A 230,686-nucleotide genomic window follows, 5' to 3' on the forward strand; every position below is an offset into this window, starting at 1 on the left:
GACCTGAGCTCCTCGCCGTAACGGGCGAGGCAGGCGAGCGTCCGCGCGACGGCCTCGGGCGCGAGCGCGCGCGCCGCGTCGACCCCCTGGCCGAGCCGGGTGATGGTCGCGCGCTCGACGAGCGCCACGAGCTCACCCCCGCGGCGCTCGGCGATGAGAAGGAGGACCGAGTTGGTCCCGATGTCGATGGCCGCGACGCTCATGCCGGAGACCTCACTGGGTGAGCGTCTTCAGGTCGAGCATCTCCTCGACGTTCGGCAGCACCACGAGCTCGCAGCGCCGGTTGGCCTGCTTGTTCTCCGGGGTGTCGTTCGGCTTCACCGGGTCGGTGTCCCCGTAGCCGGAGGCGCTCCACTTCTCGGGCTTGAGGCCGCCGCCGCCCTTGTCCTGGGGCTGGAGCAGGAACGCCAGCACCTCGCGGGCGCGCATGACGCTGAGCCCCCAGTTGTCCTTGAAGCGACCGCCGGCGAGCGGGGCGTTGTCCGTGTGCCCGGCGACCTGGAAGGAGCGCGACGACAGCCCGGCGTCGTTGCGGATGACCTCGGCCACCTTGAGCAGGATGTCCTGGCCCTCCTTCTTGAGCGTCTCCCGGCCGGAGTCGAAGAGGACGTCGCCGGGCAGCTGGATGACCATCCGGTTGTTGCGGACGGTCACGTTGAGCCCGAGCTTCGTGAGGGCCTGGAGCTTCTCCCGCAGGACCTCGAAGCGCTTCTTGATGTCCTCGAGCTGCTGGGCGCGGCGGCGGAAGTCCTCGAGCGCCCGGGCCTGCTGCTCGAGGTTCGCGTTCAGGTTGGAGATGTCGACGCCCGCGGCCTTGAGCTGGGACTTGAGCTGCTCGATCCGGGCCGCCGCCTCGTCGAGCTCGCTCTTGGCTTTCTTGTTCTGCGCCTGCTCGGCGCTCAGCTGGGTCTTCAGGCCCTCGATCTCGCGGACCTTCGCCTGCATCTCCTCCTCCGAGTAGCCGCACCCGAGCGGCCCAGAGCCGGCGAGGAGCGTTGCACCCAGGAGCAACCACGACGTCGAGCGACGAACCAACATACCTTTCCTCCTAGAGCCGCGCGGCGCTCGGCCATGAGGGGCGCCGCGCCGGCGGCGCGACCGTAGCGAGGCGAATGGCGCCGCACAAGGCTCTCTAGAGCCTGCGCAACGCTGGTGCTCCATGCGACCATGAGCTCTCCGGCGCCGTTCGCCGCGCCGCGCGGGCGCGCGATCGCCAGGGAGGAGCACGGAGGGCCAAGACAGACATTCGAGCGATTGTCAACGAAAATCCGTTGTCCAGTGCGGTCTGGTTGTTTTCGCCACGGCCTGATCCGGCGTTTACCCTCGCAACGCTTGCGGACCAGTTTGCCTGGAACACATGGGATACATCGGTTTAGGGCCTGCAAGATTTTCCTTGACCATCACCATGCGTGGCAATATACGTCGTGCAACATCTGTTGCCTCGGTCAGGAGTTCGTAGCGGCGAGGACGTTGGGCGATGTCCGCCGCGCCGGGGCAAATGCAGGAGGATTTCCAATGGCTGCTAAGAAGACCGCGAAGAAGCCTGCGAAGAAGGTGACGAAGTCGGCCAAGAAGCCGGCCGCCGCGAAGGCCGGGAAGGTCGCGAAGAAGCCGGCGCGGAAGGCAGCGAAGAAGGCCGCCCCGAAGCGCGCCGCCGCCAAGAAGACCCCGAAGCGCGCGGCCGCCAAGAAGCCCGCCGCCAAGAAGGCCGCTCCGAAGCGCAAGGCGAAGGCGGCCGGCAAGCGCGCCGCCGCGCCGAAGAAGGCGGCCGCGCCCCGGGGTGGACGCGCCGCCGCGAAGCGCGCTCCGGCCAAGGGCGGGAGCGCCCGCGGCGCGCGCAAGAGCACGCCGGCCCCGGCCCCCGCGAGCACCGGGCCGTCCGACGAGTCGGAATAAGGCGCAGAAGGCGCGCCTCGCGTTTCTCTACAGCTCGAGGCGCCGCGAGCGGGCCTGCCGGCCGCGACGAGACAATCCGACGACTAAGACGTCCGGGGGGTGAGGACGCCGCAGCGACGGCGCGCTGAGCCAGGCCGGGCGCGCGGGTGGACGAGGTCCCCGCGACGGCGCCGCCGCCCAGGGCCGCGGCGACCGGCATCGGCGCGACGCGCGGCTCGCTGCCGCGCCACGCGGCGCGGCGCTGGAGCGGCGCGCGTGCATCCCGGCCGGCGCGGCGGGCGGAGAGGCCTGCCGGCGCCGCAGGCGGCGGACGGGCACCCGGGGGTGGAGCGGCGGCGCGGCGCGCCGGGGGCGCTCGCCGAGAGCGCGCGGTGGCGCGGCGTCGAGGGCGCTCGCCGGGCGGTCGTCAGGCGCGCGCCCGAACGATCAGGCGCGCTCGCCCAGGTAGAGCCGGAGGGCGCGCGCGGCGCCCTTGCGGTCGAACGGGACGCCGACGAGGTCCTCGCGCTTCGAGATCTGCTCGAAGAGCTTCACCAGGAACTCGGAGAACGCCTCGCACTCGCGGATGGCGGCGTCGAGCCGCTGGGGATCGAGCAGATCGCTCTCCTCGAGCGCCGTCATCGCCGAGACGAACGCGTCGACGCGGGGGTAGTCGCCCACCCGGAGCAGCGGGTAGCCCATCGCCCGGAAGTACGAGAGGAACTCGCGGACGAACGCGAAGCTCGCGATGCCCGTCCACCGATCGGGCGCCGGTCCGGTGGTGCGCGCCTTGCTCGCGAACGCGCGGGCGATCTGGGCGAACATCCACACGTCGCGCCGGAGGCGATCGCTCGTCGCCCGCCGCGCCGCCTGGTCGTCGAAGACGCGGCCCTCCTCGAGCTTCGCGCCGAGCGACCTGCCGAGGAACAGGATCGCGTTCTGCAGCGCGGGGCGGAGGCCGTGCGCGACGGCGCGGAGGCGGACGCGGTACTCGGACTCGCTCACCAGCGCGTCGGCGGGCGGGAGATCGTGCTCGAAGGCGCGGCGCATCTCGAGCCGCAGGTTCGCCGCGAGCCCGGTCAGGGCGGCCTTCGTGGAGAGCAGGCGGTGCCCCTCGGCGGCGAGCTCGTCGTGACGCGCGACGACGTCGCTCGCCGGCACGCGCAGGAGATCGCGCTCGAAGCTGTCCGCGAGCAGCGCGCCCGCGCGGCGCCGGAGGTAGTTCGAGAGCGCGCGGGCGTCGCTGCGCAGGACCGCGAGCACGAGGTACCCGCGCCCGGCGACGCGGTGATCCGAGTGATCGAGCGCGATCGCGTCGAGCAGCCGCAGGTACCGGAGCATCCGGAACAGCGCGAGGAACGTGAGCGCCACGAGGCGGTGCGCCTGCTCGCCGGGCACGCGGTGGATCAGCTCGAGCACCTGCGTGGACGCGATGCGATCGAACTCCGGGCGAAACTCGAGCGCGTGGAGCGGGTTGAAGAACGTGCTCTGCGCGATCTCGCGCATCGCCGTGGCGAGGTGGGCGTAGAAGAGCCTGAAGTTGACCCGCGGCAGCCGGAGCAGCCCGCCCGCGACCTCGATGAGGTTCGTGAAGCCGTGCCGCAGCACGAAGAGGCTGGACTCGGGCGACTCCTGCGCCATCGTCGCGTGCAGGAGCCGCGTGCGCGCGGTGTCCTCCGGCAGCACCGTCTCGAGGTAGCGCTGGAAGACGAAGGCGCGATCGCGGTCGCCGAGCATGGCGCGCGTCAGCTGGACGACGCGCGCCATGCCGTCGCGCGCGTGCTGGAGGTGCTCGCGGAAGTCGTGGCTGACGATGGTCTGGCGCCGGCCGGCGCCGGGGTGGTTGCGCGGGTTCGCGAAGCAGGCGACGCCCTTGAGCAGGATCTCGAGCTCGAAGAGCGTCTCGTCCTTCTTGTCGGCCGCGAGGCGCGCGAACCACGCCTCGCGGGCCTGCTGCTGCTCGCGCCTCAGGCCGCGCGTGTCGCGGAGCAGCTCGGCGTAGGCATTGCGGCCGGGGTAGCCCGAGCCGCGCAGGATCCCCGAAGCGTCGCTCGACACTGACGTGCTCCTCCCCGGCGGCGCGTGGCTAGTAGTTGCGCCGCTTGAAATCGAAGGGGTAGGTCAGCACGGTCTCCTTGCCGCTCGGCGAGCGCGCCCAGGTGATCGACTTCGCGAGCTCCGCCATGCACGACTCGATCTGCGGCGCGGTCACGTCGCTCTTGTCGCGCACGATGCTCGCCTCCTCGAAGGTGCCGTCGGGCTTCAGCTTGAGCTGCCACGTGATCCTGCCCTGCGCGCCCGGGTGCTTGCGGGCGTAGAGATCGAAGCAGCAGCGGAAGCCGTCGCGCCTCGCCTTGATCGCGTCGACGAGCGGCTGCAAGCGGTCGCTCGAGCCCGCGTCGGCGGAGGTCATCGCGTTGTTCATCACGACCCCGCCGTCGGGCGGATCGTTCGTGATCTCGGAGGCGATCACCTTGCAGTCCTCGACCGTCTCGGGCGCCTTCTTGCGCGCCGCGGGTCTGTCCGGCTGCGCCGGCGCGGCGGCCGCGCCCGGGTCGGCGGCGCCCGGGGCTGCGGCGCCCGGGTCGGCGGCGGCGGGCGGCTGCGACTCGGGCGGAGGCGATGCGCCGAGCGGCGCGCTGTCCGGGGGCGTGGGCGGCGCGGTGCCGCTCGAGCAGGCCGCGAACAGGGTCGCGGCGAGGAGGACTCCGGTGAACACGGCGCTGGCAGTGGCGCAGGGACGCATGGCGCGCATACTAATCGCTCCGGATGAGCGGAAGCGAGGCGCCTTGTGTTTTTCGCCCCCGCGCGCCGCGCTCCGAGCTCTCTTTGGCGGCTGCTTCCGGCTGCTTACGGCTGCCGCCTTGAAGATTCCGCTGTCATTCATCGCGGGCGCCGCCCTCGCGGTCCTCGCGCCGGCCGGCTGCGATCCCATCGCCGAGCCAGAGCTGTGCGGGGAGATCCCCCAGGGAGGGTGCCCGGTCGGCCGAGGAGGCAGCTGCGACGACGCCGCGTGCAGCGCCCTCCACGACTGCCTGGACGGCGCCTGGACCGAGGTCGCGCGGTGCGATCGGCCCGGCGGGCCCGCGGTGGACGCGGGCGCAGGGGGCGGAGACGCGGGCGCGGGCGGAGGAGAGGACGGCCGGTGCGAGGCCGTGACGCTCGACCACGGCGGCGAGGCGCAGGGCTGCGCGCCCGCGCTGCAGCTGCCGGACTGCCCGGCGGAGGCCGCCGAGACCTGCGCGGACGCCGCGTGCCGGACCGGCTGCATCGATTTCTTCCTCTGCGCCGAGGAGGGGTGGAGAGCGGTCGCCTACTGCGACGACCAGGGGCGCGTCGCCGTGATCCCGTGAACGATGCCGCCGTCGGCGCCCGCCTCGGTCGCCGGCGCGGCGCAGGCGCGAGGGCGGTCAGCCGGCCTTGAGGAAGGGGCTCCACTCGTCGAACGAGTGCGGCAAGCCGATCAGGATCTGCATGGTCGCCGACCAGCGCGGCGGCACCGGCTGGCGGATGAGCCGCATGCTGGCCTCGTCCGGCGTGCGCCAGCCCTTGCGGAGGTTGCACGTGCGGCAGGCGGTCACGAGGTTCTCCCAGGAGTCCTCGCCGCCGCGCGACCGAGGGAGCACGTGGTCGATGTTGAGATCGCGGATGGGCGGGCGGCGCGCGCAGTACTGGCACTGGTGCGCGTCGCGCAGCATCACGTTCTTTCGCGTGAGCCGGATCGTCGGGCGCCGCATGCGCTCGTAGCGGCGGAGGTGCAGGACGCGCGGCACGCGGAGCGAGCCGCCGACCACGGGGAGGCCGTCGTCCTTGTCCCGCACCGGCAGCCGCCGCCAGGCCGAGAAATCGTGGAGCTCGCCGAGCTCGTCGATGGCGAGGGCGGCGCCGCCGAAGAGCAACAGGAAAGCGCGGCGCGCCGTCGTGATCTGCACAGGCTGGAAGAAGCGGTTCACCACGAGGACGGGAAGATCGAGCGGCTCGGTCCTGCGCTCGCGGTGAAACCCCGAAGACGCGTCGCCGAGATCGAGCTCCTCGTGAGGAGAGCCCCCCGGGACTGTAGCTACCCCGTCCGGCACGCTGAGGAGTGTAGCAACGAAAGCCCCCTTGAACATCCGGTGCTGCAGCGCGGAAATTCTGCTGGAACGCCGCCGTCGCGGAGGGACGCGCCCCGCGCCCTCGCCTGGAGACCGCGCCCGGTCCGCTGAGGCGCGGGGGGCCGCCATCGGGGCAGGGCCCGCGGGAGGCCAGGGGGCCGGCGCCCGAGCATCGCCGGCCGGGGGCGTCGCCCCGCGCCGCGGACCGCTTTCGGTCGGGCGCCGGTTTCGGTAAGACGCCTCCATGCCGAGGGACGGTCGCCCCCTGGGTCGAGCCGCCGGGGTGGGGAAGCAGGTCGGATGACGGAGCAGCGCGAAGGAGCGGAGCCAGAGCGGACGACCGGCGCGGAGCCCCCCGCCGGCTCGCCGTGGGACGATCCGATCGAGCGCGCGCCGCTCGTGTTCCTCGATCTCGAGATGACGGGCCTGCGCCCCGAGAGCGACCGCGTGATCGAGGTCTGCGCCGAGCGGGTGCGGGGGGACACGTGCGAGGACGCGATCACGTCGCTCGTGAGGCCCGAGCCGGGCGTGTTCGGCAACGCGCACGTGCACGGCATCGATCCGCAGGAGCTCGCGGGCGCGCCCACGTTCGCCGAGCTCTGCGATCGCATCGCTCAGGTGACGGAGGGCGCGGTGCTCGTCGCCCACGCGGCCGCGTGGGACGTCGCGTTCCTGGAGGCGGAGCTCGCGCGGGCGGGGAAGGCGAAGCGCGTGCCGTACTACCTCGACACGCTCGTCCTCTCCCGCCGGGCCTTCGCCCTGCCGAGCCACAGCCTCGCCTCCCTCTGTCGGGAGCTCGGCGTGCACCGCGAGCGCGCCCACCGGGCCGAGGATGACGTGCACGCCCTGCGCGGCGTGTTCCGCAAGGTGCTGGAGGTCCTCGCCCCGCGCACGCCGCGCGACCTGTGGCACGTCCGGATCGGCGAGCGCCACGCGCGCCCGGAGCTGGTCGCCGCGGCGGTGCGCGCGGCCGAGCATGGCGCCACGGTGCGGGTGCGGTACCGGCCGGCGCGCCGCGGGCCGGAGGAGCTCGTCGTACGGGTGACGGGGGTGCGAACGGACCTCGACCCACCCCGGGTTCTCGGCTATCTGCTCCCGTCGCGCAGCCGCCGCGAGCTACGGGCCGATCGCATCCTGGCGATCGAGCCGATTTCGTCGGGAGAAATCGGCCCGGACGGCGCGCCGCAAAGGGCCTGAGATCCACGTGCGAATCCATTCGAATCGAAACGCGCCGACGAGGAGCTCCCTCGCTGCTCGCCTCGGCGGCCTGCTGACCGCGACCCTCCTCGCGTCGTGCTCGACGATGGTCGGCCCGGAGTCCGCCCGCCCGCCGGCGGCGGAGAAGTGGCTCGCCCGCGCTCGACAGGAGTTCCAGTCCGCCGACGTCGACAATGCGCGCGATGCGGTCGCGAAGGCGCTGACGATCGTCCCTACGGACACCGAGGCCCGCCTGCTCGCGGGGCGCATCGCGCTGGCCCGGCTCGACTACGCCGAGGCGCTGCGCCTCCTCAAGGGCGTGGCCGGCTCCGAGGCCGCCGGGATCCGCGGGCGCGCGCTCTGGTACAAGGGCGACCTCGACGCCGCCGCCGACGAGCTCGAGGCGATGCTCGACGATCCGGAGGTGGTCGACGACTGGGCGAAGTCGATCGCCAAGCTGGCGCGGCGCGGGGCGGGGCGCGCGCCGTTCACGCTCTCGGGCGGGCTCCTGGCGGCGATCGAGATGCCCCACGTCAACCCCGCGGCGCCCTTCTTCGTCGTCGAGCTCGAGATCGACGGCGAGTCGGCGCTCGCGATGGTGTCGACCGGCACCGGCGAGGTGGTCCTCGACAGCAGCACGCGCAAGGAGCCGAGCTGGGTCTCGCTCCGCTTCGGCCGGCGGCTCGAGGTCAACGACGTCCCGGCCCTCACGCAGGACCTCTCGGGCATCTCGAAGCAGATCGGCGCGCCGGTCAAGGCGCTCCTCGGCGTGAACCTGATCCGGCACCTCAACGCGACCATCGACTACGCCGGCCGGCAGTTCGTCGTGCGCAGCTTCTCCCCGCCGGCGCCGCCCGACGCGACGCGCGTCGACGTGGCCTTCATCAAGGGCGGCGGCATGGTGCTGCGGAGCAGCCTCGGGCCCGACAAGACGGTGCAGGGGCCGATGCTCATCGACACGTCGATGACGTTCCCGATCGCGCTCGACAAGGAGGGCTGGAAGAAGGCGGGCTTCGAGGCCGACGGCCTGAAGCGGGTCGAGCAGGATCCGGAGCAGAAGCTGAAGCAGGGCGTCGTGCCGATGCTGCGGCTCGGCGCGCTGGAGATCCCGAAGGTCCCCGGCGTGTACGGGGCGCCGCTCCAGGCCGTCGAGAAGCAGCTCCAGCTCGATCTGGACGGCGTGATCGGCGCGGGGCTGCTCGCCTACTTCCGCGTCACCTTCGCCGACGGCGGCCGGCTCATGTGGATCGAGGACGACACCGCCGTGAACAAGGTGCTCCAGGGCGGCGAGCCGGCGCCCGCGAACGAGGGGCAGGTCCCCGCCGCCCCCGCGGACGGGGCCGGCCCCGCGGGCGGGATCGGCTCGCCCGTGCCCCAGGCGCCCGCGCCTCAGGCGCCGCCGGCGCCGCCCGCGGCCGCGCCGAAGTCGACCCCGCCCGCGGGCGCTCCCAAGCGGACGCCGGACCGGTGAGCGCGATGGCCAAGGAACTGCTGGCGGTCTACGCGGGGAGCTTCGATCCGATCACGTTCGGTCACCTCGACCTGATCCAGCGGGCGTCGAAGCTGTTCGATCAAGTGATCATCGCGGTCGGCCGGCATCCGACGAAGCACCCGCTCTTCACCTACTCGGAGCGGCTGGAGCTCCTGCGCCAGACCACGAGCGAGGTGTCGAACGCGCGGATCGACTCGTTCGAGGGGCTGCTCATCCAGTACTGCCAGCGGGTCGGCGCGCGGGTGATCGTCCGCGGGCTGCGCGCGGCGACCGACTTCGAGTACGAGCTGCAGATCGCTCACGCGAACGCGGACATGCTCCCCGGCGTCGACACCGTGTTCCTGCCGACGCGCACGCATTACGGCTTCGTCTCGGCGTCGCTCGTGCGCGAGATCGCGAGCCACGGCGGCGACGTCAGCCACTACGCCCCCGCCGTCGTCTGCGACGCGCTCCGGGCGAAGTTCGGCGCCGCGAAGCCCTGAGCGCCGGCGCGCTCAGTAGGTGCCGAACGGGGTCGGCATCAGCAGCAGCACGAAGAGGAGCAGCGTCACCACCGCGATCGCCTTGCGCCCCGGCGACAGCTCGCCGGGCTCCGTGGGCGGGTGCTCCCGCCCGCCGATCCGCAGCATCAGGTAGACGAGGCCGAACCACGTGAGCCACGGTATCCCGTTCGTGACGCCGGCGCTGAGCGCGTCGTAGAGCCCGTCCGCGATGAAGTGCTGCGTGAAGTAGACGACGTTGCCGACGAAGAGCGCGAGCATCAGGAAGTGCGCGGCGCGGCCGTAGCGGTCCTGCCGCTTGCCGAACAGCGCGTAGGCGACGTGCCCGCCGTCGAGCTGGCCGACCGGGAAGAGGTTGAGCACCGTGATGAGCAGCCCGGCCCACCCCGCCATCGCCGTGGGGCCGAGGAAGACGTCGTGGTTCTCCGGGATCGGACCGACAGCGAGCCGCCTCAGCAGGAGATAGAGCAGGCTCCGCCCTTCCTGCAGCGCGGGTCCCGACGTGGCGTGCACCTCCGAGTGCATCAGGCCCACGAAGAGGACCGGGAGCGCGACCACGAGGCCGGCCAGCGGCCCGGAGGCGCCGATGTCGAGCAACGCGTTCCGCGACTTGATCCTGCCCTTCATCGAGATCACCGCGCCCATCGTGCCGAGCGGGCCGATGAGCGGGAGCGGGATGAAGTAGGGGAGCGACGCCTCGACCCCGTGCGCGCGCGCCGCGAAGTAGTGCCCGAACTCGTGCGCCAGCAGGATCGACAGGAACGGCACCGCGAACGGCCAACCCTGCAACAGCGCCTTCACGAGGGAGAGCGCGCTGTCGTCCTCGGGCGTGACCTGAGCCCAGAACGTGCCGGCGGCGAACACCGAGACGACCGTCAGGCAGAAGAGCGCGAGGTTCTTCTTCCAGCGAAGCGGGGGCGGACGCGAGGCGGCGGCGCTCGGCCGTGGGAAGCTCGCCGCCGAGGGCGAGAGCTCGGCGTCCAGGTCGAGCGCGCTCGGGGAGGAGGTTCGACGATCGTCGGTCATGCGCCGCTAAGCGTGGCCGTCTCCGCGTCGCCGCTCAAGCGGTCCGCGCGATCCCGCGTCCGGGCGGGCAGCTCGCCGCGCGCCGCGCGCCCTCCGGCGGAGCCAGCCGGGCCGGCGGGAGCGGCCGCGCCGGCCCGGGCCCTCGCAGGCGAGCGCGCCGCGGCCGCGGATCGGTGCGGCGGCGAACCTCCCGCTGCGCCCGCGCGCCGCGCCGGGTCGGCCCGCGCGCTCTTCTGCGCCGCCGCTGCGCGCGTTTGCCCTTCGACAGGCGCGACTGCGCTACGATCGATCCATGCCTCCTGCTCGCGTCGCCGCCGAAGCGCTCGTGGGCAAGCTCCTCTGCAACAAGTACCGCGTCGTGCAGCTGCTCGGCAGCGGCGGGGTCGGGCACGTCTACCTCGCCGATCGCACCGGCAGGCCCCAGCAGGCCGCGCCGTCGCGCGTCGCGCTCAAGGTCCTCCGGGCAGAGCTCCGCGACGACCCGCTGCTCGTCGCGCGGTTCGAGCGAGAGGCGGACGCCGCGTCGCGCGTCCGTCACCCCAACGTCCTCCGCGTCGAGGCGCTCGAGCGCGCCGGCGACGCGCCGTGCTTCGCGATGGATCTGCTCGTCGGCCTCGACCTCGCCGACACGCTGAGCTTCACGCGCTCCCTCGTCCCCGCGCGCGCGGTCCGGATCGCCGCCGACCTCGCCGCGGGCCTCGAGGCCGCGCACCGGGCCGGGGTGATCCACCGCGACGTGAAGCCGGAGAACGTGTTCCTCGTGCACGCCGCCGACGGGCGCGAGATCGTCAAGCTGCTCGACTTCGGGCTCTCGTTCATCGCGGGCCAGGGCGAAGGCGCGCTCTTCCCCCGGGTCGTGGGGACGCCCGAGTACATGGCGCCCGAGCAGGCGCAGGGCGCTCCCGCGGCGCCCGCCGTCGACGTCTACTCCCTCGGCATCGTGCTCTACGAGATGCTCGCGGGCCGCGTGCCGTTCCAGGGGACGTACCCGGCGATCGCGGAGAAGCACGCGCGCGAGCCGCCGCCGCCGCCGCACCGGTTGCACCCGGGGCTCCTCATGTCGCGCGAGCTCGACGCGGTCGTGCGCAAGGCGCTCGTGAAGGATCCGCGCGGCCGCTTCGCCTCGATGGCGGAGCTGCGGCAGGCGCTGCTCGCGACGCCGGAGGCCAGCGCCGGGGCGCCGCTCGCCGCCCAGCCGGACGCGGCCCCGCCGCCGGCCCCCGGGCTCGGGCACTGGGGCACCAAGCCGTGACGCCGGCTCGCTCCGGAGGCTTCTGTCGGCCCCCCTGCGCCTCGGCTTTGCTCTCACGGCGAAGCCCTGCTAGACGGCCGTTAGCATCTCTTGTTCCGGGCGACAGCCGGATCCGCTCGCCAGGCCGAAGCAGGCCGAGGCGAGCGAGCCGGCACGGTTCGGGGGTCCGCGGGCGCGGGCCTCATCGCGCGGGTCGGTTCTCCAGGGAGTACCCAGAATCGCGCGCCAGTCGTCCTCCACTCCCTCCAGGCGCTGCCTGGTGCTTTCTCGGTTGCTGATTATGGGTCGCGCGACCCCATCTCCTGATAACGGCACAGCGGCACATCAAGACGCCGATCTTCCGACGTACGAGGTCCGAAGCGCCCCCGGGCTGCGCGTAGGGCCCGATGGCGAGCTCGTGCCGACGGACACGGGCGCCCTCGACGGCGATCCGTTCCGCGTCGAGCTCGTCGACGAAGACATCCCCACCCCGCGCCGCTTCCAGGTCGTCTTCGACGAGGCGCGGATCGATCCGGACGTCCAGAAAGTCGTTCGACGCCTCGTTCGCCACGGATACCAGGCCTACCTGGTAGGCGGCTGTGTGCGGGACTTGCTGCTCGATCGCCGCCCGAAAGATTTCGACGTCGCCACCAGCGCCCGGCCGGAGGAGGTCCGCGAGCTGTTCCGCAACTCGCGCATCATCGGCCGGCGGTTTCGCCTGGTGCACGTCCTCTTTCAGGGCGGGAAGGTGATCGAGGTGGCGACCTTCCGCCGCAACCCGAAGGAGGACTCCGAGGACGGGAGCGAGCTGCTCATCCGGAGCGACAACGCGTTCGGCGTCGCGCACGAGGACGCCCTGCGCCGCGACTTCCGGATCAACGCGCTCTTCTACGACGTGGAGGCGCGGCAGATCCTCGACTGGGTCGGCGGCATGGAGGACGTGCGCCGCCAGGTGGTCCACACGATCGGCGACCCCGAGACGCGCTTCCGCGAGGATCCGATCCGCATCCTGCGCGCGCTCAAGTTCGCCGGTCGGCTGGGCTTCGCGATCACCCCGGACGTCTACGACGCGGTCGTCTACTGCCGCGACGCGCTCGCGCTCGCGGCCCGCCCGCGCCTGTCGGAGGAGATCCTGCGCCTCCTGCGCGGCGGCCAGGCGCGTCGGACCATCTACCTCGCGTGGGAGACGGGGGTGCTCGACGTCCTCCTGCCCGAGGTCTCGGCGCTGCTCTACGACGATCGCGGCGACGACGGCCCGGGCCAGCGCCTCTGGCGCGTGCTCGACTACGTCGACCGGCGCACCGCCGCGGACCGGCCGCTCGACGACACGGTCCTCTGGACGCTCCTGCTCCTCGAGCCGATGAAGGAGGCCTGCGACGGGGTCCGCGATCGCGCCGCGGCGGTCGCCGACTTCCTCGAGCCGCTCATCGACCGGCTGGCCATCTCACGCCGGTACGCCGACGGGATGCGCCGCATCGTCGCCGTCCTGCCGAGGCTGGCCGGCGGCCGCGCCGGCCGCTTCGCGCGGACCGACATCTTCCAGCCCGCCCTCGACGTGCTCGCCGCCGAGCTGACCGCCCGCGGGGAATCCACCGAGGCGATCGACCGGCTCCGCTCCGCCCCGCAGCCGCGGCGCCACCACGCCGATGCGGCGCAGCACCGGCGCTGATCGGGGCGCCGGTGCCGACCGCGACGGCCGGCGGCAGGGGCGCGAACGGACCGGCCGCCGTGGAACATCGCCGGGGTTTCTGGTTTCATAACAGCCTCCTGATGTCCGCTCCGGTCGCGCGCCCGCGCCCTGCTGCTGTGCCCGCTGTCTCCGCCTCCCGGCGCCGGCTCGGCGGCTGGGCGCGCGGCCTGCTCGTGTTCGCGCTCGCCTGTGCCGTGTCGCCGCTCGCGGACGCGCAGGTGTCGCTCCTCCACGAGTTCATCGCGCCGGACCCCGCGGAGGACGTCTCGCTCGCCACGACCACGCTCGACGGAGGGCTCCCGGCCGCGATCCAGACGCCGAGCGGCCTGGCCACGGCACCCGATCCGCAGCGCCCGCCGTCGAACCAGCAGCAGGTCTACAGCACCGTCGGCTCCGACGCCGGCCCCGAGGCCTCCTACGAGCCGGATCGCGACACACGCCGGCCGAACATCGAGCGCTACGACGACCCGTTCTCCCCGGCGACCGCGCCGTTCAAGCGGCTGCAGGCCTACGACGCCGTCAGGGCGGACTACTCGCTCGTCGTCCGCGATCGGAGCCTGAAGGCGGTCGAGGTCGGCGGCGAGGTCGCGGCGGGGGACGAGGCGTTCTACGGGGACATCGCGGTCGACCTCGTGCCGAACGAGCCGGTCCGGATCCCGACGGTCGGGCCGGACACGCGGCTCGTGCGGGTGCACGTGAACCCCGACACGCCCGTGGTCGTGCTGCGCGACGGCGCCGACAACTGGTTCGTCCGCGGCACGAAGAGCGCGCGCGTCCGGCTCATCGTGCAGCTCGCGATCGCCCGCGCGACCTTCGGCAGCGATTTCGCCGAGGTCGACTGGGGCAAGCTCGCGCCGTTCCGCCCGCCGCAGGAGCCCTCCCACGAGGCGGCGTTCAAGCAGGTCGCCCAGGCGATCGGCATCTCGACGGCGATGCGGCCGCGCGAGGTCGTGCAGAAGATGGTCGAGTACTTCCGGTCGTTCGCCCCGTCGGACGACCCGCCCAAGGGGCACGGGGACATCTACCTCGATCTCGCGCTGTCGCGAAAAGGCGTCTGCCGCCATCGCGCCTTCGCGTTCCTCGTCACGGCCCTGCACATCGGGATCCCCGCGCGGATGGTCGTCAACGAGGCGCACGCCTGGGTCGAGGTCTTCGACGGCTCGCTCTGGCATCGCATCGACCTCGGGGGCGCCGCCCTCAACATGGACCAGGAGGTCGATCCGAGCCGCCCGCCGTACGTGCCGCCGCCGGACCCCTACAGCTGGCCGGAGCAGCGCGACTCGGGCCAGGACCTCGCCGATCGGACGCGCGCCGAGCAGACGCAGCAGGGGCCGCCCGGGCCGGGCGGCGCCGGCTCCGCCAGCGCCGGCGCGCCGCCGCCTCCGCCCCCGCCGGCGCCCACCCCCACGAGCGACGCGGCCGAGCGCGCCGCGGCGCGCACCGACGTGGCCGTGACCGCGCTCGACAGGGAAATCCGCCGCGGGTTTCCGCTCCACCTGCAGGGCCAGGTGAGCAGCGACGGGGCGCCGTGCGGTCACGTGCGCGTCGACGTCATCCTGACGGGGAACGCGGCGCCGCAGGGCCTGACGATCGGCTCGCTGTCGACCGATGAGCGCGGCCGTTACGACGGGGCCGTGATCATCCCCGGCGATGTCGCGCTCGGCGACTACGAGCTCGCGGTCGCGACGCCGGGCGACGCCCGCTGCAAGGCCGGCCGCACCGAGGCGGCCGCGCCGTGAGCGACGCGCCGGGACGCGCCCTGGAGCCCCCGCGCGTGGCGGTCGGCGCCGTCGTGATCGAGCGCCGCCCGGGCGCGTCCGATACGCCGCGCGTGCTCCTCATCCGGCGCGCCCGCCCGCCGCTCGAGGGCTCCTGGTCGCTCCCCGGCGGACGCGTGGAGCCGGGAGAGCGGCTCGCGGACGCCCTCGCCCGCGAGATCCGCGAGGAGACGGGCCTCGAGATCCGCGTCGGCCCCCTCGTGGAGGTCGTGGAGATCGTGGCGACTCCGTACCATTACGTGATCCTCGATTACCTGTGCGAGTCGACCGGCGGCGTCCTCTCTCCCGGAGACGACGCCTCCGACGCGGCCTTCGTGCCGATCCCCGAGCTGCCCGCCCATGGCCTCACCGACGTCGCGCTCCGCGTGATCCACCGGGCCCTGGCCATGGCGACCGCGGGCTGAGGCCGCGCGATCCAGGGAGAGCCCGACTTGGCGCAGCCCGCGCCGAGGCGGGATGTCGCCCGAGGAGCGACTCTCCACGTTGTGCTCCGGCGTTCGGCAATGGCAGCGTTATTTTACCGTCCCATCGCTCACGACATGCACGTCGACGGCGTTAGGTTTCACGTGGGTGCCGGGATGAGCGCTGGTCCAGCGATCGTGAAGGGCATGGTGGTTGTCGTGGCGGCGACCCTGCTGTCTGCCCCTCAGTGCTTCGCGCGGCCCGGAAACGACGGCGCTGGGCTCTTCGCGCTGCCCGCGCCCCGCGCATTGCGCGCCGTCGCGCCGCCCGGCGCGCAGGGCGGCGCGGCCGAGGACCCGGGCGGGCTCGCGGCGCGCATCGCGCGGGCGCTCTCAAGGACCGTCCAGCGGGCGGTGCGCTCGGGCGTCGCCCCGATGTTCCTCGGTCTGCACGGGTTCGGTGTGACCGTGTCCGGTGAAATGTGATGAGCGCGGCTACCCGCGATAGCGCGATGGCCGGCTGAGCGAGCGCGCGGCGCGCGAGCGCTGACGACGCGATCGTGAAATCGAATTCGCACGCGATTGCCGTGGCGTCTGCATTGCGGCGCTTCTGGAGACATCGTAAACCGAGAAGTCGATGAGCTCGACGCGAAGAGCGCGGAAGGAGGAGCAGAAGGAGGAGCGGCGGAGGATCATCATCGACGCAGCCTGGCAGCTGTTCCAGGAGACGCCGTATCTCGAGGTGACCATGGCGCAGGTCGCCGAGCGCACCCGGCTCGCCAAGGGGACCCTCTACCTCTATTTCACCACCAAAGAGGAGCTCTTCCTCGCCGTGGTCGATCAAGAGCTCGCGAAGTGGTTCCATGAGGTGGATATCCGCCTGACGCATCTCGGCGCCTCCCAGGGCGAGGAGGCCGCGGCGCGCCCCCGGGCGCCGCGCGCCCGACGCGGCGCGCCCGCGGCGCCCGGCGCGGGCGCCGCGGGCAGCATCGCCTCGATCCTGTCGGCGACCCTCGTGGCGCGCGACGCGATGACGCGCTTGCTCTCCATCCTTCACAGCGTCCTCGAGCAGAACGTCAGCTACGAGGCCGCCCTCCGCTTCAAGCTCTCCCTCGTCGCCAACATCGAGCGCACCGGGACGCTGCTCGAGCGGTGTCTGCCGTCGCTCGCGCCAGGGCAGGGCGGCCCGATCCTGATCCGCATGTATGCCCTGCTCATCGGCATGCGCCAGGTCTGCGACCCCAGCGACGTGATCCGCGATATCCGCAGCCGGCCCGATATGGGCCTTTTCCGGATCAACTTCGGCGAGGAGATCCGGGCCTCGTTTGCCATCCTCCTGAGCGGAGCGATCGCGCCGCCGCTCGCGCCCGAGCGGCTCGGCGCCCCGCCCCTCCACGGGATCACCTCGGCCGAGCGGCGGCGCCCGGAGGGGTGAGGGGCGCGCTCACCACGGATCCCGCGCCGACATCGGCGGCAGGTGATCGGCGAACGGCTGGTTGAGGATGCGGGCGATGACGGACTTCCACGTGGTCGCGTCGTTCTCGAAGTCCTCGTGCCGCCGCGCCTCCGAGCCGTGGGGAGGGGGCCTCGTGTTGGGCCCCTTGATCCACTCCGCCCGCGGAAACACGGTGGGCCGATCATCCCGGTTCTCCGTGAGGAGCGCGAGGACGTCGGCGTTCTCCGGGTCGAGGAGCCCCGCCTCCATGCCGAGCAGCGAGACGCCGCTCGTGCCGGGCACCCGCGGGCGCCGCTCGAGCGCGTTCGAGACCAGGTAGAGCAGCGACCTGCCGTAGACCTCGCAGTGGTCCTGGAGCTCCGCCTCGTCCGTGAGCGTGAACAGCGCGAACCTCCGGACCATGCCGCTCTTGATCGGCGGCATATACGTGTCGCGGAACGCGTCGAGGGCGCTCGCCGGAGCGAGCAGGGACAGCGACTCGATAGGGAGCCCGAGCCCGAGCTGACCCCGCATCGGGCCGCCCTCGATCCGCTTGCCCTTCTCCGCGGTGACCAGCTGCACGAGCGGCGCGAGCAGGAACGTGCCGCTGGAGTGGGCGACCAGGTGGAGCTCGATCCTCGGGTCCTGGTCCATCAGCGACGCGAGGCGGCTGATCATCTCGCGGACGCCGCCGTGATCGGCGTCCATGGTCGCGTCGCCCGCGGCGAGCTTCATGCGATCCCACTCGGCCTTGCCGCCCATGCGCCGGACGAGCGGCTCCAGGGCGTCGTCGCGGCGATCGATCATGAACCCGAACGCCCTGGGATCATAGCCGTCGTGGCGGCGGCCCTCGGTGGCGCGGTGGAGGATCTCGAGGAGGCGCGGGTAGTGGTCGGTCTCCCAGAGCAGCTCGATGGGGTAGATCTCGTGGCCGAGCAGCTTCGGCCGGAGGCGCGACATCCGGTTGATCGCGTCGATCTGCCGGCGCAGCCCGCCGCCCGCGATGAGCACGAGCCGGCGGCGCCTCCAGCTCTCGGTCGCGCTCATGAAGTCTTCTTCCATGATGATGCGGACGTCCTCCGAGGACGTGCCGTAGGCCCCGCGCTGCTGCAGCTGACCGTGCATGTCGACGCTGATGAGATGCGGCCGCAGGCTCGCGAATGTCCGGCTCGTGGAGGCGAGCGGGCGTAGCGAGCGCGGCTGGTTCAGGCGGATGGGGACGCCGAGCCGCCCGACCCACGCGTCGAAGCCGTACTGGAGCCAGTCGTCGTAGCAGAGCCGCCCGAAGCCGCTCTTGCCCCAGCCGAGCCCCCAGGAGTTCTGGAGCCAAAAGCCCTCCGCGTCATACCCCACGATCGCGAAGGCGTGGCCGCCCCAGGGGGCGATGAACGGGTTCGTCTTGTCGACCGGCGGGATGATGCCGTTCTTCTGGGTCCCGTAATACCAGCCATTGAAGGGGATGAGCGCCGAGGCCGCGATGATCCCGACCTCCGCGAGGGCGTTGTGCATCGCCGGGAGGTCCTTGTGGTTTACGCGTTGATACAGGCCGAGCGGCCGGAGCATCGCGTCCGTGGCGCGCTCCGGCGTGAGCGTGCCGTGGAGATCGTTCGGGTCCCACGGCCATTGGTCATAAGAGCAAATACCGTGTTTGTGCCAGCCCTTCATGGCGCCCCTCAGGCTGGAGCCCCTCGCGTCGTCCTCGCCCGGGTACTCGTCGTAGCGGCGCGCCATCGTGTACACCATGTTCTGGCTCACGAGGCCGTACTCCGGGGAGACCTTGCGCTTGCGCAGCAGGAAGTGGGCAACGGTGGCGACGGTGAAGCCGGTGCAGCCGTTGTTCCTGCCCTGGTCGAGCACGGGCACGCCGTGGTCCATGAAGCGCTCCGGGGGCATGACCGGAGGCACCTCGATCATCGTGGGCCGATAAAGGGTGTCGCGGAAATCGAGGACGTCAGCGCGGGCGTCGGTCGTGATGTCCCCGTGACGCTCGGCGAAACGCTCGGAGTCGATCATGGTTTCCGATCTCGTGAAGTCGCCGAGTCTCGCACGGGCGGCGCTCCCGGCAAAGTCGGCTGCGCTCGCCCCTCGGACGAGCCTGCTCGTGCTAGCGTCGCCCGTGCGGCGCCGCCGCGCCGTCGAGAGGTGGGATGAACGAGGACAGCCGCGCAGAGCGAGGGGGCGAGGGCGACGGCGTCGGCGTCGTCGACGTCGACGTCGACGTCGACGACGTTAGGGCGCGGCTCGAGGCCGAGGTGCTGCGGCGACTCGCGTCGTTCCGAGGCCGGGTCGGGGACGAGCTCGGCGCGCTGTTCGATGAGCTCGCCGCGCGCCTCCGGCTCTTCGAAGGAGAGCCGGGCGAGGGCTACTTCTCCCACCCGGCCGCGCTGCCGGTGCTCGAGCTGCCGCTCTGGGTCGCGACGCGGCCGGGCGGCCCGGCGCCCGCCGCGGACGCCGGATCGCGGGCGATCCCGCCGCTCGCGGTCGAGCTCGCCGAGGCCGCGGCGGTCGGGTACCTGCACGTCCGCATCGAAGACGACCTGCTGGACGAGGGGGTCGGCGAGCCCGGGGCGGCGGTGCTCCTGTCCGGAGCGCTGTTCGCCCGCCACCAGGCGCTGCTCGCCCGCCTGCTGCCCGGCGGGAGCCCGTTCTGGGATCTCTTCGAGGAGGTGTGGCTCGGGTACGGCGAGGCGATGCTCCTCGAGCGGCGGCTGCACCGGGGCGCAGGCCCGCGCGACGCCGCCACGTTCCGGCGGGTGCTCGCCCGCTCGCGACCGCTGGTGCTCCCGGCGGCCGCGGCCCTGTTCGCGCTGTCGCAGGCCGAGCGCCTCGCGGTGCTCGAGGAGTTCGTCGCGGCGCTCGCCGCGGCGCACCAGCTGTTCGTGGACCTGCTCCACGCCGAGAAGGATCGCGCGCTCGGGAACGCGACGTACGTGCTCGCCCGGCTCGGCGCGCAGGTCGAGGCGAGGGACGCGGGGCGGCCTCGGCCGGACGGCGCCGTCCCCGCCGGGGGCGAGCCGCGCCACGATCCGGCGGGGCGCGGCGCGGCGACCCTGCGCGCGCAGCTGTTCGCGCGCGGCGGCTTCGACGCCATCCTGGAGGAGGCGCGTTGTGAGCTCGCTCGCGCCGAGGTCGCCGCCGGGGCGCTCGGGCTGCCGGAGGCCGCGCGCTTCTGCAGGGAGCGCGCGCGGTACATGACCGAGATCCAGCGGCGCGTATTCCGCGCGTTCTTCGGCGCGCTGGCGGGCGAGCCCGCCGCGAGCGGCGGCGCGCCGCGGTGAGCCGGCGCCCGGGCGCGCGCGGCGCGCCTGCTGGTACTTGCTAGCCGTTTGCAGGTCTCCTAGCCTCCCGAGCGAGAAAGCGAGGAGTCGTGACGTCGAAGAAAACAGAGGCAGAGCTCATTGGTCGTGCCGTTGTGGATTCGAGCTTCCGCCAGCAGCTCCTTGCCGATCCCGACCGCACCATCGACGCGGAGGGGTACGAGGTCGGGCCGGAGACGCTCCAGCGCATCCGCGACGCCGCGACCTCGACGCCCGAAGCGGTCGATGCGGCCATCGCGGCCGCGGCGCGTGAGGGCGGGGTCGGTATGTGACGTTGTCTCCTGCGTCAGGGGCGACCGCCGTCTGGCCCTGGCTCGACGCGGACGACAAGGTGGCGTGCGAGCGCTCCTGGTCCGCGCTGCTGTCCGCGGGGGCGCTCCAGTGCGGTGACGCGGCCTGGGGCGCGCCCGCGATCGAGCGCGGCGTGGGCGCGCCGCCGGGGCGCAGCATCCCGTGGGCCAGCTGGGCGCTCCGGCTGTGCGGCCGCGTGTCGGCGCCCACCGCGGCGGCCGACGCCGCCGTGGCGGTCGCCGCCGTGGCCGCCGGCGGCGTCGAGGGCGCTCCGGACGCGCTCGCGCGGGGCGCGCTCGCGGCGCGCTTGCTCGCGCGTCACGCGGGCGAGGCGCGCGCGGGCCGCTGGCTCGTGGACCTGGGCGGGCTCGCGGAGGCCTCGTGGCCCCGCAACCCGGTCGTTGCGGGCGTCGCCGGCGCGGCGCCGGACGCCGCGGCGGGGCGCGCCGGCGCCGCCGGCTCGCGCGAGGTCGTCGCCCTCTGGACGGCGCCCGCGCTCGTCGCCGGCGACGATCTCGCGCCCGCGCGCCGCTTCGGAGAGGCCGTGGCCGAGCCGCTCTGGCTCCTCGACGGGCTCGCGCGCCTCTGGCTCGATCCGGCCGCGCCGGACCTCGCGGCGCCGACGCTCACGCCGCTCTTCGCGCTCTGGCTCGGCGGCGCGGATCTCGCTCCTCCGCTGCTCCGCGCGCTCGCGGGCGAGCGCGCGTCCCCCGTGCGCCGCCGCGAGATCCACGGCCTGCTCGCGGCGCGCCCGTACCGGGCCGCGCTCGCCGCGCGCGCGGGGGGCGCGCTCGCGTCGGCCCGCGCGGCGGCGGCCGGCGCGCCCCGCGCGCGCTCGACCGAGCGCGGCCTCGCCGAGGCGCAGCTCGAGTTCGTCGACGCGCTCGCCGAGCGCCTCCGCTTCTTCGAGGGGCTGATGGCATTCCGCGATCTGCTCGGCGCCGGCGCGGCGCCCGCGCCGCTGCGGCCGCAGGGCGACCGCGCGCCGCGCGAGGACGCGGGCGCGGATCTGGAGGCGGCGGTCGCGTTCCTCGCGGAGGCGGCGCCGTGGTCGGAGTCCTGGGAGGTGCAGCGCTTCGGCGTGCTCGGGTCGCGCGAGCAGCCGGTCGGCCACTGGTTCGTGCGGGCGACGATCCTGAAGGCGCTGCTCGAGATCGGCGACGCCGGGCGCGACGTCCGCGCCGACGCCGCGGCGCTGCTCGACGAGATCCCGGCCGGAGAGCTCCGCTACTTCGGCGCGTTCCGCGATCTCCCGCCGGACGCCGACGACCTCGCGATCATGCTCCATCTGGTCGCCGAGACGGGCGCCGCCCGGGATCGCGCCGAGACGTGGATCGAGGTCATGCTGGCCAACGTGGGCGACGATGGCGCCGTGCCGACCTGGTTTTACCGCGGGCCGTCGGGGCCGACCACGCCCGGCGCGGCGTGGGCTGGCGACGACTGCACGGCGGTCCGGCTGAACCTGCTCGCGGGCCTGCTCTCGTTCGACGCGGCGCGGTTCGCGCGGCTCATCGACGACAACGCGCGGCGCGTGCTCGGCGCCGCCGCGGAGGGCGGCATCGAGGGCGCGTGCTTCTACGACGCCGCGTACACGGACCTCGCGTTCCTCCGCTTCGCGCGCCTCTACCGGGAGCGGGCGGGGGAGGCGCCGCGGGCCGCCGACGTCGCCGCGGTCGAGGCCGCGATCCTGTCGCGGATGCTCGGAGCGCAGCGGCTCGACGGCGGCTTCGGGACGCCGCTCGGCACGGCCGCGTGCCTCGAGGGCGCGGCGATGGCGGCGTCGCCGGATCCGCTGCTCCTGGAGCGGGGGCTGCGGTACCTCGGCGAGCGCCAGCTCGTGGACGGGTCCTGGCCGGCCGAGCCGCTCTACCGGGCGCCGATGAAGCGCGGACGCGAGGGGCACCACCAGGGCCGGGCGCTGACGACCGCGCTCTGCGCCCGCGGGCTCGCCGCGGCGTGGTCCCGGCTCGATCGCGGAGGGGAGCGGCGCGCATGAACATCGAGAAGTCGCCGGAGATCGTGCGGATCCTCCAGGCGCAGGAGATGCGCGGCGAGCAGATCGTGAACCACGTCCGGTTCGTGTTCGCGCTGCTGTCCGCCTACACGTTCGCGCACGTGTGGACGGTCAACACGCCGGCCGCGAACCAGATCTTCGCGATCCAGATCGGCGGGTACCTCGCGTTCTCTCTCTTGCTCTACGCGTTCTTCCGCCTGCGTCCCAACGCCTACGCGGGCTGGCTCAAGTACGTGAGCATCTTCGTCGACCTCGCGCTCCTGACGCTCACGGCGCTGGCGACGGCGAGGAACCACTCGGGGATGATCGAGTACTTCTCGAGCTACCTCGCGACCGTTTACGTGCTCTGGAACCTGATGTCGGGCTTCCGCTACAGCCTCGCGGCGTGCCTGTACTCGGCGGGGCTGTCGGTCCTCTTCAACTCGATCGTGCTCGCGATCACGGTCTACACCGGCGCGATCCCGATCAGCCCGGTGTCCGTCTACGGGCAGAACGCCATCAACATCGCGGACCAGTGCCAGCAGGTCCTGTTCATCGCGCTCCCGGGCGTCGTCGCCGGCATCATCGCGCGGATGTCGCGCAACCTGGTCCTCCGCGCCGAGCTCGAGTCTCTGGCCCGCCTCCGCCTCGAGCGCGAGAAGCAGGAGCTCGGCCGGTATCTCTCGAAGGACCTCGTCGATTTCGTCCTCTCCGACCCGGGGCGGCTCAAGCTCGGCGGCACGCGCCGGCACGTCTCGGTGATGTTCACCGACATCCGCAACTTCACGCCGCTCACCGAGTCGGTCGAGCCGGAGGCCGTGGTCTCGTTCCTGAACGAGTACTTCACGGAGATGGTCGAGATCGTGTTCCGCTACGGGGGCACCCTCGACAAGTACATCGGCGACGGCCTGATGGCGGTGTTCGGCGCGCCGCTCTCGGTCGAGGACGCGCCGAAGCGCGCCGTCATCGCGGCGATCGAGATGGTGCAGGCCCTCGAGCGCATGAACCAGCGGCAGCTCCTCGGCTGCGGCGAGATCAAGATGGGCGTCGGGATCGCGACCGGCACCGTCATCTCCGGCAACATCGGGTCGCTCCAGCGAATGGAGTACACCTGCATCGGAGATACCGTGAACACGGCCTCGCGCCTCGAGCAGTTCAACAAGGAGCTCGGCTCCAAGATCATCATCTGCCAGGCGACGTACGCGAACCTCGACGACTGCGTCCCGGCGACGCCGACCGGCGCCCTGAGCATCCGGGGCAAGAGCCGCCAGGTCCACCCTTACATCGTGGACCACCAGGAGCTCTCGCCGGCGCGCCTGGAGGAGCTCCGGCGAGAGCTCCTCTCGCGGCCCCGCCGCATGGAATCGATGCCGCCGCGGCCCGACGCCGCGCGGGCGCCCGCCGCCTTGCAGAGCACGGGGCGCGGCGGCGCGCGGTAGCGGCGCGGCGTCAGCAGGGCGTCGCGCGAAAGCGCCGCGACGTCAGGAGGGCGTCGCTCGGAAGCGACGCACCCGGGCCGAGCCGGGGCCGCCGTCCTGCGTCGAGAGGCCGAGCGCGGTGCGCGCCGGCGCGTGCAGGCGCTGGAGGACGCGATCGAGCAGGCGGAGCGCGCCGTCGCTCATCTTCACGCCGCGCGGCGAGCGGTAGCCGAACGCGACGCCGTCCACGACCTTGTAGGCGTTCTCGGTGGGCGAGGCGGGGCGCATCTCGACGACGAGCGCGCCGTCGCGCGTCTTCATGATGACGACGATCTCGCCGGGGCGCGCGGAGGCCTCCACGAAGGTCCACCCGCCGGAGGTCGCCTCCTTGATCCCGAGCTCGAGCACGCGCTGCAGATCCTGCCCCGCGGGCGCGAGCGTCGTCGCGCCCTCGACCCGGATCTCGCCGCCCGGCGGGACCACGCCGCTGCCGAGCGGCATCGCCGGCCGCCGCATCTCGCGCGGCCCGGGGAAGGACCACATGTCCGGCGTGATCTCCCCGCCCTCGCGGTACGCCATCTCGATGAGGCGGCTGCGCTCGCGCGACAGCGCGTCCTCGGACCAGCCGAGGCACGAGCGCATCATCAGCGTGAACGGGTCGAAGCGGAGCTCGAACGACGCCGGCGCGCGCGTCATGAGGTCGTCCGGGAGGACGAGGCTGTGGAAGATGCGGACCTTGCACGGCAGCTCGCGCGCGCGCTCGAGCGTGCGGCGGAACGTGATGGGGCCGTCGCCCGGGAGGCCGAGGAGGATGTCCACCTCGATGTCCGTGAAGGTCGAGAGCTCCTCGATCACCTTCGCGAACTTCGACTCCCGGAAGGGGCGCTGCGTGCCGTCGCCGGTGTCCTTGTTGAGCGGCGGCAGCCGCGCGTCGAGCGACACGCGCGCGACGCCGCGGAGGAACTCGAGGTGCTCGTCGTGCACGTGCTCGGGATCGATCGACGCCGAGAGCGTCGCCTGCTTGAAGAAGCCGACCTGCTTCTCCGCGGCCACGAGGTTCCGGAACGCCTCCGCGTTCAGGTTGAGCGGCGCGTCCACGACCTGCGCGCCCGGGGCGCCGGCGGCGCGGAGCGCGCTCAGCTCCTCGACGAGGTAGGCCTCCGAGAAGACGCCGGCGGAGGCGTCGCCCGTCGAGATGCCGCAGGTCGGGCAGCTCATGACGCCGCCGCGACAGATCTCGATCGGCACGATGCGATCGGTCGGGAGCAGCTTCATCCGGATCGCGGACGGGAGCTCGTCGGGCGCCACGTGAGGCGCTTCGCCCGTCGAGACCCAGCCGCCGGCGGTGAAGACGTGCAGCCCGGGCACGGTGCGCAGCGCCTCGGGGGAGCGATCGCTCAGGCGGACGATGTTCCGGAACGTGAGCTCGTTGCCGTGCACGAGGGCGTCGATGCAGGCGGCGGCGTCGCGCCACGGCGCGAGCGCGAACATCGCGGGGCGCGCGAGGGGACCGCAGAGGACGATCGTGCGCCCCGGCCGGTTGCGCTGGAGGTGGCGCGCGACGTCGATGAACGTGGGAAAGGACCAGACGTGCGCGGCGAGGCCGACGATGTCGGCATCCACGGTCTCGACCTCGGCGACCCACGCGTCGAGATCCCTCGTCTGCGCTTCGACCACATGGATCGGCACACCGGCGAGCTCCGGATCGGCGAGCAAAGAGGCTTCGACACGACGGATTCCATGGCTGAACGGCGCTCCCCCACCGTCCGGCATGGTTGGCTCCATCGCGAGTAGCGCGACGCGGCGTTCGCCAGGCATCCATGGGAGTCTACCAGGGTGTCTCCCCCGTCGGGGAGTCCGTTCGCGCTCTCTGTTTGCTCCCAACTCCCGGTCCGCTCTGCCCGACGTCCGGGGTACGCCCTGGCTTTACGTCCGGGGCCCGTCCGGAGTTGCATCCCGAGCGCGGCCGGGCTTTCATAGTGCCCGGGGCGAAAGAGGGGGAAGGACTACGCCGGATCGCCGGAGTGCGGCGATCCGTCTGTCGGGCTGCGCGCATTGTCATCGTGGACGCGGCGCGCTGCGGCGAACGCTCCGGAGCGCGTAAATCCGTTCGCCTGGGCCGCTCGTCACGCCGTGCCGTCCTCGAGGGGCCTGTGCCGCGCCGGCGACCGGCCTGCTGGGGCGCGCGCCGCGCGCTCGTCCGGCGCGGGACGGGAGGGCGCGCCGCCTGCAGAGCGGCCCCCCTTCCGAGGAAAGCCGAGGGGAGCCATGCGTGGCAAGCACGTGATCCTGGTTGCAGAGGACGACATCGACACGGCGGCGATGCTGGAGGAGCTCCTGACGCTGGAGGGGTACGAGGTCGAGCTGACCGCGACCGCGCGCGCGGCGCTCGACGCGCTCGCGGAGCGGCGCTTCCACGCGGTCCTCCTCGATCTGACGATGCCGGGCATGACGACGGACCGGTTCGTCTCCGAGATCGCGGGGCTCGGCCCGCCCTCTCCCCTGATGATCTTCTCGGCCCGCCGGCCCCACGAGATGAAGGCGATCGCCGAGCGGCTGCACGCGGCCGCGCTCATCCCGAAGCCGGTGGACATCGACGTGTTGCTGAGCACCCTCTCGAAGGTGGTGCTCGGCGCCGCGGGCGAGGCAGGTTGACGCTGCCCGCCCGATCCGCGCCGCACGCGCTGGAGCGCAGCCGCTCGGGTGGCGCCGCGCGGCTGCGCTCCAGCGCGCCGGTGGTACCCTCGCCGGCTCATGACCTGGCGGAGCACGACCGAGCCGCGCGATGCTCACCCTGGCTGGCCGCAGATCTGGCAGAGAGCGTCTTCGCCGGAGCGTCGCTGTGCTGTAACATCGGGCTCGACCGCCGACGATCGAGCACGATGCGCACGCCCGAACCCCTCCTGCCAGACCCGTCCGGCGTGAGGGCCGTCGACTCCGCGCGGGTCCACGGTTCCACGGTGGCGCGCGGCGCTCGAGCGGGCTCCGTTCCGAGGCGCCCCCGCGGCGCTCCTTGCCGCAGAGAGACCTTCATGCGCGCCCTTTCTCGCAGAACAGGCCTGATCAAGCGGACCCCGAGCAGGGATTCAGGGCTTTCCCTGTTTCGCCGTGACGTCCGGCTTTCGCATAGTGGTTGATGCACCGTGCCTGCCACTCCCTTGAAGAGGATCCTCGTTGTCGATGATGATCCGGATATTCGAGAGACCCTCGCCGAGCTCCTGCAAGAGGAGGGCTACGCCGTCACGTCGGCGGCGCACGGCGGCGAGGCGCTCAGCGCGCTTCGAACGGAGCCTAAGCCCGGCCTCATCCTGCTCGACCTCATGATGCCGATCATGGATGGCTGGCAGTTCAGGGCGGAGCAGAAGAAGGACCCGGAGCTCGCCTCGATCCCGGTCGTGATCATCTCGGCGACGGGCCGCGACGAGTTCGTGTCGTCGCTCGGCGCGGCGCAGTTCCTCAAGAAGCCGATCAACCTCGAGCAGCTGCTCGCCGCGGTCGAACAGCACTGCCGGTGACGGCGCCGTGCCCCTGTTCGTCTACGGCACGCTGATGCGCGGCGAGCGCTCGCACCGGCTGCTCGGGCGCGCGCCTTTCCTCGGGGTCGCCCGCACCGCCCGGTCGTTCGAGCTCGCCGACCTCGGCGCCTACCCGGCGCTCGTGCGCGGGGGCTCGGCCGCGGTCGTCGGGGAGCTCTACGAGCCGGATCGGGAGACCCTCGCGTCGCTCGACGTCTACGAGGGCTGCCCCGACCTCTTCCGGCGCGAGATGATCGAGCTCGACGGCGGCGCGCGCTGCGAGGCGTACCTGATGCCGGCCGGCCAGGTGCTGGGGTATCCCCGCATCGCCTCGGGGGACTGGCGGACGCGCGGGCGGTGAGCGCGTCAGTCGGAGCCGGCGCGGCGCGCTGGCCGTAGCCCCGCCTGCGGGGGCTCGTCCTCCTCGGGCCCGGTCCTGTCCTCGACGACGAGCAGCAGGGCCGGGAGCTCGCCCTCGTCGGCCTGGAGCCGGAAGGCGGAGAACGACAGCGTCCTGCGTCCGGCGTGCGCGAGCACGGCCTCGACGCGGAAGTCGACGAGCGCGGCGCTGCGGCGGAGCACGTCCCGGAGCCGCTGCTCCAGCTGCGGGGTGTTCCACACGGCGTCGATGGCCGAGAGGGGACGCCCCTCGATGTCCCCGAGCGAGACCATGAACAGCTCGCAGTAGCGCCGCGTCGCCGCGCGGATCCGGAGCTCGCCGTCGAGCAGGAGGAACGGGTGGCGCAGCACCTCGAAGACGGCCGAGATGCGGTCGCGCGCGCCCGCGAGCTCGCGCCCGGCGCGCCTCGTCGGTTCGCTCTCCAGCCACCAGATCACCGCGCCGTCGACCTCGTTCCCGGTGATCCGGAACGGGCGCGCCCTCACGAGATGGACGCGGCCCTCGCGGTCCTCGACCTGCCGCTCGACGCCGCTCCTCGTGTCGAGCACCTCGGCGACGATCGGCGCGATGTCGGCCGCGCTCCTCGGCCTCACCTCGAGGATCGATCGGCCCACGTCGCTCGCGGCGAGGCCGAGCAGCTCGTCGGCCACGCCGGCGACGCGGCGGATCCGGAGGTCCGCGTCGAGCATCAGCACCGGGATGCTCATGCTGCCGAGGAGGTTGCGCAGCTCGTCGTTGGCGAGCCCGAGCGCGACGTTGCTGCTGTGGAGCTCCTCGTTGATGGCCGTCAGCTCCTGGTTCGCGGACCGGAGCTCTTCGTGAGCGGACTCGAGCGCGTCCTTCATCCTGTGCAGCTCGTCGTTGCTCGCGAGGAGCTCCTCGTTCGCGCACAGGAGCTCCTCGTTCGTCGCCTCGAGCTCGTCGATGATCGACTGGAGGTGCTCCCTCGTGGTCACGAGCTCCCTGCGGAGCTGCGCGACCTCGAGGTCCTTCTGGGGGGCGCTCTGGGCCGGGTCGTCGCCTGTACGGTCCAGCCTGGCGCCGCCCGACTCGGCGAAGACGACGAGGAAGCAGCGCCCCCGCGGGAGCCGCACCTTGAGCGGCCACACCTCGACGTCGACGTAGCGGAGCTTGTCTCCCTGCCGGACCTTGATCTGCTCCTTCCGGGCCATCGCCTCCGAGTTCATCGACGCGTCGATGGCGGCCCGGAGGCCGAGCAGGAGCCCCTCGCGGGCCATCTTGAAGAGGTGCAGGCTGGCGTCGCCGGGCGCCGGCTCGAGGTAGGGCCCTGTCTTGCCCCGGAACTGGACGATCTGCATCTCCTCGTCGACCACCACGCCGGCGGGGGCGTAGCGGGCCATCACGATGGCGTCGGCCTCCTTGCGCAGCGCGTCCATGAGGAGCCCCTCTGGGCTCCGCGGCTCCCCCTTGTCCGGCGCGGGCGCAGGCGGGGCGGGGAGGGAGGGCGCGGCGAGATCGCGCGCGCTGGCCGCCTCCGACGCGGCGCGCTTGCAGAAGATCCTGTGGGTCCTGTCCACCACCCCGAACAGGTCGGACATCGCGCTGATGCTCTCGGAGGAGCCGAGGAGCAAGAAGCTCGTGAGCTTGAGGGCCTGGTGGAAGGTGTGCAGCAGCCGGCGCTGCAGGCTCGGCTCCATGTAGATCATCAGGTTGCGGCAGCTGACGAGATCGAGCTTCGCGAGGGGCGGATCGGCCGCGGCGTTGTGGCGCGAGAAGATGCACAGATCGCGGACCGACTTGTTGACCTGGAAGCCGCCGTGCACCCGGACGAAGAAGCGGCGCAGCCGGTCGGGCGAGACGTCGAACGAGATGCCATCGACGTAGATCCCGGCCCGCGCCTGCTGGATGGCGGCCTCGCTCAGGTCGGTGCCGAAGATCTGGATGGCGTGATCGTTCGCGTCGTCCTCGAGGAACTCGAGCAGCGAGATCGCGAGAGAGTAGACCTCCTCGCCCGTCGAGCAGCCCGGCACCCAGATGCGAACCGGGGAGTCCTGCGGCCTGTTGTGCATGAGCACCGGGAACACGTGGGTCTTCAGCGCGGCGAATGCGCCCGGATCGCGGAAGAACGTGGTCACCTTGATGAGGAGGTCCTGATAGAGGTGCTCGATCTCGTCCGGGTGCGCTCTCAGGTGATCGAGGTACTCCTGCAGGGACGCGAGCCGGTGGAGCGTCATTCGGCGCTGGATACGGCGCCTCAGCGTGCTCTTCTTGTAGTGGCTGAAGTCGACGCCCACCGCGGCGTGGAGCAGCCTGAAGAGCTTGCCGAGCTCCGGGTCGACCCCCAGGGGCGTGCCCTGCGGGAGCCACAGGGCGGGCGCGTGACCGGGGCGGCCCATCCTCGCGAGCTCCGCGGCGATCGCCTCGACGCCGCGGATGAAATCGACGCCTCCGGCCGCGATGGCGTTGCGCGGGAGCGCCGGCCGCTCGGCGGTGCGCGGGTCCTCCGCGAAGGTGACCCCGCCCTCCGCCTTCACGTCCTTCAGCCCGAGGGCGCCGTCGCTCCCGGTGCCGGAAAGCACGACGCCCGCCGCGCTCGACCCCAGCTCGCGCGCGAGCGAGCGTAGGAAGGCATCGGCAGGGCCCGGACCGGACTCGCCGCGCGGCGCGAGCTCGACGCGCACGCCGTCCAGCGTCGCTCGCGTGTCCGGGGGCAGGACCTGGACGTGACCTGGCATGAGCCTCGCCCCGGCGCGAAGCTCGCTCGTGGGGAGCGGGCTGCTCTGCGCCGCGAGCTCGAAGACCGGGATCTCCCCTGGCTCGGCGCTGTAGATCAGCACGAGGGAGAGGCTCGTGTCCCTGCTCGGCAGCCGCCGGAGCAGCTCCGCGATCGCGCCGCGCCCGCCGGCCGACGCGACGACGCAGACGACCGGAAACCGCTGCTCGTTCCCGAGGTGCGGCTCCGCGGCGGCGGCCTGCTCGCCGGCGTCCTCGGACGAGTCCGGCGCGCGCCGCTGCGCAGCCGTCCTGCCGGCGTGGGGCGCGGCGTCGCTGTGGCCCGGTGCCCTGAATTGCGTCCGGCGTGACTTCTTCGGTTCCGGCATGGTTGCTTGAACGGTTAAGCGCTCTCTCGGGCGCCTCGCAGCCGCGGGGCACAGGCGACGCTAACGTTGCGGCGATCGGTCGGTCGACGTGCCTGTCCTTGCCTTCGCGGAGCGCCCGACGCGGTGTCTTACCGCCACCTCACCTCGATCAGCGCGCCCCTTCCAGGCGCTTCAGGAGTTGCTCGAGCTGCTCGAGGACGCGCGCCGACCGATCGGACGCCATGCGGGCGGAGTCGTTGAGCCTCATCAGCGTCATCTCATCCATCTTCCCGCCGGGCTGGAGCCTGCTCATGGCTTCCAGCGCGGCCTCGTGGCGCGCTCGGGCCACCTGCGCTGCCGCCATCGCGCGGCGCAGGCGCGCGCGTGGGGGCTCCGCGCCCTCGACCGTGGGCGACCTCCTCTCCGGCGGCTCGCGCCGCGCCTTATCCTCGGCCTGCGCCTCGCGCTCGGCGGGCGTCAGGGCCTCGTGCGCCTCGTGCGGCGCTGGCGCCGTGGCCTCCCACGGCGCGGGAGCCTCCTGATCCGTCGCCTCGCGCGCGCGATCCCCGCGCTGGTCGTCGGCCTCGACCTGGGTGGTGACGCCGATCTCCCGGTCCGCGCCGGGCTCTCGGGCGTCCTCCCACGCGCGCTCATCGACGACCTGCTTCGTCGCGTCGTTGACGAGGAACACCTGATCCGCGTCGTGGAACCGCTCGGCCCGCAAGGCCTGCAACGAGGTGCGCGCCGACTCGAGCGAGCGGATGTGCTTCATGAGCGCGAGCCGCCTGCCCCGGAAGCGAACGTAGATGCTGTAGGTGGTCTGGAGCGCCATCTGCATCGCCTCGTGGACCTGGCTCCGTCATGCGGTGTTCATCGCTCTTCCTGGCAGCTGCTTCGAGGGATCGGCGCTCCTCGGCGCCGGCGCGAGCCGGCGAGATCCGAGCGTCGCCTTGTTCGCGCCGGTCCGTCGCCGTGAGCCCTCCGCGCGGGCTCTGGGCGCGCGCCCCGCTCTCCGCCTCACGCCTCGGGCACCGTCGTCAGCAGCACCAGCCGCCCGGCGCTCCGCTCGGCCGTCCTGCAGGCGGTGCGCACGAGGGGCCACGCTGACTTCACGAGCTCCGCCATCGGCGATCTGTCCTGGGAGAGGGCTTTGCACAGGGACTCCTCGGCGTCTTCGCCGAAGGAGAGCACGCGTATCGCGATGGCGAGCGCGAGGTCCCTGGTCAGCTGGACGCGCAGGTCGACGTCCGGGGTGAACACGTGGAGCGCGTGCTCGGCGAGGGCAGCATCGAGCCTGTCTGCGATCGACCTCTCCGTGTCAGCGCGCCACTCCAGCGAACGGCACGTCTGCCGGAGCAGCTCCTGGATCAACCGTCTCTCGCAGCCCGATCGTGTGCTCATACAGCCCCCCTCGACAGCCCCGTTCCCTCGGAGAGCGCCTGTTGTTGTCCAGCGCGCGCGATGGTCGCCACGGCGCGGTCGAACGATCAGGCAGCTCCCCAGGCTGCGCTCTTCCGGGTCGCCTGAGCGGTTCCCCTCCGGCGCCCCGATTCACCCCCTCACTGTCCCGAGGCCGAAGTCCCCGTTGACTGTTAGCTCTAGCTCAGCTGCAGCCCGACCGACCGCTAGGGCAATGAGGAATCACGAGTCAGGGATTCCCTGTACAATTTGCCCGGTGCGGACCGGGGATCCATGGGCTCCGCTCAGGTGACGCCCTACAAAGCGCGCCGCGACGCGGAGGTCGCGCGTCGTGACGCGGCGGTCGGGCGGCGCGCCGCCGGAAGTCAGCGCGGAGTCGACATCGGCGGCGCGCGTCCTATCCGCCCCGGACGGCCTAGTGCCAAACGGTGACCGCCTCAGGTCGCCTTGGCCTTGGCGCGCCGGCGCTCGCCGGGGGCCGACGCAGGGGCCGCGCCAGCCGTCTGACGGACGCTGCGCGGCGGCGCTTCCGCGCCAGCGGTCTGCCGCGCGCTGCGCGGCGGCGCTTCCGTGACCGGCAGGTCAGCGAAGGCGCGCGCCTCCGGGGTGAGCAGGCCGTGCAGGAAGAGCTGGAGCACCTGACCACACCAGGCGGCGATGTCTGGCCGGGACGGCGCGTCGATGAGCTTGCGGACCAGGCGATCGAAGGCGCCGGAGATGAGCTCCGCGAGGACGCTGGGATCGAGATCGCGCCGGTAGAGGCCGATGTCGATCGCGTACCGGACGCGGGTCTCCACGAGGCGCGCGACGCGCTGGGCGAACTCGTCGATCAGGTAGGCGTAAGGGGCTCCGCCGCCGCCCGCGAGCATCATCTTGAGCAGCGCCCGGTTCTGCCAGCAGAACTCGAGCACCTCGACGTCGTGGGCGAGCAGCCGCTTGAAGTACGCGTCGACCGACGCCCGATCGACGCCCTCGACGGCGATGGGCGGCAGCTCCACGCACCCCGCGAGCCGCGCGATGAAGGTCTCGACGATCTGCTTGAAGCAGTCGTCCTTGCTCTGGAAGTGCAGGTAGAAAGCGCCCTTCGAGACGCCTGCCCGCTCGGTGATGTCCTCGACCCTCGCCGCGGCGAGGCCGCGCTCGGTGAACGCCGCCTCGGCGGCGCGGAGCAACTCGATCCTGGCGCGGCGATCGGCGAGGCGGGGCATTCTGACCGGTGGGTCAACTAGAGGGACTCGGGCACTATGGGAAGGACGCCCGGGGCCGTCAAGCCGGCTCGGCCGTGCGCCGTCGCGACGCGCCCGAACGCAGCGCGTCGCGACGGCGCGCGGGTGGCACGCGCGATGCTGCTCGGGGAAACCATGGCGACCGTGGCGAGACGAAATGCAGCAGGGCGCGACGCCGGCCCCGGCGAGGCGACGGCGGCGGCCTTGGTCCCCAGCCGTCCTTCCTTGCCGCGCCTGCGCGAGGCCGCGGCGGGCTGCCGGGCTTGCCCGCTGTGGGAGCGGGGGACGCAGACGGTGTTCGGCGAGGGCGCGGCGCGCTCGGACGTGCTCCTCGTCGGCGAGCAGCCGGGCGACAAGGAGGATCTTGCCGGCAAGCCGTTCGTGGGCCCGGCGGGGCAGCTGCTCGATCGGGCGCTCGAGGCGGCGGGGATCGACCGGCGGCGGACGTACGTGACCAACGTGGTCAAGCACTTCAAGTGGGAGCCGCGCGGCAAGCGCCGCATCCACAAGAAGCCCGACGCGCGCGAGATCCGCGCGTGCCTCCCGTGGCTCGCCGCGGAGATCGAGGCGGTGCAGCCGGAGATCGTGGTGTGCCTCGGCGCGACGGCGGCGCAGGCGCTGCTCGGCAGCTCGTTCCGGGTCACGCGCGATCGCGGCCGGCTCGTCGCCTCGCCGCTCGCGCCGCGCACGCTCGCGACCGTGCATCCTGCGTCGATCCTGCGCATGCCCGACGAGGCTTCCAGGCAAGCCGAGCTCTCCCGCTTCATCGACGATCTCACCGCGGCGGCGCGCGCGCTCGGCTGAGGCGGCGCGCCGCGCCTCCTCGCGATGAGCGCTCGCGATGGAGTAGGATTCGCCCCGATGACGACAAGCCCACAACCGGCCGAGGGCGCCGAGCGCCCCGCGGCGTCCGCGCCGGCCGACCGCGCCCACGGCTCGACCCCGAAGAAGATGTGGCCGCTGATGCTCGCGGCGCTCGGGGTCGTCTACGGCGACATCGGGACGAGCCCCCTCTACGCGATGAAGGAGTGCTTCAGCCCGAGGAGCCCGCACCACGTCGCTCCGACGCCGGACAACGTGCTCGGCGTGCTCTCGCTGATGTTCTGGTCGCTGATGATGGTGGTGACCGTCAAGTACCTGACGTTCATCACGCGGGCCGACAACGAGGGGGCGGGCGGCATCCTCGCGCTCCTCGCGCTCGTCCCGAGCAGCGACCGCAAGGGCGACGGCCGCGGCCTGCTCGTGCTCCTCGTGCTCTTCGGCGCCTCGCTCCTCTACGGCGACGGCGTGATCACGCCGGCGATCTCGGTGCTCTCGGCGGTCGAGGGCCTCGAGGTCGCGACGTCGACGCTGAAGCCCGCCGTCGTGCCGATCACCTGCGCCGTGCTGCTGGCCGTGTTCCTCGTGCAGAAGCGCGGCACGGCCGGCGTCGGGACGATCTTCGGGCCGGTGACGCTCGTGTGGTTCGTGGCGCTCGCGCTGCTCGGGGCGAAGGAGATCCTCCACAGCCCCGGCGTGCTCCGGGCCGTCTCACCGACCTACGCGGTGAGCTTCTTCGCCGAGAACAACGTGCACGGCTTCCTGATCCTCGGCGCCGTCGTCCTCTGCATCACGGGCGGCGAGGCGCTGTACGCCGACATGGGTCACTTCGGCCGCAGGCCCATCAAGTACACCTGGTACACGATCGTCTGGCCGGGGCTGCTCATCAACTACTTCGGCCAGGGCGCCAAGCTCCTCGAGGACCCCGCCGCCGCGGCGAGCCCGTTCTACGCGCTGGTCCCGCCGTGGGCGCTCTACCCCACGGTAACGATCGCGACCGCGGCGGCGGTCGTGGCGTCGCAGGCGCTCATCTCCGGGGCGTTCTCGCTGACGCAGCAGGCCGTGCAGCTCGGGTACTTCCCGCGCGTCACGGTGGTCCACACCTCGAAGGACGAGGCGGGGCAGATCTACATCCCCGAGGTGAACAGCGGGCTCTTGATCTCGTGCATCGTGCTGGTGCTCACCTTCAAGAGCTCGAGCGCGCTCGCGGCCGCGTACGGCATCGCCGTGACGGGCACGATGGGGATCACCACGGTGGTCTACTACGTGGTCACGCGGAAGACGTGGGGCTGGCCGGTCTGGAAGTCGCTCCCGCTTGCCGGGCTCTTCCTCGTGATCGATCTCGCGTTCTTCACGGCGAACAGCGCCAAGTTCTTCCACGGCGGCTGGGTTCCCATCGTGATGGGGGCGGCGACCTTCACCGTGATGACGACCTGGAAGACGGGGCGCAAGCACCTCGCCGCGGCGATCAAATCGGCCATCTTGCCGCTCGACATGTTCCTCGAGGACGTGAAGCGCACGAAGCCGCACCGGGTGCGCGGGACGGCGGTCTTCATGGCGTCGAGCCCCGAGGGCACGCCGCCGATCCTGCTGCACCACGTGAAGCACAACCAGGTGCTGCACGAGCAGGTGGTGCTCCTCTCGATCCAGGTGCTGAACGTGCCGGAGGTGCCGGCGGAGCGGCGCACGACGGTGATCCCGCGGGGCGAGGGCATCTACCAGGTGACGGCGTGTTACGGCTTCATGCAGACGCCGAACGCCCCGTCGGTGCTGGAAGGGTGCAAGCGGCACGGGCTCCACATCGATCTCGGGCGGACGAGCTACTACCTCGGCCGGGAGACGCTGCTGACGACGGGGCGGTCGAAGATGTCCCGGTGGCGGAAGGGGCTGTTCGCGTTCATCTCGCGCAATGCGCGGCCGGCGACGGCGTACTTCGGCCTGCCGCCGAACCGCGTGGTCGAGCTCGGCATGCAGGTCGATTTTTAGGGCGCGGCGGCGCGAGTGTCAGGGCCCCGTGTACCGGGCGCGGGGCCGCAGCATGTACCCGGCCTCCCGCTGCTCGAAAGCGTGGGCGATCCACCCCGCGGCGCGGCCCACCGCGAAGAGCGCCGCCGCCGAGCCGGACGGCAGGCCGAGCGCGGCCGTGATCGCGACGAGGCCCATGTCGAGCGACGGCGGGTCGTGGCCGGCGTCGCGGAGCGCGTCGACGAGCGCGAGCACCGTGCGCAGCGCCGTGCTCTGGGGCGCGAGCGCCCGGGCCGTGTCGAGCAGCGCCTGAGCGCGGGGGTCGCCCTCCGGGTAGAGCCTGTGCCCGAAGCCGGGGATGGGCTCCCCGCGGCGCAGCCGCTCGTGGACCGCGGCGGCGGCGCGCTCGGGCCGGGCTGCCTCGGCGACCAGGGCCTCGACGCGGTCGGTGGCGCCGCCGTGCCTCGGGCCGGAGAGCGCCGCGAGCCCGGCGCTGACGCAGGCGTAGAGATCGGCCCCGGTGGACGCCGCCACCCGGACCGCGAACGTCGAGGCGTTCAGCTCGTGATCGGCCGAGATCGAGAGCGCCCGGTTCACGGCGCGCTCGGCCTTCTTCGAGGGGCTCGCGCCGAGGGCGACGAGCAGGCGCCGCGCCGCCCCCTCGGCCTCGAGGGCCGCGGTCGCCCTGGCCGGGTCCCGCCCGAGGCCGACGAGCGCCGCGAGGGAGCGCACGAGCGCCCGCGCCCGCGCGCGCTCCGCGTCGCTCGTGGGGATGCGCCCGTCGCCCGAGGGCGCGCCCACGTGACGGACCGGGTCGTGCGCGCCGAGCGCGGGCACCACGAGCGCGAGCGCGGCGAGCGGCGGCGTGCCCTCCGGGAGGAGCGCCGCGAGCTTCGCCGGGCGGACGCTCAGCCGGCCGGGTCGCGCCGCCGGCGCGCCTCCCGCCGGCAGCTCGCCGGTCCACAGGAGCTCCGCGACCGCCTCGAACGGCGCGTCCTCGAGCGCCAGCGCGACCGCCTCCTTGCCCCGGTAGACGGGCCCGCGCGGGCCGATCGCGGTGAGCGCCGACTCGAGCACCGGCTCGCCCCACCGGAGCGCCTCGGCCGCGACCGGCCCGTGGCCGGCGCGCGCGTCGTGCCGCGCCTTGAGCCGCTCGATGTCCGCCCGGAGGTAGAGCCGCGCGCGCCCTCGCCCGCCGGGCACGCCCCGGAGCACGCCGCGGCTCGCGTACGCGTAGAGCGTCTCCCGCTTCACGCCGAGCAGCTCCGCCGCTTCGGCGCCGGTCACGTACGCCGAGGGCCGCTGCTCCGAGTCAGGTAGATCAACCATGAAGGGCCATCAACGTCAGGTCCGAACCCTGTCCGCCGATCCAGGAGGCGCGGCCCGCGGATCGCCGGACGCATGTGTCCCTCCTAGCATCGGATTCCCCGGTCCTCGCCGGGATTCTTCGCTCAGGCGCCGCCCGCGCGGCGCCGTTTTGCCCACGCCCGCGCCCCGGCGGCGTCCTCGACGCGCTTCGATAGCGTGCATGGTTGATTGTACAATCAAGGTTGATCAACCTCATGCGATGCCCAACATGTCCTTGGCGGAGGTGATCGGATGAAGGACGTGGCGGCGCCGCTCGCGAGCGGCTTGGAGGGTGTGGTGGTGGCGGAGACGCGGCTCTCGGAGGTGGACGGCGAGCGGGGGAGGCTCACGCTCGCCGGCCACGACGTCGAGGCGCTCGCCGGCGGCGGCGGGGTGACGTTCGAGGACGCGTGCGGGCTGCTCTGGGGCGGCGCGCTGCCCTCGGCGACGGAGCGGGAGGCGCTCCGGGGCGCGATCGCCGAGGGGCGGACGCGGGCCTTCGCGCTGCTCGGCCGGCTCGGGGACGCGCTCCACGCGGGCGACGGCATGGACGCGCTCCGCGCCGCGGTCGCGCACCTCCGCGGCGACGCCCCGCCCGCGGCGATCACCGGGGCGGTCGCGACGTTCGCGGCGGCCTGGTCGCGGCGGCGCGCGGGCGAGGAGCCGGTCGCGCCCGATCCGGCGCTCCGGCTCTCGGCCGACTACCTGCGCATGGCGCGCGGCGCGGCGGCGAGCGAGGCCGAAGCGCGCGAGCTCGACACGTACCTCGTGACGGTCTCGGACCACGGCATGAACGCGTCCACCTTCACCGCGCGCGTGGTCACCTCGACGGGGTCGGACGCGGTCTCGGCGGTGGTCGCGGCGATCGGCGCGCTGAAGGGGCCGCTCCACGGCGGCGCGCCGGGGCCGGTGCTCGACATGCTCGACGCCATCGGGGCAGCGGCGGGCGAGGGCGGCGCGCCGTCGCCAGGCAGCGCCGAGCGCTGGATCCAGGCGGAGCTCGCGGCGGGGCGGCGGATCATGGGCATGGGGCACCGGATCTACCGGGTGAGGGATCCGCGGGCGGCGGTGCTCGAGCGGGCGATCGAGCGGCTCGGGCGGACGGCGGGCGGGGCGCAGGGCGCCCGGCTCGCGCTGGCGCGCGCGGTCGAGCGGGCGGCGGAGGCGGCGCTCCGCGCGCGGCACCCGGAGCGACCGCTGCGCGCGAACGTCGAGTTCTACACGGCGGTGCTGCTCGACGCGCTCGGGCTGCCGCGCGCGCTCTTCGCGCCGACCTTCGCGGTGGGCAGGGTCGCCGGCTGGTACGCGCACATCGAGGAGCAGCGGCGCGTCGGGCGGCTCATCCGGCCGAGCTCGCGTTACGTTGGGGACGTTCCACGGGCGGCCGCTGTCCCCGGAGCGGCAGCCCCGCCGCACTGACCCGGAGCGGCAGGAGCCCCGCCCGCGCTGGCGACAGAGCGCCGCGACGGTCCTGACCCCGCCCTAGGTCGACAGGGGGCGGGGAGGACTTATTGAAGAACTCAGGGCGGGCATTCCCCTCATCCCCGCTGTCCTGTCATCCCCGCCGCCCGAAGATCACCGACACAAGCCATTCCGCTGTCCCGGAACGGCGAAAGGGGAACGCACCGAGCGCAGGTAGGACGTTGTTCGTCCTGCAAAGTTGGCAGCTTCGCGAGAGTACTGTTACCATGTTCAGTATGTCGCCCGTCGCTCTTGCCGCTCCTCTCGCCCGGGACCTGCTGCGCCACACCCTCCCCGAGTTCGAAGCGCGCGCCAAGACGCTACCGCTCAGTATACAGGAAATTAATGACGCGCTCCCGGAAGGGGGTCTGCCGCGCGGGGGGGTGGTGGAGCTCGCCGCGCCGCGGGGGCTCGGGCGGTCCACCTCCATCGCCCTCTCCGCGTGCGCGTCGGCGCAGGCGGAGGCGCGGCTGCGCGGGACGAGCGCGACGGCGGGGGCGTGGTGCGCGTGGATCGACCCGAGCGGCTCGCTGTTCGCGCCGGCGGTCGCGCGCGCGGGGGTCGACCTGAGCCGGCTGCTCGTGGCGCGGCCCCCCGTGGAGATGCTCGCCAAGGTCGCGGTCCGGATGGCGATGAGCCGGGCGTTCGCGGTGCTCGTGATCGACGTGGCCGGGGTCCCGGGGGCCTTCGGTCAGGGGGCGGGGAAGGGGGAGCGGGGCGCGCCCGCGGCGGGGCGCCGCGAGGAGGACCTCGCGCGGTGGGTCAATGTGGTGCGCAAGCTCGCCCTGGCCACCGAGGGGAGCGACGGGACGATCCTGCTCCTCACCGATCGCCAGGCGGCGCGGCCGATGCCGTTGCCGGTCGCGATGCGGCTGGAGCTCGAGCAGGTCGCCGAGGGGCGGCTGATGGTGCGCGTCGCCAAGGATCGGCGCGGGCGCGTGACGTCGCCGACGCCGGTGGTGCTCGGCGAGCGGGCGCGGGAGAAGGCGGAGCGGGCGGCGGGAAGCGAGCCGCGGCCCGCGCTGTCGCGGGCGTGAGGAGGAGAGGCGATGGCGGCGAGGCGCATTGTGGCGATCGTGCTCCCGCAGCTCGCGTGCGAGCTGGTGAAGCAGCGTGGGCCGGTCTCACCGAGCGGGAAGGCGCCGCTCGCGGTGATCATCGGCGGCGAGGAGGAGCGCCGGGCCGCGCTCGCCGCGCGGTCCGAGCGCGAGCCGGCGGCGCCGGTGGCCGTGATCGACGTCGTCGACGACGAGGCGCGGCGGTACGGGGTCAGGCCGGGGCAGAAGGTCGTCGAGGCGGCGGCGCTGGTCGCGCACCTCGCGATCCACCGGGTGACGTTCGCCGAGATCGACGCGGCGCTCGGGCGGGTCGCCGAGGTGGCGCTCGGGCTCGGGGCGACGGCGGCGATCCAGCTCGGCGAGCAGGGCGCCCCGACGCGCGCCGGCGCGCGCGCGGGGGCGTCGCGGGCGAGCCGCCCCGGCGAGCGCGCCGCGACCACGGCGCGGAGCCCCTGGGGCGACGGCCCGTACGACACGGTGTGGCTCGACATCACCGGGGCGTCGCACCTCGTCGGCGGCGAGGAGGCGCTGCTCGGCGATCTCGGCGAGCGCGTGGCGGCGCTCGGCCACCGGGCGCGGCTCGCGATCGCCGACGGGCCGCGGCTCGCGCAGGCGCTGGCGCGCTTCGGCGCGCACGCGGACGGCGCGCCAGGGGCAGACGCCCCGATCGCGCCGCCGGGCAAGGGAGCGCAGGCGATCGGGCCCCTGCCGGTGCAGGCGCTCCCGGTCGAGCGCGAGGTGGCGAGCTTCCTCGTCCGGCTCGGCGTGCTCCGCGTCGAGGACCTCGCGCGCCTGCCGCGGGCGCAGGTGGCGGCGCGGCTGGGCCCGCGGACGGTCGAGGTGATGGAGCTCCTCGCCGGGCGCGATCCCGTGCCGCTCCTGCCGTACGAGGTGCCCCGGCTGATCGAGGAGGAGGTGCTCTTCGACGAGCCGGTCGAGAGCGCCGAGTCGCTCCTGTTCGTGCTGCGCGGCATGACGTCGCGCATCTCGTCCCGGCTCGCCGCGCGCGGCGAGGCGTGCGGGCGGCTCAACGTCGCGATCGCCTACGATCGCTCGATCGCGCGGCTCCGCCTCGGCGATCGCGACGACGAGGTCGCCGACGCGCTCCTGGAGGACGAGGAGCGCGGCCCCTCGCTGCGCTTCCACGTCGACATGCCGGTGCCCCTCTCGGACGCGGGCGATCTGCTCCGCCCGCTCAAGGCGAAGCTCGAGCGGATCGAGCTCGCGGCGCCCGCGGTGGGGGTCCACCTCATCGCCTCCCGCATCGCGCGCGCCCGCCGGGTGCAGCTCGATCTGTCGCGCGACCGCTCGGTCGATCCCGACAGCCTGCCGGCGCTCCTGGCCGAGCTCTCGGCGGAGATCGGCGCGGAGCGGGTGGGCGTCCTGGAGGTCGCCGACGCGCACCGCCCCGAGGCGCGGTCGCGGCTCGTGCCGGTCTCGGACGAGGCGGCCGCGGGGCGCACGTCCGCCGCGGCCCGCGCGCGCGCCGCGGCGGAGCAGGGGGCCGCGGGGGAGCGTGCGGAGGGGGCCGACGCGCCGGCGCCGGAGCCCGCGCGGCTCCTCCCGCAGCCGATCCCGCTCGGCCGCGTCGGGCGCGGGGCGATCGTGGCGGTCGACCGGCACCTCTACGCGATCGAGCGGCTCTCCTTCGTGATGCGGCTCGACGCGGTGGAGTGGTGGACGCCCACGCCCGCCTCGCGCGATTACGCGCGCGCCTGGCTGGCCTCGGGCGCTCCGTCCGGCAGGGCCGCCCCGGCGCGCCTCGGCGAGCTGCGCCCTCCCCGCGACGGCGCGAGCGCGAGCTCCTGCGGCGAGGCGTGGATCTACGTCGACCGCGCGACGGGCGAGGCCTTCCTGCAGGGGTGGTGCGAGTGAGCGCCGGCGCCTCGGTGCCGTTCGCGGAGCTCTGCGGCCGCTCCTGCTTCTCGTTCCTCGAGGGCGCCTCGCACCCCGAGGAGCTCGTGCACCGCGCCAAGGAGCTCGGCCTCGAGGGGCTCGCGCTCTGCGATCGCGACGGGATCTACGGCAGCGTCCGCGCGCACACGGCGGCGAAGAAGGTCGAGCAGCGGGTGATCGTCGGGGCCGAGCTGACGATCGGCGCGACGCGCGCGGCCGTCGAGCGCGCCGCGCCGCGCGCCGAGCGCGCGCCGGAGGTCCAGCCCTCGGTGGTCCTCCTGGTCGAGGACAGCGAGGGGTACGCGAACCTCTGCCGGCTGCTCACGCTCGCGCACGCCGATTGCGAGAAGGGGACGGCGAGCATCTCGGCGGAGGCGATCGCGGCGGCGCCGCGGGGCCTGTCCGCGATCGTGCCGCTCGATCCGCTCGTGCCCGCGGCCGCCTCCGGCGCGCTCATCGGCGCGCTGCGCGACGCGTTCGGCGAGCGCGCGCTCGTCGCGACCTGGAAGCACCTCGACCGCCGCGACGGCGAGCGGGTCGCGGCGGCCCTCGCGGCGGAGCGGCGCTACGGCCCCTGCGTCGTCGCGACCGCGCGCCCGCTCTACCACCACCCGTCGCGCAAGCCGCTCGCCGACGTGCTCACGTGCATCCGGACCAAGACCACGCTCGATCAGGCCGGGACGCGCATCGCGCCCAACGCGGAGGCGTACGTGCGGTCCGGCGCGCAGATGGCGGCGCTGTTCCGCGATCATCCGGCCTGGGTCGCGCGCACGGTGGAGGTCGCCTCCCGCTGCCGCTTCTCGCTGGCCGAGCTCCGCTACAGCTTCCCGAGCGACGCCCTCTGCATGCCGGGGGAGACGTCGGATCAGGCGCTGCGGCGCCTGACCGAGGAGGGCTGCCGCGACCGTTACCCGGAGGGGACGCCGCCGCAGGTGCGCGCGCAGATCGAGAAGGAGCTCGCGCTGATCGCGAAGCTCGGCGTGGCGCCCTACTTCCTCAGCGTGCAGCAGGTCGTGAAGATCGCCCGCGCGCGGCAGATCCTCTGCCAGGGCCGCGGCAGCGCGGCGAACAGCGCGGTGTGCTTCGTGCTCGGCGTGACGGCGGTGGACCCGGCCCGATCCAACCTGCTCTTCGAGCGCTTCCTGTCGGAGGAGCGCAACGAGCCGCCGGACATCGACGTCGATTTCGAGCACGAGCGCCGGGAGGAGGTGATCCAGGCGATCTACGAGATGTACGGCCGCGACCGGGCGGCGATGGTCTCGGAGGTGATCGCCTACCGCGGGAAGAGCGCGCTCCGCGAGGTGGGCAAGGCGTTCGGCTTCTCGGCGGATCAGGTCGACAGGCTGAGCGGCCTCGTGCTCCACCACGAGGCGGACATCACGGAGCAGCGGGTGAGCGAGGCGGGCCTCGATCCGGACGACGTGCGCGTCCGGCAGGCCGTCCTGATGGCGAGCGCGCTGGAGGGCTTCCCGCGCCACCTCTCGATCCACGTCGGCGGCTTCGTGCTCTCGTCGGAGCCGCTGCACAAGGTGGCCCCGGTGGAGCCAGCGCGGATGGAGGGCCGTACGGTGATCCCGTGGGACAAGGACGACCTCGACGATCTCGGCTTCTTCAAGATCGACGTCCTGGCCCTCGGCATGCTGACGGCGATCCGCAAGGCGCTCGCGTTGATCCACACAGATCGGTACGCCGAGCTCGGGGGCCGGCCGGCCGACGCGGCTCGTGACGCCGCGGACGCGGATCGCTCGGTCGACGCGGCTCGTGACGCCGCGTCCGCGGACCCCTCGGTCGACGTGGCTCGTGACGCCGCGTCCGCGGGCCCCTCGGTCCACGCGCGCCGAGGCGCCGCGTTCGATCCGATCGCGGCGCTCGCGCAGATCCCGCCGGAGGACCCGGCCGTCTACGAGGCGATCGGCCGGGCCGACACGGTGGGGGTGTTCCAGATCGAGAGCCGCGCCCAGATGGCGATGCTCCCGCGGCTGAAGCCGAGCAAGTTCTACGACCTGGTGATCGAGGTGGCGATCGTGCGTCCCGGGCCCATCCAGGGCGGGATGGTGCACCCCTACCTGCGCCGGCGGACGGGGCAGGAGCCGCCGGTGTCCCCGCACCCGTGCCTGGACCCCATCCTGGAGCGCACGCTCGGCGTGCCGCTCTTCCAGGAGCAGGTGATGCAGATCGCGATGGTCGGCGCGGGCTACACGCCGGGCGAGGCCGATCAGCTGCGCCGCGACATGGCGGCGTGGAAGAAGCACGGGCGCCTGGAGCGGCACCGCGGGCGGCTCATCCAGGGCTTCGCCGAGCGGGGGATCTCGGCGAAGTTCGGGGAGATGCTCTACCAGCAGATCCAGGGCTTCGGCGAGTACGGCTTCCCGGAGTCGCACGCGGCGAGCTTCGCGCTGCTCGTGTACGCGTCGGCCTGGCTCAAGGTCCACCATCCGGCGGCGTTCACCTGCGCGCTGCTCAACGCGCAGCCCATGGGGTTCTACAGCCCGTCGGCGCTTGTGCAGGACGCGCAGCGGCACGGCGTCGAGGTGCGCCCGGTGTGCGTGGTGCAGAGCGCGTGGGACGCGACCCTCGAGCCCGGCGAGGCGCCCTCGGCGGGCCCGGCGCTGCGGCTCGGCATGCGCCTCGTGAAGGGGCTCGGGGAGGCGGCGGTGGCGGCGATCGTGGCGGCGCGCGAGGAGGCGCCGTTCACGGGTCTCCCGGATCTCGTGAGGCGCACGGAGCTGAAGAAGAACGAGGTGGAAGCGCTCGCCGAAGCGGGCGCGCTCGCCGCGATGGTCCCCGCCCGGAGAGAGGCGCTCTGGCGGGCGCGCGCGCCCCGCGTGGAGGGGTTGTTCGACGGCGTGCCGATCGAGGACGACAGCGACGTCGGGCTGCCCCCGCTCAGGCCGCTGGAGCAGCTCGCGCTGGATTACGGGCGCGTGGGCCTGTCGCTGCACGATCACCCGATGCGGCACCTGCGGCCGGCGCTCAAGCGGCGGCGCGGGGCCGGGCGCGTGCGGACCGCCGAGGAGATCAAGGCGGCGCGCAACGGGGAGAGCGTGCGGGTCGCCGGGATGGTGGTCGGCCGCCAGCGGCCCGCGACGGCGAGCGGCGTGACGTTCGTAACGCTCGAAGACGAGACCGGCGTGGTCAACGTCATCGTCCAGAAGCAGGTCTTCGAGGAGCACTACCAGGTGGCGCGGCACGCCGCGCTGTTGCTCGTCGCCGGGCGGGTCGAGCGTCAGGGCGAGGTGATCCACGTGCTCGCGCGCGAGCTGGAGCGGCTGGAGCTGCCGAACGACGAGGAGATCACGCTGAAATCGCGCGACTATCACTGAGGGCGCCCGGCGGCGCGGCGACGACCTCGAGGAGCAGCGCGCGCCTCAGGGCGCGGCGACGACCTCGTCGACCAGCGAGAGCAGCGTCGCCGCGTCGAACGGCTTCAGCAGCAGCCGGGCGTTGACTTGCTGCAGGAACGACTTGCTGCGCTCCGTGAAGGCGCCGCCGGTCAGGAACACGACCCGGCGCTGCTGCTCGGGCGCGTGCTCGGCGAGCGACGCGTAGAAGTCCATCCCCGTCATGTCGGGCATCATGAGATCGCACAGGATGGCGTCGTAGCGCTCCCCGGCGCGGATCCGGGTGAGCGCGTCGCGCGCGCTCGCGGTCGCGGTCGTCTCGTGCCGCGGCTCGAGCGTCCCCGCGATGGCGCGCGTGAGCAACGGCTCGTCGTCGATGATGAGGACCCGCTGTCGCGGCGCCGCCTGCGGCGCGGCCCCGGCGAGCCCGCCGCCATCGCGCCGCCCGCTCGACGCGCCGGAGCCGGCGTCCGCCGCGGCCCGCGCCTCGGCGGACGTGGCTGCGGGGAGGACGACGCGGAACGTGCTCCCCTGGCCGGGGCGGCTCTCCACCTCGATCCGACCCCCCAGCGCCGCGACGATGGCGTGGCAGATCGCGAGCCCGAGGCCGAGCCCTTCGCCCTCTTCCTTGCTCGTATAGAACGGCTCGAAGATCCGCTCGAGCGACTCGGGCGCGATCCCGGCGCCGGTGTCGCGCACCTCGGCGACGACCCACCCCGCGGCGTCGCAGCGCGTCGAGAGCTCGATCACGTTCTGCGCGGCGAGCCCCTCCGGGATGGCCTGCGCGGCGTTCACGATGAGGTTCAGGAAGACCTGCGCGAGCCGCGGCTCGTTCGCCTCGACGGGGGGCACCTCCTGGAAGCTCCGGACGACGCGGGCGCGGTGCCGGATCTCGTTCATCGCCATGTGGACGCAGGAGTCGAGCACCCGCCTGGGGTCGACCGGCCCGCGGCGATCCTCTTCGGCGCGCGAGAAGCTGTGGAGATCGCGCACGATGAGCCGCACCCGCTCTGCGCCCTCGCGGGCGTCCTCAAGGAGGCTCAGCACCTCGGAGAGCTCGCTCGACGGCCCGCGGCCGTCGCCGTGGGAGCGAGCCCACGGGCCGCTGCGCGGCGCGCCGCTCCGCCGCTCCATCGCGCCGATGCGCCGGAGGGCCGCGTCGACGTTCGTGATGACGAAGGCGAGGGGGTTGTTGATCTCGTGGGCGACCCCGGCGGCGAGCGTGCCGACGCTCGCCATGCGACCGGCGAGGACGAGGCGGGCCTGCGTCTGCGCGAGCGCCTGGCGCGAGGCGGCGTCGCGCGCGGCGCGCTCGCGGGCGACGGCGAGCCGCGCTCGGGCGCCCGCGTCGTCATCGCCCACGAGCAGGAAATCGCTCGCGCCCGCCGCGAGGAGCCCGTCGAGATCCGCGTCGCGCTCGGCGATCGCGAGGAGGAACACCGCGTCGCCGCCGGGCTGCGCCCGCGCGCGGCCGCAGAACGCCGCGGCGCCGGCCGGGTCGCTGGCGTCGACGGCGAGCACCAGCGGCGGCTCGCGCAGGCACCGCGAGAGCGCGCGCTCGGGATCGGAGACGACGCAGACGTCCGGCACATGGCGTCGGATCAGCGCCTCGAATCGCTCGCTCGCCGCGGCGCGCCCGCGGAGGAGCAGGAAGGCGCCCGACTCAGCGCTGCCCATCGACGTCCTCTCCGTGTCCTTCGCAGGCCCTTTACCGCATCTCCATCCCGGCGTGCACGCAGGACGTTCCGTCCCCCCGGTATCTGCCGTTCCGCTGGCCGCTTTCGCGCCGTCCGCCCGGCGATCCGCTGGCCCGCTGCCGCCCCTGCGGTCGGCTCGCCCGTCGCGCGGCGCCCCTCGCCGGTCGGGCGGCGCCCTCGCCCGTCGCGCGGCGCCCCTCGCCCCTCGCCCGTCGCGCGGCGCTAGCGAGCGCTCGCCGCCGCGTCGTCGTCTGGATCCCCGTCGTCGGCCACCCTCGACGCGCCGTCCGTGAGCGGCGGGTACAGGCTCTCGACGAGCTCCGCGGAGAGCCGGTCCGCGAGGCGCGCGTCCATCTGCGCCATCGCCTCACGCAGCCGATCGATCTCCGCCGAGAGCGCTTCCTTGAGCGGCCGCCGCTGCGCCTCCTCCATCGCGGCGAGCTCCGCCAGCGCCTCCTCGAGGCGGGCGCGGGCCGCCTCGTCCGCGCTGCCCGCGTCGGATCCCCGGAGCAGGTGCTCCGCGACGCGCACGCGACCGCGGTAGCGTACCCGCGTCCGCTCGAGGAAGTCGCGGTACGGCTTCACGGCCCCGCTGAGGGCCTGGACCGCGGCCCCGAGCGCGCGCGCCTCGCCGCGCAGCGCCTCGCGATCGGCATCGGCGAGCGCCGGGTTGTGCTCGACGTGGGCCTCCAGCGTGGCCAGCACCTCGCGGGCCCACCGCAGGTGCCGGAGCCCCGAGGCGCCGCGCGAGAGGAGCCGCCCGCCCGCGTGAGGCCCCGCGCTCACGCCACCGCCGCCGCCGGCGCCGCCTCGCGCTCCGGCCGCTTCGCCGTCTCGTTGATCCGCACGCTGACGAGCTTCGAGACGCCGGGCTCCTGCATCGTGACGCCATACAGCACGTCGACCGACTGCATCGTGCGCTTGATGTGCGTGATGAGGATGAACTGCGAGTGGCTCGTCATGCTGCGGATCGCCTCGTTGTAGCGGGCCACGTTCGCCTCATCGAGCGGCGCGTCGACCTCGTCGAGGATGCAGAAGGGCGACGGCTTGAACTGGAAGATCGCGAAGATGAGCGACACCGCGGTGAGCGCCTTCTCGCCGCCGCTCATGAGCTCGATGTTCCCGAGCTTCTTGCCCGGCGGCTGCGCCAGGATCTCGATGCCCGTCTCCAGCATGTCGTCGGGGTTCGTCAGCCTGAGCTCCGCCTGGCCGCCGCGGAACATCTTGGGGAACAGCGCCTTGAAGCGCGCGTTGATGCCGTCGTACGTCGTCTTGAAGAGCCGCTTCGACTCGCGGTTCATCTGGGCGATCGCCTTCTCGAGGTCGTCGAGCGCCTTCTCGAGGTCGGCCTTCTGGCTCGAGTAGTACGTGTACCGCTCCTCGGCCTCGGCGTGCTCGCGCACGGCGTCGAGGTTGACGGGGCCCATGCGGTCGAGCAGCTCCGTCAGCTCCTGGATGCGCGCGCGGTGCGAGGCGTCGACCGGCGGCCGCTTGTGGTAGTCGCCGACGACGCGGGCGAGCTCCAGCCCGCGGAAGCGCTCGCGCACCCCCTCGATGAGGTGGTTGTGCTCGACGCGCAGCCGCTCCAGCGCGAGCTCGTGCTTGCGGAGCTGCTCCGACACGTCGGCGAGCTCCTGGCGCAGCCCGCGCAGGTCGGCCTCGCGCCCCGCGTGCGCCTGCCGCGCCTCGTCCAGCGCGCGCCGCGCCTCGGTCAGCGTGGCCTGCGCGGCGTGCGCCTTGGCGACGGCGTGGACCAGCGCCTCGCGCGCGATCACGATCGTCGCCGCGGCCTTGCCCGCGCCGATCGCGCTCTCCGTCCGCTCCTGGTCGAGCCGAGCGATCCGGCCCTGCAGCTCGCTGCACGACCGCGTGAGCCGCTCGATCGTGCCCCGCGCCGCCGTCGCGCGCTCGCGCACGCGCGCGAGCTTCACCTTGCGCTCGGTCACGACCGACTGCTGCCCGAGCACCCGCTCGCGCCACTCGGCCGCCACCTGCTCGGCGTGCTCGAGGCCGGCCGCGGCCGCCTCGCGCGCCGCGCGCCCGGCCGCGAGCTTGTCGCGCGCCGCCTGCTGCTCGCTCCCGCCGGCGTCGAGGTTGTCGGCGAGGTCCTCGAGCTCGGAGCGCACCACGCCCTCGCGCTTCTGCGCCGCGGCGAGCTGCTCCTCCGCGCGGCGGAGGTCCTTCTCGGCCGTCACCAGCGCGAGCTCCCCCTCGTGCGCCTCGCTCCGCGCGCGCTCGAGCGCCGTCCCCACCTCGGAGATCCGCAGGCGGAGCTTCTGCTGCGCGTCGAGCAGCGCCGTCACCTCCTCCGACTTTGTCGCGACGAACTCGTGCAGCGCGCGCATCTCCCGCTTCTGCTCGATCATCCCCGCCGCGACCGCGTCGCCCGAGCCGCCGCTCACCACCCCGTCCTCGCGGATCACGGTGCCGTCGAGCGTGACGAGCGTGCACCCCGCGCCCTCGGCCGCGAGCCGCGCCGCGACCTCGGCGCTCGCGACGACCACCGCGTCCCCCACGAGCGCGCGCGCCAGCGCCTCGTCCTCTGGCGCGAAGACGAGCCGATCTGCGAGCGGCCCGAGCACCCCCTCGCCGCGCGGCGGCCGCCGCGCGGCGCCGGCCACGAACGGAGGACGCGCCGCGATCACGCTGGCCCGCCCGCGGTTGTTCTTCGACAGGTCCGCGAGCAGCGCGATCCCGCGCTCGACGTCGCTCACGACCGCGCACTGCAGCCTGTCGCCGAGCAGCCCCGCGAACGCCGCGGTCAGCTCGGCCGGCGCCTCGATCCGGTCGGCCACGAGCCCGAGCAGCGCCGGGTCCTTCGTCTTGAGGAGGTTCTTCACCCCCGCGCCGACGCCCTCCAGCCGGGCGTGCAGCTCCTCGAGCGCGCGGAGCCGGTTGCGCCGCTGCCCGAGCTCGTTCTTCGCGTGCTCCACGGTGCGGTCGCTCGACACCGCCTGCTCCCGCAGCGCCTTCATCTCGGCGTCGAGCCGCGTTCGTTCCTCCGCGGAGAGCCGCTTCCCCTCGGCGAGCTCCGCCACGTTCCGCGTCAGCGACGAGCGCCGCCGCTCGAGCTCCTCCGACTCGTACATCAGCCGCCCGAGCTCGTCCTCGAGCTTCGCCCGCCGCTGGCTCATCTCCGCCATGCGCCGGTCGAACCCGGCGAGCGACGCCTCGGCGGCCGCGACCGCCGCGGTGGCCTCGGCGGCGCGCCGGCGGAGCGCGGCGACCTCGTGCTCGGCGGTGCGCTCGCCGTGCCGCAGCTCCTCGAGCCGCTCGTGCTGCTCGAGCGCGAGCTCGCTCTCGCGCGCCTCCTCTTCCTCGACGCCGGCGAGCTGCGCCTCGAGCTGCTCCTTTTCGGCCTTGAGCTCCGCGACCGTCTTCTCGAGATCGCCCTGCTCCTTCGCCGCGGTGACGAGCCGCTCTTCCAGGTGCCGCAGGCGGTCGCGCGCCCGCGCGATCTCCGCCTCGTGGGTGCGCACCTGGTTGTCGGCCGCGAACGCCTCGTTCTGCGCGCGCTCGGCCCGCTCCTCGCAGGCGAGGGCCTCGAGCCGGGTGACCTCGATCTCGGCCTCGCGCGCGGCGAGCGCGGTCCGGGACGCCTGCTCGCGCTCGGCGTGCTCGGCCCTGCCGATCGACTCGCGCTGCGTGAGCACCGTGATCTCGAGGAGCTTGTGCGACGCCTCGTGGAGCACGAGGTCCTCCAGCTCCTTGCGGTAGTTCACGTACCGCTCGGCCTTCGCGGCCTGGCGCTTCAGGGACGCGAGGTTCCGCTGGATCTCGGAGACGATGTCCCCCACGCGGAGCAGGTTCTGCCGCGTCTGGTCCATCTTCTGCTCGGCCTGCTTCTTCCTGGCCTTGTACTTCGTGATGCCGGCGGCCTCCTCGATGAGCATCCGCCGGTCCTCCGGGCGCGCGGAGACGATGAGCCCGATCTTGCCCTGCTCGACGATGGAGTAGGCCTTCGTGCCGACGCCGGTGCCGAGGAAGAGATCGGTCACGTCCTTGAGCCGGACCTGGGTCTTGTTGATGAGGTACTCGCTCGTCCCGTCGCGGAAGAGCCGGCGCGTCACCGCGATCTCGGCGTAGTCCCGGTACTCGAGCGGCAGCTGCGACGCGGCCGTCGGCTCGCTGTTGTCGAAGGTGAGCGTCACCTCGGCCATCCCGTGCTGGGCGCGGGTCTCGGAGCCGTTGAAGATGACGTCGGACATCGACTTGCCGCGCAGGTGCTTCGCGCTCTGCTCGCCGATGGCCCACCGGATCGCGTCGACGATGTTCGACTTGCCACAGCCGTTCGGACCGACGATGCCCACCACGTCCGTGTCGAAATGGACCACCGTCCGATCGACGAACGATTTGAACCCGCTGATCTCGAGCTTCCGAATGCGCATGGCGTCCCCGGGACCGGACGGGCGGGCTTAAACGTATCGTCACAGCACGCCACGTACCGTCACATCTGGCTTCTACCCCGGGGTCTACGTGGGCTGGCACCGCGCGGCAAGGCCGGATCCCGCCTCCTCACGCGCCCATTGAGGACCGAGTCTTGCTCAGGGCGGTCGAGGATGTCGATGACGCGGACCGACGTAGATGACGCGGCGGATGTGATCACCATTACAGTTTGGCCGCGCGGGAGCGTGGAGCAGATCGACGCTCCGAAATGCGACGGACCGACGTCAGAATCGCAACGCGTGCCTTTGGCAGCCGCCTTGACAGGTGGCTAACGTAGCCATATCCCTCGCGTTGTTCCGAGGAGTAGAAACGCCATGCCCACGTACGAGTACGCTTGCACATCCTGCGCGCATGAATGGGAGGCCGAGCAGTCGATCAAGGAGGCGCCGCTCTCGGAGTGCCCGTCGTGTCACAACGCGACGGCCCGGCGGCAGATCTCGCGCGGCACGGGCTTCATTCTCAAGGGCGGTGGCTGGTACTCCGACCTGTACGCCTCGGGCTCGAACAAGCCGCCCGCGAAGTCGGAGAGCGGCTCGGGTAGCTCCTCAGGGTCCTCGGGGACGAGCTCCGACTCCGGATCGAGCAGCTCCTCGTCGACGACCAGCAGCAAGAGCGACTCCAGCGCGTCGTCCGCCTCCGCAGCGGCCTGACGCGACCCCGGCGATCCAAGGCGACGTGTGGCCAGCCGTGCGAGGTGCGGCGTCGCAGCCCTGCGCCCGGAGCGCTGCGAGTCCACCTGCGCCGGGGGCGGTGCTAGGGTGGCCGGGATGGATGAGAGAAAGCGACTTGAGGAGCTCCGCCGGCAGCTCACGGAGCTGGATCAAGAAATCCTACGAAGCATCGAGCGCCGGGCGCGCATCGCGCACGAGCTGGCCAAACTGAGGACGGGCACGGCCCGGTTCGCCCCCACGGCAGACGCCGCCCATATCCAGGCGCTCGAGCGCGCCGTGACGCCGCCGTTCCCGCAGCGCGCGGTGCGGCCGATCTTCGTCGCCATCGACGCGGCCTCGCGCGCGTTCGAGCTCGCGCCCCGGGTCGCGTACCTGGGCGCCGAGGGCGACTTCGGTTGGACCGCGGCGCACGATCACTTCGGGGTCGGCGGCGAGTTCGTCCGCGCGGACGGCCCCGCCGCCGCCATCGAGGAGGTCGCGCGCTCGCGCGCGGACTTCGCCGTGGTCCCCTACGAGTCGCTCAAGGAAGGGCCGATCTTCCCGACGATCCAGGCGATCGGCGGCGCCGACCTCAAGGTGGTCGGCGAGCGCCAGCTGGTGCAGGCGCTCGACCTCGTGAACCGGACCGGCAACCTCGCCGACGTCGAGCGGGTATACGCCTCGCCGCAGGACCACGTGGCCTGCGTGCACTACCTCGAGCTCCAGCACCCGCGCGCGCTGGTGCTCGACGTGCGCTGCCCGCAGGCCGCGTGGGAGCTCGCGGCCGAGAACGAGGGCAGCGCCGCCATCGTGCCCCGCGGCTTCAGCGGCGCGCCGGAGCTCCGGGTCGCCCGCGAGAACGTCGGCGACGAGGGCGAGCTCCGGATCCGCTACGCGGTGCTGTCGCGGCTCCCCGCGCCGCGCTCGGGCCACGACGCCACGGCCATCCTCTTCAGCGTCCACGATCGGCCCGGCGCGCTCCACGACATCCTCCAGCACTTCAAGGAGCGCAGCTGCAACCTCCGGCGGGTCCACTCCCGCCCCGTCCCCGGCGAGGGCTGGGACTACGTCTTCTACGTCGAGGTCAGCGGACACACGACCGATCGCGCGCTCGTCGCGGCGCTCGAGGGGGTGAAGCGCGAGACCAAGATGCTGAAGATCATCGGCTCCTTCCCCCTGGAGCGCCCCGACCCGCCGCACGAGCGATCTTGATGACGAACACGATGGAGCAGACGCTGCTGCAATCCCGGGGCGCCGCCGCCCTGCGCCGCGCGGCGCTCGCGCTCGCGATCGCGGCGCCCGCCGCCCCGGCGCTCGCCGGCTGCGGGGGCGCGGACGACAGCCTCGCGCTGGTCGGCGGCGAGAAGATCGACGCGACCGCGATCGACCGCGATCCCCTGGCGGTCCTGCCGAGCGGCGTGGTGATGCTCGGCTACCTCGACGCGGCGGCGATGTTCACCTCCGGCCTGGGCGGCGAGGTCAACCAGCTCATCACGAACCTGCTCCCGCTGGGCCCAGAGTCGAACTTCGTCCCGTCGCGCGACATCGTGAAGATCTACGGCGGGCTCTACGCGATGCAGGGCGCGGACTTCTGCGCCGTGATGCAGGGCAACTTCGACGTCGACGCGATCCGCCGCTCCGCCGACGCGAGGTCGGTCACCGTCATCGGCGCGCCGCTCGTGAAGACGCGCTACGCGGACAACGATCTCTTCACGGCCGGCAACGTGGGCTTCGTCGTGCTCACGCCGCACACGATCCTCACCGGCAACGAGACCGGCATGCGGCGGGCCCTCGACCGGCTCCGCTTCAGCGCGCTGAAGCGGTCCGTGCCCTCGTGGATGGTCGAGCTGCTCGGCACGAAGAACGCGTCGTTCGCCCTGGCCGGCGATCTCTCGAGCCAGCCCGCGGTCGCGTCGGCGGCGGGGCAGCTCCCGTTCCTCGCGGGCCTCCAGTACGTGCGCGTCATCGGCAACTTCCAGCCGCCCGGCGTCAACTTCGCCGGCGCGCTCACGTACACGGACCCGCAGAGCGCGGCGAACGGCGCCGTCGCGCTCCGCAACCTCGAGCAGATCGCCAGGATCGCGAGCCTGCTCTCGTCGTGGGGCTTCGGCTACGGCTCGATCCCCCCGATGCAGGTGGCGCAGCGCGAGAGCGACGTCGGGTTCACGCTGCCCCTCGGCGAGGGGATCGTGCGGATGCTCCTCCGCACGGCCGCCGAGACGGCGAGGGCCGCGGCGCTCGTGCGCTGACTCATCCCTTGCGGGACGGCGGCGCCGCGCGCGCGGGGTCGTCCGGCCACGCGTGCTTCGGGTAGCGGCGGCGGAGCTCCTTGGCGATCGCCGGGTAGTGGCGCGCCCAGAACCCCGAGAGGTCCGTCGTGACCTGCACGGGGCGCTGGTTCGGCGCGCACAGGTGCAGCACGACGGGCACCCGTCCGCCGGCGACGCGCGGCCCCTCGGCCATGCCGAAGAAATCCTGCAGCCGGGACGCGAGCGACGGCGGCGCGTCGGCCGCGTACTCGAGGCGCGCCCGGCGGCCGCCGGGCAGGACGATCGACTCGGGGGCGAGCTCGGCGAGCGCTCGCGCCTGCGCGGGGCGCAGCGAGGCGTGCACGGCGGCCGCGAGGTCCGCGTCGCGGAGCTCGGCGAAGCTCCTGCGGCCCTCGCAGAGCGCCTCGAGCGCGGCGAGCACCGCGTCCTCGCCCACGTCGGGCAGCCCGGCGTCCGGGCAGTGCGCGCGCACGAACGCGACCCGGAGAAGCCAGCCCTCGAGCGCGTCGCCCTTCACGAACGCGCGCCACCCCTTCGCCTTCGCCTGCGCGGCGAGCTCCCGCGCCGCCGCCTCGGCGAGCGGCCCGCCCGCGCTCGCGGCCGGCCGCGACTCGTCGAGCACGAGGCCGTCGTACGAGAGCCGGCGCACGACCTCGACGCGCTCCGCGGCGGCGTTCCAGGTCGCCTCGGTCGTGTCCCGGATCGCGTCGGTGAAGAGGTCGAGCAGCCAGTCGGCCTCGATCGCGCTCGCCGACCGGACGACGGTGCGCGCCGAGCGCCCCTCGCTGCGCTCCTCGATGTCGACCGCGACGACGAGGTCGACCTCGTCGATCACGCTGGCCTCGGAGAGCGCGGCCGTCCCGCCGGCGGCCAGCACGACCTCGCGCCCGCTCCGCCCCGACGCGTTGGCCGGGCGGCGGAGGCGCCCCACCCGGTCCGGGTAGCCGGAGAGGATCGCGATGCGCTGCGCGATCTCGCGCGCCTCCGCGGTCTCCGGCGGCGCCGCGCTCCGGTGGTCCGCGAGCCGCGCGAGCTGTTTGCGCGTCCGCTCCACCGCGAGCGCGCGCGCCGGGTCGACGCCGAGCCAGCGCAGGCGGTCCGCCGCGAACCGCGCGCGGTCCGCCTCGTCGAAGGTCTGGAGCGCGGCGAGCAGATCGGAGCTGTGCCGCGCGTGCGCGCCCCGCGGGCCTTGCGGCGCGCCGAGGTCGCGCTCGGCGGCGAGCGCCGCGAGGGTGCACCCGTCCTCGGCGACGCCGCGCCGCTCGGCCTCGACGATCATCCGCGCCTGCCGCGGGTGCGCCGGGAAGCGCAGCATCCGCCGGCCGATCGGCGTCACGCGCCGCGTCTCGTCGAGCGCGCCGAGCCGCACGAGCAGCGCCTCGGCCGCGGCGAGCCCGGCGGCGGGCGGCGCCTCCAGCCAGCCGAACCCCTCGAGATCCGTGACGCCCGCGGCGCAGAGCTCGAGCACGGTCTCCGCGAGCTCGAGCCTCCGGATCTCGGGCGCCTCGTGCTCCGGCCGCGCGGCGAACTCTCCGCGCGTGTAGAGGCGGAGGCAGCGGCCCGGCCGCGTCCGTCCGGCGCGCCCCGCGCGCTGCGCCGCGGAGGCGCGGGCGATCGGCGCGACGCGGAGCGTGGGCAGCCCCGACCAGGGCGCGTGCGCGGCCACGCGCGCGAGGCCGCTGTCGACGACCGCGACGACGCCGTCGATCGTCACGGAGGTCTCGGCCACGTTGGTCGAGAGGATGACCTTGCGCCGGTCCGCGGGGCGCACCGCGCGGTCCTGCTCCGCCGGCGACAGCGACCCGTGCAGCGGCAGGAGCAAGAGGTCGGCGCTCTTCGCGAGGGGCGCGCACGCCTCCATCGAGCGCCGGATCTCCGCGGAGCCCGGCAGGAACACCAGCACGTCGCCGTCGAGCCCCTCGTCGAGGAGCTGCCGCACGGACGAGGCGACCAGGCTCTCGAGCGTCCTGTCGCCCCAGTGCGCCGGAGCGCGGCGGTCGCCCGCGGCGCGGGTCGACGCGCTCACGCGGGCAGGCTCCAGGTGCTCGATCGCGACGTCGAACATCCGCCCCTCGGCGCGCAGCGTCGCGCAGAGCGGGGCCTCGGCGGCCGGCGCGGCCTCGGCCGCGGAGGTGGGCTGCGCCTCGCGCGCGCCGAGGAACGCCGCGATCGGCCCGGCGTCGAGGGTCGCGGACATCACGACGAGGCGGAGATCGGGCCGCGCGCCGCGCTGCAGCCGGCGGAGCAGCGCGAGCGCGACGTCGCCCGCGAGGTGCCGCTCGTGGAACTCGTCGAGCACCACGGCGCTGACGCCCCGGAGCTCGCGATCGACCAGGAGCCGCCGCGTCAGCACGCCCTCGGTCACGAAGCGGATCCGCGTGGCCGGGCCGGCGGCCTCTTCGAAGCGCATGGTGTAGCCGACGGTCTCGCCCACGCGCTCGCCGAGCTCTTCGGCGACGCGGCGCGCGGAGAGGCGCGCGGCCAGCCGCCGCGGCTCGAGCACCAGGATCTCGCCGCGCTCGGCGAAGCTGGCGTCGAGCAGCGCTCGCGGCACGCGCGTCGTCTTGCCCGCGCCGGGCGGCGCCTCGAGCACCACGCTCGGGTGCGCGCGCAGGGCGGCGCAGAGATCGGGGAGGATCGGATCGATCGGCAGCGGCTGCATGGCTCCGGCGGTTCCCCCGCGAACGGCGCGGGGCCCCGGAGCCTAGCAACCCTTCGAGCGCGCGGACCTGTGATACTCGTCGAATCATCGTGAGCGCCTCGACCGATCCGACCTGCCTCACCGCGACCGCGCTGTCCTCGCTCCTGGCCGCGCGCGAGGTCAGCTCCGAGGAGGTCACGCGGGCGCACCTCGCGCGCATCGGGGCGCTCGATCCGCGCCTCCGCGCCTTCACCCAGGTGCTCCACGACGAGGCGCTCGCGGCCGCGCGCGGGCTCGACGACGAGCGCCGTCGCGGGGAGATCCGCGGCCCGCTCCACGGGCTGCCGATCACCGTGAAGGAGTCGCTCGACATGGCCGGCATGGCCTCGACGCTCGGCGTCGCGTCCCGCAGGGACCACCGGGCGGCCGGCGACGCTGGCGTCACCGCGCTGCTCCGCCGGGCCGGGGCCGTGATCCTCGGGCGCACGAACGTCTCGCAGCTGCTCCTGTACAGCGAGGCGCGCAACCCGCTCTTCGGGCAGACGGCGAACCCGTGGAGCCTCGATCACAGCCCGGGCGGCTCGTCCGGCGGCGAGGCCGCGGCCATCGCGGCGGGGATGTCGCCGCTCGGCATCGGCACGGATATCGGGGGCAGCATCCGCGTCCCCGCGCATTGCTGCGGGATCGCCGGCATGAAGCCCACGCTCGATCGCTGGACCAACCTGGGGAGCAACACGGCGCTGCTCGGGCAGGAAGCGATCCGCTCGCAGGTCGGCCCGATGGCGAGGAGCGCGCGCGACCTCGCGCTCGTCATGTCCGAGCTCGACCCCGCGACCATGGCGGCGCTGGACGTGCGCGTGCCGCCGTTCCCGTTCACCGAGCCGGCGAGCGTCGAGGTGGCGCGGCTGCGCGTCGGGTTCTACTGCGACGACGGGCTCGTCCCTTCCTCGACCGCCGTCGCCCGCGCCGTCGTGAAGGCGGCCTCGGCGCTGCGCGCGCGCGGCGCCACGGTCGTGCCGTTCACGCCGCCCGGCATCCCCGACGCGGTCTACGGGTACTTCGCCGCGCTCTCGGCGGACGGCGGCGCGACGGCGATGTCGCTCCTCCAGGGCGACGCGGCCGACGTCGACGTCTCGCTCCGCTCGCTCCGCGCGATGGCGTCGCTCCCGCCGTTCGCGCGCCGCGCCGCCGCGCGCGTCGCCGGGATCGCGGGCGAACGGCGTCTACAGCGCCTCCTCGAGGTCACCGGGCCGAAGTCCGTCGCCGAGCTCTGGCGCGTCACGCACGCGCTGCGCGAGGCGAGGGCCGCGATCGCCTCGGCGATGCGCGCGGAGTCGCTCGACCTGCTGCTCTGCCCGCCCTACGCCACGCCGGCGCTGCCGCACACCGCGTCGCGCGACTTCGTCCTCGCGGGCAGCGCCGCCATGCTCTGGAACCTCGCGCAGTTCCCGGCCGGCGTCGTCCCGGTGACCCGCGTGCGCGCCGGTGAGGCGCGCCGCGAGCGGCCGCGCGATCGGCTGGAGAAGCGGGCCGCCGAGGTCGACGCGAAGAGCGAGGGGCTGCCCGTCGGCGTGCAGGTGGTCGGCCTGCCCTTCAACGATCACGCGGTGCTGGCCGCGATGATCGCCATCGAGGACGAGCTCGCCGGCGAGCCAGATCGGCCCGTCACGCCCGTCTTACCGCCCCCGCTCGCCGGATGACGCGGTGAGCCCCGGGCGCCGGGTGGCGTGAGCGACACCGCGACGCGATGGCGGGGCCACGCCGCCGTTGCCCGGCGCGTCCACAGTCGACGAGAACTGAAGCCCTACAAAGCCGAAAGGTCCGCCGGAGAACCTTCTCCGCCGGACCAGTCGGGGCGAGTGGATTCGAACCACCGACCCCTTGACCCCCAGTCAAGTGCGCTAACCAGGCTGCGCTACGCCCCGAGCCACTCCGCCGCCTCGTTTCGGTGCGGAGCGAGGCGCACCGTAGTCGAAGCCTTGGGAATTGCAAGGACATCGCATCGCGGATCGAAGACTCGCTCCGGATGGGGCGTCCGGCGCTGTCCGGAGCCGGGCGCGCGCCGCGGGCGGCCCAGCGAGAACGCACCGCTTTTGGCGCGAACGCGCGGGCGCGCGGTCGTTCAGCGCGAACGCGGTCGTTCAGCGCGAGCGCGCGGGCGCGCGCTCTGGGCGGCGCGGCGGGACGGCGCGGAGCGCGGCCGCGAGTCGCTCCGCGGTGCCTTCCGCGACGAAAATCCCTTCGTCGTCCCTGGCCCACGCGACCACGTCGCCCGCGTCGCACGCGATGACGGGCACGCCGAGCGCGCGCGCCTCGCGGATCACCGTGGGGGCGGCCTCGTGCGATGACGGGTGCAGCAGCACGTCGGCCGCGCCGATCCACGCGAGCGCCTCGCTCCGCGGGAGCGTGCCCGTGAAGCGCACCGCCGCGCCATCTGCGCCGCGCGAGTTCGCCGCGGCGCGCGAGGCGCTCGCGCGCGCGAGGCGCTCGAGCGCGGCGCGCTCCGGGCCGTCGCCGACGATGACGAGCCGGACCCCGGCGCCCGCCGCGCGCGCCGCCTCGATCGCGAGCTCGACCCGCTTCGTCGGGATCAGCCGGCACGCAACGACGGCGAGTCGATCGCCCGGGCGCTGGACGAGCTCGCTCCGGAGCGCCGCCGCGCGCTCGGCGACGGGCGGCAGATCGATCGCGGGCGGCGCGACGCGCGAGGCGGAGGCGAGCGCGCGCGCCTGCTCCGGGGCGAGCGCGGCCGCGAGGGCGTCGCGCAGCGCGCGCGCGGCGAAGACGAAGCGCGCGTCGCGGCGCAGGAGCGCGCCCAGCACCGCCGCGCGCGCGGCGCGCGGCGCGCCGAGCAGGAGCCGCACGTCGGCGCCGTGCGCGTGCACCTCGAGCGGCGCGCGCGGCAGGGCGAGCAGGAGCGGCCACGCGCACGGGACGATCCAGTGCGCCACCGCGCGGTCGACCTGCCCGAGCCGGCGCAGCCGCTGGAGCGCGGCGGCCGCGAACGGACCCGCGGAGAGCAGCCGGAGCGGCGCCTCGCGCGCGCGCGCCACGGCGCCCGGCCACGCGAACAGCGCGCCCCCGCCTGCCCGATGGACGACGAGATCGCCGTCCGGTGAGGGTGGGTCGAGGACCGAGCCCCCGGCCGCGATCACGTGGACCTCGGCGCCGCCGCGCGCGAGCGCCTGCGCCGACGAGCGCACGAAATGGCCCGAAGGATCCTCGTCGCTGATCGGATAGGACGTCGTGAGCACGACGGCGCGCATCGAGACCTCTGGAGCGGGGGCGCCGCGGGCGCCTCCGCGGCGCCGGCGCGCGTCGCGCCGCCGAGGCGGCTCTGGGACGACGACAAAAAATGACAAGACGCAGAGCACGCCGCGGAGGCTTGGCTCAAGCGTCCGCGCGCGTCTTCTGCGTCTTGGCGGGTGCCGTTGCGCGAGGGACGGTCGCGCTAGGCGACCATGTCCATCTTCGACCGCTTCCGGCGGCGGCGAGCGGCCTCGGAGGCCTTCTTCCGCCGCTTCACGGACGGCTTCATGTAGTGCCGGCGCCGCTTCAGCTCGCGGAGGATCCCCTCGGCGGCCATCTTCCTCTTCAGGTGTTTGATGGCGCGCTCGATGCCCTTGTCGCCCACGGCGACCTCGAGCGGTTTGCACTGAATGGCGTCGGTCGGCATGTCTTGCAGCGTCCTCTTTTGCTGGAAAAAAACTTGCCCCGTTGGCGGGCGAAAATGCAAGCCGGCGGGGGCCGGCGGCGCGGGGCGCGCACTATGACAGAGGCTATCCGGCCTCGCAAGAGCCAACCCCGGACGCACCGCGCGCGACGCCGCGGCGCGTCGTCTAGGCTCGACTGGCCTGGACGCGGCAGATCTGCCTGATACGCCCCGGATTTGCCAGGCTCATCTGCCGTGATTGTTAGGACTTGCAACTGAGAAACTTTCTAAGTATCACTCTCGCCGTGGCCGCCTCGCGAACACCTGCCGCCAAGGGGCCTGCGCCCCGCGACGCCCAGGGGCGCGGGGTCGCCTTCGATCGCGAGGGGATCGAGGAGGATGCGCGGGTCGCGTCGATGCTGGCCTGCGTGCGGTCCTCGGGGCTCAAGCTGACGCCGCAGCGCCTGGCGATCGTGCGCGAGCTCGCGGCCGATCCGACGCACCCGACCGCGCAGGAGCTGTTCGAGCGGCTCCGGCCGGCGCTGCCGACGATGAGCTTCGCCACCGTCTACAACACGCTGGACGCGCTGGCGTCGGCGGGGCTGTGCGTGGCGCTGTCGCTGTCGCCCGGCGCCTCGCGCTTCGATCCGAACATGGCGGCGCACCATCACGCGGTCTGCGATCGCTGCGGGCTCGTCCGCGACGTGCCGTGCGAGCCCTCGGGCGAGCGCTCGGACGAGGGCTCGCCCGCGCCGCTCGCGGCCGCGCCCGGCTTCGAGGTCCGCGCCGTGGAGCGGATCTACCGGGGGCTCTGCGCGGCCTGCGCGAAGGCCGGTCAGGAAGACGAGGGCGCGCAGGCAGCCGGGCGCGACGCCGGGCGCAGCGAGGAACACAGTCGACTCCGCCCCGCAGGGGCTCGAGGGGCGCGGCGCCCCGAACGTGGCTAGCGGAGCCCCCGCGCCGCCGAGCTGACCTGCGCGGCACCAGGGATCCATCGTCCCAGCCGTTCAACCAAGGAGAGCGAACACCATGACCACCAAGCAGCTTACGGGCACGAAGACGCACCAGAACCTGAAGGACGCGTTCGCCGGGGAGTCGCAGGCCAACCGCCGCTACCTGTACTTCGCAAAGGTCGCCGACGTCGAAGGTCGCCCCGACGTCGCGGGTCTCTTCAAGGACACGGCGGACGGCGAGACGGGCCACGCGCACGGCCACCTCGACTACCTCCGGCAGGCCGGCGACCCGGCGACGGGCCTGCCGATCGGCAGCACGGAGAAGAACCTGAAGGCCGCCGTCGCCGGCGAGACCCACGAGTACGAGACGATGTATCCGGGCTTCGCGAAGGAGGCCCGCGAGGAGGGCTTCGACGACATTGCCGAGTGGTTCGAGACGCTCGCCAAGGCCGAGAAGTCGCACGCCGGGCGCTTCCAGAAGGCGCTGCAGTCGCTCGACTTCTGATCTCGACCGATGCGTGAGCGCGAGCGCCCCGGATCGCGCCGAGCCGCCGGCGGCTCGACCCGGGGCGCGCGCGCCGTCGCTGCCAGCGCGGCCCGCCCGGCGCCGCGCCGCGCAGCCAGCCGCCCCTTCGCCCCGTACTCCCAAAGGATGTTGAGAGGAACCGACCCGTGAGCGTCATTCGGCGTGCACCAGACCGTCCGCCGGCGACATCGCCGAACGACGAGCGATATCTCGATCCCCGCGACCTCGAGGCCGAGCTGCGGCGGACGTTCCAGATCTGTCACGAGTGCCGCATGTGCGTCGGGTACTGCGGCTCGTTCCCCGAGCTCTTCGCCCGCGTCGACAGGGACATCGAGGCCGGCGTCGCCGAGGGCGCCGAGGCCCTCACCTACGACGACTTCAAGGCCATCGGCGACGAGTGCTGGCAGTGCAAGCTCTGTTACATCAAGTGCCCGTACACCGCCGACGAGCACGCCTACGAGCTCCTGGACTACCCGCGCGTGCTCGCGCGCGAGCGCGCGATGCGCGCCCAGCGGGAGGGCATCCCGCTGGTGGACAGGATCCTCGGCGAGCCGCAGCTGATCGGCGCGCTCGGCTCTGGCCCCGCCGCGCCGCTCGCGAACCTCGTGCAGGCGAGCCGCCTGCTGCGCAAGGTGCAGGAGAAGGTGACGGGGATCTCGTCGGAGTTCCCGCTCCCGGAGATGGCGCGCAAGCCGTTCTCGTCGTGGTTCGCGGAGCACGGCGCCGCGGCGGACGCCGGCAAGCAAGGCTCCGTCGTGCTCTTCGCGACCTGCTACGGCGAGTACAACACGCCCGGGGTCCCCGAGGCCGCGGTGCGCGTGCTCGAGCACAACGGCTACGCGGTACACGTGCCCGGCTGCGCCTCCCCGGACGAGCCGCAGGACGCCCCGACGGACGCGCTGACGTGCTGCGGGATGCCGAACCTCGACGGCGGCGATCTCGAGGCGTTCACCGCGAAGGTGAAGCAGAACGTCGCGCTGCTGCTCCCGCACGTCCGCAGGGGCAGGAAGATCGTCGTGGTCGGCCCGACGTGCGGCTACACGATGAAGAAGGAGTGGCCCGAGTACCTGCAGACGGCGGAGGCGCGCGAGGTCGCGGCCGCGACGGTCGACATGATGGAGTTCCTCGTCCAGCTCGGGCGCGAGAAGAAGCTCAACCGCGAGTTCAAGCGGGGGCTCGGCACGATCGCGTACCACGCCGCGTGCCACCTGCGCGCCCAGAAGATCGGCTTCCCCGGCGCCAGGGTGCTCGGCGTCGTGCCCGACACCGAGGTGCGCGTCGTCGAGCAGTGCTCGGCCGTGGACGGCACCTGGGGGATGAAGGCGGCGCACTACGAGACCGGCCGCAAGTACGCGTCGAAGCTCGTGCGCGGCGTCGCGGGCGCGGACGTCATCGTCAGCGACTGCACGCTCGCCGGCCTCAGGATGGTCAAGGAGAACGGCGCGAAGGTGCTGCACCCGGTGGAGGCGCTCGCCCACGCGTACGGGCTCGGGCCGACGTCGTACATCGAGCCGAAGTCGTGAGGGAGACGTAAGCGAGACGTAAGCGAGACGTGAGCGAGACGTCGAAGAGAGGAGCCGTCATGCGTCCCATCGATCGCAACGAGGTGCTCGGGATCGGCGAATACGAGGCGATCCGGGAGCGATTCCGCAACCGCATCATCGAGGAGAAGCGGCCCCGCCGCGTGCGGATCGGAGACCACCTGACCGCCGTGTTCGAGAACCGCGACTCGGTGCTGTTCCAGATCCAGGAGATGCTCCGCACCGAGCGCATCACGAGCGAGAGCGGCATCCTCCACGAGATCGAGACGTACAACGATCTCATCCCGGGGGAGGGGCAGCTCAGCCTGACGCTCTTCGTCGAGATCCCCGACCGGGCGCTGCGCGACCAGATGCTCGTCGATCTGGTCGGGCTCGAGGACACCGTGTCGGTCGAGGTCGACGGCGTCGCCGCGAAGGCGCGCGGCAAGCGCGACGCGTCGGTCCTGGAGGACCGCACGACGGCGGTGCACTACCTCAAGGTGGATCTCCCGGCCGAGGCGCAGGCCGCGATCAAGGCCAAGAAGGCGGCGGTCTCGATCGTGGTCGCGCACCCGCGGTACTCCGTGAAGGCGCCGCTCGGGAGGGCGACCCTGGAGAAGCTCGCCGAGGACCTCTCCTAGCCGCGATGGTCTCCCTCGATCGCCCGATCAAGTTCGAGGACGTCGACGCCGCGAACATCGTCTTCTTCGCGCGCTTCCTCAACTACGCGCACGAGGCGATGGAGCGGTTCTTCGCGCCGCTCGAGGGAGGCTACGCACGGCTCATCCTCGAGCGGCGGATCGGGCTGCCGGCGGTGCGGGTCGAGGCCGACTACGCGGCGCCGGCGCGTTACGGCGAGACGCTCCGGATCGAGACCTCGGTCGTCCATCTCGGCAGGCGGAGCGCCACGTTCCGGTACCGCATGGTCCGCGCTCACGACGGCGTGCTGTCGGCCGAGCTCCGGCACACGGTGGTGACCACCGATCTCGTGCAGCTGGTCTCGGTCCCGATGCCGGACGACGTCCGGGCCTTGTTCAGGGCCCACCTCGAGAGCGAGCAGGCGCCCGCCGGCGCCGGTCAACGGGCGTGAGCGCGCGGCCGGCGCGCCCGCGCGCGCGGGCGCGCAACGTGGAGGCGACGCCGCGGACCCAGCTCAAGCGACGCGTCGAGCTGACGCTCCTCCGCGACAGGGCCCACTACGACGCGCTCGTGATGGGCGCGGTCGCGAACGCGCGCGTCTCGGTGTGGATCGCGACGGCCAACGTGAAGGAGCTGCGCGTCGAGGCGCCCATCGGGTCGAGGGCGCGGGCGCGCGGCCGGTACATGTCGTTCCTCGACCTGCTCGACGCGCTCGCCGCCCGCGGGGTCGAGCTGCGCCTGCTGCACGCCGGCGTCCCGTCGCGCGCCTTCCGCGCCGAGCTCCGCCGCCGGCCCCGGCCGCCGATCGAGATGCGGCGCTGCCCGCGGGTCCACCTGAAGATGATCGCCGTCGACGGCGCGCTCCTGTACCTCGGCTCCGCGAACCTCACCGGCGCCGGGCTCGGGGCGAAGGGCGAGGGGCGGCGCAACTTCGAGGCGGGCGTGCTCACGGACGACGACCTCCTGCTCGACGAGATGCAGGCGACGTTCGAGGCCATCTGGACGGGCGCCGAGTGCAAAGGCTGCCGGCTCCGGCCGCTTTGCCCTGCGCCGCTCGACGAGCTCGAAAAATCCCGTTGCGCTAGCGGCCGCGATGACCGATGAGCAGCGCATGAACATCGCGGCGCTGGACCCTGCCGATCTGGATCGTGTCGCTGTCGCTGCGCTCGCGCACATCGACAGCGGGATGTTGCTCGGGCTCGGCTCCGGGCGCACGTCCGAGGCGTTCATCCGGCGCCTCGGGGAGCGCGTCCGCGGCGGCCTCCAGATCCAGGGCGTCGCCACGTCGGAGCGCTCGGCGGCGCTCGCCCGCCGCGAGAACATCCCGATCCTGCCGTTCGAGGAGGTCGAGCGCCTCGACGTCGCCGTCGACGGCGCCGACGAGGTGGCGCCCGATCTCGGCCTCATCAAGGGCCTCGGCGGCGCGCTCCTCCGCGAGCGCGTGGTGGCCTACGAGGCCGCGCGCTTCATCATCCTCGTGACCCCCGAGAAGCTCGTCGAGAAGCTCGGCTCACGCGTCCCCGTCCCGATCGAGGTGGTGCCGTTCGCGAGCGCGTCGGCCGCGCGGCACCTGGCGGCGCTCGGGGGCAAACCGGCGATCCGCAAGAACGCGGACGGGTATCCCTTCCAGACCGACAACCACAACTGGATCCTCGACACGGCGTTCGGCCCGATCGACGCCCCGGCGGCGCTCGACGCGCGCATCCGCAAGATCCCCGGGGTCATGGACACGGGCCTGTTCCTCGACATGGCGACGCTCGTGCTGGTGGCCGAGGCGGGCGCGGTCCGCGAGCTCCGCCGGCAGCGCTAGCTCGTCGGCAGCGCCGGGCAGCCCTGCAACATCGCCCGCGCACCGCGGGCGCGGGCTCGTGATGGACGCGGCGCTAGAGCACCGATCACGCTGATCAAGCGAATGATCAACCGGCAAGACGCCAAGAAAGGATTCTCTTCTTGGCGTCTTGCCGGTTCGAAAATCTGCGCTTTTCAGGCAGATTCAACCCGTTTGTCGCTCTAGCGCGCGTTCCGTTCCAGCCTGCGGGCCAGGTCGTCCAGCGCGAGGTTGCCCGGGGCGCCGAGCGACACGCGCGCGCGGAGGCTCGCCGCCGCGTCGCCGGCGGGGAGCGCCGCGATCTCGGCCGCGACCTTCCGGTAGGCCTCGCGGAACGGGACGCCCTGCACGGCGAGCTCGACGGCGCGATCGGTCGCGAAGCACTCGGGCGTGATCGCCCGGGCCATGCGCTCGCGATCGAACGCGAGCCCCTCGACGAGCCGCGGCAAGAGGCGTGAGGTCGCGAGCGCCTCGTCGAGGCCGCGCATCGTGGGGCCCTTCGTGAGCTGCAGATCGCGGTGGTAGCCGGACGGGAGCGCCACGAGCGACTGCACCTCGGCGAGCGCCCCCTGCACGACGGAGCACGCCGCGCGCATGAGCTCGACCACGTCGGGGTTGCGCTTCTGCGGCATGATCGAGGAGCCGGTGGTGAACGCCTCCGGGAGCCGGATGAACGCGAGCTCGCTCATCGCGAACAGGCTGAGATCCCACGCGAGCCGGCGGCTCACGGCGACGACCTGCCACGCGGCCGCGAGGATCTGCGCCTCGATGATGCCCCGCGACGTCTGGGAGGCCAGCGGGTTCAGGGCCACGCCGGCGAACCCGAGCTCGCGCGCGACGCCGACGCGATCGAGCGACAGGTTCACGCCGAAGCCGGCGGCGCCGCCGAGCGGGCACCGGTCGACGAGCGTCCGCGTCGCGCGGACGACGTCGACCGCGTCGGCGAGCCCCTCGACGAACGAGGCGGCCCAGTAACCGACGGACGACGGCACCGCCCGCTGCAGGTGCGTGTAGCCGGGCATCGGCGTGTCCGCCTCGCGCCGGGCGAGATCGAGCAGCGCGCGGGCGCCGGCCGTCGCGTGCTCGGCGAGCTCGTCCAGGGCGTCGCGCTCGTAGAGGCGCATCGCGACGAGCACCTGGTCGTTGCGGCTCCGGCCGGTGTGCACCTTCTTGCCCGCGTCGCCGATGCGGGCCACCAGCGCCGCCTCGATCGCGCTGTGGCCGTCCTCGTCGTCCTCGGTGAGCCGCAGCTCGCCGGCCTCGTTCTGCGCCGTCAGCGCCTCGAGCTCGCGGACGAGCGCGTCGCGCTCCGCCTCGCTGAGCACGCCGATCCGCGCGAGCCCGCGGACGTGCGCGATCGTGGCCCGCAGGTCGTAGGCGAGCAGGCGCTGGTCGAGCTGCCAGTCGTCGCGCGAGGTGTACCGCAGCATTTGGGCGTCGGTCGCGCCCCCTTTGTCCCAGAGTCGTACGCTCATTCAGCTCCCTAGGCTCTCGTCCACGAGAGCACGGATCTCCGCAAGCTTCTTCGCCTTGCCCTCATCCAACGATCGCGGCTTCGCCACGCCGGCCGCGGGCGCGAGCTCTCGCTCGAGCTCGCGCAGCTCGTCCTCCGCCGTCCGCGCCGGCCGGCGCTTGCCGAGGCCGAGCGCGCAGGCCAGCCAGCTCCTCGACTCGCCGATCGCGTAGTCGTCCGCGGCGATCCGATCCGGGGCGGCGCGCAGCATGCGGACGAGCCCGATGTTGGAGCTCGCCCAGACCGCCGACTCATCGAAGTGGGCGCGCGGCGTCACGTCGAGGTGCCGCGCGGCGGCCCGGTCGGGCACCTCGTGCATCCGACAGTAGACGGCGAGCGCGAGCGCGAGCTCGTCGACCGGCATCTTCGTCGCCGAGTGCACCTGCACGCCGCCGCAGCCCTTCGCGTACAGGTACGAGCCGTTCGTCACGAGGACGCCGAAGCCGAGCAGCACGGCGGCGAGATCCACGGCAGGATCGCGGTCCGGCGGCACGAGCGCCTCGAAGGCGCCGGCCTCGCTCAGGAACATGAACGACACGGCGCGCACGAACGCCGTGGTGAGCACCGTCGGGTTGCGGAGCTCGCCCGCGGAGAGGGCGACCCGGTAGCCGCCGTCGTCGCGCCGGGCGACCCGCTCGAGCTTCGTGTCGAGCGCCATCCCGCCGCACGCGCCGCTCGAGCAACTCACGGTGCTGGCCTGCCCCTCCGGCGTGACCACCGCGAGCTCCACCGGCAGATCCTGGAGCCCCGCGTGCTCTTGCACCCGCAGCATCAGGGCGGCCACCGTCTTCGGCGAGCCGTCGTAGGGGTCGGGGAAGAACTCGGCCGTCGGCTGCACCAGCCCGCGCACCGGCTCGGCGCCGTGCTGGAGGAGCGTGGAGGATGTGCGAAGGATCCAGCGGATTTGCGATTCGTCCGGGAGGTCCATACGGCTACTTTATGCCACGGCCGGGCGCCGGTCGCGCGGTCGCTGCAACAGGGGCGGGGGCCGGCGCCCGCGGCCGGCGCCGGTGCGAAGCTCCAGACGCGATTTTTGTCGATTTTTTGTCCATGCCACTTCCTTTTCGACGGCGGTCAGCGACCGCGTAAAGTTGTGCTCCCATGACGGAAGAGGCGAAGGACATCTCCGAGAGGAAAGCGGACCACATCGAGCTCTGCGCGACGGGGGATGTCGGGTTTCGAGCCAAGACCACGCTCCTCGAGCAGGTCGAGCTGATCCACGACGCGCTGCCAGAGCTCTCCCTCGACGCGATCGACACCTCGGTGCTGCTGCTCGGCAAGCGGCTCCGCGCGCCGCTCCTCATCGCGGCCATGACCGGCGGGACCGAGCGCGCGCAGGCGATCAACCGGGAGCTGTCGCAGATCGCCGAGGAGCGCGGGTACGGCTTCGGCCTCGGGAGCCAGCGGGCGATGCTCAACGGCGACGCCTCCGCCTCGTACGAGGTCCGCGAGCGCGCCCCGACGACCCTCGTCCTCGGGAACATCGGCGCCGTGCAGGCGCGGTCGCTGTCGACCGAGGCGGTCGCCGAGCTCGTGGCGCAGGTCGGCGCCGACGCGCTCTGCATCCACATGAACCCCGCGATGGAGCTGGTCCAGCCGGGCGGCGATCGCGACTTCGCCGGCGCCCTGGAGGCGATGAGCCGGCTGGCGAACGGCCTCAGCGTGCCGGTCGTCGCCAAGGAGACCGGCTGCGGGATCGGCCCGGGGACCGCCTACCGGTTGATTCGGGCCGGCGTCCGGAACATCGACGTCTCCGGCGCCGGGGGCACGTCGTGGGTCGCGGTCGAGACGGAGCGCGCCAGCGGCGCCGCTCGCTCCCTCGGGCAGGCCCTGCGCGAGTGGGGCGTCCCGACGGCCGCCTCGGTGCTCATCGCCCGCACCATCCGTCCCCGCTTCAAGACGGTCATCGCGACCGGGGGCATCACCAGCGGTCTTGACATCGCGCGGGCGGTCGCGCTCGGCGCGCATGCGGCTGGGATCGCGCGTCCGGTGCTCCAGGCCTTCGTCTCGGGGGGACGGGAGGCCGCGGTGCGGTACCTGGAGAACATCGAGGCGGAGCTCCGGGCGGTCATGCTGCTCGTCGGGGCGCGCGACATCGCGTCGCTCCGGAAGACGCCTGTGCTGCTCGGCCGGGAGCTGCGCCAGTGGACCAAGTTGCTGAAGCAGATGGAGAAGGCGTAGTCGTGGAGGCGGGGGTGGGCGGGCAGGGCGGGCGGGGGTCCGGTCTCCGAGGTAGGGCGAGCGCGCCCGAGCCGACGTCATCGATGGCGGCCGCAGCGGCCGCCCCCTGGGAGACGGGGGCGGATCCGGGCGTCGCCGGCGGCCCGCGCTCGACGCTTCCGTCCGGTCAGCCCCGCATGATACGGTCCGAAGCTCTGGAGAACCCCGGGATAAAATGACGGAGAAAAAAGGGCGTCCGAGCGATCGTCCCCCCGAGGACCTGAAGAAGGAGCGTGATGCCTTCATTCAGCAGTTCTTCCGCAAGGGGGCGCAGCTGACCGAGGAGCTCCTCCGCGAGAACGAGCGCCTTCGTGACAAGATCACCGAGCTCGAATCGGAGAACGGCAAGCTGCGCGCGCACCTCGCGAGCGACTCGGCCATCCGCGACCTGCTCCGCAAGATCGAGGAGCTCGAGCAGGAGAAGCGCGATCTCGTGACGCAGTCGGTGCGGATGGTGGCGGCGTCAGACCGCTTCAACAGCCGCTACTCGGAGGCGGAGGGCGAGCTCGCGAACCTGGCGAACCTGTACGTCGCGCTCTCGCAGCTGCACGCAGCGCGCAACGTGCGCCATGTCCTCCGCAACCTGAAGGAGCTCCTGGCGCAGTTCCTCGGGGCGGGCGCCTTCTCCGTGTACCTGGCGTCCCCCGATGGTAAGGAGCTCGTCGCGATCGCGAGCGAAGGCGTCGCCGTCGAGGAGATCGCGCGCATGCCGGTGACCGAAGGCGTCGTCGGCCAAGCATTCTCGAAGGGGGAAATCTTCTTCGACGAGACCAAGGACGTCTCCAAGGGGAGCATCGAGGATCCGGCGGCAGTGATCCCGCTCGACTTCAACGGGCGCACCGTGGGTGTCATCGCGATCTTCAGCACGCTCCCGCAAAAGACGGAGTTCGTGAACGTGGACACCGAGCTCTTCAAGCTCCTCGGGGCCCAGGCCGCCCCCGCCCTCATCAACGCGCGGCTCTTCACCGACGCCGGCCGGAAGGTGCCCGGCGTCCAGGCATTCCTGGACCTGGAGGACTGATCATGGCCGAGTACTCGTGTCTGATCGTTGAAGACTCGCCCATGATGCGGCAGCTCTTGGTCTTCGCGCTTGCGCGCGTGAAGAACCTCCGCGTCACCGAGGCGGATGATGGCGTCGACGGTCTCCGCAAGCTCGCCTCGACCAAGTACGACGTGATCATCACCGACATCAACATGCCCATCATGGACGGGCTCAAGCTCGTGAAGCGCGTGCGCACCGATCCGGTCCACAAGGACACCCCGATCATCATCATCACCACCGAGGGGTCGCAGGAGGATCGCCAGCGCGCGCTGCAGCTCGGCGCGAACGCGTACATCACGAAGCCCATCCAGGCGCCGCAGGTCATCGCCAAGGTCAAGGAGCTCCTCAAGATCGACTGAGGCGCGGGGGGCGGCGCCGCGCGCCGGTGCCGCGACGCGCGCTCGCGGACGCGCGGCTGCCGCGGCGCTCGCGCGTGGCCGCCGAGGCGCGGCTGCCCGGCGCCCGTCGCGGCCGCGCCGGCTGACCCGCTGCGCGCCCCTCGCCGGGCCTACGGCTTCGGGCCGAACTTCAGGAGCACGCGGTTGCGGCCGGTGCGCTTCGCCTCGTAGAGCGCCTCGTCGGCCGCCGCGATGAGCTGGAGCCCGGTCTGCACCGGGACCACGGGGTGCGCCGCCACGCCGACGCTGATCGTCGTCGGCACGCGGACGCCCTCGTGCTCGAAGACCGACCCCTCGATGAGCAGGCGCAGCCGCTCGCCGAGGATGCCCGCGTTCTCGAGCGCCACGCCGCGGCACAGGATGCCGAACTCCTCGCCGCCGTAGCGCGCGAACACGTCCTCGGTCCGCACCGTGTTGCTCGCGATCTTGGCGATCCGCGCAAGGACGTAGTCGCCGGCGAGGTGCCCGAACGTGTCGTTGATCCGCTTGAAGTGATCGACGTCGAACATGAGCAGCGACAGGTGCGCGCTGTGCCGCCGGGCATAGGAGACCTCGGTCTCGAGCCGATCCAGGAAGTACTTCTTGTTGAACGCCTTCGTGAGCGCGTCGCGCAGCGCGGCGTCGTACATCTGCTGCTGAAACGACTCGTCCAGGTGGTCGTGGTAGGTGAACTTGAGGATCGTCGTCGAGCCCAGGCGGATCTTGTCGCCGTCGTGCAGGGCGACGCGCGTCACCTGCTCGCCGTTCACCAGCGTCCCGTTGGAGCTGTTGAGATCCTCGATCAGCACCTGGCTGTCCATCTGGAGCAGGCGGGCGTGGCGCCGCGAGATGCCGTCGTCGTTCAGCCGGATCGTCGCCCCGGAGGCCCTGCCGATCACGATCTCGGCGCCCTCGACCCGGTACATCTCGCCGACGTTCGAGCCGGCGAGCACGATGAGGTAGGCGCGATCCTTCGGCGAGCGCGCCGGGAGCTCCTTCTGGAGTTCCCCAACGTTGGCCACCCGCGTGGCCTCGAAATCATCGTCGGGGGAGTAGCTGCCCATGCTCCCCGAGGATGATCCTAAATCCTTGATATAGGTTCAAGCGGCAGGGCATGGCGCGCGCGCTGTTCCTCGCCTGGTACGATGGGTGACGAGCGCCGCGCGTGCCTCGCGCGGTGTCGCGTGGCTCCGGGGCGCTCGGGGCGCGCCCGTCGCTCCTGCGCCCCGGCGCGCTCAGGCCGCCCTACCGAGCGGCACCACGACCTGCTCGACCCAGAGCTCGCCCGCCCGGAGCTCGATGAACGTCGCGTCGGCGTGCCCCGCCCCGTAGGAGACAGGCCCGCTGCGCACAAGCTCGCTGGCAGGGCGCCCACCGACGCGCACCCGGTCGACCTCGCCCCGCATCGAGCACGGCGCCTCGCCCACCGAGCCGACGTTGATGATGCGCACGCCCCCCACCATCCGGTCGAACGGGACGTGGGAGCCACCACAGATCACGACATCCGCCGGATCGTCGCCGAGGAGCGAGAGCACCTCCTCGTCCGTCATGTCGTGCGAGATCGGCTCCATCGGGTCCGCAGGGGAGCCGTGGACCAGGACGAGCTCGCCGCCGTCCTCGAGCGGCAGCCGGTACGTCGGGGCGAGACGCGCCAGCCGGGCCAGGATCAGCTCGCCGAGCTCGGTGCGCGTCTGGGCCAGGCGATCGAGCCGCGCCCGCTCGTGCTCGCTCCGTGGCCTGACCTTCTCGATGTCCAGCGTCGCCAGGGCGCGATCCGATACGCCCTGTACGCAAACCGCCTTGGCCTGCGTCAGCCGGCGCCACGTCTCGAGCGGCTTCGGGCCGGGAAAGCAGAGATCTCCGGCGACCAGGAGCTGGGTGTAGCCTCGGCGCTCCGCGGTGGCCAGGACCGCCGCGAGCGCGTCGGCGTGGCCGTGGATATCCGAGACGCAGAGCAATCGCACCCGGCGAGCATAGGATCGGAGGGCGACGTCGCCAAGGCGCGAGGTGAAGGCTCCGGGCGATAAACTGGCGGTCGGGCGCTGCGGAACCGGCGTTCGCGACGCCAGGGTCTTGCTAGCCTCCCGCCATGCAACAGGTCTCGAGGCTCCTGGAGATCGCGAACGCGATCGACGAGCAACGCGTGAAGGAACGCGCTGCGCGGCTGTCGCCCCGCTTGCCGCCGGGGACGATGGCCTTCGCCATCGCGGCGCTCCTCACGGCCGCCTATCCCGCGATCGGCGCGACCATCGAGGCAAATCCGGACATCGCGGAGCGGCTCGCGGCGGAGGGGCACCAGACGGCCCGCGATCGCGCCACGTACCTGTCGCGGATCCGCGGCCGCGTCGGCGACGTCTCCGACGCCGATCGCGTGCGGCGGGAGCTCCGGCGCGTGGCGCGCGAGGAGCGGATCCGCATCGCGCTGCGCGAGCTGCTCCCGCCGTCGGCGGGGGGCGCGGACATCGACGTCACGGCGCGCGAGCTCACCGCGCTCGCCGAGGCCACGATCGAGGTCGCGCTCGCCGAGGCGGTCTCGGCCGTGACCGCGCGGTTCGGCGAGCCGCGCACCGCGACCGGCGCGCGGTCGAAGTTCGTCGTCCTCGGCATGGGGAAGCTCGGCGGCGAGGAGCTCAACGCGGGCTCCGACGTGGACCTGATCTACCTCTACGACACCGACGAAGGGCAGGTGGGCCCCTCCGGCGACCGCGCCGTGTCGGTCACCCTGCACGACTTCTGGACCCGCGTCGCGCGCCGGCTCACGGCGACGCTCGAGGAGGTCACGGAGGACGGGTTCGTGTGGCGCGTGGATCTCCGGCTCCGCCCCGAGGGGCGGAGCGGCCCGCTCGTCAACTCGCTGGCCGCCGCCGAGCGTTACTACGAGTCGTTCGGCCGGCTCTGGGAGCGCGCCGCGCTGCTCCGCGCCCGCGAGATCGCCGGCGATCTCGACTTCGGCGCCGAGGCGCTCGGCGTGCTCGGCCCGTTCGTGTGGCGGCGCCGGGTCGATCCGCAGCTCGCCGTCGACATGATCGAGCTCGTCGAGCGCGCCCGCGCGGAGCTCTCGCACGACGCGTCGCGCGACCTGAAGCTCGGCCCCGGCGGGATCCGCGAGGCGGAGTTCTTCGTGCAAGCCCTGCAGCTCATCTGGGGAGGGCGCGAGCCGCGGGCGCGCGCGCAGGGCATGCTCGACGGCCTGCGGCGCCTGCGCGCGCTCGGGTACGTGACCGACCGGGAAGGGCGGGAGCTCGTGGAGGGGTACCTCGCGCTCCGGCGCGCGGAGCACGCCGTCCAGTCCGCGACCGGCGTGCAGACGCACCTGCTCCCCGACAGCGAGGCGGAGATGGAGCGCCTCGCCCGGACGCTGCGCTTCGAGGACGCCGCGGCGTTCCTCGCCGACACCGAGCAGCGCCGGAGCCGGATCAAGGCCCGGCTCCTGTCGCTCCTGCCGAAGGGGAGCACGAGGCCGTCGCGGTGGATCGAGGCGATGGCCGCGCTCGACCGCGGCGATCGCGACGCCTTCGCCGACGCGCTCGCGAAGCACGCGGTGCTCGTCCTCGGCGGCGCCGGGGGAGAGCCGGAGGCCGCCGAGCTCGCCGCGCCGGCCGCCGGCGCGCCCCCGGAGCCGGGCGCGAGCGCCTCGCTGACCGCGCGGTTCCGCGACGTCGCCGACGACCTCTACGAGCTCTCGCGCCACCCCGACGGCCTGCTCGGCGCGCGCAGCCGCGAGGCGTCGTCGTCGCTCGCGGAGACGCTGCTCGCCGCGGTCATCGACGCCGCCGATCCGGAGCAGGCCGCGCGCTTCCTCCGGCTGTGCTTCTCCCGCATCAGGCACTCCGCCGTCTACGCGCGCATGCTCGGCGACGACCCGCGCGCGCTCCGCCGGCTGGTCGAGGCGCTCGGGTCGAGCGCGTTCATCGGCGACGCGATGGTCAGGTACCCCGAGCTCGTCGACGTCGTGCTGCTCGCGCGCGGCGCGCCGAGCGCCGGCGTGATCAGGCACACGATCGAGGAGAGCCTCAGCGAGGCCGCGCCGGACGAAGATCCGGAGGAGGCGCTCATCGCCGCGCTCCGGCGCGCGAAGGCGCGCGTCACCATCGAGGTCGGCCTCGCCGATCTGAGCGGCGAGGTCGGCACGCGCGAGGCGACGCTCGCGCTCTCGGACCTGGCCGACGCGTCGCTCGAGGCCGCGACGCGCTTCGCGCTGGGGACGCCGCCCGGGGAGCCGGTGCGGGGGCTCGCCGTGATCGCGATGGGCAAGCTCGGCGGGCGCGAGATCGGCTACGGCTCGGATCTCGACGTCTTCTTCCTGTTCGATCCGACGTGCGCGCCGTCCGGCGATCAGGGGCCCGGCTCGGACCCCGGCACCTACTACGCGCGGCGCGCGCGGCAGATCATCCGGCTCATCTCGATGTCGCACGCGGCGGGCCCGGGGTACGAGCTCGACACGCGGCTGCGCCCGTCGGGCAGCCAGGGGCTGCTCGTCACGTCCCTCGACGCGTTCGCGCGCTACCACGGCATCCGCCGCGCGGACGGGGCGGCCCAGGCGCCCGCGGAGCCGGAATCGTCGCCCGGGGCGCGGCACATGCGCGCGGCGATCTGGGAGCGGCTCGCGCTGATCCGGGCGCGCGCGTCGGCCGGCGATCCGGCGCTCGGGGCGGAGGCGATCGCGATCGCGCACGAGGCCGCGTACCTCCAGGCGGACGACTTCGATCGGATGGCCGAGGAGATCCACCGGCTCCGGATGCGCATGGAGCGCGAGCTGTCGCACGAGCGCCGTGGCCGCCGCGACTTCAAGCTCGGGCGAGGCGGCCTCGCGGACATCGAGTTCGCGGTGCAGCTCCTGCAGATCCGCCACGGCGCCGATCCGCGCGTCCGGACCTCCGAGACGCTCGCCGCGATCGACGCGCTCGCCTCGGCCGGATACCTCGCGGCCGCGCACGCCGAGATCTTCCGGGACGGCCACGCGTTCCTGCGCAAGCTGGAGCAGCGGATCCGCATCGTGCACGCGGACGCCTCGCAGCTGCTCCAGGAGAACGCGCCCGGGGTCCCGCTCCTCGCGCGGCGGACGGGCATCCGGGGCCGCACCGGGGGCGAGGCCGCGAAGGAGCTGCTCGCGCGCTACGGCGCCATCACCGAGCGCGTCCGCCGCGTGTACGAGGCCATCGTCGCGCGCGGCGCGGCGGCGAGCGCGGCGAGCGCGGCGAGCGGCGGCGAGGCGAGCGGCGGCGAGGCGAGCGGCGACGAGGCGAGCGGCGACGAGGCGCGCTGACGCGCTGACGGTTGCCGTTGACCCTCGACGGGCGCGGTGGAATGCCAGGCGGCCCGATGAACACCCAGAGCGAGCAGAACGCAGGCGCGGCGGCCGGGCGCCGCCTCATCACCCAGGTGTCCTCCCTCGACAGCCTCATCGGCGCGCACCCCGACGCGCTCCGGCAGATCTACAGGGCGGGGAAGCCGGCGGATCCGGCCGAGCTCGGCGATGCGCCGCGAGGCCGCCTGCTCTCCCTGCAGCCGACCGCCGGGGTTCACCTGGCCGTGCGCCCGCTGATCAGGGCGCTCGCGTCGGACTGGATGCCCTGGAAAGGGAACGAGTTCGACCACGGGGGCAACTCCGGCACGAACCGGGTCCGCGGCAGCAAGGTGTGCCGCTTCAAGGCGCAGCTCGTGCCCTCGGAGCTCGACGGCGAGCCGACGCTCGCGCTGACCTACGGCGAGAAGGCGTTCGGCAATCCCTGGCCCGTGAGCGCGCTCAAGGACGAGCTGCGGACCCCGTCGCCCGGGCTCGCGATCGGGCCGGTGCTGCTGCAGTGGCACGAGCGGTGGCACGTCGTGCTCTGGTTCGGGCTGACGCGGGTCGATCTGCAATAACCGGCGCTCCGGTCGATCGGACCGAGAGGGCCGCCCGCGCGCGGCCTCTGCGCGGCGGCGCCGTCGCTCGCGGCGCGGTCGCGCGCAGCCGCTTTGGCGGCGCGTCCCCTCCCAAAGACCCACGCGTCGATCCTCCGCGGCATCCGGTCGCCCACCATGTCGCAGGCGCGGAGATCCGCTGTTCGATCTGTCCCACGCCGCGATGTGCGCGTCCTGCGCGGAGTCGGTAGTCAGGGGTATCAGGGCTTACCTTAATCTACTATCGCTTCATTCCTGCTCTTCGCTGGACATACTTCCCGATTTCTACGCTCTGGCCTACGATAGAGACTGGGCGGTAGCAGGGTACCTTTGCTCGCACCGCCCGGGAGGCTCGAAATGTTGACTTGGTCGGGCAGGGCGGGAGTCTTGATGGCTGCGATCGCTGTAGCGCCGGGCGTTGTCTCCGGCTGCTCCTGCGGCGATACGGGAGGCACGGCGCCCCCGGCGTCCGGCGGCGCGGGGCCTGGCGGCGCGGGCGGGGACGGCGGCGGGATCGGCACGGGCTTCGGCGGCTTCCCGGCGAATGTCGGCGGGGGCGGCCTGGGACTGGGAGGGAACGGCTCGTGCGAGGGCCTCGAGTGCCAGCAGGTCCAATGCGAGAACGGGGCGAAGACCACGGTGAGCGGCACCGTCTACGACCCTTCGGGCAAACTGCCCCTCTATAACGTGATTGTCTACGTTCCCAACGAGCCGCTCGACCCCCTCACCGACGGCGCGACCTGCGATCAATGCAGCGCGACGCTCTCGGGCTCGCCCATCGTGACGGCGCTGACCGATACGAAAGGGAGCTTCGTCCTGGAGGACGTGCCGGTCGGCGAGGACATCCCGCTCGTAGTCCAGGTGGGCAAGTGGCGGCGCGAGATCACGCTCCCAGCGGTCGAGAAATGCAAGGACACCGCGACCGAGGCGGGGACCATCCGGCTGCCGCGCAACAAGGCGGAGGGGCACATCCCCAAGATCGCCCTCACGACGGGCGGCGCCGATCCGCTCGAGTGCCTGCTGCACAAGCTCGGGATCGACGAGAGCGAGTTCACGCCGGAGACCGGGACGGGGCGGGTCCACCTGTTCGCCGGCCGCGGCGACGCGGGGCACCCCGTGACGACGCGGTTTGCGGACAGCCTCAATCAAGGCGTGGAGTTCACGTCGGCCACGAGCCTCTGGGGGACCGTCGACACCCTGCGCCAGTACGATATGGTGATCCTCGCCTGCGAGGGCGATCCCTACGCCGCGGACAAGCCGGAGACGGCGCGCCAGGCCTTGTTCGATTACACCTCGCTCGGCGGGCGCGTGTTCGCCTCCCACTGGCACAACTACTGGCTGAAGCGGGGGCCGGCTCCGTTCCCGGACACGGCGGTCTGGGACAACTTCAACGAGGACCCGGTGAGCCCCCTCACGGCGCTCGTGGACACCACGCTCCCGAAGGGGCAGGCCCTGGCGGACTGGCTCGTCAACGTCGGGGCCTCGACCGTGCCCGGCGAGATCGTGATCAACGGGGCGCAGCACACGGTGAACGACGTGGGCGACGGCATCTCGACCCGGTGGATCTATTACAACGAGCCCGAGCCGGCGGGGGTCCAGTACTTCACGTTCAACACGCCCATCGGCGTCGACGAAGATCAACAGTGCGGACGCCTGGTGTTCACAGACATCCATGTCTCTGCGGGAGACGTCACGGGCCCGCCCTTCCCGGAGGGGTGTTCCACGGACGAGCTGACCCCGCAGGAGAAGGCGCTGCTCTTCATGCTGTTCGACCTGTCGTCCTGCATCGTGCCCGACGACGAGGTGCCGCAGGTCCCCGTCCCCCACTGACGCGCTCCGGCCGACCCCGCCCGCTATCGCTCGCCGCGCTGCCCCGGAGCCCTCTGCCGGGGCCGAGCGCCGGACATCGGCGTTCTCCTGACGAGCGTCGTATCCCTCCCGAGCTGCCCGCAAACGATGCTCGTCCGCGCGCGGGGGTCGGTCGAGCGTCGCCGCGCGCCGCGCGCGCCGCCGAGCGTCGGCGTGTCCTCGGGGCTCGCCGCAGCGCCCCTCCGGAGCCTCCTGCTGCGCTCCGCCGCTGACGCGCGACGCCCGCGCGCCTCGTCGCGTCGGTCTTCGCATTGCGCGCGAGCGGTCAGCGGCCCACGCTGCGAGTCACTCCGCCGCTCCGCTCCCCGCGCCGCGCCGCGCAGCGACATCGATTGAGCAGAGAAAGACGGCAAGGAGAACGACAGCAGAGACAAGAGGCTGTCGCGGTGGGAAGCACCACGCATCTACGGAATGTCATCCATGCATGGTCCGGGGATCCTGCTAGGATGAATCTCGGTCGCAGTGCGGCGCCACATCCGAGCCTGGGTCGCTGGTTTTCGGCTCGTCCGAAGGAGCATTCCTACGATGGTCCAGCATCGCCCTACGCCAGCGGCTGCAGGTCGGACCATCGAGCGCAGGCCTCGCGAGGGCGGCCGCGCGCCGCGATCGATCGGGGCAGCGCACGGCATCGGGCGCACGGAGGCGCTTCCGCCGCAGAGCGAGATGGGGGGTATGTGCGGAGCGATGGAGGACGATGAAGTTCAGGTCTGTCCTGCGTCCGTGCCGCCGTCCTCGCGCCGGTACCTCATCGGCCGGCGCGGGGATGTGGGCTGTCCGCTCTGCGCGAGGCGCGCGCGGGGCGAGGCGACCCTCCCGGGCCTCGGCGGGACGTCGTACCACTTCCTGACCGCCACCTGGGTCGTCCTCATGGTCGGCGATCCGGCGTCGTCGCAGTCCTGATCGGCACCGCGGGATGGGGCAGCCCTGCTCCGCCGGGATGGGCAGAGCTGCTCCGCCGGGATGGGGCAGCCCTGCTCCGCCGGGATGGGGCAGCCCTGCTCCGCCGGGATGCGGCAGCCTGGGCGGGCACCGCTCCGAGAGCGACAGCGCTGCGCGGGATTCGCTCGGATTGGCATCCTGCCGGTCGGCAGGACTCGGCCAGGGCCGCTGGATGGGCAGCCCCGGGCAGGCATCGCTGTGGATGGGAACAACGCGGGCGGGCGCGAGCGGCGCGCCCGGCGTCGAGGCTCAGCTGGTCTGGGTCCGCCTTGCGGCGGTCGCGCGCTTCTGGCCGGCCCGCTGCGCGCGCGGCTGCGCCGCCCTCGTGCGCCGCGCGCCACCGCGCCCGGCGGACGGCGTCTGCCTCGCCCCGCCGCCACGCTGCGGCGCCGCCCGCTTGGCGCCTGCCGCCTTGCGCGCCGTCTTCTGCCCGCCGGCCGCCGCCGGCCCGGTCGCGCCCCGGCCGCGCCCCGCCGTACCGCCGGCGGCGGCCCGCTTCCGCGTCGTGGCCGCCTTCTTCGCGGCGGCGCTCCGCGGCCGGCTCGTCTGGCCGGCGGCCGTCTTCCTCGCCGCGCTGCCCGCCCGCTGCTTCGGCCCGGCCTTCGCCCCCGCCGAGGTGCTCCGCGCCGTGCCCGGCCGCGCGGCGGCGCCTGCTCCCGCCTTGCGCGACCCCTTCCTGGCCTGGGTCGCGCGCCGGGTCGGGCTCGCGGCCTTCCTCGCGCCGCCGGCCGCGGCCCTGGTCCGCCTGCCCGACGCCGTCCGACCGGCCTCGCCCTGGGACGTCGCAGGCGAAGGCTGCTCGCGCTCGCCGCTCCCGACCCGCTTTCTCTGCTTGGACGTATCCTTTGCTGTCTCGCCTCTCGGCATAGAGCCCTCCCCCGAGCTCTCTCGACATGAGCTCGCTCGTGGCCTCATGGTGCCACAGCCTTTCCTCTTTCCCGGTCGGAAAGTCGGCGGGAAGGACCGGAATCGAAATCAGGATCTGCTGTAGCCCACCCCGGCGGAGGCGCCTATTGCGCGTCAGGCCGGCGGCAGATCGGCGCCGCAAACCCGCTCGGAAGCGCTCAGAAATCCCAGTCGAAGCCGACGCGGGCGCCGCCCTTGAGGTTCCACTGGGCGGGGCGCCGGTGGGTCTCGAGCACGTGCTCGACCGCGATGCCGAGGCCGGCCCACGGCATGACGCCCCGCAGCCGCAGGGAGGAGACGCCGACCAGCGCGCCGGCGCGCAGCCCCGGGCTCACGCGGAGGTCGTCCTGGGTGAAGTACGCGAGCGACGCGAGCTCGCCTTCGTAGTGCCAGGTGCGGGCGTGGTACCGCAGCACCATCGGCAGCGCGGCGACGAAGCTGATGGGGAAGCGGGTCTTCGTCTCGGTCTGCTCGAACTGCGCCGTGCCGCCGAACTCGCCGCCGGCCAGGAACGTCCAGCGCTCGTCGATCCCGCGGCCGAGCAGCAGCCGCGCCGAGCCGCCGGCGCCGGGGAGGACCCTGCCGCTGGCGCCCTCGAGCACCGCGATGCCGCCCCCCTCCACGTTGAGCGTGGTCCGGTAAGCGTCGGTCTCGCGCCCCCGGAAGGCCGGCGAGGGGCGGAGCCAGAACGGACACTCGGCCGGCGCATCGCCGGCGCCGATCGCGCGGCGCATCGCCTCGGCGAGGAGCGCGCGCACCCGCGTGGCGAACAGGAGATCCGCGACCTCGTCGAGGTCTTCTCCGCGACGCCGGAACGCCTCCTCGACGGGACCGCCGAGCTCGACGATCCGGCGGTCGAGCGCCGCGAGCGCGGCGGCGCGCGTCTCCGCCGTCGCCGAGCACACGCTCATCAGCGCCGGCGACATGATCTCGTCGATCTCGTACCGGTCGATCGTCCAGCCGAGCGACTGCTGCACCTCGACCATCTTCTCGAGATCGGCGAGCAGGCCGACCACCGCGAGATCGCGCGGCGCGGCCTCGGCGACGGGCGCTGCCGCGAGGGACGTCACGAGCAGCGCGGCGATCACGTGCGCCGCGAGCCGCGCGGCGACGACGCCCGCAGCGACCGCCGTACCCCACGCCAGCGCGGACACCCTTCCCAACGCGCCCCGCACGATCGCCCCGCGCATCGCCGCGTCAGAAGCAGGTGCCGCCGCCGCAGCTCCTGCCCACGCAGAGCAGCAGCCGGAACGTCTCAGGGCTGTTCATGCACTCGAACCCGCAGACCGCGGAATCGTTCCCCGCGTCGAGGCAGCCGAAGAAGCACGCCACGTCCTCGGCGCACGCGGCGCTGGCGAGGCACTGGTTGAGCTGCGCGCAGCAGCCCTCGGCCACGCAGCCCCCGCACTCGGACCCGTCCGACGGGCACGCGGGCCCGCCGCAGAGGCCGTTCTGGCAGTTGTCGTTGCAGCACTCGCTCGAGTCCGCGCAGGGCCGCCCGTCGGGCCTGCACTCGGTCACGCACCCGAGGGCCGGGTCGCAGGCGCCGCTGCAGCAGCTCTCCGCCGAGCCGCAGCTCGCCCCGTTCGGCAGGCAGCCGACGCAGGCGCCCTCGAAGCAGCTCCCGCTGCAGCACGAGGCGTCGGCCGCGCACCCGCCGCCCTCCGGCGTGCACGGCGTCCGGCAGACGCCGTCCTCGCACGCGCCGCTGCAGCACGCCGCGTCGGACGCGCAGCGGCTGCCGTCTTCGGCGCATTCGCCGCAGGTCAGCCCGCAGAGCCCGGTCACCTCGCGGACGCAGATCTCGTCCCAGCTGGCGTCGCAGCAGAACGAGTCGAACCGGCAGATCTCCGCCACGCAGCCGCCGCACTCCGCCGCGAGCGGCGCGCCGATCGCGCAGGGCCCGTGCGAGCAGGACACGCCCCCGCAGATGCCCTCGTCACAGACGCCAGAGCAGCACGCGTCCGCCGAGCCGCACATCTCCCCGTCCGGGCTGCAGCCGCCGCAGACGCCCGCGTTGCAGCGCCCGGAACAGCAGTCCGCGCCCGTGTTGCAGCCGAAGCCATCGGGCGAGCACGCGAGGCCGCAGGCGCCGCCGCGGCAGACGCCGCTGCAGCACGCGTCGCCGCCCTCGCAGAGCGCGCCGTTCGGGATGCACGGCGCGCGGCAAGCGCCCTCCTCGCAGCGAAGCGAGCAGCACTGCCCCGCGAAGCTGCACGCGCTCCCGCTCGGGAAGCAGCCCTGCCCGCACGCTCCGCCCGTGCAGACACCGGTACAGCACTGCGCCGCGCTCTGGCACGGCGCCCCGTCGACCGAGCAGCCCTGGCCGCAGAGCCCCTCGGTGCACACCCCGGTGCAGCAGTCGCCCGGGGCGGCGCACGGCGCGCCGTCCTGTGCGCAGCCGCCGCCGCCGCAGATCCCGCGCGCGCACGCGGCGCTGCAGCAGTCCGCCGCGCCCTCGCAGGGGAGCCCGTCCTCCCGGCACACCGGCGCGTCCGGCCGTGCGTCGGGGGCGCCCCCTGCGTCCGCGAGCTCGGGCAGGCCGACGAGCTGCTCGCGGGAGCCGCAGCCGAGGGCCAGCGCCATGAGGACCACAAAGAGAAGGACCGGCGCTCGGGAAGGCACGGTCCCGAGGCTATCACGGGTGCAGTTCACGACGGGCGGGCGTGACGGTGGGGAAAGCGGCGGGGAACCGTGCGGGGAGGCGCGGGGAGGGCGCAGGGAGGGCGCGGTGGGGGGCCGGAGCGGCGGGGGCGCGAACGCCGGGGCAGGGGGCCGTCGGGGATGGGACGACGACGGCGCGGGAGACCTCGGCGGCCCGCCGAACGTTCGGACCCGGGGCCGCTTCCGATGCTACACTCGCCAGCGTGTCGTTGAAGATCGACCAGGATCACGGGCGCTTCCGTCAGATCGTTCGCGGCCGCATCCGCGAGAACCTGCGCAAGTACATCTCGCAGGGCGAGCTCATCGGGCGAAAGGGAAAGGACCTCGTCTCGATTCCGATTCCTCAGATCGACATCCCGCGCTTCCGCTTCGGCGACAAGCAGCGCGGCGGCGTGGGGCAGGGCGACGGCAACCCCGGCGATCCCGTGGGGGGCTCGGACGACAAGCAGCCCGGGCAGGGGCAGGCGGGCAGCGGCGAGGGCGACCACATCCTCGAGGTCGACGTCACGCTCGAGGAGCTCGCCGGCATCCTCGGCGAGGAGCTCGAGCTGCCCGACATCCAGGACAAGGGCAAGAGCAAGATCTCGAACGCCCACGACCGCTACTCGGGCATCCGCCGGGTCGGCCCGGAGTCGCTGCGCCACTTCAAGCGGACGTACCGCGAGGCGCTCAAGCGGATGATCTCGAGCGGGACGTTCCGCCCGACGGCGCCGGTCGTCGTCCCCATCCCGGACGACAAGCGGTACCGCTCGTGGAAGACGATCACAGAGCCCGTCGCGAACGCGGTCATCATCTACATGATGGACGTCTCCGGCTCGATGGGCGACGAGCAGAAGGAGATCGTGCGCATCGAGTCGTTCTGGCTCGATGCGTGGCTCACGCGCCAGTACAAGGGCCTGGAGTCGCGCTTCATCATCCACGACGCCATCGCCCGCGAGGTCGACCGGGACACGTTCTTCCACACGCGCGAGTCCGGCGGCACGATGATCTCGAGCGCCTACAAGCTCTGCTCTCAGATCATCGACAACGACTACCCGCCGGACGAGTGGAACATCTATCCGTTCCACTTCTCCGACGGCGACAACTGGTCGATGGACGACACCCTCTCCTGCGTGGACGTGCTCAAGACCCAGATCCTGCCGAGGGTCAACATGTTCGCCTACGGGCAGGTCGAGAGCCCGTACGGCTCGGGCCAGTTCATCAAGGATCTGAAGGAGCACTTCTCGCAGGACGACCGCGTCGTGGTGAGCGAGATCAGGGACAAGGACGCCATCGTGGGCAGCATCAAGGACTTCCTGGGGAAGGGGAAATAGGGCGGCATGAGCAAGTTCGCGCTGAACACCGCGCTCCCCCGGTACCTGCGCACCGAGAAGGAGCGCATCGAGAAGATCGCCAGGGACTACGGGCTCGACTTCTTCCCTGTCGTCTTCGAGATGCTGACGTACGACCAGATGAACGAGATCGCCGCGTACGGCGGCTTTCCGAGCCGCTACCCGCACTGGCGGTTCGGCATGGAGTACGAGCAGCTCTCGAAGAGCTACGAGTACGGCCTCTCGAAGATCTACGAGATGGTCATCAACAACAACCCCTCGTACGCCTACCTGCTCGAGGGCAACTCGCTCACCGACCAGAAGCTCGTGATGGCGCACGTGTTCGGGCACGTCGACTTCTTCAAGAACAACTTCTGCTTCCGGTCCACCGACCTCGACCAGCGCGGCCCGATCCTCGACCCCGTGCGCAGGAGCGACTCCTACGACCCGGACCGCAAGTGGATCGACAAGATGGCGAACCACGGCGCCCGCGTGTCGCGCCACATCGAGCGTCACGGCATCAACAAGGTCGAGGCGTTCGTCGACCACTGCCTCTCGCTCGAGAACCTCATCGACCCGTGGGCCCCGTTCACCGGCCGCCCGGCGCCCAAGGAGGAAGAGGATCCCTCGGAGGAGCCGATGGACACGTACAAGCTCCGGGCCAAGGAGTACATGGACTCCTTCATCAACCCGGAGGAGATCCTCGCGGCGCAGAAGAAGAAGCGGCAGGAGCAGAAGAAGCCGGAGCGCAAGGTGCCGGAGCGCCCGGAGCGCGACGTGCTCAAGTTCCTGCTCGACCACGCGCCGCTCGATCGGTGGGAGCGCGACGTGCTCGAGATCATCCGCGAGGAGGCGTACTACTTCGTGCCGCAGCGCCAGACGAAGATCATGAACGAGGGCTGGGCCTCGTACTGGCACTCGAAGATGATGACCGAGAAGGTCCTCGATGCGTCGGAGATCATCGACTACGCCGAGAACAACGCCGGCGTCATGGCGACGGCGCCGGGGCGGTTCAACCCCTACAAGGTCGGCGTGGAGCTCTATCGCTACATCGAGGATCGGTGGAACAAGGGGCGCTTCGGCCGCGAGTGGGAGGAGTGCACCGACCTCGACGCGAAGCGCACCTGGGACATGCGGCTCGGCCTCGGCCGCGAGAAGATCTTCCAGGTGCGCGCGCTCTACAACGACGTGACCTTCATCGACGAGTTCCTGACGCCGGAGTTCGTGATCGACCAGAAGATGTACACGTTCGGCTTCTCCGGCCGGAACGACCGGTTCGAGATCGAGAGCCGCGAGTTCAAGGAGGTGAAGGAGAAGCTCCTCTTCCAGCTCACGAACTTCGGCGATCCCTACATCCGCGTCGTCGACGCCAACTACGGCAACCGCGGGGAGCTCCTGCTCGAGCACGTGCACGGCGGCTTCGACCTGCGCGCCGACTACGCGCGCGAGACGCTCGTGGCGCTCGTCCGCTGCTGGAAGCGGCCGGTCGGCGTGGCGACGAAGATGGATAACAAGCCTGTGCTGCTCCGCTACGACGGCAAGGAGCACGCGATGACCCCGTACAAGCTGTGAGCTCCTGCGGCTCGATCCGCGGGCTCGCCGTCCTCGTCGCGCTCGCCGGCTGCGCGGGCGCGCCGGCCGACGCGCCCGCGCGATCGGCCCCGCACGCCCCGCCGGCGATGCCGCCCGCGCCCGCCGCGCCTCCCGCGGCGAGCGGGGCGGCGGCGGCGGCGAACGGCGCGGCCGCGGGCGCGGCGGAGCCTCAGGCGACCGGCTCGGGCGTTCCGCTCGACGCGCCGTCCACCAGCGAGGGCGCGCCGGCGAGCCCTCCTCCGCGCGTCGCGCGCGGCACCGGCACGCCGGCGGACAGGAAGCTCGAGGAGGGCGACGCCGCCTACGCGAGCGGCGATTTCGCCGCCGCGGAGAGGGCCTATCGCGCGGCCGCGCTGCTCGACAGGCGAGACCCCGCGCCGATCGTGGGGACCCAGCGCGCGGCGATCGCCAGGGCGGGGGTGTCCTCCGAGTACAACGGGGCGCCGGGCGACAAGACGCTCCTCGCCGCGATTCCCGAGCTCAAGCGCGCGGTGAAGCTCGATCCGGAGCACGCGCCGGCGCACCTCGAGCTCGGCCGCGCCCTCCTCGTCCTCGGCCGCGCCGACGCGGCGCTCGGCGAGCTCGCGCGGGCCGCGGAGCTCGCCCCGAGCGACCCCGAGGCCCGCTCCGCGCTCGGCGTCGCTCACCTCGCGCTCGGCCACCTGCAGGACGCCGTCCGCGAGCTCGCGCGATCCGCCGAGCTCGCCCCCGGCGACGCCGAGCGGCAGGCGAACCTCGGGACGGCGCTGCTCGCGGCGGGGAAGACGGCCGACGCGATCCGCGCTTACGAGCGCGCCGCGAGGCTCTCGCCGGCCGACGCGCGGCTGCAAAACGATCTCGGGACGGCGCTGCTCGCCGCGAACGATCCGGCGCGCGCCGTGCCGTACCTCGAGGCGGCCGTGGCCCGCGACCCGGCGCGCGCCACGTACCGATCGAACCTCGGGTATGCGTACCACCTCCGCGGCGACCTGCCCAAGGCGACCGCGCTCTACCGCGAGGCGCTGCGGCTCGACGACAAGCTCGGCAGCGCGTGGATCAACCTGGGCAACGCGCTCGCGCAGTCGGGCCAGCTGAAGGAAGCGCGCGCGGCGTACGAGAAGGCGCGCGCGGTGGACCCCGCGGATCCGCGGGTGAAGGCCGTGATGGACGAGCTCGACGCGATCGAGCGGCGCGGCGCCGCGCCGCGGTGACAGCCGCGAATCCGGCGCTGCCGCCCGGGCGCGTGTCAAGCGCAATCGTCGCCCGGCGCGACGCCCCGCCCGACGCCCCGCCCGACCTCGGCCTCAAGCGCTCGGCGACGTAGGCGGAGAGAGCGAGTTGGCGGGCCAAGCGAGCTCACGGCTCGCGCGGGCCCACGGCCGCGCGCGCGCGGGCGCCGGGCCCGGAGCGCGCGCCCGAGGCGTACGTCGCTGTGAAATCACCCGCCGGAGAGGGCCACTCGCCCCCGCGCGCCGCGCCCGCCTGCACTGGGTAGGTCGCCCCACCGAGCTCCGCACAGTTCCGTAGCGACTCGCGACCACACGCCATGAGTGATCTCCGCAGTGGCGGGCGCGGCATGAAAGTGTTGACAGGACCGACGCGCTTTCGATTACCTCCCTTGAAGGTGTTCTCGAGGGCTTCGATGGTCGCAGGCGCCGCCTGCCAGGGTCCGCAAGCGACGCGCGGCGCGGCGAATTCTCCGTCGTCGCTGCACGGCGCGCGCGCGCCGATCTGTGGACAATTCGGCCGGCGAGCGCCCGCGCCGCGGGCCGGCCACCGGGCGTCGCGCCCGAGCAACAGCGCACGTCGCGGTCCGGACCTCAGCGGGCGCACGGGAAGAATACCTTTCTCTACCTGCACGGAATATCAGCAGCGAATAAATGTGATCTGTACCACATTATCGTTTCGATCCTGTGGCAATCCGGGCACCTCCAAGGCAGTCCTCGTCAGCGCTGTGCTCGTCCGAGTCCACCATGGCGACCTCGAGCGGGAGCGCGACGCACTCGACGCGGCACCCAGACTCCAGGTACTCTGCGTCCTGCCTCCTCTCGCAAACCAACCCCGAGGCCTTGATGTCCGTTTCGAAGCCGACCGATGTAGCCCCGACGCTGCGACCACCGCCGGTCATGGCGCCGAGCGGCATGATCATCTCAGCCAACTTCTCGGTCACTGGCTTCAGCAAGCGCTGGAGCCACTGCCATCAGATGGCGAACTTCCTCGCGCGGTACGCGAGCGCAAACGAGGACGACCCGGAGCGCTACGCGACGCTGCTCTCGACCTTCTTCAACGAGCTGCTTGAAGCCATTTATCGCAATCACGCTCCGTCGGGCGACATCATCATCACCTTCCAGAGGAACAACGGTCGCATCAGCGTGACGGCCGAGGTGCCCGCCAGCAGCGAGAACGTGGCGTTCTACAAGCACGCCGTCCAGCTGCTCAACCAGCCAGATCCGATGGCCTGGTACCGAGAGCAGCTCGAGCACGACGTGCCCGACAACGATGTTACGACTCTAGGTCTGCTAGAGCTCGCTGTAGTCTACGGTTCGACGCTAAGCCTTACTGAACCCAAGAACGGGACCTCGCTGACATTGAACATCGAGCTGCCGTTTACTGAGGTAGATGAAAATGAGTGCTTCAATCTACCCTGAGAACGCCGTCCCGCCCTCGTCCTCATCGGGGAGCCTTCCGTCATGGCGCTCGTCGGTGACCTTCAACATGCGGGTCGACCAGGACGATCAGGAGGTGGCCCTCGCCGGCATGCTCCGGCCGTTCGTGGGCGACCAGATGCGGGCGATCCGAGGGACGCTGGAGACCGCCGCGAAGAACGCGACGGGCGAGCTCACCCTCGACTTCAAGCGCCTCAAGTACATGAACAACGTCGCCTTCCTCGAGATCAACCGGTTCGTCCGGTGGGCCGTGGAAGAGCGGCCCAACCTAAAGATCCGCCTCATCATCTCGAGCGTCATCCCCTGGGCGATGCGGAAGTTCCAGGTGATGGAGGAGCTCTATCCGAACGTCTCGGTGGAGGTCTACGACAAGGCGCTCTATCCGATCCAGAGCGTGATCGAGGACGAGGATTTCGTCAGGGTCCTCAGGACCCAGGAGAAGATCGTCTATAACCACGAGCGCAAGCTCCTCCACCGGCACGGCCTCCGGCCGGGCATGAAGGTCGCCGACATCGGCTGCGGGCTCGGGGACTTCGCGGTGCGGCTCAACGCGGAGTACAAGCCGGAGTACGTCACGGCCGTCGACCACTCCAGGGCGTTCTTGAAGCACGCCCAGGCGCACGCGAGGAGCCTCGGGATCGAGAACATCGAGTATCAGTACGGCGACGCCGCCGCGCTCCTCATCCCCGACGACTCCTTCGATTTCGTGTCCTGCCGGCTCGCCATCCAGGTCTTCCACATGCCGGACCAGCTGATGAAGGAGCTCTGCCGGATCTGCAAGCCCGGCGGCCGCGTCTACATCACGAACGAGATGCTCGCGTGCGTGACCGGCTATCCGGATCAGGACCTCATCCGCATGGGGTACCGGCGGTACCTCGAGCTGAGCCGGATGGTCGGGATGGACTTCGACATCGGCGTGAGGACCCGCGAGCTGCTCTCGAACGCGGGGCTCGAGGACATCCGCAGCGATCTCATCGACATCAACAACATGAACACCGACCCGAACAACTTCGCGAAGGTCGTGGAGAGCTGGATCAAGTTCTGCGGCGACGTCGCGGCTTCGGCGAACGCCGATCCGGTGATCTTCGAGGAGATTGGCATCGGGCTCAGGGCCCACGTCTCTGCCATCCTCAGCGACAAGGGGTACGCGAACTGGCCGATACTCGCCGGCTCCGGGCGCAAGCCAGAACGGCTGATGCGATAGCGTGAGTGAACTGGAGAGGCCGATGAGGCGCCGCGAGCCGACCTATGGAAGCTAAGGAGCGCAAGAAGTTTTCGATCGTTCAGTGGATCGTCGAGAGGTCCTCCGGGCGCTTCCGTACGAAGTTCATGCTCGTGGCGTCGTTCGGCGTCCTCATCGCTCTTGCGTCGAGCGCGGGCACGGCCCTCTACAACGTCACGCGGCTGGAGCAGGAGGCCAGCGCCGAGGTCTACGGCGGGCTGGCTCGGGCGAACGACGAGTACCTCGAGAACTACATCGAGACGACGGCGCTCCGCCTCGACCTCCTGTTCGAGCAGACGTTCTCCGAGCTCCGGATGACGGCGTCGATACTCCAGACGCTGATCGACAACCCGGACGCCGCGGAGGCCATAGGCACTCTCCCCGACAAATCGTCCTTCTTCAAGGACGATTTCGAGGTCGATCCGAACGGGAAGTGGACCCAGAACAAGCCGGGCGAGCAGTCCGTCATGAGCGTGTGGCACTACATGCTCGAGAAGGACGGCTCGATCAAGCCGGAGATCCTGAAGGACGTCAAGAAGAACGCGATCTTCGACCTGTTCGCCCCGGCCATCGTCAAGAACGGGAGCGAGAAGCTCCAGGTCTACTACGTGGGGCCGAAGGAAAAGCCCATCATGCGTCTGACGCCCTGGCTCGAGATGGCGCAGACGTTCGACAGGCTCTACCCGGGGCACACGGACAAGAACTTCTGGGACTCCTTCTTCCCGGGCATCTACGAGGGATGGCAGCGCTGGCTCAAGGACCCGAGCAGCAAGCCCGTCCCGAAGACCGACGTCACCGGCTATCCGCCCTACATCGACGCGGCGACCGGCGGCAACATCGTCACGTTCTTCAATCCCCTCTGGACGAAGGACCGGACGGACTGCGCCGGGGCGGTCGCGATCGACATCACGCTGGATCAGGCGGTGGCCCTCATCCGGCACGTGCACATCAAGTCCTCGGGCTTCGCGTTCATGTCGATGTCCGACACGAACGTCCTCGCGATCAACAGCGAGGGGGAGAAGGTCCTCGGGATCGGGACGCGGGACGGGCAGAACGAGGGCGTGAAGGAGGTCAAGCGCCTCCTCAGCCAGAGCCAGTTCCCCGAGGTCGCCAAGATCGCGATGCCGTCGAGCGAGAAGCCGGTGTTCCACCGGGTCTCGATCCAGCGGGCGCCGGGCGAGCCGGCCATGCCCTACGTCATCGTCCTGCGGCGCCTGCCCGGGATGAACTTCTACCGCGGCGAGAAGCCCATCGGGATGGAGTACTGGGTGCTCGGGTTCGTGGTGCCCGAGTCCGAGCTCTTCTCCACGGTGCACACGGCCCAGCGCGCCATCCAGTCGACGGCGGGGAACATCCTGGGCCAGCAGATCATCGTCGTCGTGCTGAGCCTGTTCGCCGTGCTCGTGGGCATCGCCTGGGTCGCGCGGAGGATCACGGCCAACCTCGTCGATCTCTCCGAGGCGGCGCACCGGCTGATGAACAAGGACTACTCGATGAGGGTCAACATCGACAGCCAGGACGAGATCGGGCGGCTCGGGATGACCTTCAACGCGATGGCGTCCGACATCGAGCGGTACACGGCGAACCTGGAGGAGCTCGTCAGCGAGCGGACGATGGCCCTCGAGAAGGCGAACGAGGAGATCAGCGAGCTGAACGCGAAGCTCGCGCAGGAGAACATCCGCCTCGGCGCCGAGCTGAACGTCGCGCGCCAGCTCCAGCTGATGGTGCTCCCTGCGCCGAGCGAGCTCCAGGAGATCCCGGGCCTCGACATCGCCGGCTACATGGCCCCGGCCGACGAGGTCGGCGGCGACTACTACGACGTGCTCCGGAGCGACGGGCTCGTGAAGATCGGCATCGGCGACGTCACCGGCCACGGGCTGGAGAGCGGCGTGCTCATGCTGATGGTGCAGACGGCCGTCCGGACGCTGCTCGCGAGCAACGAGCGGGATCCGAAGAAGTTCCTGAGCATCGTCAACAAGGTCATCTACCAGAACATCCAGCGCATCCGCTCGGACAAGAACCTGTCGTTGACGCTGCTCGACTACAGCGACGGCAAGCTCCAGCTCACCGGCCAGCACGAGGACCTGATCATCGTCCGGAAGGGCGGCACCCTCGAACGCGTCGAGACCATGGGGCTCGGCTTGCCGATCGGCATCGATCTGGACATCAGCGACTTCATCGGCAGCATCGAGGTGAAGCTCGAGACCGGGGACGTCGTGACGCTGTTCAGCGACGGCATCACCGAGGCGGAGGACTCTTCAGAAGAGCAATACGGCATCGACCGGCTGTGTCAGGTGATCTCGCGCAATCACGAAAGGACCTCGAGGGAGATCAAGGACGCTATCATCGAGGACGTCTTGGCGCACGTAGGCTACAACAAAATCCATGATGACATTACGGTACTTGTCATTAAGAGGGTATGAGCAAGGGGGAGACTGGGCATTACCATGAGCGAAATCATCGGCGTCTACTCTTTAGACGATTCGTTCAGCGAGCACATGTCGCTGACGTTGTACCCCGACTCGTTCGCGGTGAGATGGAGCCTGTGTAACCTGACGGCGAATTTCATGGCCGAGTACTTCGGGGAGCTCTTCCCGGAGATCGACGGCGAGGACAGGCTCATCAGCCGAGACGAGGTCTCAGGCGCCATCGGTTACGTTCTGAACGAGCTGGTTGAGAACGCCGTCAAGTTCAATCAGCACGGTGATATCACCGTGACCGTCGGCATCGGGCGTGAGGACCTGGTGTGCCTCGTCAGCAACCAGATCACGAACGCGGCCGTCCCGTCGCTTCGGGAGAAGCTCCTCGAGCTCACGCAGGAGGACCCGGGGGAGCTCCTGCGGCGGCAGGCGGAGGCGAACGCCGAAGACGCAGAGAACGCCGGGTCGGGGCTCGGCTATCTCATCATCATGAATGATTACGGTGTCAGTCTTGGGTGGAAGCTCGATCCGATCTCGGTGAACAGCTTCAGCATCAAGACGATGGCCAGGATTCCTATTTTGAACGAAAGGTCGAGAATGGAAATCAAAGGTGGCAACTACCGGGTTTGGTACGATCCCTCTGAGGTTGTGGTGTACCTGGAGGGCATCCTTCGTCTTGGCGGCACGACCGAGTACGCCCCGATCGAGGAGCTGCTCGACAAGGTCCTGGCCACGAACCCTCCCACCATCACGCTCGACGTCAGGGCGCTGAACTTCCTGAACAGCTCGGGGATCAACGTCCTCTACAAGTTCGCCATCGCCACCCGGAAGAAGGGAGAGCTCCAGCTCATCGTCCGCGGCTCGAAGTCCATCCCGTGGCAGGGGAAGTCGCTGCCCAACCTCAAGAAGTTCAACCAGAACTTCGAGATGATACTCTGTGATTGAGATCGGATGGGATCTTCCGTCCAACCCGAATCGCGTCCAGGTCGAGCCATGACTGCACCTAAGGACATCAGCTCGATGCACTCCAGAGGCTTCATACAGAAGCAGAGCAATCTGGATGCCATCAGGGCGATCGTGAAGGAGCGGCAAGCGTGGAACACTCTCCTGCGCGACGAGGGGAATTTCACAGACTTCATGGAGCGCTGCAGCGCACTCTTGGAGTACGTCGATAAGCTGAAGCTCGACTTCGACGATCTCTCCCTGGTGCACGAGGCGATCCTGGAGCACGCGACCAGCATCGAGAACGAGCTAGAAGGGTACAACCGGGCCATCGACGACGACCTCGCGGTGGCGCGGCAGGTCCAGCGCGCCCTGCTGCCGGAGGCGAGCGGGCCCATCGCCTCGGCGTTCGACATGGCCATCTTCCACAAGCAGCTAGCGCAGGTGGGAGGGGACTATTACGACTTCTTCTATCTCCCCGGCGAGCGCCACGCGATCGGTGTTTACGATATCTCGGGTCACGGAGTATCGTCGGCGCTCATCATGGCGTTTCTGAAGGCTCAGTTCGCCCACGCCACCAAGCGCCTCGACAGCCCCGGGGCGATCGTGGATTGGGTGAACCGGAGCGCTTACTCGTTCCTCCGGGAGGTTCGCCGGTACGCGACGGTGAACTTCGTCATGTTTACGGACCGATTCCTCCGCTACGTCTCGGGCGGAGGGTACGGGCTCCTGGTCCGTCGGGGTACGCCTCGCTCGTTCAACCGGGTGAGCAACTTCATCGGTCTGCGCATCAAGCCGTTTCACGAGTTCGAGCTGCCGTTCGAGGAGGACGACGTCCTCGCCTTGTACACAGACGGGATGTTCGAGGCGCAGGACGCGAGCGGGGAGATATATTCCGTGCAACGTCTCAACGAAATCGTCGTCAAGCACAGCGAGGAGCCGGTGCAGGTCATCCTCGACCGGTGCATCGAGGACTACACGCGGTTCCGAGTGGCGGACGCCGACGACATCACACTGATCATCCTGCGAAGGTGCGCCTGATGAAGCCCGAGAAGAATCATTCGCAGACGTCGGTCGGTGCATCGATATATATATCTCCGATCGATCACATCACGGGCGACGTGGCCGGCCTGCTTGCGAACTTTCTGGATGCGCTCCTGGTGAGGTTCTATCCCAGACGGATCTGCCAGAAGGTCAACGTGGTCGTCACCGAGCTGGTCACCAACGTGATCCAGCACGGGACCGAGCGTGACAGCGAGGTACGACTCGATCTGAGCATCGATCCCGACCGGCTACTCATCAAGGTATCCAACCGCGTTACGCCGGAAGAGTACCGTACCGTCAAGGCGGTATTCGACGAGATCTTCGCCGCGGAGGACCCGAGGGAGCTCTTCGCCAGGACGGTGCGCGAGCGGCGCAACGACCGGCGGAGGGGCGGCCTCGGCCTCATTCGGCTGACCGCTGAGAACAAATTCCATCTCTCGACGCAGTACGTCGATGGAATTCTCGTCGTCCAGGCTACTTTCCCTTGAAAAGGCTCCGTATGTTTTCCACGAAAGGTCGCGTATGAAGGCTCTCAGCTATGGAGAAATCACGGATGGCGGGCTGAGCGTCTTTCAGTCGGTCGCCCGGCTCGATGACGACAACCGCCTCGTCTTGACCTTCGAGGGCGCTATCCGGATCGACAACCCGTACCGGTACCTGTCCAGCTACCTCGACGAGCTGGCGCGAGTCCTGCCGCAGCATCCGATCACGTCCACGGTGATGGACTTCGTGAAGATGCGGTTCTGCAACTCGAACGGCTTCTACGTCATCATGGACATCGTGGACGCCGTGTACAACCTGGTGCCCGGGCGGGTGACGGTGCGGCGGATCCTCGACGACGACTGGCAGCACGAGACCCTGCCGATCCTGCTCAACCTGAACGAGGAGCACGTGGCCGCGCGGACGACGTTCGAGGATGTCAAAGAGCCGTAAGCGTGGGGTGGGGGCTCGATAAGGCGACCGGCGATGGACGCACCTGCGAACGAAGCGGACGTAGCGAGGTTCTTCGCTGTCTGTCCCGATCCGCTCTGCGTTCTGCGGATCGACGGATCGTTCCTCCGCGTGAGCGGCGCCTGGGAGCGCACGCTGGGCCTCGGGGCCGAGGAGCTGGTCGGCCGGAACCTGCTCGATCTCGTGCACCAGGACGACCTCGCCGCGACGCGGGAGCAGCTGGCGCGGCTCCGGGAGGGGCCGGTCACGCTCGGGATGGAGAACCGGTGCAGGAGCAGGAGCGGCCTCTACGTGTGGCTGTCCTGGTCGATGCTGTCGGTGCCCGGCGAGGGGCTCGTCTACGCCTGGGCGCGCAACGTGGGCAAGCAGAAGCGCGTCGAGCGGGCGCTGATGCAGCGGATCGAGACCAAGATGCTGGTCGCGTCGATCTCGGCCCATTTCATCAACGTGAAGCTCGCGGACATCGACCGCGGCTTTCAGCTGGCGCTCGCGGAGCTCGGCAAGGCGCTGCGCGCCGATCGGACGAGCCTGTTCTTGCTCTCGGAGGACGGGCGGCGGTTCCTGAACACGCACGAGTGGTGCGCCGAAGGGGTCCCGTCGCTGCTCGCGGAGCGGGCTGTCGTCTCCAAGGACGTGTATCCGTGGCTCGTCGACAGGCTGTGCCGCCTCGAGGTGTGCGACGTGCCGCGCGTGGCCGACCTGCCGGATGAGGCAGCGAGCGAGCGGCGAGCGTTCACGGAGCTGGGGATCGCCTCGTTCGTGCGGATGCCCGCGGCGTACGCGGGCCGGCTCGTGGGGGTCGTGGGGATCGACGCGGTGCGCTCGATCCGGGCGTGGGACAAGAGCGTGCGGGCGCTGCTCCAGGTCGTCGGGGAGATGTTCGCGATCACGCTGGAGCGCATGCGCGCCGAGGAGTCGCTGCGCGCGGTGGTCGAGCAGCAGGAGTCGCTGCGCGCGGTGATCGAGCGGCAGGAGTCCGCGATCGAGACGCTGTCGACGCCGATCATCCAGGTCTGGAACAGCGTGCTCGTGCTGCCGCTCGTGGGGAGCATCGATCGGCACCGGGCCACCGAGATCACGGAGAAGCTGCTGCGCACGATCGTCGAGACGAAGTCGCGGTATGCGATCGTCGAGGTGACGGGGGTCGAAGAGGTCGACTCCACGACGGCGCAGCACCTCATCAGCATGCTGCAGACGATCGAGCTGCTCGGCGCGCAGGGCGTGGTGGCCGGCGTGCAGCCCCAGGTGGCGCAGACGGCGTCGTCGCTCGGCATCGATCTCTCGTCGGTCCAGGTGCACCGCGACCTCCAGGAGGCGCTGCGGTGGTGCATCCGGGAGATCCGGGCGGAAGGGCGGCGAGGGAAGCGGGGGCGGCAGGGGCGCAGCGGCCGGTAGCGGGTCGCAGGGCGCAGGGCGCAGGGTGATCCGAGCTGCCCGGCCCCCGGAGAGGGAGCTCGTGGCGCGGCGCCGGGAGGACCGAACTCGCCTGGGACAATGCACCCCGGCGGCGTGCGCTGCACGCCGGGGACGCATCGTCACCAGGCTCAGACACCGGTCCTCCCGGCGCCGCGCCACGAGCTCCCTCCCCGGGGGCCCGCGGTCCGGGCGCAGATGCGTCCGCTCGGTACGCGCGTGGCGTGTGAGGCCGCGCGCTTGACGCAACCTTCGGGAGCGAATATTTCGTACACGAAGCATCGTGACCGCGACCCTGCCCCCGCCAGAGAGGCCGGAGATCGACGCCATCGTGGAGATGATCATCTATCTCTACACGGAGTCGCGCCGGCTCACGAAGGGCATGGCGAGCGGGTTCGGCCTCACCGGACCACAGCTCACCATCCTCAAGCTGCTCGAGTCGTTTCAAGATCTGTCGCTGTCCACGCTGTCAGAGCGGATCCGGGCGCAGAACAGCACCGTGACGGGGATCGTCGACCGCATGGAGAGGGAAGGGCTCGTCCGGCGCGAGCGCTCGAAGGCCGACCGGCGGGTCGTGCACATCCGGCTCAGCGAGAAAGGGGCGCGGCTCGCCCGCGAGATCCAGGTCGAGCCGATGGAGATCTTCCGGAGCGCGCTCCTCGGCCTGAGCTCGACCGATCTGCGCGACTTGCTCCGGATCCTGACGAAGCTGCAGAGACAGGTGGTCGCCCGGGTCGCGCAGAGCGGACCGAAGAAGGGCGACGGCGGCGACAGGACGTGAAAGGGAGGCAGGGGGCATGAGAGAGAAGCCGACGTTCACCGGGGAACCGCGGAAGCCGAACGAGCGAGATCCCGATGTCTGCGTGGTGACCTGCGCGCTGTCCGGGGTGCTCGCGAACCGCAAGCAGTGCCCCGCGATCCCGTACACGCCGGTCGAGATCGCCGAGGAGGCGAAGCGGGCCTACGACGCGGGGGCGGCGGCGGTGCACATCCACGCGCGCAACGACGACGGGTCGCCGACGTTCGCCCCGGCCGTGTTCGCGAAGATCAAGGAAGAGGTGCGGCGGCGCTGCCCGGTGATCCTGAACTTCTCGACGGGCACGATCCTCGAGGACGTCAGCGAGCAGTGCGCGGCCATCCGCGAGAGCCGGCCGGAGATCGCGGCCCTCAACATGGGCACCATGAACTACTCGAAGTACTCGCGCGCGCGGAAGAGCTTCGACTTCGACATGGTGTTTCCCAACACGTACGCGAAGATCGGCAAGCTCCTCACCGCCATGAACGAGGCCGGGACGAAGCCCGAGCTCGAGTGCTTCGACACCGGGCACACCCACGGCGTGTGGCCGCTCGTCGACATGGGCCTGCTCAAGCCGCCGCTGCAGTTCTCGTTCATCGTCAACGTGCTGGGCGGCATCCCGGCGCACGTGGAGTCGCTCCAGCTCCAGACCAAGATCATGCCGCCCGGCTCGGAGTGGGAGGTGATCGGCATCAGCCACGGGCAGTGGCGGATGCTGGCGGCGGCGCTCGTGCTCGGCGGCAACGTGCGGTGCGGGCTCGAGGACCACTTCTACCTGCCGAGCGGCGAGATGGCGCGCAGCAACGGCGAGCTGTGCGAGGTGGCCGTGCGCATGGTGCGCGACGTCGGGCGCAGGCCGGCCACGGTCGAGGAAGCCCGGCAGATCCTGGGGCTGCGCGGCGACGGCGCGGGCGGTCCGGCGGAGGGGGCGGCCTCGTGACGGGCGGCGCGACCGCGGTCGTCCAGGCCGCCTCCGCGGGGGGCGTCCTCCGGCTCACGCTGAACAACCCGGGGCGCAAGAACGCGATCGGGCCGGCGATGGTGAACGAGCTGCACCACGCCCTCGAGGCCGGCATGGCCGACGAGGCGGTGCGCTGCGTGGTCCTGACCGGCGCGGGCGACGCGTTCTGCGCCGGCGGCGACTTCGCGCAGCTCACCGGCGCCGAGGGGGCGCCGGCGCCCGCGCCGAAGGGCGACTACGCGGACCTGCTGCTCGCCATGGCGAACTCGAGCAAGCCGATCGTGGCGCGGGTGAACGGGCACGCGCTGGGCGGCGGGCTCGGGCTCGTCGCGGCGTCGCACTTCGCGATCGCCGCCCGCGGCGCGAAGCTCGGGACGCCGGAGATCAATGTGGGCCTGTTCCCGATGATGATCATGGCGGTGCTCCAGCGGCACGTGAGCCGCCGCAGGCTGCTGGAGATGATGCTGCTCGGGCAGCGCCTCGACGCCGACGAGGCCGCGCAGTGCGGGCTCCTGAACCGGGTGGTCGAGCCGGGCGCGCTCGACGCCGCGGTCGACGAGGTGACCCGGGCGATCGCGGCGAAGAGCCCGATCGCGGTGCGGCTCGGCCTGGAGGCGTTCGCGGCGCAGGACGATCTCGACCTGGAGTCGGCGCTGCCGTTGCTGCGCGAGCGGCTCGCGGGCTGCCTCGCGACCGACGACGCGCGCGAGGGGCTCATGGCCTTCCTGGAGAAGCGGCAGCCCCGCTGGTCGGGCAGGTAGGCGCCGGGGGGGCGCGTGGGTGCGTTGCGGGGGACGGGAGGGCGCCGCAGGCCGCGGCGCTCGCTGGCTCTCGGTTGAGGCGGCCCTGCTCGCCGCGCGGCGCGCGACGGCGAGCGGGGCGCGCAGGATGAGGTGGCCCGTGAACATGCGAGAGCTCGTGAAGGACCTCGAGGCCCGCCGGGAGCAGGTGCGGCGGATGGGCGGCGAGGAGCGGGTGGCGAAGCAGCACGCCCGCGGGAAGATGACGGCGCGGGAGCGGCTCGCGGCGTTCTTCGACGACGGCGTGTGCTTCGAGGTCGGGATGCACGGCACGCAGATGGGGCTCGCGGCCGGGCCGGACGGGAAGGACCGGCCGCCGGCCGACGCGGTGGTGTGCGCGTTCGGCAAGGTCGACGGGCGGATGGTGTGCGCGGCGGCGTACGACTTCACCGTGAAGGGCGGCAGCATCGGGCAGACGGGCGAGGAGAAGGTGACCCGGCTGCGGCAGATGGCGCTCCGCGGGCGCTGGCCGATGGTGTGGTTCATCGACTCGGGCGGGGCGCGCATCGATCCCGGCTCGATGCACCCGGACAGCATCTCGCTGTTCGCCGGCTCGGGGCACCTGTTCCGCGAGCAGGTGCACATGAGCGGCGTGGTGCCGCAGGTCGCCGCCATGGTGGGGCCGGGCGCCGCGGGCACCGCGTACATCCCGGGGCTCGCGGACTTCGTGCCGATGGTCAAGGACGTCGGCTCGATGGCGCTCGGCGGCCCGCCGCTCGTGCGCGCGATGACGGGCGAGGACATCTCCGAGCAGGAGCTCGGCGGCAGCAAGGTGCACGCGATGAAGAGCGGCGTCGGCGACGCGGAGTACGCGAGCGACGCCGAGTGCATCGCCGCGGTGAAGCGGTACCTCTCGTTCTTCCCGTCGAGCTGCGACGAGGAGCCGCCGCGCTTGCCGGTGACGGATCCCGTCGAGCGGCGGGAGGAGTCGCTGCTCGACCTCCTGCCGGAGAGCCCGCGGCGCGCGTACGACATGCTGAAGCTGATCGACGCGATCGTGGATCACGGCGAGCGGTTCGACCTGAAGCCGCGGTGGGCGCGCTCGATCATCACGTGCCTCGCGCGCATCGGCGGCCAGCCGGTCGGGATCGTTGCGAACCAGCCGACCCAGATGGGCGGCATCCTCGACGTGGACGCCTCCGACAAGGCCGCGCGCTTCATGCAGATCTGCGACGCGTTCAACGTGCCGCTCGTGTTCCTGCAGGACGTGCCGGGCTTCATGATCGGCTCGAAGGTCGAGCACGAGGGGATCATCCGCCACGGGGCGAAGATGCTGCACGTCATGGCCGCGGCCACCGTGCCGAAGATCACGGTGGTCGTGCGCAAGGCGTACGGCGCCGGCTATTACGTGATGTGCGGGCGCGCGTACGAGCCGGACCTCATCGTCGGCTGGCCGACCGCGGAGATCAGCGTGATGGGGCCGGAGGGGATGCTCGGGATCGCGGCGAAGAAGCTGTTCGGGGACGCGCCGCCGCTGCCCGAGGTGAAGCAGGGGATGATCGAGGCGCTCCAGAAGAACATCGACGTGATGAAGGTCGCCGGGTGGGGGCTCATCGACGACGTGATCGATCCCCGGGACACGCGCCGGGCGATCGCGTGGGGGCTCGAGCTCGCGCGGAAGAAGCGGGTGGAGCGGCCGGAGAAGAAGCGGGGGATCATCCCCGTGTAGCGCGGGGATCGGCCGCGCCCGGCGCGGCGAGCCGCCTCAAGGTCGCTCGCCGTCCTCCTGCTCCGGCGCCTCGCCCTCCTCGGGCTTCGGCGTCGGCACGGCCCGGGGCGCGGTCGCGTAGAACGGCTCCGGCGCGCTCTTCACGCGGAGGAGCGTCGAGCTCTTGGCGCGGACGACGGCGGTGTACGCGTCCAGGCCGAGCGCTGTGCCCGGCTCGTTCGCGTGCAGCGTGGCCCTGACCTGGTAGAGACCCTCGCGGGCGAAGGTGTTGTCGGGGCAGACCTCACGCAGGAGGAGCGAGAGGTCGACCGACGCGCCGGGCTTCAGCGTCCTGAACATGTCGCGCGGGATCGCCCCCGTCGACGCGGACGCCTCGCACACCGTCGTGCCGTTCGGTCCGACGACGAGGAACGCGAGCATCCGCGACCGGATGGCCACGGTCATGGGGCGCCTGCCGGCGTTCTTCGCGCTGACCCGGACGACGATCGAGCGAGGGCTCGCCGCGTCGGACCAGGGCTCGCTCGTGAGCTCCAGGCGAGGCGCGTTCGCGTCCACGATCGGCTCGCCCGGCGCGCCCGCAGCGACTTGAATCGGCTTGTCGGCCGGGGGCTGCGGCGGCGTCTTGTCGGCCGACGGCTGCGGCGTCTTGTCGGCCGACGGCTGCGGCGTCGTGTCGGCCGATGGCTGCGGCGTCTTGTCGGCCGACGGCTGCGGCGTCGTGTCGGCCGACGGCTGCGGCGTCGTGTCGGCCGACGGCTGCGGCGCCTTGTCGGCCGACGGCTGCGGCGTCGTGTCGGCCGACGGCTGCGGCGCCTTGTCGGCCGACGGCTGCGCCTCATGGTCTGCCGCCGAGGGGGGCTCGGCGTCGCCCGCGCCGTCCGCGGCGGCCTCCTTGCGGGGCAGGCCGTAGCTCAGCACGACGGTGGGCGCCGCCAGCCCGGGCGCCGGGGCGAACGCCGGCGGATCGTCGGTCGACTCCGCGGCGAACGGCGGCGAGGGCGCCTTTCTCGACCACTTGGGCGGCGGGCCCCAGCCGTACCACGCCCTCACCACCGCGCCGCCGGCGAGCGCGGCTTCGTCCTTGCCGAAGCAGAGCAGGCGCGGATCGAAATGCTCCACGTACGACTGCCCGGGCGCGAGCAGGAGCGCGCGCCGCTCGGGAAACCCGCTCGGCTTGAGCCCCACGGGGGCGGCGCAGCGGGTCGTCTTCTTCGTGCGCTTGTTCAGCGTGTCGATCTCGAAGCGCAGCAGGCGCACGTCCGCCGGGATGCGCATCGGGCGCTCCCCTTCGTTGTCGATCCGCAGCGTCCACGGCCCCTTGGGGGACGGCGCGACGAGCCAGACGCGCGCCGGCGCCGGCGGAGGGGGCGGGGGCTCGGTCGCCTTCTTCTTCGCGCCCGCCCTCGGCGCGGCCGCGCTCGTCTTCGACGCCGCGGCCTTGGCCCCGCCAGGCGGGGCGGCGGCGTCGGCCTTCGGGCCGTCGGCCGGCGCGGCGGAGCTCGGCTTCTCCCCCTGCTGCGCGGGGCCCGGCTTCTCCTCCGCGAGCGCAGGGCTCGACGCGAGCCCCAAGACGGCCACGGCGGCCGACGCGGCCGAGGCGGCCGACGGGAACAGACAGGCGATCCGGACGAGACGTGTGCGCATGGAGGATCCGTTCGGGAGCGAACGCTTCCGCTTTCTTTCCGGGGGCGTCAACCTTAGCGTAGCCGGCGAGCCCGGCCTCCCTCGGGGGCGCCCGGGCGCTCTCCCATCGCTCGAAGCGTGGTCATGCGCGGTCTGTACGCCATCGTCGACACCGATTCGCTCGAGCGCCGCGGGCTCGATCCGGCGGCGTTCGCCGAGGCCGTCCTCGACGCTCGCCCCGGGGCCCTCCAGCTGCGCGACAAGCGCGGCGGGGCCGCGCGCACGCTCTCGCTCCTCCGCGCGATCCAGCCGCTCGCGGCGCGCGCAGGCGTGCCGTTGTACGCGAACGACCGGGCCGATCTCGCGGTGCTCGCGCGCTGCGACGGCGTGCACGTCGGCCAGGACGATCTCCCGGTGCCCGCGGTGCACCGGCTCGCGCAGCGCGCCGGCGTCCGGCTGCGCGTCGGGCTCTCCACCCACACGCCCGCGCAGATCGAGGCCGCGCTGCGCGAATCGAGCGAGCACCTCGATTACATCGCGATCGGGCCGATCTTCTCGACGTCGAGCAAGGAGCGCCCCGACGCCGTGGTCGGCCTCGAGGGGCTCGCGTCGCTGCGCGCCATCGTCGAGCGGGCGCGGCCGGGGCTGCCGGTCGTGGCGATCGGCGGCATCTCGCTGGAGCGGGCGCGCGACGTGGGCCCGCTCTGCTCCGCCGCGTCGATCATCGCCGCGCTGCTGCCGACGCCGGGCGCGCCGACGTCGCGCGCCCTCGAGGAGGTGAGCGCGCGGGCGCGGGCGCTCAAGGATGCCCTCGCGGCCGCGGCGCCGCGCGGCGCGGGCGCGCGATGAGCCTCACGCTGCTCGCGGCGGCCGCCGCGGCGGTGGCCGCCACCGTGGGCTACATGGCGGCGCGCCGCGAGCGGGAGGCGCTGTGGGAGGACCGCGACGAGGACGAGCGCGCCGCGCCCGCGGCGTCCCCCGACGGCGCGCCGTGGGACGAGCTGCCGTTCGCCCTCGGCGACGTGGTCCTGGCCGGGAGCGAGGAGCGCTGGCTGTCGGGCGCGATCGTGGCGCGCGAGCGGGGCGAGATCGTCGCCGCGGTGTTCCTCGCGCCGGAGGGCGCGACCCAGCGGGCGGTGGTGGCCTTCCCCGCGCCGCGGCGCGAGATCCTGTGGCTCGCGCCCGCGGCGGCAGACTCGCCCGACGAGCCGCCGGCGACGCTCGAGATCGCGGGCATGACCCTGCGGCGGCGCGCGCGGCTGCCGGCGGCGCTGGAGCGCCTCGGGCAGGGCGCGCCCTCGCTGGGCGAGGCGGGGATCATCGCCCTGTACGAGGGCGGCGGGCACGACGCGGCCGTGGTGCTCGCGAGCGAGGGGCGCATCCACGCCTGGGTCGGGCGGCGCGTCGAGGAGGGCGGGTACGAGCGGCTCGGCGGCGGCGGCGAGGGCTGACGCGGCCTGCGTTGCCTTGCCGAGCGATCGCGGCGGCCGTCAGCCGATGACGCCGCGCAGCTCCGCGATCAGCGAGGCCATCGCCAGGCTCGGCGAGGCGTTGCGCTCGAGCTGCGCCACGGCGCGCGAGACCGCCGCGTAGCGCCTGGCCGAGACGACGGCGCGGCGCGGATCGGCCGCGACGGCGGCGCGGGCCTCGCGGGCGAGCGCCGCGTTGAGCGCGCGGAGGTCGTCCTTGAGGGCGCCCTTGTCGCGATCCAGCGACTCCGCGAACGCGACGGCGGGCCCGAGGTCCCGGGCGGCCGCGGCCGTGAGGATGCTCCTTACGAACGCGTCGCGCGAGGCGGTCTGCTCCTCGTCCGCGAGCTCGAGCGCCGTGGAGGCGCTACCCGCGGCGAGCTCCACGGCGAGGTCGTGCCGCTCCTCGGGCACGCCGTGATCGCGGAGGATGCCGCGGACGATCGGCTCGGAGAGCGGGGCGAAGCGCACGGGCAAGGTGCGCGAGCGGATCGTGTTGAGCAGGCGATCGCCGCGCGAGGTCAGCAGGATGAAGTGGGTGCCCGGCCGCGGCTCCTCGAGCGTCTTGAGGAACGCGTTCGCGGCGCCGACGCTGAGGTCCTCGGCGTCGCGCACGATGAACACCCGCGCGCGCCCCTCGTGCGGCGGGTAGGACGCGTGGGCGAGCACGATGGAGCGGACCTGGTCGACCGAGATCTCGGTCAGCTCGTCGCGGCTCCGGCCGATGACGGCGGCGGGGTAGAAGTTCTTCGCGACGATCTGCACGTCGGGGTGGAGCGGCGCCGCGGGGCGGCCCTCGGAGCGCGCGGCCGCGCGCCGGCACGCGTCGCAGCGGCCGCAGCCGAGCGGGTCGCCCCCGGTGCAGACGAGCGCCTGCGAGAGCGCGACGGCGGCGAGCTCCTTGCCGACGCCGGGCGGGCCCTCGAAGCGGTAGGCGTGGTGCACGCGGCCCGTCTCGAGCGCGCGCGCGAGGGTGCCGACCGCGGTGTCCTGGCCGAGGATATGGGAGAACGGCACGGACCGCTCTCTACCACGGCCGGGGCGCGGCCTGATCCCGCTCGATCGCGAGAGGCCGCTCGTCGTCCGCCCGCCCGCCCGCGCCGCGACCGCGTCGTCCGCGTCGTCCGCATTGCGCGCGGCGGTGATAGGTTGCCGCGCATGCGCGTCCTCGTGCTCGGCGGCACCCGGTTCATGGGCCATTTCCTCGTCTACCGCCTGCTCGCGGCGGGCCACCAGGTCACCCTCCTGAACCGCGGCGCGACGCCCGATCGGTTCGGCGACCGCGTCGCGCGGGTCCGCTGCGACCGCGCGGCCGACGACCTGGCGCAGGCGCTCGGGGGCCGCGAGTTCGACGCCGCGGTGGACTTCACCGCGTACACGGCCGCGGACGGCCGCGCGGCGGCCCGGGCGCTCGGCGGCGGGCGCGTCGGGCATTACGTGATGATCAGCACCGGCTCGGTGTACCTCGTGCGCGAGGGGTGCCCGCGGCCGTCGCGCGAGCGCGACTACGACGGCCCGCTGCTTCCGGAGCCCGAGGGCGAGGAGGATAGCGCGGCGTGGGCCTACGGCATGAACAAGCGCGGCTGCGAGGAGGAGCTCGCGGCCGCCTTCCGGGACGACGGCTTTCCCGCGACCGTGCTGCGCATCCCGATGGTGAACGGGGAGCGCGACCCGCACCGCCGCCTCGAGCGCTACGTCGCGCGCGTGCTCGACGGTGGCCCGCTGCTCGTCCCGGACGGCGGCGGGCATACCGTGCGGCACGTGTACAGCGGCGACGTCGTGCGGGCGATCGTGGCGCTGCTGCTCGTGCCGTCGACGTTCGGGCAGGCGTACAACCTCTGCATGGACGAGACGCCGACGCTCTCGGAGCTGCTCGCGCTGATCGCCGAGCTGCTCGGCGCGCCGGCGCGCCTCGCGCCGGTCGCCTCGGCCGCGCTCCGGGCGCGCGGCATCGACCCGGTCGCGATGTCGCCGTTCAGCGATCGCTGGATGTCGACGCTGGATCCATCGAGGGCGAAGGCGGAGCTCGGCTTCCAGCACACGCCGCTGCGGCGGTGGCTGGAGACGGTGGTCACGTCGTTGCTCGCGAACCCGCCGTCCGATCCGCCGCCGGGCTACGAGCGGCGCGCCGACGAGGTGTCGCTCGCGGCCGGGGCGGGGGCGGGGAACGCCGGCCGCGCGTGAGGTACGCTGGAGCCGCGGGGAGGCGAGCGGGCCGGGCGGCCTCGCGCCGGCCGCGCGCCTCGCCGTGAAACGTCCGAAGGAGGGAGATCTCGCGATGCAGGATGCAGCACCCAGGCGGGTCTTGGCGGCCGTCGACGCTTTCCTGAGCACGCCGCTCGACGCGGCGCTGTCGCGGCATCGCGAGGTCGATCCGGCGGCGGGCGCGCTCGCGTTGTTCCACGAGGTCGCCGCGACGGTCCCCGCGTACCGGCGCTTCCTCGACGAGCACGGCGTCGACCCGGCGGCGGTCCGGACCCCCGCGGATTTCGCGGCGCTCCCGGTGATCACGAAGCAGAATTACGTGCTCCGGCACCCGATCGCGGACCTGTGCCGGGGCGGGCGCGTCGAGTCGTGCGACATGGTCGCGGTCTCGTCGGGCTCGACGGGCAAGCCGACGTTCTGGCCGCGGTCGGTCGCGGACGAGCTCCCGGTGGCCCGGCGCTTCGAGCAGGTGTTTCACGACAGCTTCCGGGCCGACGCGCGCCGCACGCTCGCCGTCGTGTGCTTCGCGCTCGGCTCGTGGGTCGGCGGGATGTACACGACCGCGTGCTGCCGTCACCTCGCGGCGAAGGGATATCCGATCACGGTCGTCACGCCGGGCAACAACAAGGACGAGATCTTCCGCGTCGTCCTGGATCTGGGGCCGGCGTTCGATCAGGTCGTCCTGCTCGGGTATCCGCCGTTCCTGAAGGACGTGATCGACACGGGCCGGGCGCGGGGGGTCGACTGGGCGCCGCTCCGGATCAAGCTCGTGATGGCCGGCGAGGTGTTCAGCGAGGAGTGGCGGAGCCTTGTCGGCGAGCGCGTCGGGTCGACGTCGCCCTGCTACGACTCGGCGTCGCTGTACGGGACGGCGGACGCCGGCGTGCTGGGCAACGAGACGCCGCTCAGCGTCGCGATCCGCCGGTTCCTCGCGGGGAGGCCGGACGCCGCGCGCGCCCTCTTCGGGCAGGACCGGCTCCCCACGCTCGTGCAGTACGACCCGGCGGTGAGGTTCTTCGAGCAGCGCGAGGGGATGCTGCTCTTCTCGGGCGAGAACGGGGTTCCGCTGGTCCGTTATGCGATCCTCGACAGCGGGGGTGTCTATGCGCACGCGGACATGATGTCGGCGCTCGCCGGCTTCGGCTTCGATCCGGGGCGGGAGCTCGACGGCGAGCGCGGCGCCCGGGAGCTGCCGTTCGTCTACGTGTTCGGGCGCTCGGATTTCACGGTGTCCTACTTCGGGGCGAACATCTATCCGGAGAACGTGGTCGTGGGCATCGAGCAGCCCGGCGTGAAGGAGTGGGTGACCGGCAAGTTCGTGCTGGAGGTCCGCGAGGGCGCGGACAGGGAGGCGTACCTGTCGGTGGTGGTCGAGCTCGCGCCGGGGGAGGGGGAGAGCGAGGCGCGGCGCGAGGCCGCGGCGCGGTCGATCGAGGAGCACCTGGTGCGGCTGAACAGCGAGTTCAGGAACTACGTGCCGGCGGGGAAGCGCGCGCCGCGGGTGACGCTGAGGGCGGCGGGGGATCCGGAGTACTTCCCGCTGGGGGTGAAGCACCGGTATACGAGGAAGCCGGGCGGGTGAGGGCGGACGAGGCCCAGGATCAGCCGTTTCGACGGGCGGGGCCCGCGCAGCGAAAGCCGATGAGCGGATTTCCGCGACTGTGGTGGTACTCGACCCGGCTCGCCGAGCGCAACCACGTAGCCTTGCCAGGAATCGAACCGCCCCGCGCCACTCGGGCACCAGCGTCTGGACGGCGAGCCGTTCTCTCCTGATGCCCAGCCATTCGCGCTTCTTTGTTATGCCTGCGGTACTCGTCCCATGTCCACTCCCAAATCTTTTCGTGCATGTCGTAAATGTTCCACCGATTGGCCTTCTTCTGCCCAACCGGAGACATCGGATCTTGACCGGTGAACTCTCCGAGGCGGTGCGCCTCGTTGCCGGTGAAATGTTGCATCGTTGTTCCAGCGCGGCACGCGTATTCCCACTCCGCTTCGTCCGGCAGTCGGAAGCCGTTTGTGTCATGTAACCAAGTTAGGGTGTCCGGAGATGTGATATAACAAGGCTCTCTTCCTGCTAATCTGGAAAGCGAATTGCAAAACTCGATAGCGTTATCCCATGAGATCATGGTGGCCGGTACGTCCGCCCCGTGCTTATGTGTCCACGCGGGGGCGCCGCCCATTACCGATGCGTACTGACGTACCGTGACGGCCGTGGCTGCCAGGATAAAGGGCGCGACTTTCACTCGGCGCTGAGGTCGCTGGTCGTCATGAGATTTCGTGCCCTCGTCCGGGCTGCCCATGAGGAGTACGCCACCGGGAATGTCTACCCACGGCAGAAGCGCCTCGAAGAAGTCGCTCCGGTACGCGACCCACTGTGGCCTAGGCCGGCCGAGGTCCTCGACGATCCCACAGCGGAACGTCCCGCACTCCTTGAACGGTTCATCGTCCGCACCAAACATCGTACGCTTTGGCCATGTGAGACTCCAGCTTCCGCCCAGGACTGCCTGCTCGCCGCCTCTTACGACGTTCGTGAGTTTGCACTCCGCGAGCGCCACCGAACCCCGGACGCGCGGCGCCCGTGGTTCTAGGATGGCTTGCTCGATGGCTTCCCGAAGTGGACCGCCCTTTTCCAGGTCTCGCCACACCTCCAGCGCGATCCCGCCATCCACGCTCTGCGCGTCTTCTTGCGCCTTCTGCAGGCCGCCGCCCCCACTCCCCGCCGCGCCCCTGAGCGCCTCGCAGAACGCCGCCACATCCGGATACCGCTCCGACGCCTCGAACTCGATCGCCCTCTCGAGCACCTTCCGCACCGCATCGCTGCACGGCAGCCGCTCGATCACCCGCCCCGGATACCGCATCATGATCGGCGGCAGCTCCCCCCCGTGCAGGCAGAACACCGCCGTCATGCCGAGCCCGTACACGTCCGCGCGCGCGTCCGCGTCCTGCGGGCGGTGCATCAGCTCCGGCGCCGCGTAGAGGAACGTCCCCAGCGCCCCGCTCCTCGTGCCCCCCGTCGTGTCGCGCGCCCAGACAAGATCGAAATCCGTGATTCGCGGCAGCCCCTCTCCGTCGAGCAGGATGTTCGCCGGCTTCACGTCCCGGTGCACAAGCCCCCGCCCATGCGCGAACGAGATCGCCTCTCCAGCGCGGAGGAGCATCGGGATCACCCGCTCGGCCGGCAGCCGCTTCCCGACGACCGCGCTCTGCACGTCCTCGCCGTGCACGAGCTCCATCACGAAGTAGTGCCAGCCGCCGTCCTCGCCCTTCGGCTCCAGGATGCGCACCACGCCGGGGTGGTCGAGCTCCGCCATCGCGCGCGCCCCCCGGAAGAACCGCTCCCGCCGCCCCTCGTCGCCCGCGAGGTTCGGGTGCAGCACCTTGATCGCCACCGGCTGGTCGCCCCGCCCCGCGTCGAGCGCGCGCCACACCGTCGCGAACCCCCCGCGGCCGATCCGCTCGAGCAGCAGGTACCGCCCCTCGCTGAGCTCCTCGCCCACGTGGAGCTGGCCGCCTTCCCGGCGCTTGCGCCGGAGATCGACGATCTCCTTGTCCACCTCCACCGTGCTCGCGCCGGCCGCCTTGAGCCTCACCCGCCGCTTCTGCGCCGCGGCGATCTGCTTGTCGATCGCGCGGATCGCCTCCTCGGCCTCGCGCAGCGTCGCGGCGAGCGCGCTCGTCGGCGCGGCCCGCGCGGGCGCCGCCTCCGGCCGCGCGCTCGCGGCGGCCTCCTCCACGGCCGCGCGGACGCCCCGGACCACGTCCCTCCAGGCCTCGTCCGGGTTGGCCCAGCTCGTCACCGCCCCGCCGTCCCGCGGCAGCGCCTCCAGGTCCGCCAGCGCGGTGCCCTCCCGGTCGCACGCGCGCACCAGGATCGGCACCACGCGCGCCTCGCCCCGGCGGTGCCGCTCCAGCGCGGCGCCGAGCTCCCGCTCGTAGCAGCTGTCCGAGGCGAGGAACGCCTCGCTCACCAGCAGCAGCACCACCTCGGCGGCGGAGAGCTCCGCCGCGATCGACGCGTCACGCGCCGCGCCGGCGCCGATCCGGCCGCGGTGCCACGTGCTCACCAGGCCCTGCCGCTTGAGGGCGGCGAGGTGCCTTTCGAGCGCTTCGAGGTGCGGCCGATCCGCGGGAGCGTAGGAGATGAAGACGTTGACCGCCATGCGCTGAGGAGCGTCGCCGCGGCGGCGAGCACGCTGCGTCCCGGCCGTCCGCTCCGCGCCGACCAGGCTACCAGAGGCGGCGCTGGGGCTCGACCACGGGCATCGTGCGGCGCGGCTTTCACCTTCCGTCCTCGCGTGAGGCCGGTTGGCGCGTCATGCCGGCCGTGGCATGCTCGTACGGTGCGGTGGAACCAGGAGAAGAGCCGGCGTTTCCAGGATCTTCGCGCCGCCGAGTCGCAGAGGGTCCTGACCGACGCCGAGCGCGCGGAGCTCTCTCGCCTGATCGAGGATCTCGACGCCGATGAGGCGGATGAGCTACGCCCGGCGATGGACCACGCCGCGGCACGTGCCGACGCGCTCGCCGCGGAAAGGGCGCAGCTCCTCGCCAAGGCCGACGCGCTCGCGCGCATCGTGGCCGAGCAGGAGCAGCTCCTTTCGGAGGCCACCGCCTATCTCCGCACGCTGCGTGAGCGCAGCTCCGCCTTGGCTGAGGATTATCGCCGCCTCACGGGGCGCGATCTGGCCTCTGCCCGCTGAGGGCGCGGTTCCGTGGCCGAAGAGCTGCGCGCGTCCGTGCGGGAGCTATTCGATGCTCGCTGCGCTTATTGCGGCGTCCACGAGGACGCGGTCGGCGCGACGCTGACGATCGATCACCATCGCCCGCGCACCCGCGGTGGCACCGGCGATGCGGAGAACCTCGTCTACGCATGCGCTCGCTGCAACGAGCACAAGGGGGCCTACTGGCACGAGCACGACCTCCCCCACGTCCGCCTGCTCCACCCCGGCCGGGACGACCTGACGCACCACCTGCGCGAGACCGATGACGGCAGCGTCGCTGGCCTGACCCGCGAAGGTGAGTTCTTCGTCCAGCGCCTACGGCTGAACCGCCCGCAGCTCGTCGCGTACCGGCGTATGCGCCGGTCGGAGGTCGAGCTCAACGCGGAGCTAGCTGCAACCCGCCGGCATGTCGAGGCGCTGGAGCGGAAGGTCCTCGACCTGCGCTCGGCGCTCGAGTCCGCTGCGGACGAGATCGAGCGCCGCCTGAAGGGCTCGTAGGCACGGCGGCTCACGTCCGCAGCAGAGCGACACGGACGCCGACTTTTCCTGGTAAAGGGCGCAACGACCATGCTCGGTCCCTCCCCCCCGCTCCTCGTCCTCGGCTGCGGCTTCACCGGCGCGGTGGTCGCCGGCCTGCGGCGCGCCTCCGGTGGCCGCGTCGTCGCGACCACGCGCTCGTCCGAGCGCGCCGCAGAGCTCGCCCAGGCCGGCATCGAGGTGAGCGTCCTGCCGGCGCTCACCGCCGCGGCCGTCGATCGGCTCGTCGGGGACGGCGCGGACGTGCTCGTCGCCTTCCCGCCCGACGGCGCGACCGACGCCGCGATCGCGCCGTCGCTCCGCCGCGCGCGCGCGATCGCGTACGTCTCGTCGACCGCCGTCTACGGCGACGCCACCGGGCGCATCGACGAGGCGACGCCCACGTCGGCCGACGGCCCCCGCGCCGCCGCGCGCCTCGCGGCCGAGGCCGTGTACCTCGAGCGCGGCGCCGTGGCGCTGCGCGCCGCCGGCATCTACGGCCCGGGCCGCGGCCTGCACCAGCGGCTCTTGCGCGGCGACTTCCGCATGACCGGCGAGGGCGATCGGCAGGGCACGAACGTTGTCTCGCGCATCCACGTCGAGGACCTCGCGCGCCTCGCGCTCGCGGCGCTGGAGCGCGCTGCCCCCGGCGACGTCTTCGTGGTCGCGGACGACGCGCCCGTGCCGCAGATCGAGGTCGTCCGCTGGCTCTGCGCGCGGCTCGGCCTCTCGCTGCCGGCCGGCGCGCCGCGGGAGGATCTCCACGAGACGCTCCGCCACGATCGCGCGGTGGACAACGCGAAGATCAAGCGCGCCCTCGGCATGACGCTGCTCTACCCGAGCTACCGCGAGGGGTTCGAGGCGTGCCTGGCCGTCGAGGCCGCGGCGCCGGCCCTCGCCGCGGCCGCGGGCGCCCCGCGGCATCGCGGGTGATCGAGGTCGCGAGCTAATCGAGGTCGCGAGCTACAGGACGTCCGAGCCCCGCCTCGTGACGACGATATCGTCGCTGTCGCCCGCCGCGCCGCCGGCCGCGCGCGGACCGTCGACCCTGCCGTTCTCGCCGACGCTGGACAGCGTGTAGCCATCGCCGCCCGGGCTCCTCGCGTACACGAGCGGGCCTGTCCCACAAGGATCCTGCGGGAGCGCCCGCAGCGCCTCCGGATAGCCGCCGTCCGCATACGCCCGCTCTGCCTGGACGGCCGCGCGGGCCAGCAGGTACGACGCCCGCAAGGCGCAATCCCGCCTCGCGGTCCTCTGGAGATGCTCGGCGTCCAACATGGCACCGAGCCCCGTGACATCGGCGGCGAGCGAATCGGCGGCCACCTCCTGAAAGCGCGTGACCTGGGAAGCATCACGCTGCGCGCCGAGCGCCATCTGCTCCGCGGCGCGCAGCTGCGCGTCGAGCGGCGGGAGGGCGTGACCGAACACGGCGGCCATCGGGAGCACCGCGGTGAGCGCGCGCGCGCCGGTGGACGGCGCGAGAGGGCGGAGCTCCTCCTCGGGCAGGGGTCCACCGTCGCTCAGGCGCATCGCCATCTGGCGGAGGCGCAGGCGCTCTCTCCGGAGCACGTCGGCGAGCCGCGGCAGGTGGCGCCCGCGCTCCTCGAGCGCCCGGTCGAGCTCGGCGAGCTCCGCCGCGGGGAGCCGGGGCGCGCCGGCGACGAGGGCCGCGGCGCGGCGGTAGGCGCGCTCCGCGTCGTGAATGCCGATCAGACCGGCGATGGCCGAGCCCGCGGACAGGTCCGCGCCGACCTTGGCGACGGTGAGATAACGGTCCAGGGCGCCGCGCGTATCCCCCTTGGCCTCGAGCCAGCGCCCCTGGACCAGGACAGCGCGGTTTGCGTGCCAGACCGGATGGATGGGACCGTAATCGATCCACGCGCTGTCGTCCGGCAGCTCGTAACGAGAGCAACGCGCCGTCTGCCGGAAGGCGTCGATCTCCGGGCGGCGCCGCTCGATCTCGGCGGCGAGCTCGGGGGAGAGCGGCGTGCCGGCCCCCGCCTCGAGCGCCCGCTTGATCCACTCTGGATGGACGTCCAGCTGGATCGACGCCGTCCTCGCGTAGCTCGCCCCGCAGTCCTCCTGCGCGGCGCCCTCGCCGGCGGGCCGCGAGCGCTCGCGGATCCGCGCGCGCTCCGCGTCCCATTCGGCCTGGGTGGCATCCCGGTAATCCCGGAGCCGGGACTGACCCCACGCCGACGCGCCGGCCCGGAACAGCGCGAGAAGCGCGGCCGTCGCCGCGAGCCCGATCCCCACACGTCTCACCCTCCCGAGGAGGCGCCCCTTGCTGTCTGTCATCGCACCGGAAAAGCCCGGGCGCGACGAATCATTCCGTGCCTTTTTGTCAACTGGATTGCACGGAGAGGCTCCCGACTCGGGGCGGACAGAGACGGCCTCTCGGACGGCCAGGCCCGGGGATCCGTGACGCGAAAAACAGGGATCGACGCGCGCGAGGTGCACGATTACGCTCGAAGCCGCTGAAGGAGCGTGCATGAAGCTTACGTGTTGGACATGGCTTGTGCTGGCGGCCGTCGCCGCGGGCGTGGGATGCGGGGATGACGAGGGCGGGACCGGCGGCGCCGGGCCGGGAGGCTCGGGCGGGGCGAACGCCGGAGGGGGAGGCTCGGGCGGGGCGAACGCCGGAGGCGGAGGCTCGGGCGGGGCGGGCACCGGCGGGGGGGACGGCGGGGCCGGCGGAGAGGCCCCGCCGATGCCGCCGTGCGCGCCGCCCGACCCCACGCTCGCCGACCGCGACGCGGACGAGCTGTATGCGGCCGACGAGGTCTTGCGCTTCGACTTCCTCCTTCCGGAAGAGCGCTGGGCCGAGCTCAAGGCGAACGCCCGCGACGAGGAGTACGTGGAGGCCGAGGCTTGCTACATGGGCAAGCGCCTGGGCGTCGTCGGCCTGCGCTTCAAGGGTGGTTATGGCACCCTGCAGATGTGCTTCGACGAGGAGGGAAACCTCACCTGCCCGAAGCTCAGCATGAAGGTGAAGTTCGACGAGTACGTCGACGGCCAGCGCTTCTACGCGCAGGAGCGGCTGAACTTCCACTCGATGATCTGGGATCCGACGAAGCTCCACGAGCGCATCGCCTATGGCCTGTACCGCGAGATGGGCGTCGCGGCCCCGAGGAGCGGTTGGGCCACGCTCTATGTGAACGGCGAGCCCCAGGGGCTCTTCTCGATGGTCGAGGAGGTAGACGGCCGCTTCCTGGAGAGCCATTTCCCCGGAGGGCCGGACGGCGACCTCTACAAGGAAGCGTGGCCGGTCACGGACGACGCCAGCTACTACGCGGAGCGCATCGAGACGAACGAGGATGAGGCCACGCACGAGCGCTTCGTGGCGTTCGCCGCCGCGCTCGCGTCCGCCGAGGGCGACGAGCGCCTCGCCGCGCTGTCGCAGTGGGCGGACATCGAGCAGCTGCAACGCTACATGGCCGTCGACGAGGCGATCGTGAACTGGGACGGGGTCACGACCTTCTACGTCGACGCCGCCGGCGGCGCCAACAACCACAACTTCTACATCTACGACGATCCCGCCTCGGGCAAATTCCACCTGATCCCGTGGGATATGGACCAGACCCTCGGCGCCAGCACCTACTTTGGTCAGGTGCCCCGCTGGACCGAGGCGCCGGCGACCTGCCCCGCCGTGATGCCGGTGTTCATGGGCGCCGAGCGGGTGCGCGTGCCGGGGTGCGACGCGCTGTTCGGCGCCTTGAGCCAGGACCTCGCGGGCTACCAGGCCGCGCTCCAGGCGCTGCTCGACGGGCCGTTCGGCGAAGGGAAGCTCGAAGCGCAGGTCGACGCGTATGCGGCGCAGATCCGCGCCGCCGTCGAGGAGGATCCGCTCGGGCCCGGCCTCGCCTCGTGGGAGCCGGCGGTCGCGCGCCTCAAGAGCGAGGTGCCGATCCTGCGCGAGCGCCTGCGCCGCTTCGCCAGCAACACGCCGCTCGTGCCGTTCTCGTTCACCGCGGCGGGGATCAACGATTTCGAGGCGGCGGACGCGGTCGAGCTGTACGTCGGCACGCTGCTCGCCACCAACAACGCGTCCGGCGCGGTGCAGGGCCTCACGCAGGACGCGCCGCTCGACGGGGCGCAGAGCCTGCTCCTGAGCTTCGACTTCCGCGACGAGGCGTACGCCTGGGGCCAGTACGTGTATTTCACGGTGCCCCTCGCCGAGGGCTCGGTCGACGTGACGTCGCTCGAGGGCGTCCGCTTCCGGGCGCGCGCCGACACGGCGCGCGGGCTGCGCGTCGACGTCGAGAGCCCCGCGCAGACCAACGGGCTCAGCGGGGTCCGCCACGGCTGGGACGTGCGGATCGGCGTCGAGCCGCAGCTCATCGAGCTCAAGTTCGCCGACATCGCGCTCCCCGGCTGGGCAATCGACCAGGGGCTCGACCCCGGCGACGACGTGAACGACGTGCTCGCGTCGATCATCGGCCTCGCGTTCAGCCCGGAGATGAACGGCGTCGGCGCGAACGGCTTCCTCGGCCGCGGCAAGGCCGACTCGGGCGCCGTCGTGATCGACGACGTCGAGCTCTTCGGCGCGACGTCCGGCGATCCGTGATCGGCTGACGCGAGGGCCCGAGGCGAGCGCCCCGGGCCCGCGGAGATGTCGTTTCGAGGGCCCTCTCGCCGCCCGGTCCCCCGGGCGCGAGCGGCAGATCCCCGGAGCGCGAGGCGGGCTCGGTCCGCGCTATCCGCCGCGCCGGCGCCACCACCGCGGGGCCATGCTCGCGAACACGTCGTCTCTTCGGATCAAGAGGTGAAAGAGCGCCGCCGCGAGGTGCTGGAGGAAGGCGCCGAAGAGCAGCAGGGCGAGGTAGGTGTGAGCGCGGCGCAACGCCGCGTGAAGCGCGGGGCTCTGCGGCGCGATCGAGGGCAGTTGGACCCCGCCGAGCAGCGTCACCGGATAGCCGCCCGCCGAGAGCATCGCCCAGCCGACGATCGGAATCGTGAACATCAGGACATAGAGCACGATCTGCGATGCGCCCGCCGCGCGCCGTTGCCAGGCCGGCATGTCCTCCGGCAGCGGCGGCGCGCGGCGCGCGAGGCGCACCCCCAGGCGGACCGCCGCGAGCGCGAGGAGCACGACGCCCACCGACCGGTGCGCCGGCAGCAGGAAGGTCCGGGCGCCGCTCACCGTCGAGGCCATGCCGACCCCGATGAACAGCATGGCGACGATCGCGACGGCCATGGTCCAGTGCAGAGCGCGCGCCAGAGGGTGAAACGTTTGCGGACGGCTCATCGACGCGCGCCCTCCTCGGCGGGGCCGCGGGAGAGCGCGCTCGGCGCCGGCCCCTCGCCGGCGCGGCGCGTGAGCGAGACCGCGTAGGCCGAAGAGCGCGCGCTCAGCAGCGGATCGTCCGACGGCTCGATCCCGGCGGGCAGGATCAGCGGATCGAAGGTGATGTCGCGACACGGCCCTGCCTCCTCCGTCGCGGCGCGCTCCACCACGAGCGTGCCGACCTCGATCTGCTCGCGATCGCTGGGCCACTCGCGCGTGGCGTCGCCCGTGGGATCGCCCGGGGCCGCGACCGTCACCCGCATCCGCCAGCGCAGCGGGCCCCGCGCGAGGCGCGCGACGACCTCCTCGAAGAGGAAGCTCGGCGGCCTCGAGGCGAGCGTCCCCTTGTCGAGCGCCTCCAGCGGGGCCTCGGGCACCATCGACCAGCGGACGTCGCGCGCCGGGCCGGCGCCGCCGGTGAAGCGGAACGCGTTCACGCTGTGGTAGGTGCCGTTCGCGAAGCTCGACGGCAGATCGCCGTCGCGCAGCCGGGCCATGAAGGCGCGCGTCTCCGGGTGCGCGGCGAGGAAGCCCTCGACGCGCGCGGCGTCCGGCTTCCCCGTGGCCGCGACGGGCGAGGTGGCGCGCTGAAAATCGAGGAACGCCGCTGGCGTCGCGACGGGGAAGACGGGGATGTGGTTCATGGCGGTGCGCCATCGCTCGCCGTTCGGCAGCGAGAAGCTGAGGGCCATGCTGCGGAGCGCGACGCGCCCGTCCGGCGCGTACGGCATGCCGCCGCCCGTCGAGAAGCGCCCGACCACGGGGACCTCGCCGCGCGCGACCACGCTCGCCCTGGAGAGCTGGGCGCCCGCGCCGCTCGCCTCGAACCGCCCGGTGAAGCAGACGCCCTTCGCGTGCGCGCGGCGAAAGCCCGGGTGCAGGCCGTCATGCCCCTCGAGCGCGTCGACGAGCTTCGCCGGGGTCAGCCGCGACGGATCCAGGACCCCCGCAACGAAGGCGAACGTCGCGGCCAGAGTGGCCACGATCGCGAAGATCAGCGCGGCACGGGCGATCTCGCCGGCCTTCGCGCGCAAGAGGCCCAGGAGGCCCCCGTCGGAACGCAGAAATCCGAACATCACGAGCTCCTCCGCCATCGCGGCGGCGTGGGTGGATGCAGCCGTGACGCCGCCCGGGGGGCGGTATTCCGCGGGCTACAAAGAAGATCCCCCCACGGAATAACCTCGGTTCGAGCGGCGTCTTGCGGCCGTGGAGGCCTTGGAGCCGAGGAGCGGGCAGGTGCGGCGATGAGCGATCTGAACGACGAGGAGCTGCGCGCCCTCTTGCCGGGCATGCGGAGGTTCGCGGCCTCGCTGACGCGCGACGCGAGCGCCGCCGACGATCTGGTGCAGAGCTGCCTCGAGAAGACCCTCTCGCGCTGGCAGACGAAGCGCCCGGAGGGGAGCCTGAAGGCCTGGCTGTACGCGATCATGGTCCGCCAGTTCCTCGACGGCCGGAGGCGCGCGGGGCGCGTCCGGCGCTTGCTGGAGGCGTTCGGCGTCCGCGCCGAGGGCGAGCACCCCGGCGAGGAGGCCGTCCTCGCGCGGTCCTCGCTCGGCGCGTTCGACAAGCTCTCGGTCGATCATCGCGCGGTCCTCTTGCTGGTGACGGTCGAGGGCTTCTCCTACCAGGAGGCGGCGCAGGCCCTCGACGTGCCGATCGGCACGGTGATGTCGCGCCTCTCCCGCGCGCGCGAGGCCTACCGCGCCCTGACCGAGGCCGAGCCCGCCCCCGCCCGGATCCGGAGGGTCAAATGAGCCTCGATCCCCCGACCGAGGACGAGCTCCAGGCCTTCGTGGACGGCCGGCTCGATCCCCAACGGGCGCGCGCCGTCGAGGCGTACCTCGCCTCGCACCCTGACGAGCGCGCGCGCGTCGCCGCCTACCGGCGGAACGCCGAGGAGCTGCGCGCCCTGCTCGCCGGGGCCTCGCTGCTGCCGCCGAACCCACGCCTCGATCCGCGCGCGATCCGGCGCGATCTGCGCCAGCGCTCCCAGCGGCGCGCGATGCTCGGCGCCTCGCTCGCGGTCGCGCTCGGGATCGGCGCGCTCGGCGGCTGGACGGCGCGCTCGATGAGCCTGCCGGGGGCGCCTGCGCCGATGGACGACGCGGTCGAGGCCTACCGCACCTTCGCCACGGATCGCGTGCGGCCGGTGGAGATGGCGGCGGGGGACGGGGGCGATCTCCAGGCCTGGCTCTCCGGCCGGCTGGGGCGCCCGGTGGCGCTGCCGGATCTGGCGCCGTACGGGTTCGACCTCCTCGGAGGCCGGCTGCTCTCCACGGCCAACGGCCCCGCGGTCCTGCTCATGTACGAGGACCGAGACGGGCAGCGCGTGAGCTTCTACATCCGCCCGAGCTCGCGCCCGGGCGAGCTCACGGGCACGCGCCGCGACGGCGGGCTCGCGACGAGATACTGGTTTCGCAACGGCTACGGGTTCGCCGTGGTCGGTCGCGCGGACGACCCGCGCATCGCGGAGGTCCAGGAGGCCGCGCGCCTCTCGATGTGACGCGGCGGCCCCGCCCGGGCGACGACGATGTTGCTGTTCTTCATGCGCCGAGAGGTCGCCTGCGCGCCGCGGCCGCACTGGCACGCTCGCGGGAGAGCGATGCTTTTCATGGATGCACGAATCGACCCGGGCCTCGACAGCGCGCCTGCCGCGCTGAGCGAACCTTTCGCGTGAACGTGCACGAGCTCCGACAGGCCAAGCCGCTCATCCAGCGCCCTCGATGTTCCGCTCATCGAACGCCGCCGTTCCATAACGCCGCCTGGCGTGGCCCGGGTATCGCCGCATACTCCGGACGTGACCCATGCGGAGATGACATGAACAAAGAAGAGCTTGGGAATCAACTGGGTATCGCGATCTGCGCCGGGATCGCGTTGAGTCTCTCCACGGCTTGCACCATCGCGGATGCGCCGGAGGATCCGGTCGAGTCGCTCGATTCGCAGTCGTCCGAGATCATCGGCGGCGAGATCGCCGAGGCGAGCCCCTGGGCCGTCCAGGTCTTCGACGTGCGCGGGGACACGGGCGATTTTTATCAGTGCACGGGCACGCTCGTCGCGCCGCGCTGGGTGCTCACCGCGCAGCATTGCATGGCGGATGAAGGCGAGACGTCGGCGGTGCGCATCGGCAGCAACACGTACCGCGAGGGCCGGCGCATCGAGGTCGACGCCATCGAGGTGCCCTCGGCGGAGGTCGACATCGCGCTGCTCCACTTGACCGAGGACGCCGGCAGCGCGGTCGTAGAGCTCGCCCCCGCGGGGCCGGCCGTGGACGGGACGGACGCGACGGTCTATGGCTGGGGGAGCGAGGGCACGCCGCTGGTGATGGCGCCGTCGCTCAAGAAGGCGATCATCCACATCGACGGCCGGCGCTCCGACGACGAGCTCCTGGCGACGGGCGTGACGGGCTCGGGATGGAGCGGCGACTCCGGCGGCCCATGGTTCGTCGACGGGCGTCAGGTCGCCGTGTTCTCGGCCTCGAGCGGCCAGGACGGCACGAACCTGCATGCGTCGCTCGCCGGCGTCGACGTCGCGCGCCACCGCTCGTGGATCGACGCGACGATCGCCAGCGGCCCCACCGACCACCCCGAGGACGAGGTCGTGCTCTACGATCTCTCGGACTTCTCCGGCGTCTCGCAGAGCTTCGGGATCGGCCGCCACAACCTCCCGGACATGGCGATCATCGGCAACGACCGCGCGAGCGCGATCAAGGTCCCCGCCGGGCTCCGGGTCACGGTGTTCTTCCACCACAACTTCGAGGGCGAGGCGCGCGTCTTCACCTCGGACACGGATCTCGTGGCCGCGGGCTTCAGCGACGTCATCTCGAGCTTCGTCGTCTCGCGCGCCTCGGACCCGCAAAAGGACGTGGTCGCCCTCTACGAGCACGCCGATTTCTCGGGCGACTCGCTCCTCTACGGCGTCGGCAGCAGGTATCTCATCGGCGGCGCCTGGGACAAGAGGATCAGCTCCGTCCGCGTCCCCGACGGCTTCAAGCTGACGCTCTACGACCTGTTCTTCATTTATTCGCCCGCGTCGCGCGTCATCACGGCGGACGCCAACCTCGACAGCTACGACTTCGACGACCAGACCTCGAGCTTCACCGTCGAGCGCCCGTAGGAGTGAGGGGGCGCGGGCGGCTCGCTCGCCCGCGCCCCCTCGCGACGCTTCAACGCATCTCGCCGCCGCCGGACGCGCGGCGCTGCCCGCGGGCCGGCCGGCGGCGCGCCCCGCGGCGGAACGCGAGGCCGGCGGCGAGGAGCAGGGCCGCGACGCCGCCCGCGGAGGGCGTGTCGGCGCCGAGGCGGCACCCGCAGCCCGACGACTCGCCGCCCCCGGAAGCGCCGCCGCCCGCGCCGGCAGGCGGCGCCCCGCCAGAGCCCGACGCGGACGCCCCGCCCGAGCCGGACGCGGCGTCGCCCGCGCCGGACGACGCGACGGTATCGAGCCCCGCGCCGATCGACGTGGTGGCGGTGGTGGGCGGCGGCGCCTCGACGCACGCGCCCGCCTCGCACCGCTCGCCCGCGGGGCACGCGACCCCGTCGCAGACATCGACGCACGCGCCCTCGCGGCAATACGTGCCTTCGTCGCACGAGACGTCGGCGCACGCGGCCTCCACGCACCGGCCGCTCTCCATGTCGCAGCGCTCGTTCGTCGGGCACCCCCGGCAGTTGCACTGGAGCACGCACACGCCGCCTTCGCACACCTGGCCGGAGTTGCACACGACGTCCTGGCACGGATCGATGCAGCGCCCGGCGCGGCACACCTGGTCGTGCGGGCACACCACGCCGTCGCAGGGCGCGCTGCACTCGCCCTCGTGGCACACCTCGCCCACCTCGCACATCACGTCGACGCAGGCCTGCTCGACGCACAGCCCCCCTCGGCACACGAACCCCTGCTCGCACGGGAACTCCGCGGACCCGCAGCGATCCACGCAGCGGCCGCGGTTGCACACCTGGCTCTCCGGACAGGGCGCCTCCTCGTCGATGACGTCGTCGCAGTCGTTGTCGACGCCGTCGCACTGCTCGGCCTGGCTGCCAGGCAGCACGAAGGGAGTGCAGATCACCGCCCCCTGCGCGTCGCAGTCGGAGATCCCGAGGCGGCACGCGCCGACGTTCTCGTCCACCTCGCACGGCTGGCCGGCCTCGGGGCACGTGATGCCCGAGAAGCGGAACAGGAAGTCCTCGTAGTCGAGATCGTTGCCGTTGACGCCCGCGGCGCCGGCCGCGTTCCGGAAGTCGAGATCCTCGAAGCCCAGGTAAAACGTGTTGAGCAGCTCGTTCGAACGATAGATGAGGTCCGAGTACCACGGGCCCGGCGTCTCGCACCGCGTACACGCCACGTTGAACCGGTGCTCGGTGTAATGGTATTGCGTGGCGTTGCTGGTGCCGGTGCCGTTCGGGTTCGGGATCAGCACGAAGCCGATCAGCCCGCCGGCGTACGCGGGGCTCTCCCGGATCGACACCGCCGTCAGCTCGCGCATCGCGGCAGACGGCAGGGACGTCGAGAAGGGAAAGAGGATCTGGATATCGCTCTCCGGCGCCGCCGTGTTGAGGTTGGCCCTGGTGTCCACGGGGACGTACTTCGGCGGGTCGTCGCTCGCGCGGCTGTCGTCGACGTTGTACCAGCCGACGGCGAAGTTGGCGCCGCCCCCCTTGGCGATGTACTTGCCGCTGAACTCGCAGAGCGGCGAGAACACCTGCGGCTCCACCGCCGCGTCGGCCACGACGTCGATCATCTCGTCGATGTTGTCGTTGTTGTCCGACCCGTTGAGCAGGTCGCTCAACCGTTCGGTGACCGCGGGGATCGTGGTGCCGTTCGGCTGCACGATGTCGGCGCGCGCCGTCCCGCTCGCGCCGAGCGCCGCCGAGAGGGCCACACACCACGCAAGGGCAGACGGTTTGCTGAAGCTGAAGATCGACCAGCGCATCGGGCCTCCTCTCCTGGCAGGACGCGTGAGTCCGAAACGAAAAGTGGACGCCAACTTCGCCGCGTTGTCCAGACGTCGCGCGCTCGCCAGATCCGCGACCTATGTGCACGGTCAGCCCACGTGAGGACACCGTGTGATCTGCGCGGAGAGGACTCCCGCGCTCGGCCGCTCACTCCTCGCGCTTGCGCACGATCGCCGCGAGCTCACGGATGAGCTCGGTCACGCCCTCGCCCGTCGCGGCGCTGACGAGGTGGAGCTTCACCTTCGCCTTCGCGAACCGCGCCTTGAGCTTCGGGTAGGCCTCGCGCACCTCGGTCAGGTCGGCCTTGGTCAGGGCGACGACCTCCGGGCGCTGCGCGATCTCCGGGCTGAACTTCTTGAGCTCCTTGCGGAGCGCCCGGTAGTCGGCGAGCGGCTCGCGGCCCTCGCCGGGATCGAGCGTCACGAGGTGGAGGAGCGCCCGCGTGCGCTCCACGTGCTTCAGGAACCGGGTGCCGAGCCCGACCCCCTCGCTCGCGCCCGGGATCAGCCCCGGGATGTCCGCGATGACGAAGCTCGACCCGCCCGAACGCACGCCGCCGCCGATCTCGACCATGCCGAGCGTCGGGGTCAGCGTCGTGAACGGGTAGTCGCCGATCTTCGGACGGGCGGCCGAGACGGCGGCGACGAAGGTGCTCTTGCCGGCGTTGGGGAAGCCGAGCAGGCCGACGTCGGCGAGCACCTTCAGCTCCAGGCGGAGCTCGCGGGCCTCGCCCGGCTCCCCCGGCTCGGCGCGCCGGGGGGCCCGGTCGTGCGGCGACTTGAAGTGCAGGTTGCCGCGGCCCCCCTTGCCCCCGCGGGCGACCACGACCCGCTGGCCGTGCTCGGTCACGTCGGCGATCTGCTCGCCGGTCTCCGCGTCGAAGATCTGCGTCCCCACCGGGAGCTTCTCGACCCGGTCGGCGCCGGCGCGCCCGTGGCAGTCGCTCCCCATCCCGTGCTCGCCCCGCTCGGCCTCGAGGGTGCGCGCGTAGGTGAAGTCGAGTAGCGTGGACAGGCCTTCGTCGCCCACGAAGACGACGTCCCCGCCGCGGCCGCCGTCGCCGCCCGCGGGGCCGCCGAACGGGATGTACTTCTCGCGCCGGAATGCGATCGCTCCGTTGCCGCCATCCCCCGCGATGACCTTCAGACGGCACTGATCGACGAACCGCATGGTGGCGGCTCATAGCATAAAACTCAGGAAAGACCCCACAGCGGAAGGCCACCCCGTGCATCGGGCCGCCCGCCGGACCGCTCGACCAGGAGATCCCAGGTGCGCGCTCGAATCCTGATCGTGGACGACAACACCAGCCTCGCCGGAAACCTTCGCGACGTCCTCGAGGGCGCGCGCGAGCTCGACGTGGAGGTGGCCCTCGCCCCGAACGGCAAGCAGGGGCTCGCGATGGCCCGCCGCGACGGCTTCGACGTGGCGGTGGTCGACGTCAAGCTCCCGGACGCGAGCGGCCTCGAGCTCATCGCCCCGCTCCGCGACGCCGCCCCCCACGGCGAGATCGTCCTCGTCACCGGCTTCGCGACCGTGGACACCGCCATGGCCGCGCTCCGCGCCGGCGCCTTCGCCTTCATCCTCAAGTCGTTCCGGCCCGAGGAGCTCATCTCCACGGTGGCCCAGGCGATCGAGAAGATCTCGCTGAAGCGGGAGCGGGAGGAGCTCGAGCGGCGGTACCGGGCGATCGTCGACGCGGCGGACGTGCTCATCCTGGGCCTGAACGCCGACGGCAGCGTGGCCCTCTTCAACCCGCGCCTGTCCGCGCTGACCGGGGTGGGCGGCGACGCCGCGCTCGGCATGCCGTTCTGCGAGACGCTGGTCGACGAGTCCGAGCAGCGCCGGTTCAACCAGTCGTTCCAGAGCGTCGTCGAGGGCGACGCCGCCGCCGCCGAGGTCGAGGTCGGCGTCCGGGACGCGGTGGGCGCGATCCGCCGGGTGCGCTGGCACCTCTCCGGCGTCCGCAGCGGCGGGCGCGGCGGCCGGACCGACCTCGTCTACGGCATCGGCATCGACGTGACCGAGCGGCGCGCGCTCGAGCGGCGCGCCGCCGACGCCGAGGCGCTGAACGCCATGGCCCCGCTCGCCCTCGGGCTCGCGCACGAGATCCGGAACCCCCTGAACGCCGCGGTCCTGGAGCTCCACCTGCTCAGCCGCGGCATCGACCGCCTCTCCGACGAGGCGATCCGCGAGCCCATGAAGCGGCGGGTGGGCATCGTCGAGGCCGAGATCGGCCGGCTGGGCCGGCTCCTCGGCGAGTTCCTCGAGCTCGCCCGTCCGCGCGCCCCGCACCGCGAGCCCGTCGATCTGGCCCGCGTCGTGCGCGACGTCCTCGACCTGGAGGAGGAGGCGCTCGCGAGCCACCGCGTCGAGGTCGTCCGCGATCTGGCCGACGACTGCTTCGCGCTCGGCGACGTGGAGAAGCTCAAGCAGGTGGTCCTGAACCTCGTCGTCAACGCGCTGGACGTCATGCCCGACGGCGGGGTCTTGCGGGCGTGCGCGTCGGGCGACGCGCACGAGGTGTGGCTGTCGATCGGGGACACGGGGCCCGGGATCGATCCGACGATCCTCGCCGAGATCTTCGATCCGTTCTTCACCACGAAGGCGGCGGGCACCGGCCTCGGGCTGGCGATCGTCCGGAAGATCGTGGACCAGCACGCCGGCCGGGTGGAGGTGAGCACGCGCGCGGCCGAGGGGACGACGGTCCGCGTGCGGCTCCCCCGCTTCATCCCCGAGCCGGTGCCGGTGTCTCGCCCCACGACGAGCTCACTGCCGCCCCGCGGGGCTGGGATCTGACGCGCCTCACCGAGCGGCGTTCACCCGCACAGGAGACGGGCCCAGATCGGCGTTTTCGGCGCGCAGGCGTACACCAGTACGCCGAGCACCGAAAACGCCGAGGTGGGCCCGTATCCGAAGCGGGTGAGCGCCGCTCAGCCCACGATGCGCATCGGGGGCTTCAGGGGCAGAGGCGGCTTGGAGCCGGGGGCCGAGGGGATCGCGGACGGGGCCGGCTTGGGGACCGCGTCGCCCTCGAGGGCGGCGAGCGCCACGAACAGCCGGTCCATGCCGTAGTCGAGGGCCACCTCGCGCTGGAAGACGTGAGCCACCTTGATGAGGCGCAGCGACGTCTGCTTGCCGAGGTCGATCTCGCGCTCGAGGAACGCCTCGAACGAGCCGTAGCCCTTCGCCTGATACAGCTCCTGCTGCTGGATCTCGGCGAGCACCACCCCGATGTCGAAGAACCCCTTGTCGAGCCGCTTGCGGAGCGTGCGGATCTTCTGGGTCTGGTTGTGGAGCTCGGCGATCTTCGCCTTGATCTCCTCCGCGCCGGTGGGCACGCGGATGGTCGCCCGGGCGCTGCCGGGGGGCGCCGGCTCGGCGGCCCGTGCCCGCGCCTCGGCGGCGTGCTTCGCCGCGTGCCGGGCAGCCCAGGGCGCAGCGCCGCGGAGGCCGAGCTTACGCTTCGAGGCGCTCGACGAAGATTTCGAGTCTTCCTTGATTACCGGATTCACGGGTTTCGCAAGCTGAGCTTCAGCGCCCCCCTTGGCGCTCGAAGAGGCCTTCTTCTTCGTGCCCGTCGCCTTCTCGGAGCTGCCCTGCTTTGTGATCTTCGGCATGTCGCTGCGTCCCCCGCTGGGTACGAGATCGTCGCGGCCCTTCGCCACAAGCGCGCGCCGCCCGCGCGGGGGAAAGACCCGCGCGGCTGTCAAGCCGAATTGGCTCGCCAGGTCGTCGCCTTACCAAAAAATCGACCTCCCCGTCCACTATGTTTCGGGGGAGGCTCCTCGCTTTCCCGTTGGTCAGCATGACCCAAGATCGGCTCGAGAGCCAAAACCCATGAGCATCGCACGCTTGGGCCTCTCTCGGACAGCGGCGACCGCCGCGGGCGCGCTGTTTTGGCCACGTTGGCCTACAGCACGATCCCGGCGGGCTCGACGCTCCGGTCGAGCAAGGCCCCCCGCGCCGGCCTCGTGGCGGCGTCGTTCCTTCCACGGCTTCCACGGCGCGCGCCCGCGCGATCTCCAAGCGCGGGGGTCGGTCGTGGTAGATCGCGGTGCATGACCTCTCCGCCCGCCGGTCGCGGCTCCGATGACGTCTCCCAGGCCGCTGATGCGCCGCGTCGTCCGAGCGACGTGCCACGGGGCGCGGCGAGCAGTCGGATTGCCGTGGTGGTGAACGGCAACGCCAAGAGCGTGACGGCGGAGGTGATCGAGACGCTCGATCAGATCCTTGACACGGGGGATCTGTTCGTGTCGCGGCGGGTCGAGGAGAGCGAGGGCATCGCGCGGATCCTCGTCGACCGGGGTTACGGCACGATCCTCACGGGCGGGGGCGACGGGACGTTCACCGTGGTGGTGACGGCGGTGGTGAACGAGGCGAAGCGGCGCGGGCTGCCGCTGCCGCGGTTCGGGCTGCTCCGGCTGGGGACGGGCAACTCGCTGGCGTGGGTGCTCGGCGCGTCCGGGGGCGCGGGCGCGAAGCCCGGGCTGGCGGTGGACCTCCAGCGGCTGCGCGCCGAGGCCGGGAGCCGCAACCTGCGGCTCGTCGAGGCCGAGGACATCCTGTCGCCGTTCTGCGGCTTCGGGATCGACGCGGTGATGCTGCGCGACTACAACGCGGTGAAGTCGGCGCTCGCGCGCGGCCCGCTGAAGCGGCTCGCGCCGGGGCCGGTGGCGTACGCCGTCGCCGCGACGACGCGGACGATCCCGAGCTACCTCGTGCGGCGCACGCCGCACTGCCGCATCATCAACGAGGGCAACGACGCGATCCGCGTCGGCGAGAAGGGGACGATCCTCGGGGCGCCGATCAAGAAGGGCGGCGTCATCTACGAGGGTCCGGCGAAGATCGCGGCGCTGTCGACGATCCCCTATTACGGCTTCGGCTTCCGGATGTTCCCGTACGCGGACGATCGCCAGGACCGGATGCAGCTGCGCGTGTCGATGATCTCGCCGTTCACCTTCGTGCGGAACTTCTCGAGCATCTGGAACGGAGAGTTCGATGACCTGGAGACGGTGTTCGACTACTTCGTGGACGAGGTCACGATCGAGATGGATCCGGCGACGAGCTTCCAGATCGGCGGCGACGTCCGCGGGGATCGCTCGCGCGTCCGCGTGCGGCTGACCGAGCCGATCCGGATCGTCGATTTCTACGCGCCGCCGCGGGGGTAGCGCCGGGGAGCGCCGCCCGCCTGGGGCTCCAGCCGCCCCGGGAGCCGCCGCCGGGTCCCGCCCCAGGTGCCGGTCCCCGCATGCGCGGCACAGATCGACGCGCGACCAATCTGGCACAATTCCCTGTTGCGCTCGGCACACGCTGGCAAACGCGTGGAGACAGGGGCGCTCTTCGCTCCCTTGATGCATGCAAAATCAATGGTTTAACCGGGCGGAGAGGGGCTGGCGCATGGCTTGCTGGAGAGCTGTGCCATGAACACGACCTTTTCACGGACTCGCTTGGGTTTCATGGGAACGCTCTCCTTCTCCCTGCTCCTCGCGGCGGTGCCGTTCGGCGCCGGGTGCGTCGGAGAGGTGATCTCCGCGGAGGGCGAGGGGAGCGACGACAGCGCGCTCGAGGGCGCGGAGGAGGCGACCGAGGACGGGAATGGAAACGGCGGGGGCGGCGGGAACACGCCCGGAGGCGAGGAGGCCGAGGCGGCGTGCACGATCGGCGAGTCCCGGAATTGCACCAACCACGGGATGGGCGGCTACGAGCTGTGCGAGGACGTGGAGGGGGTGCCGACCTGGACCGGGTGTCAGTCGAGCAGCGTCAGCACGCCGCTCGTGCTCTCGTTCGATCAGCGTCCGGTCGAGTACCTGACCGCGATGAGCGGCGCGTTCGATCTGAGCGGGCTCGGGGCCACGATCGCCACCGACTGGCCCACCGCGGCGACGCCGTGGCTCGCGCTCGATCGGGACGGCAATGGGGCGATCGACGGCGGCGAGGAGCTGTTCGGCTCGGCGACGGTGCTCGCGAGCGGGGCCCGCGCGGACAACGGGTTCACCGCGCTCCGCGAGCTCGACTCCGACGGAGACGGCCGCATCACGGCGCGGGACGAGGCGTGGTCGCGGCTCGTGCTGTGGAGCGACCGCGACGCGAACCGCGCCTCGAGCGCCGGAGAGCTCGAGCCGCTCGCGTCGCGCGGGCTCGTCGCGATCGAGCTCTCGTACGGGCGCGACCGGCGCTGCGACGGGCGCGGCAACTGCGAGATCGAGCGCGCCGCGTTCACGTTCTCGGACGGCGCCGCGGCCCGGACGGGCGCGGTCATCGACGTGCACCTGCGCTGGCAGTGACGCCACCGCCGGCGGGCGACCCGGCGCGCCCGCCGCCTCGACGCGGCCACCGGCGCGCCGCGCGTAGCCCGAAGAGGAGGTCGCGTCGACCCCTCGACGCGCGCATGCCTGCACGGCACACGGGAAGACGGGCTCCCGCGAAGGAGCGGTGGGAGCGCGCTCCGGCGGGAGCGAGACGGCGTCTCGACAGCATCAGGGAGCCGGGAAGCGGCGCGTATGGGGGCTTCCCACGAAAGGCGGTTGCACCGAAGATGGCGCCGCGCGGGTGACATGTCACGCCGCGTCATCGACGGGCGAATCCCCCTTTTCCCTGGAGCGACAGAATGAGACTACGATGGACGACCTGCCTCCTCATGCTGGGGCTGACGGCCAGCGCCGCGGCGTGCGGGGACGATGACGGCACCCCGGGCCCGAACACAGGAACGGGCGGCGAGGGCGGCGCGGGTGCGATGGGGGGCGGAGGCCGGGGCGGCTCGGGCGGCGTCGGTGGTGCCGGAGGTCTCGGGGGCTCCGGCGGCGATGGCGGACTGAGCGGCTCGGGCGGCGGTGGCGGCGCGGGCGGGATCGGCGGCTCCGGCGGCGCGGGCGGGATCGGCGGCTCCGGCGGCGCGGGCGGCGACGCTGGCGCGGGCGGGATCGGCGGCTCGGGGGGCGGTACCGGTGGCTCCGGCGGAGGCATCGGGGGCACAGGCGGCACCGGCGGCGGCATCGGGGGCGCGGGCGGCACCGGCGGCGGCATCGGGGGCACAGGCGGCACCGACGGCACCGGCGGCATCGGTGGCTCCGGCGGCGGCATCGGGGGCACAGGCGGCACCGACGGCACCGGCGGCATCGGTGGCTCCGGCGGCGGCATCGGGGGCGCGGGCGGCACCGGCGGCGGCATCGGCGGCACCGGCGGCGGCATCGGCGGCACAGGCGGCACCGACGGCACAGGCGGCGGCATCGGCGGCTCCGGCGGCGACGCTGGCGCGGGCGGCTCCGGCGGAAGTGTCAACCTGCCCGACGGCGCCGCCTGCACCGACGACGCGATGTGCGCAGGGAACTTCTGCAACCGCGAGGATCTCGACGGATGGCCCGCCGGGTACTGCATCAGCTCGTGCGAGCACACCGGCGGCACCTGCGCCGGCCACGGCGTCTGCATCGAAACCGGCAGCAACGGGCACCTCTGCTATGCAGCCTGCGCAACCTCGAGCGACTGCCGTCCCGGCTATGCCTGCGTCCCCGCCGCCGACGGGGCGCTGAGCTGCCGGCCGGCGTGCACCGAGGACGCGCAGTGCCCGACGCGCGGCAGGTGCAACGGGGCCACCGGCCTGTGCAGGATCTACGAGGCGATCTGCGACGATCGCGCGGACAACGACTTCGACGCGACCTTCGATTGCGATGACGACGATTGCGAGGGACCCTGCGCCGCGATCGCGGCGACCTGCGCGGTCGCGCCGCCCCTGCCGCCGGAGGTCTCGGGCGACACCTCGCTCGGCACGAACGCGTTCGGGGCCGGCTGCACGGGCGCCGGCCGCGAGGACGTGTACCTGTTCGCCCCGCCCGAGGAACAGTCCGGCACGCTCTCGGTCGCGCTCGAGTCGGACACCGACCACGGGCTCTACGTCCGCGGCGCGTGCGAGGACCGAACCACCGAGCTCGCGTGCGCCCAGCTCGCCGTCGGCGGGGGCGCCGCGCCGATCGAGGTCGTCCTGAGCGCCGGCGAGCCGGTGACCGTCGTCGTCGACGCGCATGCGCCGGGCAAGGAGGGCCCGTACACGCTGCGCTCTACGTTCGCCCCGGCGATCTGCGGCGACGGCGCCGTCACGCGGCCCGAGCAGTGCGACGACCCCGACGCCTTCGGCGCCTGCGCTGACGACTGCTCCTCGGTCTGCGAGGGCGCGCGGGAGGCCGTCCTCGGGGTGAACACCGGCGACACGCGGACCGGCACGATCGCCCTCCGGGGCAGCTGCTCCATGCCCGACACGCGCGAGGACGTGTACCGGTTCACGCCCCCGGCGGACGGCAAGCTCACGCTCGAGCTGTCGTCCGCCACCGATCTGACCCTGTCCGTGAGGTCGAGCTGCCCGTGGGCGAGCGCCGAGCTCGCGTGCGAGGACGCCGCGCAGGCAGGCGCCGGCGACGCGCCCGCGATCGAGACCCTCGCGCTCGAGGTGACCGGCGGCGCCCCGCTGTTCATCGTCGTCGACGGCTTCTGGTCCCAGGCCGACGCCGGGCCGTACACGCTCGACGTGTCGTTCGCGCCCTGAGCGCCGGCGCCGCCGCCGACCACCATCCCACACCGGCCCGCGCTGCGGCGCGCTCCGATCCCCCTGACGACTCCCCCCTGGAGGGCGGCGCCTCCAGGATGAGGGGGCGCGCCCTCAGCGCGCCGGCGCGGGCGCGGACCGCCGGGGCCGCGGAGCGCGCGAAGGCGCGAAAATGCCGGCGCGCGCGCGGCCGAGCGCCGGAATCGGGGAGTGGCACGTTTCCTGTTTAAAGGCGTTGCGTGACGCTCGGCGCGGTCCAGGCGGCGAGCAGGGCGACCCGGGCGACGGATGGACTCGACTCCGTCGCACCCGCGGCGGACCGCCCGCGCGTCAGATCACGTGTCGTTCAACTAAATACCCGAAAGAGAGCTCAATCATGAAGCGTGCAATGATCCTCCTCGCCTCGTCCCTCGTGTCCTCGTTCGCGCTCGTGGGCTGCGTCGCCGACGCGACGGACCTCGACGCGGAGCTGGCCGGATTGGAGGAGGTCGAAGAGACCTCGCAGGCGCTGTGCGTCGACATCTCCGCCCTGCAGGTCGACCAGACCGCGGCCCAGTCGAACTCGAGCGACGTCGGCAGCTTCACCCTCCGCGAGTCGCCGGACAACACGTACTACAGCAGCAAGGGCAACTACGTCGTCGAGGTCACGAACGTGAAGAACGCGTTCGCGTCGACCCAGACGGCGATGGCGTACAGCGTCAACGCCCCCAAGTCGAAGAGCGTCTGCGAGCACACGACGACGACGGCGACGCTCTACGGCTTCGACGAGGTCGAGGGCTGCTGGGTGCAGATCGGCGCGACGAAGAGCAAGACCGGCGTGTACTACCCGGGCGGCGGCTTCATCCAGCCGAGCTGCGATGACGTCGTGAGCTGGTCTATCCCGAAGACGGTCACCAAGGTCCGCATCAAGGGCAAGTCGGTGCTCCAGACGACGTTCGGCCCGGCCGGTCAGAAGATCGCGGAAGGCACGAGCTGGAGCCACTGATCCGGCGCGGAGGGTGGGGGAGGGCGCGGCCTCCTGCGCGCTCCCCCGCTCGTCGACGTCTGTCGCCAGGCTAAGCGAGCGCCGTACCTGGCTCAGGGGTTTCCTCTCCTGCGCTGCGCGAGATCTCCGAGAAACGTCGCGCCATTTGTCGATGGATCGCCATCATGCTCGGGGCCGAGATCGGCGCGTGCGCGGACGTGCTGGTCGCGTCGATCGGCCGGGAGCGGGCGGCGCTGCGCACGGGGCTGTTCCAGCTGCTGCTCAACGTGATCACGGTGCTGCTCGGGATCCCGCTGATCGGGCTGCTCAGCCGGCTCGTGGAGGCCACCTCCGGCGACGTCGGCCGGCAGATCGCCAACGCGCATATCCTCTTCAACACGGCCGGAGCGCTGCTCTTCCTCCCGTTCACGCCGTGGATCGCCCGGCTCCTCGAGCGGCTCGTCCCCGATCGGCCGCGGCAGAAGGAGCCGGGCGGCCCGGCTGCCCTCAGGCTCCGCAACACGTAGCGCGTAGCGCGCGGATGCTGGTCGGACCAGGGTGCCCGGTCCCGTGCCGGACAGAGCGCCCTTCGTCCGGAGCGGGCCGCGCTGGAAGGCCTTTGCGCGCTCCATGTCGCTCGATGTGTGGCGATGAGCGTGATTGGCATGCTCCCGACGAACGGTCGCGACCCCGGGCGGACGACCCACGCCGCGTTTTGCGGGAGTTCTAGGAATGTGGTCTTCGATTACAGCTGCGATGAGTGCATGGGCCGTGGCGTTCGCTACCCCGGTCGGACGGCGCATGTTGCGTTTTGCGAGAGTTCTAGGGATGCGCTCTTCGATGGCAGTTGTGATGAGTGCCCGGGTCGTGGGGTGCCGTCCGTGTAGATGTTGATTATTTTGAGAGATTGTTTCTTTCTCCCGGGCTTGCTCGGTGAGAAATGATGCGGTACCGTCAATCTACGCCGATTCGAGGAAATCCTGTTCGAATCGACAGGAGAGCCGCGTTGAATCGGGGCGTATTCTGGGGGGGCCGGCTTCGCCGAGCCGCTCTCCGGAGAGCGCCGCGCGTCGCGAGGTCGATGGCAGGAGGCGAGGCCTACCGTGGGTTCGCACGCGCTCTTCGCCGGACGTCAGGGGCGCGCAGCGGTCTTCAGACACCGCATGATCAGAGGGGAGCGAGCGCATCTGCCGCTCTCGCCAGGGAGCTATTGCCCCGCGCTCATCTCGGAGAATTCACGTTTCACAGGGCACGAAACCAAGGAGTTCGCCTCATGAAGAAGTTCACGATCCTCGCCTCGCTCGCCGTCATGTCGATCTCGGGCAGCGCCATGGCGATCGCGCCTGGGCCGCACGCCATCGCCATCGAAGGGTCGCCGTCCGGCACAGGGACGTTCATGTTCGTGGCCCCCGACGGCGCCAACGCCGTGCTGGCCCCGAACGGGACATGCGCGTACAACCTGCTCTGGGCGCCCCCAGCGTCTTTGCCGGGCTTTGGCACGCGCCTCTGCCAGGTTCTGGAGGCGACGACGTTTACCTTCCCGAACTGCATGAGCAGCGTCACGACGCCGGGAAACATCACGAGGAATATCAACAGCGTCATGTACGCCGGCGATGGCTTCACCCCCATCTGTAACGGATTCCGCGGCGCCATCGCGGGTTTCCCCGCCTCCCCCTTCTCAAACCTCACCATGATCCTCGGCGAGTCGGCGACGGGGCCCTCCGCGGTCGGCATCGTTCACAGCTTTAACTTCTCGTTTTTTGGTGCCCTCTCCATCGTGTTTACGTGACGCAGAGCGCGCCCCGCCGCGCCGACGTCCGATGAGGGGGCTTCCGGGGCCGGGCGGAACCGGCCCCGGAGGCCTCCTCGATGCACCGGTGATCGCTGCTCGTGTCCGCCGTTGCCTCGCCCCGAGGGCGAGCGGGAGCCGCGGTGGAGCGCCCCGCTCCGCCTCGGCTGTGACATCGCTGCGAGCGCCGCAGCCCCCCACACCATGACTCGATGGAGACATCCTCATGCAACCCCGCGTCTTGCGTCACGACACTCCCCGGCGATGGCCGCTCTGGTGCGCGCTCTCGTTGCTGGCCCTCGTCGCCGTCCTGTTCTTCCGGCCGAAGCACGACTCGCCCCACACCGCGCAGCGCGACCCGGCAGCCGCACAGAAACGATCGGGCTACGTCAACCGAGCGCAGTGGAAGCGCCCCGCCGCGCACCCTGCCGAGCAGGCCTCCGAGCTTTCGTCGATCTCCGGGACGGTCTACGACATGAGCGGCGCCCCGCTCGCCGGGGCTGCCGTCGCCGCGACCACGTACGAGGTCGCCGGCAACTTCCCGACCACGGCGGCCTCGGTCCAGAGCGACGAAGACGGGCGCTTCGAGCTCCGTGTCCCGAACGGCTCGTACAACCTCGTTGGCAACAAAGACGGATACGGCCCGTCGCTGGCCATCGCGCACAGCGGTGATGACGTCGCCCTCATGCTCCCGAAGAGCGGGATCGTCGAGGGGCATGTCTACAACGAGCGCAAGGAGCCGATCACGCGGTTCACCGTCGATGTCGTCACGATGGCGCCCGACAGCACGGCGGCGCCTGCGCCCCTCTTGTCGAAGCGCTTCGAGGGGCCGGACGGCGCCTTCCGCCTCGACCAGATGCCTGCCTGGCCGGTGCTCCTCAGGATCACCGCGTCCGACTACGCGCCCGCGTTCTCCGAGCTCGTCTATGCCAGGGCCGGCGAGAACCATAAAGTCGATCTGACGCTCTCGGGCGGGTGCACGCTGACGGGGACGGTTCATGACGAGAAAGGCGCGCCGCTCGCAGGGGTGTTCCTCGACGCGGAGTCGCGCGACGCCGCGGGCGCGGCGAGCCAGGGGTCGATGGATGCCGCGAGCCAGGCGCAGAGCGAGCTCGACGGCCGCTTCCGGCTGGAGCACGTCCCTCCCGGCGAGATCCTGGTCCGCGGGTACAGCGGCGGCTATGCGACGACGACGGCGGGCGTCCAGGTCTCCGGGTGCGACGATCTGGCGCCGATCGAGCTCACGATGTCCACGGGCGGCAGCATCGTCGGCGTGGTGCGCGGGAGCGACGGCAAGCCGCTCGCCGGCGCGAGGCTCGTGGCCTCTCACCGGAGCATCGGCTTCGTGAACACGGTGACCGACGCCGAGGGGCGATATCGCTTCGAGCAGCTCCCGCCGGTCGTGGTGCGCCTGGAGCTGCTCGACAAGGCGCAGCGCACGGTGGCGCACGTGGGCGTGAAGGAAGGGCAAGACGTCGAGCAGAACCTCGCGCTCTTCGCGAAGGGCTCGGGCGAGATCCGCGGGCGCATCACGTCCGGCGGGAAGCCGGTCCGGGGGGTTCAGGTCCAGGTCGCCTGCAACCAGGGCGAGGGCGGGCTTGACGTCCGCTATCCGACGACGGGCCCCGACGGAACCTACCGGGCGACGGCTCTGCCGGACGGCGCCTACATGGTCATCCTCACCTCGGCGGGCCGAGCCACGTCGGCCCACGTGCGCGACGGCGGCGTCGCGGAAGCGAACATGGACATCGCCGAGCAGCCCAAACTTCCCGAGCCCGAAGACGCCGCGGTGGTTCCGGCCAGCGCCACCAAGGAGTGAGCGGCTCGCCGGCCGGCGCCCCCACGCCTGCGCGCGCCGCGCCCTGCGTCCGGAGCTCCGCGGCGCGACCGCCGGGCTCCGGCAGCGCCCTCCCTTCAGTCGTAATACTCGTTGCCCAGGTGGGTGATGAGGTCTTCCCCCATGAGCCAGCGCATCGTGTTCTTGAGCTTCATCGACTGGATGAAGAGGTCGTGCTCCGGGTACAGGGCCGGCGCGGTCATCGGGCTCTTCCAGTAGAAGCTCAGCCACTCCTGCGTGCCGCTCAGCCCGGCGCGCTGCGCGAGATCCAGGAGCAGCGCGAGGTCGAGCACGATCGGCGCGGCGAGGATCGAGTCGCGGCAGAGGAAGTTGATCTTCATCTGCATCGGGTAGCCGAGCCAGCCGACGAGATCGATGTTGTCCCAGCCCTCCTTGGCGTCGCCCCGAGGGGGGTAGTACTCGATCCGCACCTTGTGAAAGAGCTTGCCGTAGAGCTCGCCATGGACATCGGGCTTCAGGATGTGCTCCAGCACCCCGAGCTTCGAGACCTCCTTCGACCGGAACGACTCCGGGTCGTCGAGCACCTCGCCGTCGCGGTTGCCGAGGATGTTCGTGGAGAACCACCCCGCGACGCCGAGCATCCGCGCCTTGAGCCCCGGGGCGATCACGGTCTTCATGAGCGTCTGGCCGGTCTTGAAGTCCTTGCCGGCGATCGGCACCTCCTGCTTGCGCGCGAGCTCCCACGCGGCGGGGAAGTCGACGGTGAGGTTCGGGGCGCCGTTCGCGAACGGGATGCGCTCCTTCAGGCAGGCCCAGGCGTAGATCTGGGAGCTCGAGATGGCCGGGTGGTCCTCGGCGAGCCCCGACTCGAAGCGCGCCATCGACTGGTGGACCTCCGCGGGCGCGATGTGCACCTCGGTCGAGCCGCACCAGACGGCCACGGCGCGCGCGGCGCCGCTGTCGCGCAAGGAGGCGCGGAGATCTTCCCGGACCTGCTCCACCATCTCGGCCTTGCTCGCGCCCTTCTTCACGTGGGTGCCGTGGAGCCGCCGCACGTACTCCGGGTAGAACACCGCGGGCATCGGCCGGATCCGCTCGAGCTCGTCGCGGACGGCGTCGAGGTGGCGGCGCTCGAGCACGTCCGCGTGCCGCGCCGACTCGTAGGCGTTGTCGGGGAAGATGTCCCACGCGCCGAACGCCAGCTGATCGAGCGCCGCGAGCGGCAGGAAATCCTTGATCCTCGGCGCGCGGTGGTCGGTGCGCCGGCCGAGCCGGATCGTGCCCAGCTGCGTGAGCGACCCGATCGGCGGGGCGAGCCCGCGCCGCGCGAGCAGGGTGCCCGCGATGGTCGTCGTGGCGACGGCGCCCAGCCCCGGCAGCAGGACCGCGAGCTTGCCCTCTGCCTTCTTGATCTCTTTCGGCTGCTTCACGTGACGTGTTCCCCCCGGTCGTGGTCGCGGGCGCTCCTCGGGCAGGGGCGGGGCGTCCGCCGGTGCCGTGCGCGCGGCGCGCCGGCGCCTGCCGGGGCCGCGCGGCGCTGCGACCGCCGGGAGCATGAAGCCCGGCAGCCGCGATCACCACGGCCCGGCGCGCGCGCGAGGGCGTTTCCGGCGCGCTCCCTTCACCGATCTCCGGTGCGCCCTGCGAGCCAGCGCCTCGGACGGCGGCGGGCGGGCGGGCGGAGGCGGCTGGAGACGGCGCGCGCAGGGGCTCCGGCGCGGTCAGGCCGGACGCTCGCCCGTGCTCGTCAGCCGTCGTCGTCGCCGTCGAGCAGGCCGTGCACCGAGAACGCGACGGCCTCGAAGGGCTCGGCGTGGACGCGCTCCTCTCCCTGGGCGTCCAGGACCAGGAGATAACCGTCCTCCGTCCAGCGATACACGATGAGCGTCTCGGCGATCGGATCGATGAGCCAGTAATGAGGTACGCCCGAGCGCTTGTAAGTGCGCATCTTCTTCACGACGTCGTTGCGCTCGTTGGAGGGCGAGAGGATCTCGCAGACCCAGTCCGGTCGCACCAGGACGGGACTCTCCCTGGGGAGCTCGGGCAGCCGCTCCCTGCGCCAGCCGGCGATATCCGGGCGGTAGATCTCGCTGTTTTCGAGCTGGACCTCGGTCTCGGTCAGGAAGCGCCACCCGCCGGGCCACGGCCCGCCGGGGCGACGATCGTACGGGCCGCCGAGCCGGATGGTGAGGCGCGCCTGGGAGCTGCCGTGGCGCGGGCTCGGCATGGCCTTGCGCACGAGGTCGCCGCCGATGATCTCGTGGAACCGCTCCGGCTCCGGGATGGCGAGGAGGTCGGCGACCGTGGCGGGCGCCTTCTTCAGCGCAACGGGCGGCATGGCCGGAGGATAGGCCCTCCGGCTGCGGGCAGCCACCCGAGGCCGGCGAGGGCGCCTCCAGCGCGCGGCGCTCAGGGCGCGGCCGGCGGGTAGCCGGCGGCGGGCGTCATCGCCTCGATCCAGGCGCGGACCGCGGCGACGGCGTCCTCGTCGACGCGGCGGGTCGCGAGCGGCGGCATCTGCTCGGGCGGCGCGCCGGGCGCGTCGCGCCGGGCCATGGCGCGCAGCAGGGTGCTGCGATCCGGATCGCGGGGCCTCAGCCGGTAATAGCGCGCTCCCGGCGGCGCGCCGGGCGGGCGCAGCTTCGCTGGCTGGTTGATCGCCGTCTGGTAGGCGCGCGTGCCGCGCACGTCGCCGACCCGGCCGGCAGCGTCGATGTCGAGGCGCAGCTCGAAGTGCGTCGCGACGCCGAGCGGATGGTGGCACGAGACGCCGCAGTTCGCGTGGAGCAGGCCGAGGGCGCGCCGCTCCGCCTCGGTCCCGGGCACCTCGAGCGCGGCCGCGCTGGGCAGCGGGCCGCCGGCGCTCGTCGAGAGCAGGCCGCGCTGGACCAGCTCGGGATACGTCAGGCCGCCCGCGCCGCGCGCGGCGAGCTGGACGGCCTCGAAGCCGAGCGGGTTGTCGGTCTTGCCCGCATGGCAGCGGATGCAGTCGACCTGCGCCGGGATCGCATAGCCGTCCGCGCCGGGCACGTGGGGGACACCGGCCTTGACCTGCAGCGCGCTTTCGCCGTCCTCGGACCAGACGTAGGTGGCGCGCGTCCAGCGATCCTCCGCGGTCTTCCAGAGGAGCCTCGTCTCGAGCCGGCGGCCCCCGGCGGACGCGGGCGTCCGGAACTCCTTCCACAGCTTGGCGCCGACGGGGAAGATCCAGTCGTTCATCCTGGAGACATCGATGGTCGAGCCCGGAGGGAGGTAGATCCATCGCGTCTTCTCGGCGCCGTCGCTCCACAGCTCGAAAGCCGGCTTGAACTCGCGGACGCTCGCCGCGAGCGAGCGCGCGCCGAAGTCGCTGTACAGGCCGGTACAGCGGAGATCGTGAGGGTCCGTGTCGCCGTCCTTGCAAGGCGGCTCCCGGGGCGCCGCGGGCGCGCTCTCGCCGGAGCGCTCGCCCGCTCCGGCGTCGCGCGCGGCCGCTCCGGCGTGCGGGCCGACCGGGACGGGCGGGGCCGAGGCAGGGAGGCGATCGGCCTGGGGCGTCTCCTGTGCGCCGCAGCCGCCGCAGCTCGCCAGCAGCAGCGATGCGAGCACGGCTTGCCAGAGGTGGCCGCTCATGATGAAGGTGGAGGCGGAGGTGTCCGCTTGCCCGAGAGACCGATCCACCGGCGCGCGGGGCGCGCTGCCTGGCTGACGAGAGCGTGCCATCGGACCGCCTGGTGCCTCCTGCTCGCGGGCAGTGTAGCCGCCTGCGACCGGCGCGTGCAGGTCGCGGGGCCGCCCGAAGAGCCGCGCGAGGGCGTCGCCGCCGGTCCGGCCGCGGCAGGGAACGCGTCCCCGCCGGCGGCCCAGGCGGGCGCTGCGGCCCCTGGGCCGGCGCCCGCCGCGGCGGACGGCGCGGCCGCCGCGCAAGCCGCGCCCGCGGCGCCGCCGGCGAACGCGGCGGAGCTCGCCCGCCCGGCGAAGTGCGGCGGCGTCCCGCCGCTGAAGCTCACGCTCGTCGCGAGCGGGCTCGAACAGCCGACGTACGTCGCCGCGCCGCCCGGCGATCCGGCGCGCCTCGTGGTGCTCGAGAAGGCGGGGACCCTCCGGCTCGTCAAGGACGGCGCGGTCCAGCCGGCGCCCTTCCTCGACGTGCGATCGCGCGTGTTCTTTCCGACGCCGAACGCGGAGGGCGGCCTGCTCGGGCTCGCCTTCCACCCGGAGTACGCGAAGAACGGGCGCTTCTGGCTCCACTATTCGTCCGCCCCGCGCGGCAACGTGGTGATCGAGGAGTGGAAGCGCGCCGCGCAGGGCGCCGACACCGCCCATCCCGAGCCGGTCCGGTCGCTCGTCGACGTGAAGCACGGCGCCTGGAACCACGTCGGCGGCATGCTCGCCTTCGGCAAGGACGGTTACCTGTACGCCGCGATCGGCGACTCCGCGCGATCGCCGAGCCCGGCGGCCGATCTCACCTCGAAGCTCGGCAAGATCCTCCGCATCGACGTCGATCAGCCGACCAAGGCGCCGGCGGGCAACATGACCAGCGGCGATCCGATGATCTGGGATTACGGGCTCCGCAACCCGTGGCGGTTCAGCTTCGACCGGCTCACGGGGGATCTGTACATCGGCGACGTGGGCCAGAAGAGCTGGGAGGAGATCCTGGTGGAGCGCCCTGGCCAGGGCAGGAACGATTACGGCTGGGAGGCGATGGAGGGCGCCCATTGCTATCCTCCGGGCGCGACGTGCAAGCCGCGCGGGCTCCCGCCCGCGGTGGAGCACCCCCGCAGCGAGGCGGGCTCGATCATCGGCGGGTATGTCTATCGCGGGGCGAAGATCCCGTGTCTGCGCGGCCGGTACCTGTATGGGGATTACGTGACAGGCCGCTTCTTCTCCTTCGTGTGGGACGGCAAGGCCGCGACCGATCGCGTCGAGCTCACCTCCGCGCTGAGCCCGAACGGGCTCCCGGCGTCGTTCGGAGAGGACGCCGCCGGGGAGATCTATGTGGTGATGTTCAACACGGGGCGCATCTACCGGATCGACCCGGGGTGAGGCGCTGAGCCCGGCGCGCGCCCGCGCCGTGGGCGAGGCGCTTCACCCGGCCCGGGCGAGCTCGTCGCGCGCCTCGGCCGTGATCTCGAGCGAGCGCACGCGCGCGGCATGATCGAAGATCGACGAGCTCACCATGAGCTCGTCGGCGCGGGTCCGGGCGATGAACGCGGCCAGCCCGTGGCGCACGGCCTCGGGCGAGCCCACGACCGTGCAGGACAGCGCCTGATCGAGGCCGGCGCGCTCCGTCGGGCTCAGCTCGCGCTCGAAGCCGTCGACCGGCGGCGGCAGGGGCCCCGGCCGGCCGCGGCGCAGGTTGACGAACGCCTGCTGGAGCGAGGTCGAGAGCCGGCGAGCCTCCTCGTCGGTGTCGGCGGCGAACACGTTGATCCCCAGCATGACGTGGGGCTGCGCGAGCTGCGCCGAGGGGCGGAACTCCCGGCGGTACAGCGCGATCGCCTGCGCCATGTGGCCCGGCGCGAAGTGCGAGGCGAAGGCGTACGGGAGCCCCAGCGCCGCGGCGAGCTGCGCGCCGAACAGGCTGGAGCCGAGGATCCAGATCGGCACGTCCAGGCCGGCGCCGGGCACGGCCTGCACCAGCTGGCCAGGCTCCGCCGGGCGGAAGTAGCCCATCAGCTCCAGCACGTCCTGGGGGAAGCTGTCGACGTCGCCGGCGAGGTTGCGCCTCAGCGCGCGGGCGGTGACCGGGTCGGTGCCCGGAGCCCGCCCGAGGCCCAGGTCGATGCGCCCCGGAAAGAGCGACGCCAGCGTGCCGAACTGCTCGGCGATGATCAGCGGCGCGTGGTTCGGCAACATGATCCCGCCCGCGCCGACGCGGATCGCCCGGGTGCCGCCGGCCACGTGCGCGATCACGACCGCGGTCGCGGCGCTGGCCACGCCGCCCATGTTGTGGTGCTCGGCCAGCCAGAAGCGACGGTAGCCGAGCCGCTCGGCGTGGCGGGCGAGGTCGAGCGTGTTGCGGAAGGCCTGGGAGGCGTCTCCGCCCTGGACGATGGGTGACAGGTCGAGAACGGAAAAGGGAGTCATGTCGGGCACCTCGCTCGACTGTTGCACGCCGAGGACGGTTGCGGGAGCGCCCGGAGGCCGGCGCTGCTCGAGGCGCGGCGGCGCCCTCGCACCGGCGCTCCGGCGGTCCTGTCCGCCCGGCGCCCCCGCCCGAGGCGTCCGGGCCGCCTGGAACGGCCATGACGCAGCCGCGGCCGCTGTACTACGCTCGGGTCGTGCGCCGTACCGTCTCGCCGCTGCGCCGGCTCCCGCAGGTCCTGCTCGTCGTCGCCGCCTCGGCCGCCGCGCTCGCGCCGCCCGGGGACGCCGCCGCGTTCCTCTGGCCCAACGTGCCGGAGCAGATCGCGCGCGCGCTCACGTCGGGCGACGTCTCGGAGCGGCGCCTCGCCGCGACCCGCGTCGGCGAGCTCGCCCCGGAGACGGCGATCGCGCTCATCCAGAAGGGCATGAGCGACCCGGACGTCGAGGTGCGGCTGCACCTCGCCGGGGCGGCCGTGCGCTTCCGGATGCCGCGCGCTGGAGACCTCGTGATCGAGTGGCTCGGCGAGGGCGACGCGCGCCTGCGGCTCGCGGCCTGCGACGTGATCCGCGCCGCGCCCACCGACCGCTCCGTCGTCGCCCTCGGCCGGGTGCTCGGCGATCCCGACCCGCACGTCCGCCTCGCCGCCGCCGCCGCCATGGGCGCGGCGGGCCTCCCGGACGCCGTCTCGCCGCTGCTCGGCCACCTCGACGACACCGCGCCGGAGGTGCGCGCGGAGGTCGCGCGCGCGCTCGGCCGGATCGGCGACGCGCGCGCCGTCGTGCCGCTCATCGGCAAGGTGCAGGACTCGGTCCCGGAGGTCCGCCGGGCCACGGCGCGGGCGCTCGGAGAGCTCGGGGACGCGCGCGCGGTCAGCGCGCTCATCCTCGCGCTCCAGGACGCATCCCAGGACGTCCGCGTCGAGGCGGTGACCGCCCTCGGCCGGCTGCGCTCGGACGAGGCGACGTCCGCGATCGCCGATCTCGTCGCGGCGTCGCCGCTGCCCACAGGCGCGTTCCTCGGAGCGCGCCCGACCGACAGCGGCACCTCGAGCAACGACGTGCGCGAGGCGGCGCTCCGGGCGCTCGGCCGCATCGGCACCGACGCGGCGGTGAAGGTGCTGCTCGCGGCGCTCGCGAAGGACGACCCCGCGGCGCCGCGGTCCGCGGTCCGCGACGCGCTGGTCACCGCCGGGAGGCCGTCGGCGGCGGCTGCGCCCGCTGCGGCTGCGGCGCCCGCTGCGTCGGCGGCGCCCGCTCCTGCGCCCTCGCCCGGCGGCGGCGCGGGGAGCGCCGGCGCCGCGAACGCTCGCAAGGGCACCGCCGTCCCCGCGCTCGTCGGCGCGCTCGGGGCCGCGCCGTCGCCCAACACCGCGGCGGGCGCCGCCCTCGTGCTCGGCGAGCTCAAGGCCAGGGAAGGGCTGCCCGCCATCGTCCGGGCGATGCAGCGCGGCGTCGTCCCGCTCCGGCACGGGCTCCGCGCCCTCGGCGCGCTCGGCGACCCCGCGGCGCTGCCCAGCGTGCTCGAGCTGCTCGGCGACGCCGATCCCTCGGTCCGCCGCGAGGCGATCCGCGCCGCGACCGCGCTGCTCGATCCCGCGCGGCCCGACGGGCGCGCGGTCGACCCCGCGCGCGCCCTGCTGGTCGACCCGGCCACCCCGCCCGACGAGAAGCTCGCCCTCGTCCAGCTCCTCGGCCGCACCGGCTCGCCGCGCGCCCAGGAGGTGCTGCTGCCCCTCGCGAAGGCCCGCTCCGCGCCGCTCCGCCTCGCCGTGATCGAGGCGCTCGGCGCGGCGCGCGCCGCCGGCGAGCTCGGCGCCGCCGTGGACGCCGCGCTGCTCGAGGCGCTCGACGACGAGTCGGCCGACGTGCGCCTCCGCGCGGCGATCGCGCTCTCGCGCGTCGCCGGCCCGGGGAGCGCGCGCGCGCTGCTCCAGCGCCTCACCGTCGCCGCCGAGCAGGACCGCGGCGCGCTCGGCATCGCCCTCTCGGGCGCGCTGTCGCGCGTCCCGGACGACGGCAAGGACGCGAAGGACGCGAACGACGCGAAGGACGGCGGCAGCGCGGGCCTCGCCCGCGACGTCGCGGCCGCCATCGCGAGCGCGCCGGACGCCGCGCGCGACGCGCTCCTGGAGGGGCTCGGCCGCATGCCCGGGCAGGCCGCGGGCGCCGCGCTCGCGCGGATGGCCTCGGCGGCGCCGATCGACGACCGCCGCAAGATCGCCGAGGCGCTCGCCGGGCACCCGGAGGCCGCCGCCGCGCTCCGCAAGCTCGCGGGCGATCCGGATCCGGGCGTCCGCGCCAACGCGGTCTGGTCGCTCGGCGCCGTGGGCGACCGGGACGCGCTGCCGCTGCTCCAGCCGCTCCTCAAGGACCCCGACGCCGCCGTGGCGGGCAACGCGGCGGGCGCGATCGGGCGCGCCGCGGGCCGCGCCGGCCAGCCCGCGCGCGCGGCCGCGGCGCTCTGCGGCGCGCTCGCCGACGCGCGCCCCTACGTCCGCGCCAACGCCCTCGCCGGCCTCACCGTCGCCCGGGCGCGCTGCGACGGCGCCGCGGCCCGCGACCTGCTCGCGCGCGACCCCGCCGAGGCCGTCCGCCTCGCCGCCGCCGACCACCTCGCGCAGGGCGGCGCCGACGCCGATCGCCGCGCGCTCGCCCGCTGCGCCGGCGAGGACCGGAACGCCTCGGTCGCGGGGCGCTGCGCCAGCGCCGCCTCGCCCGGCGCGCCGCCCGCCGGCGCCGAGGACGTCGCGGTCTTCGTCGTCCCGTTCGACGCGGGCCGGGGCGGCTCGTCCCGCGACGCGCCGGTCCCGCGCGCCCCCTTCGCGCTCGTGCGCGCCGACGGCCTCCTGCGCCTCGGGGTCGCCGATCGCCGCGGGGAGGTCTTCGAGCGCGGCGCTCCCCGAGGGCCGCTCCGCCTCGCCGTCCCGGCGCCGCTCGTGAAGTGAGCCCGCGCCCGCCGCGCTGAGCCGTTCGCCATGCGCAGCCGACCCGACGTCGAGCTCCGGATGTCCAGGACCGTCCACCCGGGCGACGTCGTCCTCGTCGAGCTCGTGCTGCGCAGCCGCGCGAGGACGCCCGTCGACTCCATCGCGCTCCACCTGGAGGGCATGCAGATCGCCCGCGTCGAGGAGCGCGTCCTCGTGCCGCCCCACTTCCTCTCGCTCGTCGCCCGCCTCGCGGGCGAGACGACGCTCCCCGAGGGCGAGCAGCGCTACCGCGCGAGCTTCCCGCTCCCGGCCGACGCGCCCTGCTCGTACCTCGGCACCCGCGCCGAGATCCGCTACGGCATCACGCTCTCCATCGCGATCCCGTGGTGGCTCGACGTCCAGGAGTCGTACGAGGTGCTCGTCACGCCGCGCCCGGTCACGCGCCCGCCCCGATCGCCGGTCGCGGGCACCACCGCGCGCGGCGACAGCCCCTTCATCGAGGTCTCGCTCGACGATCAGGTCTTCGCGCCGGGCGACGAGATCTCGGGGGCGGTGGCGCTCGGCAACGTGCAGGGCCGCGGCGTGCGCGGGATGGAGATCTCGCTGGTCGGCGTCGAGCGCCTCCTCAGCGGCGGCCCCGCCGCGTCGAACCGCGCGACCGAGGCGCACCGCTTCACCGCCTTCCGCCGCGCGGACAGCCGCGACGAGGGGCGGGAGCTGCCCTTCCGGTTCCGGATCCCCCGCTCCGTCGCGCCCTCGTTCGACGCCGGGTGGGTCGCCCTGGTCTGGGGGCTCGAGGTGCGCGTCGAGCTCGCGCGAGCGGACGGCGTCGTCCACACGACGCCGCTCGTGCTCGGCGTCTTCGACCGGCCGCCCGGCCTCGGCGCGATCCGCCGGCAGATCGGCTCGGGGCGGTGGCGCGCGGTCTGGGGCGCGGTCGGCGCGCGCCACGGCCTGTCGCTCGATCCGCTGGAGCTGCGCCTCTCGGGCGCGCTCTCCGGCTGCGCGGCGTCGGTGTGGATCGACGCGGGCTCGTCGTCGAGCGGCGCGCTCGTGGGCGAGCTGCGCTGGCCGTCGTGGGGGCTCGATCTGGAGGTCGGCGTGAAGCGCTTCCTGCTCGCGCTCGCCTCCGAGGACGACGAGGGCTTCGGCCGCCGCTACCGCGTGCGCGGGCGCGACCCCGGCCAGGTCCGCGCGGTCGTCGCGGGGCCGCTGCGCAGGGCGCTGCTCGCCTTCGACGACGTCCGGCTCGACGACGAGCACGTGTCGGTCCGGTCCCGCACGCCGGGCCACGACCAGCCGTGGCTCGGCGCGTTCCTGGATCACCTCGCCGCGCTGGCGGCCGAGATCACCGCGGCGTCCGCGCGCATCCCGCCGCCCACGCCGATGGCCGGCATGCGCCCGGCGTGGGAGCGGTTCGCGGCCGAGGTCCACGGCCGCTTCGAGGTCGGCCGCATGCGCATCCGCGACGCGCAGCTCGACGGCGCCACGTTCCACATCGACACGTGCTTCGAGCGAGGCCCCCACCCCGAGCGCTCCGAGGTCACGCTGGTGCTCGATCCGCCGCTCGACGCGGCGCTCGACCCCGACGATCCCGAGCAGCTGCGCGCGGCCTCGCCCGGCGCGCGCGAGGCGGTGAAGCGCCTGCGGGCCCGCACGCACGCGCTGCGGATCGCGCCGCACGCCATCGTGATCACGGTGCCGGCGCCGCTCGAGGACCCCGCGACCCTGCGCGATCTGCTCGGCGCGCAGCTGCACCTGTCGGCGCTCCTGCGCGGCCGGCGCGTCGCGCGCCCGTACCGCTGAGGCGCCGCGGGCGGGCAGCGCGGAACCGCGGAAAGAGCGGGAAGGAGCGGGAAGAAACGGAAGTGGTCAGGGACCGGGGCGCGTGAACGCGAGGCGGCAGCGCGAACGGCGAACGGCGAGGTCCGGGAATCCCATTACGGCGGGCGGCGTGCCGATTCCACACAAAGCGCCGGCTGATCCGGGCTAGAGTCTCCGCCCATGCTCGACAAGCTCTCTCGCCAAGAACGCCTCCAGCTGATGCGGTTCATCTGCTCGTTCGCCTGGGCCGACCTCCAGGTGCGCGAGCAGGAGCGCGCGTTCGTGCGCAAGATGATCCTGCGGCTCCAGCTCGACGAGGAGGAGGCCAAGCAGGTGCGCAGCTGGCTCGAGGTGCCCCCCGCGGCCGACGACCTGGATCCGATGAAGATCCCCCGCGCGCACCGGCAGCTCTTCCTGGCGGCCGCGCGCGAGATGATCTCGTCCGACGGCGAGATCGGCGAGGAGGAGCGCGAGAGCCTGAGCCTGCTAGAGCAGCTCACGCGCTGACCGGGGCGCGGCGCCTCGATCGATGGATGATGGGTCGGTGATGAGCGGAACGATGAGCACGACGGAGCAAGGAGGAGCCGGCGAGGGCCGGACGAGGACGGAGATGGGAGCGAGCTCGACCGAGAAGCCGTGGGTCGGCGTGATCATGGGGGGCAAGAGCGACTACGAGCACCTCGCCGTGACGAGCGAGCTGCTCACGCAGCTCGGCATCCCGCACGAGGTGCGCGTCGTCTCGGCGCACCGCACGCCGGACCGGATGTTCGAGTACGCGAGCACGGCCGCGGACCGCGGGCTCGAGGTGATCATCGCCGCCGCGGGCGGCGCCGCCCACCTGCCCGGGATGGTCGCCGCGAAGACCGTGCTCCCGGTCATCGGCGTGCCCATCCCCGCCACGGCGCTGAACGGCATGGACGCGCTGCTCTCGATCGTCCAGATGCCCAAGGGCGTCCCGGTCGCCACGATGGCGATCGGCAAGCCCGGCGCCGCCAACGCCGCCCTGTTCGCGGCGGCGATCCTGTCGGGCAAGCACCCCGAGCTCCGCGAGCGCCTCGCCGCGTTCCGCAGCGCCCAGGAGGCGTCGGTGCTCCGCGACTCGGTCATCGTCTAGCCTCGTCCAGCCTCACCCTGCCTCCCTCAGGTTCTCACAGGTCCCAGAAATGCCCATCGCTCCCGGCTCTACGCTCGGTATCCTCGGCGGCGGTCAGCTCGGCCGCATGACGGCGCTCGCCGCCCGCACGCTCGGATACAAGGTCCACGCCCTCGACCCGGATCCGGACTGCCCGGCCCGGTCGGTGCTCGATCGCTGCATCGTCGCCTCGTTCGACGACGCCGCGCAGGCGGCCGAGCTCGCGTCGCAGTGCGACGTGGTGACGCTCGAGATCGAGAAGGTCGCCACGGCCGGGCTCTCGGCCGCCGCGCGGCTCGCGCCGGTGCGCCCGTCCGCCGAGGTGCTCGGCATGGTGCAGGACCGCGGCGTCCAGAAGAGCTGGCTGTCGAGCAACGGCTTCCCGGTGGGCCCCTTCCGCGAGGTCGCGACCAGCGCGGAGCTCCTCGCGGCGACGCGCGCCATGGGCGGGGCGTGCTTCGTGAAGTCGTGCGTCGGCGGGTACGACGGCAGGGGGCAGCTGCGGCTCTCGGGGGGCGGGTCCCCGGGCGGCGGCGACGACCTCGAGCGCGAGGCGGCGGCGCTCTTCGGATCGCTGGGCGGCCAGCGCTGCGTGGTCGAGCAGGCGCTCGACCTCGAGGCCGAGCTCTCGGTGCTCGTCGCGCGGAGCCCGAGCGGCAAGCTGGCGGTCTACCCCCCGGCCCTGAACCACCACCGCGACCAGATCCTCGACTGGTCGCTGCTGCCCGGCCCCCTCTCGGCCTCGGTGACGGGGCAGGCGGTGCAGATCGCGCTCGATCTCGCGGTCGGCCTGCGGGTGGAGGGCCTGCTCGTGGTCGAGCTCTTCCTCCTCAAGGACGGCCGCCTCCTCATCAACGAGCTCGCCCCGCGGCCGCACAACAGCTACCACGCCTCCGAGGTCGCCTGCGCGACCAGCCAGTTCGAGCAGGCGGTCCGCGCCGTCTGCGATCTGCCGCTCGGCTCGGTCGAGATCGTCCGCCCCGCCGCGATCGTCAACCTGCTCGGCGACGCGTGGCTCGACGGCGCGCAGCCGCCCTTCGAGGCCGCGCTGGAGATCCCGGGCGTCCGGCTCCACCTCTACGGCAAGCGGATCGCCCGCCCCGGCCGCAAGATGGGCCACCTCTCGGCCACGGGCCGCACGCCGGAGGAGGCGCTCGTCGCCGCGAAGCTCGCGATGGCCCGCCTCTCGGCGCACGCCGGCCTGCCGCTCCCCGGCCGGTAACGGCCCTTCGCGCCGCGAAGGCCTCACCAGGTCATCACACCCCACCTCCGCGCCGCCTCACGGCCGGTCGGCTCCGTCGCGCCGATCTCGTCGCGTCGATTCATGAGCCGCCGGCGAGCCGGGGCGCGACTGCTCGCCCAGGACAACCAGTGCGGGTGGGGCGGCGACGACCGCCCGCGGAGAGGCGAGACGATGGGTAAATCCTCATTCGTGGTGTTGGCGTGCGCGGCGGCTGCGCTCGGCAGCGCGTCGTGCGGGGGGACGTACGCGGGCGACGACGCCACGCCGGGCGAAAGCCCGCAGTTCTCCGTCGACGCCCAGGGCGGCGTCTTCACCGCGGAGGACGGCTTCACGATCGATGTGCCGCCGGGCGCGGTCAGCGCGGCGACGGGGCTCACCATCGAGCGCGTCGAGGCCACGCGCGACGGCGCCGTGGGGCCCATGTATGTCCTCGGCCCTGAGGGGCAGACGTTCGCCAAGCCGATCACGCTCACGCTGCCGATCACCGTCGAGCTCGAGGCGGAGCTCGGGGAGAACACCTTCCTCGACGCCTACGGCTTCACCGCGCCCACCGGCTCCGACGACTTCGCCCCGATGGAGCGTCACGACCCCTCTCCCGCCGGCGTCATCACGGAGACCTCGCATTTCTCCAGCTTCTTTGCCGGGATGATCCCGCCGACGGCGATGGCGACCCAGCACTACTTCCCGAAGGCGATCGCCGCCGACGACGCGTACCTCTATTTCGCGAGCGGCGGCACCGAGGACACCGCGCCTGAAGACTCGAACGACGGCTTCATCTATCGCGTCAAGAAGGGCACCACCGAGGCGGAGGCGATGACGCCCCCCGATCCCGACCCCACGGCGCTGTGGGTCAACGACACCGACGTGTACTGGGCGAGCGGCGGCGACAACGATCCGGTCATCCCGTCGGCGATCAAGCGCGTCAACAAATCCACCCTGGAGATGGAGACGCTGGTCGAGGTCGGTTATCTGCTGAGCCTCACCGGCGACGAAACGTCGATCTATTTCGGCGACGGCGATGGACACAACATCTACAAGATGGCGCTCGACGGCGGCGAGCCCGTCGTCCTCGCGGAAGGCGCCGGCAAGCCCGAGCACCTCGCGCAGGACGCAGACCACATCTACTGGACCGGCGGCAAAGCCACCAACAAGGTCTACAAGGTGGCGAAGTCGGGCGGGGAGGTGACGGTCATCGCCGAGAACGAGGCGGAGCCGGCCGGGATCGCGGTGGACGCGGAGTTCGTCTACTGGGCCAACACCGGCGACGGCGGCGTGTTCAAGGCGCCGATCGCCGGTGGGGCCAAGACGCTGATCCACCAGGGGGGCTCGATGGCGGGGCTGGCCCTCCGGGGCTCGACGCTGTTCTCGACGGACACGAGCCGGAACCGCAGCGTCAACGCGCACGATCTCGAGAGCGGCACGACCGTCGTGCTCGCGCTCGGCCAGCACTTCGCCTGGCGCATCGTCGCCCCGGAAGGTCAGGACGTGTTCTGGGCGAGCGGCGGCGATTACCGCTTCGAAGGCCAGGTCGTCGCCTACCGCGCGCCTTGATCGCCCGCGTCCCGGCGGCGAGCGCGAGCGCGCGACAGCAGGGGCGAACGCGACCGACGATGCCAGTTCGTCCCCGCCGCGCTCCGCCGCCGGACGGCGTCGGAGGCCGCATTCAAAGCTCTCCTGAGGCCGCTCGCCAGCGCGCGGCGCGGCGCGGCCGAGGGCCGGGCGCGTTGACGGCGTGAGACGTCCTCGCGTATCTGTTCATGTTCGATGCAGATCACCCTCGCGAGCGCCAGGCTGCGAACCGCGCTGTTCGCCTCGATGGCGGCCGTCGCGGGCGCCGGGCTCGCCGTCGAGGTGCTCAAGCCGATCCTCGGTCTGAAGAGCCGCAGCGGCGTCGTCCCGCTGCTCTCGCTGAGCTACGAGCAGAATGTGCCCACGTGGTACACATCGTGTCTGCTGTTCGCGTGCTCTCTCACCCTCGCGGCGATCGCCGCCGGCGCCCGCCGCGGGGGCCGGTTCGTGAAGCACTGGTGGGGGCTCGCCGCGGCGTTCCTGTACATCTCGCTCGACGAGGTCGTGGAGATCCACGAAGCCGCGAGCTCCTGGCTCGATCTGGGCGGCGTCCTGTACTTCAGCTGGGTGATCCCGGCGGTCGTCGTGGTGGCGGCGTTCGCGCTCGCGTACCTCAAGTTCCTCGCGCACCTCCCGCGCGGCACCCGGAACCGGTTCTTGCTCTCGGGCAGCATCTATGTCGCCGGCGCCCTCGCCCTGGAGCTGCCGCTCGGGTACTGGACCGAGCAGGCCGGGAGCGACAACCTCGTCTACGCGCTCATCGACTTCATGGAGGAGTCGATGGAGATGCTGGGCCTGAATCTCTTCCTCCTGTCGCTCGTCGACCATCTCGCCGTGCAGGGGTGGACGATCGGCTTCTCGCCAGCAGCTCCGGAGCCGGGGTCCGCCCCGGTCGAGCGTGCTGTATGAGCGCCCGGGCCGAGCCTGCGTCTCCCGCGCCCCCCGCCGCGGGCAGGGCGGCCTATATCGTCGGCCCGGGGTACGACTGGGCTTTCTTCCTGCTCCCGCCGCTCGTCGCGCTGGCCGCCGGCGCCTTGATCGCGGGGACGCCGTTCACCGACGCGCGGTTCCGGCTGTACGGGGAGAAGGTCACGTGGGCGGGGCTCTTCATCGGGACGCTCATTCACGGCCACCTCGCCGCGGTGCTCCTCCGGAGCCACGGCAACGCGGAGATCTTCCGGCGGCACCGGCTCCGCTTCCTCGCGGCGCCGGTCGCCCTGTTCGCCGCGATGATGCTGTCCATGTGGGCCGTCGTTTGCGTGACCGTCCTCGTCGTGTTCTGGGACGTCTACCATTCGGCGCTCCAGACGTTCGGCCTCGGGCGCATCTACGACGCCCGCGCGGGGAACGCGCCGGCGCTCGGCCGCCGGCTGGATCTCTGGCTCAACCTGCTCCTCTACGTCGGCCCCATCCTGGCGGGCGCGACGATGCTCCTCCACTTCCAGAGCTTCGACGCCTTCGAGGACGTGGGCGCCGCGCTCTTCGCCTCCGTCCCGGGGCTGATGGAGTCGCACCACCGCGTCATCCGCTGGTGCGTCATCGCCGCAGGGACCTTGTTCCTGGTCTATTACGCGCTCGCTTACCGCTCGCTGTACCGGCGGGGGTATCGGGTGTCGTTCCCCAAGGTGTGGCTGTTCGCGACCACGGGGCTCTGCTCCATCTACACATGGGGGTTCAACCCCTGGGGACAGGCGTTCTTCATCATGAACCTGTTCCACGCCGTGCAGTACCTCGCGCTCGTCTGGTGGTCGGAGGGCGGCCGCCTCCGCCGGCGGCTGCGCCTCGACGCGCGCCGCGCCGGCAAGCCGATCGCGGTGGCCGTCTTCCTCGCGGGCGTCCTCGCCTACGGCGTGTGGGCCGAGCTCGCGCCGGCGGAGGACCGCGCGCTCTGGTCGCTCACGCAGACCGTCGCGCTGATGCACTTCTGGTACGACGGCTTCATCTGGTCCGTGACCCGCAAGCAGGTGTGAGGCGGGATGCGGACCATGAGCACCTCGGGACAGGTCGGCGGCCGCGCGGCGCCGCGCGGCGCCGCCGGCGCGCGCCCGTGGCGCGGGCGGACGGCCACGCGGGCGCGGCCGCTCTGGTACGATGCGGCCGGCTCACCCGGCCGCCGTTCGATGGACTCCGCAGTCGAAGCGCTCGATCCGGGCTTTGCCAAAGAGGGATGTATGAGAATCCAGGGTTGTCTCCGCTCCGTGCTCCTCTCGCTCGCGGTGGTCTCCACGTCGCTCGTCGCGCCCGCCTGCAGCAAGTCGCCGCAGATCACGGCGGAGAGCATCGAGGACAACTGGGCGCTGACGGAGCAGCACGAGCCCGGCTCCGTCGTCATGACCGTGGCCCAGGACGGGCAGGTGACGGTGCTCGTGAAGGACAGCGGCGGCAAGCCCATCGAGGAGGGCGTGTCGGGCAACCTCACGGTCAAGGTGCCTGGCAAGGACGGCGCCGCGGTGAAGGCCGAGCTCGTGCCGGAACCCAAGTCGGGCGGCGTCCTGCGCGCCAAGATCCCGCCGCTCGAGGACGATCTCACCGAGGTGAGCTACGAGTTCAAGGTCAAGGGCGAGCCGTTCACGGGGGTGCTGCACGTGCCGCGCGGCGGGACCCGGGAGCTCCAGGAGAGCGCCAAGGAGAACCAGGCGACCAAGGTCGATGGGATGAAGGGCCCGAACGGCGGGGTGCTCCAGCCGGTCGGGGACGACATCGTGGAGATCGTCGCCGACAAGGAGACGGGCGACCTGCGCGTCTACGTGCTCGATCTCAACCTCAAGCCGGTCCCGATCGGCGAGCGCGAGATCAAGCTGGCCATCCACACGGCGTCGGGCCCCGACGTCATCGTGCTCGCGCCCGGGCCCGATCGGCTTTACTTCACCGGCAAGCTGAAGGCGAAGGTCAACCCGACCAAGATCACGGTGGTGGTGAAGGAGGGCGGGCACACGGATGTGGTCCTCTGCGGCTACCGTCCGGGCTCGGTGATCGTGGTCGGCCCGAGCGCGCCGGTGATCGGCATCCTGGTCGCCACCGCGTGGGCCGTGAAGGTCAACGTGAAGCCCACGGTCGTGGTGCACGACGACGATGACGACGACGGCCGCCGGGTCATCGTCATCCACAAGGGCAAGCACAAGGGAAAGGGCAAGGGCAAGTGGCGCTGGAAGTGAGGAGGGCCCGCGCCGCGGCCTCGCGCGGCGCCCCGGCGAGGTGACGCGGCGAGGTGACGCGGCGTCCCGGCGCGGTAAGGTAGCGGCGCCGCGCCCGCCTCACCCGACGGAAAGCCCTCCTCCATGACCGAAGCGCCCGAGCTCCCCGACCTCTCCCCCGACGACGCTCACCCCCGGGCGGTCGCTGCCCTCGCCGACCCGTTCTTCTGGTCGCTGACCGACGAGACCGCCCCGTTCGGCAACGAGACGGCGCACGAGACGCTCACCGCGTTCCGCGACTTCCGCGACGAGCACCCGAAGGGGAGCCCCATCGAGCTGCTCGACGCGCTCCTCGCCCGCTGGGAGGTGGAGAGCGCCCACTGGAACGCCGTGGACGCGGCCGAGGTCCAGGCGCTCGGCGAGGAGGACGAGTACAGCCTGCTCACGCGCGACGAGGCGATCCTCGCCCTCGCCTTCAGCCAGATCGTGACCGAGGGCAGGCTCGATCCCGAGGTGCGCCGCCGCGCGCTCCTGGCGCTGGCCCGGCAGGCGCTGCCCGCCCTGCTCAGCGCCTTCGAGGGGCGCGCCCTGGAGCGCGCGCTCAGGATCGACCGGATGCGGGCGGTCCTCTCGGAGCGCTGGGCGTAGCGCGGCGTCGCTCGGGTCGCCTCGAGGGCCTACCGCCGTTGGAGAGTGGCGTATGCCGTCAGGCCAAAAGAAGCGAATCGTCGAATCGGCGCCCGGCTGCCTCCGGATCCTCGTACGCGTCCCACCCGCACGCGGGCGCTTCGATGATTGAACCTCGATAGGCCTGTTCGTCCTGGGAACAGCGTCCCCCCCGGTCGATCCAACACACTGTAGGGTGGCTCGCAGAGAGCGTCAGTGGCTGCGTTTACCGACCAATAGGTCAGGGAGACCCTGAATTTTGCGCCGCTGCGGAACGGCGGAACGGCGGAACGGCGGAACGGCGGAACGGCGGAACGCGACGGATGGCCTTCTCGCCCAGCGGAGCTTCCGGGGGGCAATGGCGGTCCCGGTATCGCTCGCAGCGGAAGATCCCGACCGCGAGCCACGCGCAGCTATCGTCCGCCGCCGCGACACCGCAGGACGTGACGCCCTGCGCTTGGCGCTCGGGCGGCTCGAAGACCGACGATCCCTTAGGTTACCGGTGTTCTCGAGCGCGCGCCATCGAGGCACGCGGCTGCTGCGCACATGGATCATCGAGCTCATCGGCGCATGGATGATCAGGTCCCCCTCTTCCCCGGCGCAAACCCGCGGCAGGGACGGCAACGCTCGTCGCCCCCGTCGGCCGATCCGCTGGAGCCGGCGCTACGCGCGTGATACCCTCCACGTTCCGGCGATCGATGTCGCGGGACCGTTGACGATTGGGTAGGGCATAGCGCCCCCGAAGAAGAAGGAGTGCGGGATGGAGCTCAGGACATGGTGCGCGGCGCTCTGCGCAGGGATGATGGGTCTTGTGGCGTGCGGCGGCGACTCGGGCACCAACGAGGACAGCGGTTCGCCGGGCGCGAGCAACGGAGGGAGCCAGGGGCAAGGGGGGGACATCTTCGGGTCGGGGAGTGGCCCCATCGGGCAAGGAGGGGGCTCCTTCGGCAACGGGGTCAGCGGAGCGACCGGCGGGACGGGGGGCAGCGGCGCGAACAGCGCGGGGTGCGAGCACGTCGATGTCGTGTTCGCGCTCGACAACTCCTCGAGCATGAACGAGGAAAAGGAGTCGATGCGCGAGGTCGTGTTCCCGGCCTTCGCGCAGGCGCTGCTCGATATCAGCGGCATCCAAGACTTCCGCGCGGCCGTGATCGACGCCTGCCCGCTCCCTGCAAATTTCCACACGCGCGGCGCCGCGGGCGAATGTTCGTTCCAGAGCGGACAAGCGTGGATGGATAGCTCGAGCAACGACCTGACGGGCGAGTTCCAGTGCGCCGCAGATCTTTATGTGGACGATGTCGAGTGCAGCGGCAACAACGACGACGAACAGCCCGCGTCCGCCGTCGCCGCCGCGCTGGAGCCGCCGTTCTCCCAGGCGGAGAACGCGGGGTTCAGCCGCGACAACGCGCTCCTCGTGGTGGTGGTGATCACCGATGAGGACGAGCAGCCCGTCCCCCGCCAGACGCCGCAAGCGATCCACGATCGGCTCGTCGCCGTGAAGGGCGACGCGAAGAACGTCGTGTTCCTCGGCATCGGCGGGAAGACCGATTGCGAGGGGGCCTATGGGGACGCGGATGAGGCCGACAACCTGCAGCGGATCGTGGACACGTTCGCCACCGACGGCCGCGGCTTCTTCTGGGATCTCTGCCAGGGGCGCCTCGAGGACGGCCTCACGAACGCTCTCACGGCGATCGAAGAGGCGTGCGAGGAGTTCGTGCCCGTCGTGAATTGACGCGAGCCGGGCGCCAGGGGGTGCGATGAGCGCACCTGGCCGCGGAGCGGCGGAGCGCCCGGCCCTGTCCTGAGCACGCTTTTCGGCGGTACGATCGCCGCCATGGACACCGCTTCCTTCCTCGCCGAGGTCGAGCCGCTCGCCCATCACGACCGCGTCCGCCGCGCCGTCGCGCTCGGCCGCGCGGCCGCGGGCGGCGACGCGGGCGCCGCCGCCCTCCTCGGCGCGCTCTCGGGCAGCGCCCAGGCCTACGAGCGCCTCCTCGCGCTCATGGCCGTGTACGGCTCGGGCGACGGCGCGCGCGTCCTCGCGGCCGTGTCGGACCCGTCCCGCCTCGTCCGGCGGCGCGCGGGCCGCATGGTGGCCCGCTTCTGCGACGACGCGCAGGCGCTCGCGGCGCTCGACGCCGTCGTCGAGCGCCGCACCCTCCGGCGCACGGTCGCCCAGCTCGCGCGGCGGAAGCGCCAGGCGGTCGTGGACGCCTTCCTCGGCGCGCGCCTGCAGCAGCAGGGGCGCGATCCGACGATCGTGGATCTGCTCCCGTTCGGCTCCGAGCCGCTCGTGTCGGCGCACCGGCGCGCCATCGACGAGGCGGGCGGCCCGCTCTGCCTCGCGCGGCTGGCCGACCGGCACCCTGTCGGCGCGGCGCGCTGGTTCGGCGAGGCGATCGCGCGCTCCGGGTCGCTCGACGTGCGCCAGCGCTACCGCCTCGCGCCGCTCCTCGTCCGGCTCGCCCAGCGCGCCCCCGACGCGGCGCTCCCGCTGATCCAGGCCCTCTTCGACCGCGGCGAGGATCCCTCGTCTCTCGCCGACGAGCTCCGCCTGCTCGCCCGGTCGCGCCCGGCCGCCACGTTCGACCTCCTCAAGGCGCGCCACGAGAGCGGCCGCCCGGCCCGGCCGCCGGGCGCCTTCGGGGTCGTGCGCTTCGACGAGGGCGCGCCCGCCCTCGGCGCCGAGCGCCTCGATTTCCTCATCCGCAACGCCTGGGGCGCGCTGAGCGACGGGAAGCGGGGCGTGCGGTGGTTCCTGCGGCTGCGCACGGATGACCAGAAGGCGGTCCTCCGCGCCTTCCTCCTCGGCGGGCGAGGGGGCTTCGGCGCCTTTCTGTTCCGCTACGTGAAGGCCGAGTCCGCCGAGGAGCAGGCGGTCCGCGAGCGGGCCTTCGAGCGCTGGTCGTGCGCCGCGCAGGCCGAAGGCGGCTCGATCGCGCCCGAGGTGCTCGACGCCCTGCCCGGCGATCTGCGCGAGCGCGAGGCGCGGCGGCACCTCTTCGACTGCCCCGCGCTCGTCGCCAAGCCGGACCGGCGGATGAGCTACGCGCGCCTCCTGCCGTTCGCCGAGGCCAAGGCGGTGCTCGCGCCGTTCCTCGGGCACCCCGAGGGCGACGAGCGGGCCAAGGCGCAGGCGCTGCTGATCGCGAGCGTCCTGCACGACCGGGGCGCGCTCGCCGAGGCGCTCGCGAACGTGCGCGCCCGCAAGTTCGAGCAGGACCCGGTGCGGCGCGCGATGATCGGCGCCCTCGCCGCGCTGCCGCTCGCCCGCTTCGGGCCGGAGCACCTCGACGCGGTCTCCGTCGTGGCGCAGGACGCGCTCGACGCCGCGGACCTGTCCCAGGCCACGGCCTCGGCCGTCGAGCGGCTCGTGGTCAAGCTGTTCCGCGTCGACGGCGCGTGGGGCGCCCGCTGGCTCGCGCGGATCCTCGCCGTGCGCGGCTCGGTCTCGACGGCCGGGCTCGGGGATGGGCTCACGCGGGCGGAGGCCGAGCGGCTCACCCCTGCGCTCGCGCAGCTCGCGGGCGCGTGGAGCACCGCCGAGCGGGCCGGGGCGGTGCTCTCCCTCGCGCACAGCCTCGGCGTCCGCCTCAAGGTGGTCGCGCCGCTGCTCGACGCGCTCGAGCGGCTGTCCCGCGAGCTCCCGTTCGTCGGCGTCGCGGCCGGCGCGCTCGGGCTCCTCCGCATCCACGATCGGCCGCGGTTCGCGCGGCTCGTGCCGGCGCTCCTGCGCGAGGACGCGAGCTTCGCCCTGATCGGCGACGTCGCCCGGCACGTGAGCCGGAGGCGCCAGGATCTGCTCGATCCGCTGCTGGACGGCCGGCCCATGACCGGCAGGTACGCGACGGGGCGGACGCGCTGGGTGATCGACTTCGGCGCGGGCCACGCCCGCTGGACGGCGCGGCAGCAGGCGCGGTACGCGGCCGGCCTGCGCGCGCTGCTCGCGGACGAGACGTGCGACGTCCCCACGCTGCGGTTCGCCGTCTCCACGCTGGCCCGGCTGGCGTACGTCGACGCGTCGGTGATCGTCCCGTTCGCCGCGGACCCGCGGCAGCCGCTCCGCGAGATGGCCGTCCGGGCGCTGCCGTGGCTCGACGCCGGCCAGGGCGTGCCGGTCCTGATCGAGTGCCTGGGCGACGACCGCGCGCGCTGGGCCATCTACGCGCTCCGGAAGGCCTTCTCCGAGATGTCCCGCGACCGGGTGCTCGCCGAGCTCCGGGCCGTGCCGACGGCGAAGGTGACGGTGGCCAAGGAGGTCGTGCGCCTGCTCGGCGAGCTGGGCGGCGACGACGCCTACCGGGAGCTGCTCCGGCTGGACGGCCCGAAGACCCACCGCGACGTGCGGATCGCGCTGCTGCGGGCGCTCTGGGATCACCTCGACCGGCCGGAGACGTGGGACGTCTTCGGCCGCGCCGTCCGGGATCCCGACTGGATCGTGGCCTCGAAGCTCGCGGACATTCCGCTCGGCCGGCTCTCGAGCGAGGCGGAGCAGCGCGTGGTGGAGCTGCTCGCCGCGATCCTCGGGCGGGCGGAGCCGGAGGCGCGGCTCGATCTGCTCCGGCGCGCCGCGTCCTTGCCGCTCCGGGACGAGAAGCGCGCGCTCTTCCAGCGGCTGCTCGGGCACCTGGACGCGCCCGCGCCCGAGGAGGCGGCGGTGGCGCTGGCCGCCGTGCTCGCCCGGATGCAGCCGGGGGAGGTCGCGGCCGTGGTGGCGCGGCTGAAGGAGGTCTCGCCGAGGCGCCGGCACCTCGTGGCGTTGCTGCCGGTGCTCTCGGCGCGGCTCGGCGCTTATGCCGCGCGGCACCACGTGGCGGTGGGCGAGGGGCTGCTCGCGGCGCTGAAGGCGGACGACCTGGCCGTGCCGCAGTACCTCGGGCTGGCGGCCCGGCTGCTCGGGTGGCGGGAGCTCGGGCAGGCGCTCGTCGAGCTCGGCCGGCGGGACCTGCTGCACCACGACGCGATGGTCGCGGCGATGGCCGCGGTGCACGGCTGCGTGCACCCGTCGCCCCTCGAGGAGGCGCTGCGGGGGAGCGGCGATCCGCGGCTGCGGCGGATCGCGCTGGAGGCGCTGGTGCAGGCGGCGTCGCCGAAGAACGGGTGGACGGCGGAGCGGCGGGCGTTGCTGGAGCGGTACCGGAAGGACCGGTCGCCGGCGGTGGCGGGGCCGGCGTCGTTCGTCGCGCCGCCGTGATCGATCTGCGGATCGTCCCCGGGTCGCCGGGCGGCGCCGGACGGGCGTGAGCCCTGCGGCTCGCATCCCGAAGTCGCAAGGACTCTCGTCTGTAAGGAGCGCAATCGCTCCTCGGCATCAAGCCGTGTCGCCCGGCCGAGGCCTTCCCGGCGCCCATCGAGCTCGCGGCGTGACGCATTGGCGGAGTCCGAATCTCCGCTCGGCCTCGGCATGATTTCGACAATGCGGAGCGGTGGTCATGGTGGTATTGTGCCGGGGCACGCAGTCCATGCGTTCGGGCAAGCCGATCGTTGGTAGGTTTTTTTGTTGTTTGGGGAAAGGGAATGTGGATACATGAAGAAGCTCGCGAAATTCGCAGTCCTCCCTGCGTTGGGTCTCCTGTCGAGCCCGGGTGACGTGTCGGCTGGGGCGACCACGAGCGCCGGGGCGTGCTTCGTGTCCTCGGAAACGACCGTGTTTCGAGCGAACAACGGCCTGACAAACCTCTTGAGCGGCGCGCAGGCCGTCACTTGCCCGATCCCCGTAGATCATCAGCTCGGAGGAACGGTGACCTTCCGGATCCGCATGTTTGATCACAACTCCGACTCCGCGGACGACGCGAACGTGATGTGTATCGGAAGCGTGTACGATCAGGACGGCAATGGTGTCGGCGATACTCCAATCATAACGTCAGGGACCGGAACCTTCACCGGCTTCGTGACGAAGACCGCCTCGATCACCGTCTCGCCGCAGAGCGCTTCGCACACGTACGCCGTGACTTGCTTGCTTCCAGGGGGTGGATGGTCTGGTATCAGCACGGTGCGCGTCTTCTGAGTCGAGCCAGCCGAGTCGAGCCACGTAGGCCATGAGCTCTGGACGTCCACGCGGGGGACCGGTGATCGAACGACGACCGCACTGGCTGCTCATCCTGCTGGCTGGCATCGCAGCGTCGGCGGGCGCATACGTCTGGGGGCGCGCTTCGGCGCCCCCGGCGAGCGAGCGCGAGGGCGCCTTGCGCGCGGAGGACGGCCAGCGAATCGCGGCCCTGGAACGCGAGGTCCGCAGGCTGCGCGCCGCGACGTCGAAGGCAGCCGTCCCTTCGCAGCAGGACTCGGCTGGCGAGAATGCGGTCGAGCCCTTCGGCTCCGTCCGGCCTCGCGACCGCGATGAGCAGGACGGCGACAGCTTCGACAGCACGGGCGCGCACGAGCAGCTCGATCCCGAGGAAGAAGAGCGTTCGTTGCGCGAGGCGCGGATCAAATTCTGGGACGGGTTGAGCGATCGCGTCAACACCGAGCCGGCCGACCCAGCATGGCGTCGTGAGACAGCGCCGGCGATCGCACGGTTGATCCCCGAGCAGCTGGGGCCACAGGTCAGCGTCGACGAGGTTGTCTGTTCTTCCAGCATCTGTCGCGCGAAGCTGACCCACCCCGAATGGCCACGCATCCCCGGCGACAAGCTCGTCCAGCTCAGCTTGCGCCGCGGATCGCTGGGGACGATGGAGCTCCAGATGGATACTCGGCAGGAGGGCGCCACCGTTCTGTTCTTCTTGCGTAGAGAACGAGCGCCCGCGGACCACGAGCTGTGAAGTTCGCTCGGTGCCGCACAGGGTGAGCGCACCCTGGCCCGGGGGATTGGGCGACGATATCTTGCGTTCCCGGCGCGGCCCGAGCGCGATCCCGATGCTCACCCTGGCACAACCGGGCCCATTCCATGCCGGGGGGCCCGCATGCACCCGAGCGATGACCAGCTGCCCCTGTGCTCGTGGGCCTGGGAACAGGCGCTTGCTGGGGTGTGAAATCGCTGGATTGGCCGGTTGGCGTGACGATCGCGGGACGCCTCCCTCGCGGATGCGGCGCAACGGTACGCGCCGTGCAAAGCGCCCCCTGCAAGGAGGCGACCGTTGACTCTCAAGAGCATGACCTTCACCGCAATCTGCGGCTTCCTTGCGTTGGCTGGCTGCGACGGCACGCTGGTCGATGCCGGCGGCACCGGCGGCACCGGCGGCACCGGCGGGGCCAGCAGCTCGAGCGGCACCGGCGGCACCGGCGGGGCCAGCAGCTCGAGCGGCGCCGGCGGCACTGGCGGGGCCAGCAGCTCGAGCGGCGCCGGCGGCATCGGCGGGGCCAGCAGCTCGAGCGGCGCCGGCGGCATCGGCGGGGCCAGCAGCTCGAGCGGCGTCGGCGGCACCGGCGGGGCCAGCAGCTCGAGCGGTACCGGCGGGGACACCGCCGGTTGCCCGGAGGACCTGCCGCCTGATCCACTGGAGGCGTGCAGCACGTCAGAGAAATGCGTCTACGACGGCCTGTACAACGGGTGCGCCAACAAGGTGCGCGTGGAGGCGAGCTGCGTCGAAGGTGAATGGCACGTCCTGTGGCCCGTGACGTGCGAGCCCTTGCCTGCAAGCCTGAAGTGCGATCCATTCGGCACGTGGCTGGTGGAGCCAGGCGAGTTCGTCGGCGATGGCGTGGAGACGCTGTCCTTGTACGGTGGACCGTTCAAAGTGAGCGTCTCCGTCGGGGAGAATGGGCTCGTCTACCTCCTGAACCACAAGGGATGGACGCTCTCTGCAGACGGCTGCTTGCTGGACGTCTTCACCGCTTTCCCGCTGCAATGCATCATGGACGAGGGGGAAGTATTCTGCGACGCTTTCAGGCGGGACACGATCATCGACTTCTCCAAGATGCCTCCCGAGGCATCGATCCGCGTCACCGTCGAGGGCGAGGCCTCGGGCGAGGCGACCGCCACAGCCACCGTGACGAAGGAAATGTGACAAGCCGCGCCAGCGTGCGCCTCGATTCAGGAGCTCGGCCGCTGCCGAGCCCCTGGAGCACGCAGGCGTCAAGGTCCACAGGGCGGCGCGGCGCCGCCGCCCGTCACTGGCAGGGCGGGTCGCCGAGCGCCGCGGCGCAGAGCGTCGGATCCTCGAACGCGCGGCTCACGTAGAGCAGCCGGCAGGCGACCGTGGCGCCCTCGGCGCTCGCGACGGCGTAGCCGGAGTCGTGGCCCGCCCCCGACACGTCGCCGCAGTCGAGCTCGCACGCGCCCCGGTCCTCGAAGATCTCATCGAACGCCTCCTTGCACGCCGCCTCGAGCAGCGTGCAGTACGACGCGCAGTTGCCCGTCGTCGTGGAGTCGCCGTCGAGCCCGCAATGGCCGTCGCCGCCCGGCCCCGCGTGCCCGCAGTGGGTGTCCGGGGCCAGCAGCGCGCTGTAGGCGTGGTACTGGCGGCAGCCCACCGTGTTCTCGCTCCGGTCCTCCGTCCCGCCCGGCGGGAGCGCCCCGCAGACGGCGAGGCACTGCTCGACGGAGTCGTAGACGGCCAGGTCGTCCTCGCAGGACGTCATGACCACCCGGCAGAAGTCCTCGCAGCTCGGCTCGGTCCCCTCCGGCTCGATGCACGGCTCCACCGGCATCAGGCTCGCGTGGTCGCAGTGCTCGTCGGGGTCCACCGTCGCGGAGCTCACGTGCACGAGCCGGCATTGCAGCGTGTCGCCCTCGTGGTTCTCGATGGCGTCGAACCCCTCGACGTCCCGGAGCCCCGCGCACTTGGCGACGCACTCCTCCTGCGTGGGGAGCTCGGGCGTGCACGCCGCCGCCTGCAGCGCGCAGTAGCTCTCGCAGTCGGTCCCGCACTCCCCGTCGCCGCCAGGGCCCGCCGCCGGACAGTGCACCGCCGGCTCGTCGGTGAGCCCCGCCAGCTCCGCCTGGCGCGCGCGGCAGGCGAGCGTGTTGTCCACCGGCTCCAGCGGATCGCCCGCCGGGAGCGCCGCGCACACGCCGTGGCAGGTGTCCAGCGTGGAGTACACCTGGTTCTCGCCCGTGCAGTTCGCCATCACGTCGGCGCAGTACGACGCGCACGCCTCGCTCACGGGAGAAGGCTCCGGCTCCTCCTCCGGCGGAACATAGGTGCGGTCCTCGATGCCGGCGATGGCGTGGCAGCCGAGCCAGCCGAAGAGCGCCGGCGGGGCGAGCAGGACGAGCGGCAAGAGCCCGGTCGTGAGGGGGCGCCTCATTGGAACGTCCCTCCGACGCGCAGCCCGATGTTGCGCGCGCCCACGATCGGCCCCACCTCGACCCGCGACGATGGCCGCGGCGCCACGAAGTACAGCACCGCGCCGCCGGCGAGCGCGGCCGCCCCGAGCCCGAACGCGATGTTCGAGCCGGTGGCGGCGCTGCTGGCCTCCTCGGTCAGCGTCACGCCGCGCGGATCCTCGCACGTGCTGCCGCCCTTGCAGTAGCCCTCGGCGTCGCCGTTCTTCGAGATGGCCTTCACGCCGAAGAACGTCCCCACGCCGAGCCCCACGACGCCCGCGCCGCCCACGACCAGGCCGATCAGGCGCATCGTGTCGCCCCGCGACCCCGCCGGCGCTGGCGCCTGCGCCGGAGCAGGCGCCGGCGCCGGCGCGCCGACCGCGGGCGCGGCGACCTCCGCCTCGCTCGGCGCCGGCTTGACCAGGTCGGGCGGCGGCCCCTCGAGCTGCTTGAGCGCCGGCACGTCGACGTTCGCCGACGCCTTGTTGCTCCCGAGCTTCACCGTCGTCTTCCAGGTCTCATGACCCGGCGCGCTCGCCTCGATCGCGATCTCGCCCGGATCCACCGGGATCGCGATGCCGAAGATCGCCGGCTCGACCGGCTTTCCGGCGGAGCGCACCGCGAACCCCTGGAGGGCGAGGTTCTCCGGGGCGACGCCGATGCTCAGCTTGGACAGGCCCGGCTCCAGCCGGGCGGCCCTCGCCTGCGCCTTGCGGGAGCGCTCGGCCTGGCCCGCGGCCCTCGACTCCGACGCGGCCTGGCGGAACGTGGCCCAGGCGCTCGCCGTGCGGCCGGTGTTCTCGTAGCACTCGGCCAGGTAGAGCAGCGTGCCGATCCCCGGGTCGATGCGGTGGCTCTGCTCCAGCCTCGGGCACGCCTCCTCGCTGCGCCCCTGCTTCATCAGATCGAGCGCCGCGTCGAAGAGCGCCTCCGCCGTCGCCTTCTCGGCGGCGCTCGGCTCCGCCCGCGCGGGGAGCGCCCCGGAGATCAACGCCGCGCACAGACCCAGCGCGACGGGGTGTGCGGTGCTTCGCTGATGCCGTCTCATTCGTCCTGTACTCTCCTCCAAGCTGGCCGCGACGGCGTCCAAGGGCCGTCGCCCGGTTGACGCGGGCGCCGCGCTCAGCGCCGCCCGCCGAAGTCGCTGATCGTGGTGTTCCGGCGCGGCTCCTGCTGCGCGCCCGCGCCGGGCTGCGGGCGCTCGGCGGGGCGTGCCGCCGCGCTCGCCGGCGGCGCGGCCGGCCGGGAGGCGGGAGGCGGGCTGGAGGCCGCCGCCGGCGCGGCGGCGCTGCCGGCGGCCGCGGGCAGCTCGGGCGCGGCGGCGCTGCCGACGGCTGCGGGCGGCTCCGGCGCGGCGGCGCTGCCGGTGGCCACGGGCGGCTCCGGCGCGGCGGTCGCGCCGGGCGGGGCGGCGCTCGCGGCGCCTGGCGCGGCTCCGGGCGCGGGATCCTGCGCGGCGGCGCCGGGCAGCTGCGTGGCCGCCGGCGCGGGGGGCTGTTCGCCGCCGGCGGTGCTCCCGGGGCGCACGAAGAGGAAGAGCAGGGCGCCGAACGAGAACGCGGCCAGCGCGGCGCCGACCGCGAGGGCGACGCCGACGAGCGCCCCCTTGCGCCCCGCGCGCGGCACCTGGCCCGTGTTGCTCCACGAGCTCACCGCGGGCCCCGTGTCCGCCGACGCCGCGGGCGACGGCGCGCCGTGCGGCACGGACAGGCGCGCTCCGGCGACCTGCCCGCCGGTCGCCGCGCCGGGCGGAGGGAGCGAGATGCCGGGCTGGCTGAACGCTGACGGCCGACCGCCCGGGAGGCCGAGCACGCGGCGCGCCCGCTCGACGTGCACGTGGCTCCCGGCCGGGCCGAACGCGAGGAGCGCCGCCGCCAGATCGCCGACGTTCCTCCACCGCTGCTCGGGGTCCTTGGCGAGGCAGTGCATCACCACCGCGTCGAGCTCGCGCGGCACGTCCGCGCGCAGCTGCGCCATCGTGGGGGGCGTCTCGTGGAGCAGCGACGCGAAGAGCTGCGGCACCGAGTCGCCGTTGTAGGGCGTCCGGCCGATCAGCATCTCGTACACGATGACGCCGAGCGCCCAGATGTCGGTGCGCGCGTCCACGTCCTTGGCGCAGCGCACTTGCTCCGGGGACATGTAGAGCGGCGAGCCGAGGAGCGCCGCCGTCTTGGTCAGCGCGAGCTCGTCGCGCGAGCCGCCGAGCATCGATTTGGAGATCCCGAAATCGAGCACCTTGATGATCCGCCCGCCGTCGGGCCGGCGCGCGAGGAACAGGTTGGCCGGCTTGAGATCGCGGTGGACGATCCCCGCGGCGTGCGCCTCGGCCATCGCCTCGATGGCCTCGAGGACGTACCCGACGGCCTCCACCACGGGCAGCGAACCTCGCGCGCGGATCTCCTCCGCGAGGTTGTTCCCCTCGAGGAACTCCATGACCATGTAGGGCATTCCGCCCTGCATCGAGCCGACGTCGAGGACGCGCGCCACGTGCTCGCTCTTGATCCTGGCCAGCGCGCGCGCCTCGCGCCGGAACCGCTCCGCCGGGTCGCCGCCCTCGGTCCCGGGCGAGTGCAGGAACTTCATCGCGACCCGCTGATCGAGCTCCAGGTGCCACGCGGCGACGATCGTGCCCATCGCGCCTGCGCCAACGATCTGCTCCACGCGGTATTTGCCCGCCAGCACATCGCCTATCGCAACGGGAGCCGCCACCATGGCCCGTAGGCTAGCCGAGATCCGAGGGGATCACCTACTCCGGAGCGCCGTGCCCTGCGCGCAGGACACAAAGCTCCGGCGAGCCGCGCCGCCCCGGCGGAACTGTCGGAGCTGTGCGCCCGGACACGCGCGCCCGGGCATGCCGCGGGCGGCTCGACGCTCGGCGCCCGCCCGGCGAGGCGATCACGGGCGCGTCAGCGCGACGCCCTCGACGCAGCGCCAGCGCTCGGTCGGCCCATCCACGGCCCACAGCTCGAGCCGCTCGGCCCACGCTCGGTCGCCTCCGAGCGAGCGCACCCGCGGATCCGCGGCGAGCGACCGGCGGCGGTCTTCCGGCAGGTCGCCGTAGACGAGGCTCACGTGCGGGCGAAAGGGGCTCTCGCCGGCGCCGAGCGCGGCCTGCGCGGCGCGGCGCAGCGCCGCGAGCGGCTCGGTGAGCGCCACGTCGAGGAACACGCACTGGTGGCGGGAGGCGCCGACGGCGGGGCCGCGCGCCTCGAGCTCCACGGGGTGGAGGGCGCCCTCGAGCTCGCCGAGCTGCGCGGCCAGCGCGGCGCCGTCGCCGCGCAGCCCGGAGACCAGGGTGAGGTGCGGCGCGAACGCGGGCCCGCCGGTCTCCCGGGCGAGCGCCGCGATGAGCTCCCGGAGCCGCGCGGCCGGCGCGCCGCCGGGGACGAGCCACAGGGCGAACGCCTTGTCCTCTGCCATCGCCGGCTCCCTCGCGCCGCCGGGCCCCGGAGGCAAGCGCCGGCGCGCTCGGGGCAGGCGCCCGCGTCACGCGCGCGCCGCGAGGCGCCGCTCGATGTGGCCGATCGCCGTCGCCACGCCGTCCTCGCCGCGGATCTTGCGGCCGAGCTCCTCGGCGCGCCGCCGCATGCCGGCGTCGGTCGCGGCGGCGTAGATCGCGGCCGCGAGCGCCTCGGCGGTGAGGCGCGGCCGCGGGATGGCGCGCGGGCCGACGCCGAGCTCCTCGACGCGCCGACCCCAGTAGAGCTGGTCGCCGAGGTGCGGGACGACCACCGCGGGCCGCCCGGCGCGCAGGCACGAGGCCACGGTGCCGGCGCCCCCGTGGATCACGGCCGCGGCGACGCGCGGGTACAGCCAGTCGTGCGGCACGGCGTCGATCCGCAGGATCGAGTCCGGGAGCGCGGCGTCGCCGAGCCCGGCCCAGCCCGAGAGCAGGACCGCGCGCCGGCCGCTCCGCACGACCGCGTCGACGAGGAGCCGGGTGGTCGCGGCGGGATCGTGGGACGTCATGCTGCCGAAGCCGACGGCGACGGGCGGCTCGCCCGCCGCGAGGAACCGCTCGAGCGCCTCGGGCGGCCGGTATGCGCCGCCCTCGTCGAGGAACCAGTAGCCCGTCGTGTGGAAGCCGGGCGGCCAGTCCGGGGCGCGCGGGACCACGTGGGCGCTGTAGCCGTGGACGACCAGCGTGCGGCGCAGCGTGGCCAGGTACGCGCGCCGGCCCTGCGGCGGCAGGCCGAGCCGCGCCCGCACGCGGTTCGTCACGCCGGCGTACCAGCGCCACACCGTCGGCTCGATCAGGAGCTTGCCCACGAGGAGGTTGAGCGCGCTGTCGCCGCGCGGCACCGGGGCGACCATCGCGGTCGGGCCGTTGCGCGTGGCCAGGATCGAGGGCTGGAGCGGCATGCTGACCTGCACCGCGCCGGAGGCCTCGGCGATCGACGCCGCGTACGTGTCCGAGGTGAAGCTGCTCAGGATGAGCTCGGCGCCCTCGCAGGCGCGCAGCGCGTCCTCGGACATCTCCGCGCCGTAGCGATCGATGATCTGCTGCAGGATCCGCGGCTGGGCCAGGGGATCGGTGCCGCGCGCCACCCACGCCTTGCCGAGGTCGCTCTCCATGATGTCGACGGTGTCGACGCTCGCCGGGATCGCCGTGAGCCCGTGCGCCTCGATCCAGCCCTGGAAGCTCTTGCCGGCGAGGACGCGGACGTCGTGGCCGCGGGCGGCGAGCGCCTTGCCGAGCGCGATCGCGGGCTGGACGTCGCCCCGGGTCCCGACGGCGAGCACGGTGGTCTTCATGCGGGGCCGCTCGCCTCAGAGCGCCTTCCAGGACGCCTCGCCGGACGGCAGCCGCGGCGGCTCGACCGACAGGATGTAGTCGACGCGGCGGTTGCGCGGCTCGTCCACCTGGTCCGCGGTCTTCACGAGCGGCGCCGACTCGCCGAGCCCCTCGAACGCGACCGGGAGCTTCAGGCCGCGGCCCTTGAACCAGGCGGCGATCGCGCGCGCGCGCCGCCGCGACAGGGCGAGGTTGTGCTCCGCGCTGCCGACGGTATCGGTGTGGCCGACGATGAACAGGGTGATCTTGCCGAGCTCGCTGGTCTTCGCGACGACCTCCGAGATCTTCTGGAGGCTCGCCTCCAGCTTGGGCACCTCGGGCGCCCGGATGACATCGGAGTTGGTCTCGAACTGCACCTCTTCGTGGGGGATGCTCACGTTCCACGGGAGGATCGCGACCCCCGCCCAGTAGCCCTGGGTGTCGTGGCCGTACACCTCGATGCGCGCGACGGTCTCGTCGCTCGAGGGCGTCCAGGTCACGGTGAGCGGCGTGCCGGCCGCGGCCCCGCCGAACGGCTTCTCCTCCTCGGCGAGGACGGCGCCCGACTGGCCGACGACCTTGATGCGCACCTTGGCGGCGGCGCGCGACAGCTTGACCTCGATCTGGCGGCCCTTGAGGTCCACCTTCGACCGGTCGATCGTCACCTCCAGCGCGGGCGGCCTCGGGGCCTTTTCGCCCTGCGCGGGCGCGGGTGCTGGGCCGTCGCCTCGGGCGGCGGCGGGGGCGAGCAGCGAGGCGGCGAGGAGCAGGGCCGGGAGATGGCGCATGGGGACCTCATCTCGGAGGGTGAGGGAAGTGAGGAAGACGGGCCGAGTATACCACCGGGACGCCGGGCCCGCGCCGGCGGGCGTCCGGCGCGCCGCGCGATTTTGCCCGCTTCCCCCCGCGCGCTTCTCTGCGCCGCGGCAGCGCGCTTCTCTGCGCCGCGGCAGCGCGCTTCTCTGCGCCGCGGCGGCGCGCTTCTCTGCGCCGCGCCGGCGCGGCGGTGGCGGTCGCCGGCGCGATCCCGTAGTGTCCGCGGGCGTCGAGCGGCGCCCCTGCGTGGCTCTCCGGCGCACCAGCGCACATGGCAGTCACCATTTTCGATCTCTTCAAGATCGGCATCGGGCCGAGCAGCTCGCACACGGTCGGCCCGATGCGCGCCGCGCGGATGTTCGCGGTGGATCTCGACGCGTCGGGCCTGCTCGACCGCACCGCGTCGGTCCGGGTGGAGCTGTTCGGCTCGCTCGGCGCCACGGGCCGCGGCCACGGCAGCGACAAGGCCGTCATCCTCGGGCTCATGGGCGAGACGCCGGATGGCGTGGACGTCGAGCGCGCGGGCGAGGTCGTCGAGGGCGTGCGCCGGAGCGGCCGGCTGTCGCTGCTCGCCCGGCACGAGATCGGCTTCGAGGTGAAGGGGCATCTGGCCTTCTTGCACCGGAGCTTGCCTTTCCATCCGAACGGCATGCGCTTCACCGCGCTGGACCAGGGCGGCGCCCCGCTGCGCGTGCGCGTGTATTACTCGGTGGGCGGCGGCTTCGTTGTGAACGAGGCCGCGGCGAAGGGGGAGAATCCGATCGAGGAGGACGCGACGCCGCTCCCGTATCCGTTCCACAGCGCCGCGGAGCTGCTCGCGGCGTGCGCGGCCGGGGGCCTGTCGATCAGCCAGGTCATGCTGGAGAACGAGAAGGTCTTCCGTCCGGAGGCGGAGATCCGGGCGGGCCTCCTGCGGATCTGGGAGGTGATGCAGGAGTGCGTGCGGCGCGGCTTCCGGACAGAGGGCGTGTTGCCGGGCGGCCTCAAGGTGGCGCGCCGCGCGCCGGCGCTGTACCGCAAGCTCATCGAGAGCCCCGAGGCGGGCCTCCGAGATCCGCTGACGGCGATGGACTGGGTGAGCCTCTACGCGCTCGCCGTGAGCGAGGAGAACGCCGCCGGAGGCCGCGTCGTGACGGCGCCGACCAACGGCGCGGCGGGGATCATCCCGGCGGTCCTGCACTATTACCGGCGCTTCGTGCCGACGTCGACGGACGAGGGGGTGATCCGGTTCTTGCTGACGGCGGGCGCCATCGGCCTTCTTTACAAGGAGAACGCGTCGATCAGCGGCGCGGAGGTGGGGTGTCAGGGCGAGGTGGGCTCCGCGTGCTCGATGGCCGCGGGCGCGCTGGCCGAGGGGCTGGGCGGCACGCCGGCGCAGGTGGAGAACGCGGCCGAGATCGCGATGGAGCACAACCTCGGGCTGACGTGCGATCCGGTGGGCGGGCTCGTCCAGGTGCCGTGCATCGAGCGCAACGCGATGGCCGCGATCAAGGCGATCAGCGCCGCGCGCATGGCGCTGCACGGCGACGGGGCGCATTTCGTGAGCCTCGACAAGGTGATCAAGACGATGCGCGACACGGGCGCGGACATGGAGTCGAAGTACAAGGAGACGGCGCGCGGCGGCCTCGCGGTGAACGTGGTCGAGGTGCCGCTCGAGGTCGGGGTCCACCTGCCGGAGTGCTAGCCCCGCGCCGCTGGACGCTCCTTCTTTTGAAGGACTCCGAGTATTCTCTCACCTCAAAGCCTGTCTCCGCTCCCCGAGACCGGTGACCTGACGGTGTGGGCAGATAGAGACATCGTTCATCGGTGACTCGCCGCACGTCCGCGAGAGCTCGATCGTGCGTCTCGATACCTTCGCGTAGAAGGCAAAGGATTCTTTCGTCGCACCGTCGAGGGTCAAGTGGGGAATCGGCTTGGGCCTGCTCCTGGCCCCTGGCGCGGGCGAAGAGGACGATTGCCAGCTGCGGCCGGAGGGATCGAGGCCCTCGAAAAGGACGCAGAGAGCTCGTTCGGCGGCAAGCCGTCGAAGCAGCGCGGAGGCCGCACGCCCGGCGCGTTCCGCCAGAGTCAAGAATTTTCAAGGCCCGAAAAAGTCCACCTGAGCGGTGCGCGCACCGCGCGGACGCCACGAAATAAGACAGAATCGACTTGAGACGATCGGCAAAGTGGGGAATAACCACAGTGGCACTCGCGGGTCGGGCCCTCGTCCGCCACCCCGTCGCCCGACCCCGGCGGTGTCCTGCTTCACGGTCCCTTCACGAGGAGCGCTCAACATGCGTCTACGCACCGCACGTCCCACGATCTCTTTGGCCTTGTTCGCAGCGCTGCCTTTGGCGCTCGCCGCCTGCGGCACCGGAGACGGAGGATCGGATCCTGCCGGTTCAGGAGGAAGCTCTTCAGTCGGCACAGGGAGCGTCGGCAGCAGCGGCACCGGAGGGGCGTCGACGGGCACTGGCGGAGCGTCCTCTTCGGGTGGTGCCCCGACCGGGACGGGCGGCGGCGTAACGACGGGCGAGGCCAGCAGCGGTGGTGGAGGCCCGGTCGGAACGGGCGGAGCGCCGGGAACCGGTGGTACCGATGGCAGCGGCGGCGGCGACGCCGTGAGCGCCGAGTGGGGCCAGGTGGAAGACCCTGGAGCCGGGTGCGCCGTCGGACCGATGCCGAGCGTCGGCTCGCTCACGGCGAACGCGAAGCTGCCGGACCCCTTCAAGAAGATGGACGGCACCCGCATCGCCGACAAGAGCGGGTGGGCCTGCCGGCGCGAAGAGATCCTCCAGCAAGCCTACAAGTTCATCTACGGCGACAAGCCCGTCCCGGCAGAGGGAGCCGTGTCCGGTACCGTGAGCGACAGCAGGATCACGGTCCAGGTCAACGATGGCGGCGGCAGCGGCTCGTTCAACCTCACCGTGAACATGAACGGTGCGACGGCGCCCGCCCCGGCCATCATCGGCTATGGCGGCCTGAGCGGCATGCCAGTCCCGAGAGGCGTCGCGACGATCACCTTCACCGCGGTGGAGTCGACCGGCGGCAGCGGCGCGAAGAACGGGCCGTTCTACAGCGTGTACGGCTCGGACCATCCCGCGGGGTACCTCACGGCGCAGGCCTGGCAGATCAGCCGCGTCCTCGACGTCTTGGAGCAGAACCCCGGCGTCATCGATCCGCGCCGGGTGGGTGTGACGGGCTGCTCACGCTGGGGCAAGGGGGCCTTCGTCGCCGGCGCGCTCGACAACCGCATCGCCTTGACCATCCCGGTGGAGTCGGGTCTCGGGGGCACGGTCGGCCTGCGCCTCGTCGAGGTGCTCGACAGCTACAGCGGCTCCGAGTGGCCCTATCATGGCATCAGCTACGTCCGCTGGCTCTCGGAGGTGGCGCTCGGCCAGTTCACCACGGGCAACAACGCCGGGGCCGACAACACGAACAAGCTCCCCGTCGACATGCACGAGATGATGGGCCTCATCGCGCCACGCGGCCTCTACATCGTGGACAACCCGAGCACCATGTACAACGGGCTCGATCGGAACTCGGCGTGGGTCACCGCCAACGTCGGCAAGATGATCTTCGAGGCGCTCGGCGTCGGAGACCATATGGCCTACACGGGCGCGGGTGGGAGCCACTGCAGCTGGCGCTCGCAGTACACTGCGTCCCTCAACGCGATGATCGACAAGTTCCTGCTGGGCAAGGACGCCACGGCGACGGGCGCTTTCGCCACGGACCTGCCCAACAAGCCCAACCACCTGGACCACATCGACTGGACACCGCCGACGCTCACCGGCGAGCTTTGATCGAGCGCAGAGGAGGTAGCCCATGAATCATAGCTCGTTTCAAGCTCTCGGGGTCGCCCTGGCCCTGACGCTGGGTGCTTGCGGCCCTGGCGAAGGTGGTGACGCCGCGGGAGGCACCGGAGGTGGTGGAGCCTCGGGCAGCGCGGGCTCGGGCGGCCAGAGCCCCGCGGGAGGCACCGGCGGCGCGCCGCAAGCGACCGGCGGCGCCTCATCGGGCGGCGGCAGCGCGACGTCGACCGGCGGGGCGGGGCCGAGCGGCGGCACCTCCAGCGGCGGTGGATCCGGAGCGGCCACCGGCGGAGCGTCGGGGTCGGGCGGCGCTCCGGGGGGCGAATGCACGCGCGAGCTCCTGGATGGCCTCCTGGACGACTACTTCGCCGCCCTCGCCGCCGGGGATCCTTCCAGCCTACCCTTGGCAGAAGGCGTGAAGTTCACCGAAAACGCCGTGCAGGCCGAGATCGGCACGACGGACTTCTGGAAGAACGCTGGCGAGGTGAAGCATTCGCAGCGCGCCCTGGACACCGAGGCGTGCAGCGTCGGCGCTCAGGCGGTGATCCCGGAAGGCGGGAGGGATCTCCCCGTCGCCCTCCGCATCAAGGTGGAAGGCTCGGAGATGACGGAGATCGAGACGATCGTCGTCCGCGCGGGCGACTACACGGCGTCCTTCGCGGTCGCGTCGGATCCCGCCGCGATCATCGCCATCGCGGACGACATCGGATGGCACGACGAGGTCCCGGAGGCCGAGCGGGCCACGCGGGAAGAGCTGACGAGCTGGATCGACAAGTACTTCCGCGCGTTCCCCGCCGGCGTCTGCGACGTCACGGCAGCCTGCAAGCGCCTGGAGAACGGCGGCGGCAACTTCTCTTGCCGCGCCGGAGCGTCCTGCAGCGCCGGCGATCCTGGGTCCGGCGGCACGTTCATCCCGCGCGTCATCCTGGCCGACGAGGTGCGCGGCATCGCCATCGGTCTCACCGTGTTCGACTTCATGACGGACGGGCATCTGGACATGCATATGATCAAGATGTCCGGCGGTGAGGTGCACGCCGTGCACGCCATCCTGCGCGACACGAACGGCGTGTCCGGCTGGGAGTGATGGCGACCTCCCTCGCCGCTCGCGTCGAACCGCCGCGGGAGCCCCGCGGCGCACGCTCCGCAACAGGTCACCGTCGCGGCCCGCGGTGGCAGGCCGCCTTGTCGTTTCTCCTCGGGGTCGTGGTCGCTGTCTCAGCGTGCGCCAGCTCGATCCGCGTCGGGGGGGCGGGGACCGGACGCGAGGCGCCGCGCAGCTCACCGCTCGCCTCGAACGCCGGCGGGTCGGCCGAAGACGCCGGCGCTCCGGCACAAGAGCCCCCTCCGCAGCCGCCGAGCACCGAACGTCAGCCCGCGGAGAGCCCAGCCGCGCCGGCCGCCGGCGTCCAGCAGGCGGCCGCGCCGCGCTGTGATGCGCTCGCGCGCTGTGGTGAACATGGCCTCTGTCCCGCGGGGAGCCAATGCTTCGATCTCAAGCGCTGCGGGGGCACGGTGTGCACCACGGTGGAAGCGGCTTGCGCCATCGAATGCGGACGTCCGGGGTGCATGCTGCTCAAGAGCCTGCCCCCTCAGATAGATTGCTCTCCCTGAGGGACGATCGCCTGGCGGGCGCTTGGCCCGCCGGGCGCTTTGACGGGATCGTCGCGCGCCGTCGTAGCTGCTAGAACACCGATGCGTTTGGTTTCGTGCTAATCCGGGCGCTTCGATGGAAGGCTCGGCGGCCTCGGGGCAGCGCTGCGCGCTCGGAGGGCGCGCCGGCACAGACCCCAGGCTCACGGCCTTCTGCAATGCTGTAATGTTCTGCGGCCGGGAATGGTTTGATGCAACTTTTGCCGGCGTGGAAGAACTCGAAGCGTGGCTTGCGCCGAAGTTCTGTCGTCGATTAGCATCGACGCGGCAAGCGCGCGCCATCGTCGGCGACGCCAGCGCAAGAGGTGCTCGACATGCGTCGATTTCTGAACCGCGCCCTCGTGGTCGCGTCGATGTCTCTGGGTCTGCTCGCGGCCATGCCAGCGCGCGCGGCGTCCGTGGTGAAGGTGGACCGGACGACGTGGGGCGCGAGCGGCGTACCGGACTACGTCAACATGAACATCTATGTCCCGGACCGGCTGGCGGACAATCCACCCATCGTGGTGGCCTGCCACTCTTGCAGCACGCCGGTGAGCGGCTTCTTCAACAGCATCTCGGGGATCCGCGCCGGGGCCGACAGGAACGGCTTCATCATCGTCCTTCCGGAGGCCACTGGCCGGAACTGTTGGGACGTGGGCTCGACGAAGTCCCTGACCCACGACGGCGGCGGCGACACGCAGGCCGTCGCTCAGATGGTGAAATACACGCTCGAGAAGTACGGCGGCGACCCGAAGCGCGTCTACGTGATGGGCGGCTCCTCCGGGGCGATGATGACCCAGGCCATGCTGGCCGTGTACCCGGACATCTTCAGGGCCGGCGCGGCGAGGGCGGGGGTGCCGGCTGGGTGCTGGGCCGACGGCTTCGACCCGAGCAACCAGTGGAGCGGCAACTGCGCGGGGGGCAGGACGAGCAAGACGGCGGAGCAATGGGGAGACCAGGTCCGCGCGATGTTTCCTGGCTACACGGGACACCGCCCGCGTCTTCAGATCTTCCACGGCACGGCGGACGCCACGATCAACTACAAGAACCAGGGCGAGGCGATCAAGGAGTGGACCAATGTCCTGGGGTTGAGCGAGGCCCCGAGCTCGACCGACAGCACGACCTCGAACGGGACGACCTATGCGCGCCAGTTCTGGAAGGACGAGTGTGGCTACACGGTGTTCGAGGCGTGGTCAGGGAAAGACGGCGCGCACTCCATGCCGTACGAGGCCGACGCCATTCTCGCGTTCTTCGGCCTCGACGAGGCCGGCGGCGCCGATCCAGAGCCCGCCTGTCCGGGGCCAGACGGTGGCGGTGGCATGGGCGGCGCAGGCGGCGCAGGCGGCGCGGGCGGCGCGGGCGGCGCGGTAGGCTCCGGGGGCGGCACCGGACCGGCCGCGGGGAGCACCACCACCGGCGGGGGCGCAACCGCCGGCTCTGGCGGGCAGCCCGCCGGCAGCGGTACGGGCGGCGGCGGCACGGGCGGTAGCACCCCGACCGGCGCTGCGGGCAGCGACGACCCCGGCGCGGGCCCGGATTCCGCATCCGAATCGGGCGGATGCGCCTGTGTCGTCGGCGATTCGAAGCCGATGAGCTCGACCGCAGCCGCCGTCGCCATGGGCCTCGCGCTGTTGACGCTCCGTCGCCGGCAGCGAGACGCCGGGCGCTGACAAGGTACCTTCGCGCAGGAAGCGCGCCTCTCAATGAGCAACGCACGGGTCGGCGTGCGATGCGCGCGCTCCGTGAGCCGCGGCGCGCGGCGCGCGCGTGACATGTCACGCCTCGAACCGTGACATGTCACGCCTCGGGCCGTGACATGTCACGCCTCGGGCCGTGACATGTCACCGCGGCTCGCCCCGCGGGAGAGGGCGCCCTCGACCGGCGCGGGCCGCGGCGCGCCCGGTTCGGCCGGAGCTGCGCCGCCGGCGCGCTCCCTCGGAGGGCGCGCCAGACGGCATGTGCCTTGCTGATCCGCGCGCTGGCTCGCAACGCACAAGCGCGCGGATGGCCGCGCCATCACCCGGGGAACGGAGCATCATGATGTCTGCGCCGATACCGATGACCACCATGAACCTCCTCGCGAGGTCCATTTCTGCTGAGCAGCGGCTCGACGAGGCGGTCCTCTGCGCCAACGTGCCGAGCCCGCTGTCCGCGGTCGCATTTCATCAGGATGTCGAGTGCATCCAGCGGTTCTTCGCCGCGGGGTTCCCCGTTCACCTGGCGGTCCATCGCGTGGACAGCGCCGAGCCGGCGCGCCGGGACTACACCGCGCTCCACACCCACGATGTCCCGGAGATCAACCTGATCCTCCCCGACCCCACAGGCCTGGAGTACCGCATCGAGCTCGGCCCCAGCGCCCACCTCGTCACGGGCAGCACGAGCATCTGGATCCCGCCGGGCGTCCCGCACGCCGCCAACGTGGTCCAGGGCTCTGGCTACCTCGTCACCGTGCGCCTCGATCGCGGGGTCGCGACATGAGCTGCGGTCTTCCTCGGAACCTCGACGCCGACGTCGACGCCGACGCCGATGCCGACGCGACGTTGCCCTCCATCACGATCCCCCCCGCCGCGCAGGCCTACCGGAGAGGGAGCCTCTGGCAGAAGGGGCGCGGCGAGCGCCTCATCGAGCTCGCCGGCGTGAGGCGGGGCGAGCTCGTGCTCGACCTCGGCTGCGGCACCGGCGGCCTCACGCAACAGCTCGCCGAGCTCGTCGGCCCCGGCGGGCGCGTCGTCGGGATCGATCCGGACGAGGCGCGGATCGCGCTCGCCCAGGACACCGCGGTCGCGCCCAACCTCGAGTTCCGGGTGGGCACGGCCGAGACCCTCGGCGAGATCGCCCGAAACCGCCCCGTCGATCTCGTCTTCTCGAACTTCGTGTTCCACTGGATCCGCGACAAGCGGGCGGTCCTCCGCCGGCTGCGCGGCCTGCTCCACCCCGCGGGGCGCATCGTCGTCCAGTGCGTCTCGTCGCTCCCCGCGCTCGTCGGGGAGCTCTCGCGGCTCGCGGACCCGTCGGGGGAGAGGATCCTCCGGGACTTCGCCTTCGAGGACGCCGCGGCGCTCGCGCACCACGTCGAGGGCGCCGGCCTTCAGCTGCTCCGCCTGGAGGAGCAGCAGGGGACACACGTGTATCCGACGCTGGACGCGCTGCTCACCTGGTGGCGGGCGACGACGCACGACCGCTTCGACCTGCGGGCGATCGAGCCGGCGGCGCTCGCGCGGTTCGCCGAGCAGCATGGCGAAGGCGGCGCGTTCCTGGTGCACGAGACCTTCTGCTGGTTCGAGGCGCGGATCCCCCCGGCGCACGCGTGGGGACGCCGCGGCTGACCCGGCGCCCCCTCCGCGGCGGCTGCCTCACCCGCGGCTGTTCATCGACCCTCCGCCGCGCGGCGCGTTCAGCGCGTCACGCCTTGCGCCCCCACAGCTCCTCCGTGGCGAGCCGCGCGCCCTGCGCGAGGGACTCGAACTTCGCCCACATCACCGTCGGGTGGACGCGCTGAATGTGATCGGCCTGGGCGAACCCGCAGTCCGACCCGGCGATGACGCTCTCGCGGCCCACGATGTTGGCGAACCGCACGATGCGATCGGCGACCACCTGCGGGTGCTCCACCGTCGTGATGTGATGGGTGATCACGCCGGGAATGAGGATCTTCTCCGGCGACAGCTTCACCTTCTGCCACACGCGCCACTCGTGCTCGTGCCGCGGGTTCGCCGCCTCGATCGAGTACGCGCCCGCGCGGACGCGGAGGATGAGGTCCACGATGTCCTCCAGCGGCGCGTCGGACATGTGCGGCAGGTGCCAGCTGCCGAAGCACACGTGATAGCGGACGCGATCCTCCGGAATGTCGCGGAGCGCGTGGTTGAGCGCCTCCACGCGCAGCTCGGCCCACTTGCGGTACGCCTGCGGGCTCTGCTGCACGAGGTGATCATACATGTTCGCGAGCACCGCGTCGTCCACCTGGACGACCAGGCCCGCCTTGGAGATGGCCAGGTACTCCTCGCGCAGCGCCTCGGCGAGGGCGAAGATGTAGTCGCGCTCGCTCCCGTAGAACTCGTTCAGGCCGTTGAACACGGCGCTCCCTGGCGCGACGACCGTGAGGAACCCCTCCGCGACGCTCACGCCGGCGAGCGCGGCCCTCAGGTTGTCGACGTCCCTTTGCACGTCGCCCGGACGGTAGCGGAGGGCGCTCGTACAGACGTGCTGCATGAGGGTGCCGGGGTTGTCCTTGAACTCGAGATCGACGACTTCCTTGAAGCGGACCTTGTCACGGCCGAGCCAGTCGCGCGGGCTCTTGCCGCCAGGCCGGAGCTCGAAGCCCGACACGCGCTCGAGGACGTAGTTCGCCCAGCTCGACTTGCCGTACTCGCCATCGTTCACGATGTCGATCCCGGCCGCCGCCTGCCGGCTGACCACATCGGCGACCGACTGGCGCAGCAGCCTGGCGTAGGCCGCCGGGTCCTTCGGCGGGCCGATGCGCTGGCTCGCCATGTCGAGCATCGCGGCCGGTCGGGCGATGCTGCCGACGTGGGTGGTGAGAATCCGGTCTTCGCTGCGTCTCATGACCCCTCTTGGCTCCAACGATTGCGGTCGTCCACGACCTCGAACGAGCCCTCGCTCGCCCTCCGATGCGCGATGAGGGCGCCCCCGGCACGCCCCGGCGCGATCGCTCGGCGACGCCGGCTCCCACCCAGGGTCGGGCTCGCTCACGTGGCAATCGAGGTTGTCTCCGCTGGAAACCCGAGGCGCCTGGGGCGAACGAACCGGATTTCCTCCTCCCCGACCCCTAACACGCGCCCCGCTCACGGCGCAACGGTCAAAGGTGCTCGTCCAAACCTCGACGGACAGCGCGTTTCCGGCTCCTGCCCTGAGTCCATCTCTCGCGCTTCGTCTGGGGTGAACTCAAGCGAATTTTTCAATGGGCGAGGAGCCCTCGTGTCCCCTGTTATGATGGGCTCGCACAGATACAGCAGGGCATCTGCGTGCGCCGACAGGACGCGCCTCGACAGCGTGCGTGCGCCGCGGAGCGCGGCGAGCCGGCTCGGCGCAGGCGCCGCGACGGATCAGATCGGCTCGACGGGAGCCAACCGATGCTTCCGGGGCGCGCGCCCCCTCGCCGGCGGGCGCGGCGCCGGGCGATGGACGCGCCAGGCCAGGTCGAGTAGGACGTGCAACCCCGTTCGCGTCGCGTCGAGCAGCAGGCCAGATGAACAAGAACGAGATCGAGATCGGATCGCTCATCGATTCGGCGAAGTTCATCGGCCTGCCGCTCGCGATAACCGTGCTCACCGTCATCATCATGCTGGTCGACGGCTTCGACCTGCAGGCGATGGCGTTCGTGGCGCCCGAGGTCCTGAAGGAGTGGGGGATCGCGCGTGCGGCGCTGACGCCGGCCCTGACCGGCAGCATGGTGGGCATGGCCGTCGGCTCGGTGGCGCTCGGCTGGGCCGGCGATCGCGTCGGGCGCAGGCGCTCGTACATCGCCTGCATGGCGTTCCTGGCCCTCGGGTCGTTCTTCTGCGCCCACGCCGGCTCGCTCGCCAGCCTCACGATCTGGCGCGTGGTGACGGGGATCGGGCTCGGCGGGGTGACGCCGCTCGCGGCCGCCATCATCTCCGAATGGACCCCGAAGCACGCCCGCAGCATCGCCGTGGCGTGCGCCATGGTGGCCGTGCCCCTCGGGGGCATGCTCGGGGCGGGGGTCGCTCAGCGGGTCATCCCGATGTACGGCTGGCGCGGTGTGTTCTGGATCGGCGCGGCGCTGCCGCTCGTGCTCTTCGTGGCGGCGATGTTCCTGCTGCCCGAGTCGCCGAAGTACCTCGCGCAGCGCCCCCACCTGCACGGCCGCCTCGCGAAGCTGCTGAACCGCCTGTTCCGCGAGCGCCGCTTCACCGGCGACGAGCGCTTCGTGGTGGCCGAGCCGCCGCCGCCGCCCAGGAGCTGGCTCGCCGCGCTGCTCGGCCCCACGTACCGCTCCACCACGCTGCTGCTCTGGGCCGCGTTTGCGTTGAACACGCTCGCGCTGTTCTCCTGCGTGAACCTGCTGCCCACGGTGCTGTCCTTCACGGGCATGAGCACCGCGGAGTCGCTCCAGGGCTCCAAGCTCTTCAATTTCGGCGGGTTCTTCGGCGCGGTGGGCGGCGCCGTGATGATCGGCCGGTGGGGCTCGCGCCGCGTGGGCGCGGCGCTCTCGACGGTCGGCGCCGTCGCCACGTTCCTCATCGGCACGATCATCCTCGATAACGGGGGCGTCCTCGACGGCCGGTCGCTCGCGCTGCTCACGCTCGCGGGCATGGCGATGAATGGCATGCAGAGCTTCCTCTACACCGTGGGCGCGCACTCCTATCCCACGTATATCCGCGCGTCCGGCGTGGGCTGCGCGCAGACGGTGTCTCGCGCCGGCGGGCTCCTCGGCACGGTGGCCGGCGGCTCGTTCTTCGCGCTCGAGCCGCAGCCGCCCGTGAGCTATTTCTTCTACGCCGTGGCCGTCGCCGTCGCGCTGGTGGTCGTGAGCTTCGCCTCGCTGCGCACCCACATCCCGGGACGGAAGGGGAGCGCTTCGCCGCAGGCCCAAGGGGGGTGAGTGAGCAGGGCGCGGGGCCGCGACGCGGGGCGACCTCCGCGCGCCTCGCGGCACCGAGAGCGGAGCCCAAGTGGCCCGTTGTGCTCCCCATGGAATCTCCTATGCTCTGACCATGCATTGGAAACAGCGATTGCTTGTCCTTGGGCTCGTGAGCTCTCTCGGCTGTGCCACCGGCGACTCGGCGCCGCGCGCCGGCGCCGGCCCCGGCACCGGCGGCGGCGGCGGCGCGGGGGGCCGAGACGTCTCGGACGGCGCCGGAGGCTCGGGCGGCACGGGAGGCCGGGACGATCTCGGGGGCTTTGGCGTCGGTGGGGTCATCGTCACCGACTGGGATTACAAACCTATCCCGCTCGATGGCCGCCCGGCCTGCGAGGAGCGCCCGGTGTTCTGCGAAGATTCAGGCATCTCCGCCGAGGCGGCAGCGAAGCGCGTGGTGGAGATCGGGAACGAGTGCCTCGTCCCCAATTTCCCGTGCGGCGGCGCGATCGGGGTCCTGTTCGACGCGGTGGGCTGCGCCATCGGGACCGATGCGTTCGATCTCGACGAGAAATCGCTGTCCTGCGTCTACAAGGCCCTCACGGAGGAGCGATGGGCTTGCGCCGCGGGCTTGCGCGTGACCGGTGGCGGCTGGAATTGCGAATGACCGGCGCTCGCCTCGACGCGCTGCCCCGGGCGCATGGCCGATCGTCGCAGCGATCCCGGCGCCCGCGCCGCTCGTGACCGCCCCCCTCGCGCTGCGCCGGCATCTAACCGGCGAGGGCCACGCGCGCTGTCCGGCGCGGTCTTCGAAGGGGGCCTATGTCCGTCCGTATCACCGATGTCGTCGCCCGCGATATCCGCTTTCCGACCTCGCGCTCTCTCGCCGGATCGGACGCCATGAACCCCGAGCCGGACTACTCGGCGGCCTACGTCGTGCTCGAGACCGATAGCCCGGAGCGGCTGGAAGGCCACGGCCTGACCTTCACGATCGGCCGCGGCAACGAGCTCTGCGTGGCGGCGATCGGCGCGCTCCGGCCGTTCGTCGTGGGCAGGCGCCTCGACGAGGTGACGGCCGACATGGGCGCATTCTGGGACGAGATCACCGGCGACAGCCAGCTCCGCTGGATCGGCCCCGAGAAGGGGGTCATCCACCTGGCGACGGCGGCGATCGTCAACGCCGCCTGGGATCTGCGGGCGAAGGCGGCGGGCAAGCCGCTCTGGAAGCTGCTCGTGGACATGACCCCCGAGGAGCTCGTCCGCTGCGTGAGCTTCCGCTACATCACGGATGCGCTCGGCCCCGACGAGGCGCTCGAGATCCTCCGCCGGAGCGCGCCGACCCGCAGCGCGCGGGAGCGAGAGATGCGAGAGCGCGGCTTCCCCGCCTACACGACGTCCGCGGGGTGGCTCGGCTACTCCGACGCCAAGCTGCGCCGCCTGTGCCGCGAGGGGCTCGCGCGCGGCTTTTCCCATTTCAAGATGAAGGTCGGCGCGAACCTCGACGACGACATCCGCCGGGCGCAGATCCTCCGTGAGGAGATCGGGGCGCACCGCAGGCTCATGATGGATGCCAACCAGGTGTGGGACGTGGACCAGGCGATCGCCAGCATGCAGCGCCTCGCCGCGTTCGATCCGTGGTGGATCGAGGAGCCCACGAGCCCCGACGACATCCTCGGCCACGCCGCCATCGCCAGGGCGATCGCGCCGATCGGCGTGGCGACGGGAGAGCACGCGCACAACCGGGTCATGTTCAAGCAGCTGTTCCAGACCGGCGCCATCCGGTTCTGCCAGGTGGATGGCGCCCGGCTGGGCGGCGTCAACGAGGTGCTCGCCGTGCTGCTCATGGCGGCCAAGTTCGGCGTCCCGGTCTGCCCTCACGCCGGCGGGGTCGGCCTGCCGGAGATCATGCAACACCTCTCGCTCTTCGATTACATCTGCGTGAGCGCGTCGCTGGAGGATCGCGTCCTGGAGCACGTCGACCACCTCCACGAGCACTTCGTCGATCCGGTCGTGATCGAGGCTGGCCGTTACATGCCGCCCAGCGCGGCGGGATGCAGCGTCACCCTGCGGCCCGAGTCGCTCGAGAGGTTCGAGTTCCCGTTCGGAGAAGCGTGGGTGAGGCAACGGCAGGCGTCCGTGATGCCCTGAACGGGCCGCCCGTCCTGACGGGCGGCGCGGCCTCGCGGTGATCCCCGTCACGGGCGGCCGGGCCCCGCCGTGGGGCTTGCATCGTCCTCCGTCCAGATCGACCATGCGGCCCGAGCAGGGGCGCGCGGCGGGCTCCGCGCGCGCGAGCACGCGGCATGCAGGATCCGCACCGCGTCGTCGCCTGTCCCGCGCGGCCGGACCACCTCTGGGCCCAGCACCACAACGGCGTCTTCCGCAGCACGAACGGCGGCGCCCTGTGGCGCGATGTCCCGAGCGCGACCCCCTCGACGTTCGGCTTCGCCGTCGCCGTCCACCCGCGCGACCCCGACACCGCGTGGCTCGTCCCCGCGCAGAAGGACGAGACGCGCGTGCCCGTCGGCGCGAGCGTCGTCGTGTCCCGCACCCGCGACGGCGGCGAGACCTGGGACGTGCTCCGCGACGGGCTCCCGCAGCGCCACGCGTACGACCTCACGTTCCGGCACGCCCTCGACATCGACGACAGCGGCGATCGCCTCGCCTTCGGATCCACCACAGGCTCGCTCTGGATCACCGAGGATCAGGGCGACTCGTGGCACGCCATCTCCACCCATCTCCCGCCGATCTACTGCGTCCGGTTCATGGCCTGACGCGCGTCGATGACCGCGCATCGCCGCGATGCGATGCGCTAAGCCCAGGCGCCCCTCCGGCGCAGCTGGCCAGATCCGTGGCGAGCGCCGGTGTCGGAGATTTGTTTACGTTTCTTTGGTAAAGAGCATTTCCCTCCTTGCCGCGGAGCTCCACTCGTGTGCATCTTGCCCGGTGGCGCGCCGGCAGAGGTCGTCACTTCCGACGTCCCTGCCGTCGTGTCGAGAGCTTTCTTTTGCAGTGGCGGCGCTGTGTCCGGGGGGCAGCCTCGTGCTCGCGCGGCCTGCAGTGGAGATCGAGAGTCATGACCGACAAGAAGCAAGGAGCACCTTCGTCCCGCTCGGACCGTACGCGCCGCCAGGTGCTGAAGCAGGCGGTGGGCCTCGGCGCGGGGCTGGCCGCCGCGAGCTTGCTCGGCGGAGAGGCGTCCGCCGCGCCGCGCCCGCGCATCCGCTCCGGGACCTTCACGACCAGCGACGGCGTCGCGCTCAACTACCTGGAGGCGGGCCGAGGCGAGCCGCTGCTCCTCTTGCCGGGGTGGTCCCAGTCGGCGGCGCTGTACCGGACGCAGATCCTCGCCTTTGCGGAGCACTACCACGTCATCGTGCTCGACTGGCGCGGCCACGGCGAGTCGGAGAAGGTCGACCACGGCTATCGCATGGCGCGCTTCAGCGCGGATCTCCACGAGTTCCTCCGCGGGATGAGGCTCAAGCGCGTCACCGCGCTCGGGCACTCGATGGGGTGCGGCGTGCTCTACAGCTACTGGGACAACTACGGTGGGCAGTACCTGGATCGGCTGATCCTTGTCGACGTCGGCCCGGCGATGACGGCCTGGCCCGACTGGTCCGAGGAGGAGAAGGTCGAGGCAGGGTCCCTGTTCACGCCGCAGTCGCTCTACGACACGGCCGCCGCGCTGCGCGGCCCCGACGGGATCGCCACGACCCAGGGCCTCGTCGCGAGCCTCTTCAGCCCCGACTTTCCGGCGGATCGGCTGGCCGCCATCGTCGAGGAGAACCTGAAGCTCCCGCGCGAGTACGCGGCCAAGCTGCTCGTGGACCAGGCCGCGCAGGACTGGCGGGACGTGATCCCGCGGATCGACGTGCCCACCCTCGTGGTCGGGGGCGAGATCAGCATCTTCAGCCCCATCTCCCAGCAGTGGGTCGCCGACCAGATCCCCGGCGCGGAGCTCATCATCTTCAGCGCCGAGGAGGGGGGCAGCCACTTCATGTGGGTCGAGAACCCCGAGAAGTTCAACGAGGATGTGCTCGATTTCCTCGGCTGCTGAGCAGCGCCGCCCGCTCAGGGGTTGAGGCGCGCAAGCGCGGAGATCATCCGTTCGGCGATGTCGGCGGGCCCGGGGAAGATGCGGGTCACGGCGCGCTGGTGTGCGAGCCCGTGCAGGCCGAGCCACAGCGCGATCGCGTCGGCGGCGGGGTCGGCGCTGGCGGAGCAGCCGGCGGCGACGCAGCCGCCGAGGGCGTCGACGAGGAGCTTCAGGGCTCCCTCGCCGAGCGTGGTCAGGTCCCGCTCCGTCAGGGAGCTGTCGCCCAGCGTGGGCATCCAGAGGCCACCGAACATGGTGCGATAGCGCTCTGGGTGCGTCCGGGAGAACTCCAGATAGGCGTTGCAAATGGCGTACAGCCGCTCTCGTGGATCGTCGCCGGCCTCTTCCGCGGCGCGGCGCAGCTGGCTCTCGAGCTCGGCGAAGGCCTGCTGCACGACGGCCAGCATGATGGCCGGCTGATCGGGGAAGTGGGGGTAGATCGAGGGCGCGGCGATCCCGACCCGGCGGGCCACCGATCGCAGCGTGATGGCGCGTTCGTCGCCGGCCTCGTCCAGCAGCGCGACCGCCGCGGCCACGATGTCGTCGCGCAGGCGGGCGCCCTCGCCGCGGCGGTTGCGGTCGCGGGCCGGTTTCGGTGCGGCCGACGCCGCCGTTCCGCTGTCTCTCATGGTGTTACCTTACACCTAAAAACTTATCGATGTTAGCCCCTGCAGGCTGAAGGTAACGTAAGAATAGTTACATCCGCGGAGGGCCGGCGGACCTTCTCGACGGCGGCGACGAGCGGCCGTGACCCTGCGCCCTGGCTCCGGTCCGTGGGCTCGTCGTCTTGCGGCCGAGAAGGTGGACCTCAGCCCCAGCGAGGGGGCGCGGGCCAGCCGCTTCGCGCCACGCCCCGACGCCCTCCACGCGCCGGCACGATTTTCTCGCCGAGTTAAGTTGACAACCGTTAGGTGACGATAATAATCTTACACGTGTAAGTCGATGCCGATGGCGTCGCGTTGTCTTTCAACGGCTCGCCGTTCTCGGCTCGCCCCCATGACCCGGAGGTTCCCATCATGTCCGCCGCCACCCCGACCCTGTTCGCCGCCACCACCACCGCCGCCGTCCCCGCGCTTCCCGTGGGCGAGGTCGACAACCGCGCGATCTACATCAGCTTCGGGCTTGCCTACGCGCTCGGCCACGGCGCCGCCGCGCTCTCCAAGGGAGCCAGCCCCCTGCTCGCCTTGCCCGGCTGGCTACCCATGGCGCTCCTGGGAACGGGGCTCGCGGTCGGCACCGTCTACGCCACCCTCGCCGCCGCGCGCGCCCAGCGCGGCGCGAGTGGGGCCGACGCCCTGTCCGGCAAGCTGCTCGGCGCTTCGTGGGTCAGCGCCTTCACCGCGCTGTTCCTCGCCATCACCGGCCTCGCGTACACCCTCGACATGCCGGACCTGCAGACCATCCTCTGGCCCACCGGCTCCGGCTTCGTCGTCGGCCTGATCTACCTCGGCGAAGGCGCCGTCCGCCGCAACCTGCTGCACTACGGGCTCGGCACCTGGCTCGCCCTGACCTCCACCGCGGCGCTCTTCCTCGGCGCTCCCGGCCTCTTCTGGGTCCTCTCCATCGCCGGCGGCGGCGGCTACGCCGTCGCCTCGGTCCTCGAGGGCCGTCGCCTGACCGCGCTCGCGAAGCAAGCGCGGCGCTGACCCCCGGCTGTTCCTTGGGAGGAACAGGTGTCTCCTCCGGAGAGGCAGGGGGCTCGCCAGCCTCGTGCTCATCTCCGTGGCTCAGGCGAGCGATTGGCCTCGTTTTCGGAGCAAACGCGGGAGCTCGCCGACGGTCGCCCGGCCCGCCCGCCGCGGCATGACGATTGCTGGTTCCTTCGCCGACCGCTTCGTTTCTCGCCGACAACGCCGCTTCGACCGCCGAGCCACGCACGTCGCGCGTGGTTCGGCGCGCAGGGGGCGGCGCGTCGGCGTCCAGACGAACAGCAACCCGAAGGAGCCTGTCCATGAAGCACCTGTTGTTTGCCGCGTTCTTGCTGCCGCTCGCGCACGTCGGCGATGCCGACCCCGCCACGCCCGGATCGAGCGAAGGCGCGGTGGTCGAGGCCGCCGCCGAGAGCGACGCCGCAGCGAAGCCGCCCGTGCCCTTCTGCCTGCCTGGTGAGAAGGTCGTATGCACCCTGGGGCCTCCGCCTGTTTGCCATTGCGAGTAGCCGTCGCGAAGGGCCGTCGATCGCGGCCTGCGCCGGCCCCTCGCGCGAGCGCGTAGCTCGACGGGAGCCGCGGGCGACTCCGACGCAAGGGGCGCTCAAGGTGAGCTCCTGTCGACGTCAAAGACATCTCTGTTTCACATGCCCGGTCTACATCGAGGAGAATCGAATGTTTACTCGCGTCATCCAACGAACCATGTCCGTCCTTCTCGCGTCGCTGCTGGTGAGCTTCACCCTGATCGGCTGTCAGGTCGAGGTCGTCGACGAGCCGTCCCCCGACGGCGACGTGGGCGAGGCGAGCCAGGCCATGCTCAACTGCAAGGGGCGGTGCGCCAGGTTCTTCATGCTCTGCGTCCAGTCCGGCGATGACTACGAGCTGTGCGCCGGCGAGCGGGACGCCTGCATGGCGGACTGCGACGAACAGACCTGCGAGCCCGGGGAGCCCGGTTGCTGCCAGGGACAGCCGACCTGCTGGTAGGCGGCGCCCGCGGAAGAGCGGCTGAACAAAACGTCGTGGACGCCGTGCTGCGCGGCGCAGCGTGCCCGGAGACCTCGCTCTCCAGCGACCTGGCCGTGACGCGCGCGCACCTCGGCGAGCATGGTGCAGCCGGTCCGAGATATCCGACCCAGGTTCGGGTAGTCGGGTAGGCGCCATCCCGCAGAGATTCTGGTTCCTCGCCCACCGTTCATGTACCCTCGCCTACGTAGGGCAACCAGAAGTAGGCGCCAGACATGCACATCGCTCCAGGATCCGTCATCGGAGGGAAGTACCGGATCGAGCGCCCGCTCTCGCAAGGCGGCATGGGGTCGGTCTGGGTGGCGCGCCACGTCACGCTCGGCTCTCCCGTCGCGGTCAAGCTCATGGCCCCCGAGCTGGCTGCCGTGCCGTCGTTCGTGGCTCGCTTCGAGCGCGAAGCCCGCATCGCGGCCAACCTCCAGAGCCCGCACGTCGTCCATGTCCAGGATCATGGCATCGACGGCGGCCATCCCTACCTCGTCATGGAGCTGCTTCATGGTGAGGACCTGGAAGCGCGTCTCAAGCGCGTGCGCCGGCTGTCGGTGTCCAGCGCGACGCGCATCCTGATGCAGGCGGGCAGGGCCCTGCGCCGCGCGCACGAAGCCGGCCTCGTCCACCGCGACCTGAAGCCCGGCAACCTCTTCCTCGCCCGCGTCGACGACGAGGAGGTCGTCAAGATCCTCGACTTCGGCATCGCCAAGGACATCTCCGGCCGACCCATGACGGAGGTGACGCGCACGGGCGAGGTGCTCGGCTCGCCCTACTACATGAGCCCGGAGCAGGTGCGGGGCGAACGAGACATCGATCACCGAAGCGACCTGTGGTCCCTCGCGGTCATCCTGTTCCGCGCCATCACGGGCGAGCTCCCCTTCCCGGGCGACGAGCTCGGCTCGGTCTTTGCGAAGATCCTCGTGGATCCTCCGCCACGTCCGACGCGGGTCGCGCCCGACCTACCGCGCGCGATCGATTCGTTTTTCGCCCGCGCGCTCGAGCGCGATCGAACGCAGCGATTCCAGTCCGTCAACGAGATGCTGGACGATCTCGCGCGGATCACGGGCGTGCCGAGGCCGGCTGCGTCGCTGCCGGAGATGGAGCCGCCGGCGGCCGGAGAGCGATCGGCCGGGGTCTCCGTGCTTGGCCTGGCGACCACGGCGCCAGCGCCCCCGGAGGACGCGCCCGCGCCGGGCCAGGATGATCGCCCGGAGGAAGCGACGTCAGGTCTGGTGCGCGGCTCGGACCACGCGACGGTCGACCTCCGTCCCAAGCCGAGGGCCGAGCCGACCGAGGCGCCTCTCGCGCCCGAGAATCGCGCGTCCGGCGTGCCCGCTTTGCAGGTCACGGATTCCTCCGCGGTGACGGACTCCGGCCCGAGGATCTCCCCCGAGGAGTCGATACAGCTCCCGGTGACCTCCACGCGGGCCTGGTTCCTGGGCGTCGCGGCCGCTGCGGTGCTGGGAGGATGCGGGCTCGTGTGGGCCGCCTCGAGGGGCGACGTGGAGGCGCCGAGCCCGCGCATGTCGATGGAGGCGCTGCCCGCGCAGCCGCGTGAGACGACGGAGCCGCCGCCCGCGCAGCAGCGTGAGTCGACGGAGCCGCCGGCGCTGGAGGAACGCCGCCCGCCTTCAGCGGCGATGATCGCGCAGCCGAGCGCTCCCCCGGACGGGAACATCGGTCAAGGACGCCAGCCGACCGTGCAACCGCAGGATGGCCGTAGGGCACCGCAGCCCCGGCCGGTCGCGCCGGACGGGCTCTACGACGAGGACAAGGCGACCGCTCCCGGCCCTGCGCTTCGCGCTCCGAGCACACCGGAAGCAGAACCCGTGTACGCGGAGCCGGTCGTGCCCGCGCCTGAGGGGAGGGCGGCGCCGGCGAGGCCCTTCCACGACCTGTTCGCGCGTCGGGTCCTGGTCGAGGCCGCGGCGAAGGCAAAGAGCTGCGCGCGCGCCACGGGCCCCACGGGAAGCGGCGTCGTGCAGGTGACGTTCGCGCCGAATGGACACGTCGGCCATGCGATCGTCGTCGGTCAGCCGTTCGCGGCCACCGACGTCGCTTCCTGTGTCGCCTCGATATTCCGCGGCGCGACGATCCCGCCGTTCGCCGGAGGCCCGGTCACCCGGTCGCAGTCGTTCGCGATTCCGTAGCGTCGTCGCGCGAGGACCTCTATCGACTTCGAGCGACGGTGGGCTCGTAGGACGTGACCGCCGGTTCAACGGTCACATGCGAGCACGATCCGGTGCGTTGACCCCGTTGATCGGCGGTCTGGCTGCGCCCTGGGACATCCGGCGGCGTTCGCCTCAGCCACGGTTGGGCAGGCGACCGAGCTCGTGTAGCCTCCTCCAGGAGAGGAGAGCGCGACCATGCTCGAAACGTTCGATCCCTCGTCCACGGCTGCGTCAACGTCGGTTCGCAAGCCTGCCGCGCGTGCCCGCGGCTATCCGGTGGTAGGGCTGCTCCCGGGGCTGGTGCACGACGCGCCCAGCCTCTTCCTCCAGCTCGCGCGGCAGCACCCGGGCGCGCTCATCGAGCTCGATCTCGGCGTCCTCCACGCCTACCTGGCGACGCACCCCGATCAGGCGCAGTACGTCCTCAACGACAACTGGCGCAACTTCACCAAGGAAGGCGGGATGTGGAAGCCCCTCAGGAGGCTCCTTGGCAACGGCCTCGTCTCGGCCAGCGGCGACGAATGGCTCCGGAACCGCCGGCGCATGCAGCCGCTATTCGCGCCGCGGCAGCTCGCGGGCCTGGTCGACCTCATGGTCGATGTCGTCGAGAGCGATCTGCCGCGGCTCGAGCAGCTGGCGCGCACGGGCGCCGTCATCGACATGGACAGGGAGATGATGCGGCTCACCCAGCGCATCATCTTCGCGACCATGTTCGGCGCCAGCATCACCCCCCGGGAGGCCGATAGCCTCGGCGACGCGCTCCTCACCGCGTTCCAGGCGCTGAACGCGAGGATGTTCCTCTACTTCGTGCCCGACCGCTTGCTCCCGGGCGACCGCGCCTTCAGGGGCGCGCTCGCCAAAATCGACGAGGGCATCCTGCGCCTCGTCAAGGAACGCCGCCGGAGCGGGGAAGAGCGGGACGACCTCCTCTCGCTCCTCCTGCACGCGCGGGACGAGTCCGGCTCCGGCATGGATGACCGACAGCTCCGGGACGAGCTCGTCACCATGTTCATCGCCGGCAACGAGACCACGGCGATCACGATGACCTGGCTCTTCTACCTGCTCGACGGGCACCCCGAGGTCGAGCGCAAGCTCCGCGCGGAGATCGAGCAGGTGCTCGGCGACCGGCGGCCCACGGCCGCCGACCTGGCGAAGATGGACTACGCAAAAATGGTGATCCAGGAGGCGATGCGCCTCTATCCGCCCTCCTGGCTCCTCCCGCGCGTGGCGAAGGAGGACGACGAGATCTGCGGCTATCCCGTGCGCGCCGGCGCGACCGTCATCGTCAGCCAGTACGTCATGCACCACGACCCCGCCTTCTGGGAGGACCCCGAGAGGTTCGACCCCGAGCGCTTCACGCCCGAGCGCTCGGCCTCCCGCCCGCGCTACTCGTTCATGCCGTTCGGCGGCGGACCGCGGCAGTGCATCGGCAACCTGTTCGCGATCATGGAGGCGCAGATCCTCCTCGCCGTCCTGCTGCGGCGGCTCCGCACGCGCCTCGTGCCCGGTCGCCCGGTGTCGCCTCAGGCCGTCACCACCCTCCGGCCGCGCCATGCCCTCACGATGACGCTCCACCCCGCCTGATCGGATCGCCCGCCGAGCGCGCGGTCCGCTGGAGCGCGGCCGCCCGCTCGGGCGCGCGAGCCCGGCGTGAGCTCGGATGTACCTCGGCGCGCCCGGGTCTCGTAAGATGGTGAGCTCATGCCGCGACCGCCGGCACGACTCCGCCCCCACCCCCGGCGCCGCACGAGCGCACGGGCGAACACGACAGGCGCGGCGCCGAGGAGATCCACGTGAGCGCTCGAATCCCCCTTCCGCCTTTCCCGAAAGGCTGGTTCCAGGTCGCCTCTGCGGAGGAGCTGTCCACCGGCGGCCCCCTCCCGCTCCGCTGCTTCGGGCAGGACCTGGTGCTGTTCCGGACGCAGGACGGCGAGGCCCGCGTCCTCGACGCCCACTGCCCGCACATGGGCGCCCACCTCGGGGTGGGGGGCCGCGTCGAGCAGCGCGGGATCCGGTGCCCGTTCCATGGATGGGTGATCTCCGGCGAGGGCGCGTGCGTGCACATCCCGTACGCGGACACGATCCCCCCGAAGGCGAGGGTCCGCTGCTGGGAGGTGCGGGAGCTCGACGGCGCCATCCTGGTCCACCACGCGCCCTCGGGCGAGCCCCCGGCGTTCGAGATCCCGCCGCTCCCCGAGGCGCGCTCGGCGGAGTGGTCCCCGGGCACGAGCAAGCGCTGGAGGATCCGGACGCACGTCCAGGAGACGCTCGAGAACATCGTGGACCCGGCCCACTTCGTCGTGGTGCACAGCATGCCGGCGCAGCCCCGGACCGAGATCGAGATCGACGGTCACATCATCCGATCCCGATCGTCGGTGAAGCAGAAGGGCCCGAACGGGCAGGTGGTCGACGGCACGATCACCTGGGAAGGCCACGGCATGGGGTACGGGACGATCCGCTTCACCGGCATCGTCGAGCTCCTCTTCGTGAACGCGGTCACCCCGATCGACGAGGACCTCGTCGACGTGCGCGTCGCCTTCTGGCTGCGCAACGACGGCGCGCAGCGCCTCGGTCACGCCCTCGCCGCCGAGGTGTGCCGGCAGATCGAAGAGGACATCCCGATCTGGGAGAACAAGATCTATCGCCCCCAGCCCGTCCTGTGCGCCGGCGAGAAGACCATCATGACGTTCCGCAAGTGGAGCAGCCAGTTCCTCTGAACGGCGGCGTCGGCGGCGTCGGCGGCGTCGGCGTTGGATTCCGCCCCGAGCTCGCCGCGGATCTGCTCGCCGCGCCCTCGGCCGTGGACTTCGTCGAGGTCGTGGCCGAGGCCTGCTTCGCGAGCCCGGCCGCGCGGCGCGAGGCCGCGGCCATCGCGCGCATCTGGCCGGTGGTGCCCCACGGGGTGAAGCTATCGCTCGGCAGCGCCGAGGGCGTCGACCTCGATCGCGCCCGCCGCCTCGGGGCGCTCTGCCGCGAGCTCGCGGCCCCGGTCGTGAGCGAGCACGTCGCCTTCGTGCGCGGCGGCGGGCGCGAGATCGGGCACCTCACCGCCCTGCCGTACACGCTTGAGGCGGCCCGCGTCGTCGCGCGGAACGTCGCCGCCGCCCGGCGGGCGCTCCCGGACATCCCGCTCCTGCTCGAGAACGCCGCGCGCACGCTGCGCTTCCCCGACGACGCCCTCGACGAGGGGAGCTTCTACGCCGAGGTCGTCGCCCGCACCGGCTGCGACCTCCTCCTCGACGTCGGCAACGTCTACGCGAACGCCGTCAACGCCGGCGTCGATCCCGGGGCGCTCGCCCGGTCGTACCCGCTCGAGCGCGTGGCGATGATCCACGTCGCCGGCGGCGCCCGCGAGCACGGCTTCTACTTCGACACGCACGCCCACCCCGTCCCCGAGCCGGTCTTCGCCCTCCTCGCCGCGGTCCTCGCGGCCACCGGGCCGGTCCCGATCCTCCTCGAGCGCGACGGCGACTTCCCGCCCTTCGCCGCCCTCGCCGCCGAGCTCGCGACCGCCCGCGCGCTCGCCCGGTCCGCGCCGCCGCGCCGCTCGCCGCCCCCGCCGCGCCCCGCGTCGCCGCCCGCGTCCGCCGCCGATCCGCCCCCCGGCGCCGCGGCGCTCGCCGCGGTCCAGGCGCGCGTCGCCGAGCTCTTCACCGCCCCGCGCGCGCCGTCGCCGGCCGACGTCCGGCCGTTCGCGGCCGACGAGGTCGCGCGATCGCGCGCGATCCTCCAGCGCAAGCGGGTCGACGACGCGCTCCCGCTCTTGCCGCGGCTCGCGTCGCACCGCGAGGCGGCCGCGCGCCTCGGGGCCCGGTGCGTCGAGGCGTCGCCGCGAGCCCACCGCCTCGCCGCGGTCGCCGACGCGCTCCGGATCGCCGCCGCGGCGGCGGCCGACGAGCGCCTCGCGGCCGAGGCGCTCGTCGACGGCCTGCTCCTCCGCGCCCGCTTCGTCGGGCCGGCGGCCGACGGGAGCGTGCGGCCCAGGCTCCTGCCGTTCATTCGGCGGGAACGGCTGCCCGGAGGTCGGGTAATCTGGGCGATCAAGGGGATGGGCTCGAGCGCCGATGTCCGGATCGTCGAGCCGCGAAGATAGCCTATGAAAGACGGATCGAACGCCGCGGGGAGCGCGGTCTCCCGCTTGCCGGCGCCGGTGCAGGCGCGGCTCGTCGAGCTCAAGGACAGCCTGGAGCGGGCGCTCGGCGACCGGCTCGCGTGCCTGCTCGTCTACGGCAGCGCGGCGCGGGGCGGCTACCGCGACGGCCAGAGCGACGTGGACCTGATGGTGGTGCTCGAGGAGGCGTCCCGCGAGAGCCTCGACGCGATCGCCAACGCGCTCCGGCTCGCGCGCTACGCGGCCCGGATCGAGGCGATGATCCTCACGGCGGCCGAGATCCCGCAGGCCGCGGACGTGTTCCCGCTGCTCTACGACGACATCCGCCGGTGCCACGTGCTCCTCTCCGGCCGCGACCCGTTCTCGGCGCTGGTGATCGACGGCAAGAACCGCCGCCTGCGCGTCGAGCAGGAGCTCCGCGAGGCGCAGATCCGGCTCCGGCGCGCGGTGGTGGACGGGATGGGCTCGGACGACGCCCTGCGCGGCGCGGTGCTCCGCAAGGTGAAGCAGATCCGCGGCCCGCTGCACGCCCTGCTCGGCCTGCGCGGCATCGACGGCGACGACGATCTCGGCACGGTGCTCGCCGGCGCGGGCAAGCTGCTCGGCGTGGACGTCGCCCCACTGCAGCGGGCCCACGAGGCGCCGGGCGCGGCCTACGAGGCGCTGGCGGCGCTGCTCGCCCGCGCGGTCGACGACGTCGATCGGCTCGAGCACGGGGAGGCGGCGCGATGATCCACGAGATCTTCGACTTCTTCCCGTTCAACATCGCGTCGGGGCCGGAGTTCTTGCTGTTCTACTTCGTGCTGTCGTCGTCTGGCCTCTTCTTCGCCGCGCTGGCGCGGAAGGCGCTCGGCGCGTCGCTCGATCGCCCGGCGCAGCCGGGCGGCGCGCCGGCGGCCGCGGCCGCGGCGGGCACGCCGTACCGCTTCCATGCGCCGCCGCCCGAGCGGCAGCGGCTCTCGATGGGCTGGGTCCCGCAGCCGGACGAGTACTGGGCGATCGCGTACCTCCGGGAGGAGAACAAGGGCGTCGCGGCCACGCTGATCGCGGTCGCGATGGCCGCGGGGTGGCTCGTCCCCGGCGGCGACGGGAAGGGGGAGTCGTTCCAGGTGGCGGGCGGCGCCCCGCCGCGGGACCGGGTGCTCTCGGCGTTCTTCGGCGTGCTCACGTCGCTCCGCCCGGGCGGCGACCCGAGCGCGGCGCTCTCGGTGGAGCAGGTGCGCGCGGCCGCCGAGCGGGTCGCGGCCGACGTCGAGCCGGAGCTCCGCGAGGAGCTCGCCGCCGCCGGGATGATCCGGCCGCGGGGGACGGTGGCGATCCTCTCGGCGGTGGTCTGGGCGGTGGGCCTCGTCCTGCTCGGCGTGGGGCTGATCCGCGTCCTGCGTGCGGAGGAGCTCCACCGGCCGCACACGTTCCTGGTGGTGGAGATGATCGCGCTCGTGTTCGCCACGTGGCTCGTGGCGAGGAGCACGAGCGCGTACAGCGCCCTGAAGTCGGCCTACCTCGACTGGATCGAGGACTCGACCGTCTCGCTGCGCGCCGACGTCGCGGGCGGCCGCCGCCGGGAGGCGGTGGACATCGGCTTGACGGTGGCCGCGACCGGCACGGCGGCGCTCGCGATGTCGCCGCTCTTCGGGCCGATGATCTTCGCGATCACGCCGCCGCGCGTGGTCTCGACCGAGGGCGGCTCCGGCGGCTCGGGGTGCAGCTCGTCGAGCTGCGGCGGCGGCGGCGGCTGCGGTGGCGGCGGCGGTTGCGGCGGTGGCGGTGGCTGCGGCGGGTGATGCCTGCTTCGAGGTGCTCGACGCCCTCGGCCTGTGCCGGCTGACCCGGCGCGCCGGCGATCTCGACGGCGCGGTGCCGCTGCGCGTGGCCAAGGCGTGCGTGCCGCTGCTCGAGGGCAACGCGTTCGGTCATCAGATCACGCTGGCGCGGCCGATCGAGGTGCAGCGGCGCCTCGGGTCGCTCCGCGCCGAGCCGGTGGGCGAGCACCGCGAGGCGCTGCTCCGCGCCCACCGCGCCGCGCTGCCCCGGCTCGTGTCGCAGGGCTTCCTGGCGCCGGACGGGGCGTGGCACCGGGCGCTGCGCGGCGGCCTCGCCTGGACGTGCCGGACGGGGCTGGGGCGGCCGCGGCTGCGGCTGTGGACCGGGCTCCTGGTGCGCCCGGACCCTGGCGTGTGGCTGCGGGTCGCGGGCGCGGCGAACCGCCGCAACGTGCTGATCGAGGTGAGCGAGGCGTACCTCGCGGACGAGCGCGCGTTCGTCCCGCTGGTGGTCGAGCTGCGCGTCCGCGACGAGGCGCCGCGGCGCCTGCGGCTCGAGGGCGAGATCGGCTGCCTCGCGCCGGTGCGCCCTGGCGTGCGGATCGAGGCCTGCGCGCTGGCGGACGCGCCCGAGGTGGGGCGGGCGCACGCGGAGTTCTACGACGCGAGGTACTTCGCGGTGAAGAAGGGCGAGGTGACCCGCAAGTACCGGCGCCTCGTGGGAGGCGAGGCCGGCGCGCGGAAGGGGCGTGCGGGCGAAGGGGGCGCGGGCGAGGGGAGCGCGCGAGCGGGAGACGCGGGCGAGGGGAGCGACGCGGGCGAGGGGAGCGCGCGAGCGGGAGACGCGGGCGAGGGGAGCGCGCGAGAGGGCGATGCGGGCGAGGGGAGCGACGCGGGCGAGGGGAGCGCGGGGCCGGCGTGCGTGCGGCTGGTCGTCGCCGGGCCGGCGGCGCCCGAGATCGCCGAGGTGACCGAGGTCACGACCGCGGCCGGGCCGGATCCGGTCCCGTGGCGCGGCGGGGCGCGGCGCCTCGCGTCGCTCGTGGTGAGGAACGCCGTGCCGTTCCGCGCGACGTTCGACGGGCACACGCTCGCCGTCGCGCCGGAGGCGACGCGCCTGGCCGAGGGCGCGGCCGCGGTGGAGCGCACCTTCGCCCGGGCCTTCGGCGAGGATTTCATCGCCGCGAACCGCGGGGCGCTCTGGTACCTGACGAAGTACTTCACGCCCCACCCGCCGGGCGAGCCGCACTTCTTCGTCAAGCCGTGGGCCTTCACCCGGACGCCGCCGGGCTGGTCGAGCCTGCTCGACGGCATCCACGGCGAGGGCTACGACGTGATGCGCGGCGTGGTCGCGACCGACGTCTTCTTCGCGACCCCCGCGGTGTTCCACGTGCGCCGGCTCGGGGCGCCGATCGAGGTGCCCGAGGGCGCGCCGCTGCTTCGGGTCCTGCCGATCCCGCGCGACCTGCTCCGGGCCGGCTTCCGGGAGGCTCGCTTCCTCGATGCGTGAGCGGCGTGGACGGCGCGGCTTTTGTCGTTGTATGTGCTGGATAACAGACATGATTTCGCCCTTCGAGCGCCCCCGCGGAGCGCGCCCGTGAGCGAGCGGTGGATCTGGCCCGGCGCGGAGCGCGGTCCGGCGAGGCTCCTCGACGAGCTCGCGGCGCGCGGCTTCTCGGTCCTCCGCGGCGACGCCTCGCTGGCCCCCGAGGAGGCCGCGCGGGCGCCGTGGAGCTTCGCCGAGCGGCTCCTCGGGGCGAGGCCGCGCCTGGTCGAGCGGCAGCCGATCAAGGCCGTGCCGGGGGGGAGGTCGTTCGCCGCGAGCTCCGCGGCGGCGCCGCTCCACACCGACAGCCAGAGCTTCGCGGGCGCGCCGCCGGCCGTGCAGATCATGGCCTGCGTCCGGCCCGCGGAGCGCGGCGGCGAGAGCCTCCTGCTCGACGGCTGGGCGCTGCTCGCGGCCGTCGAGCGCGCCGACCCCGAGCTCTTCCGCGCGCTCTTCACGGCCTACCGGCGCATCCCGTTCGTCTTCGGCGACGTCTTCGGCCCCACGGTGTCGCTCCGCGACGGCGCCCTCGCGCTGACGCACGCGCCGGTCGTGCCGCCGGGGGACGCGATCGCCGCGCGGCTCGCGCGGTTCGTCGAGGCGTCGCGGCGCGAGGTGATCGAGCTCGCGCTCGGCCCGGCGGATCTCCTGGTGGTCGACAACCGGCGCATGCTCCACGGCCGCCGGGCGTTCGAGGGCGGCGCGCGCGAGTTCGTGCGGCTGCTCGTCTGGATGGATGCGCCGCTCCCGTCGCCGCCCGCGTACCGCGCGCTGGCCGCCCAGGTCGCCGAGGCGGCCTCGCGCCGCGTCTCCGGCGCGCCGGAGGCCACGCGGCGGCGGCTCGGCCTGGGCGCGCCGGCCCCGCCCGAGGCGAGGCGCCGCCTCGGGGTGGTCCTGGAGATGCTGCGCGGCGTCCCGCCCGGGGTGCTCGCCGCGCGCGAGCGGATCCCCGAGCCGGAGCTCTACCGCCTCCGCGACGCGGCGCTCGCGGCGGCCGAGGCGGCGCTCGCGGGCGATGTGGAGGGCGCGGACGACGGCGCGCTGGCCGAGGCGATCGCGCGGATGGGCCGGGGGTGAGGGGGTGAGCGGCGCGCGCGCCGCGCAGATGACGTCGTGCTATCGGCCGGCGGGGCGGTCGCTTCGGACGGCGCGACGTCCGGCGCGCTCGGCGCCGAGGCCGAGGCGGGCGGCGTGGTTGCCCAGGGCCGCCGGAGGGCCGAGACAGATGCCATCCGTCAGCGTGCGCGGCCCGCTCTCGTCACTGCGCGACGCAGTTCTCCTTCATCACTTCCCAAACTGCATCCCCGGTGGCGATGCTGCCGGGAGAGGTGGGGTGGATGCCGTCCTGCGTATATTCGTTGTGTCCGTTCCAGACCGGACGAAGGTCCAACCAGTAACACTTCGGCGACGTGAGCCCGTCGCACAACGCCTTCATCTTCGGCCGGAGCGTGTCGAGGCAGGATTTGAGCGATGCGTACTGGTTCCCGATGGGGTCTGGATAGAAGAAATAGACCACCTTTTCGACGTTGTCCTCGGTCATGGTTTCGAACAACGACTCCGCCGCCGCGAGGGCTCCGTCGCCGTCCCCGCGCAACAAGCAGTCGTTCCCGCCGCCATCCATCAGCACGTACTTGATCATGCCGTTCTCCGCGGCTTTGCGGTACTGGCTGGGAATCTGATCGTTGGCCAACGTCGTGCCGCTGACGGAGTTGTCGATATAGCGCTCGTTCTCGGCGAGGGAGCCGTTGGCCTTGGCCTGCTTCTCGATCTGTTGCGTGATGCCGTGAGTCAAGGCGATGAACGATTCGCCGATGACCGCGACCTGATTTCCCTTGGTTTGGCCCTTGACGCACTCGCCCGAGCTCCCGCCTGTGCCGCTCGTTTCCCCGCCGCTGGCCGAGCTGCTGGCCTGCGCGGTGCTTGCGTCACCGCTGCCCGAGGTGCCCTCGGCCGCTGAGCCTCCGGTACCCCCAGGGCCCGTGCCGCCCGTGCCGGCCGTGGTGGTGGCGCCCGCGCCGCTGGTGGTAGCCCCGTCAGAGGTGCCTCCGCTGGTCGAGGACGTATCACCGTCATCCGCCTCGCCACAGGCCCAAATGCCGGTGCTCAGGAGACCGAGGACGATCAAATTCGTAGAGACGCAGCGACGTATTGACCGCATATTTTTATTCTCCATCAACAGCTGAGCTTGCCGCGCAGGGGACAGCGATGTCCTCCCCAGAGCGCTACAAGCATCCATCTGGCCCGTAGGGTGAGGGAGGCTCAACGGCGCTCGTCGTAGACAGCTCGACCCGGGGGCTACGAATTCCAGCGCGATTGTTCCGAGATCGCCGTCCGTCCTCGCATCGCCCGATGCAAGTGACCGCCAGGACTTCGTACCCGAGCCAGCTGGATCGAGGTATAGGCATACTCACCTATGCGTCGATGCGAGACGTCACGCCCACGTTGGTGGACTGAACAATTCGGGTGAGAGTCGAATTCGGTGTTCACCATACAAACTGCGGGATCGGCGGGACCTAACCATGGTGATTTCGCCCTTCGAGCGCCCGCGCGCGGCGCGCCCATGAGCGCGCGATGGATCTGGCCCGGCGCGGAGCGCGGTCCGGCGAGGCTCCTCGGCGAGCTCGCGGCGCGCGGCTTCTCGGTCCTCCGCGGCGACGCCTCGCTGGTACCCGAGGAGGCTGCGCGGGCGCGCCGCCGGGCGTTCGAGGGCGGTGCGCGCGAGCTCGTGCGGCTGCTCGTCTGGATGGCGGCTCCGCTCCCGTCGCCGCCCGCGTACCGCGCGCTGGCCGCCCAGGTCGCCGAGGCGGCCTCGCGCCGCCTCGCCGGCGCGCCGGCTCCGCCCGAGGCGAGGCGCCGCCTCGGGGCGATCCTGGAGATGGTGCGCGGCGTCCCGCCGAGGGTGCTCGCCGCGCGCGAGCGCATCCCCGAGCCGTAGCTCTACCGGCTCCGCGAGGCGGCGCTCGACGCCGCCGAGGCGGCGCTCGCGGAGGGCGCGGACGACGGAGCGCTGGGCGAGGCGATCGCGCGGATGGGCCCGGGGTGAGCGGTGCGTTCGCCGGGCAGCAGGCTCGTGGCGTGCGAGGAAGAGCCCGCTTCGCGTGCGAAGCCTGCGTGGCGGGCGCTGTGCTTGCCTGCTCTCCGACGTGGTCGCCGCTTCGCTAGCCCCGGCCGGGGGCGGTGTGTACCATCGCACCGTCATGAGGATCGCGTCGTTCTGGGCGAAGGGCTACCGCAGCCTCCGGGATGTTCACGTCGACAATCTCGGCGCGTTCAACGTCTTCTATGGCCCGAACGGGAGCGGCAAATCGAACCTCCTGGAGGTCCCGAGAACGCTCTTCAGGCTGGCCGCTGTGATCGCGGAGACTGGGGCGCTGTCGAGCGCTGAAGACGCGATGAGGGCGATGCAGGCTGGCGTCATCAACCGGCGAGATGTCTGCGCTCGCGACACATCAAGGTCGACAGTATTGGGAGCTCGACTTGTGGCGTCGGAAGGCGAAGCTCTTCCACCGGTTGGGTTGCTTCCCGCGTCGGAGCTCATCGTGGAGGTGACATTGGATTGGACTCTCGAGCGCCAGCCGAGCCTCTCGTTTTCGACTTTCCAGTCAGGGGACGAAGACCTGCGGACGCGTTGGTCGTCGCCTCAAGCCTCGTCCGAGCCTGAACGAGAACGCCTTCAGCGACGCAACCAGCTGCGGGCGCTCATCATCAGTCTCTCTACTCACGCGTATGCGCTCGTCAGCGCGGACCGTCAGCCGCGTTACGAAGAGCTTGCCGTTCCGCCCGAGGAGGAAGACGTCATCGCCTGGCACCTCCGCGCCGGCCGCCTGAAGAGCGCCCTGCTTGCGGCCCAGCTCAGCCCGAGCCACGAGGTCCGCCGCAAGCTCGGTGCCTTTCGCGCGCTGCTCGCAGGTGAGCCGCTCTATCGTCCCCCCTTCGCTCCCGTTCAGGACCCGCGCACCGGCGAAATCGATCTGCGCGAGCTCCTCCCGGAGCCCAACCCGGAGGGCCGCGACGTCTCCATCGATCTCGCCGGTCTCGGCGTCGCGCAGGTCTACGCGATCTTGGCGCAAGCCATGCTCCTCGGCGCCCGCGCCGTCGGCATCGAGGAGCCGGAGGCCCACCTCCATGCGCCCACGAGCGGCCGCGCCCTGCGCCAGCTGCTCGTCCGGCTCGTCGAGGAGCGTCACATCGATCAGCTCTTCATCGCGACCCACTCCAACCTGTTCGACCTCGATTCTACTGGGTATTACGACGTCTCGCTCGAGGACGGCTGCACGGTCGTCGAGCGCGCGGACCTCTCGCGCATCGATCGCGAGCACCTCTATGAGCCAGGCCCCGCGAAGCACGCGCTGGAGCACCTCCTCCGGTATGCGCCGGAAGACGAGGTCGTCTTCCGGCGCTCCGATGGTGCGGGCGTCACGGCCAAGGAGATGCTGAGGCTCCTCCAGGAGGACGACGCGGTCGCCCTGCATTTCCTGCAGGATGTTCACGGCGCCGCCGTGCGCATGGTCAAGGTCCAGGCGAAGAAGCATCAGGCAGGCTGATGGCGCGCTTTCTGGTCTTCGCGGCGTGGACCCAGGACGACGCCGCGCTGTGGAACAGCCGCTGGATGGCCGAGCAGACGATCCGCCTCGCCGCGGGGGCCGAGGCCGTCGCCGTGCAGGGCGGTGATGCCGTCCGCGAGATGCTGGAGTCCGCGCTGGAGGACAGCGCGCTCGACGGCGTGGCGCTCTTCGGCCACGGGCTGCCCCACGCGGTCATGGGCTCGGACGCGCGTGAGGCCATGGACGCTGGGAATGCGGCGTGCGTCGGCCTCCGGTGGGCCCACGCCATGGCGTGCAACACCGGCGTTGCGCTCGTGCCTTCCTGCGCTGCACATCCGGGGTTGTTCGTCGGTTACGACGTGCGGCTCATCGTCGAGTGGACGGTCGAGGACCTCCCCGAAGCGCTCCGGGAGCTGCTCGCCCAGCTCGTGACGGCCACCACGCTCGGTCTGCTCGCCGGCGTCCGCGCACGGATCGACCTCCAGCGCCGCGCCGCGGCCGCGGCGGACGAGCTTACGGCGTGGGTCATCGAGAATGCAGAAGACGGGTACTTGGGCGTACTCGTCCTCGCTCAGCAGCTCGTCGATCGCATGGTCGTCAGCCGCTGAGCGTGTCGCGCCCAGTCCGCAGGCGCGCTGCCCGACATGATACCGTCGCTTAGCGTGAGCCCCGGGCGGGGCGCACGGCGCGCGCCCCGCCGCGCGCGCCCACGCTGCTTCCGGTTTGTTGCGCCGCGGGCCTTCCGATATGCTCGCGCGGTACGGCCTCACGTCCTCCCGGTGCCGTTTCGCTGTACGAGATCGCCCTCGGCGGCGACGCGGGCCGGTCGGCGGCGGAACCATTCAAGGAGCAGCGAAATGACGAGCTGGTTTCTGGATCCTGACGCTTTGCGTGGTCGCATCGCGGTCGTCGCCGGGGCGACGCGGGGGGCCGGCCGCGGGATCGCGGCCGCCCTGGGAGAGGCCGGCGCCACGGTGATCTGTACCGGCCGCAGCAGCCGCAACCGCTCCCTGCAATCCGACTACGACCGCCCGGAGACGATCGAGGAGACCGCCGAGCTCGTCACCTCGCTGGGCGGCCACGGCATCCCCATGGTCGTCGACCACCTCGACGCCCCCCAGGTCGAGCGTCTGGCGGACCAGATCCGGGCCGCGCACGGGCACATCGACATCTTGGTCAACGACATCTGGGGCGCGGAGCGGCTCAAAGGCGGACCCTCCGAATGGAACACGCCCATCTGGCGGCACAACCTCGAGAAGGGGCTCCGGATTCTCCGACTCGCCATCGATACGCACCTGACCACCTCCCACCACCTCCTCCCGCTCCTGATCGCTCGCCCGGGAGGCCTCCTGGTCGAGGTGACCGACGGCACCGCCGACTACAACGCGTCGCGGTACCGCATCTCGGTGTTCTATGACCTGGCCAAGGCGGCGGTGAATCGTCTGGCGTTCTCCCAAGGCCACGAGCTCGCGCCGCACGGGGCCACGGCCGTGGCGATCAGCCCCGGGTGGCTCCGCTCCGAGATGATGCTCGAGAACTACAAGGTCACCGAGGACAACTGGCGCTCCGCGCCCTCTCCGCCTGGGTTTGCGGTCTCGGAGTCGCCTCGCTACGTGGGGCGCGCGGTCGTGGCGCTCGCGACCGACCCCGTGCGCGAGCGATGGAACCAGCGGTCGGTGACGTCAGCGCAGCTGGCGGCCGAGTACGGCTTCACGGACCTCGACGGCTCACGCCCCGATGTGTGGCGATACAGTCAGGCCGTCGAGGACGGCGGCCAGGACGTCAATCCCGGCGACTACCGGTAGCGTCGCCGTGGCGCGCCTCGGCCACGGGGCGCCCTGCCGGCCGCGGAATGCTCGCTCGCCAAATGGTGACGGGCCTCCAGCGCGTCCACGAAACGCTCCACGCGCTCCAGCGAGGCGCGGAGCGCGGCCTCCTCACTCGCCGCCCTGGGTCGGGAGGCCGTCGCCGTCGTCTTCAAAAGACCTCGACGTTTCGTAGCAATCGTTCACGCAACGGTTCAAACGCCGGTACACCAAGGAGAGCCGGGAACCCCGCACACTCAAGGATAGACGTTCGCAGGTATCCCAGCAGGTCGATGGGCTCGGGCAGCGCCGAGACCGGGCGTCGCGTTCCAGTCCAGGAGAAGTTCTGCCAAGGCGCGAGCCAGCCGCCGCCGACCTCGATGCCATAAGGCACCCCGCCGCTGATGTTGTCCTTGTGGTAGCCGTCCGGAGCGAGGGCCAGCAGGTACGGACCGTCCAGCGGCGGCGAGCCCGGATCCTCGATCAGGTCGGTGACCTCTTGCACGGCAGACTCGACCCACGCAGCACTACATGGATCCACGTGGATGCCATCACAGTAGCCGTCCGGCCCGGTGACACCGTGAGCCTGCCAGAATTCGACGTGCGAGTACCCCTCGAGGTCCACGACGGAGATCCCCCCAACCTGCTGCCAAAACGCGACGAGGATTGGCGGAACGGCTCCACCGACCGTTGCCTCGAGGCGCCGCAGTCTCGAGTCGAGACCAGGTTCGGGTGGGATGACTGCCGGGACCGGCGGGTAACCCAGATCGCGAAGATTCGCCGTGAGAGCTGCCACGGCCTTCTCCAAACCGGCGAGCGCGTGCACCGCGTCGCGCGCTGCTGCTTGGGCGTCGGCAAGGGCCGCGTCGCGCCAGGAGCGCTGCGCCCTCAAGATGGTGATCGCGTCGATCATCGCGGCCCCTCCGAGCCTGCCCGACTTCCGTCGATGGGTCGACCGAGGTCGCCGGACCAGGTCTGTCTCAATCGTCGCCTTTGGTGACGTCCCCGCGCGGAAAATCTCAAGGATCGGCTCTGCGCCGCAACGCTGAGGTGATCGCGGGGCGGGGGACCAGGCGGAGGGTGGCTGCTCGCCCCCTCTGGCGGCGCCAGCGCCCAGCGGCTCCGCGCCTGGCGGGCGAACCAGCAGCGCCGCCACGCCGCAAAAAACGACACCGGACGGTTTCGGAACTTGACAGTATCGAAACCGAGCGGTATCGATATGTGCAGAGGGTGAGGTGACCGCATGACCCAGGACGAGGACGAGCCCGCCGAGGTCGAGCCCGCGAGGCCGGGGCGCAAGCGAGACCGCTCGCGCGACGCCACGATCCTCGAGGCCGCGCTCGAGGTCCTCGCGGAGGTGGGCGCAGCAGGCTTGACGATGGACCTGGTGGCCGCGCGGGCCGGCGCCGGGAAGGCGACCATCTACCGTCGCTGGACCTCGAAGGTGGAGCTCGTCATCGACGCCGTCGCGCACATGAAGCGCAATCAGGTCGACATCGAGCATCTGCCCGACACGGGCACGCTCCGCGGAGACCTCCTCGGCCTGTTCAAGCCGCCGTCGATCGAAGAAGGCGAGCGCAAGCTCAAGATCATGACCGGGCTCGCCTCGCTGCTCTCGCAGGAACAGGCCCTCGCCGAGGCAGCGAACAGCGCGGTCGTGGAGCCGTGGGCCGAAGCGCATCTCGCGCTGATGCAGCGGGCCGTGGCGCGCGGCGAGATCTCGGCGTCCGCCGACATCGCCACCCTGTCCCAGGTCATCCCGTCGATGGCCGCGTACCGCACCCTGGTCCAGCGCAAGCCGATCGACCTCGCCTTCCTCGTGTCGATGGTCGACGGCGTCATCGTGCCAGCCCTCCGGAATCAGCCCTCCGGCGTGGGACAAGGCTCGACAGGCCGTCGGCCTGATCCCACCACCTCACCGGCCGACGAATCCGCGCCGGCGCCCCGACGGGCCTCGCGCGCGCGGACACGCTCGAAACCCTGAACCTGCCTAGGAGAACGTCATGACCGTCAGCGTTACCAACCACCTCAACTTCCGCGGCGATGCCCGAGCGGCGCTGGAGTTCTACCAGTCCGTGTTCGGCGGCGACCTCACCATCGTGACCTATAAGGACGCCCACAACGTCCAGGCTCCGTCGGAGGCCGATCAGGTGATGTGGGGCCAAGTCGCCGCCAAGAACGGCTTTCGCGTGATGGCTTACGACGTGCCCTCCCGGACGCCATGGGAGCAAGGCAAGAACGCGTTCTTCGTCTCGGTCCGCGGCGACTCGGCCGCCGAGATCTCCGCGCTCTGGGAGCAGCTCTCCGCTGGCGCGACCATCGTGCAGCCCCTGGCGCCGTCGGGGTGGACCCCCCTGTACGGCATGCTCAAGGATCGCTTCGGCGTCACGTGGGTCCTGGATGTCGCGACGGAGTACAAGGCGTCCTGAGCGCGCGGAAGAGCGCGCGCGCAAGGAGACAACGATGACCCCGTCGTTTGGATCGACGTCGACCACGGACGAAGTGCTCGAGGGCCGCGATCTCAGCGGCAAACGCGTCTTGGTCACCGGCGTCTCCGCCGGCCTCGGCGTCGAGACGGCGCGCGCGCTGGTCGCCCACGGGGCCCACGTCGTGGGCGCAGCGCGCAACCTCGAGAAAGCGGAAGCGGCGACCCGCGGGGTGCGAGCGGCGAACGCCGGCTCCGGACGGCTCGAGCTCGTGGAGCTGGACCTCGCCTCGCTGGCCAGCGTGCGCCGCTGCGCGGACGATCTGCTGAGGCAGGGGGAGCCGTTCGACCTCGTCATCGCCAACGCCGGCGTGATGGCGTGCCCGTTCGGCCTGACCGAGGATGGGTTCGAGCTGCAATTCGGCACGAACCACCTCGGGCATTTCGTGCTCGTCAACCGGATCGCGTCCTTGCTGCGGGCGGGCTCGAGGGTGGTGTCCCTCTCGTCCGCGGGGCATCGCTACGCGGACGTCGACCTCGACGATCCTCATTTCGAGCGCACGCGTTACGAGCCGTTCGTCGCCTACGGGCGATCCAAGACCGCGAACATCCTCTTCGCGGTGGAGCTCGATCGACGCCTCCGCGGGCGCGGGACGCGCGCCACCGCCGTGCATCCGGGCGTCATCGCGACCGAGCTCGGGCGTCACCTCCCTGGCGACTCCCTCTCGACCCTGGTCGAGCGAATCAACGCGGACCTCGCTGCTCGAGGCAAACCGCCGTTCGCCCCGAAGACGATCCCGCAAGGCGCGGCGACCTCGGTCTGGGCTGGCATGGTGGCCGAGGTGGACGAGGTCGGAGGCCGCTACTGCGAGAACTGCCATGTCACCACGAGGGTGACCCTCGACCCGATCGATCCCATCAGCGAAGGGGTCCGTCCGTATGCGCTCGATGCCGAGCGAGCAGCGGCGCTCTGGGCGAAGAGCGAAGCATTCGTCCGCGAGCGCTTCTGAGCCGACGGCCAAAGGCCATGGGTCTCCACCTGCGGCAAGATCTTGCCGGCAATTCCGGCAAGCCCCGGCAAGATCTTGCCAGTCTCCTTCGCCGATCGTCGTCGCCTTGACCTTCGCGCACGTCCGGAGGCCTGATGTCGATAGCCAGTCCTCGCCACGTTTACGCGCGGATCGAGCGCGCTCGCCCAGGTCCCGCCCTCCTCGCCGGGCGCGCGGCACGATCATTGAAATGAGAGGGGCGGAAGGGGACGGACAGCGCCAAGCGCGCTTCCGACAACAACAACCCCTTGGAGGAGGTACATCATGGGCTTTTATGGACCGGTCACGACGCATGGTCTCGAGGCGACGGCCGAGTTTCGCGCCACCGGGTTTGGCGGGGTCGTCGGCGTGCTTGGCATCAAGGTGAGCGGCGAGGCGCAGAACTTCACGTCCGGGTTCGTGCTGGTGCGGGACGAGAAGTTCGTCGGCGGCCTGAGGTACAATCTCATGGGCTGGACGGGCCCGCTGGGGAAGGGGGATTCGCCCTTCCATCACGAGCAGGGCTTCGATCTCGGCGCGATGCCGCCCGAGGAGATCGTCATCGCGTCGGCCAGCGAGACGATCCGGGTGCCCGTCAAGCTGCCGTCGGCGTCGGCGTCGGCGGCGGCGCCCACGCCCACGAACACCGGGCTGCCCGCGCCGCTCATGGGCGTCGGCTCGTCGACGAAGCTCGATTACGACGAGGCGTACGGCGCGGCGCTGCGCGATCTGGTCGCCAAGTGGAAGCCCGAGCTCCTCGCGAGCCGCGAGATCGCCCTGTACCGGCAAGAGGTGACGTTCCTGGGCCTCGTGCTCGGGGCGCCGACGTTCCGGCTGACGGTCACCCTGATCGCGCCCGACAAGGCCGCGAGCTGACCGGCGCCGCGCGGTCGCGCGGGAGCGAGCGCGCCGCGCCGGCTGCGCCGCTCCCCGCCCGACGCGCGGCCTGCGCGGACCCCTCAGCGCTGGTCGGCGCGGGCCTGATCCTGAATGGCGTTGAACACGGCGGCCATCTCATCGGCGCCGTGGCCAAGCTGCAATGCCCGCTTGAAATACGACAGGATGAGCTCCGGGATGCGCCGGTCGACGTTGTTCTCCCGGCTGAGACGCGCGATGTGCTCGAGGGCGCCGGTGTGGATGTCCAGCGTGCAGTCGGTCCCCTTGAAATCGCCGGTGGACAGCATCTTGTTGCACATGTCGGCGGTGATCGAGATGAGCGGCATGATCGCCTGGTACTTGGCGAAGTAGGCGTCGAGGGGGAACTTCTCCGACGCGCAGATCGCCGCCCCGTGCAGGAACGACAGCGTGGCGCCGTAAAAGCTCTCCAGGAGAGCGCAGTCGAGCGCTGCCGCGGCCCCGATCGGCTCGCCGACGTGGGAGGTTGCCCCGCCGATGACGCGCAGCGTCGGCTCGTGGCGGTCGTAGAGCCCCTTGGGACCCGAGTAGAACACCGGCGTCTGTTCGCCCCCGATGTAGCTGGGGTAAGCCATGATGCACCCGTCCAGGTAGCCGATCCCGAGCTCCGACGTCCATGCCGCCCCGCTGCGGGCGTCGCTGGGCGTGCCGCTGGTCAGCTGTACCAGCGTCCGACCCTTCGCGGCCTCGGCCACGACGGGCGCGCGGAGGACCTGGTCGCTCGCTTCGTAGTTGGACAGCGAGATGATCGTCAGGTCGCTCTCGCTGCATGCCTGTTCGGGCGTCGCCGCCACCTTCGCCTGGCCCTGAAACGGCGCTGCCTTGCCGTGGGTCCGGTTCCATACGGTCACCCGATGACCGGCGTTGATGTAGGCGCGCGCCAGCGCGGCGCCCATTTGACCCAAGCCGATGATGGACACGGTCTCTTTGTGCGACATAATCTGCTTCTTCTCTCCTGTGATCGCCTGAGGGTCTCCGAGCGCTCGCTCCTCACCCTCTCTTCTCTGGCGCGACCGATTCGAGCTGACCGCCGTCGAGGACGCGGGCGATGCATGCGCACCTGCCATGAGGACGAGCGCTTCGTGCGAGTCCTGCGGCTGCCGAGGGACGCCGGATTCAGAGCCTACCGAGGGCGGAGGAAAAGTAAAACGATTCGAGGGGGTCGAGGGCGGATCGCCATGCCCGCTTGAGGTGGCGGAAGCAGGTGTTTCCCGCGTCACGCCCCTTCTACCGGCCGGACGGGGCCTTGCGCGTTGGTGCTTCGCGCCCGCCGGGGTACGCTCCCGAGGCATGGCGTCACGTCTTCTCTTTGAAGCGGCCTCGGTGTGTGGGCTCGCCCTCGGCTGCGCGGCGTGCAAGCCGGCGGCGGAGCCGCTGCCGGCCCATGTGCGCGTCTCCATCGACGGCGCGGTCATCAGCCCGGCCAAGGCGGATGGGCGCCAGTGGGACGGCATGGGCACGGTCCCGGTGGGGGCGCTGACCGCCATCGGCGACCTGCTCCGCGCGGCGCACCCCGCCGCGGCGGCCGCCAGCGCGGCGGGGTACGCCGCGGAGGCGGCGGGGGCGGGCACCGAGCCGCCGGAGCCGTTCGGCTCGGCGGAGCTGTTCGCGGGCGGCCGGTCGCTCGGCCGGCTCACGCTCGATCGCCCGGGGCAGCGCGACACCTGCACGCCCGGGTGGAAAGGCCCGCCGACCTGGCGCCGCGTGCCGCTCGCGCCGGACGTCCACGTGAGCGGTGAGCTCATCGACCGCGACCTCGTGAGCGACGACTTCATCGGGAGGTTCGCCATCCACCGCGATCACCTCGTCGAGGCGCTCCGGGCGCGCACGGTGTATCCGGTGCCCGTCGGCAACCAGGCCGCCGGACAGGTGCTGTTCGTCTGGATCGAGGTCTGGCCGGAGTAGACCGGCGTGGACCCGAGCGCCTGCGCGGCGCAGCACCGGTGAAGCAAACCTGCTCGGCCGGTTCTGCGGTGCGCCCTCCCGGTGTATCCTGCCGGTTGCCGCCCGTGGGACTCCGGGGCGATTTCCGAGCCCAGTCTGGTTACTGTCGTAGGTAGATCGCCCCACCATTCCCCGGGCGGCTTTCGTATGCCGCCCGCGCCCCCCGCACGCTTCCATACCGAGCGCGTCGAGCGCGAGGACCTCGTCATGTTCATCAACGCCTGCTTCGCGTGCAGCGGGCAGGCCGAGTTCTACGGCTCCTCCGGCGGCCAGGTCGTCTCCGTCGACTTCCTCCACGAGTACATCCTCGGCAACTACCGCCGCCTCTACGCGCGCACGCTCGCGGCCGGCATCAACCACTTCAACCAGGCGCGCATCGCCGTGAACCTCCTCGCGACCGGCGCCGAGACGCCCCCCGCCGATCGGCGCGAGGAGGGGCTGCTCATCGCGGCCGCGCTCCGCGAGCTCCCGCCGCAGCGCGCGCTCCGGGCGCTCCGCGAGCTCCGGGAGCGGCGCGTGAACAACCGCCGCGCGCGCGCCGTCATCCGCGACTACCTCGCCGCCCGGCCCGACCCGGCCTTCGACGCCGTGAAGTACCGCGCCCACGTCCGCGCGCTCGCCGTGCACGCCCACCTCCGGCTCCCGGGCGAGATCGGGCCGTTCCTGTTCGAGCCCGGGCGGCGCGCGCCGTTCGAGGCGCCGCTCCTCGAGCGCGCGCGGCAGGCCCGCTACGCGAAGGAGGCGATCTTCGACCTGCCGCTGACCGTCGCCGAGGGCCTCGCCGCCGCCCGCGGCGTCTCGCGCGACGAGCTCCTGCGCCGCGCCGCGCCGCGCATGACCGAGGGCGAGCGCCTGCGGCTGCAGCGCGCCGCCGGGCGCGAGGACGTCGACCTCGCCGTCGACCTCGGCCGCGCCCCGCTCACGCGCGTCGCCCTCTACGCGCTCTCCCTGCCCGAGGCGGCGCGGCGCGACCGCCGCGACGAGCTCCACGCCGCGCTCGAGCGCGCCGCCGCCCGCGCGCTCCGCCGGAGCCCCGCCGCGCTCGGGCGCGTCGCCGCCGTGCTCGACCGGAGCTACTCGGCGTCCGGATCGAGCGAGAAGCGCCGCCGCCCGCTCGCCGTCGCGCTCGGCGTGAGCTACCTGCTCCGCGCCGCCGCGAGCGAGTACCGCGCGTTCTGGACCGCGCCCACGCCGGACGAGATCCTCGTCGGCGCGCGCGGCCAGACCGATCTCGCGACGCCGCTGCTCGACGCGCTCGCGTGGCGGCCGGACGTCGTGATCGTGGTCTCGGACGGCTTCGAGAACGACCCGGCCGGCGCCGCCGCCGAGGTCGCGCGGTGCTTCCGGGCGCGGCTCGATCCGGGGCAGCGCACGTCGATCGTCCACATCAACCCGGTGTTCGACAGCGAGCGCTACGCGCCGCGCGCGCTCGGCCCGTCGATCCCGACGGTCGGCCTGCGCGACGCCGAGGATCTGCCGACGGTCCTCGGCTTCGCCCGGTTCGCCGAGGGGACGGCGCCGCTCGCGGAGCTCGAGCGTTACCTCGCGCGGCGCGCGGATGCCCTGCTCGCGCGGCACGCCAGGGCGCCCGGCGCGTCGGTGCCGGCGGAAGAGTCGCCCGTCGCGGCGGCGCCGTCAGAGGAGGCGCCCGCGGCGGCGCTGGAGGCGACCTGATGGCGAAGGGGCCGGCCCTGCTCCAGTCGCTCTCGCTCCGGGGCCTCACGGCCACGCACGCCCAGGTCTTCGCGGGCGTGCGCCTGGTCCCGCTCCTCCGGTCCGCGCCGCGCGACGACCTGCGCATCGCCCGCCGCCGGTACGACGACCCCATGGCGCTCGTCGATGTGGGCGACGGCTCGTACTATTGCTCGAGCTACGTGCCGCACGCGCTCGTGGTCGGGTGGACCGAGGACGGCTCGCCGGTCGCGTCCTACGGCGCGGCGCTCGCGGGGCCGGCCGACCGCAACCCGCTCGCCAAGATCTGCCGCGGCGTCAACGTGCTCCACCGCATGGTGCGGCGCGAGGCGCGCGGCGAGGACCCGGCCGAGCGGAACCGCCTGCGCCTCCTGCCGCAGCACCTCGCGATGGAGGGCTTCCTCGCCTTGCACTTCAACGCCCCCGAGATCGCCTGGTCCGAGTACTCGCGGCGGGCGATCTCCCGCGGCCTCGATCCGCGCATCGAGGTGTCGCTCTCCGGTCGGGCGATCCCGAGCCTCGAGGACGCGCTGCGCGTCTTCGAGATCCACGAGGGCCAGAGCGGCCTGCTGCTCTTCGTCGGCGAGCTGCTCGCGTCGGTGTTCGTGGTGTCGCACCCCGACGACTACCGCGCGCTGCACCGCACGCTGATCGAGGACTTCTACGAGCAGACGCTGCTCTACGCGGCCCGCCACAACGGCGACAGCCAGGCGTTCGCGCATCCGATCGACGAGGCGCAGATCGGCTCGCTCGACGACCTGCGGGCCGCGCTCGGCCGGGCGCGGGCCGAGGCCGGCGCGCTGCACGTGGACACGGCCGCGGGCCTCCTCGGCCGGCCGATCGCGGCGCAGCGCGTGTACCGGGCGGGGCCGTTCTCGCTGCAGCGGTTCATGACCGAGCTCGATCCGGCGCTCGACAACCACATCGGCGAGGCGATCGTGCGCGACGACGGCTCCTTGGAGTACGCGAAGACCTACCGGCTCTCGGCCGGGCAGGTGCGGCGCGCGCGGCTCCTGGAGCAGCTCGCCGCGCACGGGTGGAACCTGGACGCCACCGCGGCGGCGCTCCGGATCGCGCGCGACCAGCTGCTCCGGCGGATCGACGGGGAGGGGTTCGGGTATCTGATCGCGGAGCACGTGCTCAAGGCGGCGCTGAAGCGGACGCGCTGAGCGACCGCGTACTGCCCCGGGGGCTCCGGCGCGCGCCCCTCCCGGCGGTCAGAAGCTGGCGCAGAAGCTCGCGTAATCCAGCGCGACCTGGTCGGCGTAATCGAGCGCGATCGCGCGCACGTTGGCGCGGAAGCCCGCGTGATCCCCATCGGTGAGCGCGTCGATCTGCACGTCGACCGAGCCGGGGAACACCGCCGTGTCCCAGTCGTCGTCGGCGCGCGCGTGCTGCGTCGCCAGGATCTCGCCCCACTGCTGGGCGAGGTTGGTGAAGCGGGTCATCGTCGAGAGGCTCGCGGTGTCGAAGGTGTCCTTGTAGGGCGAGCGCTCGCGCACGCTGTAGCTCTGGCCGTCGGAGAGCGTCATCCAGCCGAGCAGGTCATCGACCCGGTAGCCGAGCGCCTTGTACGCGAGCACGGTCCGGGTTGCCTGGTTGCCGCCGCTCGCCGCGTTGGTCTGGGAGACGGCGGCGGCGGCGATGCCGGCGAACGCGCTCGGCGCGCCCTGGGCCTTGATGTCGAGGAGGCGGTCGTCGTCCTGTCCCGCGGTCGGCCCCTCGATCAGCACGTAATACCGCGTCACGCCGAGCGAGCCGATCCCGCTGTGCAGCCGCTGGGCCACGCTCTTCACCGCGAAGTAGGCGGCCGGCAGCCCGCTGCCGCCGCCGCTCAGGGTGGCGCGATAGGCCGCCATGTGGCCCCGGACGTCGGCGTCCACGGCCGCGGACACCGGGGCGAGGTCCGGGTTGCTCCCCGTGTCGAGCGCGCGCGCGCCGCCGATCTCGATCGTGAAATCGTCGAGCATCTCGGCCCGGCTGTTCGACGCCTCGACGTCGTCGAGGAAGTCGTCGAGCAGGCCATAGGTGTTGCTCTCCGTGAACTTCCGCGTGGTCTCCTGGTTGTTCCCGGCGTAGCTCGCGATCGCGTCGAGGTACGCCTCGGTGAACGCGTCGAGGAGCGAGCTCTGGTCGGCGAGGCTGTAGCCACCGTTCTCGCGGGCGACCAGCGCGAGGCTGGTGGCGAGCCGCCAGACGTCGAGCTGGTAGTCGCCGATGACGGCCTCGTCGAAATCGTTGATGGCGTATACGACGTCGCCCTGGTCGTCATCGAACGCGCCCATGTTGTTGACGTGCATGTCGCCGCCGAGCCACGTCCGGGTGGAGCTCGCGCCGCCGTACGTGAGGAGCTGGGTCGAGCTGCCGAGATCCTTCCAGTAGAGGTGGTTGGAGCCGCGGAAGAACGTGAACGGAGAGGCCTTCATCTCCGCGTACTTCTCGGCCCGAGCGCTCGAGGGCAGGCCCGCGTTGGCGCTCGTGATCTCGGCGACGATGTAGCTCGTGCGGCTCGAGGCCGCCGAGCCGGGCGCGGCGGCGAGGGCGACCGCGGAGAAGGCGGCGGCGGCGCAAGAGCGGCGCGCGACGAGCGCGCGAATCGACGGTCTGGACATGGGCTTGCTCCTGGGGGCGATCGCGGCGTCGTACGTCGAGCGCCGCGCGCTCAGCAAGCGCCCGGGCTGGGTGACACGGACTCGAGGCGCCGTCGTCGTGGTGTCGAAACGGGTACGGCGCTCCCCGGCGAGCGGGGGAGGGCCACGCGCTCATGCCCACGCTTCGCACGGATGGAGCCTGGAGCCACCGCGGCGGCGCTCCGGAACAGGCGCGACCAGGTGCCAAGGCGGATCGACGGGGAGGGGTTCGGCCCGGCGCGAACAGCGGCCGGTGAGGCGGCCGGCCGACCTGACCGAGGTTGAGGCCGACCTGACCGAGGTTGAGGCCGACGCGACCGAGGTTGAGGCCGACCCAGGTTGAGGCCGACGCGACCGAGGTTGGGCGGGGCCGCCTCGGCCTCTGTGCCAAGCGAGTGGGCGAGGACGGCGATCTGTGCCGTTTCAGCGTTCCGCTGTGCCAGGGGAGGGGGGTCCGGGACTGGCACAAACGCAATGCATTGCGACACACCGGGGTCCGGACCCCTCGAGAACGTTCTGCGGAGCGCGCGAGAGGGCGATTTTGTGCCAAAAATCGCTCTGAAACGCACTTTTTTGTGCCATTTGCCCCCCGAGAACGCGGTTTTTTGTGCCAAGAGGGGGGTCCAGACCCCTCCAGAACGCAATGCAGAACGTTCGCAGGGGTCCCGGACCCCTCCGGGTCGGCAACGTCGCGCGTGCGCGGGCGGGCTGGAACGCTGCTCGGCGAAACGCGGAGCGTGCCCGGGGCGAAGAGGAGCGCGGACCAGGTAATCTCCCTCGCATGCAGAGGCCCGGGGCGCCCGGCGTGTGGATGGAGATCGCGCTCGACAGCAGCGGAGCCGAGGTGCGGGCTGCTGCTCGCGGCAGCCGGGGGAGCAGACGGCGCCTCACGCGCTCGGTCCGGAGCTGGGCGCAGCGCGAGGCCGCGAAGGTCGCCGCCGACGGCCTCGACGACCCGAGGCTCGACTGGCTGGTCCTCACCCTCACGGACATCGCGAAGCCCCTTCCCCGACGCCCCTGTAGCTGCGCCCCCGGCCAGTCGACGTCGGCGAGCAGGTCTATCTCGTCGGTTGTCCTTACGCCGAGGCGACCTGTAGGCAGAACGTCTATGCCGGCAAGGTCACCGCGCGGAGCGGACATCGCTTCCGCTACGACATCGACACTCCGGTCGATCTCCGCGGCTTCAGCGGCGCGCCGGTCGTCGACCAAGCCGGGCACGTGGTCGGTGTGATGACGGTCTCGTTCCAGCCCAGGATGCGGGGAGAGCTGCACCTGGAAGCCGGCGGCGAGGACGCCGCCGCGATCTACCGGAGCGTAGAACGGCAGCGCTGAAGAGCGCGCCATCCATGGCGACGCCCACGGAACGGCCGCCCGCGCGCTCATCCCGCTGCATCCTACCTCCGCAAGGGGCGCCGATGCATGGTAATCGTACGAGCCTCATCGGAATGCCAACACCGTATCCGGTGCGCATTCCGGTTGCGCGCTCGAATTTGCCGCGCTTGTAGTCGACCATCCGACTCGCGTCCTGCGGTAGGCTGCACGCCCATGCCGAAGTCGACACCCCGAATCGCGAGGACCACGAGAACCGCGAAGAAACCCGCGCTCGGTCCGAGCGCTCACGCGACATGCAGCGTGCCGTGGCACGCCCCGACCGCGCCATGAGCCCCGCCCAGAACAGGTATTGCGAGCGCCTGGGCATCGCCGTTCCCCGGGTCGAGGACGTCGCAGCGCAGGGCACGGCGAAGCTCTTCCATCTCATGATCGTCGCCCTCCTCGAGCGCGGCGGACCCATGACCCTCGACGAGATCGCGGAGCGCCTCGAAGCCGCCGGCGTGGTCGCAGAGACTGGCGATCTCACCCATTCGCTCCGAAAAGCATGGCACGGCATGGCGCCGGTCTACCGCGACGCAACCGGTCATTTCGGCCTCGACCTCGACGCCTTCGCGCTCCGCATCTTCGTGCGCGCCGCCGGCCTCCTCGCGACACGCGCGGCGTCGGCGCCCCCCGCGCCGACACCTCCCGCGCCCGGCGACGACGTCCCGCTGTCCGCCGAGGAGCTCGACGCGGCCTTCCGCGATCGCTACATGACGAGCCTCTCATGGGTCCGGCAGGCCGCGGCCGTGCTCGACGCACGGCAGGAGCCCATGACGGCCCAAGAAATCGAGGCCTTCCTCGCGGCGCTCACGAATCATCGAACGCCGCTCGGCGAGCGCAACGGGCCAGACAACAGCGACCTCTTCGTCCTCGGCGCGGACGGGCGGCTCACGCTGGCCCCGCGCGCGCCCGGCCTCGCCGCGATGCGGCGGGCGATCCGCAAGCTGTCGCAGCCAGAGCTCGTCCGGCGGGCGGAGCGCGCGGCGTGCACGGCGCGCATCGCGGCCCGGCGGATAGAGCTCGACGCGGAGGCTCGCCGCGACGCCGAGATGGCGCGCAGGGCCCGCCGCGCCGTCGTTCGCGTGGTGCCTTTTCCGGAAGAGCCGCAGGCCGCGGCGGTGCTCGACGTCGGCCAGCGGTCGATCCGGATCTTCCTCGGTCGCGACATGGCCGAGCTCGCCGGCGCGCTCGAGCGGTTCGACGTGATCGCGGGCCTCCACATCCGCGACACGCTGCACGCGCTGGGGCTTGACGCCGACCGCCGCCGCGTCGTGGACCTCAGGCCGCCGAAGAAGTCGAGACGGCTGAACCGCGCCGGCCGCATCCTGGAGATCACGCCGGAGCTCCTCATCGCCGGCACCACCGGTATCAGCCGTCCTCTCGGCGACCCCGAGAAGGTGGCGAGCTACCTGGCCGAAGGAGACCACGCGAAGCTCGCGCGCCGGCTCGAGAGCGATGTGAAGGCGCTCCACGCATTCTACCAGTACGGTGTCCTCCACGGCTTCGTCCGGCTCCGCTGGGGATTCATCGACGAGGCGCTGAGCACGGATTGGGCGTTGCCCGGCGATGTGAGCCTCTACCAGCAGCTGAAGAGCGTCAGCGAGACGCGCGCGGCCGTCGACCTGGTGATCGGGGCGGCGCCTGGCTGGGCCGATCCTTGGGCGCGAGCGCGGCGCGTCCGCGTGCTCGATATCTCCTTCACTGGCGTCCTCGTCTCGGAAGGGGAAGGGCGAGCGACGTTCGCGATCGCACAGGACCAGATCCAGGCCGTTCGCCTCGTTCCTGAGCACACGGAGCCGAGCTCACGGCGGTCGGACGGAGCAGAAGGAGAAGGGCCTGCGAACGCGGACCAGCCAGCTCAGCTGAACTGAAAGCTCTCCACGGTCTCTCGGAACACCGCGCGCATGTCTGCGAGCGCCCGATCTCGCCGGGGGTTCCCCCTCGCGACGCAGCCGAACAGGGAGACATGCGCCACGCGATCGCCAGCCTCCGCGCGGAAGACGCCGTTCGCGGAGAAACCATCGATCGCCGGACCGCTGAAATCGAACGCGAACCCCGCGGCGTCCCCTGATACCACGGGAACATCCGCCGTTCGGCGGCGAACCTCGCCCTCCTGGGACCCAGGGAGCGCCTCCAGCCTGCTCACGATGCCGTCGCGTTCGGCGGCGACCTGCGCCTCATCGCCGTGGGACAGGGTGACCGAGAGCGTCGCCGCACAGGTGTTGCCGCCGAGCTGCGCGAAATCCTTGGCGGTCCGGAGGCCAGACTCCTCGGTTTCCTCCGAGCGGAGGAACCAGGTCGCCGGGTACGCGAGCGAGAACCCCTCGTGATCGACGCGCTTCGGGTGGGAGAAATCCACGAAGTCGTCGAACGAGTCGGGCATGCTCCCCTTGGGATCGCTCCACCCGAACGAGGTCACGGTGATCGGGTTCTTGCCGCCGTCGATCGACAAGCACGCCACGCCCGTCAGCATCACGCGCGGGTTGAGATCGTGGTGCTTCTGGTACTCGGCCCCCGGGATGGGCGTGACGAGCGGGTACGCCCGGTCGATCCCGCACGGATAGCGGACCTCGCGCGCGGCGCCGCCCAGCGCCTCCTTCGCAGCGTCCCAGCGGCGGACCAGGAGGAGGTTCATCGCCATCGACGTCTGCATCTCGGGTCGCTGGGCGAGCGTCGCCATGTCGACATTCCCGCTCATGGCGGCACCTCGGATCCGCTCGACCCGGCCCGGCGTGGGATCGGGCACGTCCGGAGCAGCCCGCGGATCGGAGCGGAACCAGGCCGTGCACTCGCCGAGCGGGGTCTTGAAATCTGCGGAGAGGGCCCAGGATCCGTCGTCCATCTGGCCATGGAGGCGAATCGCCATGGCCGTCCAGGTCCCGTCCTCGCGCTCGAGGAAATAGGTCACATACTGGCCAGCTCTCCACGGCGGATGAACGGGCTGATGTTTCGAGCCGAGGCGCTTCTTGAGCCAGTCCAGCATCGTTCACCTCCGATACGAGCGCGTCAGGCATCTCGGCGCGCAGCCACATCACCGCGTCACTCTACCGCGAGGGACCATTGAAAGGAACAGGGGGCGTCGCCAGCCCGCCAGGCCGGCAAGGTCGCCGCCGACGGCTCGGCAACACGAGGTTCGACGGGGCGACTCTGTCCCTCAAGGACACCGCCGCCGTGCGCTCCTCCCCCTCTGGGCCCCTCCTCCGCACCTCGCGGCGAGAAATCATCAATGGATACGGCATCCTCGAAATGCCGCCGACCCCTCGCGTTGACCCCCCTCACCCCCCTGGCACCCTGCCGTCGATATGACCGCTGCCGCCCCCAGCACCCTCGAGCTCTTGCTCGCGGACGCCATCGAGCTCCGCCCCACCCTCGCGGCGGGCCTGCCCGAGCTCGCGGCGGGCATCGCGCCGAAGCCCGAAAAGACCGCGCGGGCCGTGGACGCGCTCTCGCTCGAGAGGCCCGACGCGGAGCCCAATGATCTCGAGCTCCAGCGCTGGTCGGTGATCGCGCCCGACGGCGCCCCGGGCGACCAGGCGCTCGAGGCGATTGCGCCGCTCCTCCGGCTGCGCGAGGCGGAGCAAGGGGCCAAGGTCGAGCCCTACCGCGTCCGGCCCGGCATGGGCGTGGCCGAGTCGCTCCGGTGGAAGCACGCGGTGCTGCGCGACGAGCGCGTCGCCGAGGAGGAGAGGCCGCGGTACCTGCTCCTCCTCGGCGATCTCGACCAGATCTCCGCCGAGCTCCAGCACGTCCTCGCGAACGGCAGTTTCGTCGGCCGCCTCCACGTCGCGGGCGCAGACGGCAGGCCGGATCTCGCCGGCTATGCCGCCTACGCGGAGAAGGTCGTGCGCTGGGCCGAAACCCCGACAGACCACGACCAGCCCGACGCCCTGTTCTACGTCGCGGAGGACGGCACCGCCGCGACAGAGCTCGGCCGCAGCCTGCTCGTCGATCCCTGCATCGCAATGGCCCAGAAGCCGGGCCGGCGGCGCCCCCTGGCCGCGAACGTTGTCGAGATCCCGAGCGCCGAGCTCGCGGACGACCTCCTCCGCGCGGGGAGCACCGCGAGGCCCTCCGTGCTCCTGTCCGTGAGCCACGGGCTCGGCCGGCCCAGCGCCGGGTGGTCCTCCGTCGAGCAGCAGCGCGCGCTCCAGGGCGCGCTGCTCGTGGGCGCATGCGGAGGCCGCGACGCGCTGCTCACGGCCGAGATGCTCCAGCGCGCCCCCTTCCTCCCGGGCGGCCTCTGGTTCTGTCTGGCCTGCTTCGGGGCCGGGACGCCCGAGCAGAGCGCGTTCTACCCCTGGCTCTCCCTCCTCGCGCGCGAGGGCGCCTATGGCGGCCAGGCCCGGCGCGTGCTGGCGAGCCTGCCCCGCGACGGCGAGCGCCCGTTCCTCGCCGCGCTGCCGCAGGCCGCGCTCCGCAACCCCGACGGGCCGCTCGCGGTGATCGGGCACCTGGACCTCGCCTGGACCTACAGCTTCGTCGACCCGGCCCGGGCGGCGCAGAGCCGCGCCTCCCGGATCTTCAGCAGCCTCCAGTCGACCGCCCGCGGCAGCCGCGCCGGCGTGGCCCTCGACGCGCTGATGCGCTCGTACCGCGAGGTCAACGACGAGCTGATCGCCGGCTACCAGGCCGAAGAGGACGCGCGCGCGTGGAACCGGCCCGCCCCGGTCGAGCCCATCCACCGCAGCCGCGCATTCATGCTCCGCAACGACCTGCGCGGCTACGTGCTGCTCGGCGATCCGGCGGCGCGGCTGCCCCTGCGCGGCTGCCCCTGAAGGGGAGCGAGCCGCCCAACCTTCCTTAGGCATTCAGGTCCGAGCCCCGCTTCACAGCTGGAGAGCGACCCGGACACCCTCGTTGCGGAGCGGACGAACAAGCTCCCAGCGTGAATGGATAAAGCGCCCGGGACGGTGCCTGTGCTCACGACATCTCACCGGCGGACGCCGTAGACAACCGCGCGCCGTACAGGCATCGTCGTCGCTCCCGACACGGTGCGTCTGCAGCGTCGCACCGGCCGCCACGGAGGTGCGCATGCGCGCAGACTTGGACGCTTTTCCTGAGCCGCTCGCGGTGCTCGACGCGACCCTGCGGCTGCGAGAGGTCAACGCGGCTTGGCGCGACGCCTTCGGGGCGGCGCCGGTCCTCGCGCCGCAGGCGGAGGAGGCGGCGCGCGCGGTGCTCGGAGGGGCGCAGCGCCGGATGGAGATCGACGCGGGGGCGGGGGACGGATCGGGCCCGCAGCGCTGGACCTTCCTGCGCTGCGCGCGGGCCGAGGGAGAGCCGCTCGTCTTCGTGCACGCGCGCGCGCAGGGCGCGGCGGCGCCGCGCCGCCGCGAGGAGGAGCTCGCCGAGGAGGTGGAGCTCCTGCGCAGCTTCATCGACCTCGCGCCCAGCCTCATGTTCATCAAGGACCGGCGCAGCCGCTACGTCATGGCGAACAGCGCGCTCGCGGACTGCTACGGCATGACCCCGGAGCAGGTCGTCCACGCGTCCCAGCACGAGCTCACCTCGAGCGCCGAGGAGGCGGCAGGGTTCGCCAGCGTCGACCGGCAGGTCATCGACACACGGCAGCCGGCGGTCATCGAGGAGAAGGAGACGCGGCCGAACGGCGAGGTGCACTGGTACGAGACCGTCAAGAAGCCGATCGTCCGCAGGAGCGGCGAGGTGCAGGTCGCCTGCTTCAGCGTGGATGTCACCGAGCGCCAGCGCGCCCAGGAGGCGCTCCAGCGCTCGGCGCGCGAGCTGCAGACAATGGCCGCGGCGGCCCGGCGCGAGGCGGACGAGAAATCGGCGCTCGCCGCCGAGCTCGACCGGAGGCTCGCCGTCATCCAGGCGCAGCACCGGCAAATCCTGGCGCTCTCCGCGCCGATCCTGGAGGTCGCCGACGGCATCGTCGGCGTGCCGCTCATCGGCGCCATGGATGAAGAGCGGACGGCCATGCTCACCGAGCGCCTGCTCGACGCCATCGCGACGCGGCACGTGCGCAGCGTCGTGATCGATCTCTCGGCGCTCGAGGCGATGGACACGCGCACCGCCGACCGCCTCGTCGGAATCGTCCGCGCGATAGCCCTGCTCGGCGCGCGCGCCGCGATCACGGGGATCCAGCCCGCGGTCGCGCAGACGATGACCTCGCTGGGCATCGATCTCTCGAGCATGGTCACGATGCGCACCCCGAAGGACGCGATCCGCCTCTTCTCGACCAGGAGCTGAGCCCGCGAGGCCGGCGCGGCGCGTCCCATCGGCTTTGGGAGCTCCTTCTGGCGAGCCCGCGGGGACCATCCAGTCGCGCAGATTGGTTCGGGCTCCTACATTCGGGCGGAATCGCCCCGATCGTACGCTCAGGGTTGACAGCTGAGCCCGCTAGCCCGTAGCCTCGATCAGATACCGAGACTTGGGTGCTCGATGCTCGCGGCGTCCCTCGGGTCATGACCCATCTGGGCACGCCGCAGGCGCGAAGACGCAAGCGCTCGGATCGAGGGGGCCTGTGCCCCTCATCGGACCATCTCGAACATACCCGCTCCGCGAAAGCCGAGAGTGGAGGTGCAACATGAAAAAGTCGTTGGTAAGGCTGGCGATCGTTGGTCTGCTGACTGGCGCGTGCTTCCTCGACGTGGAGCAACGCGGCGCCGGGATCGCGCACGCGAACGAGCCTGCGGCGTCCGAGCGCAGGGGCGGCGGTTTTCAGGGCCGCTTCGGCTGGGACGCCTCCGGCATCATCGTCGGGCAGGGCAATTTCGTGGCGAATGGGACCATTACATTCCACCGCAATGGGACGCTCACCGCCACGGAATCGGGGAATCTCGAGGGGGCGTACTTCTCCGATACCTTTACCGGTACATGGACGCTGGACCAGGACGGCACGGGCACCTTCACCACGGTCGACTCGTCCGGCGGCGTCAGCGTCTTCGACTGGGTGCTGACGGCGCAGGGGCAGCGGGGGACAGCGATCGCCAGGGACGCGGGGGACGTCACGCTGCTCAGGATGGAGCGACAGTAACCCTCTCGCTGCCTGCTCTGGCGTTCGCCCGCGCGGCGCTCTGAACAGGCCGCCTGGCCCGCCTACCGCCCGGATTCCCCATCGGCCGGCGCCGGCGGATTCCGCTCGAGCGCCTCGATGCGCCCGAGGAACGCGCGCCCCCGCACCGGATCGGTCATGTACACGAACGCCGCGAGCCCCCTGAGCTGCGCGAGCGTCTCCCCCTTCCCGGGCCTCCCCAGCTCCCGGTTGCGGATCGCCGCGCGCAGCGCGCGCACCCGCTCGCGCGGGACCCGCGCCGCGGGGGCCGCCTCGCCCGCGCCGTTGACGACGAGGCCCGTCACCTTCTGGCGGCTGCCCTTGCGCATCACCACGGTCTTGCCCGGGTGCAGCCGGAAGCCCTCCGCGCTCAAGATCTCCCGGACGCCCCGGAGCAGCGCGCCCACCGGCGCGCGCGGCCGCGCGGCGCCGGCGACCCCGGACGGCTCGGGCGCGCGGAAGGAGAAGGTGAGATCGTCCGCATACCGCGTGTAGCGGAACCCCAGCTTGCGCGCGAGCCCGGACACACGCCGATCGAGCCGCAGGCAGATCGCGTTCGTGATCGCAGGAGAGGTGGGCGCGCCCTGCGGGAGCACGCGCGGGCCGGTCGCCACGTAGAGCGTCTGCCCACGGAACTGCACGACCTCGCGCGGCGCCTCCGTCGCGAGCAGCGCGACGAGCGTCGCCGGACCCTCGGCGACCCCCGCCTTGCGGAGCAGGCCGCGCACGCGACGCCACGTGATCGTCGGGAAGAAGTCCTTGATATCGATCTTGACGATCGTGTCGGCGCCGGCGTGCGCGGCCGCGTTCGTGACGATGGAGCGGCTCGCGAGGAAGCCGTGCGCCGCGGCGTGGACCGGGAGCTTCTCGAACAGATTGCGGAGCGCCCAGCGCTGCGCGCGCTTGAGCTCCCGCTTCGGGGACGAGATGGCGCGCGCGCTGCCGTCGCGCTTCGGGATCAGCCAGCGCCGGTAATGCGTGCCGGCGTCGACCTCGCGGTGGTACGCGAGCCAGCGGAGCCGCGGGATCGTCAGCCCGAGCGCGCTCGCGAGCTCGCCCGCGGAGGGCAGGTCGGGGAGGCCGCGCGAGCGCGCGCGCTCGGCGAGGCCCGGGACGTCGAAGGCGTCCGGCCCCTCGCGATCGCGGAAGTGCACGCCGGCGCCGAGGTGGTTGATGTGCGTGGCGAGGTACGCCTCCCAGGCGAGGCGGCGCAGCGCGCGGCGCTCCCGGGCCTCGACCTTCTTGCGCTCCTTCCACTGGGCGCGCTCCCGGTCCGACATCGCCTTGGGATCGCCGGTCGCGACGGCGCCGCGCGCGGCGAGCTCCGCGCTCACCCACGCGTCGATCCCGCCCGCCTCGGCGATCGCCTTCCAGCGGGCGACGCGCTCCTCGTGGGCGAGGCGGCGCTCCTCGGCGCTGCCGCGCGCCGCCGCGAACGGGGCGGGCGGCGTCGCGAGGGGGAGAACGACGGGGGCTCGGGCGGGGACGGTCGCGTCGATCTTCGCGGTCATGTCTCGGTGAAAGCGCGGCTGTACAGCACGATGGAAGCGGCCGGCGGCCGGCGGTCGAGCTCGGCGCCCTTCGCCGATCGCGGGTTCATGTCGCCAAGAGAGGCCCCGAGCGCATCACCTTCTACCCATGGGGCACGGTAGCCTCACCGGTTCTCCGGCTAGACCAGCGCTACGGCGCCGGGAGAAACGGCGGTTGCGAGGTTGTCTCAGCTCTCCCGGCGCCGTAGCGCTGGTCTAGCCGAAGAGAACCAAGAACAGGCTACCTTGCGGAGAGTGACTGGCGGTTCCTCCAGAGCGGCGCGACGCCGCTCCTGCGCTCGAGGCGCGGAGGCTGGTGCGTTCAGAACCTCTCCTGGCAACACGACACAATCTGACGTTGGCTGACGTTTGCTGAGACCTCCTTCCCCTCGTCACGCCGTCGACGCCTCGGCGTCGACGAACCCCGACGACGTCAACGCATCCAGGCGCTTGAAATACGCGTCGCGCGCTTCGCCGTCCGTGTCAAACCAAATGCGCTGATGGCGAGGGTCCTCCTTGCCGCGCGCGCCCCACGACAGGTGCACGACGCGGTCGTCCAGCGAGACACGGTAGACCACCTCCGCGCCCGAGGCCTCGCGGCGCACGTAGGTGCGCGTCTCGGCGCGGATGAGCGCCCGCCCCTCGGCCGTCTTTCGCTGGGCGTCCCGCGCGGCGCGCTCGCGGGCGTAGGCGACGCGCAGCGCGATCATGTGCTCGCACGGCCCCTCCCGGAGGCCGCTCCGGCGGAACGTGGGGCAGCTGCACCACGCGTCCGAGACGCGGCCCTCGAGATCCACCGTGAACCGGGGAGAGAAGCCGCGGTGCGCCTCCCGGTCCGCGACCTCGCCGTGGATCTCCGTGCCCTCGCCGGCGACCTCGTGCACCTTGGTCGGCCGCACCGCGCCCGGGGCGGCGAGCAGGCGGTGGGCGGCGGCCTCGCGGGGCGAGCTGTAGCGGATCTCGCGCTCGTCGACCGGCTCGGCGAAGAGCTCGCGCGGGCGGTAGACGCGGCGCGCGACGTCGTAGAGCACGCGGCCGCGCAGGCACTCGAGCTGGAGCGCCGCGCGGGCGTCCTCGGCGCTCGCGCCGGCCGCGAGCGCCGCGAGCGGGAGCGGCCCGCGCTCGCGGAGCAGGGCGAGCTGCCTGCCGGCGAGCGCGTCGAGCGCGCCGCCGCCGCGCTCCCCGTCGCGGGGCATCAGGGCGTCGAACGAGGCGGCGCTGGCCCAGCTCGCGTCGGTCCAGCCCGTGAGCGCGACGGTCAGCGTCGCGCGGCCGAGATCGAGCACCCAGAAGACCGGCAGCCCGGGGCCCCGGAGCTCGGCGCGGGCGCTCCGCACGTACGGCAGGAGGCGCGAGAGCGCGAGCAGCCGCTGCCGGCCGAAGGTCCGGACCACGCGCGGCGGGCCCTCGTACGGCGGGCCGTGGCCCTCGAGGAGGATCTCCCACGGCTCGAGGATGAGGCGCGGCGGCTTGCCGGGGACGAGCTCGAAGCGCAGGCCGCGGGGCGGCTTCTTCGCCTTGCGCGTGCGGAGCACGAAGAGGGCGTTGTAGAGGTCGATCGGGGCGAGCTCGCACGAGACCGCGGGGAGCGTCGCCGCCGACTGCACCTGGAGGAAGCCGCGCAGCCACGTGGCCGGGACCTCGAGCGAGCGCTCGATCGGCGCCGGCGGCGCGGCCGGCGCGGCGCCGCCCGGGGCGCGGGACGCGCCGGCGTCGAGCTCCACCTTCGTGTAGACGCGCAGGCGATCGATCTGCTCGACGATGCGCGGCGAGAGATCGACGAACGCGGTGCCGTGGGCCGCCTCGCGGCCCTCGAAGAGATCGCTCGCGAAGGCGAGCCGGGCGTAGGCGCTCTCGTCGCGCGAGAAGACCTCGATCGCGACCTCGTCCGGGTGCACCGTGAGCACCGGATCGAGCGCGCCGGCGGGCTTGCGCGCGCCGGGGGAGCCGTCGCCCTGGCCCGCCGCGCCGCCGCCGAGGGCGCCCTCCAGGTACGCCTTCTGCGCCTCCCAGATCGCCGCGGTCGCCTTCTTGCCCTGCTTCATCAGGTAGGCGAGGTACGCGGTGCGATCGCGGCCCTTGTACCGGAGGTCGCTCTCCAGGAGCGTCGCCAGCGTGACCATCGCGTCGCGGAAGAGCGCCGCGTCGCGGACGGTGCCGCGCACGCCGACCGGGCCGCGGGCGCTGTCGAGGGAGAGGCGCACGCTCGACTGGAGCGGGGCGGCGGCGAGCTCGCTCGGCGCGGCGTACCGGAGGTGGATCGGACGGGCGAGGGCTGCGGTCATGCGTTGACTCCGTCGGGGGGCCCGGGCTCGGCGGGCGCGCGCGTGGTCGAAGCCCGCCGCGCGCGCTCGTTCGCGGCGCTGCGCTGCGCGCGGCGGTACGCCCGGTACGCGGCCTTGCGGACGGCGGCGTCGGGCGCCGCCGCCTTGTCGAACGCGAGCGCGGCCAGCGCCTCGAGCGCGCGCTCGCCGCCGGCGCGGCCGAGCGCCGCGATCGCGTCGAGGCGGGCCGCGGCGTCGCCGCCCTCGCCCCTGGCGAGCGCGACCAGCGGGGCGAGCGCGGCGGCGTCTCCGCGCGCGAGCATCGCCGGCAGCGCGAGGCGCCGGCCCGGCTCGCTCGCGGCGAGCGCCGAGAGCGCCGCGGGCGGGGCGGCGCGCGCCGTCGGGCCGAAGGCGACCGGATCGAACGGCCGCGCCGCCGCCGCGCGCGCGGCCGCGCCGTCCGGCGCGAGCGCGGCGAGCGCCGCCGCCGCGGAGGCGCGGACGCCGGCGTCCATGTCCACGAGGGCCGCCGCGAGGGCGTCCGCGGCGCCCGCGGGAGGCGCGCCGCCCGCGGCGGTCGCGAGCGCGGCGAGCGCGCGCGCGGCCTCGCGGCGGACCTCGCCGGGGGCGGCGCCGTCCGCGAGGAGCGCCGAGAGCGCGGGCGCCATCGCGGTCGCGCCGGCGCGCGCGCCGGCCCAGAGCAGCTCGCGCCACGCCGCGGCCTCGGCGTCGCGCGCGTCGCCGTGCGCGGCCGACCAGCGCTCCGCGGTGCGCCGCGCCGCGGCGGCGACGGCCGCGGCGAGGGCCTCTCGACCGCCGTCCACGGCGCCGGCGGCGATGAGCCGCGCGGCCTCCTGCCGCGCCGGGGCGCGGTCGTCCTCGAGCATGGCGCGGAGCGCGGCCGCCGGCAGCGACCCGCGGCGGAGCAGGCCCATGGCGAGGCGCCGCCGGAGCTCCTCGTCCTTGAGCGCCGCGAGCCGGGGCAGGAGCTCGGCCGGGTCGGCCTCCGCGGCGAGGTAGCTCGCCGCCGGGCTCGCGATGTCGTCGTGCTCGCTCGCGACCGCGAGGAGCTCGACGCGCGTCCGCTCGCCCGGGAAGAGCTTCTCCAGCGCCTTGCGCGCGGCCTTGCGGACCTCGGCGCTCCGCGCGTCGAGCGCGCGCGCGAGGGTGGGCTCGGCCGCGCGGTCGCCGAGCTCGCCGAGCTCGTTCACCGCGACGAGGCGGAGCCGGTCGGGCGTGTCGCCGGCCCGCGCGAGCTCCTCCAGGAGCACGCGGGCGCGCTCGCCGCCGATCCAGCGCACGCCCCGCGCCGCCGACTCGCGCAGGTCGACGGCGTCGGCGTGGAGCGCCTGCTCGACGCGCTCAGAGGCGCGCCGGCGGAGCTCGGCGCCCTCGAGCTTCGGGGCGATGCGGCCGAGCGCCTCGGTGGCGGCGGCCTGCATGGTCAGTTCGACCGGCGACTCCTTGGTGCCGCCGGCGGCCACCGCCTCGAGCTCGTCCAGCGCGCGGGCGTCGCCGAGCGTGCCGAGCGCGAGCAGCGCCCGCTCCCGCTCGCCGGGCTCGCCCGCGCGCACGACGAGCATGAGCGGCAGCAGCGCCGGCGCGAGGCCCCGCGCGGCCACCCCCTCGGCGGCCGGCAGCACGAGCTCGCGCGCGCCGGCGCGCAGCACCGCCTCGAGCGGGCCGGTGGGCGCGCCCTTGTCCTTCACGCGCTTCGCGTACGACGTGACCGCCGCGACGCGCGTGGGGAGGTCGCGGTCCGAGAAGAGCGGGACGAGGAGGTCGTTCTGCGCGGGGTCGTCGCCGAGATCGAGCTCGCGCGCCGCGGCGAGGCGGAGCGCCGGGTCCTTCGCGCGCGCGGCGGCGGCGAGGAACGCGACCGCGCGCGCCGCGTCGCGCTTGTCGCGCTCGCGCCCGCGGTCGACGATCTCGAGGCACGCCTTGAACGCGGCGCCCCGGACCTCGGAGGCCTCGTCCTCGAAGCGCGCCGCGAGGGCGGGGATCGCCTCCGGGTTGCGGGCGCTCCCGAGCGCGCGCGCCAGCGCGGCGCGGTCCGCCGGCGCGGCGGCCTCGTCCATGCGCGCCGCGAGGGCGCGCACCGCGGCGCCGCTCGCGAGCGCGACGAGCGCCTCGCGCGCGCGGGCGAGCGTCGTGCTCGCCGGCGGCGCCGCGCCCTCGCGCAGGAACGCCGCGAGCACGTCGACCGCGCGGTCGTCGCGGCGGCGGGCGAGGAGCTCCGCCGCGCGCAGGCGGAGATCGTCGTGGTCGCTCTCCATCGCGCGGCACAGGGCCGGCACGATGCGCGGATCGCTCGACGACGCGAGCCGCTCGAGCACGCCGAGGCGCAGGTCGGCGTGCTCGCTGCCGAGCGCGGCGAGCAGCGGCTCGAGGCTGCCCTTCGGGCAGAGCCGCTCGAGGAGCTCGAAGGCGTAGCGGCGCACGTCGGGGAGCGGCGAGCTCAGCGCGCGCGCGATCTCGGGCCGGGCGCCGTCGCCGCGCGCCGCGATCTCGTCGAGCGCGGTCCGCGCCACGTCGGCCGACGCCGACGCGAGCCCGAGCGCGAGCGGCTCGCCGGCCCCCTCCGGGAAGAGCGCCTTGAGCCCGGCGAACGCCGCCTTGCGGACGAGGTGGTGCGGGTCGTCGAGCGCCCGGACGAGCGGCGGGATCGCCGCCGTGCGGCTGACGTAGCCCTTCTGGCAGACGTCGACGATGCGATCGATGGCGTCGCGGCGGGTGCGGTGCGCCTCGTCGTCGCCCGGCGAGACCTGCCGGAGCAGCCCCATGTACGCGCCGAACGCGAGCCAGCGGAGCCGGCGCTGCTCGCCCTCCGGGACCGCGTCGCCGGCCGGCCGGTCGCCCTGCTTCTGCCCGGGCTGCGCGAGCTGCGCGAACAGGCGGCGCAGCCACCCCTTCGCGGGCCGCGTGTCGGTCTCCTCCGCGGCGCGCGGGGTCGTGTCCGCCGCGATGGGCGCGCCCGCCGGGCGCAGCGCGGCCACGCGCTTCGCCTCGCGGAAGTACTCGACCGGCTTGCGGCGGATGCGGAGCACCTGCGCGGCCGCGTACCGCTGCTCCGGGTTGTCGCTGGCGAGCGCCTCGGCGAGCCCGACGAGGATGCGGCCGCGCGCGACCTCGGGCGGCCAGTCCTTCATGCCGGCGGGCTTCTCGCCCTCGGCGGCGCCGTCGCGATCCCGGTCCGGCTGCGCCGCGGGGTCGGGGCGCGGGGGCATCAGCACCTCGATGAGGTGGGCGAGGTACGCCTCCAGATCGGTGCGCAGCTCCAGCGCGCGCGCCGCGGCGAAGCGCACGTCGGAGCGCTGCGACGAGAGCGCGCTCGTCAGGAGATCCGGCGGATCGCCGCGGCGGAAGGCCCGGAGGTCGCGCGCGAGCACGATCGCGAAGACGAGCTCCTGGACCTCGCGCGAGCTGTCCTCGAGGCCCTGCAGCATCCCGCCGTAGCCCTCGGGCCCGAGCGCCGCGAACGACATGATCGTCGCGACGCGGATGGGCGGGTGCTCGTGGCGCAGCGTGCCCGTGAGCACCGGCAGCGCCCGCACGTCGCCGAGCCGCGCCAGCCCGTCGGCGGCCCACGAGCGCACCGCGACGTCGGCGTGGCCCATGGCGTCGAGCAGGTAGCCCTCCTCGCCGCGGCGGGCGGCCATGGCGAGCCCGCGCGCCGCCTGCTCGCGCACGTCGGGGTAGTCGTCCTTGAGCAGCTCGGTGGCGAAGTACTTGACGAGCCGCGGCGCGCCGAGCGTCGCC

183 protein-coding genes, 1 tRNA gene and 2 pseudogenes (2 of these 186 cut by a window edge) are annotated in these 230,686 nt (G+C 72.4%); 131 read left to right on the forward strand and 55 right to left on the reverse strand.

Translation table 11 applies throughout. From position 1 onward, the window contains the following. Positions 1–203, reverse strand: the start of a protein-coding gene (locus WME98_RS34985) for a Ppx/GppA phosphatase family protein (RefSeq protein ID WP_437945996.1). 733 nt of this gene lie to the left of the window's left edge; the window shows 203 of its 936 coding nt (coding positions 1–203); its start codon is at positions 201–203; the stop codon falls past the left edge of the window. A gap of 10 nt (positions 204–213) precedes the next feature. After that, on the reverse strand, positions 214–1,038 hold the full coding sequence (locus tag WME98_RS34990; protein WP_437319210.1) for an OmpA family protein: 825 nt from the start codon (positions 1,036–1,038) through the stop codon (positions 214–216). 477 nt (positions 1,039–1,515) lie between these two features. On the opposite strand from WME98_RS34990, the gene WME98_RS34995 reads away from it, so the two are divergent. Next, positions 1,516–1,896 (forward strand): hypothetical protein, encoded by a 381-nt coding sequence (locus WME98_RS34995; RefSeq protein ID WP_020734121.1) that lies wholly within the window; start codon positions 1,516–1,518, stop codon positions 1,894–1,896. Positions 1,897–2,322: 426 nt separating this feature from the next. On the opposite strand, the gene WME98_RS35000 is transcribed toward WME98_RS34995, so the two are convergent. Both WME98_RS35000 and WME98_RS35005 read right to left on the reverse strand, forming a co-directional pair. Continuing rightward, a complete protein-coding gene (locus WME98_RS35000) occupies positions 2,323–3,933 on the reverse strand; it encodes a hypothetical protein (protein ID WP_437572564.1) in 1,611 nt (536 codons plus the stop codon). A 28-nt stretch (positions 3,934–3,961) separates the two neighbouring features. Further along, positions 3,962–4,621, reverse strand: a complete 660-nt coding sequence (locus WME98_RS35005; protein WP_437945997.1) for an AgmX/PglI C-terminal domain-containing protein — start codon at positions 4,619–4,621, stop codon at positions 3,962–3,964. 118 nt (positions 4,622–4,739) lie between these two features. On the opposite strand from WME98_RS35005, the gene WME98_RS35010 reads away from it, so the two are divergent. Next, positions 4,740–5,228 carry a hypothetical protein gene (locus tag WME98_RS35010; protein WP_437945998.1) on the forward strand — a complete coding sequence of 163 codons (489 nt, stop codon included), beginning with the start codon at positions 4,740–4,742 and terminating at the stop codon, positions 5,226–5,228. A 57-nt stretch (positions 5,229–5,285) separates the two neighbouring features. Here the strand turns inward: WME98_RS35010 and WME98_RS35015 are convergent, their stop codons facing one another. Beyond that, a complete protein-coding gene (locus WME98_RS35015; RefSeq protein WP_437945999.1) occupies positions 5,286–5,987 on the reverse strand; it encodes an HNH endonuclease in 702 nt (233 codons plus the stop codon). Positions 5,988–6,269: 282 nt separating this feature from the next. Between WME98_RS35015 and WME98_RS35020 the strand changes: the two genes are divergently transcribed. Genes WME98_RS35020 through coaD form a run of 3 tightly spaced genes read left to right on the forward strand, consistent with a single transcriptional unit; the run spans position 6,270 to position 9,140 of the window. After that, a complete protein-coding gene (locus tag WME98_RS35020; protein ID WP_061621746.1) occupies positions 6,270–7,166 on the forward strand; it encodes a 3'-5' exonuclease in 897 nt (298 codons plus the stop codon). A 7-nt stretch (positions 7,167–7,173) separates the two neighbouring features. Beyond that, positions 7,174–8,637, forward strand: coding sequence for a tetratricopeptide repeat protein (locus WME98_RS35025; protein WP_437946000.1), 1,464 nt, complete (start codon positions 7,174–7,176; stop codon positions 8,635–8,637). A gap of 5 nt (positions 8,638–8,642) precedes the next feature. Continuing rightward, entirely contained in the window at positions 8,643–9,140 is a 498-nt protein-coding gene (gene coaD / locus WME98_RS35030; protein ID WP_044987969.1) for a pantetheine-phosphate adenylyltransferase, read from the forward strand. Positions 9,141–9,152: 12 nt separating this feature from the next. Here the strand turns inward: coaD and WME98_RS35035 are convergent, their stop codons facing one another. Then, entirely contained in the window at positions 9,153–10,184 is a 1,032-nt protein-coding gene (locus tag WME98_RS35035) for a site-2 protease family protein (RefSeq protein ID WP_437946001.1), read from the reverse strand. 292 nt (positions 10,185–10,476) lie between these two features. Here WME98_RS35035 and WME98_RS35040 point away from each other — a divergent pair, with 292 nt between their 5' ends. The 6 genes from WME98_RS35040 (at position 10,477) to WME98_RS35065 (ending at position 16,719) form a co-directional block, all read left to right on the forward strand. Continuing rightward, complete coding sequence (locus WME98_RS35040; protein ID WP_437337045.1) at positions 10,477–11,436, forward strand: serine/threonine-protein kinase; 960 nt, start codon at positions 10,477–10,479, stop codon at positions 11,434–11,436. A gap of 397 nt (positions 11,437–11,833) precedes the next feature. Beyond that, positions 11,834–13,084 (forward strand): polynucleotide adenylyltransferase PcnB, encoded by a 1,251-nt coding sequence (gene pcnB, locus WME98_RS35045; protein ID WP_020734128.1) that lies wholly within the window; start codon positions 11,834–11,836, stop codon positions 13,082–13,084. A gap of 101 nt (positions 13,085–13,185) precedes the next feature. Further along, positions 13,186–14,844, forward strand: coding sequence for a transglutaminase-like domain-containing protein (locus tag WME98_RS35050; protein WP_437946002.1), 1,659 nt, complete (start codon positions 13,186–13,188; stop codon positions 14,842–14,844). Then, positions 14,841–15,287 carry an NUDIX hydrolase gene (locus WME98_RS35055; RefSeq protein WP_437946003.1) on the forward strand — a complete coding sequence of 149 codons (447 nt, stop codon included), beginning with the start codon at positions 14,841–14,843 and terminating at the stop codon, positions 15,285–15,287. Before WME98_RS35050 ends, WME98_RS35055 begins: the two co-directional genes overlap by 4 nt. A gap of 174 nt (positions 15,288–15,461) precedes the next feature. Then, on the forward strand, positions 15,462–15,770 hold the full coding sequence (locus WME98_RS35060; protein ID WP_437946004.1) for a hypothetical protein: 309 nt from the start codon (positions 15,462–15,464) through the stop codon (positions 15,768–15,770). Between the two features lie 151 nt (positions 15,771–15,921). Continuing rightward, a complete protein-coding gene (locus tag WME98_RS35065) occupies positions 15,922–16,719 on the forward strand; it encodes a TetR/AcrR family transcriptional regulator (protein ID WP_437946005.1) in 798 nt (265 codons plus the stop codon). Positions 16,720–16,728: 9 nt separating this feature from the next. On the opposite strand, the gene WME98_RS35070 is transcribed toward WME98_RS35065, so the two are convergent. Next, entirely contained in the window at positions 16,729–18,732 is a 2,004-nt protein-coding gene (locus WME98_RS35070; protein WP_437946006.1) for a C1 family peptidase, read from the reverse strand. 239 nt (positions 18,733–18,971) lie between these two features. Here WME98_RS35070 and WME98_RS35075 point away from each other — a divergent pair, with 239 nt between their 5' ends. The 4 genes from WME98_RS35075 (at position 18,972) to WME98_RS35090 (ending at position 23,759) form a co-directional block, all read left to right on the forward strand. Beyond that, positions 18,972–19,997, forward strand: a complete 1,026-nt coding sequence (locus WME98_RS35075) for a geranylgeranyl pyrophosphate synthase (protein WP_437946007.1) — start codon at positions 18,972–18,974, stop codon at positions 19,995–19,997. Between the two features lie 89 nt (positions 19,998–20,086). Next, positions 20,087–20,308 (forward strand): Franean1_4349 family RiPP, encoded by a 222-nt coding sequence (locus WME98_RS35080; protein WP_044985711.1) that lies wholly within the window; start codon positions 20,087–20,089, stop codon positions 20,306–20,308. A gap of 2 nt (positions 20,309–20,310) precedes the next feature. Further along, positions 20,311–22,323 carry a hypothetical protein gene (locus tag WME98_RS35085; RefSeq protein WP_437946008.1) on the forward strand — a complete coding sequence of 671 codons (2,013 nt, stop codon included), beginning with the start codon at positions 20,311–20,313 and terminating at the stop codon, positions 22,321–22,323. Then, on the forward strand, positions 22,320–23,759 hold the full coding sequence (locus WME98_RS35090; RefSeq protein WP_437946009.1) for an adenylate/guanylate cyclase domain-containing protein: 1,440 nt from the start codon (positions 22,320–22,322) through the stop codon (positions 23,757–23,759). The genes WME98_RS35085 and WME98_RS35090 overlap by 4 nt, the downstream gene beginning before the upstream one ends. A gap of 42 nt (positions 23,760–23,801) precedes the next feature. On the opposite strand, the gene WME98_RS35095 is transcribed toward WME98_RS35090, so the two are convergent. Continuing rightward, positions 23,802–25,511 (reverse strand): hypothetical protein, encoded by a 1,710-nt coding sequence (locus WME98_RS35095; protein WP_061625773.1) that lies wholly within the window; start codon positions 25,509–25,511, stop codon positions 23,802–23,804. A gap of 495 nt (positions 25,512–26,006) precedes the next feature. On the opposite strand from WME98_RS35095, the gene WME98_RS35100 reads away from it, so the two are divergent. The 3 genes from WME98_RS35100 (at position 26,007) to WME98_RS35110 (ending at position 27,614) form a co-directional block, all read left to right on the forward strand. After that, positions 26,007–26,393: a response regulator gene (locus tag WME98_RS35100; RefSeq protein ID WP_437337054.1), complete on the forward strand. Its 387-nt coding sequence runs from the start codon at positions 26,007–26,009 to the stop codon at positions 26,391–26,393. Positions 26,394–26,881: 488 nt separating this feature from the next. Next, the gene (locus tag WME98_RS35105) at positions 26,882–27,253 is read left to right on the forward strand and encodes a response regulator (protein WP_061625775.1); all 372 of its coding nucleotides are present in this window, start codon (positions 26,882–26,884) and stop codon (positions 27,251–27,253) included. A gap of 7 nt (positions 27,254–27,260) precedes the next feature. Then, a complete protein-coding gene (locus WME98_RS35110) occupies positions 27,261–27,614 on the forward strand; it encodes a gamma-glutamylcyclotransferase family protein (RefSeq protein ID WP_437946010.1) in 354 nt (117 codons plus the stop codon). A gap of 5 nt (positions 27,615–27,619) precedes the next feature. Here WME98_RS35110 and WME98_RS35115 read toward each other — a convergent pair whose 3' ends face one another. From WME98_RS35115 to WME98_RS35130, 4 genes are all read right to left on the reverse strand, one after another. Then, complete coding sequence (locus WME98_RS35115; protein ID WP_437946011.1) at positions 27,620–30,715, reverse strand: CheR family methyltransferase; 3,096 nt, start codon at positions 30,713–30,715, stop codon at positions 27,620–27,622. 148 nt (positions 30,716–30,863) lie between these two features. Continuing rightward, positions 30,864–31,526 carry a hypothetical protein gene (locus WME98_RS35120; RefSeq protein ID WP_437946012.1) on the reverse strand — a complete coding sequence of 221 codons (663 nt, stop codon included), beginning with the start codon at positions 31,524–31,526 and terminating at the stop codon, positions 30,864–30,866. Between the two features lie 185 nt (positions 31,527–31,711). After that, the gene (locus WME98_RS35125) at positions 31,712–32,095 is read right to left on the reverse strand and encodes a hypothetical protein (RefSeq protein ID WP_061625777.1); all 384 of its coding nucleotides are present in this window, start codon (positions 32,093–32,095) and stop codon (positions 31,712–31,714) included. Positions 32,096–32,550: 455 nt separating this feature from the next. After that, positions 32,551–33,321 (reverse strand): TetR/AcrR family transcriptional regulator, encoded by a 771-nt coding sequence (locus WME98_RS35130; protein WP_437946013.1) that lies wholly within the window; start codon positions 33,319–33,321, stop codon positions 32,551–32,553. 153 nt (positions 33,322–33,474) lie between these two features. On the opposite strand from WME98_RS35130, the gene WME98_RS35135 reads away from it, so the two are divergent. Together WME98_RS35135 and WME98_RS35140 are read left to right on the forward strand one after the other, a co-directional pair. Further along, on the forward strand, positions 33,475–34,143 hold the full coding sequence (locus WME98_RS35135; protein ID WP_437954055.1) for a UdgX family uracil-DNA binding protein: 669 nt from the start codon (positions 33,475–33,477) through the stop codon (positions 34,141–34,143). Positions 34,144–34,200: 57 nt separating this feature from the next. Next, a complete protein-coding gene (locus tag WME98_RS35140) occupies positions 34,201–36,144 on the forward strand; it encodes a potassium transporter Kup (RefSeq protein ID WP_437946014.1) in 1,944 nt (647 codons plus the stop codon). A gap of 18 nt (positions 36,145–36,162) precedes the next feature. Here the strand turns inward: WME98_RS35140 and WME98_RS35145 are convergent, their stop codons facing one another. Continuing rightward, entirely contained in the window at positions 36,163–37,452 is a 1,290-nt protein-coding gene (locus WME98_RS35145) for a citrate synthase family protein (RefSeq protein ID WP_437946015.1), read from the reverse strand. Positions 37,453–37,722: 270 nt separating this feature from the next. Between WME98_RS35145 and WME98_RS35150 the strand changes: the two genes are divergently transcribed. The 4 genes from WME98_RS35150 (at position 37,723) to dnaE (ending at position 45,208) form a co-directional block, all read left to right on the forward strand. After that, positions 37,723–38,889, forward strand: a complete 1,167-nt coding sequence (locus WME98_RS35150; RefSeq protein WP_437946016.1) for a citrate synthase — start codon at positions 37,723–37,725, stop codon at positions 38,887–38,889. Positions 38,890–39,314: 425 nt separating this feature from the next. After that, complete coding sequence (locus WME98_RS35155; protein WP_236644530.1) at positions 39,315–39,968, forward strand: recombinase A; 654 nt, start codon at positions 39,315–39,317, stop codon at positions 39,966–39,968. A 12-nt stretch (positions 39,969–39,980) separates the two neighbouring features. Then, a complete protein-coding gene (locus tag WME98_RS35160; RefSeq protein ID WP_437946017.1) occupies positions 39,981–41,864 on the forward strand; it encodes a DinB/UmuC family translesion DNA polymerase in 1,884 nt (627 codons plus the stop codon). Further along, the gene (gene dnaE, locus WME98_RS35165) at positions 41,861–45,208 is read left to right on the forward strand and encodes a DNA polymerase III subunit alpha (RefSeq protein ID WP_437946018.1); all 3,348 of its coding nucleotides are present in this window, start codon (positions 41,861–41,863) and stop codon (positions 45,206–45,208) included. The genes WME98_RS35160 and dnaE overlap by 4 nt, the downstream gene beginning before the upstream one ends. A 45-nt stretch (positions 45,209–45,253) precedes the next feature. Here dnaE and WME98_RS35170 read toward each other — a convergent pair whose 3' ends face one another. From WME98_RS35170 to smc, 3 genes are all read right to left on the reverse strand, one after another. After that, a complete protein-coding gene (locus WME98_RS35170) occupies positions 45,254–46,903 on the reverse strand; it encodes a hybrid sensor histidine kinase/response regulator (protein WP_437946019.1) in 1,650 nt (549 codons plus the stop codon). Between the two features lie 242 nt (positions 46,904–47,145). Next, on the reverse strand, positions 47,146–47,709 hold the full coding sequence (locus WME98_RS35175) for a hypothetical protein (RefSeq protein ID WP_437946020.1): 564 nt from the start codon (positions 47,707–47,709) through the stop codon (positions 47,146–47,148). Next, entirely contained in the window at positions 47,706–51,311 is a 3,606-nt protein-coding gene (gene smc, locus WME98_RS35180) for a chromosome segregation protein SMC (RefSeq protein ID WP_437946021.1), read from the reverse strand. The genes WME98_RS35175 and smc overlap by 4 nt, the downstream gene beginning before the upstream one ends. A gap of 372 nt (positions 51,312–51,683) precedes the next feature. Between smc and WME98_RS35185 the strand changes: the two genes are divergently transcribed. From WME98_RS35185 to WME98_RS35195, 3 genes are all read left to right on the forward strand, one after another. Next, a complete protein-coding gene (locus WME98_RS35185) occupies positions 51,684–52,019 on the forward strand; it encodes an FmdB family zinc ribbon protein (RefSeq protein ID WP_437337068.1) in 336 nt (111 codons plus the stop codon). Positions 52,020–52,136: 117 nt separating this feature from the next. Further along, the gene (locus WME98_RS35190; protein ID WP_437946022.1) at positions 52,137–53,231 is read left to right on the forward strand and encodes a bifunctional chorismate mutase/prephenate dehydratase; all 1,095 of its coding nucleotides are present in this window, start codon (positions 52,137–52,139) and stop codon (positions 53,229–53,231) included. Continuing rightward, on the forward strand, positions 53,231–54,268 hold the full coding sequence (locus WME98_RS35195; RefSeq protein WP_437939990.1) for a hypothetical protein: 1,038 nt from the start codon (positions 53,231–53,233) through the stop codon (positions 54,266–54,268). The genes WME98_RS35190 and WME98_RS35195 overlap by 1 nt, the downstream gene beginning before the upstream one ends. 1 nt (position 54,269) lies before the next feature. Here the strand turns inward: WME98_RS35195 and hrpB are convergent, their stop codons facing one another. Further along, entirely contained in the window at positions 54,270–56,951 is a 2,682-nt protein-coding gene (gene hrpB / locus WME98_RS35200; protein WP_437946023.1) for an ATP-dependent helicase HrpB, read from the reverse strand. Between the two features lie 89 nt (positions 56,952–57,040). On the opposite strand from hrpB, the gene WME98_RS35205 reads away from it, so the two are divergent. Beyond that, positions 57,041–58,630, forward strand: a complete 1,590-nt coding sequence (locus tag WME98_RS35205) for an amidase (RefSeq protein ID WP_437946024.1) — start codon at positions 57,041–57,043, stop codon at positions 58,628–58,630. Between the two features lie 150 nt (positions 58,631–58,780). Here the strand turns inward: WME98_RS35205 and WME98_RS35210 are convergent. The 3 genes from WME98_RS35210 to rpsU all read right to left on the reverse strand — a co-directional run bounded on the left by WME98_RS35210 (position 58,781) and on the right by rpsU (position 60,606). Then, positions 58,781–58,855: transfer RNA gene (locus WME98_RS35210), tRNA-Pro, on the reverse strand. Between the two features lie 216 nt (positions 58,856–59,071). After that, positions 59,072–60,196, reverse strand: a complete 1,125-nt coding sequence (locus WME98_RS35215; protein WP_437946025.1) for a glycosyltransferase family 4 protein — start codon at positions 60,194–60,196, stop codon at positions 59,072–59,074. 185 nt (positions 60,197–60,381) lie between these two features. Beyond that, positions 60,382–60,606, reverse strand: coding sequence for a 30S ribosomal protein S21 (gene rpsU / locus WME98_RS35220; RefSeq protein ID WP_012234386.1), 225 nt, complete (start codon positions 60,604–60,606; stop codon positions 60,382–60,384). Positions 60,607–60,887: 281 nt separating this feature from the next. Here rpsU and WME98_RS35225 point away from each other — a divergent pair, with 281 nt between their 5' ends. The 7 genes from WME98_RS35225 to rpiA all read left to right on the forward strand — a co-directional run bounded on the left by WME98_RS35225 (position 60,888) and on the right by rpiA (position 66,030). Beyond that, positions 60,888–61,529, forward strand: a complete 642-nt coding sequence (locus WME98_RS35225) for a Fur family transcriptional regulator (RefSeq protein ID WP_437946026.1) — start codon at positions 60,888–60,890, stop codon at positions 61,527–61,529. Between the two features lie 82 nt (positions 61,530–61,611). Continuing rightward, a complete protein-coding gene (locus WME98_RS35230) occupies positions 61,612–62,040 on the forward strand; it encodes a rubrerythrin family protein (RefSeq protein ID WP_020734163.1) in 429 nt (142 codons plus the stop codon). Between the two features lie 167 nt (positions 62,041–62,207). After that, the gene (locus tag WME98_RS35235; protein WP_061622385.1) at positions 62,208–63,584 is read left to right on the forward strand and encodes a heterodisulfide reductase-related iron-sulfur binding cluster; all 1,377 of its coding nucleotides are present in this window, start codon (positions 62,208–62,210) and stop codon (positions 63,582–63,584) included. 59 nt (positions 63,585–63,643) lie between these two features. Further along, on the forward strand, positions 63,644–64,222 hold the full coding sequence (locus tag WME98_RS35240; protein ID WP_437946027.1) for a DUF3501 family protein: 579 nt from the start codon (positions 63,644–63,646) through the stop codon (positions 64,220–64,222). Between the two features lie 5 nt (positions 64,223–64,227). Next, complete coding sequence (locus WME98_RS35245; RefSeq protein WP_061622387.1) at positions 64,228–64,671, forward strand: acyl-CoA thioesterase; 444 nt, start codon at positions 64,228–64,230, stop codon at positions 64,669–64,671. Next, positions 64,668–65,324, forward strand: a complete 657-nt coding sequence (locus tag WME98_RS35250) for a phospholipase D family protein (RefSeq protein ID WP_061622388.1) — start codon at positions 64,668–64,670, stop codon at positions 65,322–65,324. The genes WME98_RS35245 and WME98_RS35250 overlap by 4 nt, the downstream gene beginning before the upstream one ends. Before the next feature lie 7 nt (positions 65,325–65,331). Continuing rightward, positions 65,332–66,030 (forward strand): ribose-5-phosphate isomerase RpiA, encoded by a 699-nt coding sequence (gene rpiA, locus WME98_RS35255; protein WP_063823649.1) that lies wholly within the window; start codon positions 65,332–65,334, stop codon positions 66,028–66,030. Between the two features lie 200 nt (positions 66,031–66,230). On the opposite strand, the gene argH is transcribed toward rpiA, so the two are convergent. Both argH and WME98_RS35265 read right to left on the reverse strand, forming a co-directional pair. After that, positions 66,231–67,523, reverse strand: coding sequence for an argininosuccinate lyase (argH, locus tag WME98_RS35260; RefSeq protein ID WP_437946028.1), 1,293 nt, complete (start codon positions 67,521–67,523; stop codon positions 66,231–66,233). Further along, the gene (locus tag WME98_RS35265) at positions 67,524–68,489 is read right to left on the reverse strand and encodes a hypothetical protein (protein WP_437946029.1); all 966 of its coding nucleotides are present in this window, start codon (positions 68,487–68,489) and stop codon (positions 67,524–67,526) included. It abuts the gene before it with no gap. Positions 68,490–68,662: 173 nt separating this feature from the next. Between WME98_RS35265 and fni the strand changes: the two genes are divergently transcribed. From fni to WME98_RS35280, 3 genes are all read left to right on the forward strand, one after another. Beyond that, complete coding sequence (gene fni, locus WME98_RS35270) at positions 68,663–69,742, forward strand: type 2 isopentenyl-diphosphate Delta-isomerase (RefSeq protein WP_437946030.1); 1,080 nt, start codon at positions 68,663–68,665, stop codon at positions 69,740–69,742. A gap of 214 nt (positions 69,743–69,956) precedes the next feature. Continuing rightward, positions 69,957–70,802, forward strand: a complete 846-nt coding sequence (locus WME98_RS35275; protein WP_061622393.1) for a GAF domain-containing protein — start codon at positions 69,957–69,959, stop codon at positions 70,800–70,802. Positions 70,803–70,804: 2 nt separating this feature from the next. Next, positions 70,805–71,182: a response regulator gene (locus WME98_RS35280; RefSeq protein ID WP_012234398.1), complete on the forward strand. Its 378-nt coding sequence runs from the start codon at positions 70,805–70,807 to the stop codon at positions 71,180–71,182. Positions 71,183–71,331: 149 nt separating this feature from the next. Here the strand turns inward: WME98_RS35280 and WME98_RS35285 are convergent, their stop codons facing one another. Both WME98_RS35285 and WME98_RS35290 read right to left on the reverse strand, forming a co-directional pair. Continuing rightward, positions 71,332–72,264 carry a GGDEF domain-containing protein gene (locus WME98_RS35285; protein ID WP_020734173.1) on the reverse strand — a complete coding sequence of 311 codons (933 nt, stop codon included), beginning with the start codon at positions 72,262–72,264 and terminating at the stop codon, positions 71,332–71,334. Positions 72,265–72,435: 171 nt separating this feature from the next. After that, a complete protein-coding gene (locus WME98_RS35290) occupies positions 72,436–73,164 on the reverse strand; it encodes a metallophosphoesterase family protein (RefSeq protein WP_437946031.1) in 729 nt (242 codons plus the stop codon). Between the two features lie 125 nt (positions 73,165–73,289). Here WME98_RS35290 and glnE point away from each other — a divergent pair, with 125 nt between their 5' ends. The 5 genes from glnE to WME98_RS35315 all read left to right on the forward strand — a co-directional run bounded on the left by glnE (position 73,290) and on the right by WME98_RS35315 (position 80,882). Beyond that, positions 73,290–76,466, forward strand: coding sequence for a bifunctional [glutamate--ammonia ligase]-adenylyl-L-tyrosine phosphorylase/[glutamate--ammonia-ligase] adenylyltransferase (glnE, locus tag WME98_RS35295; RefSeq protein ID WP_437946032.1), 3,177 nt, complete (start codon positions 73,290–73,292; stop codon positions 76,464–76,466). Between the two features lie 56 nt (positions 76,467–76,522). After that, positions 76,523–77,065, forward strand: a complete 543-nt coding sequence (locus WME98_RS35300) for a hypothetical protein (RefSeq protein WP_437946033.1) — start codon at positions 76,523–76,525, stop codon at positions 77,063–77,065. A gap of 408 nt (positions 77,066–77,473) precedes the next feature. Further along, a complete protein-coding gene (locus WME98_RS35305) occupies positions 77,474–78,913 on the forward strand; it encodes a carboxypeptidase regulatory-like domain-containing protein (RefSeq protein WP_437946034.1) in 1,440 nt (479 codons plus the stop codon). Positions 78,914–79,636: 723 nt separating this feature from the next. Beyond that, the gene (locus WME98_RS35310) at positions 79,637–79,852 is read left to right on the forward strand and encodes a hypothetical protein (RefSeq protein WP_437337084.1); all 216 of its coding nucleotides are present in this window, start codon (positions 79,637–79,639) and stop codon (positions 79,850–79,852) included. Between the two features lie 241 nt (positions 79,853–80,093). Further along, positions 80,094–80,882: a hypothetical protein gene (locus tag WME98_RS35315; RefSeq protein WP_437946035.1), complete on the forward strand. Its 789-nt coding sequence runs from the start codon at positions 80,094–80,096 to the stop codon at positions 80,880–80,882. Positions 80,883–80,955: 73 nt separating this feature from the next. On the opposite strand, the gene WME98_RS35320 is transcribed toward WME98_RS35315, so the two are convergent. Both WME98_RS35320 and WME98_RS35325 read right to left on the reverse strand, forming a co-directional pair. Further along, entirely contained in the window at positions 80,956–81,960 is a 1,005-nt protein-coding gene (locus WME98_RS35320) for a hypothetical protein (protein WP_437946036.1), read from the reverse strand. A gap of 34 nt (positions 81,961–81,994) precedes the next feature. Further along, positions 81,995–83,383, reverse strand: coding sequence for a hypothetical protein (locus WME98_RS35325; protein ID WP_437946037.1), 1,389 nt, complete (start codon positions 83,381–83,383; stop codon positions 81,995–81,997). 281 nt (positions 83,384–83,664) lie between these two features. On the opposite strand from WME98_RS35325, the gene WME98_RS35330 reads away from it, so the two are divergent. The 15 genes from WME98_RS35330 to WME98_RS35400 all read left to right on the forward strand — a co-directional run bounded on the left by WME98_RS35330 (position 83,665) and on the right by WME98_RS35400 (position 101,227). After that, entirely contained in the window at positions 83,665–84,774 is a 1,110-nt protein-coding gene (locus tag WME98_RS35330; protein ID WP_061624955.1) for a DUF444 family protein, read from the forward strand. Between the two features lie 6 nt (positions 84,775–84,780). Beyond that, positions 84,781–86,343: a SpoVR family protein gene (locus WME98_RS35335; protein ID WP_061624954.1), complete on the forward strand. Its 1,563-nt coding sequence runs from the start codon at positions 84,781–84,783 to the stop codon at positions 86,341–86,343. Then, the gene (locus WME98_RS35340; protein ID WP_437946038.1) at positions 86,340–87,554 is read left to right on the forward strand and encodes a tetratricopeptide repeat protein; all 1,215 of its coding nucleotides are present in this window, start codon (positions 86,340–86,342) and stop codon (positions 87,552–87,554) included. The genes WME98_RS35335 and WME98_RS35340 overlap by 4 nt, the downstream gene beginning before the upstream one ends. Positions 87,555–88,415: 861 nt before the next feature. Further along, on the forward strand, positions 88,416–88,991 hold the full coding sequence (locus WME98_RS35345) for a hypothetical protein (RefSeq protein ID WP_237245226.1): 576 nt from the start codon (positions 88,416–88,418) through the stop codon (positions 88,989–88,991). Positions 88,992–89,046: 55 nt separating this feature from the next. After that, the gene (locus WME98_RS35350) at positions 89,047–90,213 is read left to right on the forward strand and encodes a class I SAM-dependent methyltransferase (RefSeq protein ID WP_020734186.1); all 1,167 of its coding nucleotides are present in this window, start codon (positions 89,047–89,049) and stop codon (positions 90,211–90,213) included. 44 nt (positions 90,214–90,257) lie between these two features. Further along, entirely contained in the window at positions 90,258–92,654 is a 2,397-nt protein-coding gene (locus WME98_RS35355) for a PP2C family protein-serine/threonine phosphatase (protein ID WP_437946039.1), read from the forward strand. A gap of 24 nt (positions 92,655–92,678) precedes the next feature. Beyond that, entirely contained in the window at positions 92,679–93,596 is a 918-nt protein-coding gene (locus WME98_RS35360) for a slr1658 superfamily regulator (RefSeq protein ID WP_012234413.1), read from the forward strand. Positions 93,597–93,671: 75 nt separating this feature from the next. Beyond that, the gene (locus WME98_RS35365; RefSeq protein WP_148314768.1) at positions 93,672–94,634 is read left to right on the forward strand and encodes a SpoIIE family protein phosphatase; all 963 of its coding nucleotides are present in this window, start codon (positions 93,672–93,674) and stop codon (positions 94,632–94,634) included. Then, positions 94,634–95,125 carry an ATP-binding protein gene (locus WME98_RS35370; protein WP_236644532.1) on the forward strand — a complete coding sequence of 164 codons (492 nt, stop codon included), beginning with the start codon at positions 94,634–94,636 and terminating at the stop codon, positions 95,123–95,125. The genes WME98_RS35365 and WME98_RS35370 overlap by 1 nt, the downstream gene beginning before the upstream one ends. A gap of 34 nt (positions 95,126–95,159) precedes the next feature. Then, the gene (locus tag WME98_RS35375; protein WP_020734190.1) at positions 95,160–95,570 is read left to right on the forward strand and encodes a hypothetical protein; all 411 of its coding nucleotides are present in this window, start codon (positions 95,160–95,162) and stop codon (positions 95,568–95,570) included. 33 nt (positions 95,571–95,603) lie between these two features. Continuing rightward, the gene (locus tag WME98_RS35380; RefSeq protein WP_437946040.1) at positions 95,604–96,983 is read left to right on the forward strand and encodes an STAS domain-containing protein; all 1,380 of its coding nucleotides are present in this window, start codon (positions 95,604–95,606) and stop codon (positions 96,981–96,983) included. Between the two features lie 301 nt (positions 96,984–97,284). Further along, a complete protein-coding gene (locus WME98_RS35385; RefSeq protein WP_437337091.1) occupies positions 97,285–97,782 on the forward strand; it encodes a MarR family winged helix-turn-helix transcriptional regulator in 498 nt (165 codons plus the stop codon). Between the two features lie 16 nt (positions 97,783–97,798). Next, on the forward strand, positions 97,799–98,737 hold the full coding sequence (locus WME98_RS35390) for a 3-keto-5-aminohexanoate cleavage protein (RefSeq protein ID WP_437946041.1): 939 nt from the start codon (positions 97,799–97,801) through the stop codon (positions 98,735–98,737). After that, a complete protein-coding gene (locus WME98_RS35395; RefSeq protein ID WP_437946042.1) occupies positions 98,734–99,519 on the forward strand; it encodes an enoyl-CoA hydratase/isomerase family protein in 786 nt (261 codons plus the stop codon). Before WME98_RS35390 ends, WME98_RS35395 begins: the two co-directional genes overlap by 4 nt. Positions 99,520–99,664: 145 nt before the next feature. After that, complete coding sequence (locus tag WME98_RS35400) at positions 99,665–101,227, forward strand: acyl-CoA carboxylase subunit beta (RefSeq protein ID WP_437954056.1); 1,563 nt, start codon at positions 99,665–99,667, stop codon at positions 101,225–101,227. 36 nt (positions 101,228–101,263) lie between these two features. Here WME98_RS35400 and WME98_RS35405 read toward each other — a convergent pair whose 3' ends face one another. Further along, entirely contained in the window at positions 101,264–102,871 is a 1,608-nt protein-coding gene (locus tag WME98_RS35405) for a hypothetical protein (protein WP_437946043.1), read from the reverse strand. A gap of 123 nt (positions 102,872–102,994) precedes the next feature. On the opposite strand from WME98_RS35405, the gene WME98_RS35410 reads away from it, so the two are divergent. Next, positions 102,995–103,699 carry a thiamine phosphate synthase gene (locus tag WME98_RS35410; protein WP_437946044.1) on the forward strand — a complete coding sequence of 235 codons (705 nt, stop codon included), beginning with the start codon at positions 102,995–102,997 and terminating at the stop codon, positions 103,697–103,699. Then, the gene (locus tag WME98_RS35415; protein WP_437946045.1) at positions 103,696–104,301 is read left to right on the forward strand and encodes a hypothetical protein; all 606 of its coding nucleotides are present in this window, start codon (positions 103,696–103,698) and stop codon (positions 104,299–104,301) included. The genes WME98_RS35410 and WME98_RS35415 overlap by 4 nt, the downstream gene beginning before the upstream one ends. Before the next feature lie 39 nt (positions 104,302–104,340). Here WME98_RS35415 and WME98_RS35420 read toward each other — a convergent pair whose 3' ends face one another. Further along, on the reverse strand, positions 104,341–105,336 hold the full coding sequence (locus tag WME98_RS35420; protein WP_061627244.1) for an ATP-binding protein: 996 nt from the start codon (positions 105,334–105,336) through the stop codon (positions 104,341–104,343). Between the two features lie 141 nt (positions 105,337–105,477). On the opposite strand from WME98_RS35420, the gene WME98_RS35425 reads away from it, so the two are divergent. Further along, positions 105,478–106,503 carry an NAD-dependent epimerase/dehydratase family protein gene (locus WME98_RS35425; protein WP_437946046.1) on the forward strand — a complete coding sequence of 342 codons (1,026 nt, stop codon included), beginning with the start codon at positions 105,478–105,480 and terminating at the stop codon, positions 106,501–106,503. A 94-nt stretch (positions 106,504–106,597) separates the two neighbouring features. Then, positions 106,598–108,106, forward strand: a complete 1,509-nt coding sequence (locus WME98_RS35430; protein ID WP_437946047.1) for a phenylacetate--CoA ligase family protein — start codon at positions 106,598–106,600, stop codon at positions 108,104–108,106. A gap of 19 nt (positions 108,107–108,125) precedes the next feature. Here the strand turns inward: WME98_RS35430 and WME98_RS35435 are convergent, their stop codons facing one another. Next, positions 108,126–110,684, reverse strand: coding sequence for an SUMF1/EgtB/PvdO family nonheme iron enzyme (locus WME98_RS35435; protein WP_437946048.1), 2,559 nt, complete (start codon positions 110,682–110,684; stop codon positions 108,126–108,128). Positions 110,685–110,864: 180 nt separating this feature from the next. Here WME98_RS35435 and WME98_RS35440 point away from each other — a divergent pair, with 180 nt between their 5' ends. From WME98_RS35440 to WME98_RS35450, 3 genes are all read left to right on the forward strand, one after another. Next, positions 110,865–111,221, forward strand: a complete 357-nt coding sequence (locus WME98_RS35440; RefSeq protein ID WP_437946049.1) for a hypothetical protein — start codon at positions 110,865–110,867, stop codon at positions 111,219–111,221. Between the two features lie 36 nt (positions 111,222–111,257). Next, complete coding sequence (locus WME98_RS35445) at positions 111,258–111,740, forward strand: HNH endonuclease (protein ID WP_437946050.1); 483 nt, start codon at positions 111,258–111,260, stop codon at positions 111,738–111,740. Positions 111,741–111,809: 69 nt separating this feature from the next. After that, on the forward strand, positions 111,810–112,691 hold the full coding sequence (locus WME98_RS35450) for an NAD-dependent epimerase/dehydratase family protein (protein WP_437946051.1): 882 nt from the start codon (positions 111,810–111,812) through the stop codon (positions 112,689–112,691). Positions 112,692–112,721: 30 nt separating this feature from the next. Here the strand turns inward: WME98_RS35450 and WME98_RS35455 are convergent, their stop codons facing one another. Then, the gene (locus WME98_RS35455; RefSeq protein WP_437946052.1) at positions 112,722–114,014 is read right to left on the reverse strand and encodes a hypothetical protein; all 1,293 of its coding nucleotides are present in this window, start codon (positions 114,012–114,014) and stop codon (positions 112,722–112,724) included. Positions 114,015–114,249: 235 nt separating this feature from the next. Between WME98_RS35455 and WME98_RS35460 the strand changes: the two genes are divergently transcribed. Then, complete coding sequence (locus WME98_RS35460) at positions 114,250–116,325, forward strand: CotH kinase family protein (RefSeq protein ID WP_437946053.1); 2,076 nt, start codon at positions 114,250–114,252, stop codon at positions 116,323–116,325. A 129-nt stretch (positions 116,326–116,454) separates the two neighbouring features. Here WME98_RS35460 and WME98_RS35465 read toward each other — a convergent pair whose 3' ends face one another. After that, on the reverse strand, positions 116,455–117,006 hold the full coding sequence (locus WME98_RS35465; protein ID WP_437946054.1) for a cytochrome b: 552 nt from the start codon (positions 117,004–117,006) through the stop codon (positions 116,455–116,457). Continuing rightward, positions 117,003–118,121, reverse strand: a complete 1,119-nt coding sequence (locus WME98_RS35470) for a catalase family peroxidase (RefSeq protein WP_437946055.1) — start codon at positions 118,119–118,121, stop codon at positions 117,003–117,005. The genes WME98_RS35465 and WME98_RS35470 overlap by 4 nt, the downstream gene beginning before the upstream one ends. A gap of 168 nt (positions 118,122–118,289) precedes the next feature. Between WME98_RS35470 and WME98_RS35475 the strand changes: the two genes are divergently transcribed. The 3 genes from WME98_RS35475 to WME98_RS35485 all read left to right on the forward strand — a co-directional run bounded on the left by WME98_RS35475 (position 118,290) and on the right by WME98_RS35485 (position 121,158). Further along, positions 118,290–118,799 (forward strand): sigma-70 family RNA polymerase sigma factor, encoded by a 510-nt coding sequence (locus tag WME98_RS35475; RefSeq protein WP_020734209.1) that lies wholly within the window; start codon positions 118,290–118,292, stop codon positions 118,797–118,799. Next, the gene (locus tag WME98_RS35480) at positions 118,796–119,548 is read left to right on the forward strand and encodes an anti-sigma factor family protein (RefSeq protein WP_437946056.1); all 753 of its coding nucleotides are present in this window, start codon (positions 118,796–118,798) and stop codon (positions 119,546–119,548) included. The genes WME98_RS35475 and WME98_RS35480 overlap by 4 nt, the downstream gene beginning before the upstream one ends. Before the next feature lie 314 nt (positions 119,549–119,862). After that, positions 119,863–121,158 carry a trypsin-like serine protease gene (locus WME98_RS35485; protein ID WP_437946057.1) on the forward strand — a complete coding sequence of 432 codons (1,296 nt, stop codon included), beginning with the start codon at positions 119,863–119,865 and terminating at the stop codon, positions 121,156–121,158. Between the two features lie 49 nt (positions 121,159–121,207). On the opposite strand, the gene WME98_RS35490 is transcribed toward WME98_RS35485, so the two are convergent. Together WME98_RS35490 and obgE are read right to left on the reverse strand one after the other, a co-directional pair. Then, the gene (locus WME98_RS35490) at positions 121,208–122,968 is read right to left on the reverse strand and encodes a hypothetical protein (RefSeq protein ID WP_437946058.1); all 1,761 of its coding nucleotides are present in this window, start codon (positions 122,966–122,968) and stop codon (positions 121,208–121,210) included. Between the two features lie 169 nt (positions 122,969–123,137). Continuing rightward, positions 123,138–124,160 carry a GTPase ObgE gene (gene obgE / locus WME98_RS35495; RefSeq protein WP_437946059.1) on the reverse strand — a complete coding sequence of 341 codons (1,023 nt, stop codon included), beginning with the start codon at positions 124,158–124,160 and terminating at the stop codon, positions 123,138–123,140. A 99-nt stretch (positions 124,161–124,259) separates the two neighbouring features. Here obgE and WME98_RS35500 point away from each other — a divergent pair, with 99 nt between their 5' ends. Further along, complete coding sequence (locus WME98_RS35500) at positions 124,260–125,786, forward strand: ATP-binding protein (RefSeq protein WP_437946060.1); 1,527 nt, start codon at positions 124,260–124,262, stop codon at positions 125,784–125,786. A gap of 134 nt (positions 125,787–125,920) precedes the next feature. Here the strand turns inward: WME98_RS35500 and WME98_RS35505 are convergent, their stop codons facing one another. Beyond that, positions 125,921–126,607, reverse strand: coding sequence for a hypothetical protein (locus WME98_RS35505; RefSeq protein ID WP_020734215.1), 687 nt, complete (start codon positions 126,605–126,607; stop codon positions 125,921–125,923). Positions 126,608–127,159: 552 nt separating this feature from the next. Between WME98_RS35505 and WME98_RS35510 the strand changes: the two genes are divergently transcribed. The 7 genes from WME98_RS35510 to WME98_RS35540 all read left to right on the forward strand — a co-directional run bounded on the left by WME98_RS35510 (position 127,160) and on the right by WME98_RS35540 (position 136,095). Continuing rightward, complete coding sequence (locus WME98_RS35510) at positions 127,160–128,158, forward strand: diacylglycerol/lipid kinase family protein (RefSeq protein WP_437946061.1); 999 nt, start codon at positions 127,160–127,162, stop codon at positions 128,156–128,158. A 288-nt stretch (positions 128,159–128,446) separates the two neighbouring features. After that, a complete protein-coding gene (locus tag WME98_RS35515) occupies positions 128,447–129,274 on the forward strand; it encodes a hypothetical protein (RefSeq protein WP_061625136.1) in 828 nt (275 codons plus the stop codon). 323 nt (positions 129,275–129,597) lie between these two features. Continuing rightward, positions 129,598–131,523, forward strand: a complete 1,926-nt coding sequence (locus WME98_RS35520) for a DUF4215 domain-containing protein (RefSeq protein WP_437946062.1) — start codon at positions 129,598–129,600, stop codon at positions 131,521–131,523. 376 nt (positions 131,524–131,899) lie between these two features. Further along, on the forward strand, positions 131,900–132,508 hold the full coding sequence (locus WME98_RS35525; protein ID WP_437337110.1) for a hypothetical protein: 609 nt from the start codon (positions 131,900–131,902) through the stop codon (positions 132,506–132,508). 164 nt (positions 132,509–132,672) lie between these two features. After that, the gene (locus WME98_RS35530) at positions 132,673–133,014 is read left to right on the forward strand and encodes a Na/Pi symporter (protein WP_437946063.1); all 342 of its coding nucleotides are present in this window, start codon (positions 132,673–132,675) and stop codon (positions 133,012–133,014) included. 746 nt (positions 133,015–133,760) lie between these two features. Beyond that, positions 133,761–134,276: a hypothetical protein gene (locus tag WME98_RS35535; protein WP_437946064.1), complete on the forward strand. Its 516-nt coding sequence runs from the start codon at positions 133,761–133,763 to the stop codon at positions 134,274–134,276. 226 nt (positions 134,277–134,502) lie between these two features. Further along, on the forward strand, positions 134,503–136,095 hold the full coding sequence (locus WME98_RS35540) for a carboxypeptidase regulatory-like domain-containing protein (protein WP_437946065.1): 1,593 nt from the start codon (positions 134,503–134,505) through the stop codon (positions 136,093–136,095). Between the two features lie 95 nt (positions 136,096–136,190). Here WME98_RS35540 and WME98_RS35545 read toward each other — a convergent pair whose 3' ends face one another. From WME98_RS35545 to WME98_RS35555, 3 genes are all read right to left on the reverse strand, one after another. Next, positions 136,191–137,504 carry an inositol-3-phosphate synthase gene (locus WME98_RS35545; protein WP_437337111.1) on the reverse strand — a complete coding sequence of 438 codons (1,314 nt, stop codon included), beginning with the start codon at positions 137,502–137,504 and terminating at the stop codon, positions 136,191–136,193. Positions 137,505–137,821: 317 nt separating this feature from the next. Beyond that, positions 137,822–138,412, reverse strand: a complete 591-nt coding sequence (locus tag WME98_RS35550) for a Uma2 family endonuclease (RefSeq protein ID WP_437946066.1) — start codon at positions 138,410–138,412, stop codon at positions 137,822–137,824. A 71-nt stretch (positions 138,413–138,483) separates the two neighbouring features. Then, positions 138,484–139,776, reverse strand: a complete 1,293-nt coding sequence (locus WME98_RS35555) for a hypothetical protein (protein WP_437946067.1) — start codon at positions 139,774–139,776, stop codon at positions 138,484–138,486. Positions 139,777–139,830: 54 nt separating this feature from the next. Between WME98_RS35555 and WME98_RS35560 the strand changes: the two genes are divergently transcribed. Next, positions 139,831–141,099 (forward strand): PQQ-dependent sugar dehydrogenase, encoded by a 1,269-nt coding sequence (locus tag WME98_RS35560; protein WP_437946068.1) that lies wholly within the window; start codon positions 139,831–139,833, stop codon positions 141,097–141,099. A gap of 42 nt (positions 141,100–141,141) precedes the next feature. Here WME98_RS35560 and WME98_RS35565 read toward each other — a convergent pair whose 3' ends face one another. Continuing rightward, a complete protein-coding gene (locus WME98_RS35565) occupies positions 141,142–142,143 on the reverse strand; it encodes an LLM class flavin-dependent oxidoreductase (RefSeq protein ID WP_437337114.1) in 1,002 nt (333 codons plus the stop codon). Positions 142,144–142,301: 158 nt separating this feature from the next. On the opposite strand from WME98_RS35565, the gene WME98_RS35570 reads away from it, so the two are divergent. From WME98_RS35570 to WME98_RS35640, 15 genes are all read left to right on the forward strand, one after another. After that, the gene (locus tag WME98_RS35570; protein WP_437946069.1) at positions 142,302–145,088 is read left to right on the forward strand and encodes a HEAT repeat domain-containing protein; all 2,787 of its coding nucleotides are present in this window, start codon (positions 142,302–142,304) and stop codon (positions 145,086–145,088) included. Positions 145,089–145,118: 30 nt separating this feature from the next. Further along, entirely contained in the window at positions 145,119–146,876 is a 1,758-nt protein-coding gene (locus tag WME98_RS35575; RefSeq protein ID WP_437946070.1) for a hypothetical protein, read from the forward strand. A gap of 198 nt (positions 146,877–147,074) precedes the next feature. Beyond that, positions 147,075–147,401 (forward strand): TerB family tellurite resistance protein, encoded by a 327-nt coding sequence (locus WME98_RS35580; RefSeq protein ID WP_020734229.1) that lies wholly within the window; start codon positions 147,075–147,077, stop codon positions 147,399–147,401. 52 nt (positions 147,402–147,453) lie between these two features. Then, a complete protein-coding gene (purE, locus tag WME98_RS35585; RefSeq protein ID WP_437946071.1) occupies positions 147,454–148,008 on the forward strand; it encodes a 5-(carboxyamino)imidazole ribonucleotide mutase in 555 nt (184 codons plus the stop codon). 49 nt (positions 148,009–148,057) lie between these two features. Beyond that, a complete protein-coding gene (purK, locus tag WME98_RS35590) occupies positions 148,058–149,248 on the forward strand; it encodes a 5-(carboxyamino)imidazole ribonucleotide synthase (RefSeq protein ID WP_437946072.1) in 1,191 nt (396 codons plus the stop codon). 192 nt (positions 149,249–149,440) lie between these two features. Continuing rightward, positions 149,441–150,820: a DUF5050 domain-containing protein gene (locus WME98_RS35595; RefSeq protein ID WP_437946073.1), complete on the forward strand. Its 1,380-nt coding sequence runs from the start codon at positions 149,441–149,443 to the stop codon at positions 150,818–150,820. A gap of 213 nt (positions 150,821–151,033) precedes the next feature. Next, the gene (locus WME98_RS35600; RefSeq protein WP_437946074.1) at positions 151,034–151,747 is read left to right on the forward strand and encodes a hypothetical protein; all 714 of its coding nucleotides are present in this window, start codon (positions 151,034–151,036) and stop codon (positions 151,745–151,747) included. Then, positions 151,744–152,808 (forward strand): hypothetical protein, encoded by a 1,065-nt coding sequence (locus tag WME98_RS35605; RefSeq protein WP_437946075.1) that lies wholly within the window; start codon positions 151,744–151,746, stop codon positions 152,806–152,808. The genes WME98_RS35600 and WME98_RS35605 overlap by 4 nt, the downstream gene beginning before the upstream one ends. A gap of 201 nt (positions 152,809–153,009) precedes the next feature. Continuing rightward, entirely contained in the window at positions 153,010–153,993 is a 984-nt protein-coding gene (locus tag WME98_RS35610; protein WP_061624310.1) for a hypothetical protein, read from the forward strand. 123 nt (positions 153,994–154,116) lie between these two features. After that, a complete protein-coding gene (locus WME98_RS35615; RefSeq protein ID WP_437337122.1) occupies positions 154,117–154,620 on the forward strand; it encodes a hypothetical protein in 504 nt (167 codons plus the stop codon). Positions 154,621–155,398: 778 nt separating this feature from the next. After that, a complete protein-coding gene (locus WME98_RS35620; protein WP_437337123.1) occupies positions 155,399–156,370 on the forward strand; it encodes a hypothetical protein in 972 nt (323 codons plus the stop codon). Positions 156,371–156,472: 102 nt separating this feature from the next. Then, the gene (locus WME98_RS35625; RefSeq protein WP_437946076.1) at positions 156,473–159,832 is read left to right on the forward strand and encodes a hypothetical protein; all 3,360 of its coding nucleotides are present in this window, start codon (positions 156,473–156,475) and stop codon (positions 159,830–159,832) included. Positions 159,833–160,165: 333 nt separating this feature from the next. Continuing rightward, on the forward strand, positions 160,166–160,645 hold the full coding sequence (locus WME98_RS35630) for a hypothetical protein (RefSeq protein WP_437946077.1): 480 nt from the start codon (positions 160,166–160,168) through the stop codon (positions 160,643–160,645). A 61-nt stretch (positions 160,646–160,706) separates the two neighbouring features. Then, on the forward strand, positions 160,707–161,399 hold the full coding sequence (locus tag WME98_RS35635; RefSeq protein ID WP_437946078.1) for a hypothetical protein: 693 nt from the start codon (positions 160,707–160,709) through the stop codon (positions 161,397–161,399). 315 nt (positions 161,400–161,714) lie between these two features. Further along, on the forward strand, positions 161,715–162,584 hold the full coding sequence (locus WME98_RS35640; protein WP_437946079.1) for a hypothetical protein: 870 nt from the start codon (positions 161,715–161,717) through the stop codon (positions 162,582–162,584). A 103-nt stretch (positions 162,585–162,687) separates the two neighbouring features. Here the strand turns inward: WME98_RS35640 and WME98_RS35645 are convergent, their stop codons facing one another. The 6 genes from WME98_RS35645 to WME98_RS35670 all read right to left on the reverse strand — a co-directional run bounded on the left by WME98_RS35645 (position 162,688) and on the right by WME98_RS35670 (position 169,408). Next, positions 162,688–163,827, reverse strand: a complete 1,140-nt coding sequence (locus WME98_RS35645) for a hypothetical protein (protein WP_437946080.1) — start codon at positions 163,825–163,827, stop codon at positions 162,688–162,690. After that, positions 163,824–164,894 (reverse strand): hypothetical protein, encoded by a 1,071-nt coding sequence (locus WME98_RS35650; protein WP_437946081.1) that lies wholly within the window; start codon positions 164,892–164,894, stop codon positions 163,824–163,826. The genes WME98_RS35645 and WME98_RS35650 overlap by 4 nt, the downstream gene beginning before the upstream one ends. A gap of 74 nt (positions 164,895–164,968) precedes the next feature. Continuing rightward, on the reverse strand, positions 164,969–166,528 hold the full coding sequence (locus tag WME98_RS35655; RefSeq protein WP_437946082.1) for a serine/threonine-protein kinase: 1,560 nt from the start codon (positions 166,526–166,528) through the stop codon (positions 164,969–164,971). Between the two features lie 213 nt (positions 166,529–166,741). Then, positions 166,742–167,266, reverse strand: coding sequence for a 2'-5' RNA ligase family protein (locus WME98_RS35660; protein WP_437946083.1), 525 nt, complete (start codon positions 167,264–167,266; stop codon positions 166,742–166,744). Positions 167,267–167,332: 66 nt separating this feature from the next. After that, a complete protein-coding gene (locus WME98_RS35665; RefSeq protein ID WP_437946084.1) occupies positions 167,333–168,601 on the reverse strand; it encodes a glycosyltransferase in 1,269 nt (422 codons plus the stop codon). Positions 168,602–168,616: 15 nt separating this feature from the next. After that, positions 168,617–169,408 (reverse strand): OmpA family protein, encoded by a 792-nt coding sequence (locus WME98_RS35670; protein WP_020734248.1) that lies wholly within the window; start codon positions 169,406–169,408, stop codon positions 168,617–168,619. A 299-nt stretch (positions 169,409–169,707) separates the two neighbouring features. Between WME98_RS35670 and WME98_RS35675 the strand changes: the two genes are divergently transcribed. The 6 genes from WME98_RS35675 to WME98_RS35700 all read left to right on the forward strand — a co-directional run bounded on the left by WME98_RS35675 (position 169,708) and on the right by WME98_RS35700 (position 178,182). After that, positions 169,708–171,120: an L-serine ammonia-lyase gene (locus WME98_RS35675; protein ID WP_061624263.1), complete on the forward strand. Its 1,413-nt coding sequence runs from the start codon at positions 169,708–169,710 to the stop codon at positions 171,118–171,120. A gap of 916 nt (positions 171,121–172,036) precedes the next feature. Next, positions 172,037–173,218, forward strand: coding sequence for a glucuronyl esterase domain-containing protein (locus WME98_RS35680; protein WP_437946085.1), 1,182 nt, complete (start codon positions 172,037–172,039; stop codon positions 173,216–173,218). Positions 173,219–173,240: 22 nt separating this feature from the next. Next, positions 173,241–174,311 carry a hypothetical protein gene (locus WME98_RS35685; RefSeq protein ID WP_437946086.1) on the forward strand — a complete coding sequence of 357 codons (1,071 nt, stop codon included), beginning with the start codon at positions 173,241–173,243 and terminating at the stop codon, positions 174,309–174,311. Positions 174,312–175,191: 880 nt separating this feature from the next. After that, positions 175,192–176,526, forward strand: a complete 1,335-nt coding sequence (locus WME98_RS35690; protein ID WP_437946087.1) for an extracellular catalytic domain type 1 short-chain-length polyhydroxyalkanoate depolymerase — start codon at positions 175,192–175,194, stop codon at positions 176,524–176,526. A gap of 397 nt (positions 176,527–176,923) precedes the next feature. Continuing rightward, entirely contained in the window at positions 176,924–177,334 is a 411-nt protein-coding gene (locus WME98_RS35695) for a hypothetical protein (RefSeq protein WP_437946088.1), read from the forward strand. Continuing rightward, on the forward strand, positions 177,331–178,182 hold the full coding sequence (locus WME98_RS35700) for a class I SAM-dependent methyltransferase (RefSeq protein ID WP_437946089.1): 852 nt from the start codon (positions 177,331–177,333) through the stop codon (positions 178,180–178,182). Before WME98_RS35695 ends, WME98_RS35700 begins: the two co-directional genes overlap by 4 nt. Before the next feature lie 76 nt (positions 178,183–178,258). On the opposite strand, the gene WME98_RS35705 is transcribed toward WME98_RS35700, so the two are convergent. Continuing rightward, positions 178,259–179,416 (reverse strand): cobalamin-independent methionine synthase II family protein, encoded by a 1,158-nt coding sequence (locus tag WME98_RS35705; RefSeq protein ID WP_437946090.1) that lies wholly within the window; start codon positions 179,414–179,416, stop codon positions 178,259–178,261. A 643-nt stretch (positions 179,417–180,059) separates the two neighbouring features. Here WME98_RS35705 and WME98_RS35710 point away from each other — a divergent pair. The 5 genes and pseudogenes from WME98_RS35710 to WME98_RS35730 all read left to right on the forward strand — a co-directional run bounded on the left by WME98_RS35710 (position 180,060) and on the right by WME98_RS35730 (position 185,469). Then, entirely contained in the window at positions 180,060–181,436 is a 1,377-nt protein-coding gene (locus WME98_RS35710; RefSeq protein WP_437946091.1) for an MFS transporter, read from the forward strand. A gap of 112 nt (positions 181,437–181,548) precedes the next feature. Then, entirely contained in the window at positions 181,549–182,079 is a 531-nt protein-coding gene (locus WME98_RS35715) for a hypothetical protein (protein WP_437946092.1), read from the forward strand. A gap of 155 nt (positions 182,080–182,234) precedes the next feature. Beyond that, a complete protein-coding gene (locus WME98_RS35720; protein WP_437946093.1) occupies positions 182,235–183,560 on the forward strand; it encodes an L-fuconate dehydratase in 1,326 nt (441 codons plus the stop codon). A 155-nt stretch (positions 183,561–183,715) separates the two neighbouring features. Next, positions 183,716–184,186: pseudogene (locus tag WME98_RS35725) on the forward strand (WD40/YVTN/BNR-like repeat-containing protein); the annotation flags it as partial. 302 nt (positions 184,187–184,488) lie between these two features. Continuing rightward, positions 184,489–185,469: an alpha/beta fold hydrolase gene (locus WME98_RS35730; RefSeq protein ID WP_437946094.1), complete on the forward strand. Its 981-nt coding sequence runs from the start codon at positions 184,489–184,491 to the stop codon at positions 185,467–185,469. Positions 185,470–185,483: 14 nt separating this feature from the next. On the opposite strand, the gene WME98_RS35735 is transcribed toward WME98_RS35730, so the two are convergent. Further along, positions 185,484–186,137, reverse strand: a complete 654-nt coding sequence (locus WME98_RS35735; protein ID WP_437946095.1) for a TetR/AcrR family transcriptional regulator — start codon at positions 186,135–186,137, stop codon at positions 185,484–185,486. Between the two features lie 387 nt (positions 186,138–186,524). Here WME98_RS35735 and WME98_RS35740 point away from each other — a divergent pair, with 387 nt between their 5' ends. The 11 genes from WME98_RS35740 (at position 186,525) to WME98_RS35790 (ending at position 198,839) form a co-directional block, all read left to right on the forward strand. Continuing rightward, positions 186,525–187,154, forward strand: a complete 630-nt coding sequence (locus WME98_RS35740) for an ABC transporter permease (RefSeq protein WP_437946096.1) — start codon at positions 186,525–186,527, stop codon at positions 187,152–187,154. A gap of 305 nt (positions 187,155–187,459) precedes the next feature. Then, complete coding sequence (locus tag WME98_RS35745; protein WP_061623378.1) at positions 187,460–187,666, forward strand: hypothetical protein; 207 nt, start codon at positions 187,460–187,462, stop codon at positions 187,664–187,666. Positions 187,667–187,859: 193 nt separating this feature from the next. Then, entirely contained in the window at positions 187,860–188,141 is a 282-nt protein-coding gene (locus WME98_RS35750) for a hypothetical protein (RefSeq protein ID WP_437946097.1), read from the forward strand. Positions 188,142–188,395: 254 nt separating this feature from the next. Next, positions 188,396–190,321, forward strand: coding sequence for a protein kinase domain-containing protein (locus tag WME98_RS35755; RefSeq protein ID WP_437946098.1), 1,926 nt, complete (start codon positions 188,396–188,398; stop codon positions 190,319–190,321). A gap of 216 nt (positions 190,322–190,537) precedes the next feature. Next, complete coding sequence (locus WME98_RS35760) at positions 190,538–191,926, forward strand: cytochrome P450 (protein WP_437946099.1); 1,389 nt, start codon at positions 190,538–190,540, stop codon at positions 191,924–191,926. A 209-nt stretch (positions 191,927–192,135) separates the two neighbouring features. Next, positions 192,136–193,059: a Rieske 2Fe-2S domain-containing protein gene (locus tag WME98_RS35765; RefSeq protein WP_437946100.1), complete on the forward strand. Its 924-nt coding sequence runs from the start codon at positions 192,136–192,138 to the stop codon at positions 193,057–193,059. Then, positions 193,038–194,435, forward strand: a complete 1,398-nt coding sequence (locus WME98_RS35770; RefSeq protein ID WP_437946101.1) for a DUF692 domain-containing protein — start codon at positions 193,038–193,040, stop codon at positions 194,433–194,435. The genes WME98_RS35765 and WME98_RS35770 overlap by 22 nt, the downstream gene beginning before the upstream one ends. Positions 194,436–194,438: 3 nt before the next feature. Next, complete coding sequence (locus WME98_RS35775) at positions 194,439–195,185, forward strand: nucleotidyltransferase domain-containing protein (protein ID WP_437946102.1); 747 nt, start codon at positions 194,439–194,441, stop codon at positions 195,183–195,185. After that, complete coding sequence (locus WME98_RS35780; RefSeq protein ID WP_437946103.1) at positions 195,182–196,237, forward strand: hypothetical protein; 1,056 nt, start codon at positions 195,182–195,184, stop codon at positions 196,235–196,237. The genes WME98_RS35775 and WME98_RS35780 overlap by 4 nt, the downstream gene beginning before the upstream one ends. Then, the gene (locus WME98_RS35785; RefSeq protein ID WP_437946104.1) at positions 196,194–197,726 is read left to right on the forward strand and encodes a hypothetical protein; all 1,533 of its coding nucleotides are present in this window, start codon (positions 196,194–196,196) and stop codon (positions 197,724–197,726) included. The genes WME98_RS35780 and WME98_RS35785 overlap by 44 nt, the downstream gene beginning before the upstream one ends. Before the next feature lie 87 nt (positions 197,727–197,813). After that, positions 197,814–198,839 (forward strand): TauD/TfdA family dioxygenase, encoded by a 1,026-nt coding sequence (locus tag WME98_RS35790; RefSeq protein ID WP_437946105.1) that lies wholly within the window; start codon positions 197,814–197,816, stop codon positions 198,837–198,839. Positions 198,840–199,020: 181 nt separating this feature from the next. On the opposite strand, the gene WME98_RS35795 is transcribed toward WME98_RS35790, so the two are convergent. After that, positions 199,021–199,935 carry an SGNH/GDSL hydrolase family protein gene (locus WME98_RS35795; protein ID WP_437946106.1) on the reverse strand — a complete coding sequence of 305 codons (915 nt, stop codon included), beginning with the start codon at positions 199,933–199,935 and terminating at the stop codon, positions 199,021–199,023. A gap of 387 nt (positions 199,936–200,322) precedes the next feature. Between WME98_RS35795 and WME98_RS35800 the strand changes: the two genes are divergently transcribed. The 4 genes from WME98_RS35800 to WME98_RS35815 all read left to right on the forward strand — a co-directional run bounded on the left by WME98_RS35800 (position 200,323) and on the right by WME98_RS35815 (position 204,111). Continuing rightward, the gene (locus tag WME98_RS35800; protein ID WP_437946107.1) at positions 200,323–200,697 is read left to right on the forward strand and encodes a hypothetical protein; all 375 of its coding nucleotides are present in this window, start codon (positions 200,323–200,325) and stop codon (positions 200,695–200,697) included. Positions 200,698–200,959: 262 nt separating this feature from the next. Further along, positions 200,960–202,306: an AAA family ATPase gene (locus tag WME98_RS35805; protein ID WP_437946108.1), complete on the forward strand. Its 1,347-nt coding sequence runs from the start codon at positions 200,960–200,962 to the stop codon at positions 202,304–202,306. Continuing rightward, entirely contained in the window at positions 202,306–202,914 is a 609-nt protein-coding gene (locus WME98_RS35810; RefSeq protein ID WP_437946109.1) for a hypothetical protein, read from the forward strand. The genes WME98_RS35805 and WME98_RS35810 overlap by 1 nt, the downstream gene beginning before the upstream one ends. A gap of 249 nt (positions 202,915–203,163) precedes the next feature. Beyond that, entirely contained in the window at positions 203,164–204,111 is a 948-nt protein-coding gene (locus WME98_RS35815; RefSeq protein ID WP_437946110.1) for an SDR family oxidoreductase, read from the forward strand. A gap of 172 nt (positions 204,112–204,283) precedes the next feature. On the opposite strand, the gene WME98_RS35820 is transcribed toward WME98_RS35815, so the two are convergent. Beyond that, complete coding sequence (locus WME98_RS35820; RefSeq protein ID WP_437946111.1) at positions 204,284–205,024, reverse strand: hypothetical protein; 741 nt, start codon at positions 205,022–205,024, stop codon at positions 204,284–204,286. Positions 205,025–205,354: 330 nt separating this feature from the next. Here WME98_RS35820 and WME98_RS35825 point away from each other — a divergent pair, with 330 nt between their 5' ends. The 4 genes from WME98_RS35825 (at position 205,355) to WME98_RS35840 (ending at position 208,440) form a co-directional block, all read left to right on the forward strand. Then, positions 205,355–206,095, forward strand: a complete 741-nt coding sequence (locus WME98_RS35825) for a TetR/AcrR family transcriptional regulator (RefSeq protein WP_437946112.1) — start codon at positions 205,355–205,357, stop codon at positions 206,093–206,095. 19 nt (positions 206,096–206,114) lie between these two features. Next, positions 206,115–206,540: a VOC family protein gene (locus WME98_RS35830; RefSeq protein WP_437946113.1), complete on the forward strand. Its 426-nt coding sequence runs from the start codon at positions 206,115–206,117 to the stop codon at positions 206,538–206,540. 34 nt (positions 206,541–206,574) lie between these two features. Further along, entirely contained in the window at positions 206,575–207,546 is a 972-nt protein-coding gene (locus WME98_RS35835) for an SDR family NAD(P)-dependent oxidoreductase (protein WP_437946115.1), read from the forward strand. Positions 207,547–207,849: 303 nt separating this feature from the next. Next, positions 207,850–208,440, forward strand: a complete 591-nt coding sequence (locus WME98_RS35840; protein WP_437946116.1) for a hypothetical protein — start codon at positions 207,850–207,852, stop codon at positions 208,438–208,440. An 83-nt stretch (positions 208,441–208,523) separates the two neighbouring features. Here WME98_RS35840 and WME98_RS35845 read toward each other — a convergent pair whose 3' ends face one another. After that, the gene (locus WME98_RS35845) at positions 208,524–209,546 is read right to left on the reverse strand and encodes an NAD(P)-dependent oxidoreductase (RefSeq protein ID WP_437946117.1); all 1,023 of its coding nucleotides are present in this window, start codon (positions 209,544–209,546) and stop codon (positions 208,524–208,526) included. Between the two features lie 223 nt (positions 209,547–209,769). Here WME98_RS35845 and WME98_RS35850 point away from each other — a divergent pair, with 223 nt between their 5' ends. The 3 genes from WME98_RS35850 to WME98_RS35860 all read left to right on the forward strand — a co-directional run bounded on the left by WME98_RS35850 (position 209,770) and on the right by WME98_RS35860 (position 213,284). Next, positions 209,770–210,384: a hypothetical protein gene (locus tag WME98_RS35850; protein ID WP_437946118.1), complete on the forward strand. Its 615-nt coding sequence runs from the start codon at positions 209,770–209,772 to the stop codon at positions 210,382–210,384. Between the two features lie 186 nt (positions 210,385–210,570). Further along, positions 210,571–212,097 carry a hypothetical protein gene (locus tag WME98_RS35855; protein WP_437946119.1) on the forward strand — a complete coding sequence of 509 codons (1,527 nt, stop codon included), beginning with the start codon at positions 210,571–210,573 and terminating at the stop codon, positions 212,095–212,097. Continuing rightward, positions 212,097–213,284 carry an ARPP-2 domain-containing protein gene (locus WME98_RS35860; RefSeq protein WP_437946120.1) on the forward strand — a complete coding sequence of 396 codons (1,188 nt, stop codon included), beginning with the start codon at positions 212,097–212,099 and terminating at the stop codon, positions 213,282–213,284. The genes WME98_RS35855 and WME98_RS35860 overlap by 1 nt, the downstream gene beginning before the upstream one ends. A gap of 48 nt (positions 213,285–213,332) precedes the next feature. Here the strand turns inward: WME98_RS35860 and WME98_RS35865 are convergent, their stop codons facing one another. Then, positions 213,333–214,727 (reverse strand): DUF2252 domain-containing protein, encoded by a 1,395-nt coding sequence (locus WME98_RS35865; protein WP_437946122.1) that lies wholly within the window; start codon positions 214,725–214,727, stop codon positions 213,333–213,335. 1,041 nt (positions 214,728–215,768) lie between these two features. On the opposite strand from WME98_RS35865, the pseudogene WME98_RS35870 reads away from it, so the two are divergent. Together WME98_RS35870 and WME98_RS35875 are read left to right on the forward strand one after the other, a co-directional pair. Next, positions 215,769–215,915: pseudogene (locus WME98_RS35870) on the forward strand (hypothetical protein); the annotation flags it as partial. A 467-nt stretch (positions 215,916–216,382) separates the two neighbouring features. Then, positions 216,383–217,990 (forward strand): hypothetical protein, encoded by a 1,608-nt coding sequence (locus WME98_RS35875; protein ID WP_437946123.1) that lies wholly within the window; start codon positions 216,383–216,385, stop codon positions 217,988–217,990. Here the strand turns inward: WME98_RS35875 and WME98_RS35880 are convergent. Further along, positions 217,978–219,102 (reverse strand): hypothetical protein, encoded by a 1,125-nt coding sequence (locus tag WME98_RS35880; protein WP_437946125.1) that lies wholly within the window; start codon positions 219,100–219,102, stop codon positions 217,978–217,980. The two genes, WME98_RS35875 and WME98_RS35880, sit on opposite strands and share 13 nt — an antisense overlap. Positions 219,103–219,421: 319 nt before the next feature. Between WME98_RS35880 and WME98_RS35885 the strand changes: the two genes are divergently transcribed. The 3 genes from WME98_RS35885 to WME98_RS35895 all read left to right on the forward strand — a co-directional run bounded on the left by WME98_RS35885 (position 219,422) and on the right by WME98_RS35895 (position 223,116). Continuing rightward, on the forward strand, positions 219,422–220,894 hold the full coding sequence (locus tag WME98_RS35885; RefSeq protein WP_437946127.1) for a hypothetical protein: 1,473 nt from the start codon (positions 219,422–219,424) through the stop codon (positions 220,892–220,894). A gap of 256 nt (positions 220,895–221,150) precedes the next feature. Then, positions 221,151–222,329 (forward strand): PAS domain-containing protein, encoded by a 1,179-nt coding sequence (locus tag WME98_RS35890; RefSeq protein WP_437946129.1) that lies wholly within the window; start codon positions 221,151–221,153, stop codon positions 222,327–222,329. Between the two features lie 337 nt (positions 222,330–222,666). Beyond that, entirely contained in the window at positions 222,667–223,116 is a 450-nt protein-coding gene (locus WME98_RS35895; protein WP_437946130.1) for a hypothetical protein, read from the forward strand. A gap of 62 nt (positions 223,117–223,178) precedes the next feature. Here WME98_RS35895 and WME98_RS35900 read toward each other — a convergent pair whose 3' ends face one another. From WME98_RS35900 to WME98_RS35910, 3 genes are all read right to left on the reverse strand, one after another. Further along, entirely contained in the window at positions 223,179–224,645 is a 1,467-nt protein-coding gene (locus tag WME98_RS35900) for a reverse transcriptase family protein (protein WP_437946132.1), read from the reverse strand. A 410-nt stretch (positions 224,646–225,055) separates the two neighbouring features. Then, entirely contained in the window at positions 225,056–226,948 is a 1,893-nt protein-coding gene (locus tag WME98_RS35905) for an SWIM zinc finger family protein (protein WP_437946133.1), read from the reverse strand. Next, positions 226,945–230,686, reverse strand: partial view of a HEAT repeat domain-containing protein gene (locus tag WME98_RS35910; protein WP_437946135.1) — the 3' portion only. Its footprint extends 3,017 nt past the window's final position; the window shows 3,742 of its 6,759 coding nt (coding positions 3,018–6,759); its start codon lies beyond the right edge, outside the window; the stop codon is at positions 226,945–226,947. The genes WME98_RS35905 and WME98_RS35910 overlap by 4 nt, the downstream gene beginning before the upstream one ends.

This window comes from Sorangium sp. So ce296 (assembly GCF_051529605.1).
Classification (GTDB): Bacteria; Myxococcota_A; Polyangia; order Polyangiales; family Polyangiaceae; genus Sorangium; species Sorangium cellulosum_D.

Bases quoted from the DNA above. Each gene is read 5' to 3' on its own strand.
- WME98_RS34990 (WP_437319210.1), bottom strand. From the start codon at position 1,038: ATGTTGGTTCGTCGCTCGACGTCGTGGTTGCTCCTGGGTGCAACGCTC.
- WME98_RS34995 (WP_020734121.1), top strand. From the start codon at position 1,516: ATGGCTGCTAAGAAGACCGCGAAGAAGCCTGCGAAGAAGGTGACGAAG.
- WME98_RS35005 (WP_437945997.1), bottom strand. From the start codon at position 4,621: ATGCGTCCCTGCGCCACTGCCAGCGCCGTGTTCACCGGAGTCCTCCTC.
- WME98_RS35015 (WP_437945999.1), bottom strand. From the start codon at position 5,987: ATGTTCAAGGGGGCTTTCGTTGCTACACTCCTCAGCGTGCCGGACGGG.
- WME98_RS35020 (WP_061621746.1), top strand. From the start codon at position 6,270: ATGACGGAGCAGCGCGAAGGAGCGGAGCCAGAGCGGACGACCGGCGCG.
- coaD (WP_044987969.1), top strand. From the start codon at position 8,643: ATGGCCAAGGAACTGCTGGCGGTCTACGCGGGGAGCTTCGATCCGATC.
- WME98_RS35035 (WP_437946001.1), bottom strand. From the start codon at position 10,184: ATGACCGACGATCGTCGAACCTCCTCCCCGAGCGCGCTCGACCTGGAC.
- WME98_RS35040 (WP_437337045.1), top strand. From the start codon at position 10,477: ATGCCTCCTGCTCGCGTCGCCGCCGAAGCGCTCGTGGGCAAGCTCCTC.
- WME98_RS35050 (WP_437946002.1), top strand. From the start codon at position 13,186: ATGTCCGCTCCGGTCGCGCGCCCGCGCCCTGCTGCTGTGCCCGCTGTC.
- WME98_RS35060 (WP_437946004.1), top strand. From the start codon at position 15,462: ATGAGCGCTGGTCCAGCGATCGTGAAGGGCATGGTGGTTGTCGTGGCG.
- WME98_RS35065 (WP_437946005.1), top strand. From the start codon at position 15,922: ATGAGCTCGACGCGAAGAGCGCGGAAGGAGGAGCAGAAGGAGGAGCGG.
- WME98_RS35070 (WP_437946006.1), bottom strand. From the start codon at position 18,732: ATGATCGACTCCGAGCGTTTCGCCGAGCGTCACGGGGACATCACGACC.
- WME98_RS35090 (WP_437946009.1), top strand. From the start codon at position 22,320: ATGAACATCGAGAAGTCGCCGGAGATCGTGCGGATCCTCCAGGCGCAG.
- WME98_RS35095 (WP_061625773.1), bottom strand. From the start codon at position 25,511: ATGCCGGACGGTGGGGGAGCGCCGTTCAGCCATGGAATCCGTCGTGTC.
- WME98_RS35100 (WP_437337054.1), top strand. From the start codon at position 26,007: ATGCGTGGCAAGCACGTGATCCTGGTTGCAGAGGACGACATCGACACG.
- WME98_RS35115 (WP_437946011.1), bottom strand. From the start codon at position 30,715: ATGCCGGAACCGAAGAAGTCACGCCGGACGCAATTCAGGGCACCGGGC.
- WME98_RS35120 (WP_437946012.1), bottom strand. From the start codon at position 31,526: ATGGCGCTCCAGACCACCTACAGCATCTACGTTCGCTTCCGGGGCAGG.
- WME98_RS35125 (WP_061625777.1), bottom strand. From the start codon at position 32,095: ATGAGCACACGATCGGGCTGCGAGAGACGGTTGATCCAGGAGCTGCTC.
- WME98_RS35130 (WP_437946013.1), bottom strand. From the start codon at position 33,321: ATGCCCCGCCTCGCCGATCGCCGCGCCAGGATCGAGTTGCTCCGCGCC.
- WME98_RS35135 (WP_437954055.1), top strand. From the start codon at position 33,475: ATGGCGACCGTGGCGAGACGAAATGCAGCAGGGCGCGACGCCGGCCCC.
- WME98_RS35140 (WP_437946014.1), top strand. From the start codon at position 34,201: ATGACGACAAGCCCACAACCGGCCGAGGGCGCCGAGCGCCCCGCGGCG.
- WME98_RS35145 (WP_437946015.1), bottom strand. From the start codon at position 37,452: ATGGTTGATCTACCTGACTCGGAGCAGCGGCCCTCGGCGTACGTGACC.
- WME98_RS35150 (WP_437946016.1), top strand. From the start codon at position 37,723: ATGAAGGACGTGGCGGCGCCGCTCGCGAGCGGCTTGGAGGGTGTGGTG.
- WME98_RS35160 (WP_437946017.1), top strand. From the start codon at position 39,981: ATGGCGGCGAGGCGCATTGTGGCGATCGTGCTCCCGCAGCTCGCGTGC.
- WME98_RS35170 (WP_437946019.1), bottom strand. From the start codon at position 46,903: ATGGGCAGCGCTGAGTCGGGCGCCTTCCTGCTCCTCCGCGGGCGCGCC.
- smc (WP_437946021.1), bottom strand. From the start codon at position 51,311: ATGCGCATTCGGAAGCTCGAGATCAGCGGGTTCAAATCGTTCGTCGAT.
- WME98_RS35185 (WP_437337068.1), top strand. From the start codon at position 51,684: ATGCCCACGTACGAGTACGCTTGCACATCCTGCGCGCATGAATGGGAG.
- WME98_RS35190 (WP_437946022.1), top strand. From the start codon at position 52,137: ATGGATGAGAGAAAGCGACTTGAGGAGCTCCGCCGGCAGCTCACGGAG.
- WME98_RS35195 (WP_437939990.1), top strand. From the start codon at position 53,231: ATGACGAACACGATGGAGCAGACGCTGCTGCAATCCCGGGGCGCCGCC.
- hrpB (WP_437946023.1), bottom strand. From the start codon at position 56,951: ATGCAGCCGCTGCCGATCGATCCGATCCTCCCCGATCTCTGCGCCGCC.
- WME98_RS35215 (WP_437946025.1), bottom strand. From the start codon at position 60,196: ATGCGCGCCGTCGTGCTCACGACGTCCTATCCGATCAGCGACGAGGAT.
- rpsU (WP_012234386.1), bottom strand. From the start codon at position 60,606: ATGCCGACCGACGCCATTCAGTGCAAACCGCTCGAGGTCGCCGTGGGC.
- WME98_RS35230 (WP_020734163.1), top strand. From the start codon at position 61,612: ATGACCACCAAGCAGCTTACGGGCACGAAGACGCACCAGAACCTGAAG.
- WME98_RS35240 (WP_437946027.1), top strand. From the start codon at position 63,644: ATGCGTCCCATCGATCGCAACGAGGTGCTCGGGATCGGCGAATACGAG.
- WME98_RS35245 (WP_061622387.1), top strand. From the start codon at position 64,228: ATGGTCTCCCTCGATCGCCCGATCAAGTTCGAGGACGTCGACGCCGCG.
- rpiA (WP_063823649.1), top strand. From the start codon at position 65,332: ATGAACATCGCGGCGCTGGACCCTGCCGATCTGGATCGTGTCGCTGTC.
- argH (WP_437946028.1), bottom strand. From the start codon at position 67,523: ATGAGCGTACGACTCTGGGACAAAGGGGGCGCGACCGACGCCCAAATG.
- WME98_RS35265 (WP_437946029.1), bottom strand. From the start codon at position 68,489: ATGGACCTCCCGGACGAATCGCAAATCCGCTGGATCCTTCGCACATCC.
- fni (WP_437946030.1), top strand. From the start codon at position 68,663: ATGACGGAAGAGGCGAAGGACATCTCCGAGAGGAAAGCGGACCACATC.
- WME98_RS35275 (WP_061622393.1), top strand. From the start codon at position 69,957: ATGACGGAGAAAAAAGGGCGTCCGAGCGATCGTCCCCCCGAGGACCTG.
- WME98_RS35280 (WP_012234398.1), top strand. From the start codon at position 70,805: ATGGCCGAGTACTCGTGTCTGATCGTTGAAGACTCGCCCATGATGCGG.
- WME98_RS35285 (WP_020734173.1), bottom strand. From the start codon at position 72,264: ATGGGCAGCTACTCCCCCGACGATGATTTCGAGGCCACGCGGGTGGCC.
- glnE (WP_437946032.1), top strand. From the start codon at position 73,290: ATGCAACAGGTCTCGAGGCTCCTGGAGATCGCGAACGCGATCGACGAG.
- WME98_RS35300 (WP_437946033.1), top strand. From the start codon at position 76,523: ATGAACACCCAGAGCGAGCAGAACGCAGGCGCGGCGGCCGGGCGCCGC.
- WME98_RS35305 (WP_437946034.1), top strand. From the start codon at position 77,474: ATGGCTGCGATCGCTGTAGCGCCGGGCGTTGTCTCCGGCTGCTCCTGC.
- WME98_RS35310 (WP_437337084.1), top strand. From the start codon at position 79,637: ATGGAGGACGATGAAGTTCAGGTCTGTCCTGCGTCCGTGCCGCCGTCC.
- WME98_RS35315 (WP_437946035.1), top strand. From the start codon at position 80,094: ATGGGAACAACGCGGGCGGGCGCGAGCGGCGCGCCCGGCGTCGAGGCT.
- WME98_RS35325 (WP_437946037.1), bottom strand. From the start codon at position 83,383: ATGGCGCTGGCCCTCGGCTGCGGCTCCCGCGAGCAGCTCGTCGGCCTG.
- WME98_RS35335 (WP_061624954.1), top strand. From the start codon at position 84,781: ATGAGCAAGTTCGCGCTGAACACCGCGCTCCCCCGGTACCTGCGCACC.
- WME98_RS35345 (WP_237245226.1), top strand. From the start codon at position 88,416: ATGTCCGTTTCGAAGCCGACCGATGTAGCCCCGACGCTGCGACCACCG.
- WME98_RS35355 (WP_437946039.1), top strand. From the start codon at position 90,258: ATGGAAGCTAAGGAGCGCAAGAAGTTTTCGATCGTTCAGTGGATCGTC.
- WME98_RS35360 (WP_012234413.1), top strand. From the start codon at position 92,679: ATGAGCGAAATCATCGGCGTCTACTCTTTAGACGATTCGTTCAGCGAG.
- WME98_RS35365 (WP_148314768.1), top strand. From the start codon at position 93,672: ATGCACTCCAGAGGCTTCATACAGAAGCAGAGCAATCTGGATGCCATC.
- WME98_RS35370 (WP_236644532.1), top strand. From the start codon at position 94,634: ATGAAGCCCGAGAAGAATCATTCGCAGACGTCGGTCGGTGCATCGATA.
- WME98_RS35375 (WP_020734190.1), top strand. From the start codon at position 95,160: ATGAAGGCTCTCAGCTATGGAGAAATCACGGATGGCGGGCTGAGCGTC.
- WME98_RS35380 (WP_437946040.1), top strand. From the start codon at position 95,604: ATGGACGCACCTGCGAACGAAGCGGACGTAGCGAGGTTCTTCGCTGTC.
- WME98_RS35390 (WP_437946041.1), top strand. From the start codon at position 97,799: ATGAGAGAGAAGCCGACGTTCACCGGGGAACCGCGGAAGCCGAACGAG.
- WME98_RS35400 (WP_437954056.1), top strand. From the start codon at position 99,665: ATGCGAGAGCTCGTGAAGGACCTCGAGGCCCGCCGGGAGCAGGTGCGG.
- WME98_RS35405 (WP_437946043.1), bottom strand. From the start codon at position 102,871: ATGCGCACACGTCTCGTCCGGATCGCCTGTCTGTTCCCGTCGGCCGCC.
- WME98_RS35410 (WP_437946044.1), top strand. From the start codon at position 102,995: ATGCGCGGTCTGTACGCCATCGTCGACACCGATTCGCTCGAGCGCCGC.
- WME98_RS35415 (WP_437946045.1), top strand. From the start codon at position 103,696: ATGAGCCTCACGCTGCTCGCGGCGGCCGCCGCGGCGGTGGCCGCCACC.
- WME98_RS35425 (WP_437946046.1), top strand. From the start codon at position 105,478: ATGCGCGTCCTCGTGCTCGGCGGCACCCGGTTCATGGGCCATTTCCTC.
- WME98_RS35430 (WP_437946047.1), top strand. From the start codon at position 106,598: ATGCAGGATGCAGCACCCAGGCGGGTCTTGGCGGCCGTCGACGCTTTC.
- WME98_RS35435 (WP_437946048.1), bottom strand. From the start codon at position 110,684: ATGGCGGTCAACGTCTTCATCTCCTACGCTCCCGCGGATCGGCCGCAC.
- WME98_RS35450 (WP_437946051.1), top strand. From the start codon at position 111,810: ATGCTCGGTCCCTCCCCCCCGCTCCTCGTCCTCGGCTGCGGCTTCACC.
- WME98_RS35460 (WP_437946053.1), top strand. From the start codon at position 114,250: ATGAAGCTTACGTGTTGGACATGGCTTGTGCTGGCGGCCGTCGCCGCG.
- WME98_RS35465 (WP_437946054.1), bottom strand. From the start codon at position 117,006: ATGAGCCGTCCGCAAACGTTTCACCCTCTGGCGCGCGCTCTGCACTGG.
- WME98_RS35470 (WP_437946055.1), bottom strand. From the start codon at position 118,121: ATGTTCGGATTTCTGCGTTCCGACGGGGGCCTCCTGGGCCTCTTGCGC.
- WME98_RS35475 (WP_020734209.1), top strand. From the start codon at position 118,290: ATGAGCGATCTGAACGACGAGGAGCTGCGCGCCCTCTTGCCGGGCATG.
- WME98_RS35480 (WP_437946056.1), top strand. From the start codon at position 118,796: ATGAGCCTCGATCCCCCGACCGAGGACGAGCTCCAGGCCTTCGTGGAC.
- WME98_RS35485 (WP_437946057.1), top strand. From the start codon at position 119,863: ATGAACAAAGAAGAGCTTGGGAATCAACTGGGTATCGCGATCTGCGCC.
- WME98_RS35490 (WP_437946058.1), bottom strand. From the start codon at position 122,968: ATGCGCTGGTCGATCTTCAGCTTCAGCAAACCGTCTGCCCTTGCGTGG.
- obgE (WP_437946059.1), bottom strand. From the start codon at position 124,160: ATGCGGTTCGTCGATCAGTGCCGTCTGAAGGTCATCGCGGGGGATGGC.
- WME98_RS35505 (WP_020734215.1), bottom strand. From the start codon at position 126,607: ATGCCGAAGATCACAAAGCAGGGCAGCTCCGAGAAGGCGACGGGCACG.
- WME98_RS35515 (WP_061625136.1), top strand. From the start codon at position 128,447: ATGGGAACGCTCTCCTTCTCCCTGCTCCTCGCGGCGGTGCCGTTCGGC.
- WME98_RS35520 (WP_437946062.1), top strand. From the start codon at position 129,598: ATGAGACTACGATGGACGACCTGCCTCCTCATGCTGGGGCTGACGGCC.
- WME98_RS35525 (WP_437337110.1), top strand. From the start codon at position 131,900: ATGAAGCGTGCAATGATCCTCCTCGCCTCGTCCCTCGTGTCCTCGTTC.
- WME98_RS35530 (WP_437946063.1), top strand. From the start codon at position 132,673: ATGCTCGGGGCCGAGATCGGCGCGTGCGCGGACGTGCTGGTCGCGTCG.
- WME98_RS35535 (WP_437946064.1), top strand. From the start codon at position 133,761: ATGAAGAAGTTCACGATCCTCGCCTCGCTCGCCGTCATGTCGATCTCG.
- WME98_RS35540 (WP_437946065.1), top strand. From the start codon at position 134,503: ATGCAACCCCGCGTCTTGCGTCACGACACTCCCCGGCGATGGCCGCTC.
- WME98_RS35550 (WP_437946066.1), bottom strand. From the start codon at position 138,412: ATGCCGCCCGTTGCGCTGAAGAAGGCGCCCGCCACGGTCGCCGACCTC.
- WME98_RS35555 (WP_437946067.1), bottom strand. From the start codon at position 139,776: ATGGCACGCTCTCGTCAGCCAGGCAGCGCGCCCCGCGCGCCGGTGGAT.
- WME98_RS35565 (WP_437337114.1), bottom strand. From the start codon at position 142,143: ATGACTCCCTTTTCCGTTCTCGACCTGTCACCCATCGTCCAGGGCGGA.
- WME98_RS35570 (WP_437946069.1), top strand. From the start codon at position 142,302: ATGACGCAGCCGCGGCCGCTGTACTACGCTCGGGTCGTGCGCCGTACC.
- WME98_RS35575 (WP_437946070.1), top strand. From the start codon at position 145,119: ATGCGCAGCCGACCCGACGTCGAGCTCCGGATGTCCAGGACCGTCCAC.
- WME98_RS35580 (WP_020734229.1), top strand. From the start codon at position 147,075: ATGCTCGACAAGCTCTCTCGCCAAGAACGCCTCCAGCTGATGCGGTTC.
- purE (WP_437946071.1), top strand. From the start codon at position 147,454: ATGAGCACGACGGAGCAAGGAGGAGCCGGCGAGGGCCGGACGAGGACG.
- purK (WP_437946072.1), top strand. From the start codon at position 148,058: ATGCCCATCGCTCCCGGCTCTACGCTCGGTATCCTCGGCGGCGGTCAG.
- WME98_RS35595 (WP_437946073.1), top strand. From the start codon at position 149,441: ATGGGTAAATCCTCATTCGTGGTGTTGGCGTGCGCGGCGGCTGCGCTC.
- WME98_RS35600 (WP_437946074.1), top strand. From the start codon at position 151,034: ATGCAGATCACCCTCGCGAGCGCCAGGCTGCGAACCGCGCTGTTCGCC.
- WME98_RS35605 (WP_437946075.1), top strand. From the start codon at position 151,744: ATGAGCGCCCGGGCCGAGCCTGCGTCTCCCGCGCCCCCCGCCGCGGGC.
- WME98_RS35610 (WP_061624310.1), top strand. From the start codon at position 153,010: ATGAGAATCCAGGGTTGTCTCCGCTCCGTGCTCCTCTCGCTCGCGGTG.
- WME98_RS35615 (WP_437337122.1), top strand. From the start codon at position 154,117: ATGACCGAAGCGCCCGAGCTCCCCGACCTCTCCCCCGACGACGCTCAC.
- WME98_RS35620 (WP_437337123.1), top strand. From the start codon at position 155,399: ATGGAGCTCAGGACATGGTGCGCGGCGCTCTGCGCAGGGATGATGGGT.
- WME98_RS35625 (WP_437946076.1), top strand. From the start codon at position 156,473: ATGGACACCGCTTCCTTCCTCGCCGAGGTCGAGCCGCTCGCCCATCAC.
- WME98_RS35630 (WP_437946077.1), top strand. From the start codon at position 160,166: ATGAAGAAGCTCGCGAAATTCGCAGTCCTCCCTGCGTTGGGTCTCCTG.
- WME98_RS35645 (WP_437946080.1), bottom strand. From the start codon at position 163,827: ATGAGGCGCCCCCTCACGACCGGGCTCTTGCCGCTCGTCCTGCTCGCC.
- WME98_RS35650 (WP_437946081.1), bottom strand. From the start codon at position 164,894: ATGAGACGGCATCAGCGAAGCACCGCACACCCCGTCGCGCTGGGTCTG.
- WME98_RS35660 (WP_437946083.1), bottom strand. From the start codon at position 167,266: ATGGCAGAGGACAAGGCGTTCGCCCTGTGGCTCGTCCCCGGCGGCGCG.
- WME98_RS35665 (WP_437946084.1), bottom strand. From the start codon at position 168,601: ATGAAGACCACCGTGCTCGCCGTCGGGACCCGGGGCGACGTCCAGCCC.
- WME98_RS35670 (WP_020734248.1), bottom strand. From the start codon at position 169,408: ATGCGCCATCTCCCGGCCCTGCTCCTCGCCGCCTCGCTGCTCGCCCCC.
- WME98_RS35675 (WP_061624263.1), top strand. From the start codon at position 169,708: ATGGCAGTCACCATTTTCGATCTCTTCAAGATCGGCATCGGGCCGAGC.
- WME98_RS35685 (WP_437946086.1), top strand. From the start codon at position 173,241: ATGAATCATAGCTCGTTTCAAGCTCTCGGGGTCGCCCTGGCCCTGACG.
- WME98_RS35690 (WP_437946087.1), top strand. From the start codon at position 175,192: ATGCGTCGATTTCTGAACCGCGCCCTCGTGGTCGCGTCGATGTCTCTG.
- WME98_RS35695 (WP_437946088.1), top strand. From the start codon at position 176,924: ATGAACCTCCTCGCGAGGTCCATTTCTGCTGAGCAGCGGCTCGACGAG.
- WME98_RS35700 (WP_437946089.1), top strand. From the start codon at position 177,331: ATGAGCTGCGGTCTTCCTCGGAACCTCGACGCCGACGTCGACGCCGAC.
- WME98_RS35705 (WP_437946090.1), bottom strand. From the start codon at position 179,416: ATGAGACGCAGCGAAGACCGGATTCTCACCACCCACGTCGGCAGCATC.
- WME98_RS35710 (WP_437946091.1), top strand. From the start codon at position 180,060: ATGAACAAGAACGAGATCGAGATCGGATCGCTCATCGATTCGGCGAAG.
- WME98_RS35715 (WP_437946092.1), top strand. From the start codon at position 181,549: ATGCATTGGAAACAGCGATTGCTTGTCCTTGGGCTCGTGAGCTCTCTC.
- WME98_RS35720 (WP_437946093.1), top strand. From the start codon at position 182,235: ATGTCCGTCCGTATCACCGATGTCGTCGCCCGCGATATCCGCTTTCCG.
- WME98_RS35730 (WP_437946094.1), top strand. From the start codon at position 184,489: ATGACCGACAAGAAGCAAGGAGCACCTTCGTCCCGCTCGGACCGTACG.
- WME98_RS35735 (WP_437946095.1), bottom strand. From the start codon at position 186,137: ATGAGAGACAGCGGAACGGCGGCGTCGGCCGCACCGAAACCGGCCCGC.
- WME98_RS35740 (WP_437946096.1), top strand. From the start codon at position 186,525: ATGTCCGCCGCCACCCCGACCCTGTTCGCCGCCACCACCACCGCCGCC.
- WME98_RS35745 (WP_061623378.1), top strand. From the start codon at position 187,460: ATGAAGCACCTGTTGTTTGCCGCGTTCTTGCTGCCGCTCGCGCACGTC.
- WME98_RS35750 (WP_437946097.1), top strand. From the start codon at position 187,860: ATGTCCGTCCTTCTCGCGTCGCTGCTGGTGAGCTTCACCCTGATCGGC.
- WME98_RS35755 (WP_437946098.1), top strand. From the start codon at position 188,396: ATGCACATCGCTCCAGGATCCGTCATCGGAGGGAAGTACCGGATCGAG.
- WME98_RS35760 (WP_437946099.1), top strand. From the start codon at position 190,538: ATGCTCGAAACGTTCGATCCCTCGTCCACGGCTGCGTCAACGTCGGTT.
- WME98_RS35775 (WP_437946102.1), top strand. From the start codon at position 194,439: ATGAAAGACGGATCGAACGCCGCGGGGAGCGCGGTCTCCCGCTTGCCG.
- WME98_RS35780 (WP_437946103.1), top strand. From the start codon at position 195,182: ATGATCCACGAGATCTTCGACTTCTTCCCGTTCAACATCGCGTCGGGG.
- WME98_RS35795 (WP_437946106.1), bottom strand. From the start codon at position 199,935: ATGGAGAATAAAAATATGCGGTCAATACGTCGCTGCGTCTCTACGAAT.
- WME98_RS35800 (WP_437946107.1), top strand. From the start codon at position 200,323: ATGAGCGCGCGATGGATCTGGCCCGGCGCGGAGCGCGGTCCGGCGAGG.
- WME98_RS35805 (WP_437946108.1), top strand. From the start codon at position 200,960: ATGAGGATCGCGTCGTTCTGGGCGAAGGGCTACCGCAGCCTCCGGGAT.
- WME98_RS35810 (WP_437946109.1), top strand. From the start codon at position 202,306: ATGGCGCGCTTTCTGGTCTTCGCGGCGTGGACCCAGGACGACGCCGCG.
- WME98_RS35815 (WP_437946110.1), top strand. From the start codon at position 203,164: ATGACGAGCTGGTTTCTGGATCCTGACGCTTTGCGTGGTCGCATCGCG.
- WME98_RS35820 (WP_437946111.1), bottom strand. From the start codon at position 205,024: ATGATCGACGCGATCACCATCTTGAGGGCGCAGCGCTCCTGGCGCGAC.
- WME98_RS35825 (WP_437946112.1), top strand. From the start codon at position 205,355: ATGACCCAGGACGAGGACGAGCCCGCCGAGGTCGAGCCCGCGAGGCCG.
- WME98_RS35830 (WP_437946113.1), top strand. From the start codon at position 206,115: ATGACCGTCAGCGTTACCAACCACCTCAACTTCCGCGGCGATGCCCGA.
- WME98_RS35835 (WP_437946115.1), top strand. From the start codon at position 206,575: ATGACCCCGTCGTTTGGATCGACGTCGACCACGGACGAAGTGCTCGAG.
- WME98_RS35840 (WP_437946116.1), top strand. From the start codon at position 207,850: ATGGGCTTTTATGGACCGGTCACGACGCATGGTCTCGAGGCGACGGCC.
- WME98_RS35845 (WP_437946117.1), bottom strand. From the start codon at position 209,546: ATGGCAGGTGCGCATGCATCGCCCGCGTCCTCGACGGCGGTCAGCTCG.
- WME98_RS35850 (WP_437946118.1), top strand. From the start codon at position 209,770: ATGGCGTCACGTCTTCTCTTTGAAGCGGCCTCGGTGTGTGGGCTCGCC.
- WME98_RS35855 (WP_437946119.1), top strand. From the start codon at position 210,571: ATGCCGCCCGCGCCCCCCGCACGCTTCCATACCGAGCGCGTCGAGCGC.
- WME98_RS35860 (WP_437946120.1), top strand. From the start codon at position 212,097: ATGGCGAAGGGGCCGGCCCTGCTCCAGTCGCTCTCGCTCCGGGGCCTC.
- WME98_RS35865 (WP_437946122.1), bottom strand. From the start codon at position 214,727: ATGTCCAGACCGTCGATTCGCGCGCTCGTCGCGCGCCGCTCTTGCGCC.
- WME98_RS35880 (WP_437946125.1), bottom strand. From the start codon at position 219,102: ATGCTGGACTGGCTCAAGAAGCGCCTCGGCTCGAAACATCAGCCCGTT.
- WME98_RS35885 (WP_437946127.1), top strand. From the start codon at position 219,422: ATGACCGCTGCCGCCCCCAGCACCCTCGAGCTCTTGCTCGCGGACGCC.
- WME98_RS35890 (WP_437946129.1), top strand. From the start codon at position 221,151: ATGCGCGCAGACTTGGACGCTTTTCCTGAGCCGCTCGCGGTGCTCGAC.
- WME98_RS35895 (WP_437946130.1), top strand. From the start codon at position 222,667: ATGAAAAAGTCGTTGGTAAGGCTGGCGATCGTTGGTCTGCTGACTGGC.
- WME98_RS35900 (WP_437946132.1), bottom strand. From the start codon at position 224,645: ATGACCGCGAAGATCGACGCGACCGTCCCCGCCCGAGCCCCCGTCGTT.
- WME98_RS35905 (WP_437946133.1), bottom strand. From the start codon at position 226,948: ATGACCGCAGCCCTCGCCCGTCCGATCCACCTCCGGTACGCCGCGCCG.